Source organism: Metallumcola ferriviriculae (assembly GCF_035573695.1).
In the GTDB taxonomy this organism is placed as follows: domain Bacteria; phylum Bacillota; class JADQBR01; order JADQBR01; family JADQBR01; genus Metallumcola; species Metallumcola ferriviriculae.
Window position 1 is genome coordinate 1200587 of record NZ_CP121694.1, and the last position, 230686, is coordinate 1431272.

Here is a 230686-nt window from a genome sequence, read left to right on the forward strand (position 1 = left end):
GAATGGTGGATTCAGAAGATTTGTCTCTTAACATTTCCAGGGAGATGCTGCAGCACGACAGACAGTTGAAACTTATCGCTAAAAATATCAAGACTAAAATCAAGAATGAATTAGAAAAGATTTTACAAAATGATAGAGAGAAGTATGAAGAGTTCTACAAATCCTTTGGCAGACAGCTAAAATATGGAGTCTACAGTGAATTTGGGAGCAACAAGGATATTTTGCAGGACTTACTGATGTTTCATTCGTCAAAAGAACAAAAACTTGTCACTTTAGACGAATATGTATCCAGAATGTCTGAAGAACAAAAATACATTTACTATGCCTCGGGAGAATCAATTGAAAGAATTGAGAAACTGCCACAAACAGAACTTGTTTCAGATAAAGGCTATGAAATCTTATACTTTGCTGATGATATTGACGAATTTGCTATCAGTATTTTAAGTTCCTATAAAGACAAGGAATTTAGATCGGTTTCTAGCGGTGACTTGGGTCTTGACACCGAGCAAGACATAGATCCCTCTGACGCGGATAAGGGCAACGAAAAATTATTTGATCAGATGAAAGATATCCTGTCAAACAAAATAAAGGCTGTTAGGGCCTCAAAAAGATTAAAGAATCATCCGGTATGTCTCTCAAACGATGGTGAACTAAGCATAGAAATGGAGAAAGTATTAAAATCTATGCCCAATAATCAAAATGTGCAAGCAGACAAGGTTTTGGAAATTAATCTAAATCACGAAGTGTTTCAAATACTAGAGGAAGCTTACGAAAAAGATGAGGATAAGTTTAAGCTGTATACAGGTCTGCTGTATAATCAAGCATTACTTATTGAAGGGTTGCCGATAGATGATCCGGTGGAATTTACAAACAATATCTGTAAAATAATGGTCTAGGCAAAAGCCGCTTTCAAGCCTTAGTGCTTGAAAGCGGCTTTTCCTTCTTCTGAGACATCGGTGGGTCATACCGCCATATAAGAATTATCTTCTAGCCTTGTTACTCGTCACGAGACAACTCCTAGGGAAGGGAAATTAATCCAGGATAAATTGAAGGAATATTGTGAAAATTGTAGAATTGTGTAGAAGAAAAAGGAATGATTTGCGTAGCTAAGTAACGCTCGGGTTAGCTGAATAGCGCCTTAAGTGGTATTAATAAAATACCAGTAATTAATCAGGGAGCTAAGTATTAGGCGAAAGCATGAATGGGGGTATAGAATGAATGTTGCTATTTGCATTTACTTATTGCTAGTGGTTCTTTTGGGAATAGTGGGTATTTTAAAAACAAAGACATTTGAGGACCACGTGGTTGCCAACAGGGAGCTGCCTTGGGGAATTGCAGCCTTAAGCATAGCTGCTACTTTAATTGGGACGGGAGCGACCTTGGGTGTAGGAGAAATGGCCTACAAAATAGGGATTTCCTCCATGTTATATCCGACAATTTTAGGTGTCTCGTTATTAGTTTCGATGTTTGTCGCGGCTGCTCGTTTTCGAGCATCAAACTGTTACACGATACCTGAACTTCTGTCTGCGGATTATGGTGAAACCTCACGTTACGTGTTGGCTGTAGCGACAATCTTGCGTTGGGTTGGGCCGACAGCAGCTCAATTTCTCGCCGCCGGGGTAGTATTAACAAGTATCACGGGCTGGGATTTAACTATTACAATTATAGTTAGTGCTTGTGTTATTCTCTTTTATACAATATTGGGAGGCATGTGGTCGGCCTCAATTACGGATGCACTTCAAGTGATTGTAATTTATATAGCCTTAGTATTGCTGTCTACGTTGACTATAAAAGAGTTTGGCGGAATGTCGCAACTATTAAGTAAACTACCATCAGAGTTCTCATCTTGGACTAACGTCGGAATTGTGCCACTGACGTCCTGGCTGGGAGGACTTATTTCTCTTGGTTTTGTCAGCCAGCCATGGTTACAACGTTGTGCATCTGTGACAACGCCTAAGAATGCAGTAAAAGCGGGGATTTTAGCAGGACTCTTAGTGTTGCCGGTAGGTTTACTATCAGCCTATGTTGGAGTGTTGGCTAGGGTTCAGTTACCTGGCTTAGATGCAAAAGCTGCAGTGCCAGCGGTGATTATGAATACCTTTTCTCCTTTTGTTGCGGGTATTTTTGTGGCATCTATCATTGCTGCTGCTATGTCGTGCGCCGATTCTTGGATCCATTCCTCCGCAACGTTAATGGTAAAAGACATCTATTTGAGGATTAAGCCTAATGCCTCTTCAAAGGAAGTTTATAGAATGACGGTTTATTCGACAATTTTTGTCGGTATTCTTGCTTTGGTTTTGGCCTTGATGTGGAAGGGTGGTATTATCATGTTGGTAATGTTTACTGGTGTATGGTCATCTGTAATTTACATTGGTCCATTATTGGTATCTTGGTTCCTTCCTATTAAATTAAAGCCGAGAGTAGGTTTAGGTATTATGCTGTTTTTATTAGTGTTGGGACCAGTTTTACTATTTTCGCCGAATTATATCTTTAAAGTTCACCCTAACTTTTCATTAGCTATCATTGCTTTAGCTGTCACAGTTATTTCCTTATTAATCCCCGGTGCCACATATTCAGATCATAAAGAAACAGTCTACGATCAAAGTGAAGTTGAAGCATAAGTTACTTACTTGAACAGAGAGTCCCATGGCTGGCTAAAAAGCTAAATCCGGATTAACAATAAAATATTACCCGAATGTCCCAACAAGGGGGACGGTTCCTTTCTAGCTATGAATTAGGCGGATGCTTTTAGGCCATTAATATTTTGTTAAATATTAATGGCCTTTTTTAGTCACCCGGCATGGCTCAGTCTGATCATATTCATAAAAAACGACCTAATACGACAAATTTTTAGCAAATAATAGCAGGTATACCTAATAATGTGTTGAATAAAATACTTGTTTGTTAATTTTTGTCGTAGTTTCCAAGGTGTACTTACTTTGTAAAACGATAAGGCAAACCTGCTGAAAGGCAGGGGCGCAAAACCGAGGGCCTAAGACTTCTATCATGGGGTTATGGTAGCCGGCTGCCAAGGAGGTACTGTTTTTTTTATGCTTTTTTTACACCATTAATTTTTTACCTAGGCTAAACAATCGAAGCGATTTTTGCTATCGGAAATGCATCACTACATTATGACAGCATAACTAATCATATTTGGGGGTATCAACATGAAAAAATGGACAGGGACAAGAATCTTAGCTGTGGCGCTATGTGTTGCGTTGCTATTGCCGTACACCGCTTTTGCTATCAATAGTGGCGATGGCGATTTATCGAAAGGGACGACGGTTATTACCGAATTGCTGCCGCTTGATGATACGGTACTGAAGCAAACCGTCGCGTATGACACCCCGGTAGAGGCCTTGGCCCTGCCCGATACACTAAACGTCAAGGGTTATGTCTATGATGGAACGGTGACTGAACCTGTGTCTGAGACCATGACCATTGAAAGTGTAGGCTGGACGTCAAAACCAAAATATGATGGTGCTGCGGGAGAATATCTGTTTTTGCCTGAGCTAACGGCCTATTCCGTTGACACTGATACCGTGCCAAGCATTTTACTAACGGTAGCCAACCAGGAAGTAAAATCGGTCGCTGGCGATATCTATAACATTGAAAACAATGTAGAATCGGTTACTAGCGATACATATAACACTGAAGATAATGTGGAAACGGTCATTGATGAGATATATAACATAAAAGATACTATTGACTTGGAAGCCATGAAAGCAGGTTTGGAGGAAAACCCCAAACCGATGACCTTAGATGATGCAATGGCAAGCTATGAAGTGCAGCCTATGCTAGATACCAAAGAGCAGACCTTTAAATCCACTGCGTTTATGACCCAAAGCTTCTTTACTATTAATTCAGTGCCGGTTACCACTTATCCGGATACCATTGTGGTAGGAAATGATAACGATAATAATGCTCATACCGGTGTGTCCGATGGCGATATGGATTCAATTATGTTTGGCTGGACGACAAACTATCCGATAGAGTTTTCCTTTACCCTGAATAATCTGCCTACGGAAAGTGCCTATATTGCTATTAAGGCTTATGATGTAGACGAGGAGTCCGGTGAGAAGGATTATGTGTTTATCAATGACGCCCCTGCCGGGTCGGGTTCAGCAGGAGCATCCATTGGGAATTTGTCCGGTAACAATGGTATTTGGAATACTACTGTGCTGCAAATTCCATTGTCCAAGCTGAGATTAGGCGAAAACTACGTTTCTATTAACATTTCCCCCGGCTGGATTGTCATTGTTGACTGGGCCCAGCTAATACTGGACGGTGGTGCGGTGGATACAAATATCTCCAACTATTCTATCCAGTTGGACGATGCGGTGCAAAACGGCAGCAACGTGGAAATTGCTTCAACAGTTAACATTGAACAAAGTGGATCGACAGATTACTACACAGAGTATACGCTGAATAATGAGGCCGGAGATAACCTTGACACCTATTTCGGCAGTGCCGTCAGTGAGGAATCCGCTTCCCTGGCCATGCCGCTAAATTCACCTACTGGTACTTACACTGTCACCGGGTTAATTAAGGACAAGGCAACTGAAACCATCAAAGCCAGCGATAGAATTACCTTTGAATTTGAAAGCGGTAAGGTGCCGGTATTTGGAGTAAGGATTGACCATACACTTTCGCCGTCCACTTTGACTAACGGGAGTGTCGCTATCCAGCTTGCAGTGGAAAATGTTGACCCCACGGTTATCAAGGATGTACAGGTATGGTATGGAAGCGCCAATATTACCGGCAGCACCAACGGCAGCATTACTACGGCGCATCAGACTGTTGGCGAAAACGGGACTTATGCCTTTGCAGCGAAATATATATTGAATGGTGAGCCGCGAATAACTAATTACAAGGTTACGGTATCAAATATCGACAAGGTCGCACCTACTATTAACGCTAGTGATGTTTCCGTTATGGAGGATGTGGAGGACGCTACTGTAACTGCTGCTATTAATAGCGCCATTACCGTCAGTGATGACGTTTCGCTTCCAAAGGATCCTTACACTATATCATCCATTAGCGGTTTTTCATCAACTCTGGCAGATAAAACTGTCACCATTACCGCGCAGGATACGGCGGGTAACGAAACGACCAGTAGCATTACCCTCTCGGTTGTACCCAAGCCGCTGCAGCTTACCCAGCATGACGTAACTGTAAATGAGGCGGCACTGACTGCCTCCCTGTCTGGGGTGCTCGATTATACCGGCGGACTTAATATTACCGAAAGCGGCTTTGTCTGGGGGATTTCTCAAAAACCCACCTACGAAGTGAACAGCGGCAAAACATCCGTGGCCGGAGCATTGAATAAGGGGGGCAGCATTAGTGCTGTGGCAGCAAGTCTTGTCCCAGGCGTGAATTATTATGTTCGTGTTTTTGTTAAAGCGGATGGTATCTATTACTACAGCGACCAGAAGAGCTTTGGCATCGGCGCGCCGCAGTACGGCAGTTTCAGCGTGAGTGCTGATGCAGGGGTTATACCTGCCGGCGGCGGCACCGCGGTATTTACCGTCAGCCGCCCTTCCAATCAAACTGAAGGCAGCCAAGTTGTTTATTTCCGCACTGCTAACGGTACGGCTATCGGCGGCGTACATTTTGCGCATAAAAATGGTACTTTGACCTTTGCGGAAGGCGAATATTCGAAGTCGGTTGAGGTAACTGTCAGTGGCGTTTCTAGGGAGTATGGGGGTAACCCTGCCACTACCTATCAAAATGCAGCACGTAGTTTCTATTTGGAACTATATAAAGTAGCAGGCGGGGCGACTGTTCAGACAAACCGGGCGAAAAAAACTATTGCTTTGGACAGCTCTAAGCAGGTTGCTGCAGAATCCTTTAATCAATATAACGCAGTTGGTGAAATAAACGGCGGAGATTATTTTATCCGAGACGACGGATACACATCAAATGCAGGTGCAAAAGATACCGTTAGTTTTACTAAAGTAAATAATACAGGTACCGCTTATTTAGATGCCGTAGCAGACCATTACGCACTGAAGTTTGACCTGACACTTTCTGAAGATGACGACGGCTACCAGTGGATACAAGTGTTTGAGGATTCTGAGTTATATTTCGGTAAACTTGAACATAATGCAGGGAGCTGGGATTCGACAACCGAAACCTATACATTTCCTATGACTACCGATGGCGAAGCGATGGCGGTTTATCCAAGCTCATGTCTGACCGAGTACCGCGGGACACTGACCGATGGAAACAAAGCTGTTAACATCGGTAAAAGAAAAACTGTCTATGTGCAGTATGATGCTGAAGGCGACGGTGATGATGATTGGTATAAGAAACATTTTGCACCCTCCATCCGTGCCATTGACACCACAGAGCCGCAGCTTATCGCAATTGCACCGATGGCGGGCGGCACGTACAGTTATGGGGATGAGGTTTACGTGAGCCTTATCTTTAATGAAGTAATCGGCAGTGCTTCCGGCGTAACCATCAATACAAACCTTTCAGATACACCCTTTAGCTACGTGGAAGGTGTCGGTACCAATGTACTGGTATTTAAGGGCACCGTGGACAAAGACGACCAAAACTTCACGTCTGTTGACGTAACTGCTGTTAATAACAGCAGCAGTATTAGGGATTTGGCGGATTATGCCGGGGCGGCTTCGGGAGGCACAGCCGGCGGCACAGGGATTGACGCCAATACCATTCGCCCGACTATCAGCTTCTCAGGCAGCAGCACAGGCACTTTGCCTAAACATACTGCTGTAACCACCATTGGCTCCGCTGTTTCTGCTAAGTACGCTTGGTCGAGCAGCACGACGATGCCGGTTTCCGGTTGGATGGATTTTTCCAGTGCGGCAGGCGGCACCTTATCGGAAAGCTTGGCGAATGGAACACTCTACCTTCATGTATTGGCAACGCACTCAAACGGCAACACTCGCTGGGAATATCAAGCATTTAGTTTCCAACAGCCAACCATAGAGGTAACGGTTGATAACAGTGCATGGGCGCAGGTCCGTAATATTAATCTGGTAGTTTCAAACAGTGCCAATGCACAGGTGAATATTTCTATGACCGGTGCCGGAACAGGTACTTATACCGGCAGCCAAACCGTTAATGTGACCGCTAACGGCACTTACGCATTTACGCTAACTGACGATTACGGCAGCAAAATCGTTGAAAGAGTGGATGTGTCTAGACTGGATCGCACACAGCCAGTTATAACTATCGATGAATATGGCAATACCGGAACAAGCTATAACTCACTGGATTTCGGCACTTCTGTCACGGATGAAGCTGGTGGGTCCGGGATTGCTGACCTACAGTACGTCTGGACGAATAGTACAACTGTGCCGTCAACCGGTTGGAAATCAATGGATGTTGGTGGTGGAGCAATTCCCACTTATAACACAGTGGGAACGGCTTATCTTCATGTAAAGGCTGTGGATAATGCTGGGAATATCGCTTATGCCCACTCGCAAGGGAATACAGTGGCGGATAACACGCCACCGGTTATTGAAGCAACGGGTGCTACTTTGTCCGCATGGCAGCAGGGAGATGTAACGTTAGACTATACTGTAAAACAGGCTAGTGCGGATATTAGCTTTATAGATGCCGCGGGAACAGTGATGCAGGGTGCGAACTTGCCTACCGGCTATCCGCACACCGGCAGTGTCAGTGTTAGTAAAAATGGTCTCTACACGTTTACAGTGATAGACAAAAACGGCTTAAGCGATACACAAAATATTGTGGTAAATTTCATAGATAACGAAGCTCCTGATGTATCGTTCGGTTACGATGCCGGTAATACCGCTGCCAGCTGGGCACAGAACAAAACAGTGACGGTAACCGCCAACGATAAAACAAGTCCTGTAGTGGACGCAAGTGGAACTGTCACGGGCTACGACGGCAGCGGAGTGGCTGCAGTGCAATGGAAAAGAGGTGCTGATGGCACCTATGCGGCAATTACCAACGGCGGCAGCTTTGTTGCAGACCAAAATGCCACCTATTATATTAAAGTGACTGATGCAGTGGGTAACAGTACGCAGTATGCCCTGCCCATCAGCGGCATTGACTCATTAGCCCCTGCGGTTAGTGTTACAACACCGGCAGGATGGCAGGACACCGTATATAATGCTATAGTGGTTTATTCTGATGACTATAGCGGCATTGCTTCAGCAAAATATGCCATCGCGGACAACACGGACGTAACCCCCGCCGGGCTTTCGGACTTGCCGGCAAGCGGCGGCACTGTAATGGTATCAGCTGAAGGAAGCAACTATATCTATTATCAGGTGACGGATAAAGCGGGCAACGTAACTTCCGCATGGGCGGATGCAATCAATATTGACACCGCCGCCCCGGTCCTCACCGTGTCCGCTAACCAAGGCACGGCAGACGGGGATGCATATAATTCCGGGGACTGGACAAACGAGGATGTAGTATTCACTTTAGGAAACAGTGTGACGCAGCTTTCAGGAACCACATATCAGGTAAGCATCGGCGGCGGCACGTGGCAGCCTGTCACTGGAAATACCTTTACAATTTCTAGCGACACCAACACCACCTATCAGTTCAAGGCGGTGAGCGGCAGCGGCATAGAAAGCGGGGCCAGCGGCTATACAGTCAAAATTGACAAATCAGCACCGGTGGACGTATCTATCAACGGGGCTTCGGACATATGGCAAAACCAGGATGTTACGCTTACGGTTTCTGGAGATGATATTGAAAGCGAGATTAGGGAGTATTATTTTTCCATAGATGGCGGTATGAACTGGAGTACGGCTCAAGCATGGGGTGCGGGCGGCACAAATCAGTTTACTATTTCTACAGACGGTGACTATACTAATAAAGTAAAAGTAAAGCTGATAAATCATGCCGGCATAGAAACAGAAAGTAGCGTATACACCGTGAAACTTGATAAGATAACGCCCGTCTTCACCGTGTCTGCTAACCAAGGTGCGGCAAATGGTGAAACTTATAATTCCGGGGACTGGACAAACGAGGATGTAGTATTCACTTTAGGAAACAGCGTGACGCAGCTTTCAGGAACCACATACCAGGTAAACATCGGTGGCGGGGCTTGGCAGCCCGTTACTGGAAATGTCTACACAATCTCTGCCGACACCAATACTACCTATAAGTTCAAGGCGGTGAGTGGCGCAAACCTATTTGACCAAAGCAGCGAAACTACCGTTAGAGTGCAGAAATCGCTGGATAAGGCTATGGGTGCTTCCATGCTGTTTCCGGCGCCAAACACAGACAGCACGTGGTACAACACTGATACCACCATTCAGGTGACTAAGCCGGCGGCAGAAGCAAATAAACCTGCAATCACCGTGAAATATAACGTATGGAATGATACGGATGCCGAGCCGATTGGCAGCAGCGTTCTTGCCGGCAGCAGCATTGCTATCCCGGCGGATGGTAAGTGGAATTTAAAGATATGGACCGAAGATGAAGCCGGAAACTTCACCGACCCAATCCAGGAAAGCTATTACGTAGATACCACTGAACCGGTTATTGCCGATGTATACTATCAAACAATCTACGACGATGGTATCATAGGAGCGGCCACAGACTTTAATGTGGATAGGAATTTCTTTAACAAACCCATCCGTGTCACCGTAGAGGTTTCCGACGCACTGTCCGGTCCTGACACAGTCAGCTATTCTATGGATAGCTTAACCCATTCTGTAGCTATAAACGACAACGGATTGGCAACTTTTGACCTTGCTGCAAATACCGAGGGAAATTTAGTGATCGGTGCGGCGGATAAGGCCGGAAATACTATCGCTGCCGGCGATAAGATGACTTACGCTATCATCATAGACAACCACCCGCCGGTTATTGTTTTTAGCGGCGCGGACACTAGCGCTGATGCAGGCGATGCATGGTTGGCCGGCTCACAAACCGTAACCATGAATGTATATGATGCTGTCAATGACGAAGTTACTGCTTCTTTAGATAATTTGCATATTAGTGTGAAAAGATGGGATGGCACTGGCTACTCCGAGGATATGGCCGAGTTTAGTCAGTTGTTTACGGGCATTAGCGATGCAACGGATGTTGCCGCGAAATCTCATAACGTTACATTTAACGTCAGCGGCAAATATGAAGTCACCGTTAAGGCCTCAGACCGGGCAGGCAATGCCGCCGTTCAGCAGACCCGTTATATTAATGTAGATACAGACAGCCCGATTGATAACCCAACGCTGATGCTCAGTGGAGCAGAGGTAGATAATTCGGCATACTATCAGGCTGGGAACTACAGCATTGCCCCAGCTAAAGAAAATGATGTAAAACAAAGCCCGATTAAAGCCCAGTATAAGCTAAACAACACTGTCAACCCGGCAAATGATGTAGTCAAGTGGACGGATGTTCCAGAAGAAAACGTCCTTAGTGTGCTGGAGGGAGCAAATACCGTACAGCTTCGCACAATTGACGCGGCTGGAAATGTAAGCTTGGGTGTGACCTATACAGTCAACCGCGACATTACGCTGCCAACACTAAGCGGCTATACTCCGCTAAACGGGTCAATTGATACTAGTATCACCCCTACCATCAGTTTCACAGCGGATGAGCCGTTGGTAAAGGGCGACGGCTACCTCGCCATTTACAACGGGCGTATGCAGCAAAAGGTGATGGATGTTCACAGCGGCAACAATCGTGTCAAGCTGTCAAACGAAAACAAAACGGCCAACGTAACTCTGCCCGAGACACTGAACCAAAATACGCGATACTATATCGTTGTGGATAAAGGATTTTTCACTGACCGGGCCGGAAATAAAATGGCTGCCTTTGGCGGGCTAGATGCATGGAGTTTCAAGACCATTGCCGACTCTATTATTCCCGACAGCGAAATTACTGTACTCGGTTACACTGTAGAATTAATCACTAAAGACGGTGCAGATGGGGAGGAAACTAGTCAAACCCTTACTGCCGTTGTTGATAAAGAGGCTGAAAGGCAGCATAATATTATTGCTAAAGCCAGCTACAGTGAAAACGGAACAGATTACTTTGTTAAACTTAAGGTTAGACCGACAATGAGCGCCACACCGCGGGAAATCAGGGTATCAACTACGGCGGGCACAGCTGGGCTTTCCAGCAATGAGAAATATACTGATGTGCTTATTCCTCAGGATGCAAGCGAAGCTGTAGTTACAATTTCCCTGGGTAGTGGTACCAACAATCAATTTGCTATTAAAATAATCAATTCCAGTTATCAGGGAGTGGTAGAAACCGATGGTGCTGTCACTGCTACGGTAGAAGAGGGCAATCTGCTGAATTCGGTGGATTTAAGCAAGGAAATCGAGACGGCAAAGCTGCCGGGCACTACAGTTGATGTTACGGTGAAATTAGTTATTGAGCAGAAAGAGGAAACAGAGATACCTGACATTGCAGGGATTCAAGCAGCAGCGCCCAGAGCTTCGCTGCGGTTCTTTGACATATCCATGGAAAAAGTGGTTACAACAGCCAGTGAAGCGGGGGTCCCTACAACAGAAACTGAAGTAATCAGTACCACGCAACAGCCGGTGGTAATAACCATTGACCTTCCCGAAGAATTGCGGGGTAGATATACCTATCGAATTGTCCGGGAACATAACGGTGTGGTTGATATTCTGCCGGCGACAGTTGTTAACCGTGGTACCGCACTTCAGTTCCAGGCAGACCGTTTTTCCACTTATTCCATCGCGTATAAGCGCAGGTCCAGCAGTTTAGAAACTATATCAAGTGTACTTGCTGACACGGAGCATATGTCGGTGGACGTGGTAAAGCTTAATTTAGACACCGGCGCTGGCGTAGACTTGAATACCTTGCTGCCGTATTTCAAGGAGGATGACGTGGAAAACATTGTGGGATTTTCCACTGTAGTTGACGGGCAGGTGAAATGGATTGCGAAAGACGGCAGGACATATTGGTTTAAGGATAACGTAAAGAACTTTGACGATATTCAGGAGCATTGGGCGGCGAACGACATTCAATTTACTTCGGCAAGAGAACTGTTCAATGGAACGGAGCCGGGCATATTCTCTCCCGATATGAGTATGACCAGAGCAATGTTTGTCACTGTTCTTGGGAGAATGTGGGATGCTGAGGTAACTGGTTTCACCGTTTCAAGCTTTAAGGATGTGTCGGCGGACGCATGGTACGCCCCCTATGTTGAGTGGGCGGCGGAAGTCAATGTTGTTAATGGCTATGGCAACGAACTTTTTAGGCCAGATGATGCAATTACCCGCGAACAGATGGCGGTGATGGTTGCCAAATTTGCTGAATACACTGGACTTGCTCTTGCCGTAGAGAATGAAGCAGCAAATTTTGCCGATGATGACACTATCAGCATATGGGCGGCAGATGCGGTAAAGGCAATGCAGCAATCCGGCATCATCAACGGTAAGCTAAACAACCTCTTTGATGCGAAAGACACAGCCACCCGCGCTGAAGTTGCGGCAGTTCTAAAAAGATTTATTGAGAATGTTGTCGAGTAAGAACCAATACAAAACGTCAGCTTAGGCTGTATGCAGATGATATAAAATATCAAAATGAATTAATGAATAAACAGGTGGCCTTTACCAGCAAGATTGAACCGGGCCACCTGTTTTTCTTAAGAAGATAAGCTGATATTTTTAGATGAAGGGGGTTTAAATGGTCATATCATTTATCGTTAATTTTGCCTCATTAACCAAATTAAATATTTTATCAGCATATTCATAGAGCTTTTTGCCGTCTTCCGTTAAATAGATTTTCTTACCGATCTGTTCGAATAGGACGGCATCTAATTGTTCTTCCAACTTCCTTACCTGTACAGACACAGTCGGTTGACTAATATAAAGATTTTCTGCTGCTTTGGAGAAGCTCAAGTGTTAATTTTATATGTTCGGATGCTATTTTCGTTTTGGGTAGGCAGGTAATTATCCGACTAATAACCAATACATAAGTACAACATTGATATCTATCAAAGCCTTGAATTAGAAGAGAAATGGGGGATCAACAATAATGTGCGACACTTTAGTGGCATTAGGTAACTCTACTAGTGATGGTTCAGTAATCTTTGCAAAGAACAGCGACAGACAGCCAAACGAACCTCATATAATGGTTAGAGTTCCTAGAAAAAAGTATCAACAAGGGACCAAAGTTAAGTGCACCTACATTGAAGTTGACCAAGTGGAAGAAACCTACGAAGTATTTCTATTGAAACCTTCTTGGATCTGGGGCTGTGAGATGGGGGCTAATGAGTTTGGCGTTAATGTCGGAAACGAGGCGGTCTTTACCAAAGAAAAATATGCTAAGACCGGTCTCCTCGGCATGGATTTAGCAAGACTTGCTCTTGAAAGAGCTCAAACCAGTGAAGAGGCGTTACATCTAATTACCGACCTGTTAGAAAAGTATAGCCAAGGTGGGAACTGTGGTTACGAAAAACCATTTACTTACCATAATTCTTTTTTAATCGCTGATAAGGATGCTGCTTGGGTGCTGGAAACTGCAGGGCAGTACTGGGCTGCGCAAAAGGTAAAAGACATTAGAACCATTTCAAACTGCCTTACTATTGAAAAGGACTTCGAGCTTTGTCATGACCAATTAATCCAACATGCCATTGATAAGGGTTGGTGTAAGAGTGAAAAGGATTTTAACTTCGCTCAATGCTATACTGACAAGTTGATTACGCGTTTAAGTGGAGCAAACCAGAGGTGTAAAACAACCCATGCCTTTTTGGATAATAACAAAGGAAATATTACAGTAGAGAAAGTAGCAAGTTTACTTCGTAGTCACGACCAGAACATTGAAGGCAAGCAATTTAAAAAACACTCTTTACAAAGTGTTTGTATGCATGGGGGCTTTTTATTTGGAGATCATACCACAGGCAGCTATATTGCCGCTCTAAACAAACACCAAAATACTTATTGGGTAACCGGGAGTTCTACACCATGTATATCTCTTTTTAAGCCGCTATGGCTGATAGAAGGAGAGCGGGTTACCTTTTCTGAAGATGAAAAAGAAAACGCGATTGAATTTTGGCAAAGGCGCGAACAGCTGCATCGAATGATTTTAGAAAACAGGATTGCTGATCTCGACGAATTTTTAACCCAACGTGATAGGTTAGAACTAGACTTACAAAGGAAAATAGCTGCACTAAGTTTGCAAGATGTGTCCCAGCAAACACTACAAGAAATTATAAAATACGGTTTTGAAAAAGAAGAGCAATTGCTTACAAAAACTATTGAGAACAACCAGCACAATAGGTCACATATTGTGGGCAACCCGTACTTTAGATATTATTGGGGAAAGCAAAATAAGAGGTTAGCAGAGGAAATAGTGAAATAGTTTCAAGTTGCTCGTGGTACAATGAAGAGCAACTTTAATACAACGTTTTTCTAGATGAAGAAGGATAAAAGCTAAGGCTTATAGAATTTACAAAATTCAGAAAACAAACTTTTTCTTAAAAGATACTTCCTCGCGGCTTTACTGTTTAAGGAAAGTAAATTTTTTTGGAAGCTGAACAATAATTACTGCAACAACTACTAGGAAAGCACCTGCCATTTGTACAGGCTCTAAAAGCTGTCCCAAAAAAACATAAGCAAAAAATACTGCTGCTACCGGCTCTAACGTAGCTATAATACTGGCCCGCCCAGGAGCGACGTGTTTTAGGGCGGCGTTATAACAAAGGTAAGAGAATAAAGTGGGGATGATACCGATATAGAGCAAGTAGACCCATGTCATAGGGTGTTGGGTTTCGGTAATTATAGTTTTTGGAAAGAACATAGTGCTTAAAAAAAGTGATCCAATACCCTGGGAATATAAAATTATGGTCCATGGGTGATATTTATCCGCCACGTGTTTGCCGAAAATGGGATAGAGAGCGTAAGTTAGGCCTGCCATCAGCCCCCAGAGAATACCGGAAGTGTTTAGCTTGAGGTTGTTCAGGTCGTAACCTTTAACTACCAAGAAACACCCGCTGATTGTTAAAGCAATACATATAAGCTTCAACTTATCAATAGGTTCTTTATATATCATACGTGATAATATCGCTGTAATGGCAGGAGCAGTGTAAAGCAATATGGCAGCGGCGGCCACTCCGGTTTTTTCTATCGCGGTTAAGTAGGATAGATAGAATAATGCAACGCTTATTAAACCATAGGCAAGAAAAAAAGGTATATCATGCCGCTTAATGCGTAAGCGAGACCTATTGGCTGTCATGGTTAAAAGCAATATACCGGCGAAAGCGATTGTTGATCGAAACCAAACTATTTGCGTGGGAAGCAGGCCCAGTTTAAATAAATTTTCTCCAGCGATACCTAAGCTGCCCCAGGCTACAGCAGCAAGTAAAATGAGCATGTAAGCGGATGTCATATGGCTTCTCCTTCTCTAACGGAATTTTGAATTTCTTTGATTGAAAGCCTTGATGGCTGTATTATACAGGTCGACACGGTCGAGTGCAATAATTTTCCAGACTAGAGGTGGATAGTTAAGAGGTAAGCATTCGATTTGTCCCAACACAATCACTTGTGTTGAAAATTAGTAAAAAAAAACGGAGAGGGGAGTGTTGTTATGCTAATTTTATCAAAAGAGGATGTAAAAAAAGCGGTAACCATGCGGGAAGCTATTGATGCCGTTGAATTGGCATATAGCCACTATTATCAAAAGAAAGCTGAAACACCGCTGCGAACTAGGATTCATTGTGATCAGGTGAATGGAGACATGCTGTTTATGCCTGCTTTTATGGCCCAACAGGGGGGCGTAGGGATCAAGGTTGTATCCGTGTTTCCGGAAAATCTGAAGCAGGCTAAACCGACGATTTCTGCGGTGATGCTTTATAGTGATTCGGAGACGGGAGAACATTTATGTCTCATGGATGCCACATTTATGACGGCACTAAGGACCGGCGCCGCCTCAGGCGTGGCAACCAGGTATTTAGCAAAAGAAAGCAGCAGGAAGGCAGCTCTGTTTGGAACCGGCGGTCAGGCATTACGCCAGCTGGAAGCAGTACTAGAAGAAAGAAATATAGAAGAAGTTTTTATATTTGATATTAATGTGCAGCGGGCGACGGACTTTATAAAGCTTTGTGAAGAAGAGTTAGCAGGGTTTAGTTTTTCCGCGGTATTGGCAAACTCCCCAGCCCAAGCGGTACAAGATGCTGACATTGTAATGACTGCAACCACTTCCAAAACACCGGTGTTTTCCGGCAATGATATTAAACCGGGAACCCATATTAATGGAATAGGGTCTTTTACCCCGGAAATGCAGGAAATCGATGAAATAACATTGGCAAGAGCTGAAAAAATAGTGATTGATTCTTTTGACGCCTCCTTTAAGGAAGCGGGTGACCTGATTATACCGATGGAGAAAGGCGTGCTAAGTAAAGCGGATATTTATAGTGAAATCGGTAAAATTACCAGCGGTGAAATGCCCGGCAGAGAAAGTAACGAGGAAATTACCTATTTCAAATCCGTGGGTATAGCAGTGCAGGACATAGCGGTTGCAAAGATTATTTATGAAAATGCAAAGGTAAAGAGACTTGGACAGGAGATAGAAATATTTTAAAATATTAAGTGGCATTATTATAATATCTGAGGGTTAGGTGACGAAATGGATATAGCACGGAAAAAGCGAACAAGATTATACAGGGATATTGTAGCTCAAGTAAGAAAGCTGATTCAAGAAGGCACCTTGGCTCCGGGTGATCAGCTATTGCCGGAGCGGCAGCTGGCCGAAAAATTGGGAGTAAGCCGTTCGGCCCTGCGGGAAGCACTGACAGCATTGGATGCTATGGGCTTAATAGAAATTACGCCCGGTGGGGGCACATATGTCAAAAAAGTGAGTATGGAAAGTATGGTCGAACCTTTAGCCAGTATTATGCTGAAAGAAAGGGAAACAGTGTTTGATTTTTTAGAGACTCGTAAGATTTTGGAAGCAGAGATAGTTAAGTTGGCAGCAGAGAGGGCGGGTAAGTCAGACTTACAGACCATACGGGAAGCAGCTGTAGAAATGCAAAATGATGTAAATGCGGGAAGAGATGCGGACGATTCTGATGAAAGATTCCATATTGCTTTAGCGCTAGCAACCCAGAATTCAGTTTTATACCACACCATGGTGATGTTGACAAGCTTAACCAGAGAGGCGTATGCGCCGTTAAGAAGGGAATTGTTAAAAGGGCCGATACAGACTTGGTGCGAACAAAATTTTCAGATTTACGAGGCAATAAAAAACAATAAACCGCAAAAGGCAGCAGAGTTGGTTATAAAGCATCTGCAAATGTCAGAAGAAGAACTCCATAGTTTGATTAATGAACAATCAGATAAGAAGGATGACGGGGATTTGAACCTAAATCTGACGAAATAAAGAACCACTCTTGAAAAGGAAAGAATTAATCTAATTTGCAGAACCACAGGGCACCAATGAACGAAAATTCTTAAAATTTGCGCAAACAGGAAGGATATTTGAAAAATTTACCGAAGGAATATCTTACAATTGGTCCTACCATGATAAACTATCTGAATTTTGCAAAATAATTAGCCGCTTTAATTATGCAGTTATTAATGATGAGCCCAATGTCGACAATTGTCGCAATATTAGAAAAAGTATATCAAAATTGGTCATACCATGATAAACAATGCAGGTCATATTATACTGAGAGCTTATGTATATTTTACAGAAGGTGACCGCGATGGTTATTCAGATAGGAATAGCATAGAAAAGAAGACATATGATCCACTTTTAGAAAATATTGCAAAAAGAGGGGGGTGTTCACAAAAACGCTAAATGTGGGCCCGTTTGGGTTCAATGGTTTTAAATCCAGGTAGGAGAAAAAGGAGGATAAACATGGGTAAAAAATTAGTATTGTTATTACTGGTGGGTGTATTAGTGCTTGGCTTGGCCGGCTGCGGTGGCCAGCAGGCAGCTGAAGAGCCCGGTCAGGACCAGGACGCTAAGGAAGAGCCGGCTGCTTCCAATGAGCCAATTAAAATAGGCATTCAGGGACCGATTACCGGTAAATGGGCTATTGAGGGCACCGGTTTTGTCAATGGGGCAACTATATTGGCGCAACAGATCAATGATGAGGGTGGCCTTTTAGGACGCCAGGTTGAAATTGTTGAGGGTGATGACAAAGGGGAACCGAAAGAAGCAGCGCTGGTTGCCCAGAAAATGATTTCCAGTGGCGTTGTGGCTGTAGTAGGTGCATATAATTCGACTAATACAGATCCTATTTCCGATATGTACAATGAGGCAGGTTTATTGCACATAACTCCTTCATCCACCGCTACACACCTAACTGAAAAGGGATATACCCATTTCTTCAGAACCGCATTCCTGGATAACCGCCAGGGGCTTTTCGCTGCTGAGTTTATGGTCAATGATTTAGACAAGAAAAAGATTGCCATAATTCATGACAATACTACTTACGCCAAGGGGCTCGCTGAGTGGACTCAAAAATATATTGAAGAAAAAGGCGGAGAAGTGGTATTTATTGATGCAATTAAACCGGGAGAATTGGACTTTAATCCCACTTTGACAAAAGTAAAAGATACTAATCCGGAGGCACTTTGGTTTACAGGCTATTTTTCCGAAGGCGGGCTTTTATTGAGCCAGGCACGGGATATGGGTATGATGGTACCATTTGTGGCTGGTAATGCCAATAATAACCCGGACTTTTTCAAGATCGCTGGTAAAAGTGCCATCATGGAAGGTGGGGGAACCTTCATTATTTCTGAGCCGGGACCCTCTGACCTTGACAACCCTGAAGCAAATAAATTCGTTAGCGATTATGAGTCAAAATACGGGGAAATCCCTCCCAGCGTATGGACTTTGAGTGCTGCTGATGCTTTCAGATTGATAGTTAGCGCCATCGAAGAGACTGAAAGTACCGACGCTGATACTTTGGCAGAATACCTGCGTAATGTTAAAGATTTCCCGGGCATCACAGGTCCTATTAACTATGATGAGAAAGGTGACCGCAAGGGGACAATTCATAAAGCTTACAAATTCGATGAGAATGGTAGTTTGGTTAACTGGAACGCTTAATAATCAATTGCCTATAAGACTCACATTTTTGGTCCTGTTGGGAGAGATCGCCATGGTTTCTCCCGGGACCAACTATGATGCTCCTTTAGGAGGTTAGTTATGGATGTTTTTTTTCAACAAATAATTAATGGAATTACAGTGGGTTCCATCTATGCATTGGTCGCTCTAGGCTATACCATGGTTTACGGCATTTTAAAACTGATCAACTTTGCCCATGGAGAATTGTTTACATTGGGTGCTTATTTTGCACTATCACTTATCGTTAGTGCAGGGTTGGTTAACATCATTCCTAATTTAGTTATAGGCCTGTTGGTATTAGTGGTTCTTATTGGCGGCTCCGTGGCTGTGGCTGGTGTAGTTCTGGAAAGAGCCGCCTACAAGCCCTTAAGAAATGTGGGGCGTTTGCCCCCTCTTGTATCTGCTCTTGGTGCTTCAATATTTTTTCAAAATGCCATTATGCTCCTTTATGGTCCAAACTATAAGGTGATGCCAGAAAATATAGTCCCGGCAATTACATGGGAAATTTTTGGCATACAAATTACATTAATGCGGTTAATAATACTTTTAGTTTCAGTAAGCTTAATGCTTGGTCTTTATTTCTTAATTCAGAAAACGCTTTTAGGTTCGGCTATTCGTGCCAGTGCACTAGACCATGATACTGCTCGATTAATGGGTATCAATGTAGATGGTATTATAAGCATGGTGTTCATTATTGGACCTGCGCTAGGTGGAATTGCCGGGATGATGGTGGGCCTATACTATCGACAAATAAGTTTTATGATGGGATGGTCTTATGGACTTAAGGCATTTACCGCTGCTATTTTGGGTGGAATAGGTAATATCCCCGGTGCTATGCTGGGCGGCTTGATTTTAGGGGTGGTGGAATCTTTAGGAGCGGGTTATTTTTCTGCGTCATGGAAAGATGCTATCGCCTTCTTTATTTTAATTGTAATCCTTATCTTTAGGCCTACCGGTTTGCTGGGTGAAAGAGTTGCAGATAAGGTATAGAAAAGATTAGGAAGAACCTCTTTATTTTATTGTTAGTAATGACGGTACAAAATTAGTAACAGAGAGGATCATGGGATATGTTGCAAAGATTAAAGGATTTAGGTAAGTGGTGGTATTTGATTCCGGCTCTGCTTGTACTGGCTTATCCTCTCAAGGCCAATTCCTATTGGATTGACGTAGGATTTTTCTTCGGGCTATATATTCTTTTAGGCTTGAGTTTAAATATTATAGTTGGGCACGCCGGATTGTATAATCTAGGTCACGCGGCATTTTATGCTATAGGTGCTTATGTGACAGCAATCTTAAATACCCAGTTTGGCATTCCCATCTTTTGGTTACTGCCGGTCTCCGCATTAGTGGCCGCGGCAGTTGCATTTGTGATTGTCAGACCTATTTTACACCTCCGTGGAGATTATCTGTTGATTGTTACCCTTGGCTTTTCGGAAATTGTTCGCATTGCATTAATTAATGACCCGTTAGGATTGACCGGAGGGCCCAACGGAGTTTTCGGTATAGCTAGGCCATATTTATTTGGTTTTAAGCTAAGTCAGCCCAATCATTTTTATTATCTTATTTGGTTGCTGGTAATTATAGTTATTCTAGCCCAACGCAGGTTAGATAACTCACGCATTGGCAGAGCCTGGAACTATATCCGCGAGGATGAGCTGGCGGCTGAGGCTATGGGAATAGATACTACAGGGGTTAAGCTGCTTGGCTTTGTAGTGGGGGCTGCTTTGGCAGGTGTGGCTGGAAACGTTTATGCTGCCAAGATGATGATTATTTCTCCCGATAGTTTCACAATATGGGAATCGGTAATTATGTTCGCCATTGTTATTCTGGGTGGAGCTGGCTCTATTCCGGGTGTGATAATAGGTACATTTGGGATGGTGGTACTCCCCGAGATATTCAGAGAATTCGCCGAATATCGTATGCTGATATTTGGTGGAGCTATGATCATTATGATGATTTTCCGTCCGCAGGGGCTGTGGCCTAGTCAGCGTATGAGACGGGCAATGGAAGATGATGAAGTGGAGCTGCCGGAACCGGAACAATCAGCTGTTTCGATTTAAATACAGATAATAAAGGTTAGGGGTATGCCATGAACATTCTTGAAGTATCGCAATTAACTAAGACCTTTGGTGGTTTAACAGCTGTTAGCTCTGTAGATTTCAACATTAGAAAAGGCGAAATTCTTGGATTGATAGGTCCGAACGGGGCTGGCAAGACGACGGTATTCAACCTAATTACGGGAATATATCAGCCTGACCAGGGAGATGTGAGCCTGGAAGGGAAAAGCGTGGTGGGGTCTAAGCCCCATGTTATTGCCGGCAGCGGGATAGCTCGAACTTTTCAGACCATCAGGCTATTTGGAACCATGACAGTTCTGGAGAATGTTATGTCCGGCCAGCATGTAAGAAGTAGAGCAGGGCTGTGGGCATCTATTTTTCAATCCCGTCAGCAAAAAAAAGAAGAAGAGCAGATATATCAGGTTGCTGAAGAAAAGCTTAAGTTAGCAAAAATTTGGCATGTTCGCAATGAATTGGCTAAAAACCTGGCTTATGGGGACCAAAGACGGTTGGAAATAGTTCGGGCATTAGCTACATTTCCCAAATTAATTATTTTAGATGAACCTGCCGGCGGCTTAAATGAGCAGGAAAGCTTCGAATTAATGGGACTTATCAAAACTATCAGAGATTCCGGGATTACCGTACTACTAATCGAACACGACATGAGTGTAGTAATGAATGTATCTGACCGAATCGTAGTACTGGATAACGGCGAAAAAATAGCCGAGGGAACCCCGGAGGAAATACGAGCCAACGAGAAGGTTATTGAGGCTTATCTAGGAAAACAAGAGGATGATTTCTAATGACTTTATTAAAAATAGAAAATTTACACATTAATTATGGTCATGTCCATGCACTTAAGGGTGTTTCCCTTGAAGTAGGTGAGGGAGAAATTGTGACACTGCTCGGCGCTAATGGTGCAGGAAAGACTACAACTCTTAGAGCAATCTCCGGATTACTAAAAGCTGTTAAAGGGGATGTTCTGTTTAATGGCGATTCTCTAAAAACTGTTAAGGCACATGATAGAGTTGAATTGGGTATTTCCCAATCCCCGGAAGGCAGACGGGTTTTTTCCACCTTAACTGTACACGAAAATCTTAGTTTAGGTGCTTATTCGAGAAGAAAAAAAGACTGGAATGTAGTAGAAAAAACTCGGCGTTTTGTATACGATCTCTTTCCGCGGCTAGAAGAACGCAAGAATCAAACTGCCGGAACTCTCTCCGGGGGCGAACAGCAGATGCTGGCTATTGGGCGTGCCTTGATGGCCAAACCAAAGTTGATGCTGCTGGATGAACCATCGTTAGGCCTCGCGCCTTTATTAGTACAAAATATTTTTAAAACTATCAGGGAGATCAATAAACAAGGCGTTACTATTTTATTAGTGGAACAAAATGCGCGGGCTGCATTAAAAGTTGCCAGCAGAGGGTATGTGTTAGAAACGGGGAACTGCGTTCTTAGTGGTAGTGCCGATGATTTACTTGCCGACGAAGCTGTGCGGAAGGCTTACTTAGGCGAAAAATAAAAATGCAACCATGCACCAGCACAAGTTACTTATCAAGGTTTTCCTTATACAAAAGAAACTAAGTCACCAAAGAGGTTCTGCCTGCGCCAGGGTTTTAATAAGAATTAACATGATAAATGCAGGCGATACTTTTTATTGGATACGTTGGCTGACGATGGTCAGACCAATTGATCGGTTCGCGGCAGGTTACTAGTTAGGGGGGGATAATTTTGCGGGTGGAGGAACATCCCATTATAAATTTTACCAGGGGTAAGAAGGTTAATTTTTTCTTTAACGGACGGGAAGTAGAAGGTTATGAGGGAGAACCTATTGCCGCGGCACTACACGCTGAGGGAATTAAAGTCCTACGGCATACTCATAACAAAAACCGGCCTCGGGGATTTTATTGTGCGATTGGAAATTGTTCTTCCTGCTTAATGAAAGTGGACGGGATTCCCAATGTGCGTGTTTGTGTAGAAGCACTAAGGGAAGGGATGCATGTCCAAACCCAGTCCGGAAGGGGTGAACTGCGTGATAACAACTGATATCGTAGTGATCGGTGCCGGACCCGCCGGTTTAAATGCTGCTATCACTGCAGCTTCCATGGGTGCAAATGTTCTTTTACTGGAGCGTAATGTCTTGGAAGGTGGGCAGTTAATTAAACAGACCCATAAATTCTTTGGGTCTAAGGCGCAGCATGCTGCTGCCCGGGGTATTGACATTGCTAAGGCTCTTTACCAAAGTGCCAGTCAATACCCTAATGTTACCATGAAATTTGGGGCAACAGTACTTGGCTATTATGAAGATGGGGTCATAACTGCGGAGCACCACGAGAGCATCATCACCATCAAGGCAAAAAAATACATTGTGGCCACTGGAGCCGCGGAAAAGTCACTGCCTTTTCCCAATAACGATCTGCCCGGAATTTATGGAGCAGGGGCGGTTCAGACGCTGACAAACGTATATGGGGTTCTACCGGGAAAGAAAGTGCTCATGATAGGGTCAGGTAATATCGGACTGATTGTAAGCTATCAATTGCTGCAGGCCGGGGTCCAGGTCGCAGGCATAGTAGAGGCGGCGCCGGAAATAGGTGGTTATCTTGTGCACGCAGCGAAAATAAGGCGAGCCGGAGTACCTATTTACACTTCTTATACCATAAAGGAAGCTTATGGAACGGAGATGGTGGAAGGCGCATTAATTATGCAGCTTGATAAGAATTGGCAGCCACTTTCGGGAACGGAGATAGATATTCCGGTTGACGTGGTCTGTATCGCAGTGGGACTGACGCCGCTGACTGAACTGTTGTGGCAGGCCGGGTGCAAAATGAAGTATGTGCCGCAATTAGGCGGGCATATTCCCGTCAGGGATGAGAACCTTACCACCACTGTTTCGGATATATATGTAGCGGGTGACGTCAGTGGCATAGAGGAGGCCAGTGCGGCTATGGTAGAGGGGAAACTGGCCGGGGCAGCTGCAGCAAGTAGTCTGGGTTATGGCAGCGGTAAATTTGCTGAAATACGCCGGGAGGCCCTGGCACAGCTAGCGGAGCTGCGCTCCGGTCCGGCAGGGGCAAAGATACGCAAGGGATTAAAACTATTAGTTGGTTAGAAAGAAGGGTTAACATGCTAGCCAAAACGGGAGTGCCGACAAACGAAGACATTCAAAAAGTTATGCCAACCGAGAAGAGGGCGGAGCAGGGTCCGGTGGCTGTCATGGAATGCTTTCAAAAAATACCCTGCGATCCCTGTTTTACCGCCTGTCCCAAGGGAGCAATAAAAGAGTTTTCTGATATAAATGATACTCCGTCCATGATTGAAAGCAAATGTACCGGTTGTGGAATTTGTGTGGCGTACTGCCCGGGGCTTGCGATATTTGTTATTGATTACACTTATTCTGACGATGAGGGGTTATTAAAAATGCCCTATGAATATCTGCCGCTGCCCGCTGAAGGCAGCCGGGTGGAGACTCTTGACAGGGAAGGACGATTGGTTGGGACTGCTAGAGTTGTCAAAGTACAGCGGATTAAAGGCCAGCAGAAGACACCGGTTGTTTGGTTGGCAGTACCAAAAGAATTATTAATGACAGTTAGAAATATTCTGGGAGGGGGGATAAGTTGTGGCGGATAGAACTATAGTCTGTCGCTGCGAGGATATTAGCATGGCAGAGATAAGGGATTTGATCAAACAAGGTCACACAAGCATTGATGAAATTAAGAGAATTAGTCGTAGTGGGATGGGACCCTGTCAGGGAAGGGGCTGCCGTCAAATTATTGCCGCTGAGATTGCTAAAGCCACAGGTTGCCCCATAGAACAGGTAGCAGTACCCAAATTCCGGCCGCCTATTAAACCAATTAGACTTGGCTATTTATTAGGTGGTGAATAGGGATGCGTAAAACTGCAGGTGCTGTTATTATTGGCGGCGGAATTCACGGTTGTTCCATTGCTTATAATCTGGCAAAAAAAGGGATGAAAGACGTAGTGCTGCTGGAGAAAAGATTCCTTTGCAGCGGCGGGTCGGGTCGGTCGGCTGCGGGAATACGTCACCAGTTTGGCACGGAAATTAACATTCGCTTGGCCGCTGCCAGCGTACGCATGATGGAAAGTCTAGCCGAAGATTTGGCATATCCCCGGGGCATCGATTTAATGCAGGGCGGATATATGATGCTGGCTTTTTCAGATTCTCAACTGGATCAGTTTAAAAAGAACGCGAAGCTGCAAAATTCCCTAGAGGATGTAAATACCCGTATCTTATCGGTAAATGAAGTAGAGCAAATTGTCAAAGGAATTAATCCTGAAGGGCTAGTGGGTGCTTCATTCAATGATCGAGATGGACACATAGATCCATTTCATGCTACTCAGGCCTACGCCAATGCGGCAAGGCGTTTGGGTGCGGATATTTACACCGGGACAGAGGTGGTGGATGTTCTTGTTCAGGGGGGAGCGGTTACGGGAGTGGTCACGGATAAAGGGGATGTTATTAGTACGCCCATGGTGATTAATGCAGCCGGCCCTTATGGAGGGGTTGTTTCTGAAATGGTTGGTATTCAAGTGCCATTATACCCTGAAAGACACCAGATATTAGTGACTGAACCGTTGGAAATGTTTTTACCCTGTATGGTTATTTCCTTTACCCACGGAACATATTTTAAGCAGACACCGCACGGCAGCTTATTGCTGGGTGTAGGTGACCCCGACCATGAGGTAAAGGACTTCAATGAGGAATCAACCTGGCAGTTTCTGAAGGATGTAGCCCAAAAGGTTACTTATCATTTACCGTTGTTAAAGGAAGTTCGGGTGGTGCGTCAATGGGCAGGATTATATGATATTACTCCGGACTCCCAGGCTATTTTAGGCAAAACTGATGTTGAAGGTTTCTATTTGGATATTGGCTGGAGTGGCCATGGACTGCAGTTGGCTCCAATTGTCGGTAAAATGATGGCTCAGTTAATCACCGGTGAAAAACCTGACATCGATATCTCATGCATGGATATTAACAGGTTTAAGCAAGGCAGATTGATACCTGAGCCAGCGTGCGTTTAACAATAGCTTAGTGCTGCCAAACAAGTCAAATAATGATTTGGGTGAGGTGAAAATCGTGAAGGTTTTAAGAGTAAAGGGTGAGTTATGTACTCAGTGTTATGCTTGTGAGGAAGTATGTTCAACTAATGTTTCCAAGGAAAGGGACCGCTCAAAGTCAGCCATCGGTATTGGTGAGAAAGCGGTGGATACCGGGCGGGTGGACATCACTACTTGTGATCAGTGCGGGCAATGCATCGAGGTTTGTCCTACCAATGCGCTTTATCGGGCAAAAAGCGGTGTAGTGCTTCTTAATGAGGATGATTGTGTCGGGTGCCTTTCTTGTGTGGGCTTTTGTCCGAGCGGTGCGATGTTCCGGCATGAAGACTTATTGGAACCTTTTAAGTGCACTTCTTGTGGGAAATGTGTCAAGGAATGCGCCGAGGGTGCGTTGTATCTGGAGGACCTATAAAATAAACACCCAGTGCGTAGCAAAGTTATTATAGGGAGGTTTTAAAATGTGTGGAGGGTGTAAAACTGTCCCCGTTGATAAATTAAAAGAAAGCCATAAAGTGTATAAGACTTTTAACTACCAGTTACAACCGGTGGATAAGGGGTATGCAAATAGAACACTGTATATAAATCTGTCAGAGCAGAGCATAAGAGAAAAGCCGGTTACACAAGAAATGAAAGACATCTTTACCGGTGGTCGTGGTTTTGGCTTATACCATCTTTGGCATGCCGTAACCGGCAAGACAAAGTGGAATGACTCAGAAAATGAAATTGTTATTTCCAGTGGACCCTTAGGTGGAATTACTCAATATCCCGGTGCCGGCAAATCTATTGTTGTCACTCTTTCTCCGGCTACCGGTACAGTCATTGACAGTAATGTTGGTGGGTTTTTTGGACCATTCCTAAAGTTCTCCGGTTTTGATGCCCTGGAAATTCAAGGCAAGTCAGAAAAAGATGTAATAATCTTTATTGATGGTGATAAAGGAACTGTTTCAATTGAGGATGTTGAAGTTACTGATATGAATACCCACGTCTTGGTGGAGCAGCTATCCACTCTGTATGCAGATAATGATGAAGATAAGAAAAACATTGCCATTGTTTCTACCGGCGAGGGCTCTGAAACTACATTTATGGGTATGCTGAACTTTTCCTTTTATGATAAAAAACGTAATGTCATCAGAATTAAGCAGGCCGGCCGCGGGGGTACAGGTACCGTCTTTCGGGACAAAAAAATTAAAGCACTGGTGGTTAAATTTAGCAGCCTAAAGGGGAATTCCAATCACCCGGCTGATAAAAATCTCCTAGATGAAACCGGCATTAAAATGCACCGAGAAATTGCAACCTTGGATCACAAGCAAAACAGCATGCGTAAACGCGGTACCATGCATTTGCCGATAATTATGCATGACCACGACCTGCTTCCTGTGCATAATTTCAAACACGGCTCCCATCCCGATGCTGCGCCTATTCTTAACTGGGATACCCGCTTAACTCATTCCGGTGCCGATGGCTGTTGGTTTGGTTGTACCTTAAGCTGTGCTCAAGTAATTCATAACTATGAATTGAAGACGGGGCCCTATATAGGTGACAAGGTCTATGTGGACGGTCCGGAATATGAGACTATAGCCGGTGTTGGTTCTAACTTAGGCATTTTTGAACAGGACCATATTATAGAAACGAATTTTTACTGCGATACCTACGGGATAGATACCATTTCATTCGGTACGGCTACTGCCTTTGCTATGGAATGTTTTGAAACCGGGATTATAAACAAGGAAATAACCGGTGGGTTGGATTTGAGCTTTGGCAATTCCGAGGTCGTACTTGAATTGCTGCACCAAATGGCTCGCGGCGACGGGTTTGGCAAGGTAGTTGGCCGGGGTGTGCGGCGTATGAAGCAGCTATTCGTTGAGAAATATCAGGCTGACCCGCAGTTTTTGAAGGATATTGGGATGGAAACAAAGGGGCTTGAGTATTCGGAATATGTATGTAAGGAATCTCTGGCTCAAAAGGGTGGTTATGGATTAGCTAATAAAGGGCCGCAGCATGATGAAGCGTGGTTGATATTTATGGATATGGTGTTAAATCAAATACCTACCTTTGAAGCTAAGGCAGAAGCCCTGCATTATTTCCCGATGATGCGCACCTGGTTTGGGCTTAATGGATTGTGCAAATTACCTTGGAATGACATTGTTCCCGAGGATAACGCTGACCAGCCAGAGCCGGAAAAAGTACCGGAACATGTACAAAATTATGTAAACCTTTTTACTGCAGTGACCGGACGCGAAATAACTAAAGAGGGTCTTATTGCTCAGGCTGAAACCGTGTATAACTTCCAGCGCGTATTTAATTTAAAAATGGGCTTTGGCACCAGGCGGTACGATGCAATTCCTTATCGCTCTGTGGGACCCGTTACGGTGGAAGAGTACCAGTCCCGGGCTGAGCGTTACGACAATCAGATGAAAGAGATAATAGGTGTGGACCCTGCGGATAAATCCGTAGAGGAAAAGTTGGCAATAACCAGGCAATACCGGGAGAAACAGTATGAGATGTTGTGTGATTCCGTATATAAACGGCGCGGTTGGACCGCCCAGGGGGTGCCCACTTTAGAGACGCTTAAACGGCTGAAAATTGATTTCGTTGACGTGGTTGAGGTGGTAAGCCAACACTTAGATGTTTGAAAAAGTACCGAGACGCCTGGAGTTGGTAACATGAAGATTGTAGTTAAGGCCATGGGTATGGCAGACAAAGTATTGGGGGGCAAGGATGGGCTTGTGCTAACCTTGGAGGAACCGCTGACGATAAAAGAAATATTGAGCACAAAGCTGGGCGTAGACCCGGGAGCAGTTATGGCTGTTTTAGTTAATGGGCACTATCAGAAAAGAGATTATGTACCCCGCGAGGGGGATGAAATAGTGCTGGTGCCGCCGCTTGGAGGGGGGTAATTGGAAAGGACCTTTCGCGAGGGCTTGACTGGGAAGTTTGAGCAGTGTGAGTATGGGGGAATGAGGGAAAAGATGTGAATCTTTCGAGCATTAGGAACTTCAAAGCCAAAGACGCTTTGGCAGGTCCAGTGATGGTTGTGAAAGATACCATTAAAATAGCCGAATTAAAACAGGGTCAATATTCATGGCTGGTAGTGGTGGATAATAAAGGGGCAGCGCTGGGTATCGCTCACAGTACCGATCTAATAGGTGCAGCGGAAGAAAAGCATCTATCCAAGATGATGTCCGATAAGTTTATACCGGTACAGCCAACGGCATCATTGTTTGATCTGCTGGAACTAATTAAAACTGAGGATAAGCTGGAGTTCTTTTTGGTGCAGTTTAATGGACACATTCAAGGTGTAATTGATATTAAAATATTACTGGAAGAAATATGGAAGATAGCTTTGGAGACCGAGGCAAAGTTAGATGCTGTGCTTAATTCGGTTCAGGAGGCCGTGACCGTCATCAATGATAAAGAAGAGGTAGTGGGTTGGAATGAAAAGGCCCAAGAACTATATGGGATAAAGTATCAAGACATTTTGGGGAAGAAACTAGGTACTTTTTTTGAAAATTTGGTTGTAACTAAGGCAAAAAATGAAAATAAGGAATTTAGGGACTCTTACCACCAATCGCGTAATAACACCCATGTACTAATTAATGCTAAACCAGTAAAGCTAGAAGGGAGAGTAATTGGTGGTGTTTCTTCCGAACGTGATATCACCGAGTTGTTCTACCTGCATAAGAAGCTATCTAAAACAGACTATCAGCTACGGAAATGGGAAAAAAGAATGGATGAAATAAGAGGTGACGATGACCCATTTGTTAAGATAGTTGGCCGAAGCAAGAAATTAAACATGGTATGCAGTATGACAAGGAGAGTAGCCAAGACCAGTGCTTCGGTACTGGTCAGGGGCGAAAGTGGAGTGGGCAAAGAATTGTTTGCTGATGCTATCCACAGTACAAGTTCACGCAAAGACAGGCCTATTGTTGTGGTTAATTGCGCAGCTATCCCCCAGACATTGTTTGAGAGTGAACTATTTGGCTACCAGAGCGGTTCATTTACCGGAGCAGATAAAAGCGGTAGAGCTGGAAAGTTTGAACTTGCAAACAAGGGAACAATATTTCTGGATGAAATTGGTGAACTGGAACTAAATATGCAAGCGAAACTGCTTCGGGTACTGCAGAGTAAGGTGTTTTATCGGGTAGGGGGGCAAGAACCAATAAAAGTGGATGTACGCATAATCACTGCCACAAACCGAGATCTAGAAAAGATGGTAGCTGAAGGCACTTTTCGAGAGGACTTATATTACCGGCTGAATGTGGTGTCACTTGACATTCCACCGTTACGGGAACGCAGAGAAGATATAACTGATTTAGTTGAACTGTTTATGAACGAATTCTGTCGATTATATGGCAGAAACGGGTTGGAAGTTGAGCAGGAAGTGATGGCATTACTGGTTAATTATCATTGGCCAGGAAATGTGCGTCAGTTGAGAAACGTGGTCGAAAGAATGGTAGTACTGACAGAAGACAGCACTGTGCAAAAACACCACCTGCCTCGGGAAATAAGAATATCGGCGTTGGAAAGTAACACGGAAGAATTCAGTTTGCCCGGTAGGACTGAACGCACTGAGAGAGACTTGATTTTTAAGGCACTGGAAGAAACCAATGGCAATAAAACAGAAGCTGCGAAAAAACTTGGCATACCCCGTAGTACTCTTTATTATAAATTAAATTCATATAAAAAAGATATTCAAGAAAAATAGGTATTGGCACCGGGGGTCTGGGTTTCCCCGGTTTATTAATGTTTAAAATAGTTTTTTAGAATAAACATAACGTTGGCCGGCCGTTCGGCAAGTCTGCGGGTGAAATACGGGTACCAATCTTTTCCATAAGGCACATAGCACCGGACAGTATAACCATCTTGGGCTAATTTTTCCTGTAGGTTGGTAGAGATACCAAACAACATTTGAAATTCAAAAAGAGAACGAGGGATGTTGTGGCCATTAGTAAAGCGGATGGTGTGGTCAATTATAGCTTCATCATGGCTGGCTATGGCAGCGTAATTACCTTCCAGCAGGTGCTGTTCAATGATATTTTTTAAATTATCATCAACATCTTCTTTATTGGGATAGGCGACATCTTTGGGTTCTTTGTAAGCACCTTTGACAAAGCGGTAGTTTGCTTTTAAGTAGGATAGTTCTTTCATGTCAGCTACAGTCCGGTATAAGTACGATTGCAATACTAAACCCACATTATCTGGATAGTTTTCTTTTAAGCGTTTAAATATGCTGATAGTTGCTGCCAAATGACCATGGTCTTCCATATCAATACGAACAAAGTTGTTCAATTGACGTGCTTTGCTGACAATACGTTCTACATTGCTGCAGCAAAAATTATCGTCAATATCCAGTCCCATCTGAGTTAGTTTTAAAGAAACGTTACTATTTATCTTCGACTGAGCAATACCCTCAAGTGTTTTTATATATTCATCTGCTGCCCCGGCGGCTCTGTCGAGGGAGAGAATACTTTCGCCCAGATGGTCCAAAGTCGCTATTATTCCTTTACTATTAAGTATTTTTACATTTTCTATAGCTGTTTCTAAAGTTTCTCCCGCCACAAAACGCTTGGCGCCTAGCTCAAGACCATGCTTATTTGCAAAGCTGGAAATCACTTTATTGTTGGTAACGCCTAAGACAAGAGAGCGAGCTACTGACATTTTACTTACCTCCTGATAACTTGTTTTAATAGTATTAGATATAACTATTGCAAGTTTCAGACCAATTGAGGGAATGGGTTACAGGAGGAAATATAACGGTATAACTACCACCAAAGGGTGTCTCTTTGATAGCAATTGTGTCCAATGTCAATCAACTGACATTACTGTGCAAAAAACTGACATCAGACTGTTGATGCCCCCTGCAGAAGCCCGGTGTTTATGGTCTTTCCCTTGGCATCATTTTTGCTATATTAAGATGCAGGGGGTGTTAGGATGAAGCTGTTGGAACTGATGGATTTATTTCCAAAAATCGTAGCTATAAACTATAACCCAGATGCGTTGGAAAAAGATATAAAAAAGGTGCTAATGTATGGAGAAGAAACGGAAACAGGGAGTGTTATTTTCTTAGAGGCCGGGAGACTTCCTTACTCTGGGGAAAATCTATCGTTTGATGATGTAGTTGCAATAGCAGTCTACTGCCGGGAAAAGTCAGTTATAGATGGTCAGATATTGGCTGCACTTTTGGCTGCAAATGTACAGTTGTTGATGTTACCTTCGGAAGTTAATTTTAATGTTTTATCATCTATTGTGAAAGGGCAATATGCTGGGCAAGATTTCGCAGCTCAGAAAGAAGAATGGTGGTATGATGAACTTTTAGCGTATTGACTCCGCAAGTTGTACTGAAAAATTGTGTGTGGTTTTTACGCTGTAATTTAGTAGGTTATTACAAACCCCACTCGTGGTCTGTCTAATATTATAGGCGGATTTTTTTATGCCAAAAAGAGCTTTGCCTATCTATCGGAAGTGCCGGAGTTTCATGATAAGTTGATTGTACCGGGACAGCCGCAATTTATTGCTTGTGATTTATCTGACTGGCTAGCTAGTAAAGGTGGAAGGACTGTTTGCTAGATATGACTTTTAATAAACAAGAAAAGCTGGAAAATGGTGGTGAGATGATGCACCATTTTCGTTTTTCTCCCCTAGTATCAGAGAATTCCCACATCATTTGTGTCCCGCTATGGGACAGTTTATCGTGTACTATGGTCAATAGTGTCGCATAACGAGACGGTTGCGACGGCAAACCGGGGTATAATCGTTTGGCATCTGTTTTGCATCTAAGTAATGTAGGAGGTGATTTGTTTTGAAAGCTAGATACGGATCTATTGCATTAGGACAGGAAGTAATGGATCAGGGCTTATGCACGGGCTGCGGCCTCTGCGTGGGGATGTGCCCATACATTAAGTCAATTAATGAACGGGTGGCGGTAATTCACCCCTGTGGCAAGGAGGATGGCAACTGTTATAAGATTTGCCCTAAAACGCTCACTGATTGGGTAGAGATGGATAACCAAGTTTTTGGCGGTCGCCGGCAGGACCATATTTTGGGAAATTACCAGAAAATTCTGTTCGCTCGCACCAGGCAAGCGCATGTTCATGAAAAGGGGCAGTATGGCGGGGTGGCCACCAGCCTTCTATCTTTAGCGATTGAGAAAGGGCAGGTTGATGCTGCTGTAGCTACCGGGGGCCCGGCAGGGGAGATTCCAAAACCAACAGTGGCTCACAGCAGAGAGGAAGTTTTGGCCTGCGGCGGTTCCCATTATTCAGCCAGTCCATCCATGGGCGCGGTTAATCAGGCCGTTAAAGAGGGAGCAGCCAGAGTAGCAGCTACAGGTCGCCCCTGCCAAGTGTTGGCGTTAAGAAAGATGCAGGCGCTGGACGGGGATAGCAGTCACAATCTTGCTGCGAATAAGGTAAATTTTATTGTCGGCCTCTTTTGTTTTTGGGCTTTGGACAGCGCTATTTATTCTTTTTTATCCAAACAGGTGGGTGTCAAAGGGATACTCAAAGTGGACATTCTCGTTGACGGTATCGAAATTACTACATCTACAGGTAAAATAAAAATTCCCGTGGATAAAGTGCGGCCCTATATCCGCAGTACCTGCCAGGAATGTTTTGACCCCACATCGGAATTTGCCGATGTATCTGTCGGTTCTACAGAGTATGACCCCGGTTGGAATACGCTGATCGTCAGAACCAAAAAAGGTGAGGAAATGGTGGATATGGCTGTTAACGAAGGAATTATTGAAACTAAGGCCTATCCGGAAGAACGACTGCCCATGCTTTATACCGCTGTACGCAATAAAAAACTGCGGGTGCTGCAGCAGAAGGAACAAAATACCGCGCGCTATTTACAATTGGACGATGAATACAAGCAGGGAATTATTGATCAGGGGGTGAGGAGAGTATGAGTTTCTTAAGCCTGCAGGTTAATGAAGTAGGTAAACAAGTGCTAATGACAGGTAATGAAGCGGTTGCTCGTGCCGCCATTGAGGCCGGAGTAAGTTACGCTTCGTCATACCCAGGGTCTCCATCCTCTGAGATTTTGGGAAACTTGGGTAAGCTGGCTAAGCAGCATAACCTATATGCAGAGTGGTCCACCAACGAAAAAGTGGCTCTGGAAGGAGCCGCCGCCGCCTCATTTGCCGGTGTACGGGCCATCTGTATTGTCAAACCGGACGGGTTAAATGTTGCCTTCGATACCTTAAAAAGCTTGACGTCGTCAGGCACTAAAGGCGGACTGGTGCTGGTGGTTAGCGACGACCCATCTGCGCACTCAAGCACCAACGAGGAGGATTCACGTTACCTGGAAAAAGTGGCGCACATGCCCATTTTGGAACCCAGCACTCCCCAGGAAGCCAAAGACATGACGGTCGCTGCATTTGATTTATCGGAAAAGGTCAAGCTGCCAGTCTGTATTCGCTCGGTAACCAGGATATGTCACGCCAGTGGCAACGTAACCATTGGGCCGGTTAATAAATCCATTAAGCAGCCTGTAATGGGTCCCGAGGACCGGTTCGTTACCAACATTTTATTCCATGCTGTCCAGGAGAAGAAGTTAGCCATGCTGGCACAGCTGGCGGAACAATGGCCCTTTAACCGTTATCAGGGCCCGGAGAATGCAAGAACCCTGATAATCACGGCGGGACCGGGCTTCGTCTATGCCCAAGAGGCTCTATCGGTGTTGGGTGTTGAAGAACAGGTGGGCATTCTCAAATTGGGTATTTCCTGGCCCCTTCCCGAAAATTTTATTGTCAATCATCTTGAGCATGCTGATCAGGTAATTTTTTTAGAAGAAATAGAGCCTTTTAATGAAGAAAATATCATGCGTTTGGCGGCGCACCGGCTGGAGGAAGTTTATCCCATTAAGTTTTACGGGCAAAAGTCGGGGCATGTTTCCGGTCAATTGGGACCGGGTTTAGGCGAAATAAATCCAGACACGGTAATCAGGGCATTAGCGGGCATTCTCAATCTTAGCTATACGGCCCAACCTAAGGGCTACGGTCAAGAGGCAGCCAGTCTGGTGCAAAATGTACCAGAACGAGAATTGGCTTTCTGCGCCGGCTGTCCTCATAGAGCTTCTTTCTGGGCAGTCAAATCGGCATTGGCCATAAATGGCAGAAATGGTGTCGTTATGGGCGACATCGGCTGTTATACCATGGGGCTGCTCAGAACCGGATATAAGCTGCTTCAAGCGGTATTGGCCATGGGCTCCGGTGTAGGCCTTGCTCACGGTTTGGGTAAGTTGGACCGGTTTGGTTTTGAACAACCCGTTGTCGCCATGGTCGGCGATTCTACTTTTTATCATGCCGCCATACCCGCTCTGATTAACGCCAAATACAACAAATCCAATTTCCTGCTGGTAGTGTTGGATAATGAGACCACGGCAATGACCGGGCATCAACCGCATCCGGGTTTGGGGCTAAATGCTATGGGGGATGAAACTGAACATATGCCCATTGAGAAGGTGGTAAATGGTCTCGGGCTGCCGGTAGAAGTATACGACCCTTATGATGTGGATGGAACGACAAAGATGGTTTTTGATATGCTGCAGGAACAAGGGACCAAAGTATTGGTGCTGCGCCGTACCTGCGCATTGGTAACAGCGAAAAAAGAAACCAAGCCTAAAGTCTATGTGGACCAGAAGCTTTGTATCGGTGATGAATGCGGTTGTAATCGCTTCTGCAGTCGAACCTTTGCCTGCCCGGCGAGTATATGGGACAAGAAGGCACAGAAGGCAATTATTGATGAAGCAGTATGCAACCGCTGCGGAGTCTGCGTCAGCCTTTGTCCACAAAACGCGATAAAACTGGAGGGGGTTGAAGCCGGTGAGTACTAGAGAATGCAACATTATTGTCACGGGTGTCGGCGGACAGGGTAATGTATTGGCCTCGCAAATAATTGCCACTGCGGCTGTGGGCAGCGGCTGTCAGGTGGCAGTAGGAGAGACGTACGGCGCGTCGCAAAGGGGGGGCTCGGTAATGAGCCACATACGGGTTTCATCCGATACAAATAAAGGGCCGCTTATTCCTAAGGGACAGGCGGATGTGGTGCTCAGCTTCGAACCTGTTGAGGCACTACGCGTGCTGCAAACTTATGGTCAAGATAGCACTACGGTTATAACCAACCTTCGCCCCAACTATCCGTTGAGCGTGCTGGTTGAGGAACAGGTATATCCAGAGGTTGAGGATGTATTGACAGCCATTGACAGTATGTCAAGTCAATTGGTCACGGTAGAAGCTACCCAATTAGCTTTAGATGCCGGTTCGGCGGTGGCGGCCAATATGGTGATGACCGGTGCTTTTGCCGGCTGCGGTATTTTGGATATACCAGAGAGTACTTACCTAGAGGTTATTCGCGGTCTCTTTTCGGGTGAGGCACTAGTCCTTAATGAAAGGGCCTTCACTTTAGGAATCGGGGTTGCGGCGGTGAACAGTAAATAATTGCAGGAATAAAAGAAAGTTTTGGGCCGGTTCTTAACTTGCAAAGAAGCAAGTTAAGAACCGGCCCTGTCAATTTCAGCATGATCAAATAGCTGAACGACCTCTTCCAGGTAGATCGGGTCTGCAAAAATAAACTCGCCGCTCACCAGGCATTTAATACACCCATGGAAATCCACTACTTCTACGTGCAGCATAACAATGCCCCGTTCTTGTGAAGGTTTTCACTTTCGGTTGGTTGCAGCATCGCGTTATTGTGAATTGTTTCACTTACCCTTCTAATAATATGATATGCGCTTCGTCAGTAATTAGTAATTGGTATTTTATTCCTTCCTGTTTAGCATCAGCGCTTCATAGGTTTCGATAATTTTTTCCACTGCCTTAGGGGGCAGTTCTTTGGACTTGAGCTTATGGGCCAGGATAATGTAATCCATATTTTCACTGTTTAAAATAAAGTCTCTGATATGGTCAGGCAGGTGAGATGTAAGTTCTAATGGAGTGACCGTATCTTCTTCCAGGAAATACTGAGAAGACACCCGCAGCGCTTTGGATAATTGTTGAATAGTTTTTACTGAAGCAGACTTTTGCTTTCCATTTATCAAATCACTGACAGTAGCTTTGGATAGCCCTGATAACCGCACCAACTCTGCTTGGTTTAGATTTCTGACCGCCAATAAATGCCTTATTTTTTGTGCAAGATTATTGCTCATAGTTCTGCCCTCCCAACAAATTCCAGAGATTAAGTGACACCGAATTCGGTATACCGAACATATAATGTACTAAAACATGCCAGAGGCACATTTGATGGCTGACTTGTTCGTTATGCCGAACACAACTCTGGATCTAACAGCCCCCGGCGCAATTACGAAAGGGGGCTTTATGTGATGTGCCCGTACGTGAGAAAAGGCCAAAATATTAACGGTTGGTACTATTACTGCGATGCAGTGGCCATGGGTATTGTCCTAACAGCAGAGGAACTCATGAGTATCGGCTGCACTGACGAACAGCGAAAGATTTGCAAAATGCTCATGGAGCTTGCCGTAGGCACCGGCATAGTTCCACAACCTGCAGATTAATCCTATTAATATTTATATGCAGACAGTGGTGATTTTGGCAAAGAAATTAACAATTTTTTAAAAAGCAGGCGATTAACTGTGTTAAACGGCAAGAAAATAAAGGCCTTGCGCAAAAAACGGGGTTTAACTTTGAGGCAGCTTTCCGAGTTAACCTGCGGTAAGGTGAGTATCAGCCGCCTATCAGAAATAGAAAACGGTAAAGTCGCTAACCCAACTAAAAAGACCATCCATGCCCTTGCCCTGGTACTGGGAGTTGCCGAATGGGAACTGTTTCTACATGATGAATTCCTAAAGGGGGATTTAAGAATGTGTATCCACCGACGTGAGTACATTACTATGAATGGTTGGGTGTATTATTGTGAGCTTGCTGCACTGGGCAAGCGACTTACAGCAGACGAACTAAAGAAATTGGGCTGTACAAAAGAAGACAGGACTAGGTGTAAGCAATTGATGGAATACACCTGCGGCACGGGTATTGTGCCTGAGCCCGAAGAATAGTGCTTAGCACTTTAGTTGACAGGGGGAAGAACTATGAAAGAAGTATTTACTATCTGTCCTTACTGCGGCTGCGGCTGCGGTATGCACCTATTAGTGGATAAGGATGAGGTGGTGGGTGTAATACCCAGCAGCACCCACGCCGTCAACCAAGGCCAACTATGCGTAAAAGGCTGGCATGCACACGAGTTTGTCAATAGTCCCGATAGATTGCGCTCGCCGCTGATCAAAACTTCCCAGGGCTTTAAAGAAGTGCCTTGGGAAGCTGCCCTTAATAAAATTGCCTCAGAACTAAAAAGGATAACAGCACATGATGGGCCTGATGCAATAGGTTTTTTTAGCTCCGCAAAGTGCAGCAATGAAGAGAATTACCTGCTGATGAAGTTTGCCCGAGCAGCGGTAGGAACCAATAACATTGACCACTGCGCACGGTTGTGACACTCCGCTACCGTCGCCGGTCTGGCGGCTTCCTTTGGCAGTGGAGCCATGACTAATTCAATCGAAGAGATTGGGCAGGCAGATGTGATGCTAGTGACGGGGTCTAATACCACCGGACAGCATCCTCAGGTTGGTTCGCGCTTGATAGAAGCCGTAAATAATGGTGCCAAGCTGATTGTAGTAGATCCCAGGCGCATCCCGCTGGTGGAAACAGCTGCAGTCTATCTACAGCCCAAAGCAGGGACCAACGTGGCCTGGCTAAACGGCTTGGCCCATGTAATTATTAATGAAAACCTCTACAACCGTAAATTTGTCAGAGAATGTACGGAAGGATTTGAGGAGTTATGCAAGATAGTAAAGCATTATACACCGCGCTATGTTGAGGAGATAACAGGCATACCTGCGTCAGAATTAATAGAGGCGGCACGTCTTTACGCCGGTGCACACAGGGCTATGTTCTTTTATTGCATGGGAATTACCCAATTCACCTCGGGTGTGGATAACGTCAGGGCCTGCGCAAACCTGGCCATGCTGACGGGCAACATTGGCCGGCCGGGTACCGGGGTAAACCCGCTGCGAGGTCAAAATAATGTCCAAGGCGCCTGTGATATGGGGGCTTTGCCAAATGTTCTTACAGGCTATCAAAAAGTCGAAGATCAAGAAGTAAGAAGAAAGTTCGAAAAAGCATGGCGTAAACCAATTCCGCCAAAACCGGGACTGACCATAACGGAAATGGTAAACAGCGCTGCGGTTGGTGAGTTAAAATGCCTTTATATCATGGGCGAAAATCCCTTGGTCAGTGAGCCAAACCTGAACCATGTGTGCGGTGCATTCGATAATTTGGACTTCCTTGTTGTCCAAGACATCTTTATGACGGAAACTGCGGCAAAAGCAGATGTGGTTCTTCCGACCGCCTGCTTTGCTGAAAAAGACGGTACTTTCACCAATACCGATAGAAGAGTCCAAAGAATAAGACAGGCGGTGCATCCTAAGGGAAAAGCTGTAGAGGACTGGCGCATTATCTCGGCCTTGGCATGTAAGATGGGCTACATGATGGGCTACGAAAATCCTGAAGAGATTATGGAAGAAATATCCCTCTTGACCCCCTCCTACGGAGGCATAAATTACTACCGTCTCCAGGAGAATGATTACCTGCAGTGGCCCTGCCCTGACAGCAGTCACCCCGGTACTCCTTTCTTGCATAAGAATAGTTTTGCCAGGGGCAGGGGACAATTTCACGCCGTTCATTACAAGCAACCCTGGGAAGTGCCTGACAATGACTATCCATTAATCCTGATCACCGGACGAACCGCTTTTCAATTTCATACCGCCAGCATGACCGGACGAACCACCATTACCAACAGGGAAACTCCAGAAGCGTTTGTGGAAATAAATCCTATCGATGCCCATCGTTATCGAATCAGACATAACCAGATGGTAAAGGTCAGCTCCCGCAGGGGTGATATCAGGTGTAAGGCAGCAATTAGCGACATCGTTACTAGTGGTTCAGTTTTTGTCCCATTTCACTTTGCCACAGCTGCTGCCAATATGCTGACTGGGAGTTTTGTGGACCCGGTTGCAAAAATTCCCGAATATAAGAGTTGTGCTGTAAAAATTGAGAGGGTGGAGAGATGACTTTTATTATTGCCAAGGAACGTATTACATCCTGGCTGCGCAAACTGATAAAGCAGGGGATATTGGTGGCCCCTGTTTCCTTAGCCAACGGGGATGTGATATTTAAAGAACTGTTGACACCCGATAATATCTTGCTGGAATATGACCAGCCTTTGTTTTCACCAAAGAACTTTTTCTTTCCGCAGCAGGAAACATTATTTAAGTTTACTAAACAATCACCGCAAAACTTAGAAGCGATTTTTGATAAGTTTCCCAGAGTGTTTTTTGGCCTTCGCCCGTGTGATGTAAAAGCACTAAATCAGGCAGATGTATTCTTCTCCGAGTACTACCCAGACCCGTACTATTCTTGGAGGCGAAAACGGACATTAATAATTACCAATAGCTGTACTCAGCCGCTGTCTAGGTGCTTCTGCAATTTAATGGGCTGTAGTCCGTCATATCAACAGGGTTCCGATGTATTTCTTTTAGACATTGGTGACGTCTTTTTGGCTACTGCCCATAGCGAAAAAGGAGAGAAAGCGATTGAAACCTTCCGTCACTTTTTCGCCGAAGCGGACATCTGCCAGCTAGAGTGTGCTAAGCATTTAGTATCGGAAGCAGAGGCCACACTAGAGAACCATATACCAGCTTCAACAAAAATACCGGATATTACCCAAATGCCAAGTGCTTTTTGGGAGAAAATTAGTAAAAGGTGCTTTAGCTGCGGCAGCTGCTCGTATAACTGCCCCCTGTGTTTTTGTTATAACATCGTCGATCGAGCGGATGGAAGCTTCGGCAAACGGATTCGAACGTGGGACTCCTGTATCTTTGAAGGTTTTTCCCGCATGGCGGGCGGTCATAACCTTGACAAAAACAAAGCACAGCGTTTGCAGAAAAGGTTCACCCACAAGTTAAAACTATACCCGGAAAAGTATAACACCCCCGGATGTACCGGCTGCGGCCGCTGCAGCAGTGCCTGCTTGGGTAGGATCGGCATGAAAGAAGTGCTGCAAGCAATGGACAAGGAGGTGAGCGGTGATGCCCAAAAATGAACTCTTACCTCATCCGGCAGTGATAACGTCAATTCATAAAGAATCACCTGATATAAAGACATTTACCTTAAATTTTGTAAATGAGAGCCAGCAAAAACACTTCACTTATACACCGGGACAATTCATGGAGATATCCATCATGGGCGCAGGAGAAGCACCGATATCAATTACCTCTTCCCCTACCCAACAGGGTATCCTTGAACTATGTATCCGGCAGGTAGGCACCTTGACCACATTACTGCACCAGCTGCAGCCTGGAAGTAAAGTGGGAATACGCGGACCCTACGGAAACGGTTTTCCGCTGGAAGAATTAAAAGGATACAACCTGCTTTTTATTGCCGGCGGTATTGGTTTGGCCCCGCTTCGCTCACTAATTAATTATGTTCTTTATCATCGCCAAGATTATGGTACAATTCACATCCTTTACGGAGCTAAGGCACCCGGTGAGTTAATCTTTTACCGGGAACTTATCTGCTGGAATGGCAGGCAGAGTACCAATGTTCTTACCACAGTAGACCAAGGCAGTTATACATGGAAGGGAAATGTCGGTCTGGTAACATCCCTATTAGATACACTTCGTGACATAGACCGGAATTTCAAAGCGATAGTCTGCGGACCGCCGGTAATGATACCTTTTGTGGTTAATGAGCTGCTAAAATTGGGCCTACCCGATGAGCATATCATCTCTACCCTAGAGAATCACATGAAATGCGGTATTGGCAAATGCGGTCACTGTTTAACCTGTGGTAAATACATTTGTACCGACGGGCCGGTATTTAGTTATAAGGAGATGAAGTCTATGGGTTACTAAAAGAAGCGCCGTAATTACGGCGCTTCTTTCAATGGGCAGCCGCCTGCCCGGTTAATAGCCTTAATATTCCATGTAGAAATAAATCCTTTTTTGTCGAACAAAAAAGGATTTATTCTTTATTGTGTAGAAATGTGCTCATTACTTTACGTATTTTCTGAAAGACACGAATATTTAGAATGTGAGTATAGTCAATAACATGAAGGGGGCTTTCTTTACCTATGTCAAAGGTCAAGATTGGAGTAATTTCCACCTATCCGGGGTTATCGGATTCCATCGCCAAGATGGCCGAGGGGATGGACGTGGAATTAATAATCAAAGAGGCTATTTTGGATGAGGGCGTGGCTACTGCCTACCAGATGGAGAAAGATGGAGTAGATGTAATAATCAGTCGGGGTGTAACGGGGAGGAAAATAAAAAAGGCACTATCCCTTCCTGTGGTTCTGATAGAAATAACTTCATTCGATATTCTCCAAGCCCTTTATTCAGCCAAAAGTATGGGCCAGCGAATCGCTTTCCTGGGTCACAGGACCCAAGATTTTTGCGATTTTGAAAATATTATTAAAATCCTGGGTGCCGACGTGGTGCGTTATCCATATGGCGACACATTTGAAATGGAGGAGCAGGCTTCTAAACTATTAAGATCTGATGTGGATGTTTTGGTAAGTACCGGCCTATGTATTTATGAGATGGCTAAACGCTCAGGGATAAATGCCGTATTGGTACAGTCGGGATACGATGCCATTTACGGGTCAATTTATCGTGCGCTAGAATTAGTAAACGGTATTCGCAGAAATCAGGAACAATATAAGAAGTTCGGCTCCGTCCTAGAACTTTCCAACGACGGAATTTTAATAGTGGATAAGCACAACGAGATATCGTTTATGAATCCGGCGGCAGAAAATCTTTTGGATATGAATGCGGCCAAAATCGTAGGTAAATCATTGGACGAAATTCGGGAGTCAACTGTACTTGAGTCCTTAATCACTAATGTCAAAGGTGAAGAAGTTTTTAAAGAAGTTGGCAAAAGAAAATTTTTGGTCAACAGCATGTTACTAAATACTGGGGACGATTTATTGATATTGTTTCAAAGTGCAGACCGGATTCAAGTGATGGAACAAAATATTCGGCGGCAGCTATTTAAAAAAGGTTTATATGCCAAGCATTCTTTCAATAACATTATTGGCAATAGCGATGCTTTAAAAGAGGCGATAGAGGGGACGAAAAAGTTTGCCACCGCCAATGCCACGGTACTGATCATGGGTGAGAGCGGCACCGGCAAAGAATTATTTGCCCAGAGTATTCATAATGAGAGTGATAGAAGGAAAGCGCCCTTTGTCGCAATTAACTGCGCGGCCCTGCCCGAAAGTCTATTGGAAAGTGAATTGTTTGGGTATGAAGAAGGTGCCTTCACCGGAGCCAAAAAGGGCGGCAAAATAGGTTTGTTTGAAATGGCCCATGGGGGGACAATTTTCCTCGATGAGATTGGCGAAATGACACTGCCTGTCCAAGCCCGACTGCTGCGCGTGCTTCAAGAGCGGGAAATAATGAGGTTGGGCAGCGACAGGGTAATTCCGGTGGATGTAAGAATTATTGCTGCCACCAATTATGAATTGTACCAGGCGGTAGCGGAAGGAAATTTCCGCAATGACCTTTACCATCGTCTGGAAGTATTAAATCTAGACATCCCTCCTTTACGAAATCGGAAAGAGGATATTAATTCACTGGCCAATTATTTTGTTGACCTTTATTCCTTTGAAGAAAAAAAGAAAGTGCCCCTGCTGACGAAGGGTGCTTTAGAGACTTTAAAGAAGTATGATTGGCCCGGCAACATAAGGGAGTTACAGAATATTATTCATAAATACGTCTTATTATGGGAAGAGCAGCAACCCTGCGAGGAGCTCATAACTAAATTAATAAATGAAAAAATCAGAAAGACCTATAAAGTTAAGTCCATGGACGAAGATACCATAACGTTAAAAATCGGCAAAGTAGAAGACATGGAAAAACAGGTAATAGATTACTTATTGGCTACCGGAGCCAGTGTCAAAGACATATCTGAAAAGATAGGCACCAGCCGGACGACTTTATGGCGGAAGACAAAAGCCGGTAATTAGCTTCTGTTTCAGGAGGAAACATCATCAGTTACAAAATGAAAGAAGAGTACTAATGAAATTTTCGGATTAATTTAATTTTCTGAGAGTTTTAAACGATTTTTTAATTTCAAAAAATAACGGCACGCTTCTTGCTTCTATACTAGGGCGAAAGATATTTTAAGGAGGTGTGTGATCATCAAGGCTTAGACTAATTGGACTTTTATTATTATTTGAATTTTAAAAAATCAGCAAAAAATGGAACAGGAGTGAGAGTTAAATGAAAAAAAAGAGAAGTCGTATCATATTATTAATATGTGTATTTGCTTTGGTTAGTTTGGTTGCCGGTTGCGGCGGTGGAGAAGGTTCTGCGCAGCTGCAAAACTTAAAATTCTTATCAGGTCCTACAGGGACAACCTGGTATTCTCAAGCCTCGGCTTTTGCGGGGATAGCTTCTAAAGACATGGGTACTACTGTAGATGTTTTAACTGGTTCAGCTATTAGTAATGTTATTCAAGTAGAAAACGGTAAAGCTGACATGGGTCTGACATTTGCATCTTACTTACCGGCTATGGCCAATGGTGAAGTAGTGGCCGAGATCGGCGATAAAGCATATTTTAGTGAACCAGTGAAAAATGTAAACACGCTGTTTAACTCAACCACAGCAGCGTACGTTTTTCTAGTAAGTGCGGATTCCCCGTATCAGACGGTATCTGATTTAAAGGACCAGCCCATTAAATATGTGACATATCCCGTAGGTTTTACTGCCCGTTTTGTACCGGAGCAAATTCTCGCGGCACACGGTATCACCTATGACAACATCGAAGCAGCAGGCGGCAAGGTTGATATCGTTGGTAAGTATAAGGAAGCATGCGATCTTCTGGCAAAGGGCCAAACTGATGTTATCGCCTATACTATGGCGGTAAATGCTCAGTCAGCTGCCTTGGCTGAATTAGAGTCACAAAACGAATTTAGAATATTGAAGCTTGACCAGGATGCAGTGGAAAAGGTTACGAAAGAGCTGCCGCTGGTAGTAGCTACAGTGCCTAAGGGACTGCATACCAGTATTAAAGAAGATGTAGATGTAATGGCCGATATCACTACTTGGGTAGTACGGGCCGATATGCCGGACGAAACTGTAACAAAAATTTTAGATGCTGTCATCGCTAACATGGATACCATGGCTCAAGTGGGCAACAGCGAATTTAAGGGCTTCACTGCCAAGGAATTAAGCAGACTGTACGGAAAAGGTTCGCAGATTCCTTTCCATCCAGCAGCTGTCGAGTACTTCAAGGAAAAAGGAGCAATCCAATAAAGCATCGGAAAAAAATTTAAGTTAGAATACTTCTAAAGTGTGGACCTCTTGCCTGTAAAATCCTTATAGTTTTCCAAATTTGGAATATAGCGCAGAGGTCCTTTTATGTAAAAATATGATTTTTTCTAGCATCTTCAGCTAGTTGGTGGAGGGTTGAATTAATGAACAGGAATCTACAAGGTTCAGTGGGAAAGATAATTGATATCTTAGCAGTATTATTAACACTATTTGCCCTGCAAATAATAGTTGTCGGCCCAACCCTAGGATACAATGTATCTTTGGCAATATTCTTGGCTATTGCATTGCCCATGACGTTCTTTATTTATGCCGGCGGTCATAGCGAATTCATGAAAAAGATCAATGTGGTTGACATGATTTTTGCTGTGCTTTCCGTGGTATCAATTGGATATTTGGTGGTCAGGGCCAACTATATTTTAACCAGGGTTGAGTACGTATCTCCTCTTTCAATAACTGATTATATTATGGGAATTATAGCCATAATAGCTGTTTTGGAGGCTACACGCCGAGCTATTGGTTTACCCATGTCAGTTGTCGTATTAGTCTTATTTGGCTATGCAAGCTTCGGACAGTATTTACCGGCGCCCTTTGGCCATGCCGGGTTCACTTTGGATTGGATCATCGATACCATGTATCTGACTTCCCGAGGTATCTTTGGCAGTCCCTTATGGGTAGTAATCACTCTGGCATTTCCCTTTATATTTTACGGCGTAATTTTGGAACAGATGGGGGTATTGAAATCCTTTTTGGATTTCGCCAACAGACTGTTTGGTAAATCTCAAGGTGCGCCTGCTAAGACGGCAATTGTAGCCGGAACATTTATGGGGATGGCCAGTGGGATGCCCATGTCCACAACCTACCTAATCGGATTTCCTACAATCCCGGAAATGAAAAAGGTGGGCTACCCTGGCAGGACGGCGGGGGCGATAGCTGCGGTAGTAGGTACTGCAGCACAATTAATGCCGCCCATGTTGGGTGTAGCAGCTTTTATTGTGGCTCAATATATGGGAGTGCCATACATTAAAGTTGCCCAATACACTTTGCTGCCCGCCTTGCTTTTCTATTTCGTATTTTTTATTACAGTGCATTTGGAATCGAAAAGGTTAGACATCAAAGCTGTCGAGACGCCTAAGGTCCCTTATAAAGATATCTTGTTAGGCGGCTTCCATATCTTCATCATAACCATTGCTATATTGCTCTATTTCCTGCTCAAGTTTTACCCGGTTGGGTTGGCCGCGTTCTACGCTTGTACGGTGGCGCTGTTATTCGGGGTGGCACGGAAAAAAGACAGGCTGACCTTAAAGGGTTTATATGCGATATTTGCTAAGACAGGAAAAACTTCGGTTTATATTGCCATTGCCTGTGCATCAGCTGGTATCATCACTGGCTTTTTGGTGGAGACAGGGTTAAACCTAAAATTTGCTAACATGGTAATCACTTTCGGTCAAAACAGTCTCTTTCTAGCCTTAGTTTTATCAGCGATAGCCATCTTGGTGATGAGTATGGGGATGCCTTCTATCCCTGCGTATATCACCAGTATCGCAATTTTTGGTCCGGCTTTGATTAGACTTGGAGTAATTCCAGAGGTTGCTCATATTTTCTCCTTTTATTATGCAACTTTATATTCCATTACTCCTCCCGTAGCTTTTGCTTCTTATGCCGGGGCCCAAATCGCCGGTGAAGACCCGATGAAGACCGGCCTTGTAGCAGTAAGGCTGGGGATTATGACTTATATCATTCCCTTTGTATTTGCCTATTCCCCGGCCTACTTGATGATTCCGGAATATTGGAATGCGTATGAGGTGTTCAGACTACTGGTCTTTGTATTGCCCGGCTTAGTAGTATTTGCTGCCGGTATCAGCGGCTATCTCACCAGGACCCTTACCTCCTTGGAACGGTCCATGGCAGTTGCGGGCGGTTTAATGCTATTGCTTCCATTCAGCATCCTTGATTATATAGGATTTGTCTTAATGGTAGTGGTATTTTTTAAGCAAGGGGTATTCACCATGCTTTTCAACCGCAAAAAGCAGGAAAGTGCAGCATAGACATGTTACAAAGGCCATCGTTTAAAGCGGTGGCCTTTTTTCGTGTTTACTCATTTACAACGTTCTATTAGGCAACCTATTTGTTTCATTATGAAACCTCCCAAGGGCCTTTGGCAGTAATGCAAGAATGAGATAGTCACGTGCAGGGCGAATTTGTTAGTGTTTTCTAACTTTTTAGCATATTCAATATATATAAAGGACATTGGCATGAGTCTTGCTATTTAATTACATAAAGTTCAGACTATTTTAAGAGATAGAGCCGTTGGGAGGGAGACGGAGTTTAAAGTAAGAATTACTAAAGAGGGCAAGTCTCAATTTGTAACAAACAATAGGAGGGGTATGAAATGGCAGAATTTGCCTACGATTTAAGGGACTTAAAATTTATTCTTAATGAATGGCTTGATATGGAAGAGATTTTCGGCCTGGAAAGATTCAAGGATACTTATGAAATGGACGATGTGGATTTCATCTTAAATGAAGTTTATAAAATTGCCAAAGAGGTTGTTTCTCCGATTAATAAGCAGGGGGACGAGATCGGTATCAAATTTGAGGACGGGAAGGTTACGCTTCCGCCCGGTTATGTGGATGTATTTAAATTTTTACAGGAAAACGGTTGGGGTTCAGCCAATGAATCTTTAGGTTCAGAAATGCTGATGCCGCTAACTTTATATCGAGCTTACAACGAAATGTTGATGGCTGCCTGTCCGGCGCTGACCTCATATATCAAACTAACTACCGGTGCATCTAACCTTATTCACCGATTTGGTACCGACAAAGACAGAGAAATATTTATTGAGAATATGCTTAATGGCAAATGGAGCGGTACGATGTGTCTCACCGAACCTAACGCCGGCTCTGATGTGGGTGACTCCACTACCAGGGCTTATCCCACAGATGACCCCAGGATATATAAGATTAAAGGGACCAAGATGTTTATCACCGGCGGCGAGGTGGATCTGTCAGACAATATCATCCACATGGTTTTGGCTCGTCCAGAAGGCGGTGCCCCCGGTTCTAAGGGATTGGGACTATACATCGTACCGAAGATTTGGGTGAATGAAGACGGCAGCTTAGGAGAGCCCAATGATGTTACTTGCATCGGTATCGAGCACAAGATGGGTCTTAAGGCCTCTGCTACCGCTATGTTAAGTTTTGGTGAGAACGAAGGCTGCCGCGGAATTTTGGTGGGCAATCCCGCGGATGAAAAAGGCTTCTCGAAGGGTTTGGCCATGATGTTTCATATGATGAATGAATCCCGGATTGGCACAGGCCATAATGCTCTTGCCCAAATGGCCGAAGCATATTGCCTGTCTGCTCAGTATGCCACTGAACGTATTCAGGGGCGGCTGTTTACTGACCCCAAAGCCGGGCGCGTAGAGTTAATTAAGCACGAAGATATAAAAAGAATGCTGTTGGAAATCAAAGCACAAACAGAGGCCATTAGGGCGATGATATTTAAAGGTTTCTATTATTTGGATGTAGCCGAACACAGCGGTGATAAAGAGAAGGCCACAAGATATCAGGGTTTAGCGGAGATATTAACACCGCTGATTAAGGCCTACGCCAGTGAAACTGCTTGGCAGATGATTGGCCAAGCGATTCAAGTCTACGGTGGTGTTGGCTATACAGAGGAATATCCGGTATCTCAGTATGCAAGGGACGTTAAAATTCTTTCCATCTGGGAAGGGACATCCTTTATTCATGCTATGGACTTAGTAGGCCGTAAGATGCGGATGAAAGATGGAGTACCCTTTGCTAACTGGATGAGTGACCGGAGAGAATTTATTGACCGGAATAAAGACGCTGAAGGATTTGGTAAGGAAATGCAGCAGTTGGAGAACGCGTATCAGTGCGTGGCTGAAATCAAGGACCTCTATGCATCTTATTATGCTAACAAGGATGAAAAGGGAGAACTAATCCCGCTTTATGCTCCACGAGTGCTTACCTGCTGTGCCCAGCTTTTCGCCGGAGAAGCCATCATGGACCAAGCGATGATAGCCAAGAAGAAGATTGCTGAGTTAGGCACTGACCACCATGACTATGCTTATTACACGGGAAAACTGGCCACGGCAAAATTCTTTATTAATAATATCCTGCCTAACGTAAAAATGCAGGCGGAGCTGATTAAAAACGCTGATGTGTCGGCTATTGAATGTCCTGAAGAATCTTTGATAATCAGTTAAGGATCCCATTGGTGCAAGGAGGACGACAGATGAATCGTTATCAAAAGGAGTACAAAAATAAACTGGTCACTGCCGACGAGGCAGTAAAAGCGGTCCAACCAGGAGATTGGGTTGCATACAGTCATTTTGCCATGACCCCAAAGGTATTGGATGAGGCCTTATCAAGAAGAAAAGCAGAACTTAGTGATGTGAAGGTGAGAGGGGTATGCGCTGTTCACCCACTGCAGGTGGCCCTGACAGATCCAGACCAAAAGCACTTTATTTATAACAGCGGCTTTTTCAGCGGCGTGGAAAGAAAACTGCAGGATGGGGGAATGGCCTTTCATATTCCTGGTCTCTATCAGGAGTCGCCGATAACTATGAGAAGCGGCCAGGCAAGTAAACCCCAAGTAACAATGCTCGTAACAACACCCATGGATGAAAATGGATTTTTCAATTTAAGTGTCTCCAATTCATATGAGCATGCAGCGTTTGAGCGGGCTGATACGGTGATTGTGGAAGTGAATAAGAATGTTCCCCGGTGTTTGGGCGGAGACCATGAGAATATCCACATCAGCGAGATAGATCATATTGTAGAGGGTAATAACGAGCCGTTGGTTGAAATTCCTCAACACCCCGCCAGTGAAATTGATAAGAAAATTGCCTCCCTTATTGTGGAGGAAATTGAGGATGGGGCGTGCCTGCAGCTGGGCATTGGCGGCATGCCCAACACAGTTGGTCAAATGATCGGCGAATCAGACTTGAAGGATCTAGGTGTCCATAGTGAGATGCTTTGCGGCGCATTTGTTGATTTATATGAAAAAGGGAAAATCACCGGAGCAAAGAAAAGCATTGACCGTTATAAGATGACATTTACCTTTGCCTTGGGTGATAAAAGGTTATACGATTTTATTCATAATAATCCGGCCTGCGCCATCTACCCTGTGAATTATACGAATTCTACCGAAACCATCTCTAAAAACGATAAACAAATATCTATTAACAATGCCATAGAAATAGACTTATATGGGCAGGTTTGTTCCGAGACGGTGGGTGCCCGGCAGATTTCCGGCACCGGCGGACAGTTTGATTTTACTTACGGAGCAGTACGTTCTAAAGGTGGTAAAGCGTTTATCTGCTTAAGTTCAACTAAGAAACTGGGTGACAACACGGTTTCCAGAATTGTGCCCACATTAACACCTGGAAATGTTGTCACCGTACCGAGAACGGTGGTGCAGTATGTGGTCACTGAATACGGCAAAGTAAACCTGAAAGGCAAATCCACCTGGCAGCGGACCGAAATGCTGATTAACATTGCTCACCCTGATTATCGAGAAGATTTGGTGAAGGAAGCGGAAAGATTAAAGATTTGGACCAGGACCAATAAGTTGGTTCTCTAAAAACATTTAATTAAAGGAGTGTATTAAATTGGCAGCTATCGATGTTAAAAACGTTTGTGTCGTCGGCGCGGGCAACATGGGACACCAAATTTCCCTATCCGCAGCATTGGCAGGTTTTAAGGTGACCTGCACGGACATAAGTAAAGAGACGTTACAGAAGGCAGAGGAATTTTGTGATAGTTACTTACCCGGGCGTGTAGCCAAAGGGAAACTTTCCGAGGAAGAAGCGAAAGCGGCGCGGGAAAGGCTGACATTTACTGAAAGTTTGGCAGAGGCCGCCAGGGACGCTGATTTTGTAATTGAGGCCGCTGTTGAAAAATTGGAGCTGAAGCGAAAAATCTTCGCTGACTTGGATCGGATTTGTCCAAAACACGCTATCCTGGCTACCAACAGCTCATATATTGTCAGCTCAAAAATCTGTGATGCAACCGAAAGACCGGAAAAGGTGTGTAATGTGCATTTTTTCAACCCTGCATTGGTGATGAAATTGGTAGAGGTTGTTAAAGGTGCGCATGTGTCCGATGAAACAGTAGAGACCGCCGTGGCTGTTTGTGAGAAGATGAATAAAGTCCCCGTTGTTTTACAAAAAGAGATTTGGGGATTTTTGGTCAATCGCATAGTATCAGCTATCAAAAATGAAGCTTTGTATCTTCATGATATGGGCGTTGCCACACCGGAAGACATTGATACGGCAGTGGTGCATGCTCTGGGGCATCCTATGGGACCATTTAGATTGTTAGATTTAACCGGAATAGATTTGAGCTACTATGTGGGCACCGAGCGTTATCAGGAAACAGGCGACCCTAAGTATAAACCGTCGCCAATCATTGTAGAAAAGTACGTTAAGAAAGAATGGGGACGCAAAACAGGTAAAGGATTCTATAATTACTGCAAATAACTTAATGACTTTAAAAGGAGGATACGAAATATGAGGCCAGTATACTTGGTTGAAGGTGTTCGCACAGGCATAGCAAAATCAGGAAAAAGATCTTGGTTCACCAATGTCAGAGCGGATGATTTGGCCGCAATGGTACTTAACGAAGTGCTAGAGCGTGCCGAAGTCACTGGAAAGAAGCGGGAGCAGGTTGACGATGTCATCTTAGGCGGAACTTATTTACAAAAAGAAATGGGCTCGAATATTGGACGTATGGCTGCGGTTATGGCAGGGCTGCCATACCGGGTGGGTGGTTGTACTGTTGACCGCCTTTGCGGCTCAGGCCTACAATCCATCGCCTTTGGTATTTCATCTATTGCCATGGGTTGGAATGACATGGTTATTGCCGGCGGGGTGCAGCATATGACACATATTCCTATGTTTACCGGCGTAGACCCGAACCCCCGGTTGGATGAATTTTGTGACCCGAAAATGGTGCGGATGGGCTATACCGCAGAAATGGTGGCTAGGAAGTTTAACATCAGCAGAGAAAAGCAGGACCAAATGGCGGTAGAAAGTCACGCTAAAGCTCATAGGGCAACAGAGGAAGGCTTGTTTAAGGGAGAGATTTTACCCATCGAGGCAGAAGTACCCTTAAAAGAAGGGGGTACTAAAAAAATGGTGGTGGACCGTGACCAAGGGATACGGCCGGGTACCACTATGGAAAGTTTGGCACAATTAGAGCCGGTATTTATGGATGATGATAAAGCAACAGTTACTGCCGGTAACTCCAGCCAAACAAATGATGCTGCGGCAGCAGTGCTGATTGTCAGTGAAGATAAGCTCAAAGAATTAGGACTGAAGCCCAAAATGAAACTGGTGGGGTACAAGGTGGTTGGTGTAGACCCAGCCCTGATGGGAATTGGCCCTGCGGCAGCAATACCTAAGGTTTTACAGCAAGCAGGCATGACCGTTGACCAGATTGACCTGTGGGAGATTAACGAGGCATTCGCTTCTCAAGCGTTATACTGCGCCGAGGAATTGGGCATCAGAAATCATCCGCTGCTTAATCCCCGGGGCAGCGGCATTGCACTGGGTCACCCATTGGGTTGTACAGGCGCTCGAATAGCTACTACCATCATGCATGCTATGCCTGATTATAATGCCAAATATGCAGTGGAAAGCATGTGTATCGGACACGGACAGGGTGCTGCAGCTATTTGGGAATGGGTAGGTTAAAAAAATATTCGCTAGTGGAGGAGTTTTGTATGGATTTTAAGAATTTATTAATGGAAAAGGACGGACATATTGCAGTTGTTACTTTAAACCGCCCGGAAGTACGCAATGCCCTTGATCCGCAGACCTGGGTAGAAATTCGCGGCGCAATACGGCAATGCCGTTTGGACCAAGATGTACGGGTAGTGATAATTACCGGAGCAGGCGGCAAGGCCTTTGCTTCCGGAGCGGACATTAAGTCTTTACGAGAACGGGAATCCCTGGCGGTCTTAACCAGTGAAGCCCAGGAATCTTTAAATGATGTTGAAAACCTAGAGAAACCGGTGATAGCTGCCATAGACGGATTCGCCTTGGGCGGCGGTTGTGAGTTGGCCATGGCTTGTGATATCAGAATTGCCACCAGCCGTTCCAAGCTGGGACAGCCCGAAGTCAACCTAGGCATTATTCCCGGTGCCGGCGGCACCCAGCGCTTACAAAGAATTGTGGGTATAGGTAAGGCCAAGGAACTGATTTTTACCGGTGATATTTTAAGTGCAGCGGAAAGCAAACAAATTGGCTTGGTTAATCAGGTTGTAGCGGAACCAGAAGAATTACTGCCCACCGCAAAAGAGATGGCCAAGAAGATACTAGGCAAGGGCCCCATGGCGGTAAGCTTAGCAAAGATGGCCATCAATGTGGGGGCTAATACCGATATGAACTCCGGCTTACTATTCGAAAAATTTGCCCAGGTTATTGCGTTCTCCACTGAGGACCGCATCGAAGGGACCACGGCGTTTCTAGAAAAACGCAAACCTGATTTTAAAGGCAAGTAGGATTTCTGTACTAAAATCCGATTAAACGGGATTTACGAGGGTACCAATGAAATTCAGAAAATGGTTATCGCAGGCAGACTGCTGAAAGAGATGGAAATCTAAGTTATGATGGAAAGAAGGTGTAAATGGTGCAAGATGTAGCAATTATCGGTGCAGGGCAAACCCGTTACGGTGATTTTCCGGATAACGGCGTCAAGGAACTGTTTGCCGAAGCTTATTTGGAAATGATCCAAAGTGTGGATAAAGGTTTGGACCCGCAGCAGATTGGCAGTGCATACATCGGTAATTTAAGTGCCGGCAGCGGCTACCAACTGGGACAGCTGGCCCCTTTATTGATGGGGCATGTGGGCTTACCCCACGCTCATGCAGTGCGGGTGGAGAATGCTTGCGGCTCCGGCGGTTATGCTTTATATAGTGCGGCATGTGCTGTGGCTTCAGGTAAATTTGATATGGTCATCGCTGCCGGGGTGGAGAAAATGCGCGATGTATCTTCCACTAAAGGCAAGTACTGGCTTGGCGTCTCGGGGGATACGGAATATGAACGATTGGCGGGTTCTACATTTGCCGGAATTTATGCCTTGATGGCCAAGCGGTATATGCATGAGTACGGGCTTAAAAGAGAACATCTATCTATGGTTGCCGTCAAGAATCATCGTAATGCCGTGGCTAATCCCAAAGCACAGTTTCGGAAGGAAATTACGCTGGATAAAGCAATGAGTGGGGTACCGGTTGCCGACCCATTTAACGTCTGGGACTGTAGCCCCACTTCGGACGGGGCGGCAGTAGTCTTATTATGCAACGCCAAAATAGCCAAACAATTTACCGATAAACCGGTTTATCTAAAAGGATTTGGCGCGGCCAGCGATTATCTGGCAATCCATGATCGGCATACATTTACTAGTCTCGTCGCAGCTCAGAAGGCAGCTGCCGAGGCATATAAACAAGCAAATGTCGGGCCAAAGGATATTAACTTTGCTGAGGTACATGATTGTTTTACCATAGCGGAGATTTTAGCTTATGGTGACCTAGGCTTTTGTGAGGTGGGGCAGGCTCAGCGACTGTTGGAAGAGGGTACTACCCAACCTGATGGCAGGCTGCCTGTAAATGCCAGTGGTGGTCTTAAGGCCAAAGGACATCCCCTTGGTGCCACGGGCTGCGGTCAGGCCACGGAAATATTTAAACAATTGCGAGGCGAGGCCAAGGAGCCCAGCCGTCAAATTCAAAACGGCAGAATTGCCTTATCTCATAATGTGGGCGGTTCCGGCGGCACAGCAGCAGTTTTCATTTATCAGAGGGGGGACGAATGATGACTAAAAGTATCATAGCTTATGGAGCTTATCTGCCGTTCCTCCGTATCAAAAGGGATGAATACATCAGTTCTTTGGGAAGCTGCACAGCTGCAATCAAAGAGAAGACGGTCATGGATACCGATGAAGATGTAGTAACCATGGCTGTGGCAGCGGGGAGGAAGGCCATTAGAGGAATAGATGCGGCTGAAATCGGGGCTTTAGCCCTGGCCTCTTCTAATTTCCCATATCAGGAAAAGTTGGCAGCAGGAACGGTAATGGAAGCACTGGGTCTTGATAACAGTATTTTAACCGGACAACACAGCGGTTCAACCATGGCAGGAAGCGAAGCATTTATGGCTGCTTTAGGATTATTGGATCAAAGTGACAAGAAATATGCTTTGGTAATTATCTCTGATGCTCCAGCCACTGATGCAGCTCAGGACATGGACCATGGCCTGGGTGCGGCGGCTTGTGCCCTTTTGCTTGCTCAGGATGAGCCAGGCCTAGAGTTTGAAGGGGTTTCTGCCCATGTGACTGAATCTTTAGGACTTCGCTATCGGCTTCCCGGCGAAACCAATCTCCGGGATATTGGGGTTAAGGCCTATGGCAGTCAGGCATATAATAACACCATGAGTAGTGCAATAACGGGGCTCTTGAATAAGTTAGAACGAAAAGCCGCTGATTATAAGTATGCTGTCCTCCATCAAAATGATATTAAAACAGCTGCAGGTCTGGCCAAAAAGATGGGCTTTAAGGATGAGCAGCTACAGAAAGGTGTTACCTATGACCGGGTCGGGGACAGCGGTGCCTGTTCGCCATTTCTAGGTGTATGTACACTCATGGACAGCATTGGTGCAGGTGAAAAAGTGATAATTTGCTCGTACGGTTCGGGCGGAGGCAGTCAAGCACTTAGTTTTACGTGTACGAAGCAGTTAGCAGGTAAATCTTTTGATGATGATGAAAAGAGATATATTGATTATATTCAATACCTTAAAATCAAAAAGAAACTCTGAGGTGAATTAAATGGGTGCTCATATATCCATTCCCATGTACCAACGGTCTGTTTCCCAACGTTACCGGCTGGTTGGTCATAAGTGCAAGCACTGCGGCAGGGTTAATTTCCCTCCCAAAGCTGTTTGCAAATACTGCCTTAAAGGCAGTGAATTTGAAGAAGTGGTATTAAGTGGCCGAGGGACCGTCTACTCATATACCGTCATTGCCGGCGGGGGTGCTCCGCCGGAGTTTGCCGAGGAAGCACGCTGTAAAGGAAAATATCCGGTAGCGATTGTGGAACTGGAAGAAGGACCCCGGATGATAGCGCAGCTTGTTAATCTCCCGGAAGCCGGCATTGAAATCGGGATGAAGGTTGAGGCAGTCTTTAGAAGAATTTATCAGGAAGAGGGTGTCATACGGTACGGGTTTAAGTTTAAACCGTTGTAAGAAAGAACTAGGAACTAAGGGATAATCCCCGCCGGACCGGCGGGGATTATTTTGGCAGGAGAACCGTGGATACATTGCGAATTAATATGCTTAATAGGAGGGGTGAGGCATGAATATCTTGGAAAAACCCGCCAACGCTAAGGCAAAATGTTTAAGTTTGATAAAGGAAATATTCAAAAAATAGAGAATAATATAAAAATACTGCAACGTTGGCCGTATGGTTTAGAGAAAATTTGTTACAAAACTTAAAGCAATGGAGGGAAACAAATGAAAACAAGTTTAACCAAACTATTAGGCATCAAATATCCCATTATCCAGGGAGCGATGGCCTATATTTCTGAATCCAAGCTAGTCAGTGCCGCTTGTAATGCCGGTGCCACTGGTGTGATCGGGTCTGGCGGTAGAGGTGCGGCATGGGTCAGGAGCGAAATCAAAAAGACCAAAGAACTGACAGATAAACCCTTTGGTGTCAACTTGATGCTGAAAGACCCTGAGAAAGATGATATCATTACCGCAATTTGCGAGGAAAAAGTTGCTTTTGTCACCTTGGGGGCAGGTAACCCGATACCCTATTTTAAAATATTAAAAGAGGCAGGGATAAAAGTCATTCCAGTGGTACCCAATGTGCGCAGTGCAACAAAGGTGGCGGAAAACGGTGCAGACGCCATTATTATTGAAGGAACTGAGTCCGGAGGTCATATTGGCAATTTGACCACCATGGCGCTGATGACTAATATAATACCCCAGATTGATATCCCTGTGGTAGCAGCGGGAGGTATTGTTGACGGCAGAGGTATCGCAGCAGCACTGATAATGGGATCTGCCGGGGTGCAGATGGGATCCAGATTCTTAATGACTGACGAATGCCAGGTCAATCAACGGGTGAAGGAAAAGATTTCACAGGCTACCGATACAGATACAGAGGTAACTGGTATTTTAGCAGGAGTAATGGTAAGAGGCTTAAAAAATAATTTCACAGAAAAATTCTTGAAACTTGAACGCAGCGGTGCTGAGCCTATGGTACTTTTCGAGCTGGCAACAGGAACGAACCGCCTTTCAGCCATTGATGGGGATATAGAAAATGGTTCAGTACAGGTGGGGCAGAGTCTGAATGTACTTAATAAGATACAAAGTGTCGAAGATGTGGTGCTGGAGTTAATGGAAGAAACTAAAACAATTCTTAGCAGTGCAAATGGTATTCTTGCTGATTAAAGATATTTCTAGGGATGGTTAGGTAAAGAAGTTCTGGCAGCAGGTTTATCATCGTATCGCTGTAAATCGGATAGGGGGTCACCGAATATGAAAAAAGCGATCATCATCGGTGCTTCTTCGGGAATGGGTAAAGAGCTTGCCAAGATTTTGTCCGAGGACAATTTTGCTGTCGGCCTTATGGCCAGGCGAGAGGATTTGCTTTCAGATTTACAAAAGCAACTTTCCACAACAGCATACATAAAGAAAGCAGATGTTGCCAAGCCGGAGGAAGCGATGGCCCTGCTTGAAGAATTGATTAATGAAATGGACGGAACTGATATAATTGTCATTAGCGCAGGCGTAGGCCATGGCAATCGCAACCTGGAATGGGCTAAAGAAAAGGAGACAATCGATATCAATGTCTCGGGATTTACCGCTATGGCTGATGCGGCATTTAAATACTTCGCTGATAAAGGAGAGGGCCATATTGTCGGAATATCGTCAATAGCTGCCATTAGGGGAAACGCGGCTGGCCCGGCTTACAATGCTTCTAAGGCATTTGTATCCAATTATTTGGAAGGTTTAAGAATGAAAGCCAAAAAATCAAAATTACCTATCACGGTCACTGATGTACAGCCGGGGTTTGTCCAGACTGACATGCTGAAAGGAAAAGGACTCTTTTGGGTGTCTACCCCGGAAAAAGCGGCTCAGCAAATTTATGCCGCTGTTAAGGCACGAAAGAATAAAGCGTATATCACCAAACGATGGCGGTTGATTGCCTGGGCGCTCAAGTTAGGAATTAAATAGTTCAATCGGGCAGACAAATGGCCTGGCCGATTTGCAAATTAGTGGGGATTATATTTGGGTTAAGCTCTAACAGCCGCTCCACTGTGGTTCCTATTGCTTGTGCTATAGTGAATAGGGTATCACCTTGGGCAACGACCCAGAATACACCCGATGGACAACCGGTAGGCGGCAGGCATAGGGTGCCGCCCACATGAAGGTTACGTGGGTCGACAGTGGGATTAAGCTGCTGCAGTATTTCCTCGGTAGTTCCTATTTGAAGTGCTATCAGGAACAATGTATCTCCGGGCCTTATTTCCCAGAAACGATTGGACGGGCAGGGAGTACTCATGGCAATAAACTCCTTTCTTCTAAAGCTTCTATTGCATTTTTATTCATGACGTCACTCTATCGTTCGTTTTGCGGTTAAACTAATGAGCATTTTTTTATTTCAAACTTAACAAGCATAACATCATGGATAAAATAGGACAATATATTAGCAAAGTGGTTATGGCGACACGGCTTAAATTAAGATTATGAGGAGGTTTTTGATATGTTTAATCGTATTGAGCATGCTGCTTTTATGGTCAAGGACTGCGATGCGTCTAAGCAGTTTTACCAGGAACACTTTGGCTTTAAAGTCCGGCTGGAGATGAATTCACCGGCGCCGGGATTAAAGAAGATTATCTTTATAACCCTTGGCGATACGGAGTTAGAACTGATTGAGACCACTGAACCACCGAAAATATCCGGTTGTCACATCTGTTTAGGTACTGATAATTTCGATGACGACTTCCAGCGGCTTACCGCCGCCGACATAAAGGTAGCTCAACAGCCGGTACCGGCAAGCGCCGACAGGAAAAGAGCTGCGTTTCATGGGCCTGATGGTGAAGAGATTGAGATAATCGGATAGATAAGTGTAACATTATGCGCCACATCAGTTGATGTAGCGCTTTTTTTTGGGTGTACCACGTCAACTACCGCACCCGTAATGGGCGCGCATTTCGAGTAAGGCAGTAAAATTTGCAAGTATTATATGTTGCAAGGCCAAGTGGTCATTTATAAAATTCTTTTCAAGCAAGGTATTCTTAGGTGCTTTACATAATATGTAAGTAATGAGTGCATGCAAAATCTGTTTTCTTGGGGTGAAGCCTATGTTAAGAAAGCGCTGGGGGAAGGTCTTGCTTGGTTTGTTGACTATTTGGCTGGTTATCTCTGTATATTTTTACTTCCAACATCGAGTTATGGTGCAGGTAATGAAGGTTCCCGCTTGGTCCCTGGATGACCCCGCAAACCAAGGCGTTCTTGTTAAGGAGATAAAGGTTTACCGCTGGGAGCCACAGGGTGATAATTTTGATTCTTATGATAGGTGGTGGCCGGTACTAGAGTTTGCTAATAAGCTGCCGCGGTCTATCCGGCGGAAGTATAGTGACTTTGTCGGTTCGGTTTTGTATTTTTATACTGACCCGTACCATAAGCTTGAAGACGGCGCCAGACGTGTCGAGATTATCGGCTATATCCTACAGGGAGCCCCCGGCGGGCTTGAAAATTTCAACCATCCGGCAATACGCGTTTATTCAGGTGAAGATTTGATAGCCGGAGTCAGCAGTGAATTTGGGGCTCAGCACAGCGGTGACAGCAACTTCCTTCTTTTTGAGATGGGCGATAAAATTTATTCATCGGTTAAGGATTCTATCAAACTTACCTGGCAGTGGGATAATGGACCTACTGTTACCAAATCAATCATTAACAGTAGATTTGAAATAAAAACTTACTCATTTTTCAACCGGCCGCCAAGGAGATACAGCAACCTCAGGCCGGTACGGAAAGCGTATGAACTGATAAATGTCTACGGGGCCGGCAAGAAGGAAATGGTAACAAGTTTAGTAAGCACCAAAGTTTCCGAATTTCCCTGGCATTACATTGATTGGGTCAAGCAACAGGAGAATTATGTCTCATATGCTGAGGCAAATTACTACGGGAAATATAAGGGTTTTGAAAATGTCTTTACTGTGGATTTGTCTTTTGCCAGGAATGCGCAGGAAATGGATGCCGGTAAAGGTTACGAGCAAAAAGTGTTCTTAGTGGATGAGGATGATGGTTGGAAGATAGTTGATGTGAGCCCGTATAAATAACTGGCAAAAGAAAGTACTGAAAGAAGGTCTGCTTATAACCGAACCGGTTATAAGCAGACCTTCTTTGATTCAAGCCAACCGGTATGAAGAAAGTCGCAAGTGTGCTGCGCCCACTTGCTTATCGAGAAAATTTATAAGCTGTCTTAGTTTATTGAAAGTTTCTATTAGACGAAATTATTGTTCCATGGTAACATAGCTAAAGTATAACGAGCTATAGTTAGCGGGGGAATGCATTGTGAAAACAAACAGAGTATTAATTTTACTATCGATGATCATTATGATTGCCGTTGTCATCGGCGGATGTAGTGATTCTTCAGGCTCGGCAGCAACAAGCGACGCTGATAAAGTGCTGGTGGTCGGAGCCATCCCTGATCAGAACATATCAGATCTTACCCGGCGGTTCGATTTGTTTGCCGATTATCTTGGCGAGAAGACCGGCCTTGAAGTTAAGTATGCCCCTTCAGTAGATTATGCAGCCCTGGTTACAGCTTTCAAACGCGGAGAAATTCAATTAGCGTGGTTCGGTGGTTTAACCGGAGTGCAGGCAAGAGAACTGGTGCCTGGGTCCGATGCTATTGCCCAAAGGCCAAGAGATTCACAATTCCATTCGGTTTTTATTGCCCAAAGCGGACTAAATGTTAAATCATTAAAAAACCTTACAGGATTAAGTTTTACCTTCGGCAGTGAAAGCTCCACTTCCGGACACCTAATGCCGAGATACTTTTTACTTCAAGAAGGAATTAATGCCGAAACGGACTTTGAGGGGATGCCCAATTTCTCCGGTTCTCATGACAAAACATGGAAGCTGGTTGAATCCGGTGCCTACCAAGCCGGAGCACTCAATGAGGCGGTTTGGCAGGCTGCCCTGGCAGAAGGAAAGGTAGATACTGACAAAGTGGAGATGTTTTATACTACCCCACCCTATTTTGACTATAACTGGACAATTCATGCTGACGTCGGCGAGATGTTCGGCCCAGGAACCAAGGATAAGATAACCGATGCGCTGTTGTCCATGGGCCAAGAGCAAAAGGAAATTCTGGCACTCTTTGCGGCGGATAGTTTCGTGGAGACTAACAATGAAAATTATCAGGCGATTGAGCAGGTGGCAGCCGAATTGGGGATTATAAAATGATTACGGCACCAGCAAAGCAGTCAGTGCCAATGCTTAAGATGGATAATATCAGTAAGTACTATGGAGGGGAAGAAACATTGGCCCCTCTTTCCCTTTCCATTAATAAAGGGGAAACTGTAGCAGTAATTGGGCCCAGCGGAGCCGGCAAAACTACATTACTCAATATCCTGGGAACAATAGTTCAGCCGGACAGGGGTCAAGTGCTAATCAACGGCATGTCAAGCAAAAATTTAAAGCCGGGTCGGCAATTGTCTCGCATGGTAGGGGTAATGCACCAGCAGCTAGACCTTATCGGACAGTTGTCGGTGATTAACAATGTTCTGGCGGGCCGCTTAGGTGAATGGGGTCTGCTGCGTTCATTGTTATCCTTGATTATTCCCCAGGAAAAGGCACTGGCAGTTAAAGCATTAGAGAGGGTCGGTATTCCGGAAAAACTTTATCAAAAGACTTCCCGACTATCCGGCGGCGAACAGCAGCGAGTGGCTATGGCCAGAATTTTAGTTCAGCAGCCCCAAGCTATTCTTGCCGATGAACCGATATCCTCTTTGGACCCGACTCGTGCGGTAGACATCCTCAGCATGCTGGTTAATTTTTCCAGGGAAAACGGCCAAACTCTGGTTGTGTCTCTCCATTCAGTAGAATATGCGCTGCAGTATTTTAATCGCATTATCGCCCTGCGGCACGGGAAAATATTTTTTGACCGACCAGCCAACCAGGTTACCAGAGAGGATATGGACCAGCTTTTTCAGATTGAGGAGGAAGCCAATGAAAGGTGCAAACCTTGGCCTGCATAATAGAACAATTCTTTCAACCGCATTAATCGGGGTATTCGCATGGAGTCTCACAACGGTAGACTGGGGAAATAACCTGCTTCATTCCGGCGGTATTGCGGCAATCACCCAGATCGCCAAGGCCGCATTTAAACCAGATCTTGCTCCGGAAATATTAATTCTGGCTGTGGTCTCTGCATGGAAGACTTTGGCCTATGCAACAGCAGGTATGACATTGGCAGTGCTGCTGGCCATACCTTTTGGTATTCTAGCCTCTGGAATCCTATCCAGTTGCAGCTTAAATCGTACAATAGGAGTTATATCTTTTCGCGGGATACTGAATGCCATGCGGGCCGTTCATGAACTGGTTTGGGCGTGGTTATTTGTTGCCGCTATGGGTCTGTCCCCTTTTGCAGCCATCTTTGCTCTGGCTATTCCTTACGGCGGCACTTTGGGACGTATTTTTGCCGACATTTTGCAGGATGTACCAAGGGCACCTCTGGCAGCATTACAAGCCGGCGGGGCCGGTAAGCTGCAGCTGTTGTTCTATGGGTACTTCCCCATGGCTCTGCCTGATATGGTCAGCTATACTATGTATCGCTTTGAATGTGCGCTGCGCTCGGCAGCTATTATGAGTTTTATCGGTTTGGGTGGGTTAGGCTATCAAATTCAGATATCTTTGCAGGATCTCCATTATAATGAAGTCTGGACATTTATCTTTTTCCTGGTTTTACTGGTAATGCTGGTTGATTTCTGGAGTAACCGCCTGCGCAGGAGGCTGACCGCATGAAAATATCCATTATGCTGGGATTGACACTGATAATTTCTTCCTGGACGTATATCTTTACTGCCGAAGGAGCTCACTTGTCTCTAATATTCTCCAGCACCACCGGCCAACAGCTTAAGGAATTTATTACCCAGCTTATAGGTAGTGGTGCTCCAGATAATGCATTTTTGAGTGCGGAAAGCCGACAGCAGGCCATCTTCCTTTCCTTTCAAACCTTGAAGATGAGTATTATGGCCATCGGCTTAGCTGCTGTTGGTATGCTGCTAACGGTGGTTCCCGCGGCACATAATGTGGCTGACGGTACTTTGTCTCTGTCTCGTTCGGTATATGGCAGAGTAATGTTTTTTATTATCCGCGCTTCATATATCTTTTCAAGGGCTATACCGGAGCTCATCTGGGCAATGCTGATCATCTTTCTTTTCAGACCTGGCATTATACCCGGTGCCATAGCCTTAGCCATCCACAACTTTGGTATATTAGGAAAGTTGTGTGCAGAGGTGATTGAAGATCTGGATGAGCGGCCAATCCGTTCCCTGCGAAACTCGGGTGCCGGTAGCGCACAGGTCCTATTCTATGGTATTCTTCCCACCGTTGCTCCAAAATTTATTACCTACCTATTATATCGCTGGGAGGTCATCATTCGCACCAGTATTATTGTAGGATTTGTGGGTGCCGGCGGCCTGGGCAGGCAGTTTAGACTAAGCATGAGCTGGTTTCATTACACCGAAGTTGCTTTGCTGCTCACCTGCTACGCGGTTCTGGTACTATTTGTAGACCTATTAGCGGGGTTTTTAAGGAAGGTAGTTCAGGAAGCCTAGACATTCTCTTCCTGTTCCCGCAGTGCTTTTTTCAGCACCTTGCCGATGGCGGTCTTAGGAAGGGCCTGGCAAAATTCGACATGGCGCGGCACCTTATAGGGTACCAGATGTTCTCGGCAGAAGTTGGTGATTTCATCGGCTTCTGCATTCTTTTCTTCTTTCAATACAATGAATGCCTTTACCGCCTCACCCCGGTAGTCATCGGCAATGCCGATAACACAGGCCTCCTGAACTGCCGGATGCTGGAAAAGGACGTCTTCTACTTCCCGGGGGTAGACGTTAAAGCCCCCGGTTATAATCATGTCTTTTTTCCGATCTACGATAAAGAAGTAACCGTCTTCGTCCATATAGCCCATGTCACCGGTGTATAACCAGCCGTCGCGGATTGCTGCGGCTGTTTCTTCAGGCTTATTATAATAGCCCAGCATTATGTCCGGGCTTTTTAAGATTATTTCGCCTATTTCCCCCGGGGGAAGTTCTTTTTTGCCGGTTTCCATGTCAACCACACGCATAATGGTGTCGGACATGGGAATGCCGATGCTGCCAGTTTTATTGACGCCTTTAAAGGGATTGACGGTTTTAGCTGTCACTGCTTCAGTAAGGCCGTAACCTTCCATGAGTTGGCTTCCCGTAAGTATTTCAAACTGGCGTTTTACTTCCGGGGCCAAGGGGGCGGCACCGACAAAACAGCCATTTAAGGAAGAAAGGTTGTAGCGCCCAAGTTGACGATGGTTTATCAAGCCGATATACATGGTAGGTACCCCGGCAAACAGGGTGGGGGAGAAACGGTGAATTGCCTTTAACAGTTCTTCCTCGTTATATCGCGGCAGCAGAATGGCCTGCGCACCGGACAGCATGGTGGCGTTCATACAGACACTCATGCCAAAACCGTGGAAAAGGGGCAGTACCGCCAGCAGACTGTCTGCAGAGGACATGTGTACCCATGTTTTACAATGGCTGGCATTGACTACCAGGGCATAGTGGGACAGCATTACTCCTTTAGGTTTTCCGGTGGTACCGCCGGTGTATATGATTACTGCCATATCTTTATGCACGTCTATTTCAGGCGGGGTATGGGTTTCGGCCTTCACGGCAAGCAGTTCTTTTAACTGCCTGGCGCCAGCTAGACGCTTCTTTGCATTGGGGTCAAGTTTTTGTTTTAAAGGATAGAGAATGTTTAAGGGAAGAGGAAGAAAATCTTTCAGAGAAGTATAGAAGGTATACTCTAGCAGATGGTATTCCCCGTTTTCTCGACAGCGGTCCCGTACAGTTTCAAGTTTACCGGCTAGGAGGTCCAGACTGATGGCTGCTCGGATGCTGCTATCCCGGACGATGTACAGCAGTTCTTTTTCAGTGTTGAGGGGATTAAGGGGCACAACTGTTGCTCCCAGCATCAGGATACTGTAGTAGCTGATTACATATTGGGGACAGTTCGGTAACAACAGGGCTACCCGATCTCCCGGCTGAATACCGCTGTTTTTCAATCCGTTGACCATGCTATTCACTTGCCGACCCAATTCTTCGTAAGTTATGGATTTACCGAAGAACACTAGGGCTGTTTTATCCGCGTGGTCCCGGACGCTCTTGTGGAACAATTCAAAAATAGGTAGTTTCGGGTAATGCATAGACAAAGGAACCTCTGAGTCATAAAAGCTGGACCACGGAAGCATATTTGGGGTTACAGCCGAGTTATTCATTTTAACCTCTCCCTTAAATTTTTATATAGCGTAAAAAGTAAGAATTTTCAAACTAATTATATCAAGTTGGTAGAAATTAGGCAATACAGGTTGACTAGTATCACGGCATTCATCGATATTTCATAAATTTTCTTAGCGCTGCCGGGTAACCTCAACTAACTCAAGATAAATACTCGAAATTTACGGTAAAATAGGATAGAATCTAAAAATAGATGCATTTATTTATGATGACGCAGGTGAGGTGCTTCAATGTTTTTTTTAACTGATGCAATGATAAGAAAAGCTGCAGGAACTGATGACGTTTATAAGAGAGGCTTACAGTATTTCTCACAAGGGCGAGTGGAGGAATTTGGGTTTTTCTCAGAAGATATATCTGCTTCCGCGATAGTCATGGGCAGCCGTGGTTATGAGGTGGATGTAGAGTTTTTTGGCAGCGGCGAAATATTGGACATGTATTGTAACTGCCTGGCGTTTAGCCAGTACGATGGCGCTTGTAAGCACATTGTTGCCGTGTTGGCAGCGTGCCAGTGGCATCATAAAAATATTAAACCCCATGGGACTAAACCCCGGGCAGCGGCCAGGAATGGTGCGACGGCAGAGGCAATCCTGGGATATTTTGGTCAATACGTGAACGAACCCCAAAAAACCCCGCTTAATATAGAAGTAAAATTTGAACTTGATTATGTCAATAGGTATTTCTCACAAGAGGTATACCATGCGCTGTCTCTTAGAATGGGCGAAGAAAAACTTTATGTTGTTAAGAGTGTAAAGAAACTTTTTGAAGCAATGGATAAAGGACAAGAGCTGGAATTTGGCAAGAATTTTATATTTGACCCGGCCGTACATGTGTTTCGACCTGAGGATGAGCCACTGATTGATGTTCTCCGGGATATGTACGAAGTGGAAAGCAGCATTTTTCGAGATATAGACCGCTATTCTAGCTATTATAATAGCAAGAGCAAACTGTTTGACGGTAAACGGGTTCATTTGCCTCAAGTTGTGCTTAAGAAAGTTTTATCTTTGATGGGACAGAAGCGCTTCAATGCAACACTATTTAATAATGAGTATACTGACCTTACCATAGTTGAACAAGATTTACCGCTTGATTTTAAAGTGGATAGTGAGGGCAAGGCCCTTATTTTGGGATGGGAACGTTTAAATATGATACCCATGATTCCCACAGGAGAGTACCTCTACTTTGACGGTAAAGTTCATAAAATTTCTGAGCACCAAAGAAAAAATTTCATTCCACTGGTCAATGCTTTGGTGGAATCGCCTGACGGTATTCACTTTACTTATAACCAAAGAGACCGGTTTGCTTCAGAAATTTTGCCGGCGATTCAAAAAATTGGTCGGGTGGAGATTACAACGGCGGTACAAGAAAGTTTGTATGCGGTCGATTTAATAACGGAAATTCACCTTGACCGGGTGGATGATACGGTGAAGGCGGAGGTTAGATTTATCTATGGGGATGTTCGCATCAATCCCTTTACCCATCAGACTGATTACCGGAAAGAAGATAGAATACTGGTTAGAGATTCGGAACGGGAAACAACTATTTTAGGTCTCTTGGAGGGGGCGGAATTTCGCACCGTTAACGGGAGTATCTACATTGAGGATGAGGACAATATCTTTGCATTCGTACATGATTTTTTGCCCGAAATCCAAGAACTGGCCGACGTTTATTATTCCGAAAGCTTTCGCAGTATGAAAATAAGGAATACTGCCAGCTTTTCCGGCGGCCTGCGCCTGAACGAACAAAGTGATATGTTGGAAATTTCCTTCAAGTTTGATGAGATCAATCTGGCGGAAATAAAAAATGTGCTTAAATCCCTGCAGGAAAAGAAGAGATACTATCGATTGAAGGATGGCTCGTTTCTGCCGCTGGATACAGCAGGTGAAGAAATGCAACAGGTCATAAATATTCTGGATTCTCTTGATATTTCTGACCGCGAACTTAAGAAAAGCACCATGGAGCTACCCAAAAACAGAGCTATGTACTTAGATCGTCGTTTACAGGAGTTGAATATGCAACAGGTGGAAAAGAATCCTGCGTTTACGCAATTCGTGAGGCAAATTAACCAGCCGCAGGATGCGGATTTTGATGTCCCCGATAGCCTAAAAGGGGTGCTGCGTGATTATCAGACAAAGGGTTTTAAATGGTTGAAGACGCTGGCAATGTACGGTTTGGGAGGTATTTTAGCAGACGATATGGGGTTGGGTAAGACGCTTCAGACCCTTGCTTTTCTCCTAACAGAAAAAGAAAAAGTGCAGGCACCTTCGCTTGTGGTTGCCCCGACGTCAGTAATCTACAACTGGCAGGAAGAAACAAGGCGATTTGCCCCCGATTTGAAGGTTATAGTGATAGCGGGAACACCTCGAGAAAGGGCGGCTCAGCTTAAAGAGGCGGTCGAGTGCGACCTGATAATAACCTCATATGCGCTCATCCGAAGAGATATTGAACGTTACCGGGAAATGAGTTTCGGTTACTGTATTTTGGATGAGGCACAGCACATTAAAAATCCAAACTCTCAAAACGCCAAGTCTGTAAAAACCGTTAAAGCCAGAGCATATTTTGCCCTCACCGGGACACCTGTGGAGAATAGTCTGGTTGAATTATGGTCAATTTTTGATTTCATCATGAAAGGGCATTTGTTTTCCAGGCAAAAATTCAGGAAAAAATATGAACTGCCTATTATGAAAAACCAGGATAAAAATGCCTTGAATGAACTGCAAAAGCAGATTGCGCCCTTCATTATGCGGCGTATGAAAAAGGATGTTTTGAAGGAGTTGCCGCCTAAGTTTGAAAGTAAGATGGTCACCGAACTGACTGGGGAGCAGAAAAAAATATACCTCGCTTATTTAAATGAAGCTAAGGGTGAGATCGAGCGGGAAATTGCCACTCGCGGCTTTAACAAAAGCCAAATTAAGATATTGACGTTATTGACTAGATTGCGGCAAATCTGCTGCCACCCGGGCATGTTCTTAGAGAACTATCGCGGCGACAGCGGTAAACTGCAATATTTGAAAGAAATACTCCAGGATGCCATCCAGGGAGGTCATAGAATATTACTCTTTTCGCAGTTTACGTCCATGCTGCACATTATAAAAAAACTTCTTGATGACGAAGGGATAGAGTACTTTTATCTGGACGGTTCTATCAAAGCGCAAAAAAGAACCGAAATGGTAAAGGATTTTAACAACGGTCAAGGAGAGACTTTTTTAATATCACTTAAAGCAGGGGGCACGGGTCTAAATCTTACCGGAGCGGATATGGTAATTCATTATGACCCCTGGTGGAATCCCGCTGTGGAAGACCAGGCGGCGGACCGGGCCTATCGCATCGGCCAGAAAAATTCGGTGCAGGTTATCAAGTTGATTACCAAGGGTACAATCGAGGAAAAAATATTTGAGCTGCAGCTTAAGAAAAAAGCCATGATTGAGTCCGTCATCAAACCGGGAGAAACTATGCTTACCAAGATGACGGAGCAGGAAGTCAAGGAATTGTTTGATGTAGTATGACACATCTTACTGTTAGCCTTCAGCATTGATACTTTCAACCATGTTTTTACCTTTTCTTTTAGCCGTGTATAAGGATGTATCCGCCTTATTTAGCAGTTCATCCCTTAATTTCTTATCACCCATTTGGAAATGAGTTGCCGTGGCAACCCCAAGGGAAGCGGTGAGATGGATATCAGTATCAGCACCTTTAAACCCACGGTTCGCTACTGCGCTGCGGATACGCTCCGCTGTGAATTTTGCGTCTTTTGCTGTTGTTTCCGGGAGAATGACCACAAATTCATCACCGCCATAGCGACCCACTATGTCAATGGAACGGACGTTTTGGCATATGAGATTGGCAAACTGTGCCAACACCTTGTCTCCGACAATATGGCCAAAAGTATCATTAACCTCTTTAAAACCGTCCAGGTCCATGATAATAAATGAGAGAGGTTGACCACCTGCCCGGGACCGATGGATTAAATCCATTAAGCTTTGTAGTATTTGTCGTCGATTAAATACTCCGGTAAGAGCATCGGTTTCGGCAAGGGTTTTTAGTCTGCTGGAGTATTTGCTTAATTCTTGTTCACCGGCAAGGGTCTTTCTGCCAAATATATAGATCACAGAGAAAAGTATAGCAGCGAATAGGATATGCTGTATGGCTGCATCGGTCGTGTCCTTCCTGATAGCCTCTTGAAAAGGGGCATACGGGATGTTCACTGATATACCACCGCGAATATCCCCTAGCTTGTACCCTTGTTTTGCATGGCATTTGAGGCATTCCTTTTCCATTAGCAGCGGCTCCATATAACGCAGATACGTACTTTTTTTATAACTCTTCACTTCCCAAGTACTACTTTGTCTAGTGTCTTCAAATAACTTCAAAGATATTTGTTCCCAGTCGTCCGGCGTATTTCCGGGATTGATAGGATTGAGACTGGTGATGTGGAACTGAACTGACATATATTCCTTAGCTTTTTCTGACAGTAGTCTGGTCATATAGGCGGGGTTAATCTTAGTCAATGTTAAACTCTCTGAGAATTTAAGGTTTCGTAAAGGGTCATCTAAGTATTTGTTTGGTTTAGTTTGTTCCGTCACCGGTATATAGACCCCGCCATGATCAGCATTCCAATTTCGCTGCACTAAAATCATTTGAAAATATGACTTTGCCATCTGTACAGCTAGTTCCCGGTACATTTGTTTAGTTCTAGTCTGATTGATCTTCCAGGAGAGTATTCCTACTGTAATGATCAATATTAACGTTAAAGCAATAAAACGCTTGACACTGAATTTTGATGTTAACATTACGCATCACCCTTCAAAAAATGGTCTTTTTTTATTTCCAATTTTAATTGTTTGGGATATTATAGCAATTATTTTGGCAAAAAGACGTGAATTTTGTCACACTAAAGTGTGGGCTATGTCCGGAGGTAGGCGGCAGGGTCTGTGTGAGGAAGTTAGAATACCTATCACGGTCACGGCGGGGCCGACGACCTATCGCAGCCAAGAAAAATCTATTGACATATTGCTGACATATTACCGTGATATCTTATGACTGTATCAAGCATATCAGTCCTTGACCTAAGCCTAAGCGGCTTTTGTACATACTAATTAAGAAAGGGGCGGAGCGCATGAATAGAATCCTGGTTGTAGAAGATGAGCCGGCTATCTCCCGGGTGCTGAAGGCATATCTAACCAAAGCGGACTTTGCGGTGGAGCAGGCTTTCGACGGCGATGAAGCTTTGGAAAGATTTACAGCTTTAAATCCGGCATTGGTTATCCTGGATGTCATGCTGCCGGGTCGAAATGGGTGGGAGATTTTAAAGTTTATTCGCCAAAGAAGCTCCTGCCCGGTGATAATGCTTACCGCTCTAGGACAGGTAGATCAAAAAATAAGCGGTTTTAAAAAAGGGGCCGACGACTATATCACGAAGCCCTTTAACGCTGAAGAAGTGGTGGCACGGGTGAAAGCCGTTTTAAAACGTTCAACAAATATTGTGGAAGAGAAAACTAAGTATTACGGCAGTTTAAAAATAGATTTTCAATCGTACGTGGTTTCCCTGCACGGAGTTGAATTAAAATTCACACCAAGAGACCTTTCTTTATTTTTATTTCTCGCAAAGAACCCCAATCAAACATTTACCAGAGAACAGCTCATTGAAAACGTCTGGGGAATTGATTATGAGGGGAGTGACCGGGCGGTGGATTTGGCCGTGAAAAGAATTAGGAAACTGCTGCAGAATTGGCCGCCGCCAGAAGGGGAAATTAAAACTTTAAGAGGATTGGGGTATCAGTTCTGTGTTCGTGAAAAATGATGAACGGAAATCATTACTGCAGATATGGACAATACGTTATTTATTGACCCTGGTGATTGGTATCATTGTTATCGGCCTTATTTCCACGTCATGGTTAAGATATAATGCTACCCAGAAACGATTAGACATTATGAAACTGATTGCCGAAGAAATCGCCGATCGGACTGTTGATGCCCAAGGGAACGTGAGAGTGTCTCCCGCGCTGTCACTTTTACTGGAAAGACGGCAGCGTTTTTTGCGCTTGGAGCGGCGTCTTGTGGTTTTTATAATGGATGAACGCGGAAATGTTGTCTTTCGAGATCCCAGGAGAGTCCCAATTGAATTCATAGAGGAGATTTCCCTAGATAATGAAAAGGATGTTGAAATTCTAAGGAAAAAGGAAGGGGAAAAACTTTATCTAGTAAAACAAGAAATAACCAACGATAACGTGACATCAGGTTGGGTGTTTATTTTATTGCCGGAAAAGGATGTGACTGCCAATAAGGAGCAGCTACAACTACTTTTCATCATGTTGGGAAGCTTGGCGTTTCTTGGTTTAGCCGTTATTCACCTGTTGACTCGGAAACTGTCTAAGCCAATAAAAGATGTAGCGGATGCAGCAAAGAAAATTGTTGGTGGGGATTATGACCTTGACTTTGACAAAGACATCAAAGAAAAAGAAGTCTACGAATTGACTCAATCTTTTGAAGAAATGGCTGAGCGCTTACAGCAGTTAGAGTTAATGCGTGCAGAATTATTAGCTGGAGTAACCCACGAATTGAAAACTCCTGTTGCCTCAATTAGCGGCCTGGTCCAAGCGGTGAAAGATGAAGTGGTGGATGGCCAAGAGGCAAAAGAGTTTATGGAAATGTGTATTAAGGAAGCAAGTAGGTTAGAGAAGATGGTCGAAGATCTACTTGAATTTAATTCTTTTGCAGTAGGAGCCATGAAAGTTTCGAAAGAAGAGCAAAACATAAATCAATTAGTTAATGAAATTGCTCATCAATGGCTGGTCGGGCAGGACGCCGATGGGCTAAAGCTCAATACTTTATTACCTGAACAGCGTCTTGATGCTGCAACCGATGCGCTGCGCGTCCAGCAAATTTTATATAATCTATTCAATAATGCAAAAGAAGCTGCGGGCAAGGACGGGGAGATAAATCTAGTTTTAGCTGAAAAAGAAGGCGATATCAGAATTGATGTTACGGATAATGGCCCAGGCATTCCGACGGAGGAGCAAAATCTGGTTTTTGAGCGTTTTTACAGAGGGAAGGATAAAAAACAAAGCGCTCGCGGTTTAGGTTTGGGTCTGACCTTTAGTAAAATGTTAGCTCAGACACTTGGTGGTGACCTGGTATTGAAAGAAAGCTCAGATAAAGGAACAACGTTTACACTTATTTTAACCAGTTAAATTCGAAATGAATAGTTCTTTGCGGCATTGTCTTTTGTGATGCCGCTTTATATTTATAGAATTTAAGTGTGGATTTGACACATGTTTGACATCTAAAGTTGATAGAATGCCATGAAGGTATCTAATTATATCAACTAAATATCTCGGGGGGGGACCACATGAAGAAATATTTGAAATATGGCTTAGTTTTATTACTTTGCATCGTTTTCGTCGGTGGAATATATGCAAAATCTTTCTCAGGACAAAAAGACACTATCGCAAATGCTGCTCAATATGCAACAGCTGAAGTGCAAAGAGGTGAAATCCAGGTTACAGCAGGCGGAACCGGAAGTATTGAAGCTAGCGTAAGAAAGGAAATAGCAACATTAAGCGGAGGCACCGTTGATAAGATTTATGTGCAGGAAGGTCAGTTTGTTGAAGAGGGAGATTTAATCCTAATATTTGAAAATGATACACAAAATACCGTGGTGGAACGCGCCAAATTAAACATTATCATGGCCGAGAATAAGCTAAAGGACCTGCAGGAAGATTTAAAAAGCTTAAAAATTTATGCCCCTGCTTCAGGCGTGGTCCAAGACATAGATGTTAACATTGGGGAGCAGGTATCTAAAGGTATATTGACAACAATAATAAACAAATCCAAGATGCAGGTAATCGGTAAATTCAATAAAAGTCAGATAAATGCTATCGGTGTTGGTGATGAGGCCAAGATTTTAATGTTATATAACTATCAAGACGTAGCGGGCAAAGTTATCAAAGTAGGTACGGCACCCACTGCCAGAGATGATGGCGCAGTATTATACGAGGTGACATTTGAGTTGGATAATCCCGGCGGATTTACTCCCGGTATGGAGACCCAGATTACGGTGAAAAATGATAAGGGTACTTATGCTGCAGTGGAAAATGAAACATTAACTACTGGAGAACCATACAAAGTAGAGCTGGATACCGGCGGTACCTTAATAAAACTCAACGTCGATTCCGAGGACTCTGTAGAAGAGGGCCAGCTAATAGCAGAAGTGGAAAACGATGATTTGCGCATCCAAATTGATGAACAAATGATTAAGGTGGAAGAAGCTAAATTAGAGTTAAGCGAAAAACTAGAAGATGCGGATAATTCAGCCGTATACGCTCCCATTGCCGGGACGGTTACTGAGATTGAGGTTACTGAAGGAGAAAGTGTGCGGGAAAATACTGCTGTAACAGTAGTGTCCGATTTAGAAAATTTAAAAGTAGTAATCCCCATTGACGAGTTAGACATCAGTAAAGTGAAGGTGGGCCAAGAGGCATCAGTCAGTGTAGAGGCTGTTCCGGATCATAGGTTTAAGGCGGCGGTTGCTGAAGTCGCTTTAGAGGGTAAGACATCCGGCGGAGTGGCAACTTTTGACGTCACTTTGAGCTTAAATGATAACAAAGGTTTGAGACCCGGGATGACGGCCAACGCCGAGATTATCGCCTCTAAGAAAGCCAACGCTTTGCTTTTACCCATACAGGCTGTGCAGCAGCGCGGAAATCAAAGATTTGTCATAACCGGACAACCGGAGCAGGGCAGGCCCCAAACAACACCCATTAAAATTGGCCTGGTATCAGCAAACTATGTGGAAATAGCTGAAGGTTTAAGTGAAGGCGAGCAGGTATTATATCAGGTGGTTGGTCAAAACAATTCCCAAGACCAGGGGCCAAATATAAGAATGATGGGAGCTGGAGCAAGACTACCCGGCAGTTGGGGATCAGGTGGAGGCAGAAGACCCTCCGGTGGCGGAGGGGGGTAGATCTTATGCTTGAGGTAAAGAACGTTACAAAAGTATATAATTCCGGTGTTGTCCAATTTGAGGCTTTAAAGGGAGTATCATTAACAGTGGCTAAAGGCGAGTTCGTCGCTATTATCGGACCCAGCGGCTCAGGTAAGTCTACTTTCATGAATATCTTAGGTTGTCTCGATACACCTACAACAGGGAAGTATTACTTTGAAGATACTGAAGTCAGCAACTTCACCGAGGAGCAGTTGGCTTTAATCAGAAACAAAAAGATCGGTTTTATATTTCAAAAATTCAATCTCCTGCCCAGGATTAATGCCTATGAAAATGTAGAATTACCCTTGGTATATATGGGCCTTAACAGTAAAGAACGTAGAGAAAGGACATTAAGCTCTTTGGAACGGGTGGGATTAAGAGAATGGGCCCGACATAAGCCTGCGGAATTGTCAGGCGGTCAGCAGCAGAGGGTGGCCATAGCGCGGGCGCTGGCCGGTGACCCGCCGTTAATTCTCGCAGATGAACCTACAGGGAACTTAGACAGTAAATCCGGGGAAGAAGTTATGGAAATATTAAAGAACTTAAATGATAACGGCAGGACAGTATTACTCATCACTCATGACTTAGAAGTAGCAGCTAATGCAAAACGCAGCATATCAATTCAGGATGGGTTGATTATAGAAGGCGGGGTGACATCCGGGTGAATTTTAAAATGGCCGTCAAGCTCGCTGTTAAGGGAATTGTTGGTAATAAAATGAGGACGTTTCTGACTATGCTGGGTATCATCATTGGCGTTTCCGCTGTCATAATATTGGTGTCCGTAGTGCAGGGGACAACCGCCAGCGTCACGGAAAACATTGAAAGCATGGGTACAAACTTGCTTACGGTAACTATCAGGGGCCGGGGAGCGGAAGATGCCTTAACATACGACGAAGCTTTGACACTCGCTGATAAAGAGGGCGTTGAAGGGGTAGCGCCTGTAGCAAGTGGAAACGTTACCGCCAAATTCGGCACAACAACGATGGATGTGCCCTTAGAAGGAGTGGACGAGAATTACCAAACGGTGCGCAATCATACCGTCCAAAGCGGCAGATTTATTATGCCTCTCGATGTGGAATTTAGACAGAAGGTAGTGCTGTTGGGCACCGAAGTTGTAACTGAGCTATTTGGTACATCTAATCCTCTTGGGCAAACTGTGCAGCTTAACGGCACGAATTTCGAAGTGGTTGGGGTGCTGGAGGAAAAAGGCAGTTCAATGGGTGGGAGCAGCGATGACAAAATTCTCATGCCCTTGACTACCGCTCAAAGATTCCTAAAATCAACGGGAATACGCAGCCTATATATACAGGCAGAATCTCCTGATATGGTGAATGCCGCATCTGCCCAGGTGGAGCAGTATTTGTTAAAGAAATTCGAAAACGATGAAGATGCCTACAGAGTCTTTAACCAAACAGAGATGCTGTCCACAGTAAACCAGATTACCACAAGTATGGCCCTGATGTTAGGTGGCATAGCGGCAATTTCTTTATTGGTTGGGGGAATTGGTATCATGAATATTATGCTGGTTACCGTTACCGAAAGAACAAGGGAAATCGGCATTAGAAAAGCGATAGGAGCTAGACGCAGAGATATATTGACCCAGTTTTTGATTGAGTCTGCCGTCATCAGTGGAATTGGGGGCATCGTCGGCATTATAGTCGGGTTGGCAGGTAATAAATTATTGACTGCAGCAGTGGGGCTCAATGCCCAGGCTTCCCTATTCATTATCTTGCTATCTTTATCATTTTCACTCCTGGTGGGCATGTTTTTCGGCATCTATCCCGCCAATAAAGCATCCAAACTAAGACCGGTGGATGCACTTAGGTTTGAATAGGGGAAAAGGCTTTTATGAAATAAGTGACACCCGTTGGTGCCTGACACCAACGGGTGTCACTTATTTTGTCACTTATTTGGTGCCTGACACCGGGAGAGTAAAATGAAAACTGCTGCCCCGGTTGAGGATGCTTTCTGCCCATATGAGGCCGCCATGGGCGTTGACTATTTCTTTGGATATGGCTAAGCCCAGTCCACTGCTGTTTTTGGACGATTCTCTGGATTTGGACGCTTTATAAAATCTGTCAAAGATATAGGGGAGGTCTTTTTCAGCTATTCCTGCGCCATCATTTTGGATGGTAATAATTGTTTCTTCTTTGTCTTGGGCGAACATATAACTTAAGACGATTCTACCGTTAATAGGTGTGTGCTTAAGGGCATTACTAATCAAATTATTAAAGACCTGATCTATTCGGTCGTAGTCAATAGTCAGGGTATCTTTTAGGCTGGTTTCTACGAAGGTTACGGCATGTGTCTTAGAAGGCCCAGTATAAGCTGCAGGCTTTTCTAGTAACAGCTTTTTTCCTGCTTGTTCCACATCATATTTATACTTTTCGTAGGTTATATCCATCAACTCTTCTAAAGAAAAACGGGAAAAGTGAAAGGATGTCTGTTGAGTTTCCAAACGGGTGAGATCAAAAAGGTCCTGAATTAGTCTGTTTATACCTAAGACTCGCGTATGGACTAGTCTCAAGCATTGTTCTCTTTCTTCGGGCTCAGAAATCACATTTTCTAATAGGGCTTCAAGATAACCTTGAATGGAAGTTATGGGTGTACGTAAGTCATGAGATACATTAGTTAATAAATCTCGGCGTGATTTCTCGTTCCGAAGCGCCTTCTCTTCTGCTAGCTTTCGGGCAGTAACATCTCTGGCAATCCCTTCAACAACTAAGGGTTTTCTTTCCTTATTGAGAATAGGGGTATTGTATAGTTCGACCCAAATGGTCTTTCCGTCCTTTTTAACCCACCTAAGTATACTCTTTTTCAACATAATATCTGGCTCTAGTGAATGGCTAAAAGCTGAACGATGTTCTGGGTGAATCAGCCTGACGAACAAATCCGGATCATTGTAAAACTCATCAATTGTATATCCGGTAATAGTGGCGGCAGCAGGACTGATATATTCCATACTAGGTTTGGGATTTAGTTGATAACGAAAGATGATGTCTTGGGCATTTTCTGCCAGCAGGCGAAAGCGCTGTTCATTTTTACTTAAATCATCCCTGATTTTTTGATAATAGACCAATAAAGTACTGTGAGCAAGAACAAAGGCCAAGATGGCAGCGATAATATAACCGATGGCGGCAAGCCATGAAGCTTGGACCAAAAACGGATAATCTGCTAGGTGAATGCCCAGGATAATAAAAAGCCAGCCTGTTATATATTTTCCGGTTACCTCAGTTTCTTTTGATTTCAGGAGACCAACACCGGCCCAAATAAAAATCAGGCCTAGGAAAAAGAAAATGGGAACTAACCTGACCGAATCGGGTAATCCAATAAATAAGGATGCAAAAATCCACAAACATAGGGATATAGCGCCGTATGTCCATATACGGGGAAGCTTTTTATCAATAAATTTAAAAATCCCAATGGGCAGCAGGGTGCCGCCTAGAAGCCAGCATAGCAGAGCAGAGGCATGAATAATAATGGAGTTGTGGCCTAGGAAAGCTAATATTTCATAGGGATATTTTAATGACCATAGCGTCCAAGCAGAGCCCCAGATTAAAAGGTATATCTTTCGGTCGTGCCAGTAGTGATAGAAGAAAACTAAGGCAAGTACAGAACTTAAGGCCATTTGTGCTATTTCGGATGGTATAAACCAAGACATCTTACCACACCTCAAAACTTTAGTAATACGTTAGCATTGAAGAATATACTACAGGTAGAGTGATTATCTTGCGTTGATAGGATTCGAAGCTATATAGTAAATCTATAACCGACATTTCTGACCGTTTGGATGTATTTTGGGCGGGAGGAATCCGGCTCAATTTTTTTTCGCAAATTACTGATATGTACCACTACGGTGCGCAGATCCCCCGAAGCGTCTTCCTGCCAAACATAGTCAAAAAGCTGTGAGGCGGTAAATATTTGATTGGGATGTTGGGCCAAAATATTGAGAATTTGAAATTCTTTAGCCGAAAGGCATACAGTCTTTCCGTTGGTACGGACTGTGTAACTGGATGCGTCGATTTCTATGCCATGGAATTTTAATACTTGCTTATTGTCAGGGTTGTTGGTTAAATAACGATGTCTGCGCAGATGGGCTTTTACCCGGGCTACCACTTCGCTCGGGCTGAAGGGCTTTACAATGTAATCATCTCCACCAAGTTCCAAGCCTAGGACTTTGTCAGAGGCATCGTCCTTACAGCTGATAAAGACTATAGGTACGGTGCTTTTACTGCGTATTTGTTGACATACTTCAATTCCATTTATGTCGGGCAAGAGGATATCAAGGATGATAAGATCGGGTTTTTCGGTATCTACCAGTTGGATTGCCTTTTTGCCACTGCTGGTCACAATAACTTGAAACATTTCTCTGGTTAAATACCTATCAAGAAGATGGCTTATTTCCTGCTCATCATCCACTATTAAGATCTTTTCCTTGGCCATATCGTTCCCCCCCCCCCCTTTGGTAACTTATATATTTCCTACCGATCGACAGAAAACCTTTATATCTTCCCAGATAATTTCAAAAATTTATCTACACTTTATATTTACTTTGCTTCAAGTTAATGTAAGTCCATTAAACTTATAATGTAGCATCTTTGTCCACTGAAATAATATTTTTAAAATTTAAGCATTTTTAATGGTTAATTTACGGGAGGGGATTTGCCCTTTCCTGGAAAGCTTTTAGCTTTATGGAGGTGTGCATATTTTTTCATCACAGGATTAAATCAAGGGGGGATTAAATTGACAGGGGTTACTCAATTTAAGGGTAAAATTATTTCCTGGCTTACTATTATTGCATTGGTATTTACGTTGGCACCGGGGTGGGCCCTTGCTTCGGTTTCTTATGATAGGGGAGGGCTTACCGGGGAACCTAACAGTTCCCAAATCGACGGTCCGGGTGGGTCTACCATGGTATTTGAGCCTAACTTGGAGACGCTAAGTTTATTTACCGAAGTAATAGTGAAACGCTGTTTTTAACTTCACAGAAAGCAGTTTTTTCACTGTCCGGCCTTAATAAAGATGTGCCTAAAGAGTCTGCAGTCTTACAAATGCAGTTTATGGAAGCAAATGCATCTGCACAAATATTTGGCGAGGAGTTATTGCCTTCGGTAAGTAATTATTTCCGTGGCAGTGACCCGGACGATTGGCAGGCGGAAATACCTAATTACGGAAAAGTAAAGTATCAGGATCTTTACCCTGGTGTGGATTTAGTCTTTTACGGTATTGACAGCGGCTTGAAATATGACTTTATAGTTAATCCGGGTAAAGACCCGGGAATTATTAAGTTGAACTTTAATGGATCGGAAGATACCTATATAAAAGAAAACGGAGATTTAGTGCTGCTTGTTAATGGTACTGAAATCGTGCATCAGGCGCCGTACATTTACCAAGAAATTGGCGGCAGTAAGGTCAATGTTCCAGGGAAATACCAATTAAACAATGGCGTTGTAACCTTTCAGGTTGGGGATTACAATCCGGAATGGCCTTTAGTGATTGATCCAGTGATAGAATATTCCACCTATTTAGGCGGTAGTGGTTATGACCAGGGAACAGGAGTGGCCTTAGATAAAGATAACAATGTCTTTATTACGGGTAAGACATCATCTGTTGAGTTTCCGTTAACTAACGCCTACGATGGAGAGCTTACCCAAGAAGGCTACTATGATGTATTTGTAACTAAGTTTGATACACAAGGTGACTTGATTTTTTCAACTTATCTGGGGCCTTCCGGCCTTAGGGTGCCGGATATTGCAGTAGATCCTGAAGGAAATGTTTATGTTGCCGGAGTAGCTGCGGCGGGTTTCCCTATCACTACAGGTGTTGTAGACGAAAAGAGGGAGCATATAGAGGCCTTCGTAACCAAGCTTAGTGCTGATGGCGGTACTCTAGTTTACTCCACATATCTCGGCGGAAACAATCAAGATGAAATTCACGACATTACAGTGAATGCCGATGGTAACGCCTATGTGGCAGGATATACTTTTTCCACTGATTTTCCTGTTTCAGACCCGGCTTACCAAAAGACTAAGTCATCCTGGGATACCACTCGTGCAGATGGATTCTTGGCCAAAATAAATAGTGCAGGGACACAGCTTGATTACGCTACCTATTTTCGGGGGACAAACGTTCATGGCATAGCAGTGGATGGCAGCGGTAATGCCTATATAACCGGGGATGCCGATAGCAATTTGCCCCTTGTGGGCGACCCATATCAAGCAAGTTACGGCGGCAGCGGGGATGTCTTTTTAACCAAATTTGATTCCACTGGTATTCCTGCGTACTCTACCTTTCTCGGGGGAAGTAAAAAGGAGCGGGCCTGGGACATTGCGGTAGATGCGGCCGACAATGTTTATGTTACCGGTTATACTGAGTCCGATGATTTTCCACTGTTGAATGCAGTTCAGGATACGAAGTCAAACTATTATACTACGAAGGACGCTTTTATAACTAAGTTTAATGCTAGCGGACAATTGGATTTTTCCACTTTCCTTGGCGGCAGCCACAATGACGAAGGGAATGGTATTGCGGTGGCCCCGGATGGCAGTATTTACGTCACCGGTAGCACTTCATCTTCAGACTTTCCGTTGGTTTACTCGCTTAAAAAGTATCGGCAGAGTTCAGAAGCATTTGTAACAAAAATAAATGCTGAAGGAAATAATCTGGACTACTCTACCTATTTAGGTGGTTATGGTTCAGATACTGGTAATAAGATTGCGGTTGATACTGCGGGAAATGCTTATGTGGCAGGGACCACCTATTCGTACGATTTCCCAACAACCAAAGGTGCAGTTGTCACAGATTACGGTGATAATGACGATGCGTTCTTCGCTAAGATTTCACCGATTAATGTACCGGATATTACGGTGAGTACTTCTGTGAACTTTAATGAGATAAATATGGGTGAAACTGCCTCACGGATGCTAAGCGTTAGAAATACGGGGCATGCGGATTTAAAAGTCGGCACCATTACAATTTCAGGAGATGGGTTTAGTATTTTAGAAGATAATGTTTCTAATAAAAACATCTCCCCGGGAGATTCCTTATCACTGACAGTGCAGTTTCAATGTGGGGCGAATGCACTTTATACGGGCAGCCTAGTAATTCCTTCGGACGACCCTGATGAGAGTCAAGTGACTGTGGATTTAAGCGGGAAGCCACAATTCCTAATCAGCCCATATCCCGTAGAATTTGGAGAGGTAAAGGTAGGAAGCAGCGTTGATAGAACCGTCACGGTTACCAGCCAACTCTCTTGGGGTTCCGAATGGTTTTATTCCACTGTACAGCCGGGGCCGTGCTTCAGCATTGTGGAGGATAATGTTTCATCCCGTAATTTATCCAGCGGGGATTCAGCTACGCTTGTTTTGCGGTTTTCGCCGGAAACTGCGCAAGACTACTCTGATACTCTTACCCTTAGGTATGGTGAGGGGACGTGGGAAATACCTGTCGGCTTAAGTGGGACGGGAACGACAGAAACAGTGCCGGTACAAACCCCTCCTGAAGCCGATGCAGGGGGCCCGTATCAGATTTTCGCCGCGGATAGCCTTGAGCTGGATGGAAGTGCTTCGACGGACCCAGATACAGGGGATAGTATCATTAGTTATGAGTGGGATTTAGATAATGACGGTACCTATGAACTAAGCGGCAGTGATCAAGCTGTAATTGTGGATTGGTCGGTGCTTTCGGGATATAGTTTTCAAACAGCAGACCCTTTAACAGACCAACCAAGTTATACTATCGGTTTACGAGTGACCGACGAAACAGGTTTAGTTGATACTGATAAGACCACCCTAACAATATATTCAAGGATTCCCGATGCCAGGGACGATAATTATACTGTAGGCCAGGGCCAAAATGTCACATTAAATCTTTCAGCACCCGGGGTACTTACTAATGACGTAGATGCGGATAACGATACTTTAGAGACGCATTTATTAACTGGGCCGGATCATGGCATAGTCGCTCTCAGTGTCTACGGCTCTTTCATTTATCAACCGGAAAATATGTTCTCTGGGCAAGATAGCTTTTCATATGAAGTCACAGATGACGATGGTTCGGATTCTGCTACTGTTACCATATCAATATATGAACGCTATAGCAATCCTCCTGAGGCAGATACAGCAGGGCCTTACCAGGTATCTGAAAGCGAAGATTTAGTACTAGACGGAAGCGGTTCATCTGACCCTGATGCTGAGGATGCCATAGTAAAATATCAGTGGGATTTGGATAATGACGGTACTTATGATATAGAAGGCGCCTCAGCCACTGTTAGCTGGTCAGAACTAACAGGAAACTATAGTTTTCAAATAGCTGACCTTGACACTGGTCAACCAAGTTACAACATTACCCTTAAAGTAACTGATATGACTGGCCGGATGGATACTGACACCACAACGCTAACCCTACTATCTCAACCTGATATCAGTGTTCCTTACTGGACGTATGGCAGCAGCTTAAATGCCTCTAACGTAGGGTATGACAGATTAACCTTAGATTGGAGTGCTGCAACAGATGATACTGCGGTAAAGAACTACCGCATATTCATGGGTGGAAGTGAAGTGAGTACTGTCTCAAGTGATCAGTTTAGCTTTAACGTTACAGGTTTATCAGCCAAAACTGATTATGATTTTAAGGTGGAGGCGGCTGATGCCGCGGGCAACTGGAGTACTGACGGCCCGCAGTGCTCAGCTACCACGGGTTCGCGTCCTACTTCCGGAGGAAGCAGACCGCGCCCCATAGTAAGAGATGAAATTACCCCTTATTGGCCAGGCGGCGGGCAACTTACTGCGGAGATGGTCAGTAAAACTAGTCTCATTCTGAAATGGACCGGGGCCGAGGATAATGTCGGAGTAATAGGCTATAGGGTTTACAGGGACGACAAATTGGTATCCCGAATTGGCGGAAGTAACTTGTCACGTACAATAAAAACACTTGCACCCGGGGAAATATACACTTTTACGGTAATTGCAGTGGACGCAGCGGGAAATAAAAGCGCATCAAACCCATCCGTCACCGTTACTACCGGCGTCAGTCTCAAATCCCTCGTCATAGAACCAAAACAAGCTACCAGCGGTATGCAGTTCCGGGGTAGAGTTACCCTCACCCTGCCTGCTGACAAAAGTGATATCCAGGTGCAGTTGAGCGCAGATAATGAAAAGCTTATAAAACTACCTAAAACTGTAACCATTCCAAAAGGTAAAGAGGCTGCGGAATTTGATATCCTAGCCCTTGAAGTGGATGAAATTACCGGCGTCACGGTAAACGCTGAGTTGAACAAAAATTCCGTTCAGGATACCATTGTGGTACTTCCTCAATATGAATATGTGCTAACAGATATTGGTATTGTGGAAGACCCTCAAGCCAAGGGCCCGGCAACTGCTTTTACATTTGATGCCAATGGTAAAGTTACCGGAGCGTTATGGGCAGAAGATTCCTTCAGTGGTTCATTGTATCTACCCCCGGGCGGAACCTCCGGCAGGCTAAACTTGCCTCCGGAAGCAGAAGTCTTTGCTGTCGGTACCTCTGGTAGCGCTGTGGGCCAGGTGCGGACAACTGAGCGAAATTTATCCAATGAACTTGTGAATGTCATTCGTGCTTTTAGATACAGGCCATCCTATGGTCTTCAGGTGTTGGGCACGTTGGGTGGTTTGAACAGCGCTGCCTATGATGTGAATAATGAAGGCTACATCGCAGGCTGGTCTGAAGTCCCAAATTCATCGGAACGTCATGCCTTCCTGGCCGACCCCGGTACAGGGGTGACCAATTTCGCAGCCAGGCAATGGGTGGAAATAAATCAGCCAAAGATGACGGATCTGGGGACTTTGGGCGGCTCAAACAGCGCCGCTTACGGCATTAATGACGCTGGTTACAGTGTGGGAAAATCAGACATCAAAGAGGAAGGTCTTGAACATGCCTTTATTTTTAAGCCTGAAAAGGGGATGGTGGATCTTAACTATCTAATTGATCCTCAGCTGGGCTGGAAAATTACCGGGGCTAACGATATCAACAACCTGGGGCAAATCATTGCCGAGGGCTTCGTGGACGGAAAAAAACGTTTCTGCCTGCTGACACCCAGGAACCCTGCCGATATTTACCAGGCTCAGGTGCAGTTTCCTGATGTGATGCCAACTAATTGGTATTTTGGGGACATTATGTCCCTCTTCTCCAAGGGTGTGATATCGGGTTACCCCGATGGAACGTTTAAGCCGAGGAAGAGTGTACATGTCGACGAGTTTATCAGTATGGTGGTAACATCTTTGGGCCATAACGGTCTGGATGCGAGCCAAGGATACTGGGCCGGCCCACGCATTGAGCGGGCTAAGCAGTTAGGGTTGGTAGAGGAAAGTGAGTTTGCCACTTATAAAAGGCCCATTACCAGGGCGGAAATGGCTCGGATAATGGCCAGGGCTGCCGAAGGAACGGGTTCCAGTGCAGATAATGCTGGTAAAATTGCCGACATTGGCAACATTGCCCCGGACTTGCGGTCATATGTACTGACGGCTTATTCCAAGGGCCTGATAGCGGGTTTCCCGGACGGGGAATTCAAACCTAAGGGGGAAACTACTCGGGCCCAAGCAACGGTGGTGATTATGCGAATGATTTGAACCGGCTAAGTAACTAATTAAAAGATTAATGACATCGTACTTTGTTTTGGGACTAAATGAAGAGGGGGAAACAGTGTGAAAAAGGGCTTTATCGGTATATTACTTATCCTGCTTTTATTTGCTACCATGTTTTTCGGTACCGGTTTATCTTATGCTGAAACTACCTGGAACATGGAAATAGTGGACCAGTCTGATAATACCAACCGTGGCAGTACAATAGCTGTAGACGCTAATGGCAGACCCCATATAATATATAACAAATTGGAGTCTTACTCCTACAACAATTCTACCTATACGGTAAGATATGCTTACTTGTCGGGCAGCACGTGGGTTGTCGAGGATCTTTTAAGCGGCAACTTTACTACTTCTAATTTAATCTTAGACAGCAGCGGTAATCCCCATATTGTATTAGTCGATCGTTTTAACAAAAAATTCATATACGGTTTCCGAACGAATAACACTTGGACCTATGAAACAATTTATAATTACAATATGAATCCAATTACCATTGGTTTCGATTTTACTCTTGATAGTAACGATCAACCGCATATTATATTTGAACTTGAAAATTACAATGTTGATACTGCAAGTGAAGGTCATATTAAATACGCTACCAGAAATAGATACGCTACCAAAAGTGCAACTAACTGGTCTTTAGAGCCTTTAGAAGCAATATCCAAGCCACAAAATACTGCCGATGTGCTCGACGGAGTTTCAATTGTTATGGATAGTAATGATAATCCGCATGTAAGCTATTCCTATAACAATAGTATCAAGTATGCTTTTAAGCAGGGCAATACATGGGTAAAAGAAACAGCGACTAACGGCAGAAATCCCCAAATAGTTATGGACAGCAATAATGTTCCCCATATAGTTGTCGCGGGAGTAAGATATATCACGAAGACATCGACTGGTTGGGGCAGTTTTTATATCCCTTTCTCCGACGATAGCAACGATAGATTCCAGACTGAAATAAAATTATGGGCGATTGATTCAATGGGAAAACCCTATATTTACTTTTTTTCGGACTATGACAGCCAATATTTTCAGTATAAAAAAATTAATTATAGTTATATCTGTCAGTGATCCCGATGGTGACCAGGTAATTCTCGGCTTGTCCGGCGATGCCCCAGGATTTGCTTCCCTTGACGGCTCTCAGCTTGTCCTCGCACCCAAGGACGAGGATGCGGGCACCCATACATTCCTGCTGCTGGCTTCAGACGGGCGGGGCGGATTGGGAGTACAGAAGGTTAAAGTGGTTGTTCTTTCGGGGGCTAAATGAATGGCTTGAAATAAGTGACACCCTTTGGTGCCTGGCACCAAAGGGTGTCACTTACTTGGTTAGTATCTAATCCATTTCAACTACGGCCAATGTCACCGTGGCTTTTGCGACCAATTTTTCTATTCCTTCATTGACGCTGAATACTTCAGATTCAGACACATAAATCCTTCGCCCCGGTTTTAACACCTTGGCGCGGCATATAATTAACTCTCCTTTCGCCGGTCGCAGCAAATTGATTTTGAATTCGATGGTCAGCACTTCTTCTTTCTCTGCCATGAGTGAATATGAGGCAAAACCACTAGTGTGGTCAGCCATAGTTGCCAGGGCGCCGGCATGAACGTAATTATGTTGTTGTAGAATTTTCGGATGGGGCACCATTTTAGTATGGAACCAGCCGGGGCCAAAATCTACAATCTCAATACCCAGAGTATGTATTAGCCCTCGCTTATTAAACGATTGTAAAACTTTTTCCTTATAATTGGCAGCCTGGGATTCCAAGTATTTCACCTCCATCTAAGCAGTAATATTTGTAATGTTATGAATTTTAACACTATTATATTTAGGGATATAAGACTTAAAGCTTAATTTCTTAAATTATCTGCATCAATTCCATATTTTTTTAATTTATAATGCAGTCGTTGTCTGGTGATCTTGAGTATTTTTGCAGCATTTGTAATATTGCCTAAAGATGTTTCTAGGGCATCTATTATCACTTTTCTTTCCAAATTACTCATAATATTATCTAATGATTCCGGATTTCCTATCCGTATATTGGGTAATTTATGTTTAATTTTACTAGGACTTTCTTTGTTTATCACTTCATTAAAATAGATAGGTAAATCTTTAGTTTCAATAATTCCCCGGTCCACATAATTTATTGAGGATTCGATAACATGTTGAAGCTCCCTTACATTGCCGGGCCAATCATACTTTTCAAAGAGATTTTTAACTTCTGTAGATACACCTGTTAGATGCTTATTCATTTTTTTATTATATTTATCTATAAAATATTTGATGTACAGCGGGATATCATTTTTTCTTTTTTTCAAGGGGATTAGCTTAATGCTGACTACGTTTAGCCTATAAAATAAATCTTCTCTAAGTTGTCGTTTTGCCACAGCTGCTAAGGGGTCAATATTCATTGCTGCTATGATCCTTACATCTACTTTCCTATCTCTATGATCCCCTATCCTTAGAACCGTGCCTTCTTGTAAGACTCTTAATAGTTTTGCCTGTAAATTAATAGGCATCGAATTTATTTCATCTAAGAATAACGTACCTCCATTTGCTAATTCAAACAAGCCTGGTTTATCCTCAGCTCCAGTGAAACCCCCTTTTACAGAACCAAACAGAATAAATTCGAATAGGGCTTCGGGTAAAGCTGCACAATTTTGAGCAACAAAGGGCTGCTTACTCCTATTGCTATAATTATGAATGGATTGAGCGTACAATTCTTTTCCGGTACCTGTTTCCCCATATACTAAAACTGAAGAGGAATTATTAGCTATTTTTTTTACTCTTTCAATATTATCTAACATATCTTCATTACAGGTAATTATGTCATCAAGAGCAAATTTAGCGGTGAATCCACCACTTTTTTTGTTAGTTTTTTTAATATTATCTCTATTAGAAGTAAAATTCTCTTGGATCTTAGTAACATCTTTTGATATTTCCACAGCTCCCAACACTCTACCTTTTTTAATAATTGGAAGTACTAAATTATTACATACCATGTATTTGCCTTTCCAGTCTTTGAAGCTTTGTCTTTCCGTATAGATAGCTTTTCTTTCTTTTATGCAGTTAATTACGGTGCTTTTTTCGGGCGAAAATGTAGGGAATACCTCCAAAATATGTTTGCCAATTATGCTTTCAAAATCCCTTTTTGATGAATCCTCGTTAAATAATGGATTATTTCTTAAAGAATACAATATTTTGCCATTATTATCCATTATAGTAATGGCATCTATGAATTCTAAGCCTCTATTTCCAAAAAAATTATCTATCATTGTAATTCTCTCCTAGCTAAGAAAATAATTCTTGAGAGATTCAGGGGTACACCTACAGATGTAAATTCAACGTATCTTTGTTAATCTCCTTCTTAAAGCTCATTCTAAGAGGTAATGTACATGCTGGATTCTTTTCTGAGGCGAAATTAGTTGACAGCTTTTTTGCGACAAATTTTATTACAGAGGTGTAAGACAAACTGTCATATTTACTAGAAATATACCAGTTTCTCTTACTTTCGGTATTGGCATTGGTTTTGCAACTATTCGCTGTTAAGAATATTGTGAAAAAAGGGTAGGTGAATATTAATGAAAGTAGCAGTATTAGGTTCTGGAAACGGTGGATGTGCGGTAGCATTTCGATGGGCGAAAGACGGCCACGATGTCTTTTTGTTTGATTTTGAAGATTTTCCCGATAATATAGACGCAATCTCAAAGAATGGCGGAATATATTCGGAAGGTCAACTGAAAGGATTTACAAAAGTAAAATACGCCGGGCATGATATTAGATGTACTGTAGATGAAGCAGATATTATATTTGCAGTTGGTCCTGCTTATAGTACCGAAGCTTTTGCAAAGGTTGTTAAGCCCTACTTAAAGCCAGGTCAAACAATTATAGTGTGTCCAGGTTCTTGTGGCGGGGCGATAGTATTTAAAAACGCATTAGGTTTAAATTTAGAGGATGAGAAATATATCATTGCAGAAACTAGCACCCTTCCATATGCTGTACGAGTAACAGAACCAGGAAAAATAAGAATTTTCCTGGAATTAAAAGGCGGGGTATATTTAGCAGCTTTACCAAGCAAGAATACTGAAGATGTGTATAAATTAGCAAAAGATGTTTTTCCGATGTTAGAGCCAGCAAAAAATGTCTTTCAGACTACCTTGCAAAATGGAAATCCAGTTATTCATCCTGCCGTAGTTTTGTTAAATGCAGGATTGGTTGATAGAACAAATGGAGACTTCTATTTTTACGAGGAAGGGGTAACTAAAGCAGTTGGGAGGCTTATAGAAGGATTAGACAATGAAAGAATAGCTTTAGGGAAAGAACTGGGTTTAGATATTCTAGCAGAGCCTGTAATAGGCATAAAAGAAGGATACATGCAAGAAGCAACTTACGATAGGGGGTATATCGAAGCTGACGGTTTCAAAGGAATTAAGGCTTTGTCAAGTTTAGATAGTAGATTTTTTAATGAAGATGTAGCGTTCGGATTGGTATTTATGAGCGAGTTAGGAAAGCGGGTTGGAGTAAAAACGCCTACGATGGATGCAGTTATAGAAATAGCTTCAGTAATAATGAGAAGAGACTACAGAAAAGCAGGAGAAAGAACACCTAAAACGCTGGGGCTAGACAATTATAGTATCAGCGAAATAATGAGGATATTATAAGTTAAGTAGGGTAGGTATGTGAATGGGTAATAAGGAAACATGTTATAATATTCAAAATTGTCAAATAAAACACACAATTAAAAAGGAAATGGTCGGAACAACAGAGAATATGAATTGGTAATACCAAGCTCGTACCAGTGGCATACCATGATTTTGAAGATGGTATCCGGATATAGGCAAATAGAATTATTTGTGTAGACTTTGAAAGGTTCCTTCATATCATGGAATGTTGGACAAGCGGACTGAACATCTTTTTGCAAGGGGGGGAAATGGCAATTGTTTTTGTAGTGTAGACACTATCATTAAAATAATAAAATCAAATGGAGGTCAAAAAAATGAAACGTTTTTATAAAATAACTATAACTTTACTTCTTGTGTTAGGGATTATGTTAGTTTTTACAGGGTGTAGCGGTAGTCAAGAAGATAGTGGGAAGAAGGAGAATAAGGAAGTAAGCCAGGCTGATGAAAAACAACCTAATGAGGATAAAGAGGTTAAGACACTAGATAGAGTGAAGGAATCTGGCGTATTGCGGGTAGGGTTTGAAGGAACATATCAGCCTTTTAATTTCTTAGATGATAATAATGAATACGCAGGATTTGATGTGGATGTAGCTAATGAGTTAGCAAAGAGATTAGGTGTCAAGGCTGAATTTACTGCTACTAAGTGGGAGAGTCTTATTGGTGGGCTTAAAGCAGACAAATTTGACGCCATCATAGCACAAATGACAATCACAGAGGAAAGAAAGAAAAGTGTTGATTTTACTGATCCATATGTAGTCACAGGTTCGGTTTTACTCACAAGAGAAGATACAAATGATATAACTAAATTAGAAGATTTAAAAGGAAAGAAAGTTGGCGTCGGGGGAGGCACAACTTTTGAAGAGATAGCTAGAAGTGTTGAGGGCTCAGAGGTTGTCCTGTATAAAGCCGTTAGTGACTACATCCAAGATTTAGTTAATGGACGGTTAGATGTGATCATTAATGATCAATTGTTAATGAGCTACAACATAAAAGAAGAAGGCCTCCCAATAAAAATCGCAAGCGACATTGTTAGAAAAGATGAGCTAGGTATGGCTATAAAGAAAGGTAACCCTGAATTTGTCCAAGCGTTAAATGAAAACTTAGCAGCAATGGTTAAAGATGGCACATACGCTGAAATCTACAAAAAATGGTTGGGTTCAGAACCATTGATAAAATAACATTTCAAGGAGGCATCACCGATGGAAGTAGTTGTATTAGGAACTGGAATGATAGGTACAACCGTTGTTAGAGAACTTGTTAAGTATCAGAATATAGAGAAAGTCATTGCAGTGGACGGTTTTAGTGAAAATATTAATAAATGTCTGGCTGTTACAGATAACGCGAAAGCAGTTGGCAAGTTAGCTAATTTGCAAACAGAAGAAGATATTTTTGATGTATTAAAAGATGCTGATGTAGCCATTGCGTGTTTGCCTCATTCGTTAAGTCTACCGGCAATTAAGGCAGCAATTGCTGCTAAATGTAACTTAGTGGATTTAGTTGGTTCTAAGTACGAGGAAAAAATGAAGTTAGACAGTCTTGCTAAAGAAGCTGGAATAATCGTTATACCGGGGTGTGGTGTAGCCCCGGGAATAACGAACTTTTTAGCAGCGCAAGGAATTGAAATGTTAGATGAAGCAGATGAGGCAGTAATGATTTGTGGAGGGATACCGAGACACCCATTACCTCCATTATGGTATCAAGTAGTATTTCGATTGGAAAGTGTGATGGGCCTTTATACTAGACCAGCTAAGGCGGCTGAAAATGGAGAAATTGTCACCTTACCGCCATTATCGGGACTTGAAGCGCTGAGTTTCCCTAGTCCTGTTGGTGAATGTGAAGCGGTGATAACCGATTCACATAGTACTGCATACACCCTCAAGGACAAAGTAAAAAAACTGTATGAGAAAACAGTCCGGTATTCTGGTCATTGGCACAAAATGTCTGTACTTGCTGAACTCGGATTTCTTGAAGAAGATTCCATTGAAGTGGATGGGAATTTAATAAGTCCAAAGCGGTTAACTGAGAAAATATTGGAACCAAAATTACGGGGGCAGTCTATTGAAGATATTACTGTTTTACGAGTATTAACTAAAGGTAAAAAGAACGGTGTTAGCACAACACACATCTGGGAAATGGTAGATCTTTACGACCATGAACGTAATATAACTTCAATGGCTAAAACAACGGCAATTCCAGCTATGCTATTGGCAAATTGGATTTTAAGCAAGAAAATTACTGAGACAGGAGTTGTTCCCGTAGAAAATATCATTATTGGTGACCGGTTTAACCCGTTCATAGAACAACTAGATAAATATGGTATTGAAATAAAATATCAAGAACAACAAAGTTAAACATACTATCAGTCTACTTTGTTAATACTTTTTTGCATAAAAATTTTATGGAGGGGTTTCATGGATCTTTCAATAGTCATAAAATTTTTCCCAACACTATTAAATGCGACGATTATTACGATTATGCTAGCTGTAGTTTCAGTAGTTTTCGCATTAATATTGGGCTTCTTTTCGGCGCTAGCAAGAATTTCAAAAATAAAAATATTAAAAGCAATGGCATCCATATATATATCAGCTTTCCGCGGCACCCCTCTTCTAGTCCAAATCTTTGTGATTTACTATGGTTTGCCGCAGATAGATATTGCAATTGATCCTATACCATCAGGTATCCTAGCGTTAAGTCTAAATGCAGGTTCCTATTTGTCTGAATCTTTTCGTGCGGCCATTTTAGCAGTTGATAAAGGTCAGATGGAAGCGGCAGTTTCTATGGGGATGACTTATGGGCAAGCAATGAGACGAGTCATCCTGCCGCAGAGCATTCGTATAGCTATTCCGACACTATCAAACACATATATAATTTTGATAAAAGATACTTCATTGGTGTCTGTCATTACAGTCACGGAACTACTACAAATGTCTACCTTAATAATTGCCAAAACATTTGAACCTTTAACAATTTATTTGATGGCAGCTGCAATCTATTGGGTTGTTATTACATTCTTCACTGTAGTACTGGATCATTTGGAGAAGAGAACATCAAGACATGTTGCTTAAGAGCTTTGCTTTTATTCGACTCTAGCGAAATCGAATGCCGTTACAGGAGGTAAACCATATGGAAATAGTAAGTGTTAAAAACATAAGGAAGTCTTTTGATGATAATGTTGTACTAAAAGATATTAACCTCACTGTTGATAAAAGCGAAGTAGTAGTAATCATGGGACCTAGTGGCTCCGGCAAATCGACGTTACTACGCTGTATGACATTTTTGGAAGAACCGGACAAGGGAATTGTGAAACTTGGTGAAAACGAGGTTGAAGCAGCAGTAAAACCAAATAAAAAAAGAAAGTCTTCAATAAGGCAATTACGCCAAAATACGGGCTTTGTTTTTCAACAGTTTAATTTGTTTCCCCATAGGACTGCCCTTGAAAACGTGATGGAAGGTCCAATGATAATTAAAGACATGGACCGCAATAAAGCCAAGGAAAAAGCTATGACATTACTAGATAAAGTTGGGTTGGCAGATAAAGTGGATCATTATCCAGCTAAACTCTCAGGAGGTCAACAACAAAGGGTTGCGATAGCCAGAGCCCTTTCTATGGAACCAATGGTAATGCTCTATGATGAGCCAACCTCAGCATTAGATCCAGAACTAGTGCGGGAAGTTCTTTTAGTTATGAAACAACTGGCTAAGGAAGGTATGACCATGATTGTTGTAACGCATGAAATGGGATTTGCAAAAGATGTAGCTGACCGGGTGATTTTTATGGATGAAGGCGTAATAGTGGAGGAAGGAAGTTCAGATCAGATGTTCAATAATCCTAAAGAGGAAAGAACTAAGCGATTTCTGAGAGATGTAAGTGAAGGATAAGAGAAGCTGCTATTGCATATTTAGCAGGTACTGATTTGCGCTATAAAAGCGACACCCCTTGATACACCTAAGGGGTGTCGTTTATGCCCGGTTTATTTGTAATAATACTGGGAATCCTTTTTGTTTAGCTTGACCCGATTTAATACAACTCCAAGTACGGTTGCACCCGCTTGGGAAAAACGTGCCTTTACTTCTTTCGCAGAATCTATTCGGGTAGAGCGAGCATCTAATACAATAATCACGCCGTCTGCTTGTTTAGAAAGGACCAAAGCATCTGAAACTGCTAAAACAGGCGGGGAATCGATTAAAGTGTAATCGAATGTTTCCGTTGCCTCTGCCCAGAATTGTTTGGCAGTATTTGACGAAATTAGTTCAGAAGGGTTCGGGGGAATGGGCCCGCTGGTTAACACCCATAGCCCGTCTGTCACATTATGTGCCAGCTCTGGAATGCTTTTATTCTGCGATAGAATGTTGGTCAGGCCCGATGAATTATTAAGGTTGAAGAGTTTATGTAGGGAAGGTTTTCTTAAATCACAGTCAACTAGTAATACTTTTTTGTCAGTCTGGGCTAAGATAAATGACAGATTTGCAGCAATTGTTGACTTGCCAACTCTGGGGTGTCCACTGGTGAAAAGCAAACAGCGACAAGGATGGTCCGCGCCGACAAAACTAAGATTGGTCCTTAAAGTCCGATAAGCCTCCGCAGTCAGTGAAGATGGATTGTCTTTAGTAACCAAGAGGGTATTATGAGTAGTAGCCATTCTATTATCCTCCTTGTACAAAATAGGGTTATCAATCGATAGAAATAGAATCTCGTTTAATTTGGGGAATCATCCCTAGTGTTGGTAGGACTAGATGATCGGCCACATCGTTGGGTGTCTTGATTTTATAATCAAGATGTTCTAGTAGAAATGCCAAGGGGATAAAAACTAACAACCCAAGGAAAAATGCGATGACGATGTTTAATATTTTTCTAGGTCTGATCGGCTCTAGCGGTAAAGATGCGGGTGATACTACAAGAATGCTGGCCTGGCCGAAATCCATCGATCCCGAAATCCGATTTTCAGCAATTTTCTCTGCAAGTAGGTCCATTGTCTGTTGTAGGCGACTAACTTCATTCATAAGGTTCGTTTTTTGCACTTGGCCTTCCAAAGATAAAAATGTACCCGCGGTGTTATTGACCTTAGACAATCTACCGAGGGCAGAGTAGAGGTCCGTTTCAATAAGGGCGTATTGGTCTTTTAGGAAAGTTATGGATTGCTCCATTTGTTGTTGGTTAATTTCTGAAACGAATTTTATGTATTCTATGCTGATAGTATCCCCAAGGGTCTTGGCTAAAGTTGGCTTTGTAAATCTGGTTTTTAACAGAATGAGATTAGAATCTTTAATCACAGAAACATCGGTTAATTTCAATAGGGTTTTTAGATCTATATCTTCTAAGCCTATCCCCAAGTTATCTCTGACCCTTTGCATTAGGGCATCGCTAGTTAACAACCTTACGTGAGTTTGCATAGTCATTTCAGGAAGTTGCGACATACTACTAACGACTGCCTCTAAGCCTTGATTATCCACAATGCGGTCTCTAATTGATTGAACAGGGTGGGATACACGGAGTAGTACCCTTGCCTCGTAGACTGGGTTGAAGACATAAATATTAAGAGATACGCTAATAAGTATCGCCAATAAAACGCCAAGTATTATTATCCATTTTCTTTTCACTAATACTTTGAACAATGAACGTAAGTCTATGATTTGAATTTTAACCATTTCATTTTCTGTAGCCATAATCTTTTCAGCCCCTTAAATGATACTACTACGTGCCTTGATTTTCTAACTTACCAAATTCTCGTACTTATTATTAGTTATATTAGGCTGTCCTGCCTTGTATTATTAATTTTGGGTTGTCCTTTAAAATGAGGTGCGCATCTTTTTCCCCTACAAGACATTTCAATCTTCGAATGGCCTTCCGCACGATAGACATTCGTCGTCCCGGGCCGTGCATATCCGATGCCATAACATGAACTAATCGCTTACGCAGAAGAAACTCCGTAACTTTTTTAGTATCCCTGCCAAAGAGCCCCATCAGGCTACCTGCAGTAATTTGAACAAGTACCCCTCTTTTTACCAAATTTATTAGGATAGCAGGGTTTTGGGATATTTCTTGGTTTCGTTCAGGATGGGCCAGTATCGGTGTTACTCCCAGCAGCTGCAAATCAAAAAGAATGGAATTAAGCTGCAAGGGAAGTTGCAGTTTGGGTAGTTCGACCAAGAGGTAGTTCCCGGTATTGTTTACCGTAAGTAACAATCCCATTGAGAATTGCTTTGTTAATTCGGGTACTAGGTAATATTCTGCGCCCGACAGCAGCTGCGCATCTATACCATGCTGCAACAGAGTATGGTTTAAGCTGCTAGTAGCCTCCAAAATCATATTCTTTGAGTTTTCATATATTTCCGGTCTAACATGAGCTATGGCAACAATCTGATTGAAACCAACCGATAAGGCTTGTTTTACTGCAAGTAGTGCCTCATGCTCATGGCAGACACCATCATCTAAGCCCGGCAATACATGGGCGTGAAGGTCAATCAAGGGTAGTACCCCCCTTCTCTGGTATGGTTTGCTCAGTGGCGAGAGCATTTATCCTTTTGTGCAGCCTTCCGAGCCTAAAAATCGAGAGTAGATGTAAAAGATGCCTAGTTTCATAAATCCGAAGGCCGAACCCAATTATGCCAAAAGTTAAGGCTCCCACGCCAACGTCTATGCCTAACCGGGTGGCTAAAAGTAATAGTCCAAAACCTAATTTAGCCGCTAGAAAGGTATCAACCAGGTAGACGACATACCCCATCGCAACCCCAGAAGCTATGGTTGCGCCGATAAAACGAAAGAAAACCCCATCAAATAGTCCGCCCATACGTTGCTGAAAAAATACAGATAGAATAATTGCAGTAGTAAATAGGGTCAATGTCGTCGTAAGTGCCAGTGCAGAATGTCCCAGCGAGGGAACTAGCAGAATGTTTAAGCTGATTTTAAGACCCAAGGTGGTTACCACAACTAAAAGTGGAGTACGCACGTCTTTCATAGCAAAAAAAGCCCGTGTCAGGGGTATATAAAAGCAAAGCCCTACTATACCGAAAGAGTAGAAAAACAGGGCATCAGCCGTCATCGATGTTGCGCGTGGGTCAAACGCGCCCCTTTCAAATAATAATGTTACAATCGGCTGCCTCAGTACAACCATACCAATGGCCCCGGGGATTGCCATTAACAGGATTGACTTCAATCCTGTTCGCAGCGAAGTAATCATCTCTTTAGACTTAGCTTCTGTTGCTAACCTGCTCAGTGTTGGATAGATGGCAGTTGTTACTGCTGTAATAAAAAGGGACTGGGGTAACTGCATTGTTTTTCTTGCATAGTTTAGTGCTGCTATACTTCCTTCGCTTAACGCCGAGGCAAAACGAAAATCGATTAAAGTATAAAGTTGAGTTATGCCAGATACTATTAGAATAGGTAATATGGCTAGCATAATTTTATATAGAGCCGGGTCTTTGAAGTCAAATGAAATAAAATATTTGAAACCGATACCTTTAAGGGCTACAAGTTGGACTAACAGGAAGAATAGTGAACCAACTACAGTGCCGATAACTAAACCGTAGACGCCTAACCACATTGTACTGAACATGGCGAAAAGGATAATCGTAATGTTCATGATGGCTGGACCTACTGCGGGCGGCCCAAATACATTATTCGCATTTAAAATCCCCCCTAGCAAGCCTGATAAAGTCATAAAAATAATTGAAGGCATAATTAGTGATATGAGAATGGTTGCAATTCCTAAAACTTCTGTGTTGAAACCTGCGCCGAAGAAATTAGCGAGTGTTGCTGCGTTGATTATAGCTACAACGGTACTAGCGGTGGTAATAAGAAAGACTAAATTAATGACCTTGCTTAATAATTTCCAGGAAGCAACACGTTGTCCAAGGGCGACGTATTCGGAATAAACAGGTATGATAACGGTGGACAGAGTCCTTCCTACTGCGCTGTAAAAGATGAAAGGAATGGTAAAGGCAATAAGAAATGCATCGGCAGTCCCGGTAGTGCCAAATCTGTAGGCAATTGCAGTCTCTCTACCAAGGCCTAAGATGCGTGACAGTAATGTAAGAATTAATATTAGAAAAGTATTTCGGGTCATTTTTCCACTTACATTCATCTTTAGTACCCCTATAAAATAGAATAATTACCCCGGTAAAGCTGAGTTATATCCTGCCTTAGTCGATGTAATCCAAATCGTTCAAGTGCGGAGTCTCTTGCCCACTGTCCCATTTCCATTCTCAACTTACTGTCATTAGTAAGGAGATCAACGTAATCAACCATTTCTTTCAAGTTGCGCGCTATAAACCCGGTCCTGCCATGCTCTATAACATCACGGTTGCCTACCACATCGGTTACCACTGCGGGGATTCCCGAAACCATGGCCTCTATTACCGATAGGGGCATACCTTCCCACAACGAAGTTTGGATGTATATATCCAACGTGCTTAAATAGGTCAAGGCGTCTTCTCGGGGAAGCCAACCGGTTAATGTAATGTTTTTTTGCGTCTGAAATTTAAATCCTTCGTTACCGCCTCCAATCCAGCAAAAGGCAACATTGTCCCTATGGACATAATTCATAACTAATTGCTCAAACATCTGAGGATTCTTTTGGGGGCAAAGCCGGCCAACAGTACCAATTTTTATAACATCTGTTTGCTCACAGGACCAATCTTTTTTCGGTATAATATCAGTGTCCACCGCGTTTTCAATGATGATGATGTTATTCTTTCTTAATCGACTCGCTTCTTTGGCCTCGCTAGCAGAACATGCAACAGTAATTCCTCCAAGGTTAGTGCCAAACTTTTCAATATAGAAATACATTAATTGTTTCAGAGACCGAACGTTTAATTGCAAAAAGCCAAAGCCCCGGGGCGAATAAAATACTTTAATTTTTTTCCCCAAAACCATACGATTGGCTAACCTACCGATCAATCCAGCTTTAGAGGAATGAAGGTGAAGGATATCTGGATTTACCTTTTTTAAAATTTTGCGCATCTCAAATAGCCCCAATAAATCACGATATGGTGCTATCTGTCTGACGAGATTAATTCTGATGGTCTGTATCCGCGGGTCTAATTTGGCACTAAAATCTGATGGAGTTTCCTGCCTCATTGAGTAAGCCAGAAATACATCGTTCTGATCGAAAACCTGCACATTACATAATTGAGAAACAGAAGTTAAAACTCCTCCGGCAAAGCTTTCTACCACATGAAGTACCCTCAACTTTCTGACCCTGATTCTCTCTTCAGCAAGAAACTATTTTGTATCTTTTGGATTGTTTTAATTAAGCGAAGCGTAACAATAATATATGCAGAAACATAAAACAATGCATAAAAAACGACAACCCAATCAAGTTTCCCAAAAATAACTCCTAGTAAAACAGCTGGCATTAGGAATCCTGTTACTCCAAGATTTGCACCAACTCGCTTATGAGCTTTAATTGTTTGCGCGGCATTTTCTCCTTGGATACTTCTATAGTGTTGATATTGCAGTCGCATGAGGAGATTAGCCATTGCAGCGACAGCACTGATAATAATAAAGTTAAAATGGTGAAAAATGGCGGGTGATCCAAGCTGCTCTGCAGCTATGCCACTAGCTAATAGGACGCAAGAATAAGCCATATATCCGCCAAGGGCATCCATCCAACCGCCGTAACTACAGGCTTCTTTCTTTACACGGGCTACATGGCCATCGATACAATCTAGAAGAGCAAAGGAATTAAAGAGAATTGCTCCTATAATAGCATGATTTCGGTGCCCTAAAGCCATCATGGTTGCTGCGACAAGCGAAACTAATAGCGAAAACAATGAAATTTGATTAGCGGATAAGCCAAGTCGAACGCAGACCCAAGCGGCCGGAAAAGATAATGGGCGCAAAATGAACTGTGTCCACAGGGGTTCCCATTTATGGGGGGGTATGAGGCTTTAATGTCTGACAAAGAAGGAAATTGAGTTTTCATAAGATGTAACCTCTTTTCCTTGGACCATCGTATTTTAGTCAAGAGATGACTTCATAAATAATTGGGTTCCTTGGGCCATAAGTAAGCCCAGTAATACCCAGAGCAAAGGTAAGGTAGTACCACCGAAAGAATCGCTTAATTGATTACTAAAAATATATGACAAGATACCGAAAACTAGGCCTACGGCAGTTGCCTGTTGGTCTAGAGACAGTTTGCGGCTGGTTTTTAATACATAGTAAGACAAGAAAAGGATGCTTTCTAAGAAAGATGTAAAAGCAAAAAGACCGAAACGACCTAGGGTTAGGTAATACTCAATAAAAACATTGTGCGCATGATTGATGCCCAAATGCGTTTCCGTATTTCCTGCGCCAATGCCAAAGTTAGGATACCCTTTTACAAGCGTTAATGCTTCGTGCCATATTTCCTGACGAATGATAAGAGTTCGGTATTCTTCCGGGTTAGCTAATACAAGTTGGAGGTTTCTAAAAGTCTCGGGAACTAATTCTAATAGTAAGAAAAAAGCGGCTGCCCCGATGCAAGAGACCGCTATGAGGGTGCCAAGCAGGGACCACATTCTTTGAGAATACTTATGTTTAAAGGTATTCATAATTAATAGGGTGGCAGGACCTAATACACCGGCGATAAGTAAATTGGTTTTTGATCCGCTGATGACCAACCCTCCTGCCAGTAATAATGTCACTATCCACTGCTTGATTTTACGAAAATCTAATGAAAGATGTGCACAAGCTGCCGGAAATAAGGCCGCCAGCATCATGCCGAATTGATTAGGGTGCAAAAGAAATCCTTGTGCCCTATTAAACTGGTTTAGAGTAACCTCGCCTAACGGCGCAAATAAAAAGCCTGCAAAAGCGAAAATTACGGATAAAACTGCTCCTGTCACGGTCACCCGCAAAAGAAAACGAATCCAATCATAACTGAAAGAGGCCCCTAGGAATACCAGTAAAATTGCCAGGCCCATTAAATAACTTACTTGAAATTTTAGAGCTTCTACTATATTGACAGCGTTGGACATTGATAAGAAACCTGCGGTTAAAATAAGAACAATGCTTGCGAATAGCCAAATTACATGAATCAAAATAGGGGATGGTAACCGGCAAAGTTCCAAGTTGTTGGACATCAATTTATTTAGAGCAAATACTAAAATTAAAAGAAGTGTCATTGAATGAGTAATTTGCATACCGACACCAGAAAAGTAAAAAGGTCTACCTACCCATAAAAAGAAAGCTAAAAGGCCGGTTAAATAACCTATCATGGATAGCTTAACAACTAAGAATATTTTTCCATTCTCCATTGTCAACGAAACAATCGCATTTTTGTCTCTCAAATGGTTACACATCCCACCATAATTACCTTAGTAGGCCCCTTTGCCACCGAACACAACAGAAATAGTACGAATCAAAATGACTAAGTCCAGCCAGAGTGACCAGTTTTCAACGTACCAAGTATCCATTCTTAACCGTTGATCAAATGTGACATTGTTGCGACCACTCACTTGCCAAAAACCACTAATGCCCGGAGGAACTCGTAAAATGTCTTCATGCCCTTCTAAATATTGCTTTTCCCGTGGTAAATAAGGACGGGGCCCGATAAAGCTCATGTCGCCTAGAATAACATTTGCTACCTGGGGCAACTCGTCTACACTTAATTTTCTAAGGATTGTTCCAACTCTTGTCACTCGTGGGTCAAACCCCTTGATTTTGGCGAAATTCTCCCATTGTTTTTGGAGGTCTGGGCTCGATGCCAAGTGTTTTTGCAGCAGGACATCTGCATTTTGATGCATGGTTCTTAATTTAAAAAACGGGAATTCCCTGCCGTTCTTACCTATTCTTTGCCCCGAATAAAAGACCGGGCCACTTGAATCCAGCTTGATCGCGATTGCTGCAACTGCTATCACCAGACAAACAATAGGCATTAAGAACAGAGCAAGAAGGACATCGAGAAGCCTCTTCAGCCCTCTCGCGAATTTAAAAGATGCTTTACTTGATGAAGTCGGGTTGCAGGATGATTGAAGTAATAATTTTTCGTTACTCATGAGCCACCACCAGTTCTGCTAGTGATTTTGGGGTGTAATTGGCAGGCTTGTAATTAAGGGGCGTTACAGTTTATATATTGTGAAGCTTATTTTGTTAGAACGAATAAACTTGCATTGATTAGTGTAAATATTTTCCAGAGAAATTTTGACCATATAACTAACCCGCCGAATATAGAATGTTAGAAGAAGGGAGTGAAAATTATTGAAGGTTACGATAATAGGGGCGGGATATGTCGGTCTTACCACTGCCGCCGCAATGGCATATACAGGACACGAAGTACATTGTATCGATAAGGATACCGAACTGATTAAAGAGCTGCGTAAAGGAAATGTGCATTTTCATGAGCCGGGTATTATTGAGTTATTATCTATGGAGCTGTCACTCTCTTTTGGGGATTGGGAAACCTTTGACAGGGGTTCTGATTTGATTTTCATAGCAGTGGGTACACCGCCCAAGTCTAATGGTGATGCAGATTTAGCTTATATTGAATTGGCTGCCTATGAAATTGGACGTCGAGCCGCTAACGTAGCCCATATAAACGTTGTTATTAAATCAACTGTGCCCGTAGGTACAGCGCAAAAAGTGCAATCTATTATTAGTCAAGTAAGACTTAAATCCGGGGATATGGATGCTTCTGTTACAGTAGCCTCCAATCCAGAATTTCTCCGTGAGGGTGCAGCATTATTTGATACATTCTACCCAGGGCGAATTGTTGTTGGATCTGAATCTTCTGGTTTAATCGATATGCTGGATAAACTATATAAGCCTATACTTACGCAGACTATCAGTCCACCGGCTTTTTTACCCCGCCCGAAAAAAACTATTACCCCTGCATTCATTTCTACAACTACAGCTAGTGCAGAACTAATTAAATACGCGTCGAATGCATTTCTCGCTATGAAGATATCATTTATAAATGAGTTTGCCGGTTTAGCAGAGTTTTTGGGAGCAGACATTGAGGATGTGGCAATGGGGATAGGCCTAGATAGACGTATCGGGCCTGAGTATTTGCAGGCGGGTGTAGGCTGGGGAGGCAGTTGTTTCGGTAAAGACATCGGCACAACGCTAGCTACTGCAAAGAAGTATGACTATAATATGCATCTATTAGAAGCCACGGTGATGGTGAATAACCGTCAACGTGAAGCTATCATAGAAAAGCTTGTACGACAGCTTAAAGAAATTAGGGGTGCTAACATAGGTATTTTGGGAGTTTCCTTCAAGCCGGAAACGGATGATGTACGGGATGCCCCTTTTTTAGCCATTTCCCGTATGCTGCATAAACTTGGCGCCAACGTGAAGGCGCATGATCCTGTCGCAGTTTCTAACTGCATGCGAAAACATCCCCAACTGCCTGTTACTTACTGTAACGAGCCCGAAGAAGCTGCTGAGAATGCTGACGCATTGTTGATACTTACTGAATGGGAGCAGTATCAAACGCTTAATTATGCAGCAATTGGACAAATAATGCGGCAGAAATTACTTATTGACGGACGTAATATGTTGAATTCTGAGCAGATGCGTCAAGCCGGATTCATATACATTGGAGTAGGATGATGTTAAAGAAAACACAGAAAGTATTGGTTACCGGCGGTGCGGGATTTATTGGCAGCCACCTAATTGATAACTTAATAGAGGAGGGTCATATAGTAATCAGCGTAGACGATTTCAATGAGTACTATGATCCTGATATAAAATGGCGAAACATTTCTGCTCATTGTGGAAATCCAAAATTCAACTTGATACGGTGTGATATTTGTGACCGTAGTAGGATAACGCAGGTATTTTTAGATAACCAGCCAGATATAATAGTTCATCTGGCAGCCAGGGCTGGGGTTCGACCGTCTTTGACAAACCCCTCTCTTTACACAGAGGTTAACGTAAATGGAACGCTTAACATCTTAGAGGCTGCAGCCAGAATTAAGGTAAAGAAATTTATCTTTGGGTCATCGAGTTCCGTCTATGGGGTAAACAAAAAAGTTCCCTATTCAGAAAATGATGCCCTATTGACACCTATATCGCCCTATGCTGCTACTAAAATTGCCGGGGAGGCACTTTGCCATTCATTTGCACATCTTCATCATATTAATATGATTGCACTGCGCTTTTTTACTGTTTACGGGCCAAGACAGCGTCCTGATTTGGCTATACATAAATTTGCAAATTTAATTATGGCTTCCCAACGAGTTCCCGTCTATGGGGATGGCAGCAGTCAGCGCGATTATACCTACATAGGAGATATAGTAAAGGGTATCCGTCTAGCGATGGATTATCAGTTGCCCCAGTATTATGAAGTATTTAACATTGGCAACTCACAACCCGTGAAACTGCTGGATTTAATCAGTTGGTTGGAAGAGGTCATAGGAATTAAAGTTGAAGTAGACTATCAACCTACTCAACCGGGGGATGTACCGATTACTTGGGCAGATACGCAAAAAGCAGAACGCCTATTAATGTATCGACCTATTACACCACTTAAAGAGGGCTTAGTATCTTTTGTCAATTGGTTGGGGAAATAGGTGGAGAATACAGCCGGACCTTTACAGCAAATAAAAGAAGTGAGCTGAGTTGTTTTAGTCCTGATTTAAATATTTTTCAGAGAGCTCCCTGATTTTATCTGTTTGCGGCACCCAATAGAACAGTTTCTTCTTGATAATTGGATCTACTGTGCGCTCTGATGCACCGGGAATTTGAAAATATTCAATATCGTCTTTAGAGATGCTGTGTACCAGCCATGCAAGGCTTATCATATCACTGTTAGTTAAGTTAGTATCAAGAATATAACTTCTAGACTGCTTAACTAAAGTTGGTACTTTAGGCAATTGGTTGGCATTTAAAAGTTTTTCGCTGAGGGCATCCAATAGGAGCAGGTTATTCTTTTGCCGCCCAAAATCGCCGCCGGGAAGTGAATAGCGCTCCTTTGCCAGCTTTAATGCTAAATCCCCGTCCAAATGCTGCGAACCGGCAGGGAGGGTTTTGTCAGCAAAGGTTAATTTTAAGGGTTGAGGCAGTTCAATATCAAGTCCCCCAATTTCATCCACAAAATCTTTAAAGCCCTGAAAGTTAATTTTAAGATAATAGTTGATTGGGCAGTATAGCAAGCTGCTTACCGCTTTAACTGAGGCCATAGTTCCTGCATGGCTGCCGCCTTCTAATTCACCTAGAATATGTGCGTGGTTAATTTTTGTATAACCTACCCCTGCAAGTTTCACCTTGGTATCCCTTGGTATCGAGATGAGGTATATCTTTTTCGTAGTTGGATTTATATTGGCGAGCATTAGTAAATCAGTGCGGGATAATTCTTCATTTCTCGCATCTATCCCCAGTAGTAAAACATTAAAAGTTTCATCAGGATACTCTGCCGCCTGCTGTTGCGGCACAGAATCGTCAGATTGCCTCTTAGGGTCTTTCACTTTATTAGATGTTTTTGGGGAGTCAGGTGTAGTTTCTAAAATAGGCATGTTACTGGTATCAAAGTGACGATTTGGCTGCAGATTCCAAACGAAGTATATTGCTAGGATGGTAGAAATCATAAAGACAACCACCACTGCCTTTGACCACATTTTCATTGAGAATATCCTCCTAATTTTTACGTTTGGTACTTGCTGGCTTAGCTTGAAAGGAGACAAACTGTGGAGCTAATAATGCTATGAATAAACCCTTAGCAATTTCATTAGAATTCTGTAACCTGTTAGAAAAGAATAATATTAATTACTGCTATTGGAAATGCAGCCGTGATTTTTCCAGTGCATTGGCAGGAGCTAAAGATATAGATATGCTGGTAGACAAAAATCAAGCAAGCGAGTGCGAACAAATTTTATTAAATTTGGGATTCAAAAGAGTTATCTCACAAAGCTGGGCAAGGTTCCCTGGAATTGAAGATTGGCTGGCTGTTGATGAAGTAAGCGGCAAGTTAATCCATGTTCACCTGCACTATCAGCTGCTGTCAGGATTAAAATTCGTAAAAGAACAAGTCATACCGTGGGAAAAAATCATCTTAGAGACTGTAGTTAAAGACACCTCTTCCGGTGTGGCCTTGGTTGACCCTAATTTAGAGCTTATTCTTTTGGCAGTTAGGATCGGTGGGGAAACAACGCTTTTTTTCTATTTGAGCAGGATGTTTCAAAAGACAAAACTGCCGAAAAAATTTAGCGGGCAGAGGAATTACCTTTTAGGCAGGATAAATGAAGCGGAGCTGCATCGCTGGGGCGAGAGGCTTTTTAGCTCCCAAAATGGTCCACAAATCATTAGCTTAATCTCAAAGCCCAACCTTAAGCTGTGTTCTATTATAAGATTGAGAATATTAATTGCTAGAGAAATGTCTAGATATAGAAGACACCGCAAAGTGCCCGCGATTATAATTCAAATGTTATGTTATTTTTACGTTATTTTACTAAAGCTTAGACATAAAATATTTAAGATTCCGGTGCCAAAGAAACGTTTTCATAACAGTGGATTTATTATTGCAGTCATAGGCTGTGATGGTTCAGGGAAGTCAACTATTACTACGGAATTAGCGCGTTGGTTTTCGTCGAAGCTTGAGGTGAAAAAGTTATATTTGGGAAGCGGAGATGGGTTAGGCCCTTTGTTTCGAGGGCTGAAAATACTGGTGAGGCGCTTTAAGGGTATTAAAAGAGATGGCGTTAAAACAAAAAAAATATCTAAAACTGATACAAGCATATCGCTGCCTGCTTATCTATGGAAAGCATATATTGCATCCATGAGGTATCGAAAAATCATAAAGGCAAAAATGGCCGGCTGCAGTGCTGTTGTTATAACGGACCGTTACCCTCAGAAACAGTTTAATGGGATTTATGATGGTCCATCGCTGCAGGACCGGAAGGGACTACCGGTAATATATCAGTTTTTGGCAAAATATGAACAGGTGAAATACAAGCAAATGGACCAATTGCCACCTGATATTCTCATAAAACTTCATTTGACTCCTGAGACCGCTGTTAGTCGGAAACCAGACCATACTTTAAGCGAGGTTAAGGCTAAAGCAGTGATTACGCCTCAAATATATTACCCAGGTACAAGAATAATCAATATTGACGCATCTGAACCTTTGGAGATGGTGGTGAAAAAGGTAAAAACAAGAGTCTGGGAATTACTATAGAAGACACGGGGACGTTTCTGTTGTCTTACTTGATAACCTCTGTTATGAATAGGGTGATGGAAATGGGAAGGGAAGCAAGCAAAAGTTCAACTGGGATATATCATATTATGTTAAATCAGGGATATGTACCATAATACAGGAACTAGTAACGGCAATTAGGAAGAGTAATAGGAGGAAAGACAATTATAGAGAAAGCAATTAGACAAGACAGATGAAACGTCCCTGCGTCTTCTTTCGTCCCTGCGTCTTCTTTGCTTGCTGGGTGTCTCGGAACGCCAGTTGAAATGTTATTATGGGCGGGTGCCGAAGGGTTGAAAAAAGTTATCTAGACCAAACGACCAAACAGCATACCAAGCACAGATCCTGGTATGCTGTTTGGTCCAATTTATTTTTTTATATTGTCACCTAGCACGCGGGCCAATTGATAGTTGATATATTGATTGAGACTGACATTTTCCTCTTTCGCTTTTTGTACTAGCAGGCGGTGTAAAGACTTGGGAACCCTTACGTTAAACTTCCCGGAAAACGCATTTTCGACGGTCGGCTCAGGTATTGTGAAGCCGTCTTCCAGAGCGGAAGCTAACCAGCAACGTTTGGCATCTTCGATCATCTCCAGGGCCTCTTTCACTGTTTCGCCCTGAGAGATACATCCGGGCAGTTCAGGTAGTTCAACAATATAACCGCCTTCTTCAGCGGGGTAAAGAACTACCTTATAATTAAGGTTGGTATAATGCTGTAAATCCTTATTAGTCATCTTCATTCTCTCCTTCGAGAAGGGCTAATGCTCTCTCAACATAAATAGTTTTTACGTGGGGTTGACGGTAAGGAACCGTCAATCGTTTTTTTAAATGTAGTGACTTGAACCGATACCTGGTTGGCGCCTAGTGAAACCGCTTCTAATTAATATTTTATCTAATTCCTGAAAACGTACTTGCTTTGGATTGTTTTTCACTTTTTGAAGCAGTTTTTCTAACTTGGTCATCGCGGCCACCTCTGAATTTATAGTACCATATATAGTGGCAGAAAAACAAGTTCCGATGAAGTTTAAAGGAAAAAGGAATTCCGGCAACCTCGTAGAATGAGTATTGTTAAATGTTGGAGACTGGAGACTTAAGAAAAGAGGATGCTTAGTGCTTTTTGAAACAGAGTTTAATTACCACGATGAAGAGTGTGCGCCGCAATGTTGGGTGTTGTTTAAAGGGGATAAAATTCTTACTTTAGAGAATAAGGGACAAGTTGTTTTATCAGATGTTGAGTTAGATAAGTTAAAACTAAAGCCTGTTCGGCAGCAGTATCTTGGTCGATTGAATGATCGGTCTTATTATGTCGGTGAACTTGCAGCTGATAAAGCCGCACCGGAAGGTGTATTGTTTTACGACTTAAGGCGCTTATTGGGACAGGTCCCAGACGATTTATTTTCATTAGCGGGTAAAGCGTATCACCTTTTGCATTGGGATCGTACCCACCAATACTGCGGCGGATGTGGAGTACCTACAGAAAATAAAATAGATGAAGTGGCTAAAATTTGCCCAGCTTGTGGATTAATTAAGTATCCTAGGATTTCTCCTGCAATCATCGTCGCTATTATCAAGGATAACCAAATATTGCTGGCCCAGGGGAGACAGTTTCGGGGTTATTTTTATATTGCATATATCACAATATCATGATATATTGTAATTAAACAAAGGAGGGTAATTTATGTCAGATACCCCAAATAACTCACAAGAGCAGTTTAAAATACATGCTGATATCTTAGCAAAATTCTTTTCAGGTCTTTCCCACCCTATCCGTTATAGGATAGTAGCCACGCTTGCGCAAAAAGAAATGACGGTTAATGAAATTGTAGGTGAGTTGGGCTGTTCCCAAAGTCAAATCTCCAACCACCTTGCCTGTCTTAAATGGTGTGGGTATGTAAGCAGTCGTCAGGAAGGCAGGAGTGTATATTATCAAGTTACTGATAAACGTATACTGGATATTTTAGAGCTTGCTAAAAGAGTTGTATCAGATAATGCCAAACATATTAGCTCATGCACCAGAATGTGACGGAATCTGTCTCCATCATACTTTATCCAATCTTTCAGGGTTAAAGGTAGGTGAATAAATTGAAAAAAACCTTAGTTATAAGTATTTTTTTTACATCTTTAATACTTTTACTAGTAGTAGGATGCAGTAATACAACTAATAACACTGCTAAGACTAAGATTAACACCTCGCTTAAAGAGGGAACCCAGGTAGACAAGGGAATTAATGCTATCCCAGGTGAATTTGTAACAAAACAGTTTTTTATAACTGGATTTACTTGAGCCAGTTGTGCATCTACCGCTCAATGGGTGCTATCCAGGCTGGATGGTGTCCAAGAAGCGAAAGTTGAAGACACAGGTGATGCGACGATTATTTATGACACAGATAAGGTGAACTTGGATGAGTTTAAAGAGGCTTTAAAACCCTATAACTATCAAATTGATTACATAGGTAATTGCGAAATTCAAAATTTAACGTAGGCAGCTAATCAGAAAGTTTAATAAAGAGGACAGAAAATTTTAAGCAGAGGTTGGACAGAAAAAATTCGGCACAAATAACCGCAAGTATTTTGCGGGTTGAAAGAGCAAGTATAAAGGATTTGCTAAGCCAAAAGAGGTTTAAGGCTTCTGATGAGTTCGTGTTTATGGAGTTTGTCTGCAAGAATAACGGTAAGCAGTTGAGTAATTCCTGCAAGGAGTAAGTCAGCCTTAATGGTTAAAGCATTTGTAGTTTTTCTGTTGGCGACGCCAAAATTGGATTTAAAGTGTTGAATGGTTTGCTCAATAACGCAACGATTTTTGTAGATATCAATCCATTCAGGGGTGTCTCTAATAATGCCAGGATAAAGTCTTAAGTCTTTTTCAGGATAGGTATAAAACATTCTACCAGAAGGAGAGTCGGAGCAAGGATGTTCACATAAAGTAATGCGTTTAGAACCTTTCCACTTCATTTTTGGGCAAACCCATTTATCTCTAACAACGCCACTCCTTAAGGGCGCTTTACCTTCATATTTCATGGGTAAAGAAGAATCTAACGGACACAGAGGTTGTCCAGATTCGTTGAACCCGGGTTCAGGGAGGTTCTTAGAACCTCGTTCGTTCAGAGGAATGACTGTTTTTAAAAAGTGACAATCCTTCAATAAAAAGTTATAGGAATCGTTTGTATCAAAAGCAGCATCGCCAATAAACGTGCTGGGTTTAAAATGAGTATGTGTTTTAAAAAAGTCGCGCAGAACAGGTTTAAGTGCTTTAGAATCGGATAAGGATTTATCTTCATCAGGGGAATCAGACTTTTTCTCTATTGGGATTTCAGGGTGTGCATTTATAAAGTCTTCATCAAAAAAGGAAATATTTCTGACTATACCAAGGCCATTTGTGAGCATACCAAATTTATAGACATAGCAAAAATGGCCATTGATGTAAAGCTGTTTGACATTTGGATTTGATGATGCGCAGGAAGGCATAATGCCGTATGCCATTTTGTATGGGTCAACAGAAGAGTTGCCTTTGTATTGAGACTTAAGCTGCTTGATTAAGCGATTGATAAACTTAGGATTATTCTCAGTAACGTAAGCTTCAACGCCAGAGGTATCAAAGACGAGATATGAAGCAAGTTCTGAGTTAATTTGCTCACAAATAGGTTCAGTTTGATCAACAAGGTTATCAAAAAGTGTTTGAAGATGTTTAGAAAAATCTTGCTTAAATCGTGTAAATTTTGATGCATCAGGTACTTTAGAAAAACCACAGAATTCACGGATTTCCTTGGAAAAATTCAAAAAAATAATCAGAAGCGCATCTGTAGGAATAGAAAAGATTCTCTGAATGATGAGTGCATAAAGAAAAGACTCAAGCTTAAATTTTCGTTTGCGACCAAAGTGCTTGTAAAAAGCCTGATAGAAACTCAGCGAAATATACTCTGAAAGTTGAATATGCTCTTCAAGAAGCGCTAGAAACCGAGGTTTATCCTTATCAACGAAATCAAGACAACCGTCATAAATATCAGATAGGGATAATTGTTTAAATTTCACAGAATAGATCTCCTTTCTTGTTGAATGTAGATATTGCCTGTTAACTATATTTTACACAAGACAAGTGAGGAGTTCTATATAACTAAGCAAGAAAAAAGATAGAATTTGCAAGGGTTGCGGCGTTTTGCAAACGCCTAAAATTGATTACAAATAACGAGGAGGTTTTATTAATGGCTGATTGTTGTGCTGTAAAAACGCCAAGTAAAGTAGAAGAAAAGTTTAACTGCCCGAAATGCGGCAACGATGGGAAAAAGGTTGAAATTGTGACGTTAAAGAGTTTACTGGTTCCAGACGCATTGGCTAAGCTTAGCCCACAAAATAGCTATCGTATGTGTAGCAATGAAACATGTGATGTGGTCTATTTTAACGAAAAGGAAGAAATATATACCACCGAGGATGTCAAAGTAGCTGTTTTTCAAAAAACTGATGCTGAAGATTGTCCTGTATGTTATTGCTTTGGCTGGTCCAGAGATAAAATTAAAAAAGAGTTAGAGGAAACGGGCGAGAGTACTGCAGGTGACACTATATCAGAACATATTAAGGCGGGTAGATGCGGATGTGATGTTAACAATCCTCAGGGTTCATGCTGCCTGGGAAATGTAAAGAAAACCGTCGCAGAGTATACCTCACAGCACAATAATTAACTGGCAGGTGACTTAATTGGCGAATACCGAAGAATTGGGAAACTACTTTGAAAGTCTATCTAGTGAGGAAAAAGCTGTTAGAGATACTGCATTTTTCTCTATCTTGGAAGGATTACCCTCTTCCATTAGCCATTTGAAGGAAGAGACCAACCTTTCCATGACGCAGCTAAAGACTGTTATACTTGAACTAGAAGCGAAAGGAATAATAGTTGTTGAAGAAACAACAGGTAACATAGTAGGGAGTTTCGGTCTTTCCTTAGTAGAAACCCCTCATCAATTGCAGATAAATGGAAGACATCTCTATACCTGGTGTGCTGCGGATACTATCGGTATCCCAGCGGCATTAGGTATGGATGCCATGGTAAAGTCTTATTGTTTTACCTGTAGAAAGCCTCTAACTATCAACATTTCTAAGGGAAAAGTAGTATCGGCTTCGGAACAAAACATAAGGTTATGGGTAATTGAAGCCGACTTAGGTAAATCAGTGGCAGGCTGCACCTGACCACAAATTAACTTTTTTTGCTCAGTTGAGCATTATAATTTATGGGAAACGGAAAACCGTAGAACTAAGGGACAACTTCTTGTTTTAAAAGAGGTTGAGGATTTAGGGAAAAGATGGTGGAAGGATGTAGTACAAACTGTATTGATTTAATAATTGTGAAAAAGAAATAATGTCGTACCGTTTTATGAGTGCGACGGAACTAGATAGTTAAAGAACGAAAACAAAGCCAAATCAACCGGAATTGTGGCTTCGTTTTACTGGTCTGGCAGGGCCCAGGAAGGTCCGCATTATCCATAAACTATCACCTTTCTTCAAGATAACTATAGATACATACTTACCGAAAGGAAAGACACGAACTAATGAATGCAACGTTTGGAAAACGGCAGGGTTAGCGCCCCCAATAGGCAGCCTAAAAAAGGGTACCACCCGCTATCGGAAAAAGCCATTGGCGCCTTTAAAGGGAAGAAAAAAGAAACTGGAACCAGACTAAGCTGCCCCAAGTAAACTTGTAATTGCTTTTGGGGCAAATTTTAAACCGCCTTGGTGTGGTTGCTTTAATAGTGGGCCTGGCCATCTTTTGAAAGTATTCCTTTGATAACCAATGGATCGGTCCAACCGGGAGAATAATCCTCGGTATGCTGCTGGGGGCCGGACTATGGGCCGGCGGCGAATTCACTAAGGAGAAATATCCACGGTATGCCCAAGGGCTGCTGGGCGGAGGCAGCTTGGCTATGTTTTTTTCGATTTATGCGGGATACAGCTTTTATGATCTATATTCCCAGGCAGCCACCTTCATCGTGCTGGTGGAGATTTTTATGTTTCTCACCATGCAAAATACGCATTTCTTCTCCAAGAAGGAATTTGATTTTCTACTGTCGCCGGAGCAACTAAGTCTCAGCGGCATTTGGATGCTTTACGCTATCGTCTTGTTTACGCTGGGGTTGAAAAAATATAACAGGTACCTGCGTTTTGGGGGACTGGGGCTAATAGGCATTGTGATAACCAAGGCGTTTTTTGTTGACCTTGCGGGTTTAGCCACAGTTTATAAGATAGTGTTGTTTATTATTCTTGGGTTATGCTTGCTGGGTGTCTCCTTCGTGTATCAGAAGCAGAAAGACATCATAATCGGCCAAGACAACGGGGAGGAAATGTGATGAGACGGATGCTATTCTTATTGGTTTTTTTGTTGGGTTTTCAATCCATCGCTTGGGTTGCCGAAGATATCAGCCATTTCAAATATCAAGGCAGTGTAGATGATACAGGAACTAGTAACGGCAATTAGGAAGAGTAATAGGAGGAAAGACAATTATGAAGCAATTAGACAAGACAGATGAAACGTCCCTGCGTCTTCCGTCTAGGGTTTATAGAAAGCCCCATGTCAGGTAGCGTATTGCTATTTGCAGGATAACTAAGGGCACGATGCGAACTACCTTAAAAGGGGGAATATAAAGGTGGATATCCGGCAAAAAGCCCGTCAACTAGGGGCGTCTAAAGCTCTAATTATTACCAAAGAGCAGTTAGTGATAGAAGAGGCGGTAAGAAATGCTTGTGTTGAAAACCAATGCGGTCATTACGACAGTAACTTTATGTGCCCTCCCCATGTGGGAGAAATATCGCACTTTGAAGAAGTTCTTGATGAATACAGCCAAGGTCTATTAGTGCAGGTAAAACGTGATATTAAATCTCTCGAGGACAAAGAGGCAATTTTATCATTGGCTGGACAATTACATCAGTTGGTGCTAGCTATAGAAAAAGAAGCAAAGCAGCAGGACTATTCCCGCGCAAAGGCCTTAAGCGCAGGTCATTGTAAACTTTGCGAACCATGTCCGATTAATACGGGCGCCGACACGTGCATTAAACCCGACCTGGCTCGCCCTGCCATGGAAGCAGTGGGAATCAATGTAGTGGAAAGCTGCCGTCGCGCCGGGGCACCGCTTGAATTTTTGCAACATGAGGTTACCTGGGTTGGGCTGATCTTACTAAAATAAGCGGACGATATACCGGCAACTAAGCGGCAGGGGGCTTGAAGTAGTGGCCCACCGGTTAGAAAATTACCGTGAAGCTTTTCGGAACTTAGTTCAAGAGCAGAAGGTTGTTATGATAGATTTCTATACCCCATTAATGGATGCTGATACAGGTTGGGGGAAAGAGGAATATTTCTATGACGATGCTCATCCCAGTCATGCGGGATACCGTAAGATGGGAGAAACAGCTACGACATTTTTTAAGAAGCAATTACATCATCAATGATCAAAAAGTCATTTTCTTTGGTGCCCTGACACCACGTAATTGCGGTTATTGCTTGCTGGGTGTCTCGGAACGCCAGTTGAAATGTTATTATGGGCGGGAGCCGAAGGGTTGATAAAGGTTATCTAGACCAAACGACCAAACAGCATACCAAGCACAGATCCTGGTATGCTGTTTGGTCCGCCGCTGCCGTCCCATCCGACAATAAAAAAGCGACATCCCTTGGTGAAACCTGGGATGTCACTAACTTTATACTGATAACTGAACAAGTTTTGTATCGGGTTGGTTAAGTATATGTCGAATGAAATTGCTTTCGCGTTGGATACATGTTTCAATTTCTTTCGGTGTAAAGGCAAGAGGTTCGATAGGTTCCATTATTTTTGCTACTGCCTTGCCTAGTATCTCCCATCTTTCCCAGTCGGGCATTTGCGAAAAATCGCTGGAGATTACAATTAAGTCAATATCGCTATTTTCGTCGGCAGTACCACGTGCATGGGAACCAAACAGGTAGTACTTTTCTATTTTAATACCTTGCTGCTTGATGGCTTCGATATAATCCGAAATAATCTTATCTAGTCTAGCAGCTTCTGTAGACATAGTAGCACTTCCTTTGTCTTAGCGAGGTATTCCGCAGCTACATGGCGAGGGTATTTCTCAACAGCCTTTTGAAGCATTTCGGGGTATCGGGTGTTAATTGCTGCAGTATTTAATATTGAAATAAATTCACGATGTTTCTCATCTAGTTCTGCCTTTGAAAGCTTAGTTAATTTCAAGAGATTATGGATTTTGGGTGGGACGGTTTTGCTGCGCTCTGCAATTAGTCCTTTCAGCGCCTTTTCCAGCGCCAGGTGGCACATGAATACCGTATAAATATGTCTTTGGCTACTATACATAGCCTCAGCAGTCTCGTAATCATATTTAGCTTGTGAAAACCACTCTTTAGTCTCTGCTAGCATACAGTTTTTTCCACCTCTCGGGAAAAATTATAACATATTTGTATCTATATTTCAATTACCTAAGGAAGACGCGGGGACGTTTCTGTTGTCTTACTTGATAACCTCTGTTATGAATAGGGTGATGGAAATGGGAAGGGAAGCAAGCAAAAGTTCAACTGGGATATATCATATTATGTTAAATCAGGGATATGTACCATAATACAGGAACTAGTAACGGCAATTAGGAAGAGTAATAGGAGGAAAGACAATTATAGAGAAAGCAATTAGACAAGACAGATGAAACGTCCCTGCGTCTTCTGTAAAAAGTTCTTAGGATACGATAAGGATGAAAACGGTAATCTTATCATCAATAAAGAGCAGGCCAAGATTGTCAGGAGTATTTATAATTTAGATGTTAGGGGTTTACGAGTGAACGGTTTAGATGTTTTTCAGATTTTACGAGGATGAAAGAGCAGGATGGATGACGTATATATCGAACCCTTTCATTTAAGGGTTTAACGGTCAAAAATGCACGAAAAAGCAATTTAGATTGTTTTTGGAAAGGCAAAAAGAAAAGGGACTCATTATAGCGAAAAGCGTGAGAAGCACGATCGAACTTTTTAGTCTGAAACGAAGAGTTTACTATGAATTACAAAAAAAGTGAGGTGAGAAAGTGTATAAAAAACTTCTGACGAAAAAATTTTTTCAAGATAATCCATACTCGGAAAACTCCGTGCAACGGTTTATTTATAGCATGCTTTTATACGAAGGAATCGAAGATGCAGCAAATGAAATACTGATGAAACAAGTAGGATTGAGCGATGAACGCCTTATACAGATCACTCGGGAGAAGGAACTAATCCAGTCAGAACAAAACCCAGAGGAGATATTTCAGCTCTTACGCAAAAAAATAGATGTGATCAATCGGGACGACCTGATCAAAAAAGCGTTGGAGTTTGAAGAAGTGCTCCTCCCTATGGTTATAGAAAAGCTGATGCGTAGCTATCATGATATTTTTATCGAAAATTCAATACAGCTGCTTGCTAGAAGTCATAAAGACTTTACTCAGCTGTTGAAGGAAAAATATGCCGAGATCCGAAGCCCTTATGTGCAGTCATTAGTTTGTCTGATTCTTGGTTTGAGAGGGGAAGAAAACACCATTCCTTGGATACAGGACAGATTCTTTGAACTAAAAAATCTTTACCCAGGTGAAACTTATGATCAGGGTCCGCTGCTTGCCTTGCACGAACTTAATTGCCGCTTCTATGATAAGTGACAAGGGGATAAGTGACAAGGGGACGGGGATATTGACGCAAAACACCCAAATGGTATAATTTGCTAAAGGGGTGTGTTTAGTGCCTAGAGCGGCAAGGATAAAAAGCAAAAGTGGAATATATCATATCATCATAAGAGGAATAAATCGTCAAACCCTGTTTGAGGATAAGGAGGATAGCTCTAAGTTTATCCAAACCTTATAAAGATACAGGGAAATTTGCGAATACAAGTTATATGCTTATTGTTTAATGGGTAATCACCTGCATTTACTGTTAAAGGAAGGTAAAGAACCATTAGAGACTGTGATGAGAAGGATATGTGGCAGCTATGTTTTATGGTATAACAACAAGTATGACAGGGTAGGGTACTTGTTTCAGGATCGATTTAAAAGCGAGCCGGTAGAGGATGATGCATATTTTCTCACAGTACTTCGATATATTTTCCATAATCCTTTAAAGGCTGGTATAGCAACTAAAATTCAAAACTATATCTGGACTAATTACAGTGACTATATTGAAGGAAGTAATGGAACCGATACGGACCTTGCTCTTGATATTTTTAATACAGATAGAGAAAAAGCAGTAAGGCTTTTTATTGAGTATATAAATAAAGAAAGCGACGATAAATGCCTGGATATACCTGGAAAAGGGCGGTTAACAGATGATGAGGCCAGAAGAATAATCAAGGATCACTGTAAAGTTGACCATACGATAGACCTACAAAATTTTGACAAAGATAAAAGGAATTCATACATAAAAGACCTAAAGGAAGGCTACGGCTTATCAATTAGACAGATCGAGAGATTAACAGGAATTACTAGGGGGATAATCCAAAGATTATAGTGTGACGATAACCCCGTCCTGTGTCACCGGCATAACAGAATGGTGCGTGAAGATTTAACAAGGCTCAAACCATTCAACAGGGTTGGAATGAAGCGAAAGATATAATATTTTGAAAACAGGTGAGTAAATATGATAATTATGCTTTTTGGTATATCTAATGTAGGAAAGACTGTAACGGGTGGGAAGCTTGCTGAAAGGTTGAAATATTCTTTTTTTGATTTGGATGAAGAGATAAAAAGAAAATTTCAAATAACCTTGGAAAAATTTATGCAAGATTACCCATATTCATATGAGAGACATAAAATAAAGGGTAAGATTTTAAAGGATTTAGTTAATAAATATAAAGATAATATGGTTATTGCAGTAAGTCCAATTTATTATGCAAGGAATTTTAACTCACTTTTAGATTTGGAACAGGTAATTGCAATTGAATTGCAGGATTCAGAGGAACATATTTTTGAGAGAATGGTTTTTTCTGACGAGAATGATAATATTTATAAGGATGATGCATATAAGGAAGCGCATAAAGATTATTATATTAGAGATATACATGAAGATATTGTATATGCAAAAAGGGTTTTTAAAAAAGTAGACAATAAGTATTTCATAGATAATCGCTCCGTAGATCAAGTTGTAGATGAGTTGATTGTTGTAATTCATAATATAACTGTAAATAAATGCGGATAAAAGCAAAGAGTGGAGTCATAATAAACCTTTCTGTTTATATATTCTATTGCCATATCGTGACAAGGGGACGGGGATATTGGCAGAGAAATAAAAAGAAATATCGAGTTTAAAGTTCAAAGCAAAAGAAACCGGAATAAACTTAGTTCCAATATTAACCTCGGCAATTTGGGGTAACGATCTGCTATTGCCGGAAGGGAGAGTGAGTTATGCAAATTGCACTGACGAAAAAGTTAGCGGATACCATAGGAGTGAAGCCTCCTGCCATTGATGAAACAATCAATCCACTGTTTTCATGGACAGCAAACTGGACAAAGGTATGGGATAATCGAAGAACAGAGGACATGATTGTTTTGGTGAACAACGCTACACGCTTCACGGTAGCCATTTACCAAGTCAAACGGAAAGACCTCAAAAATCTGGAAGTGATGATGAAAACGGCCATTTTCAACACGTTATTGTTCATGAATGTTAATCTGGAGATAGTCAAAGAATATATGCGATTAGCGGGTGAAGTTGAGTTAACGCAAAATCGCGGTAGACAATCGGCAGCATGGGTATCAAAAGCGGGAATTGAGTGCAGTTTTTATGTTGGAAGAGAATACAACGGCATTGAAAAAATGTTTTGTGACACTGTAGGAGTCCCCACAAATTACCGACATGTCAATATTTCCACGAATAGAGATGAGGGGTTTGTTCCTTACCGGGCAATGGTTAATGCGTTAATTGAGCTTACAGGAATGCTAGCTTACAAATACCGTGCCTTTGAATTGTTGGTTTCACTTAATTTGGAAGTTTACAAGGCAGTGCGGAGGATTATTGTACCCGCAGACTTGGAATTTGCACGGTTACACAAAGTACTGCAATCCGTGTTTGGATGGAAAAACTACCACCTATATGACTTTACCATCTTTGACGGCAACAAGCGTTTACCGGTTGCCCGAATTGTTCCCTTTGAGGATGACCTGGAGTACGATGAACACGCTATTTTAATGAAAGGGCATACATTAGCGGAGTTTTTGCCGGAGCACAAGCATATGCTCTACACCTATGATATGGGCGATAACTGGGAACATGAAATCCAGCTTGTGCAAGTGATTGAGGAGCACGACAAGGAATCACCCTATTTACTGGAAGCAAGTGGACAAACACCACCGGAGGATGTGGGCGGTGTAGGAGGATATGTGAATTTCCGTGAAATCATGCTCAATCCAGATAATTCGGAATATAAGGAAATGAAGGAATGGGCAAGGTTTTGGGAACCAGAGCTTAGTGATTGGGAAAAACGTCCAAGGATTATCCATCTTTGATATTTGTAAGACATCAATATTGTTCTCCCAACCGTAAGGCTGTAATTAAGTGACAAGGGGATGAGGAAGTTTTGATATAGACGATTTTATTCTTAATATGTTGGGGGCTTTAGTAGGATTTATGATTTGGTAAACTAAATTTATTCAAAGATTATTAAAATAATAAGGTTAAAATTTTTAGCAAAATTAATTTGCAATCTTTATATGATACGCAAAAATAAATAAAAAGCAAGTTTTTGATTATACCGTTATCGGAATAACCTTGACATTATTCCGATAACGGTATATTATATTGATGAGGTGGTTTTTCATGAAATATATGAGTTCTAAAGAAGCAAGTGAAAAATGGAGAATAAGTGATCGTCGAATTCGGGTGCTTTGTAATGAGGGGCGTATCGAAGGTGCTATAAAAATTGGGCGAAATTGGTCTATACCTACCGATGCTGCTAAACCTGCAGATGCAAGGGAAACGAGTAAGAAGAAATACATTGGAATGGAATTTAACTTCAGTTATTTAGATTCACTGAAGGAATCTATCGACGAGCACAGACCTTTTTCCAAAGGACTTGCCAATTCGCTGCAGGAGAAACTCATTGTTGAATGGACATATAATAGCAATGCCATAGAGGGGAATACTCTGACATTGTCAGAGACTAAAGTTGTTCTTGAAGGGATTACTATTGGTGGGAAAAGTATGATTGAACATTTAGAAACAATCAACCATCGTGAGGCAATACTCTTTATAGAGAAACTTATTTCTAATAAAGAACCCCTATCTGAATGGAATATCAAAAATATCCATGCCTTGATACTTAAAGAAATAGATAATACTAACGCCGGTAAATATCGGAGCGAAAATGTTGTAATAAGCGGTGCTAAGCATATTCCACCGAAGCACTATGAAATTGGAGATTTGATGCAAAAACTTATAGCAGAGTATCAGAGTGAATGGGAAGGGTTTCATCCAGTCGTGAGAGCAACATTGCTACATGGAGAATTTGTGAAAATTCATCCTTTCATTGATGGAAATGGAAGGACTTCTAGACTGCTTCTCAATTTTGAGTTAATGAAATATGGATATCCTCCAATCATTATCAAGAATACGCAGCGGGCAAGATACTATGATGTTCTTGATCTGGCACATACAACTATGAATTACGAGCCATTTGTAAAATTAGTGTCAGAACTGTTGATAGAGTCAGAAAAACTATGGTTATCCGTATTAGATTAAAAAGCTAAAGAATAATGCTTCATTACATTAAGTTGTCTCTATAAAGCCGATAGGTTGATGCACATATCAAATGGGGTGAATATTTTTGCAACTGGAAGACGCGGGGACGTTTCTGTTGTCTTACTTGATAACCTCTGTTATGAATAGGGTGATGGAAATGGGAAGGGAAGCAAGCAAAAGTTCAACTGGGATATATCATATTATGTTAAATCAGGGATATGTACCATAATACAGGAACTAGTAACGGCAATTAGGAAGAGTAATAGGAGGAAAGACAATTATAGAGAAAGCAATTAGACAAGACAGATGAAACGTCCCTGCGTCTTCCGTCTAGGGTTTATAGAAAGCCCCATGTCAGGTAGCGTATTGCTATTTGCAGGATAACTAAGGGCACGATGCGAACTACCTTAAAAGGGGGAATATAAAGGTGGATATCCGGCAAAGAGCCCGTCAACTAGGGGCGTCTAAAGCTCTAATTATTACCAAAGAGCAGTTAGTTATAGAACAGGCGGTAAGAAATGCTTGTGTTGAAAACCAATGCGGTCATTACGACAGTAACTTTATGTGCCCTCCCCATGTGGGAGAAATATCGGACTTTGAAGAAGTTCTTGATGAATACAGCCAAGGTCTATTAGTGCAGGTAAAACGTGATATTAAATCTCTCGAGGACAAAGAGGCAATTTTATCATTGGCTGGACAATTACATCAGTTGGTGCTAGCTATAGAAAAAGAAGCAAAGCAGCAGGACTATTCCCGCGCAAAGGCCTTAAGCGCAGGTCATTGTAAACTTTGCGAACCATGTCCGATTAATACGGGCGCCGACACGTGCATTAAACCCGACCTGGCTCGCCCTGCCATGGAAGCAGTGGGAATCAATGTAGTGGAAAGCTGCCGTCGCGCCGGGGCACCGCTTGAATTTTTGCAACATGAGGTTACCTGGGTTGGGCTGATCTTACTAAAATAAGCGGAAACCAGTTTTGATTTTATTAAAGGAAGTTTAATATGGTTCGCTAAATAGAAACTATTAGCTAATAAATAGAAACTATTATTGGAAGAGGTAGAAAATATGCCCAACGTAATTTGTCTTGGTGATAGTCTCACTTATGGTTTTCCCTTTGGCCCTAAAGCTTCATGGGTAGAACTGGCCACAAAGACGACAGGCCTTGCTCTGGTGAATAGGGGTATAAACGGTGAAACCACTGGCGACATGCTGTCTAGATTTGTGAAGGATGTGGTTCAAAGAAACCCAAGCGTTGTTGTCATTCTTGGAGGGACAAACGATGCATGGTCCGGTGTGCCCGTTTCTGAAACAAGGCAAAATATGGACGCTATGACCGAGTATGCGCTAACAGCTAACATTAGACCTGTGATTGCCTTGCCTCCGCCGATATACCGGCAACTAAGCGGCAGGGGGCTTGAAGTAGTGGCCCACCGGTTAGAAAATTACCGTGAAGCTTTTCGGAACTTAGTTCGAGAGCAGAAGCTTGTTATGATAGATTTCTATACCCCATTAATGGATGCTGATACAGGTTGGGGGAAAGAGGAATATTTCTATGACGATGCTCACCCCAGTCTTGCGGGATACCGTAAGATGGGAGAAACAGCTACGACATTTTTTAAGAAGCAATTACATCATCAATGATCAAAAAGTCATTTTCTTTGGTGCCCTGACACCACGTAATTGCGGTTATTGCTTGCTGGGTGTCTCGGAACGCCAGTTGAAATGTTATTATGGGCGGGAGCCGAAGGGTTGAAAAAGGTTATCTAGACCAAACGACCAAACAGCATACCAAGCACAGATCCTGGTATGCTGTTTGGTCCAATTTATTTTTTTATATTGTCACCTAGCACGCGGGCCAATTGATAGTTGATATATTGATTGAGACTGACATTTTCCTCTTTCGCTTTTTGTACTAGCAGGCGGTGTAAAGACTTGGGAACCCTTACGTTAAACTTCCCGGAAAACGCATTTTCGACGGTCGGCTCAGGTATTGTGATGTCGTCTTCCAGAGCGGAAGCTAACCAGCAACGTTTGGCATCTTCGATCATCTCCAGGGCCTCTTTCACTGTTTCGCCCTGAGAGATACATCCGGGCAGTTCAGGTAGTTCAACAATATAACCGCCTTCTTCAGCGGGGTAAAGAACTACCTTATAATTAAGGTTGGTATAATGCTGTAAATCCTTATTAGTCATCTTCATTCTCTCCTTCGAGAAGGGCTAATGCTCTCTCAACATAAATAGTTTTTACGTGGGGTTGACGGTAAGGAACCGTCAATCGTTTTTTTAAATGTAGTGACTTGAACCGATACCTGGTTGGCGCCTAGTGAAACCGCTTCTAATTAATATTTTATCTAATTCCTGAAAACGTACTTGCTTTGGATTGTTTTTCACTTTTTGAAGCAGTTTTTCTAACTTGGTCATCGCGGCCACCTCTGAATTTATAGTACCATATATAGTGGCAGAAAAACAAGTTCCGATGAAATTTAAAGGAAAAAGGAAGCACGAAGACGGTTCTTCTGCTTCCTCTCCCTTTACTTCCGAGAAAGGAATTCCGGCAACCTCGTAGAATGAGTATTGTTAAATGTTGGAGACTGGAGACTTAAGAAAAGAGGATGCTTTGTGCTTTTTGAAACAGAGTTTAATTGCCACGATGAAGAGTGTGCGCCGCAATGTTGGGTGTTGTTTAACGGGGATAAAATTCTTACTTTAGAGAATAAGGGACAAGTTGTTTTATCAGATGTTGAGTTAGATAAGTTAAAACTAAAGCCTGTTCGGCAGCAGTGCCTTGGTCGATTGAATGGTCGGTCTTATTATGTCGGTGAACTTGCACCGGATGCAGCCGCACCGGAAGGTGTATTTTTTTGCGGCTTAAGGCGCTTATTGGGACAGGTCCCAGACGATTTATTTTCACTAGCGGGTAAAGCGTATCACCTTTTGCATTGGGATCGTACCCACCAATACTGCGGCGGATGTGGAGCACGTACAGAAAATAAAATAGATGAAGTGGCTAAAATTTGCCCAACTTGTGGATTAATTAATTATCCTAGGATTTCTCCAGCTATTATCGTTGCTATTATCAAGGATAACCACCTACTGCTGGCCCAGGGGAGACAGTTTCGGGGTAAGTTTTATAGTGTTTTGGCCGGCTTTGTAGAGCCCGGAGAAACATTTGAAGAGTGTGTACAAAGGGAAGTAAGAGAGGAAGTAAACATAAAGGTTAAAAACATAAAATATTTTGGCAGCCAGCCCTGGCCATTCCCTGATTCCTTAATGGTAGGATTCACCGCAGAGTACCATAGCGGGGATATAAACATTGATAAAAGAGAAATCGTGGATGCTGGGTGGTTTACCGCAGAGCAGTTGCCGTTGATACCTGGCAGCGGTAGTATAGCCCGGCGTTTGATAGATTGGTTTGTAAAAGAATATAGGGAATAGTTGTTATTTTTGTTCCCAAAAAACTTTTTATGTGAGAAATATCCAAAATATTTCACAACAAGCTGATTGTGGATTATAAGACGGATGAGGTGAACTTCAGTCATATTCTGCTCCTCCGAAACAACATATTTAAGCGCTGATGCTGGAGAGTGTATAATTCAATGAGGGTGAACTAAAATGCTAGATGAACAGAGCGCCAAACAGAGAAAATTTATTAAAGAAAGCATCGAAGCATTACAAGAAATTAAACGATATTACAGAGGCGTCCGGCAGCAAAAAGCAGCATTTGATGCCTTAGTAACCGATTTAAGAAAGGCCTATAGGACTTTTCCGGAATTATTTACTAAGATGGACATTATGGTACTGAAGCACGTGATCCAGCAAGTCGGGAGTTATACCGGCAAACTGGAATATAGTGATGACAATTTAAATGAGTTAGATATTTTGCATTTACCTTTAGGAGCAATAGTATTTCATAGGTAAATAGCATGCCGTTGAAATCGAATTGGTCAAAAAAGTGAAAAATGGGGATTCCGATCAAATTAGCCACCAAACACCACTCATTACCTAAATAGAGTGGTGCTTTCTTTTGGCCGAAAAAGTAATAAATGTCTAAACTAGAAAGAGGGCAAAATCAATCTGCGTATATGTAAAATTATGAGTATGTTGCAGACTATTGAATTATTGAGAATTCGCATTGGCTATTGTTTACACCCTAAAGCACAACAAATCTGCCAATACGTATCAAAATGTTTTCCCCTTATGCTACTACAAATTTTGGGAGAATGTTCATCAGGATGAATTGTTTTCCTTTTGGTCACACTTTTATTTACGGGGTCGCATGGTTTGGGTACTTTGTTTCCGCGGGCTGTATTTATTGCCGCTAGTTCTTCAAGGATTTCTTGCTTATATAAAATATTAAATCCTACAGGCTCAAAGTATTCTGCGTATATTCTTACCTGGTGTTCTTTTGCCCAGTTTCCTTTACCTCTCGTATTGGGGTGCCCCCATAGAATATTTTGTACAGGTATGTTTAAGGTGGGATCCTGCAACAATGAGCATATTTGGATGGGTAATACCCAGTTACTATTCATTATTTCTAGGTAGACTCTGTGTCGGCCTGATTGATCATAATTGCTCTTTCTTATAAAACCCGCCACGTCAGCAAAACCTTTCAAAAAATTTAGCTTTGCACTACCTGGAGCTTGAAAAAAGAGGCTTGGAATTCTAAATTTGGTGTAATCACTTGCATAGTTGAAGAAATGTGTTATATTTTGCCATGTATGGGTGTTCCCGCCAAAAGGAACTAAAATATCAATTTGATTTTTAAATGCTAGTTTTTTTACGGGAATGCCTGTAAATTCAATTAGTTTGTTAACTATGGGGTCAAGCCCGATGATTAATTTATCTTCTTGGTCAAAAGTTTTTGTTACTCCCGTGGCCTTGATAGACTTATAAAGAAAATGGATTGTTAAATGTTTCTTAGAATAATCTAGTTTTCCCCGGCCGCAAGTTAAGCCTAGCAAATAGGCCAAGTCATCTAAAATGCATTGCATTTATATTGCCACCCCAGGTTTTTTAAAAATGCAAATATACTCATGTACCTTATTAACCCTAAAGACATAGGGGTATCCCAAGGGGCGTAAATTGTTATAATCTTTTCGTCTGTCCCAAATAATATAATCCTCTAAATGGAAGCCTTGTTTTTGCATCAAGTTTGTAACGTCGATATGTAGCGGGTAGAATTCCTTCTTTTTTCTTATATCCATTACAATTATAATACAGTGTCTTCCGGCCTTAAGTACCATATAAAGGCCTTTAATAACCTCACCTATTTCACAAAGAAACTTTTGATAGTCTTTTATGTTGCCGAGATCGTTCTTATCATCTCCGTAATTTCTAATTTGTTTGTAGTCAGCGGACCTCTTTCTATTCAAAATGTCCCAATACGGAGGAGAAGTAAGGCAAAAATCTACAGAGTTAGCATGTAAGTAAGTGTTCATGTTTAAGCAGGACTCATTTATGACATAGTTTGTAAGATTATAATTCTTAAGTAGGTGGTTAGCTACTTTAAAATAATCATTATTTATCTCAAATCCAGCACCCAGCCTTTTAAGGCGGTTTGCAGCGATTAACGTGCTGCCAACCCCCATAAAAGGATCGAGAACTATTTCACCGGGTTTACTATAAATTCTAATTAACTTTTGTACCATGCTAACTGGAAAAGAAGCAGGATGATTTAAAGATTTCTCTTCTTTTGACTTACAGTCATCCCATACACTAATTGAGTACTTTATCCAATCTTTACCGGATATTTTTTCTTCGTCGCTGCTCATCCCATTCTCTTCAACATGCAAGTTGACCGCTTTAGTATCCAAAAAGATCCCCCCTTGTCCTGAGATAAACCTATGAAGGAGGGATTGTCCTAAATCACTGGTAAATTATAGTGAAATTTAAGAAGGTGCGATGATTCGTCATTAACCAAACGTCTTAACTCTTATTGAGCGGTGTGTTTCATGGTACATACCGCCTTTTGCATTTCCTGGGTTAATGTCCCATAAAATTCACTGGTAAACAATGACAGTATAATGTACCCATGAATTCAGACAAAATTTTCGACAAACTAAGTGAACCTGATATAATAAACGGCAGGAAAACTGTCAGAAAGAAGGTTCATACAAAATGGGAAGACGAAAATTTACAGCCGAATTCAAAACTAAAATCGTACTGGAGCTACTCAAAGAAGAAAAACAGATCGGCGAACTAGCAGCCGAACATGAGTTAAGCCCCAATCAACTGCGCAACTGGAAAAAAGATTTTTTAGAGAATGCACCACAGGTGTTCTCACAAAGCAAGCAAGAAAAAGAGCTTCGTGCCCAAGAAAAAGCTTTGGACGAAGAAAGAACCGAATTAATGGCAAAAGTCGGTCAACTCACTATTGAGAATGACTGGCTCAAAAAAAAATCTAAAGAAGTTCTTGGGGTCGACTGGGAGAATAAGTCTGGTTTCAAAAAATAACAAACTGCCGGTTAATCGGCAATGCCAGTTACTTGAGATCAATAGAACCAGTTTTTATTACACACCTAAAGAACCTGACAGAGAGCGCGAAAATATGATTAAAAACAGGCTTGATTACTGGCATACCAAGATGCCATATCTAGGGGTTAGGAAGCTTCGCAAAAAGCTACAGAATGAAGACCACATTAAGGTTGGCCGTAAGTTAATTAAACGCTATATGGACGAAATGGGAATATATGCGGTCTATCCTAAACCCAACCTGTCAAAGCGTAATAAGCAGCACAAAATCTATCCTTACCTGTTAAGAAACCTAGATATTAATCGGGCAAACCAGGTTTGGGCCATTGACATTACCTACATTAAGATGGGCAGAAGTCATATGTATCTAACAGCCGTCATCGACTGGTATAGTCGTTACATAGTAGGCTGGGAACTATCAGATACTTTGGACACCGCACCGGTGTTAGCAGCAGTTAAAGAAGCTATCAACAGATACGGCACGCCGGAAATTATCAACAGCGATCAGGGGTCTCAGTTCACAAGCGCTGATTACACAGAATATTTAAAGAGCGTGAACATCAGACAAAGCATGGACGGCAAGGCCCGTTGGATTGATAATGTTATCATAGAGCGATGGTTTAGAAGTCTAAAAACCGAACAAATCTACACACATGAATATCTAACACCTAGAGACCTAAGGATCGGTATTAGAGAATATATCCAAGAATATAATATAGAACGGCCACATCAAACCCATGACTACCTAACTCCTCAAGAAGTCTATCTGGGGATAAGCAAGGCAGCTTAATAATAGCAAGACATATCGTATATCAAAGTCAAGTAGGCTGATGGATAGTGCCGCCATGTGGACAACCCTCCGCTACGCTCCAGGTTGACGCACAAGGCTTGGACAACAAAAACCGTGTTGTCCACACTCTCCACAGCCTCGGCGACTGGTCTAAAGTTTACGACGACGATAAAATCATTTCAAAAGAGGCAACTAATAGCATCGTTATTGCTGCTACTAAATGGGAATATCTGGTTCACTTAGAAAATTAAAATTTCTGTCTTGACAAGGGGGACACTTTACAGGATTTGCAAATATTCTGTTGAATTATAAGGAATAGGTAACTTTAATAGGCGAGGTTTAAAATGTGCGAAAATATTTTCACTGCCATTGAGCAGCACTTACAGACAGTTTCATATCGTAGACACCAACTAATTATTATATGCGGCCAGACTTGCAGCGATGTTCTGACTGGTTATGCATCCAGGAAGAAGACGCGGGGACGTTTCTGTTGTCTTAGTTGATAACCTCTGTTATGAATAGGGTGATGGAAATGGGAAGGGAAGCAAGCAAAAGTTCAACTGGGATATATCATATTATGTTAAATCAGGGATATGTACCATAATACAGGAACTAGTAACGGCAATTAGGAAGAGTAATAGGAGGAAAGACAATTATAGAGAAAGTAATTAGACAAGACAGATGAAACGTCCCTGCGTCTTCCCTGTTAAGGTAAACCAAATGTTATTAGTAGGTAGTCAACAGCCTGCTGATTAACGAGATATTTTGGTATTCCTATTTAAATGGGGAAATTTGTAAAAAAACAGAAATTATAAAGGGGATTTATTAAGGATAAAGAAGTTTACAATAAATCATCTCTAGAGACGAGGAGGGTGGATATGAAGATATTTATTTCACACAAAGATGTAGATTCTGATGTTGCTACCCAAATAAATAAGTATCTATCCAGTAGAGGTATTCAAACTTACTTAGATGTACTTGACAATAGTGTAAGCGGAAGTGGGAAAAAGTTAACGCAACACTTAATGCGTCAACTAAATCAATGTACGCACTTGATGACGATTTTATCTAAGGATACTCGATATTCATGGTGGGTTCCTTTCGAGATTGGAATGGCGTCGCAAAGACGATTTCCTATAGCTAATTACCTTGTTGAGGGGGTATCTCTTCCTAGCTTTTTAGAATATTGGCCACGATTGAAAAGATTGAGTGATTTAGATAAATATATTATTGCAATACATAAACCGGAAGTCGAACTTAATAAGTCTTTTGAGTATAAGGGACTAGAATATTCAGACCAATTCCACAAATATTTGAAGTCAATTTTATGAAAGATTTAGGGTGGATACTTGTAAGCAAGTAACGAATTTCGGGAAGAGAGGGGTCTTAATCTTGGCGAAAAAGAGAGTGTTCATTAGTTTTGCAATTCAGGATGTACGTTATAGGGATCTCCTTAAAGGACAAGCATTAAATACTAATTCACCATTTGAATACGTTGATATGTCGGCAAAAAAAGCATGGGATAGCAAGTGGAAAACGAATTGCCGTACTCGTATAAAGGGTTGTGGTGGAGTCATTGCACTGATTAGTAAGCATACTCGTCTGGCAGATGGTGCTAAATGGGAAATGCAATGTGCTAACTATGAAGGAATACCAATGATTGGCGTTCATATCCATAAAGACGATAAGGGGCAGATTTCTCCACAGTTAGCAGGGAGAAAAGTTATTGAGTGGAAATGGGAGGGAATTAAAAAATTTATCAATAGTATATGAGGTGGTCATGATATGAGAAAAGCATTAGTTGTTGGTATTGATTATTATAAGAATGTTTCCCGACTTTATGGGTGCGTTAATGATGCTTATTCTGTTAAAAGTGTTCTAGACAGAAACAGTGATGGAAGTATTAATTTCGGTGTAAGGTTGGAGGTCGCAACTGGGCCAGATGAAATGATAACTAGAAAACAATTAAAGGAACAGATAGTAGAGTTGTTTAGAGACAATAGTGATATTGCGTTATTATACTTTTCGGGACATGGATATGTTGAGAGTACTGGCGGGTTTTTAATTACTTCTGACTGTAATGATGGGGACGATGGTTTTTCCATGAATGAATTGCTTAAGCTCGTTAATGATTCTCCCGCCAAAAATAAAATAATTATTTTGGATACGTGCCATTCGGGAGTTGCTGGCACACCTGATTTGGATGAAAACAAGGCCGTTTTGAAGGAAGGCACTACTATTCTCACAGCATCAAGTGCTGACCAGTATGCTGTCGAGGAGAATGGGGCGGGAGTATTCACAACATTATTAGTTGATGCACTTAATGGCAGTGCCGCAAACCTAGTTGGTGATATAACGCCTGGAAGTATATACGCGCATATTGATCAGTCTTTAGGACCATGGGAACAGCGTCCGGTCTTTAAGACTAATGTAAAAAGTTTTACTACTCTGAGAAAAGTCCACTCTTCAATTTCCCTAAACGACCTAAAACAAATAATTGAACTTTTTCCTGAGAAAGGTTATGAGTTCCAATTGGAACCGAGTTATGAACCAGAGAGTAAAAACCCAGTGCAAGAAAACACTGAGAAGCTTGCAGTACTACAAAAGTATAATCGAGTTAATTTAGTTGTACCAGTGAACGCGCCACATATGTACCATGCTGCTATGGGATCAAAATCATGCAAACTCACCATTTTGGGCCAACATTATTGGAAACTTATTAAGAAGGAAAGGATATAACATTAAAGTTTATCTGGTGCAATATGAAATGACTTGGAGGAAATTATTTCTATTAGTGCATCTTGCGGATGACAAATATGGAGTGAAAAAAATGAATACTAGAATAAAATGCGCAGTATGTGACGAAGCCTTCTCAAATCAGAATGACTACTTATCCCATTTACAAGCAGTTCATACTGATCAATTCAATAGTTTCATAGATAGCTTATTAAATTTAAATGATACCGGATATATACTTTCAGAACACGACGAAGAAACTGACAATAATGGGCTTTCTACTATTAAAGAAGAAAGCGGTTCATACATACCAAAAAAGTCTCGAAGAATAACATCTTGGGAACCGGACAACTTTAAAATGGAAGCAACGTCTATTTGGAGTTTTCCCAACAGAGGAGCTTGGGCAACCCATAATGCCAAGTACAGGGGAAATTGCTCCCCGTATATACCACGAAATATTATTTTAAGATATTCTGAAGCAGGGGATTATGTCCTGGACCAATTTCTTGGTAGTGGCACTACCTTAGTAGAAGCTAAATTATTAAACAGGAGAGGGATAGGTGTTGATATCAATAACGGGGCATTAAAAATAGCCAGAAACAATCTTAGCTTTAAAAAGGTTAATTGTTTCGAGCCTAAAGTTGTCCAGGGAACCGCGAAAGAGCTGGGCTTCATTAAAGATAATAGTATTGATTTGATATGCACTCATCCTCCGTATGCTAATATTATTAAATACAGTAAAAACATCCCGGGGGATTTGTCTCTTTGCGATACGGATGACTTTTTGGAAGAGATGAAAATGGTTGCTGATGAAAGCTATAGGGTACTTAAGTCCAATAAATACTGTTCAATCCTAATGGGGGACACAAGAAGGAAAAAACATATTATTCCTTTAGGGTTTAAAGTGATGCAGGTATTTTTAGAGGCTGGTTTCGTTTTAAAAGAAATTGTTATTAAAGAACAGCATAATTGTAAAGCCACAGGATTTTGGCATCAAAAAAGCATTGACTATAATTTTCTATTGATTGCTCATGAGTACTTGTTTGTATTTAGAAAGCCGGAATAACGTAAAATGCTTATAAGGTAGGGCGGTCCCTACCTCTATTTATTAAAGTGCATGTACTCATTATCTTATATCTATAGCTAACTCCGGCTTGAGTTGTAGATTAAAGTAGTATAAATATTTGGAATGCCCAGCGATACTGGCAACCTCAGAACAGTAAAAACTTTATCTAAGGCATTAGAGCAGAAGAAGTGACGCAATTGGTGAGGCTTATATTCGCTAGTTAGCAATCTTAGAGTTTTTATTGAACATCCTATTAAGGTGATTCTATCAAGTTGCGGTTCCCGGTCTGAGCTGCTATTTGAGCTGTCACAATGTCAATTCTATTATCCATTCTATCCATTTTTTCACCGTTGACGCTCTTCGATAAAATGTATCATTAGAGTTGATATTATAGAGATTAGATTGTTTCATTATCGTCACAACTTCATCGGCGGGAACAATCCCTGCACGCAGATAAAGTTTTAAAGTTTCGTTAAATACTCTATAACTTAATATAATTCTCACGAACTCTAGTTGTCTTGCCCGCAGAGAAAGCTTGAATAAGTCTCTACCTTCATCTGTTAGAAAATAAATTATCTCTCCATCGTTATTTTTTGCCTTATCTACAAGCCCCAGGTAACGGGCAGCATCTGTATAATAGTTTGTTTGTCGGTTGGCGAAATCATACATTGTTGTAATTTCATCCCTTGTTAGTACTTCGCTCTCATGTAATAGTTCGCAAAGATTGATCAATCTTAGAAAGGAATTCGCCTGCGGGAATTGCAATCGTGGTTCTTCAACTATTTGAACTGTACGTAATATTTCTTTAATATCTTCTAACTCTATATTCCCTTTGTCAATAGTATAGTTTTTTTGTCTTACTAAAAATAAAGAGTTGTAGTGACTAGGTTCTCTAAATTGATATTCATAAAGGCTAAATATACCGTTACTATAAGTAAGATAAACATTTTTTATGTCTTTTCTGATTTTACTTTGCCAGCATCTGAATGGATAGTATATTTGTCTCACTAAAAAATCATCGGATAATGAGTTCTTCGCTTCAATTAAAGTAAAATATCGTAAGCTTTCATAACCAGCGTCAATTTCAATTTGAGAATTTTGGACATTAACGGTAAAGTTAGTTCCTTGAGCTACATTTTGAATATTAAAATTAAACTGACCCGAACTCATTCTGCCGAACACGGTCGGTAAGATTTCTTCATCTTCAATAAAATTGCCAAGAATACCAGTGATATAAGCACAACTTATAGCTGCTGATTCACTTGTTATATTTTCATAATCAATTGTTTCAATATAGTCTGGGAATATTATCGTTTTTACTTCTGGTTTTACATTTTCAAACTTGTGATATGCTTTCAGATTGGAAATTATATAGCTTCCCCGTGTCACAGGCAATATAGACAGACCGTTTTGTTCAAACATTTGAGGAAGGTTAGACTTATGATCAAACTTCGTCATAAGTCTTGCCTCACGGAATTCATTAATTTGAGCAGCAGTAATTTCAAAATATTCGTGTTTTTTAACGTGGGGGAGAATATTGTACTTATCAAATAATTTCGCCCAAGCTATATCATTCTTTGTTTTAGTCATAATTTCTCACTAACACCTCGTCAATCTCGCCTCTCTTATCCCCCTTGGAGTTTAAGGCCCTTTTAGCCTGCACTATCTCTATTTTATAATCTCGATACAATTGCTTAATAAAATCTGTTGATGAGTTTGATAGTAAGAATTTTATACCTCGTTTATTGAGCTTGTCGCATAGCCTTTTTAGTCGTTCTTGCTCGTCTTTGTCGAAGCCGCCTTTATCATATCCCGTAAAGGACGCTGTATCACTAACGGGGTCATACGGTGGATCGAAATAGACAAATGCTCCCTTTCGTATCCTTTTGAGAGCATCTTCAAAGTCATAACATCTAAAGGTTATCTTAGACTGATTGAAATACTGGCCTACAGCACGCAAAGTACCTTCGTTTACAATGTTGGGGTTTTTATACTTGCCGAACGGGGCATTAAATTGTCCTGCACTATTAACTCTGAACAATCCATTGTAGCAAGTTTTATTGAGGAACACAATTCTTGACGCTCTTTCAATTGGGCTAAGTTTACTATATTGCTCTTTATCTCTATCCAGCTCTCGCAGTTTGTAAAAATAATCTACTTCGTTTTTATGTTTAGATAAATCTTCAATTAGCTCTTCGACATTATCACGAATAACACAATATACATTCATTAATTCTTCGTTTACATCATTCAAAATTGCTTTTTTAGGCTGTAGACGAAACAGTACCGCCCCGCCGCCCAGGAATGGCTCGTAGTAAGTAGAGAATTTTTGTGGTATGTATTTTTCAATTTCAGAAAGTAATTGTCTCTTACCGCCAGCCCATTTAAGCACTGGTTGAGCAAGCTTATTCTTCCGCATGATGTCCCTCCCCTGTGTTAGCAATTCAAAGGACTTCTTTCTATAATTTTTACAGAAAATCCTCCCAAGTAGCAGGAAAAGTTACATAACGCTAATTATGTTACTATAAAAGTAAAATCCCGCTATTTTTCCATCAAGTGCATAACTCTTTTAAGCGGTAAACACGGTACTATCGATGAACCAATCAATGACAGTAAGGGATGCGGTGGTGTGATGCGAGTTGCGCCGGTGGGGTTATTCTATCCCAGGGAGCAAGCATTCAAAATGGCAACTGACTTTGATGCTTTAACACACGGGCACCCTTCGGGCTATTTATCTGCCGATGCGTTGGACATTATGATTTCCTTGATTATAAATGGCTCGGATATTGATGAAGCAGTGTAAGAGACTTTAATTGAACTAGAGAAACATGAAAACCATCGGGAGTGTTATCAATCCCTTGAAAAGGCACTTGAATTATCAATCAGTGACATGAAGCCGTTGGACGCGATTTCAGTATTAGGGGAAGGTTCGCGGCCTAGTTTACAAAGGATTCAGGGCTGCTCAATGTTTCGCCTGGTGACAGAACCGGATCAAGCTCCGCCGACAAATCATTTAAGCTATAAGACCGTTTCGCCGGAACTCTAATAAGGGGTAACCCGGCATCACTAAAGGCCTTGTCTAAAAATTCATCCCGTTTAATTCTGTCAGCCCTCTGGTGGGAGGAATCATCAAGTTCTATTGCCGCTATCGGTGAAATTGTGTCTCGGTCGCATAGTACAAAATCAATATGTTTGGATTGAATTTTGTTAATATAGGTCTGCCTATTGTCTGTATTTTTTTGAATGTATAGTAAATCGGCTATTCTGATCTTAGGGAAAATGTAATAATTATGCTTTACATTCCAAGTACTTAGAACCTGAAAAAATGATTTTTCAGCGATTGATAATAGGTACTTTTTCTTTCTGTAAGGATAAGTCACACTTTCTTCTTCTGTTTCTTCTTCCGTAGAACTTTCCTCCCAGGGGTCTGGTAGGGTGCTATTTGTTTTATGTTTAGATCCTCGGGAAGATTGCTGCTGCCAAAATAAATATAAAATCACCGCTAACAAAACGATTACTAAAAAAGACATTACGTCACCTCCAAGTACTAAAAATCACTTCGCCCTAATGCCACAAATTTCCTTTATTCTCAGCAATTTCATATTAATGTTGTATTAGAAGTTTGGACGAGAGGTTTAACTCAGCCGGGAAGGATTACATTAGCATTTTGTGGAAATAAGGAATATATTGTTTTTCCTAGGAGGATAGCTATGAACTGTCCTTTTTGTTCTGATAAAGAAATAATTATGGAAAACTCCCATGCCATAGCTATTTATGATAAGTACCCGGTTAATCCGGGTCATATGCTAATTATGCCCAAAAGGCACTTTTGCGACTATTTTGATGCAACAGTAGATGAAAAAGACGATATCTGGGCACTGGTGGATGAATGTAAGCGCTATCTCGATGAAAAGTGTCAACCGGATGGTTATAATGTAGGAATTAATGCGGGTATTGCTGCAGGGCAGACGGTAATGCATTTACATGTGCATCTTATTCCTAGATATAAAGGGGATATGGATAACCCTACAGGTGGTGTAAGAGGGGTTATTCCTGATAAGCGGATATATTGATTGACAGTGAGGGGGGGGATATTCTTGTCTGTAGTTAGTAAATTAGACGAAAACCTTAAGAGGCGTCAGGCTTCCTATAAAATGGTTACAGTATTGGCCATGCTTGAGACTACGTCGCACAATGGGATAGCCAGTGTTTCTAATGTAGTAGATTACTTCAGAGAATTTTATCAAAGGCGGCAGCGTTACGGTAAGGTGCCGGAGAAAGACAAGCAAGCAATGGCAAAAGTATCTTCAATGAGTGATGCTCAAATAAAGAGTTTGTTGTTAAGAAACCCTGTCAAGTATTTGCAAGGAATAGTTATTCACGATGCGAAGCGGGACGAACTGAGATTTTCAGAACAGATTGAAAACGAATTAAAATTAAATGTTGAACCCAAACGAGAAATTAGAAACGTGGCTTATAAGCACTTATATCACTATTATAAAGATTTCGACCCCCATCAGCTTAACCTTCAGGAGTTAGCTGACCTTCCTATTGGTTCTGCAGCCACAGCCGCTGACGTGGCAGCGATATCGGGTCATAACCAGGTGAAGGGAATTCACCCGATAGATAAAGAGGATTATAAAGCCGTTATTATCCTTTCTACTATTGGCGGAGAAAATTACTCGAACCAGTGGTTAGATGAGGGGAAAAATCTACTAAGGTATTACCTTGAAGGAAGAACAGACAGAAAAACAGGCAAACGAACATATAATCTGAAGTTAAATACAAACAAATCAATTATTGAATCCCGGGAAGAGGGGTATCCCGTCTATGTTTTCGCGAGAGATAAAAAAGGTGAGTTATTTCACTTTGCTGGTGAGTTTTTATATGAGAAAGTTGAAAAAGAAGAAAGCGGAGATTATTATTTTATTCTAAAACGTAAAGAGGGCGAGAAACCGGTGGGTATTTCTGATGTACCAAAAGTTAAGGAAGGTCCTGAAAAAGATGACCCGAGCACCAGTGAGGTAGTCGGAGGTATTTATAATTACATAACAAGCAAAGGATTTGTATTTGAAGAAAGTTTAGTAAAGAACTTTTATCTTAGTCTTAAAACTAAGCCCTTCGTCATACTGGCTGGCATTTCCGGTACCGGTAAGAGTAAACTGGTGGAGCTATTTGCTGAAGCAGTTGGCGCTACTAATGATAATGGAAGATTCAAACTTATCCCGGTGAGGCCGGACTGGAATGACAGCTCAGATTTGCTTGGGTATAAAAACTTAGAAGGTAAGTTCCTGCCCGGTCCTTTAACAAAGGTAATCCAAGAGGCAATTAAAGAACAGGACAAGCCGTATTTCGTTTGTTTGGACGAAATGAATTTGGCCAGGGTAGAGTACTATTTTAGTGATTTCCTAAGTCTTTTGGAGACGAGAAAGATTCATGGGGAAGAGTTGCGCAGCAACACGTTATTTAGAGAGTCCAACTTTCCATTAGACGAGGATAAGAAACAATTTAGCACTTTATATATTCCTGGGAACTTATTTATTGTCGGTACTGTAAATATGGATGAAACTACCCATCCATTCAGTAAGAAAGTACTAGATCGGGCTAATACTATTGAATTTACCGATGTCTATTTGGATAACTTTAGCTCCAATATAGATGAAACAGAATTTCAAGAGGTAAATAATACTCTCTTCAAAAGCGAATATTGCTTCTTAAAGGACTGTTTAGCTGGTTTTGAGGAAATGGTGCAGAAAACAGTTGCGGAATTAATCCAAATTAACGGAGTATTAACCGAGGCCAATCTCCATGTCGGCTATCGGGTGAGAGATGAGTTATGTTTCTACATGATTTATAATCAGCGTTTTGCTTTGATGAAATGGAATGAAGCTTTGGATTGGCAGCTGCTGCAAAAGATTTTACCGCGTATTCAAGGGAGCTCCCGCCAAATAAGTAAGGTGCTTAATAACTTATTTGAGCAAGCGACAGGAGTAAAATTGGAAAACGAATATGAAGGCAACAGAGAAGAGGCAGAAAAGTTACTGGAGAGCTCAAGTAAAATCAAATGGCCGCGCAGTGCCCGAAAGATTGCTTATATGTTAGGGAGGTACGAAGAGGATGGTTTCACATCTTTCTGGGCGTAAGGATGAAGAGTTACTGGTAATAGAAACCAAAGAGCTGACTCTAGCTATTAAGGGAAAGCCTGTTCACCCCACGGTTGACCGACTTAATTTACATCAAAGTGAGGCTGGGGACTGGGTGAAAGCGGAGCTAGTAATTTCTTCGTATGATGGGGAATTTGAAGCTGGTGTTTTTGACCCATTTAAAGAAGGAAGTAAAAGCGCATACAACTTAGGAGGTAAAGTTTTTCCTTGTTTTTACGAAAATCAAACGTATCAGTTAGTAATTGAGGATAAAACGGATGGTGACCTCGAGTTCTTCCACGAAAATAAATATTTACGGCAGGCAGTAGGTTATATCGGAAACTCTAAGGTGATGACAGGTAACTTAAATTTTAGAAACGATATTGGCTACTCTGAGTTTAAAGTTTTAGGCGCAAACGCCCCAGTACTGGCCGTCAAGCTAGAAGTCTTTCCCGCGAAGATTGAATACCGCAGTGACTATTATAAGTTGTTAACTGAAGTGAATGCGGAGCTTTATAATCTGGCATTTGACTTCATGCGGCGCACCTATCTTTCTGCAGCTGTGACCCCAAGTAAAAAGCCAACTCCTACCGAATTTTTTAGCATTATCCAATACTGTTTTGAAAAGCTTTATCAAGCATTAGAAAGAATCAAACGCAATCCCCATCACATAGTTAGTTCAAGAGAGCAGTTAAACATACCGGAAAAAGTAAAGCGCACTAATGGACATACTTTAAAGTGGCTGTCTAAGAATCAATCTCTCTTAGAAAAAAGCAAGAGAGGGATTACAGTTAACAACCAAAAGTATCTACCGCCGAAATTATTGGAAAGTAGAAAAGAAGTTAATTTCGATACTTTTGAAAACAAGTTTATTAAGTGGGTAATCAAAACGATTGAGAATAAATTAAAACAGTTTCAATATACATACCAAAGGGCAATTAACGAAGATGCCTACGATGATGCACTCAGCCAAAAAATAGCTTCCATGCGGAATAGGCTTTCTCGTTTTACGCGCTACAGTTTTTTAGCCGATGTTGGGGAACTGCATAGTTTTACCAACCTTTCCTTAGTGCTGCAAATGGCTCCTGGTTATCGGGAAGTTTATAAATATTATTTGATGCTAATTAAGGGGTTAAGCCTGCAGTCTGATGTGTTTAATATCTCTATTAAGAATATTGCTCTTTTGTATGAGTACTGGTGTTTCTTAAAAATGAATTCTATTTTAAGGGACAAGTACCGGTTAGATAAACATGATTTAATTAGAGTGAATAACAAGGGTCTGACAATGCAGTTAGATAAATCTAAGCGAGCTAATATTCATTATACCGACCCGCAAAATGATGAAAAGATTGTGCTTGCGTATAATAACCTACTGAACATTAAGATGCCGACTACCAATCAGCAGCCGGACAATATGCTTACTTTAAAAAAGGAAAATAGCGATACCAAATACCAGTATGTTTTTGATGCAAAGTATCGCATTAATCCGGCTATGCCCGGCAGTTCATACTTTGAAAAGTACGGTAAGCCGGGACCAGAGGAAGATGATATTAATACGATGCATCGTTACCGGGATGCAATTATGTATGCTCAAGGAGAGCAGCTAAGTAAGACGGTGTTTGGTGCTTATATTCTTTTTCCCTTCCGGGATGGGGAAGATTATGCCGGTGCGAATGACGGAAATCCCCATCAATTCTATTCAAGTATAGACCAAGTGAATATCGGCGGCCTTCCCTTTTTGCCTGGGGAGACATCTTTAATGGAAGAGTTTTTGGATGAGCTTATTTTGGATTCCACGGAATCCGCTTTTGAGCGAGTGGTTAGTCAAAGCGGTGCTGATAGGTATTATCAAGAAAAGTATCAGCGAAGAACAGTTTTAGTAGGGGCATTAAAGAGGAAAGAACAGCTGAAGGTTAACTTAGACAACAACTTTTATTATATACCCTATGATAGTGTGAAGAAAACCTGCTTTAACATTAAGTATGTCGCTCTTTACCAATCCGAGGGTCATTTTTCAGGAGAAAGCGGTGTAAGACACTACGGGGAAGTAGCGGATATGGAAGTTATCAAGCGAAGTGAGATTAAGGAGCTTCCCAGCAGTAATGAACGGCTTTATGTGAAATTTAAAATAAAAGAATGGCAGGAACTGAAGAAGCCAATCAAGCCGGTGGGGTATGGGGTAAGGAGCCATCTATATACCACCCATCATTTACTTAAAATGGCTGCGGAACTTCCTGAATTGAGTATTGGTTCCGATGAGGAGTTACGGCTTTGGAAGGAATTGCGGCGGATTGATAAGGCGGTTAAATTGAGACCCAGTGGTAGACAGTTAGGTGAAGGAGACAATGTGAAAGGCATCGAATTTAGTAACTTACTGCTGGAGGTAAAGGATGGGCAGTTGTTGGTTACTGATGGGGATGAAGTGGAGGTTATTTCTCTTGGGCTATTGCATTCCCAGCCTCGGAGTGTGGTGAAGCGGATTTTGCGGTTATCCCAGCAATGACTTTTATTATGGTAGACGGCAAGGGAGGCCCGTTAAACGAAGAATAGCAGGTGGCCATAAATATTCTTTATACATTAGCATATACAATCAGAATGAGTCACAATGTGCCAAGCTTGTCTATAAATGGAAGTTGGGTAGTTAAGTTCAAGGTTCTTCTACCGGAGTCTGATGAGACCTCAAAAAGAAATTTTGCAAGCATGAGTCATGCAAGTAGAGCACATTAAAAAAACCGAGGAATAATCACCTCGGTTTTTAGTAAACAACACTAGCGTTGCATAAAAACTTTTAACAAATAGCAAACACGTCATTTCAGGATTCGTAATTTACTACATATTGAATATATGTAATAATTTTACAGGAGAGTTCTCCTGCTTGGTGAAAGAGGAGCAACCACCTAAAGGTAGTCCTCATCCACATTTTGACTGACAATATACTGTTTACAGAATTACCGGGTCATAGTCCAGATCATTCAAGTGATCTGTTTCGCCTGCTATCACCTGCCTTAGTGTTTCTTGATATATTGCTTCATGGTCCGGCGGTCGTCGTCGGCCTTTAGAAGGTCGCGTAGGCTTTTTGTAAAGCTTTTGCACGAAGCAATTGAAAGGTTCGTAGAGACAGGTTTTTAACAAACGTTTAATGGTCAATAACGGGCCCTTATAGCCTGTTTTCAACTCAAGCATTTTCAAAAGACAGTAGGTAATTAGGGCAATGAATAACTGGTTTTTTACGGCCTGCTCACTTTTACCGTGAAAGTGTTTTACCTTTAGGTGCTGTTTCAGCCATTTGAAGAAGATTTCGGTCTGCCAGCGGTTTTTGTAGATATCGCCTATTTCCTCTGCTGTAAGGTCGAAATCATTGGTAATGATAATGACTGGTTTTCCTTCGGTATCTACTGTTTCAATCAGGCGTAGTTTGTGCTTCATTTTATTAGTGTAGGGGTTTCCAAGAAGAACAATCTGGTGCTTTTTTAAGGGACCGTCAGTGTCTATTGGAAGTTCTTCAACAACTTCTTTGATGGCAATACCTTTTAAACGGGTAACAAAGCGAGTGCCATTTTCGCAGTAGCTGTCAAACTTCCTGTAGTCAACATAGGCCCGGTCAAAGACATTCAAGGCACCTTCTTCATCAACTACCAAAGCATCCATCTGGGTTTTATCAGCTGGTTTGGCAGGGGTGATAACTGCCTCCTCCGGCAGCACCCCTTTTTCGAAAAACCTAAGACGCAAGTGAAGTTTCACTCCGGCTTTAGTTGTCCTAAAATCTGCCCAGCGATAATCAGTTAGACAGAGGCTGATGGTGGAGGAATCAATTATGTGAATACGTTGAAGAGATTCGTTTAAAGCATTGACACCAGCCTCTTTTAAAACCTTAAAGGTTAGGTGTTTAAAAAGTGTTTGGAAAACCTCTGTGGGCAAATTGTTTAGCCTTCGTGATATTTGCGAAAAGCTGATGGATTCAAGAGCAATTGCCTGGCTGGAATCTTGGTTGTTAAGACTGTTACTGATAGCCCGTAAACTTTTCAGTTGTTCAAGTTGAGCATAGATCATAAAAATGATTAAATGTGTCGTAAAAAGCTTTTTTACGTACTTATCAACCCCTAAATCTTTTATTTGCTTGAAAAACTGCCCATTTAAGATGGGTTTGAACAGTTGCAAAAATGTGGATATTCTGGTATCCTTGTCCCACATATGGATCTCCCTTATTTTAGAGATTTGGGCAAGGACTACCCTGTATCTCTATTATAAGGGATTTTTCTTGTTAAATCAGGGTTTTTCGGTAGTTTTCTGCAGTTTTTCTGCTGTTGTTAAGGGTTGACAAATTTGGTTTTTATTTATGCAACGCTAGTGATATGCAGTAAACGAATAATTTTGCGCGTATCCTCACAGTACCTTAGTTTACACCCGCCAAAAGAGGCCGGGCAGTGATTGGGTGAGTGTGCTCTGTTTACATATGGGAACATAGCAGGGGTGAAGAATTATAGCTTTTTAAAGAAAGGGCTTTATTTTTTGCGAACAATATGCAACAATGTACTTGTATACTGTTTGACTATGTCGACCGGGAGGGGTTCCATGAATAATGGGAAAAATACAATCAAATCTATAGATAAAGCATTAGATGTGCTGGAAATATTGGCAGATGAAAAAAGACCAATAGGTGTTACTGAATTGAGTAAATTGCTTGTCGTAAACAAAAGCACCCTGCACGGAACCCTTAATACATTATTAAACAGGGGGTACGTAGAACAAGATTCAGAAAGCGGCAAATATTTACTAGGAATCTCTATACTGGGGATAGCCAATGCAGCTTTACAAAATCTGGATTTGCGTAATAAAGCCAAACCTGTCTTGAAAAAGCTTTCCGATAGGCATAATGAAACGGTTCATATGGTCGTATTGCGTCAGGGAGAAGTTGTATATATTGAAAAACAAGAAAGTGTTCAGTCAATACGTATTCATACAGAAATAGGAACAAGGCTTCCTGCCCATTGTACGGGAGTGGGGAAGGTGCTGCTGGCCTGGATGGAACCGGAAGAAAGAAAAAAGATTTTTCGAAGTTATGGGTTCCCTAAATTTACATTAAATACTATTACGGATGAGGAAACTATGGAGCGTCATTTAGCAGAGGTGCGCTCCAAAGGTCATGCCATTGATAATGAAGAAATTGAGGAAGGTTTAAGATGTGTTGCTGCGCCCATTCGGGATTATTCAGGTAAAGTGATTGCCGGTATTAGTATTGCGGGTCCTTCTCTGCGCATGCCTTTAACCAAGCTGGAAGAAATGTCGGACTCAGTTACGGAAGCGGCGTTGGAAATATCACAATCTCTTGGGTTCTAAATTGGATTAGTAGCTTAATAAACTTGTTAGTTGTTAGCGAAAGAGTAATTACTCTTTCGCTAATTTTTGTTTAATAGAACAAAAAAATTTTTAATTGAAGAAGGAATTTATGAAAACAAATCGAATATATATAAACTAAACAGCATTTGATAATGCCGAACAAATTGGCCTAAATAATTCCATTGCAGTAAAGGAGCGTCCTCATGTCAGCCAAAATGGATCAAAAACAGTCTCACTTAACACAAATTATTAAAAATATGGAAAGTGTTTTGGTAGCATTTTCCGGCGGGGTGGACAGTACCTTATTACTAAAAGTTGCTGTAATTGCTTTAGGAAAGGATAATGTCTGGGCAGTTACTGCCCGCTCATCTACCTATCCTGTTGAAGAACAGGAAGCCTCTCGGCAAATCGCAGACAGTATTGGTGCGAGGCAGCTGTTTGTTGATTCTGAAGAGTTGGATATTGACGGTTTTAGCAGCAATCCGGTTAATCGCTGTTACTATTGCAAAAAGGAATTATTTACTAAGTTAATCACGGTTGCTCACAAGCACGGCATGCAGCATGTTCTTGACGGGGCAAATTTTGATGACCTGGGTGACCATAGACCAGGCATGCTTGCCGCTGAAGAGTTGGGCGTGCGCAGCCCGCTGAAAGAGGCGGAATTGACAAAAATGGAAATTAGAGAGTTGTCTCAAAGGCTGGAACTGCCTACATGGAACAAACCGGCATTTGCCTGTCTAAGTTCGCGCTTTCCCTACGGAACGGAGATTACCAAAGAAAAACTGCAGCAGGTGGGTCAGGCCGAATCTTATTTGCGGAAGCTTAATTTGGGACAGTTTAGGGTGAGACATCATGGTGAAACAGCAAGAATTGAGATAGATAAAAGTGCATTTAGCACAGTGATGGCACGAACCGGGGAGATTGTTGACAAACTAAAACAGTGCGGTTTTACCTATGTTACCCTCGACCTTGAGGGGTATCGCACCGGGAGTATGAACGAGACAATCAAGTAATGGCAGTTTCCATTGAAAAAAGAGCAATCCAAACTAAACCCAGTTTGTCCATGCCGAATAAAAAGACAAAAAGCTTTCCCAAAATAATAGAATATAGATGAAATTCAAAAAAAAGGAGGTGAAATCAATGACAAAAACATCCCGGAATCAGATAAAAAAATTTCAACAGGCAATTGAAGAACAAGGTATTGATTTGGCATTGTTTACCGACCGCGAAAACATCATCTATTTTACCGGTTTAACTGAGTTAGCATGTGTAGCAGTAATTATTCCCGCCAAATCCGAACCAATAGCGGTTACTCTTTGGTTGGATGCCCCTTACTTGAAGGAAAAAGGTGCTATCGAGAATGTCCAGGGGTACAGATTTCCTTCCAGCAATTTGGGTGAAAAAGTGGTCCAAGTCATTCAAGGACTAAAGATCAAGAAACCGACCATCGGTTTTGGTAAGTATTTTGTGGAGTTTAGTGTATTTGACGCCTTACGAACCGGACTGACGGATGCTCAGCTAGTTAGTGTCAGCGAAACCGTTTACAAGTTACGTGCTATCAAGGATGAGAAAGAAATTGCTTCAATTCAGCAGGCAGGCGATATTTTGGCGACAGGAATGGAGGCGGCGGTTGCTAGTGTCAAAGAAGGAGTCAAAGAGGTGGAGATACTGGCCGAAGCTGAGTATGTTATGCGCAAAGCCGGCTCGGAAGGTTCTAATTTTCGGATGCAGGTGTTGACCGGTGAAAGACAGCTCCTCACTCACCCCTATGCGCAAAACAAAACGATTGAGGGCAACCAGACCGTTGTTATTCACCTGGGCGCTACCTACAAAGGCTACTGCGCCAAAATGTGCCGCACCGTAGCGTTGGGAGACGTACCTTCGGAAACATACCATATTTACCAAACGCTGCAGAAAGCCCAGCAAGCGGCCATTGAATCTTTAAAACCGCCTGTAGCTGTCAAAGACGTCTATGACGCTGCTTACCAGGTAATTGAAGCCGGTGGTTACGGGCAGTATTTTATCGACGATATTGGTCACGGGATAGGTATTCGCCAGTCAGAGTTTTATCCTATTATAGGAAGAACCCGAAATCATATTATCCAAGCTGGTATGGTGGTGGATTTAATGTTGGCTACCATCTACCATAAAGAGTTCGGTGGCCCACGGGTTACCGATGTGGTCTCGGTAACGGCGGACGGACCGCGGCTTATGACAGACTTTAGACGAGATATGATTACTGTTGGTTAGCAAAAAAATGTATGGGAGGGTAACATAATGAGAGTTGTAACAATGCTTGCTCAGGTGGATGAGCAGAAGTGTAACGGCTGTTCCACATGTAAAAAGATTTGTCCAACCCTGGCAATCGAGATTGTAAACAAAAAATCCGTCGTTGATGGGGATAAGTGCCGGGGTTGCGGCAACTGCAACCAGCGCTGCCCTGAAGGTGCAGTTATCATGGTGAAAAGAGAAGAACCTTTCACAGTATACGTGGATCCGCAAACGGTCAGCAGGGAAAAGATTGAAGAAATATGCCAAAAAGCAAGAATCAACCCTGAACAAATTATCTGCTACTGTACCACCACAAGAGCGGAAGAAGTTGCAGCAGCTATTATCAAAGGCGCTGACTCTCCGGAGCAGATATCCTTACAAACCGGCATCCGTACAGGCTGCAAGGTTGAATGTATTCAGCCCATACTTCGTTTGTTGGAAGCAGCGGGTGTTACTCCTAAGCGGCCCGACGGTTATCAATGGTACGGCCGTACGCCTACGGTTTGGGAGATATCTGATGCAGTAAAAGAAAAGTATTCCCAAAGAGGGTTTTACTTTGACGAAGATATTAAATTGCTGGATGAAGTGGCCAAAATTGAAAGGAAGGGGGCTAAATAATTATGAAAAAGCCGATTACTCCGATGAAACCAAGAGTTTCCCAATACGGAGTCGACCCCAAATACGTAACCAAACGAATGGCGGAATATCCGGAGATGACATCTTTAATGCTTAAGGATCTATTCCCCGATACTCCTGATGTTATCTATCCCAGTGACAAAGGGACTGCTTCGGTTCGGGAAGCTGCAGAAAAAGCATTGGAAAACGTTGATATGAGCATGATAAAGCCTGGTGATTCTGTAAATGTTTGTGCTTCTCACCACGGATTTACCCTGCAAGGCGGTGAGCCATACGCTGAACTGCTGAGAACGGTAAGAGACGTGATAGCGGAAAGAACCGGCACTGATAATATTCGCTTAAGAGCCGGAGTGGGTTTAAGATTTAGGGAAACGGAAGAATACATTAAGGCCTTCGAGTTGGATAAACATTACAAAGGTAAAGCCAAAGGCGTAGCACCTGTGGACAGAGGCATTCCCATAGAGACCGAAATAGGTACCCTCTACGGCATCAAAGCAATTTATGATGCTGACTGGCTGGTGCATGTGCACAACAGTGACGTGCGTGAGGTTCACTTTCACCGTCAGGTGGATAGAGCCGTAAAACCATTTGGTATGTCCTATGCCAGAATAGAAACTCGCTCCACCTACCACCAGAACTTAGGTCCGAGAGGCGCCAACTTTACCGCCCGGTCCATATTCGCTTCAGACTTTGTTCAGAGTAAGTTTGCTTTTACCGCTTTTCTGGAGATGTCACCGGTTGGAGTGGTCAGTGTGGATGCGGACAACGATCTCTACGCATTGAATGACAGGGTTACCGTAGGCGGTTGTAAGTATTACGGTAAGATTATGACCCTAATGGGTGAGATTGATGAATGTATCGCGGGGCTTGATTTTCCCTGTCCGGTACCTTACGTGTTTGCTGCCGGAGTTATCTATGCCAACTTTACCGGCGCCAATGTAGACCTGTTTGATTTGGATAGTCCGTTACCGCCGTATACCTGGTACACGGAAGCGTTCTACGGAAAAGACGGAAAGCCCTTGGCTAAAGAGGTGCCTCCGATAAATCCGGCTATCAAAATGGTTGTGCACAACTATGCCTGGGGTGGTTACCCAAGCGCATTCTTTTCCGAGCATGCACCATCAATTGTGGTGGGCCGTGAACAGGCCGACCTGATGAATATGGACCCACAAAATATTGATTATATGAAACACGCGGTAATTGCCGACGGGTTGGATACGGCCATGAAGTATGCCTACCAGGTAAGCGGTACCGATAAGGTGATTGTTTTTGACGGCGCTGCAGGCGGTGTCAATGTCAGTGAAAGTCTGGCGAAACTGCTTAAGGAAAAAGCACCGTCAGTGAGCCAAAAAGTGGATAACGTACTGCTGCCCAAATGGCTGAAGCAAAGGGGTATAGACCCAGCATCAGTGAAGTAATAACAATCTGAAGTGACGAGCCTCTCACCACAACTAGCCAAACCCAAAAGGAGGTTATTTTAATGGAACCTACCGTACAACACAGAGAAACCGGTAATGAACGTTTTGAAAAAGGGCCAGGTATAAGGGAAGGCCTGAAAGATTTCTCAAAACATCTGAATGCCAAGACTATTACGGCGGGTACGGTGGCAGCCGTGTTTGGTTGTACCGGTCCGGCGCTGCTGGTGATTAACGCCGCGACCAATGGAGGGCTTTCTCAGGTCCAAGCAATATCATGGCTGTTCTCTATATACTTTTTTGGCGGATTGATTAGTATTTTCTTAGCCCTTCGCTATAAGCAGCCAATAAACGGTGCCTATTCAATACCGGCAGCAGTGATGATGATTAGTGCAATGAATTATTTTTCGGTTTATGAAGCAGCAGGTGCATATTTTATTGCCGGATTAATAGTATTAGTGTTAGGATTTTCCGGATTAATTGCTAAAGTAATGCGATGGCTTCCGCTGCCGGTAGTTATGGCCATGATTGCAGGAGCAATGATTCGCTTTGGTACGGGTATCATCACCTCAACTGAAGCAATGCCCATCATGGGTGCAGCGGCATTAGCCGGCTTTCTCATCCTGCCCAGACTGACTAAGAAGATACCGCCGGTGCTGGGAGCGCTCTTGTTAGGTATCATTGCCGCAGCTTTCAGCGGCGGGTTGGATTGGAGCAACGCCAATTATGCTTTTGTTGCACCACAGCTTTTGGTTCCCCAGTTTAGTTTGGATGCACTTCTTTCCATCGCCATTCCCTTAGCAATACTGGTAATAGGTGCGGAAAACGCCCAAGCTGCAGGTGTCTTGATGGCTCAAGATTACAAGCCGCCAATTAATGCCATGACCATCGTCAGTGGACTTGGCGGGATGGTAACAGCTTTCTTTGGCGGTCATAACGCCAACATTGCCGGGCCGATGACCGCAATCTGCTCTTCCGAGGAAGCCGGCGACAACAAGGAAGGCCGTTATGTTGCCAGCGTAATAAACGGTGTCCTTTTTGGTGGCTTTGGTCTGCTGGCAAGCCTGGCATTAGCATTTGTGTCCGGATTGCCCAAGTCTTTGATTGGTATCGTGGCAGGGCTAGCAATGATAGGCGTTCTCTTGAGCGCATTCCAGGAAGCGTTTGCACCTAAGAAATTTAAGACAGGCGCTTTCTTTGCCTTGATTATAGCCATGAGTGGGATTACCATTTTTAAGGTTAGTGCACCGTTTTGGGCTCTTGTTGGTGGAGTGGTAGTATCATATTTGACGGAACCACAAGATTTTCAAAGGACAGAATAAACAATAAAAGAATAATGAAATGCAAGGTGAGAGGCTCTGCACCTTTTTTCTAAAAGTACACTTTTTGAACATCCTAATTAAAGGGGGTATCAGGGTTGCACTACGGAACAATTGACGTAAGAGAGATACTATTTCATTCAATTCACAATAAACACATTACCGCCCGGATCACGGTGGAACGAGAAGGCGTAATTGCCGGCAGTAAATATGCTCGTGAAAAGCTGGCCGAGCTGGGAGTTAAGGTAGAATATCTGGCAGAAGACGGAGCAAAGGTGTTACCGGATGATGTGGTGGCAGCCATTTCCGGTACCCCAAAACAAATCACAAGTGCTGAAGATGCAGTGATAGGCAATCTTACCAAGACCTCCGGTATAGCTACTGCCTCCACACAAGCCGTAAAGCTTGCTGACGGCAAAATACGTATAGTATCCGGGGCCTGGAAGAAGATGCCTCTGTTAATCAAGCATATGGTTAGGGAAGCAGTGGCCATAGGTGGTGCTGCATTTCGCATTGCCGATACTCCCTTTGTCTATTTAGACAAAAACTATGTTCGCATTTTCAACAAGAGTATCCCGGCTGTTTTAAAAGCCGCCAAAATAATGCCTGACCGCTTAGCAGTTATTCAATTAAGAGGGGAAACAGGTTCTATTGGTGAAGAAGTAGCAGAAGCGGCTGCCGGCGGAGCAGATATACTGATGATTGATACCGGTAAACATGCGGACGCCGTGGAAGCCATAAAAGTGCTCAATCAATTGGGCATCCGTCAGGATAAACAGGTAGCATTTGCCGGAGGAGTGCAAATCGAGGATATACCGGATTATGCCCGGTTAGGGATAGACATTCTCGATATAGGCAGCCGAATTATAGACGCTCCGCTATTAGATATGAAGATGGATGTAATCAATACCTGAGGAGTGGTGTTATGGAATTAAACCTGCTGGAAAAAACCGAACTTTGGATTGAAAACTTAAAATTAAACAATGCAAACCTCAACGAAATTGCCCAGGTTGTCTCCCAAACACTGATGCTGCCCCGGGAAAAGGTTTTGGTTGTAGATGTGCGGGAAACCCACATTACTCTGGATATTTTGCAGCGATACATCCATGCGGAGCAGTTTTTTGGAAAGAAGCGTCAGTTGTTGGCGGCATTATCTCAGGTATCCGGAGTAGAAATTTTTCCGGAAACAGATATTCATTCTGATGGTATCCTGGGTTCCATTGCCCTTAATGACGAAGAAGCTGTCCGGGCCATTGATAATACCCAGCGGATGCGTGATGAAATAATGATAAATCTTCAAAAACGGGTAAAGGTATTTCCCACTGGTTTTGAGGTAAAGAGAGGTATGATTGAAGATACAAATACCCCTTTGATCAGCAGTACCATGGAAGCGGCAGGCTATAAGGTCAATACAGGGGATAGTTTGGACGATGATGAGACACTGATATCAGGCATGCTGCGCAAGGCTGTCTATGAAGGGTACGGCATAATTATTACCACCGGCGGCATTGGTGCCGAGGATAAGGACAAAACTGTGGAGGCGGTACTGAAGATAGACCCCGACGCCGCCACTCCATATATTGTTAAATTTGAAAAAGGCAAGGGCCGGCATAAAAAAGAGGGTGTACGGATTGCCGTTGGTCAATCAGGCAATGCTTTAATTGTATCGCTGCCTGGCCCAAATGATGAAGTAAAACTGTGTTTGGAAGTTCTGCTGCCGGAGTTGGAAAAAGACGTATCCAAAGAACGGCTGGCTTCCAAGCTGGCAGACGTACTGCGTCATAAGTTAGGCCATAAGTTTAAACACGAGATGCATCATTAAACATCAAGATACAAAGGTAAGGAGGGAGATTATGAACAAGACACAAATCAAGGAAGCCGCCGAAATATTATACCGGGCAGGCCAAGAGCTGGACCCCGTGGCGGCGCTAACGGAAAAATACCCGCAAATCACATTAGACGATGCCTACCAGATCCAAATAACCAATATTGACAAGAAAGTTTCCGAGGGCGCGAAAGTAGTAGGTAAAAAGATTGGACTTACCAGCAGAGCAATGCAGGAAATGCTGGGCGTGCCCGAGCCCGATTACGGACACTTGTTGGATAATATGGTGCTGGAAGAAGAGCTGCCCGTAAAATTGTCGAACTTGCTGCAGCCTAAGGTTGAGGCGGAAATTGCCTTTATTTTAAAAGAGGAACTAAAAGGCCCGGGAGTGACCCTGTCGAAAGTTCTGCAGGCTACAGAGGGTGTCATGCCGGCTTTTGAAATTATAGACAGCCGGGTAAAGGATTGGAAGATAAAGATTCAGGATACCGTAGCGGATAATGCTTCCAGCGCCGCTGTCATTCTTGGAAGTAGAATGATCCCCGTCCAGGAAATCGACCTGAAGCATGCGGGTCTGGTGCTGGAGAAAAACGGGCGCATACTGGATACTGCGGCAGGTGCGGCAGTGCTGGGACATCCCGCTATGGCAGTAGCATGGTTGGCAAACAAACTTGCTCAGTACGATATATCTTTGAAGCCGGGGGAAATTATCCTGTCCGGTTCACTGACCAAAGCTTACGAAGTTACCGGCAGTGACATCTTTACCGCAACTTTTGGCGGCTTAGGTTTGGTGAAAGCGGTATTTGCGAACTAATTTTAGGGGAAAATGGGAGTGATAACATTGGTCAAAGTAAAAGCAGCTATCATCGGGCCAGGAAATATTGGAATGGACCTGATGTTTAAACTAATTGACAGCGACTACATCGAACTGGATACGGTAGTAGGCATCGTTCCGGAATCCAATGGACTTAAATTAGCTAGAGAAAAAGGCTATAACGCTACTCATGAGGGTATAGAGGCAATTCTAGGCAATAAGGATATCAAGATGGTTTTTGATGCTACAGGTGCCAGGCCGCATATGAAGCATGCCCCACTGTTGGAAAAGGACGATAAGATTGCCGTAGATCTGACACCGGCAGCAATAGGGCCCTATGTGGTACCGGCCGTAAATGTCGGCAAGCAAATCAATGAAAAGAACGTAAACATGGTTACCTGCGGCGGTCAGGCTACAGTACCCATTGTCGCCGCTATTAATGAAGTAGCCGACGTTAAATATGCGGAAATCGTAGCCACCATTTCCAGCAGAAGCGCCGGGCCGGGAACAAGACAGAATATAGACGAGTTCACCCAGACCACAGCCAAAGCCTTAGAGGACGTTGGCGGAGCGGAACAAGGTAAGGCTATCATCGTTTTAAATCCGGCAGAGCCGCCCATTATAATGCGGGATACCGTATATGTCAGGGTAGCTAATCCTGATGAAAAGGTAATTATGGAAGCAGTGGAGAAAATGGTGGCTAAGGTTCAGCAGTATGTGCCCGGCTACCGACTGAAAGTGCCGCCTATCTTTGAAGGCGATAAAGTAACGGTAATGTTGGAAGTTGTAGGCGCCGGTCATTATTTACCCAAGTATGCCGGCAACCTGGATATCATGACATCCGCGGCAAAAGCCGTTGGCGATAAAATTGCGCAAAAGCTGCTGGAAAAGCCCGAAGCAAGGGAGGTAATTTAGATGTCAAAGCATATTAGAATAGTAGATACCACATTGCGAGACGGCATGCATGCCGTTAGCCACCGGTTTACCCCCGATGATATGGCTGAAATAGCGGCAGGACTTGATGCTGCCGGTATTGACACCATAGAAATAGGACATGGTGATGGATTGGCCGGTTCCTCATTTCAATACGGCTTTGCTGCGGCAACTGATGAGGATTACCTCAAGGCGGTATCCGGTGTATTAAAAAACGCCAAACTAGACGTACTACTCCTGCCCGGGATAGGCACTATGGAGGAACTGGAACTGGCGGCCAAGTACAATGCCAAGGTAGCCAGAGTAGCTACTCATGTAACTGAGGCTGACATTGGCGAACAGCATCTTAAATTAGCCAAAGAATTAGGTATGGAAGCAGTAGGCTTCTTGATGATGTCCCACATGGTTGGCGTAGACAAGGTAGTAGAGCAGGCGAAATTGTTTGAAAGCTACGGTGCGGACAAAATTTATGTTACGGATTCGGCCGGGGCCATGACCCCTAAAGACGTTACAGCACGTATTAAGGCTGTAAAGGAGGCCGTTTCCGTTCCAATTGGGCACCATGCCCATAATAATTTGAGTCTTGCTGTAGCTAATACTCTGGCGGCTGTAGAAGCCGGTGCAGATATGGTGGATGGAACCTGTAAGGGTCTTGGCGCCGGAGCTGGTAATACACAAACAGAAGTTTTAGTGGCGGTTTTGGACAAATTAGGGTATGATACGGGTATAGATCTTTATAAAATAATGGATGTGGCTGATGATATTGTTGTACCGAAAATGAAAAGAGCTCAAGTAATAGATAAAAATTCTTTAAGCATTGGCTATGCCGGTGTATACGGCAGTTTCCTGCTGCATTCACTGCGCGCAGCGGAAAAATTCCAGGTTGATGCCAGGGATATCCTAGTGGAATTAGGAAAACGGAAAACTGTAGGCGGGCAGGAAGACATGATTGTTGATGTGGCCTACGAGCTGAGTCAGAAACAAGCAGCAAATTAGGATGATAAAGGATACCTGCAACAGGTATCCTTTTTGCGTTACATCGGAATAGTAAGGTGTAAGTTGATATTACTCAATAAACTAAAAGGGTGAGACTCAGTGCATGAGAAAAAACTTAAGCAGTTATTATCAGATATAAAACATGGCAATGTTGATGTAGATGAGGCTTATGCAGCTCTCAAAAGCCTCCCCTTCGAGGACCTGGGCTTTGCAAAAATCGATAATCACCGTCAAATACGTAACGGCTTTCCCGAGGTTATCTACTGTGCCGGCAAAACTACTGAGCACATTGCGGCTATTATGCAGAAATTGGAGGCAGTCAGCGACAGCAACATTCTGGCAACACGAGCCAGTCAGGAGGCTTATGAAGCAGTAGCCGAGGTTATCCCTGACGCCCAATACCAGAAAATTCCTCGTTTGATTACCGTCCTCAGAGGAGAACAGGAGAGCAGGGGAAACATCTTGGTAGTCAGTGCCGGTACCTCCGACCAGCCGGTTGCGGAAGAGGCCGCTATTACAGCAGAAGTAATGGGTAATCATGTAGAGCGGCTTTATGATACCGGAGTTGCTGGGATTCACCGGCTGCTAAGCCAGCAGGAAAAACTACAGCAGGCAAGAGCGGTGATTGTTGTAGCCGGTATGGAAGGAGCGTTGGCCAGTGTAGTCGGCGGCCTAGTGGACAAGCCGGTTATTGCCGTGCCGACCAGTGTTGGTTACGGTGCCAGCTTCCATGGGTTGGCCGCACTGCTAAGCATGTTGAACAGCTGTGCTTCCGGTGTTACTGTAGTGAATATAGATAATGGTTTCGGTGCAGGCTATGCGGCCGCCTTAATAAACAAAATGGGGGAGGCGGATTGATGAAAACAGCTCATTTTCAATGTTTGGCAGGAATAAGCGGCGATATGATACTAGGTGCTCTGGTTGATGCAGGGTTGGAGTTTGATCGTTTAAAAGAGGAAATAAGTAAACTGAATATCGCCGACTATGCATTAGAACAGCATCAGGTAGTAAAAAACGGTATATCCGGCACCAAGGTAGATGTCATTATAAACGAAACAAATGCCCACAGACACCTCCGAGATATAGAAAAGATTATTACCGGCAGCGGCCTTTCTCCGTCAGTCAAAGAAAAATGCATTGTAATTTTTCACAAAATAGCGGCGGCGGAAGCAAAAGTTCACAACACTACCGTGGAGAAAATACATTTTCATGAAGTAGGTTCTTTGGATGCAGTTATAGATGTAGCGGGCTCTGTTGCCGGCCTGGAATTATTAGGAGTGGAAAAAGTCACAGCTTCAAAGGTGCATGTGGGCACGGGCTTTACAAAATGTGCCCACGGGCAAATTCCCCTGCCGGCTCCGGCCACATTGGAACTGCTCCAAGGAGTTCCCGTCTACTGCCAAGGAATTGAAAAAGAATTGGTTACTCCCACGGGAGCAGCCATTATTACCGCCCTTGCGGACGCTTTCGGAGAAATGCCTGCTATGTCCGTTACTAATATTGGTTATGGTGCAGGTACCAGGGACTTGCAGATACCCAATCTTCTGAGACTTTCCTTAGGTGACAGTACACCCGAAGAAAGCGGCGGCTTTCCGGATGTACGCTTTAACGGCAGTGGAAGTGTTCGGCAGAGGGAGGAAGTGATGGTTGAGGTAAATATCGATGATTATAATCCTGAATTCTATGATTACCTCTTTAACCGGCTTTTTGCGCAGGGAGCACACGACGTGTTTTTGCAGCCCATTCAAATGAAAAAAAATCGGCCCGCCGTTAAATTGAATGTACTCACTCACCAAGATAAGATGGAAAGCATACTGGAAACCATTTTTCGGGAAACCAGCACCATAGGGGTTAGAGCATATCCCGTTACCAAGTACATGCTGCCTTACGAAATTAAGACTTTGGCCACAAAGTACGGTGATATCAAGGTGAAGGTGGCTTCCTTGAACAATAAAACTACTTCCATAAATCCCGAATACGAAGACTGCCGCGCCAAGGCTGAATTATTCCAAGAACCTGTTAAAGTTGTTTATGAGTATGTCAAATCTGCGGCACAGCACGCATTTGCGAAAAAGTAAGGCCCAGTCAAGGATGCCTTTTTGCCCTTGATAGGGCCTTACTTTTGGTTGATAAGTTGTATAATTAAGTCGTATCTTCTACAAATAAAAGTGCTTCGGGCCTAGGTAGAATCAAGGTTTTGAAGCATTTTCAAATTTCATTTGTATGGCTATTTCATTTGTACATTCAGACAGTTTAAGATTAGTTGTTGTTCTTCATCACATTGGGTGATAACTTTTGTCGCAATTCCCTCGATTTCTACCGTTTCTTTGCGAATGCTTTTTAGCCGTTCTATGATGTGTTCAAAGGTATACTTTTTGTTTTGTCCTACTTGGTCAGTTTCGAAAAGTGGTGTAAGCCGTTGTTTTGCATTCCACATCAAATAGTAAGCTAACATACATAAGAATATATGACATTTTATTCTGTCATCTGTTTTGTGATAGTGTCCGCAGCCTAGTTAAATGACGAAAATATATAAATTATCGCCAGTTTTCATGACGGATAAAAAGGAAAAAGAGAGCCGACAGCGTAATTGACTTAAAGGAGTCGTCAAGTTACCTGTCGGCTTTAGACTTAAAAGATTTTCATCGCCGTAGTGATCAAATGACAGTCGCCGAGGCTGTGGAGAGTGTGGACAACACGGTTTTCGTTGTCCAAGGAGCCCTGTGCGTCAACCTGAAGCGTAGCGAAAGGTTGTCCACATGGCGGCACTATCCATAGCCTTCTCGATTAGACTAATCTACTTTAAAGAAAGGAAAGAGCCATTGCCCCCTCGTTAGCTCGCCAGCTACAGGCAAATGACTCTCCCATATAACACATGATAATTTTACTTGAAACTGCCCTATCCATCAAGCAATATTTAAGAAATTGGCAAAAGCATGATGTAGATATTAAGTGCCCTTTATGCAATAAATTGACTCGAAGGCATACCACATACGAACGGCAAGTAATCTCGAAGTATGAAACACATACCATATTTATACTTAGCCGACGCTGCAAACCCTGCAACATCACCATATCTCTACTACCAAGTTTTCTAAAACCTTGGCAAAGGTTTGCTAATCACTTCAGAGAGATTGCCGGTCGGTGGCATTTAACCGGCAGATCACTTAATAGAATAACAGCCAGTCTTTCAGAAAGCGGCATTAGCCGCCGGACACTGCAGCGGTGGAAACAGAAATTCCATAAGCAGCTTAAAGAAAAGCTCATTCAACAACGCCGAAACATCATAGATGACAGTGCCGTAGCCGACAGCATTTTAGTACATTACCGTAAAAACCTCACTGCAGGAGACGAACTTAAGGGGAAGACGCGGGGACGTTTCTGTTGTCTTACTTGATAACCTTTGTTATGAATAAGGTGATGGAAATGGGAAGGGAAGCAAGCACAGTTCAACTGGGATACATCATATTATGTTAAATCAGGGATATGTACCATAATACAGGAACTAGTAACGGCAATTAGGAAGAGTAATAGGAGGAAAGTCAATTATAGAGAAAGCAATTAGACAAGACAGATGAAACGTCGCCGCGTCTTCCAAGAGGTGAAGTTGTGAATACTTCTCGAAAAGTATTACTTAAGCTAGTTAAAGAAATTCGAAAGCCAAAGCCCTGATGTCAATCCCAAAGGAAAGCTGGAGCTTTATAGACAACTTGCAGAAGCAGAAGAACAAATAAAAAGTGGGGAACCTTTGTTAGATGGTGAAGAGGTATTCAAGAGGTTACCTGGGTTGGGCTCATCTTACTAAAAATAAGCGGAAACCAGTTTTGATTTTATTATAAGAAAGTTTAATATGTTTCGCTAAATAGAAACTGTTAGTTGGAAGAGGTAGAAAATATGCGCAACGTAATTTGTCTTGGTGATAGTCTCACTTATGGTTTTCCCTTTGGCCCAAAAGCTTCATGGGTAGAACTGGCCGCAAAGACGACAGGCCTTGCTCTGGTGAATAGGGGTATAAACGGCGAAACCACTGGCGACATGCTGTCTAGATTTGTGAAGGATGTGGTTCAAAAAAACCCAAGCGTTGTTGTCATTCTTGGAGGGACAAACGATGCATGGTCCGGTGTGCCCGTTTCTGAAACAAGGCAAAATATGGACGCTATGACCGAGTATGCGCTAACAGCTAACATTAGACCTGTGATTGCCTTGCCTCCGCCGATATACCGGCAACTAAGCGGCAGGGGGCTTGAAATAGTGGTCCACCGGTTAGAAAATTACCGTGAAACTTTTCGGAACTTAGTTCGAGAGCAGAAGCTTGTTATGATAGATTTCTATACCCCATTAATGGATGCTGATACAGGTTGGGGGAAAGAAGAATATTTCTATGACGATGCTCACCCCAGTCTTGCGGGATACCGTAAGATGGGAGAAACAGCTACGACATTTTTTAAGAAGCAATTACATCATCAATGATCAAAAAGTCATTTTCTTTGGTGCCCTGACGGGTGCCTAAGGGTTGAAAAAAATTAGTGTCCAACTCACTTCCTATTTCAATTACCTATAAAAGACTGGAAGCACAGGGTGGTGCTTTTTTAAAATGTTGGAGACTGGAGACTTAAGAAAAGAGGATGCTTAGTGTTTTTTGAAACAGAGTTAAATTACCACGATGAAGAGTGTGCGCCGCAATGTTGGGTGTTGTTTAACGGGGATAAAATTCTTACTTTAGAGAATAAGGGACAAGTTGTTTTATCAGATGTTGAGTTAAATAAGTTGAAACTAAAGCCTGTTCGGCAGCAGTATCTTGGTCGATTGAATGATCGGTCTTATTATGTCGGTGAACTTGCACCGGATGCAGCCGCACCGGAAGGTGTATTTTTTTGCGGCTTAAGGCGCTTATTGGGACAGGTCCCAGACGATTTATTTTCACTAGCGGGTAAAGCGTATCACCTTTTGCATTGGGATCGTACCCACCAATACTGCGGCGGATGTGGAGCACGTACAGAAAATAAAATAGATGAAGTGGCTAAAATTTGCCCAACTTGTGGATTAATTAATTATCCTAGGATTTCTCCAGCTATTATCGTTGCTATTATCAAGGATAACCACCTACTGCTGGCCCAGGGGAGACAGTTTCGGGGTAAGTTTTATAGTGTTTTGGCCGGCTTTGTAGAGCCCGGAGAAACATTTGAAGAGTGTGTACAAAGGGAAGTAAGAGAGGAAGTAAACATAAAGGTTAAAAACATAAAATATTTTGGCAGCCAGCCCTGGCCATTCCCTGATTCCTTAATGGTAGGATTCACCGCAGAGTACCATAGCGGGGATATAAACATTGATAAAAGAGAAATCGTGGATGCTGGGTGGTTTACCGCAGAGCAGTTGCCGTTGATACCTACCGGCGGCAGTATAGCCCGGCGTTTGATAGATTGGTTTGTAAATGAATGTAGGGAATAGTTGTTATTGAATTTACACATGAGCATGAGTCAGGGGTTGCTCTTCCTACCTAGGTATAATTTCCCGGGAATTCAGGTTTAGATGCTTCCTATAACAGTTGATAGCCTAACAAACCAACAGTCACCAATAGCGCCCCCCAAAACATTACCTGATAGATGTTTGTTGTCCGATTAGAGACGATTGTATCCTCCTGCACTTTTTCATGTGCCTTTTCGTACTGTTCTTGGCACACTGTAGCCAGTACATCTTTTGGGTTTATCGTACCGTTTTCTCCCTTAATTACATATGGGTGGTTTGGGTATTTTTTTATTTCGTGCCGGTATAGTATTACCTCAGCGCCGCTTACCCCTAATGTATCTGCATTACCCAAAATCAAATCGCCTAACATTCGCACCCTTTGTTTCGCATCGACAATATGCGAAAATGTCCCTTTTAAAGCATCTACTATTGACCGAGACGCCTTCTCCCTGATTGTATGCTCGTGTATTAAGTTTCGGTAATGAATATTTGACAGTACAGCAGGCACGGATGCTTCCGCACTGTGGTAAGGGTCTAACTCTGCGTCATACCTATCCGCCAAGTTACCCGCTTCATAAGCCTGCAGCATTAGTTGGTCGGCATGATACACGTTGCTGCTGATGTTCTCCTCAATAGTAGTAATCAATTCAGAATCACGGTTATAGACTCTGCTGCCGTATTTATCGATGATTTCAATGATTTTACCGTACATAAATTTATCCCTTAAACACCTAACCAGGGAACTACCCCCTATAGCCCCAACAATAGCACCAACACCGCCGCCAATCACCGTGCCAATACCAGGATTAATGATAGTACCAATATATGCACCTGCTTTAGCACCAACAAAGCCGGTACCTCCGGCTACTGGAATTCTAATAGCGTCCGCAGTAATTTTCGTTCTGCATTCTTCACCAGTGGCAGCGCCGCGTGTGTAATCTTTAATATTAGCTACCGCCTTATAACCAAAGAACGCAAGCGCCACCAAAGGGATATCCTCCGCTATGTCCAGTCCTTCCTCTACATGATTAAACAAGGCTGATGCTTCTTCAACATGCGCGGCATGAGACCAATCCCCCGGCACCACATTTACACCATGACTATTTAGTACATCCAGCTTACCGTTTTCTTTTAATGCGGCAAACAATTCTTTGTTAACTATATAGTTATCAACATCAGGGTTTGTACGAACATCCGCCATAAAGTTATCCATATTATCCACGGTATACGACTTAACTTGTATTTGTTCAAAGACCTCTCTTTTAGAATCAACTACCTTGACCATGGTCTCACCGTTAGCACCGGGTACCACTTCCACCGGTGCAGGACTACCGTCAGCATATTCAAAACGAAGATCCGTACCCTTATGAGTTTTGCTGACAAACTGAACAGCCTGAATGCCATGCTCCTTTAACTCCGGAAGTTGGTTAAGGTAATCAACCGCAGCCATTTCACCCAGTTCCCCAGTAATACCACTCACCAATCCTTGAACACTGGCTTCGCCTTTTTCTATTTTTTCAGCGAAGTCACTGATAAAATCAATTAAAGATGTATCTTCGGGAAACTTGTTAGGAAAACGTTCAGACAGCACATTGAGCACTTGCTCATGGTCTTCACTTACCGAGTAAAGCTCATATAACGATATAGCCGTAGCCCCGGACCCGATTACCATACCTTCTTTATAGGGAATAAGTTTATCATCTTTTAACACGTACACCGGTTCTTCACAAATCTTCTTTTCTAAAGAATAGATTTTAGCCCGCTTACGGCGTGCGTTTAGTTCCTTGTAACCTGAAAAGCCTAACAAGCCAAGCAATATAATACCGCTGATAATTGTCATACTGATTCACTCCTCCGGGAGTAGGAAAAAGAAAAGAGCCTTTGGCTCTAATAATTATTCTTCTTATGTTTTGGAAAATCCTACTGGTCGTGGCGGGAGATAAATCTTTTCATCCATTCCCAAGTGTGTTTCCCTCTTTTTCTTGTAAGTGACAGGGGGACGGGGTTATCGTCACAAATAATCTTTGGATTATCTCCCTGCTAAAAATAAACTTATCGTTTTAAAAATAGAGAGTTTAAAAAAACTCGAGTTTACACTCTGATTTGCAGGATTATTAACCAAGTTGTCAGAATATTAACTGTAATATTTTGACATTGAGAGCGATTGAAGTGAATATATTTTTAACTGAAAGGTGGTGTGATAAAAAGTAATTAAGTTTTTTTTACTAAATTTAATAAAGGGGAACCTAAAGGAGGTACTAATTAAAATGAAAATGACTAAGAGAATATCAACATTGCTGATAGTGTTAATGTTATCGGTAATAATGGTGCCCGTTGCGGTATCCGCAAACGCCTTTATCACAGATACCCAGGTTAATTATGTTGCTTTGGGGGATTCCTTGGGCGGCAGGGACCACGCCTACTTACGGATTAGGTCCGGGGTACCCGGTGTTTATGGCAAACGCAATCGCTGCACAAGGGGAAAAATTAGGGTTTGGGCTAGATGATCAAAATTATGCTGTACCGGGATACACTACCGGTGATGTACTGACTGATATCCGACAAAATGGAAGGGTGTTTGCAGGTACGTCTTTTAACACCATCGGTGTGACAGAGGCCATTGCTAACGCTGACTTGATAACTTTAGATGCCGGGGCAAACGACTTCCTGGCTTTATTTAATCTAGTTGACTATAGTGTGGACACAGCACAAATTCCGGTGCGTTTGGCAGAAATAGGGTCAAACACTGCAACAATTTTAGCAACGATTGAAGCCATTAATCCCACAGCCAAAGTCTATCTAATGGGTTACAAAAGTTATGCACTTGATGGAAATAACTAGAAAATCATAATCCCAAAAAAACTTTTAAAAAACCGCAATAATCGATAAAAAAGGCTTGACTTTTTCAAAAAGGCCCCATAATCGTTATGGATGGTATTTTTTACCATTACTCTGGACGATATGGGTGATACTAATGAAGAAACTGTGTAAACCGACTTTCGAGAAAAAGGATCACGGTCAAGGTGCCGGAATTCCGGTACTAAAAACAATCTGGGATTTGTTTGATTTGTCTTTGCTATTTTCTCAATCCGGAATATGTAAACACTCTGGAGCACCAGCTTGGATTTTGGCCTTTGCTTACATCTGTGGCTTGGTCAATCATGCAAGTTCTGCAAATCAAAATGCTATGTATTCAAGTGAAGCACCATTTTTACGACAACTACTTTCTGGAAAGATAATCTCCCAAAGTGCCTTTAGCCGGTTTCTTTCTAAGCCTTTTCAGCGGCTCCGGTTCTCTCTAGGCAGGCTTTCGAGGTTACAGGAAAACACGGATAGCCGGCTGACCGACGGGGATATCATTGCCTTAGATGATACCAAAGTTGAGCATCCTTACGGTAAAAAAATTCCTTTTCTCTGTTGGCTCTTTGACAGTTCGGATAAGCGTCATGTCTGGTGCATTAATCTTGTATCAACACTGGCGGTCTTAAAAAATGGCCTTGAATATCCTATGTTATGGCGTTTCTGGGTTAAAACCGACCAGGAGAATGAAAAACAAACCAAGCTCGATCTTGCTAAACAGATGCTTAAAGAGGTGCGTCAACTAAACAATGCCAGGCTATGGGTTGCCATGGATCGCTAACTTTTGTGCAAGAAGTTCCTGAACTGGCTTATGGAAAACAATTTTGACTGGGTTACCAAAGCCAAACGTAACACGGTATTATTTAGGAAAATCTATGATCCTGTGCTAGGAAAGAACCATTACGTCAAACTTAATGCTAAACAATTACTGCGAGAAGTTTATTCCCGGATTCGGATCCTTGGCAAAGGCTCCGTCTTAAGTATTCCGAACATTTACATCAAAGTACCTTATGAGACCTTGACCAAAAAGGGAAAACCTATTACTAGGCAACGTTTCTTACCCATAGCTGCCATTGCAGCCACTTATGAGGAACAAGTAGCTGAGGGCAGTGTGATTCTTCCGGAGGAAGAATGCCCTGCAACCTTCAAGGGTGTGTATCTTTTGATAAGCAACCGAGTAGACGCACCTGAAGAAGCAGCCAGAACCTATACAAAAAGGTGGAAAATTGAAGTTTTTTATCGCACAGTCAAACAGAATCTTGGATTAACTTCGTGTTACGCTCAGTCAGAACCAGCCCATTTCGCACATGTGGAGCTCTTGTTCACAGCGCAAACCCTTCTTTGTTACGCCACTTGGTGTAATAAAGAAGGCGCCGAACAAGCCCCATCCCTCTGCGAAGTGGTCAGGTACTTTTTCAACGCCGGTTGTCGGATCCGCTGTATCAAGCAGCTGATCCAAGTCTATTTTGACACAGCAACCGAGCGTTTTGCAAGTCTTATTGATAGATTTTGGCCAAAAGATTTGGAACTTAGGTTATGGAATTGGGATTATTATCCTGGAACTGCATAACTACTGTATACAACATTAAATCCTTTATTGGACAATCAGGTTTCTGAATCCACTTGCTACGTTTGTTTTCTATTATTTTGTATAACATTTCTGCACCTCAATCTACAATTCTTATATGTATAAAAACTCCATCTCAAGTAGCATCCTTTGTTAAAATTTCGACTTAATACACCAATTTTCCTTTTTATTACTTGCCATGGTTTAAATTCTCTTGGTACTATCAAGGCCGCAATTTTGCATTTCTTCTAAATTATTACCGTATCTATAGAACCGCAAACAACTCTTTTTTTCTATAAGCAAGACTACTGAAAAACACCGCAATCACCTGCGGCGTTTCTTGTTGTAAAACCAATACTTTAGCTACATTTAACGTTGCATACATTATTTGGCTAGGGCATTGCAAACCTTAATTTAAACTTCCAAATTATAACCTTCGTTTATGAAAAAATCTAGGTAGTTTTTATGAATAGTAGCAAATCGCCATAGAACAATATCCACTACAGATATTTTCTCACCAATCATCCTAGCAATCTCACTACACAGTTCGATCGGTGATTGGAATCCAGTTGCCTCGGCTAATCTGCATAAGTGTCTATCAGGCTTTGCAACGGGAAGTCCAAGATTCTTTGCTAAATGGTACGAAGTCGCTGGCCCCATAAAAGGAAATTCCTTTATATAGCTGATTTCAGCTTCCAATAGTCTTCTCTTTACCTTATCAAAACCTTCACAATACACCATAGAAGCTAATTGAATAATAGCTTCTATCTTTCTGCTGCTGTTAAAGGCCCTTAATGATTTTTTCATGCAATAACTCTGATTAAAATATATAGTTTTGGCACTATCCCAATTATAAAAAGCATTGGAAATTTCTCTAAACTTTCCTCTAATTACTGTTTCGCGCATGCCACTGGATAAGATTACCCAGGCAGCTTCCCGAATAAAGTCGCTTTCAGTGATGTCCTCAAACACAAGCTCTTCTTGCCAGTCAATCTCGGAATAAAAACCTCGTTCAATAACTTCTCTTTTTGCCTCCATATAATTATAAGCAATACTTGTGGTTACACTACTTCTATTGCTAATTTTCTTCACCCCTTTTTCCCATAGACCGAAGCACTTTTAAATTAACTTTCAGCCACAACATCATACGTATTAGGAACGCAGAACTTCCTGGGTACTCGCTCATGGCTTCACTTAACATTTTCTTTCTTTGATGATAAGCCTTTAATTTTAAAAATTGCCTCTCAGGAATACTAATCGGCAAATCATTCAATTTATTATTGTAAGCATCTGTTTGTTTTTGAACTTGCTCTAAAGAGAGCACTGGTTCAAGTTTAAGTAATCTGCAATTTAATTTCATATTTGATAATATACCAGCAGCTTCATTGTGTTTTAATGCTTTATCCTTCCACCCCATAACCAACGTAGTAAGCGAAAGAAGTAATAGTATGATAGAGCTAATGCCGATAATAATATTAGTAACTTGTTTACCTATTTGCATTAAATTGAAGACATCTGCCAAGACTGCAGAATTCAGTACCACTGCTACTACAAATTGTAACACATCAAATATTTGCGCATAGAAATCGTACCTATCCCTCAAAAACGAATGAGCCGTCAACATCATGTCTATTACACCAAACTGACGCTCAATATCTCGCTTATAATTGTTTTCCAAGTATATCACACCATTTTTCAACGGATTTGGCCCCGTCAGCATTTTTCATTCTACGCCCTATTCTAGCAATGGTATCAGCAATTATCAATCGCTGTAGGCTTTTCTCTTGGCCAAGGTAATCATCTACATGAATAGATTGGCCAGTACTATCCGTAATTGGCCTAGTAACATATTTAGGTGCTTCGTTAAAAAAATGTTTAAGCATCTTTTTGGGAGTTTTTTCTCCTTGGTAATCTTTAAATATTTCCACTGAGAGCGCTTCAGCATGGTACCCCGACAATCTTCTATTATCAGGCAAATTAGATATAATAGATTTAACGAGCTTTACAACAGGCACAACCTTACCATTATTATGACTATTAACTTCAGACATCTTATTAGCAAAGGCTTTTGGCCTTATATATGACCATTGTTCCGCGTCTGGACTAGGGATTTTAAATCCGTCTCTATATTTTGCAGCAGGCAAGATTTGAATTTCTGCATCATGAAATTTAATTGTAACTGCCAGTTTGCCAGAACTAATGTCGGTTCTGGGTAACCTTTCCTTCAAACGATCTACAAAATATTGCTTTACATCCGTAGGAGTTAAATCTTCCAATTCTGTATTATTTAAAAGAACTAAGGTATCTATATCACTAATCCCATCCACATAAGTATGTTTTTGAACAGAACCTCCATAAAGTAAGTCCACAGTATCTTCGATAAATTGCTCTAATGCGGACTTAATAGTACTCAAGTGAGCACTTATTGACTCTCTGTTTCGGTCATTATAATCTGCAAGCAAGTTACCAATTATTTCATTTACTCTAGTTTCAAATGCTTGGTCTTGAGCAGTTTCTTCTTCATCTCTAAGCCTTTTTATTAGCTCTTCTGGTGTTGAACTCCCTCCAAAAAAACCTCCACCTGATCCACCCATCAATAACGTCCCCCTAACTGAGCACAAAGTGAGTCATATGCTTCTTTAAAGAACTCCGCATTATATTTAAATGAAGAGAAATCACCTTTAGCCTGAAAACTTTTCATCTGGAGCTGAAGATTTTGAAGATAATAAACATTATCTACGATTGCTTTTGCCTGGACCTTACTATCCCTAGCATTTATGCCAATCTGAGTTGCCCCAAAATTTTGATTATATATTGCATTTCCATTTAAATATGAATATCTCAACCAAGTAAGCCCATCAAAAATTTCTGCCCCTGAAAGAAAATAAAGGCAAGAAGTTATGGGGTCAAGGCTTCCAAAAACGTGTATAGGAGCAGATACGTCTATTTTATCAAGTTCATTTCTAATAAGAGCGATATTCTCCATACGCTTTAATAATGAGTTCCCTAATTCTTTTTCGGTTACCCCTATGACATGAAATTCGGATATGTCGTTTATGTGTTTAAGAACACTTTCCATCTGAATGTATTGTTGGCCGTTAGTCTCAGGCTTTAAAATAAAATCGTGAATCCTATTCGGGTAACGTGAGAAAAAAAGTTTAGCTGCTTCGATCTGTTCTTTTACAGGTCTTCTTAACGCCCCGTGATCAAAGTTTACAATGACTGTATCAATATGGTCGGGAAATCCTGACAAAACTTCATGAAGTTCTTCCTCCGTCCATTGCTTAACTTCGTGGTTGTGGCGCCATACTGCAGAAAAATCATGGCTGTCACCAGTTTCATAACCACCACTGTCAACAAACACTAGTTCAGTTGGATATTCCTCAACAATTAAGTAGCCGTGAAATAAGTCATATGCACTAACCAACATAGACTCAGTTAAGATCTCTGTAGCCGTCTTCAGCGGCTCATTTACTTCCGATAATCCGTCCCGATTAACCTTAAACCCCTTACTAGAAAACGAGGGAACCAGCAACGGCGTTGTTATAGTCATTCCAGAAGGCAATTTTAATTCTGTACTTCTAGCTAGATCCTGCATAAAGAACCTCCAAATCCTTACATGATTTGCATCTACCACAAGGTTGTATTAAACCTAATTCACAACTATAGGTCAGGTTTAATGGAACCTGATGGGAAATACAATAGTCCCAAATCTCTTTTTTATTCCAATTGAGAAAAGGAACACCAATTGAAATACGACCATTCGTATATAAGTCAAATGAGGCCTGCATAATTCTAATAAATTCCTCAGAACAATCAGCATATCTAGTGCCTAAGTGAACTCCAATACTTATTATCCCTTTTCGTTCCTGAAACTCCATTAAGGCAGTATGCAACAATAGTGCATTCCTTCCAACTATAAAACCATCTGATGTTATATTAAACCCTGAGAAACTTACTTTTTTTGAAGGCACATCATAATGCTCACAGACCTTACTTACTGCCTTCTCCTCTTCTTTTATAGCGTGTTGGCCGAAATCCACAAAAAGAGCCAAAACGAAAAATTTTTGCTCTAAATAGAAATTCATTACTGCAGTCGAATCTATTCCACCACTAGCTAGCACCATGACATGGTTTTTCAAAACCCCACCCGCTTTTTCCAGTTAATGCACTTATTTCCAATACGATGATTATTTCAACACCTTGAACAAAAAACCTCCTAAATTTTGAATATTTCACTTTTTGCAGATAAAACAGAAGTTTAATAAATTACAAAAGTTATGCACTTGATGGAAATAACTAGAAAATCATAATCCCAAAAAAACTTTTAAAAAACCGCAATAATCGATAAAAAAGGCTTGACTTTTTCAAAAAGGCCCCATAATCGTTATGGATGGTATTTTTTACCATTACTCTGGACGATATGGGTGATACTAATGAAGAAACTGTGTAAACCGACTTTCGAGAAAAAGGATCACGGTCAAGGTGCCGGAATTCCGGTACTAAAAACAATCTGGGATTTGTTTGATTTGTCTTTGCTATTTTCTCAATCCGGAATACGTAAACACTCTGGAGCACCAGCTTGGATTTTGGCCTTTGCTTACATCTGTGGCTTGGTCAATCATGCAAGTTCTGCAAATCAAAATGCTATGTATTCAAGTGAAGCACCATTTTTACGACAACTACTTTCTGGAAAGATAATCTCCCAAAGTGCCTTTAGCCGGTTTCTTTCTAAGCCTTTTCAGCGGCTCCGGTTCTCTCTAGGCAGGCTTTCGAGGTTACAGGAAAACACGGATAGCCGGCTGACCGACGGGGATATCATTGCCTTAGATGATACCAAAGTTGAGCATCCTTACGGTAAAAAAATTCCTTTTCTCTGTTGGCTCTTTGACAGTTCGGATAAGCGTCATGTCTGGTGCATTAATCTTGTATCAACACTGGCGGTCTTAAAAAATGGCCTTGAATATCCTATGTTATGGCGTTTCTGGGTTAAAACCGACCAGGAGAATGAAAAACAAACCAAGCTCGATCTTGCTAAACAGATGCTTAAAGAGGTGCGTCAACTAAACAATGCCAGGCTATGGGTTGCCATGGATCGCTAACTTTTGTGCAAGAAGTTCCTGAACTGGCTTATGGAAAACAATTTTGACTGGGTTACCAAAGCCAAACGTAACACGGTATTATTTAGGAAAATCTATGATCCTGTGCTAGGAAAGAACCATTACGTCAAACTTAATGCTAAACAATTACTGCGAGAAGTTTATTCCCGGATTCGGATCCTTGGCAAAGGCTCCGTCTTAAGTATTCCGAACATTTACATCAAAGTACCTTATGAGACCTTGACCAAAAAGGGAAAACCTATTACTAGGCAACGTTTCTTACCCATAGCTGCCATTGCAGCCACTTATGAGGAACAAGTAGCTGAGGGCAGTGTGATTCTTCCGGAGGAAGAATGCCCTGCAACCTTCAAGGGTGTGTATCTTTTGATAAGCAACCGAGTAGACGCACCTGAAGAAGCAGCCAGAACCTATACAAAAAGGTGGAAAATTGAAGTTTTTTATCGCACAGTCAAACAGAATCTTGGATTAACTTCGTGTTACGCTCAGTCAGAACCAGCCCATTTCGCACATGTGGAGCTCTTGTTCACAGCGCAAACCCTTCTTTGTTACGCCACTTGGTGTAATAAAGAAGGCGCCGAACAAGCCCCATCCCTCTGCGAAGTGGTCAGGTACTTTTTCAACGCCGGTTGTCGGATCCGCTGTATCAAGCAGCTGATCCAAGTCTATTTTGACACAGCAACCGAGCGTTTTGCAAGTCTTATTGATAGATTTTGGCCAAAAGATTTGGAACTTAGGTTATGGAATTGGGATTATTATCCTGGAACTGCATAACTACTGTGGGTTATTATAATGCATTTCCATACTTACCTGAAAACGTACAGCAAAATTTAATTCCACTTACCGACGTGCTTAATCAGACATTGGCTCAGGCAATAGAATTGTCTCAGACCGATGCCGTTTTTGTGCCAACATTTGATGCTATGGCTGCCATCGGCGAGGAATATGAATTATTTTTTCCGGAAGCCAATATACATCCAAGTGAGGCGGGTTACCAGGCAATAGCCGGAGAATTTTTGAAAGTACTTAATCCTTTGGAGTTAATGGCTGTAAGCGTCATTAAGGACCTTGACGCATATGCAGTAAAAGATTACGGTAAGGTTCAGGGAACTATGATGTCAATAATAGGCGAAAAGGCAACAGGAGCAGAAGTTAACCAAATTATTAAACCATATTTTAAGTAATTATTAACTGGAACAAAAGAAATAGGCAGTTTTCTAAAATATCATCTTGGAAAGCTGCTTCTCTTTATGTGAATTCCATGTATTTTTCTAGGGAGGGTTCGAATGAAAAGTAAAATTGCACAACTGATTAGAATGAAACGGTCGCCGGTGGCTGTGTTGTGGTCGGATGAAAAACCGGACAACACGCTGTAGTCTAAGGAAGATAAATGGGGCTGTGTTATTTCCATGATGGATGCGGTGAGTAAAGGAAAGACCGCCGTTTTCGATGAGAAAACCACTGGTTGTCGAGGCGGTGCAGTAGGACTGGGATTTGGCCGCTACGAGCCGGGATTTATTGAGCATTTTTTATCTAAAGGAAAGGGTCACCAGGAAGGGGAGCATTATAAACAAACGCCTCAGCTTGCCAAACAGTTTATTGACGGGATGCCTGAGATTAATGTGCCTACCCGATACGTGGTGCTGAAACCTTTGGAAGAAGTTCAAGCAAACGAAACTCCCAAGGCCAATCAGAAAATCCCAAAGCACTAATCGGTCTCACAGATCCTTCCGCTCGGCTACATATTGACAGCGACATCATGTCATTTTCAGTGCCGTATCAGCGTTTCCTGGAATTGGAAGGTAACGCAGAAGAAAGCTTTCTGACCAAGGAAACGTGGATTAAGATTCGTAACCAAAGATTATAAGTTTGATTAACGATTTAAGGGAAACACAAACTTAGCTGCTAATCTAAATGAGATTAGCAGCTTTTGTACTACACTTCTTTTATCTCCCAAGTATGCTTAAATTCAATGCAACCTTTCAAGGTTTGGGCTACAGGGCATCCGGTTTCAAACACAGCTAAAGCTTTCTCTGCAACTTCCTTTGTTCCCTGAGGTATTTCTAAATGGTACCGGCAATGAATGCGGGTAATTTTTAGCACGCCGTCTACAGCCTCTATTACTCCTTCTGCTTCGGTCCACAACTTATCCGGGAAAGTAGGAATTTTGCGCGCTGCCAGCGCGCCGGATAAAGTGCCGGTTAGTCAGCCAGCGGCAGCGGAGATAATATGATCCAGGGTGGAAGGATACTCTTTTTTAGGTTCTGCCTTGTAAAAATCTTTCACGCCACCATGAATGCCGTAATAGAACGGGTCTTTAAAGTCACCAATATAAGCTCGTCTATTTGGTCGTTCGTCCTGATAAATACTGATCTTGGCTATATGTATCGGTTCCGACATCAATACGCCTCCTTCACTAACTTGTTTTCATAGTATTTCTCAAAAACTGATTTTATCCCTGTTTTTACACGGGAATTTTTGATAACGAATCAAAGTGGGTAAAGAAGGATGTTAACGCTAATATAAAGAAAAGTTATATTATACTATTAAAAGAATGAAGGGGTAAGCAACTTACATCTAAACGGAGGTTATTATGGAAAAGAAATACATCCTATCCCTGGACCAAGGCACCACCAGCTCGCGGGCAATTCTTTTTAATAAGGAAGCCAAGATTGTGGGCTTTGCCCAAAAGGAGTTTAGCCAAATATATCCTCAGCCCGGTTGGGTGGAGCATGATGCCGTGGAAATTTGGGGTTCTGTGGCCGGTGTAGTAGGTGAACTATTGGCTAAGACCGGGGTAAAGGCGGTGGAAATTGCGGCTATCGGTATCACTAACCAACGGGAAACCACGGTGGTGTGGGATAAGGAAACCGGGGAGCCGGTGGCTAATGCCGTTGTCTGGCAGTGTCGGCGCACGGCGGCTATTTGTGATGACTTGAAGGAAAAAGGATTGGAAGCAGAGTTTCGCAGTAGGACAGGGTTGCTGCTGGACGCTTATTTTTCCGGGACCAAAATAAAATGGCTGCTAGATAATGTGCCCGGCGCCAGAAAAAAGGCGGAAGCAGGAAGGCTTTTATTTGGCACCATTGACACATGGCTGATTTGGAAGCTTACCGGCGGCAAGGTGCACGTGACCGACTATTCCAACGCCTCGCGCACGCTGATATATAATATCCATTATTTAAAATGGGATGATGTGCTGCTTGAACATTTGGATATACCGGCGTCTATGCTCCCCGAAGTGCGTGGTTCCAGTGAAATTTACGGATATACGGACGCTGGAGGTATATTTAACCGGAAAATAGCTATTGCCGGCGCAGCCGGAGACCAGCAGGCAGCCTTATTCGGCCAGACTTGCCTAGAGTCCGGTATGGCCAAGAATACATATGGCACCGGGTGCTTTATGTTGATGCACACCGGGGATAAGCCTGTCACTTCTAAAAACGGGCTGCTTACCACTATCGCTTGGGGTATTAACGGGCGGGTGCAATATGCTTTAGAAGGGAGCATTTTTGTGGCGGGCGCGGCAATTCAATGGCTGCGGGATGGCTTAAAGCTAATTGATGCGGCACCTGACTCTCAATATTTCGCGGATAAAGTGGAGGACAGCGCCGGTGTATATGTGGTGCCGGCCTTTACCGGTTTGGGAGCTCCATACTGGGACATGTACGCTCGGGGAGCCATCTTCGGCTTGACCCGGGGCACCACTAAAGACCATATTATCCGGGCCACTTTGGAGTCATTGGCGTACCAGACCAAGGATGTATTGAGGGCCATGGAGACGGATTCGGCAATTAAATTAAAGGCGCTGCGGGTGGACGGCGGAGCTGCGGCCAATGATTTGTTAATGCAGTTTCAAGCCAATCTGCTGGGAGTAAACGTGGAGCGTCCCCAGGTACTGGAAACCACTGCCTCCGGGGCGGCGTACCTGGCCGGGTTGGCAGTGGGTTTTTGGCAGCCGCAGGAACTTGATAAAAAATGGATTGCTGATGCCTCCTTTGCTCCGGACATGGACCAAGAAACTCGTGATAAGTTATATGACGGATGGAAAAAGGCGGTTAATCGGACAATGGGCTGGGCCAAGTAATAAATAATTTTTGCCTTCCAGGTGAAACTATAAAAAGAAATTCGATTAACTCGCGCAAAAGGAGGCAAAAAAATGGCAAAGGATGAGCGCAAGCGGATGATTGTCCAGGGAATAGCGCCCGAGGAATTGAAGCCGGGCGTAGATGAACCGGTGTATACATTAAATGACGGTAAAGCAGGGCCGTTGAGTTTTGACCAGAATGTCAGCCAACTTTCCCCGGAAAAAAAGGAAGCGTTTCAAAAGAAGCAGCCGGGGCAAAAGCGATGAAGGGGGCTGATTAGATGAACATTACCGATCAGTTAAAAGGCGAACATGAAATAATTCTTAGATTTCTCGGCATCTTAAAGGAAGCCTGCAACCGGGTTCAGCGGGGAGCATTTGACGACATCACCTTTTTTGAACGGTGTATTACCTTTTTGCGGGAGTATGCTGACTCGTATCATTATGATAAGGAGGAACGGGTGCTTTTCCCCGCGATGGAACAGGCGGGGATTGCCTATCAGCAACATAGGCATATTGAACACAAGTATGTTTATCAGTTAATGGCTGACTTAGACAGGGCGGTTACCGCAAATAACTTGTCCGCCATCCCCGCGCCGGCGTTGGAATACACTAACCTTTTGGAGGAACATATCATTACGGAAAATAAGGCGTTATACCCTGAAGTGGAGCGTGTGTTGGACGATCACCAAAAGGAAGAAATCCAAAAAGAGTTTGACAGGATTGAGGGAGTAATAACGAATGAAAAGGACCATAATTACATTATAGCAGAAGTTGACCAACTGGAAAATTACTTGCCGTAGTCTAGGTTTAGTGCGTTGGCTTTTATAATTCTTACTGTTTACTGTCAATAAAGATGGGTAAGGATAGAAATATTTATCTTAAATGGTTGACTTAATTTGGGGTTTTGCTTTTCGGGTGTTACGATTTAGAGAAATACGGCAGGTGAGACAATGACTAATCATGGAGATTTAGACTCTAAGTTAAAAACGGCCTTAGCTCAGTGTGAAAGACTTCAGCACGAGAACGGTCATTTGAAAAAGTTGCTGGGTGATAAAAGAGAAGAAGCGGGTAGGGCGGTATCCGGCTCAAAAGTTACTAAACAGTCAAGTAATGCGGATAAGAACAGGCTGTTTCGCAGCTATTTTCGCGGCCGTGATGATGTTTTCTCACTTCGTTGGGAAAATGATAACGGTAAGTCTGGCTATGCACCTGTCTGTATAAACGAGTGGAAACCTATTTGCGCAAAACCCGGTGGCAAATGTTCTTCATGTTTATTTCGTAAATTTAAACCATTGAGCGATAAAGAAATACAAAAGCATTTAGCGGGGAAACAGACCATCGGAATCTACCCTCTTCTACCGAATGATACATGCTGGTTTTTAGTAGCAGATTTTGATAAAGCTACTTGGCAGGAAGATGCCGGTGCATTTTTAGAAACTTGTGATCAGATGGCAATACCTACAGGATTGGAGCGATCCCGTTCGGGCACTGGCGCTCATGTTTGGATTTTTTTTGAGAATCCGGTTAAGGCGTCTTTGGCCAGAAAGTTAGGCTCTATCGTTGTGGACCACACTATGGAAAAAAGATATGAAGTTGGTTTAGATTCTTATGACCGTCTGTTTCCTAGTCAGGATACCATGCCTGGCGGTGGATTGGGTAATTTAATTGCTTTACCATTCCAGTTTAAATCTGCTCTAAAAGGAAACAGCTTATTTATTGACCGGAACTTTGAGGTTTACCCGGATCAGTGGAGTTATATTTCATCAATTAGAAAGATGAAACCGCAAGAAGTTGAAGCTGGGGTGGCCGATGCTCAAAGGAAGGGAATTGTCGGGCCGGGTAATGATTCTGATAAGTTAGACAATGATGATGTCGACCATATTTTATTACGGGAACAACCTCAACGAAAGAGATGTTCGAAACCTCAGTCGGAACAATTGCCGGAAAGGGTTAAAATTATTTCTGGTAATTTACTTTATGTGAAGAAAAGCGGCTTGCCCTCCTCGATTTTAAACAAGTTAAATTGGTTAGCAGCTTTTCATAACCCAGAGTTTTATAAAGCTCAAAAGATGAGGCTTTCTACATTTGGAAAACCGAGAATTATTTCCTGTAGTGACGGGTTTCCCAATTATATTGGCTTACCCCGCGGCTGCTTAGATGAGACTTTGAACCTTTTCAAAGTCCACAACATTATCACTGAATTATTTGACCGCCGATTTCAAGGTGAGTGTATTAAGGTAGAGTTCAAAGGGGAATTAAGGCCGCTCCAGGAGCAGGCGGCGAAAACGCTTTTATCCCATGATAACGGTGTGTTATGCGCGGCAACGGGATTTGGTAAAACAGTCGTAGGCTCTTACATGATAGCAAATAGGAAGATAAACACCCTTGTTTTGGTGCATCGGCGGCAATTAATGGAGCAATGGCGTGAACAACTTGCTGCATTTTTAGATGTACCGGTTGAGTCAATTGGAAAAATCGGCGGGGGTACTACCAAACCTACGGGATTTATAGATATTGGTATGTTTCAAAGCCTCAATAAAAAAGGCAAAATCAATAGTTTGGTATCCAATTACGGGCAGGTTATTGTGGACGAATGCCACCATATTCCTGCTTTCAGTTTTGAACAGGTGATGAAGAAAGTAAAAGCTAAATACGTGATGGGATTGACTGCGACTCCTATACGTAAAGACGGACATCACCCTATTATTTTTATGCAGTGCGGTCCGGTCCGGTTTCGGGTGAAGGATAAGGATTTACTGTTAGACAGGCCTTTTGAGCACATTGTCGTTCCCCGGCTGACAAATTTTAAGATACCTGGATATATCCACGACCCCAAGTTTCATGATATCGCTCAACAAATTATCATTGATAATGATAGAAATGATATGATCATTAACGACCTCATACACGAGGTGGAGGCAGGACATTCACCGTTACTCTTGACTGAGCGTGTGGCACATTTGGAGCATTTTGTAGCAAAATTAAAGGGGTTTGTAAAGAACATCATTGTGCTGCATGGAAGAATGAGCACTAAAGAAAAACAAGAGGCTGAAAAGCAGCTGAAAACCATAAGAGATGATGAGGAGCGTGTGATAATTGCCACTGGACGATATATTGGTGAAGGGTTTGATGATGCACGGTTAGATACTTTGTTTTTAACGATGCCTATTCGGTGGAAAGGAACTATTCAACAATATGCTGGCCGTGTGCACCGGAAGCACTATAATAAAAAAGTGGTAAAAATCTACGATTATATTGATACTTCTGTTCCGTTACTGGACAAGATGTATAAAAGCAGGCTTAAGGGCTACAAATATCTGGGATATTCAATCCAGTCGCAGACGATTGAGGGGAATGGGCAATTGTCTCTTGACGACTATCTTGGACCGTAAGGTGGGGAAGACTATTTCAAATGATTGCTAAATTGGGAACTTGCTACTAGAGGTGAAAGTTACGATACGATAAACAACAAAGTCTAGGAAGTGCGTAATTCCGGAACTTAATTAACCGAAAGGAAGTGCAGTGATGCAAGAAGAAATTCATAAAGATGGATATAGTGAGGAGTTTAGCGAGGATTCTTTCTTTGATAAGATAAAGAAATTTGGTAAGAAGGCTGGCATTAAGCATTAATGTTATTTATGCGGCATTACTGCTTTATTATGTCTTAAAAAAACCTAATATACCATTAAAAACAAAAGGGATAATCTTAGGTGCCTTAGGCTATTTTATAGTTCCGACCGACGCTATACCTGACTTAATTCCAGTTGTAGGTTACTCTGATGACTTAGGAGCTTTAGTTCTTGCCCTTGCGCAAGTTAGTATGCATGTGGATGATGATGTTAAAAGTAAGGCCAGACGAAAACTAACTGATTGGTTTGGGGATTTTGACGGTAGCGAATTAAAAGACATTGATGATAAATTCTAACATAGATGGTGATATTTTATCCTTCGGGGTTCCATACCAACGGTTTTTGGCGTTGGAAAGTAATGCTGAAGGAAATTTTCTTACCAAAGAAACCTGGCAAAAGATTTGTGAAGCTAGGCTCTAGTTTGGAGCTAATTAGAGTGATTTAAAATAACTTACAGCCCTTAAGCGGGTGTTCTTTACCTGCTTAAGGGCTTCTCTTCTTGAGACCGGGTTCACTGCGAGGTTAAATGTTTTTAGTTAATAAAAGTATTGACATAGAAGAAATGGTAATATATTATCTATTAAGGTAACATATTACGTAAAATTTATTATCAAGAAATTTGGAGGGAAAAGCAGATGAATAAGGTTTTTATGTTTGTGGTCATAATTCATGGTCTGATACACTTGATGGGTTTTGCGAAAGCTTTTAACCTAGCGGAAATCAGCGAATTGACCCAGGATATATCTAAGCCTCAAGGTGTGCTTTGGTTAGCTGCAGCAGTTTTATTTTTAATAACGGCAGTTATCTTCATACTAAAGAATGAAACTTGGTGGATGCCCGCAATTGCCGCTATAATTATCTCCCAGGTGCTTATTGTCAGCTCATGGCAAGATGCGAAATTCGGCACTTTGGCAAATGTTATTATGCTTATAGTTATTAAAGTTTTGGTTTGGTAAGGGAGGAAGGCTATTATGGACAAGGCTGACTTGGTCAGTAAACAAAAGTATATATTCGGCAGTCTATTTGTACTATCCAACAAGTTACAGGTGGTAATGGACCGCCAACTGAGCCAATACGATATGACTGCAAAACAATGGTTTTTAACAGCGGTGATTGAAGAGTTTTTTTCAACACCGCCCACCCTTACTGAATTAGCGGAAGCAATGGGAAGTACTCATCAAAATGTGAAGCAGATTGCGCTAAAGCTGCAAAAAAAAGATTTTGTGGAGATAATAAAGGACGACAAGGATCGCAGAGTGACCCGGGTAAGGTTGACGAAAGAAAATGATGCTTTTTGGAAAAATAGAAGTGAAGAGACAAGCAATTTTTTTCAAGAATTTTTTCAGGATCTTGGTGAAGAGGAAACCGGCATTATGCTAAGCTGTTTAGACAAGTTATATGAGGGGCTTTTAACAATAGAAACAAAGCTCGACTAGTATTCTTGCTTAAGAAAAGGAGATTTAAGTAATGATTAGCTTAAAACCCGAATGGTATCAGGCTATAAAAGTGCGCAGGTCCCGCAGGGAATTTATCACTAAGCCTATTGCTGACGATGTTATCAATGCCTTAACAGAATTCAGTAATGAACTTAATCGGTCTCTAGCCGGTGTAAGAACAGTATTGGTAACAGAAAAAGCAGAAGAAATATTTAAAGGGGCAATCGGTTCTTATGGAAAAATAAAAGGAGCCACAGCTTATGTCGCTTTCATTGGTGGTAAGAATGATGAAAATGTTCAAGAGAAGCTAGGTTACATGGGGGAATGTTTTATTCTTGAAGCCACATCAATTGGCCTATCCACCTGTTGGGTTGGGGGGTTTTTTAAACCGGAGGTTGTTGCTAGGCAAATAAATGTTTCAGATGATGAGGAAGTATTGTCAGTATCGCCTTTAGGGTATACAAAAGAAAAGCTTAGTTTAGAGGAAAATATCATGTCAGGGTTGGCATCGTCTCCTAAGAGAAAAAATCTTACTCAATTATGCCGGGGACTGACACAGGAAGAGTGGCCCGACTGGGTGAAAGCGGCTTTAGAGGCAGCGAGATTAGCTCCATCAGCGGTCAACCGCCAGCCGTGGAGATTTGAGGTCGATAAAGAATCTATAAAAGTGTCAGTTAATAATCAAAGATATTCTCATAACATATCTAAACGTCTAGACTGTGGTATAAGTATGCTGCACTTGGAACTTGGCGCACTGAGTAAAGGTGTCAAAGGAACCTGGGAGTATTTGACTGCGCCGGATGTTGCCGTATTTACAAAAGAGCAGTAGGGCCAGACCCTGACCTGATGAATAACCGGCAAGAAATTACTGAAGACAATATTTTTGTTCCCAGCATTGCCATACCCTCCTGTTAGGCAAGAGACTATAGAATTTAAAGGGGATCATAACAATTCCCCGTTAATCACCAGCTTGACCATGTGGTCGTCGATAATGCGGCGGCCATTTTGGACTCCATAAGACTATGAAATACTGCATTCGTGAAAAAATGCAACGTCCTTTTTGCATAAATGCAAGGAAGATATCTTTAACGCCTTTAGTCTGGTCCAAAGTGTTTTGAATTTTGTTGGCTATCAAGGGTTTACGTAATTTGTTTCAGCGAATTCCAGCTGGCATGGCTATTGCATCTATTTAGAGGTGTACGTGTTGCTAGTTAAACAAAAAAGGGGGCAAAAATTTGTGCATGTAAGTGGTAAAACAATAATTGTTACAGGGGCAGGTCGGGGTATCGGCAGGGGAATTGCCTTGAAGTTAGCTCGAGAAGGTGCGAATGTGGTTATTGCGGAAATGAACGAATCTGATGGACAGTCGGTGGCTAAAGAAATAGCAGATGAGTCAGGCAGGGCGCTATTTTTAAAAGTGGATATTACCGATAGAGTGCAGGTTGATCTGATGGTGGACAAGGTGGTCTCTGAATTTGATGTCATAGATGGTCTGGTAAATAATGCAGGCTGGGATAAAATCGAAAACTTCATTGACAGTGAAGAAGCTACTTGGGAAAAAGTGCTTGCGATCAATTTATTAGGGCCAATTCGTTGCTGCCAAGCAGTTCTAAAACATATGATACCAAGAAAGCATGGTAAGATTGTCAATATAGGGTCCGATGCCGGAAGAGTTGGCTCTAGTGGAGAAGCGGTATATTCAGCTGCCAAGGGTGGAGTAATATCTTTCACAAAAACCCTTGCAAGAGAAATAGCTAGGTATCAAATTAATGTAAATTGTATTTGTCCCGGGCCGTCGGATACCCCACTGTTTGCTGAAATTATCGGTGATAACCCAAAGATCGGTGAGGCATTAGTGAAGTCTATTCCGCTCAGGCGGTTGGGTAAGCCAGAGGACATTGCCAACGCTATTATGTTTTTAATTTCTAATGAGGCTCAATTTGTCACTGGTCAAACTCTTAGTGTCAGTGGCGGTTTAACAATGGTTTAGTTATCAGATGATGGTGGAATATCGATGGTGCAAGGGTAAGGGAGGTGTACAAAGGCTTGAAATTAGAAACAATTGTCTAAAGGTTCAAAATATTTAATAAAGAATATAACATAAAGGGGGAATTAATAAGATGGTTAAGCGATATGGTATCTTACTGTTAATTATGCTTACCTTGGTTTTTGTAGTGGCCGGTTGTGGTTCCAAGGAGGGGGCAGGAGACAAGCAGGGTACTGATAATACGCAGGATCAAGCTGATAAGACAGATGGTACAAAGGAAGTTGAAACTGAAACCTTGGTACTTGGGCTGGCAACTACTTTATCAGGTACCGCTGCTGATTGGGGTAATGGACAAGTGTGGGCAGCCGAAGAAGCTGCTAACCAGGTCAATGAGCATGGTGGAATTGAATTAGACGGTAAAAAATATCTATTTGATGTTGTCGCGTATGACAACAAATACACTGCCGCTGAAGGAAGTAAAGTGGCTCAAACCTTGGTCAGGAAAGACAAAGTTAATTACATCGTAGGTACTGTAGGCAGCGCTCCAACATTGGCTGTACAATCTATTACAGAACCGGCGAAGATTTTAATGCTTTCTACGGCTTGGTCGTCAGAAGCAAAAGGCACTGGTAAACCATATACCTTTACTTCACTTAATACGCCGCTGGAAGTATGTGAGCCAATGTACGGTTGGATTGCCAAGCAGTATCCGGATGCAAAATCTGTGGCCATGTTAAATGCCAACGATGCAACGGGCAAGGATACGGCCAAAGTGGCTAAGGATGTTTGGACTAACCTAGGGATTGAAGTTCTGGTGGATGAGTATTACAGTCGGGGTACCACGGAATTTTCTGCCATTGTTACAAAAATCATTGCGGCAAACCCCGATATTATTGACCTTGGGGCTACTCCTCCCGGAGATGCAGGATTGATATTTAAAGGGCTTAAAGAACAGGGATGGGATGGGGTTAAGCTGGTTACTGCTGGAACTTCTGTAGCAAACTTGGTAGACGCTGCCCCGGAAGCAGTTGAAGGTGTTTACTTGGGATTGAGTCCTGATTTCACTAGTGATAAAGCTTCACCGGTTCAGCGAGAATTGGAGAAAAAATATAACCAGGAAACTGGTGGCCATTTGAATGCTATCAGCGTTTCTAGCTATGATGCTGTCCAGGCACTGGTAGAAGCTATTAAACAGGCGAACAGTATAAAAAGTGAAGACTTACTAAAGGTTTTACCGAATATTACATTCGAATCTTCATACGGTCCCAGTGGATTTGGTGGGGCTGAACAATATGAAATACCTCAACAAATGCTGCTGCCCATAACAATTACCGAAATCCAAAATGGCGTGGGTGTGGAAGTATCTCGAGTGCTTCCCAAGGAGCTCGAAGAAAAGTTGAAATAGGTGTCATGTATGGGGTTTCCGGGAGCTTGCCTTCCGGGAACCCGAATAAATAAGGAAGGGGAGGGCTGATGGAACAAAACGTGATTTTTCAGCTGCTGGTTAATGCATTACAGCTGGGTGGGGTATATGTCATGTTTACCTTAGGGTTAACGCTAATATTTGGCATCATGAGCGTAGTGAATTTTGCCCATGGGGAAATATTTACCTTGGCCGCGTATCTCACCATTGTTTTTTACGAAGGTATTAGCAGCGTAGGATTAAACAGTTATACGGCGTATGTATTAGTATTAGTTTTGGTGGCATTAACGATAGCACTAGTTTCCTGGGTGATGGAACGAGTGATATTTCGGCCCTTTAGTGGTGATTTGGTTTCAGGACTTATCGTGTCCCTTGGTTTATCTCTCGCCTTACAAGCGATATTTTTGTTGACTTTTGGCGCTGAACCGTTAAGCATGGCTAGCGTTTTCAATGGAATTGTGACGCTTTTTGGTGGTATTATTTCCAGGGAAAAATTGGTAATAGTATTGTTTTCTTTAATTATTACTTTTGTTGTATATGCTTTGGTGCAGAGAACAAGGTTAGGGATGGCTATGAGAGCCATAACCCAAAACAAAGAAGCAGCTCAGCTTCAAGGAGTTAATTATAACAAGATATCCATAGCTGGTTTTGTCTTAGGGGGAGTATTAGCGGCTATAGCCGGAGTTCTCGTAGTGCCGGCAGCATTAGCTACACCACATATTGGGGCCGGGTACCTGATGAAGGCTTTCATTATAATTATCATCGGGGGGATGGGGAGCATCCCGGGAACTATTATAGCTGGTTTTTTGTTAGGGTTCATTGAGAGTATTACTTCATTCTACTTTTCTTTGCAAGCAAGTTCGATGCTGCTTTTTGCCTTGGTTATTGTAATACTAATAGTAAGACCAAAAGGACTGTTGGGCTATGAATAAAACTTATAAGTTTAGCAAAAGTATTGTTGGTATAACCGGCGGGTTGATTTTGTTGTCGGTGGTCATTACAGACCCGTATTATCTTCAAATCATTACTTGGTTAGCGATTAATTTTGTCTTGGCTGCCAGCTTGCGATTTATGATGCTTACTGGTGAAATAAGTCTTGTGCATGCTGGTTTTATGGGTATTGGAGCCTATACTTCTGGTGCATTGTCACTGGCAGGTTATTCTTTAGGGCTTACCATCCCTGCTGGACTGATTTTGAGTGGGATTGTAGCAGCATTATTTGGGTTGATCAGCTTGAGATTGAGGGGAGCATATTTTTTGCTGGTCACGTTTGCTTTCAGTGAAATACTTAGGCTGTTCTTCACTAATTACTTTAGCGAAATACTAGGCGGTGCCACGGGTCTTGTAGTTCCGGGTTTGGGCAGTATGGCCACCCTCTATATTGTAATAGTAAGTGCGGTTGTATTATGGGTCCTGCACTACATTGAACAGTCCAGGCTAGGCAGCGTTCTTAAGTGTCTCCATCAAAACATGGATTTAACTGAATCCATTGGCTACAATCAGTTTTATTACAAACTTGCGGCTTTTTGTATCAGCAGTTCTTTGGCAGGGTTAATCGGTGCTTTGTTTGCTCACTACAATTTGGTAATTGCGCCCCAAGACTTTACTTTCGTCTTATCCATATACGTGGTGGCTTATGTGATTATTGGTGGAAAGGGTAAATTGGAAGGGGCCTTGCTTGGTGCTGCTTTGCTGACTTTATTATCAGAATTCATCAGACAGTTCGGAGCTTTGGAGTCTTTGGCATACGGTTTAATTCTGGTACTTACCATGCTTATTTCTCCCGATGGTTTGCTGGAAGGTATTGGCAGGATCCCGGCTATGTTTAAAAGAAAAGCAAATATTGATATAGGGGGGAAGGTAGATGCTTGAGGTTAAGGGTCTTTCCAAGTCCTTCGGGGGGTTAGCTGCTGTAGCAAATGTATCTTTCCATATTGGAAAGGGGGAAATTGTCGGCTTAATTGGCCCTAACGGAGCCGGTAAAACGACTGTTTTTAATTTAATTAGCGGTATTCACAGACCTTTAAAAGGAAAGATTTTGTTTCAAGGTAATGATATCACTTCTGCTAATTCGGCTTCAACATCACGAATGGGTATTGCGCGTACTTTTCAATCGCCATTACTTTTTGGAGAATTAAGTGTCAGAGATAATATTCAGGTGGCTTTAAGAGATGGAAGAACGGTGGAAGAAATTTTAAGGTTTTTTGGTCTGGAGTGGGTTGAAAACGAAGTGCCCAACAATCTTCCTCATGGTTATCAAAGATTGTTGGGTATTGCCATAGCCATTGCGACTAAACCGAGTATGCTGATGCTGGATGAACCTCTGACTGGAATGAATCCTAGTGAAGCCGAAAAGGCGTGCCAAATAATAAAAGCTATTAACACTGAGGATTACTATTTTGCTGGTTGAACATAACATGAATGCTGTCATGAGTATCTGTCAAAGATTAGTGGTACTTAACTACGGGCAGAAACTCGCTGAGGGTAACCCAACGGAGGTACAAAAAAATGAGCATGTTATCAAAGCCTACCTCGGCAGCGAGGTTGAGCATTAGTAACTTAAGTGTGAATTATGGAAAGGCACGGGCACTGGCCAATATAAATTTATCTGTGGAACAGCAGGAAATTATTACTATCATTGGTTTAAATGGTGCTGGTAAAACCACATTAATGCGTAGCATTACCGGATTAAAGAAAATTTCAGAAGGCGAGATCATTTTTAACAACAAGAACTTGGCGGGCTGCTCAGTTGACCAGAGAGTTAAGTATGGTATAGCCATGGTGCCTGAGGGAAGATCGCTCTTCCCTAAAATGACGGTACGTGAGAACCTTGTAATGGGTGCTTATACCAGGCGGGATAAGGAAGAGATTACGAATAGTTTGGATAAAGTGATGAATTTATTTCCCGATTTAAAGAAAAAGGTCAGTGACAGAGCTGAAAGTTTGAGCGGAGGCCAGCAACAAATGGTAGCAATAGGTAGAGCATTAATGTCTGACCCGAGGCTTCTACTGTTAGATGAGCCTTCTATAGGCCTTGCCCCTATTATTGTTCAACATATAGCAGAGATGATTAAAGAAATAAATCGACAGCATGGAGTCAGTATTTTATTAGTTGAACAAAATGCCAGAGTTGCAATGAGCTTGGCAGACAGGGTATATGTACTAGAAACCGGGGAAATTGTTTTGGAGGGTCCCGCTGATAAGCTGCGAGAAAATACGAGGGTTCAGGAAGCGTATTTGGGAATGAAAGTTAAAGCAGGCTAATTTGGTTAAACAAATTAAGGAGGGTTATTAATATGGAATTCCAAGATATTATATACGAAAAATATGATGGTCGGGCAAAGATTATAATTAACAGAGTTCAGAAACTTAATGCATTCAGTAACTTGACTCTTCAAGAAATGATAAAGGCACTGACCGATGCTTGGGTAGACAAAAACGTGGGCGTAATAATTATAACAGGAGCCGGCGACCGGGCGTTTTCTGTTGGTGGTGACCAGTCTATCAGGGCTAAGGGGGGCTATGAATCTGAAGAAACCGATTCTTTGGATTTTCCTCTTGACAATTTACCGCTTCCTAATAATCACGCCTTAGTACTTCAGTTGATCAGAACTATACCGAAGCCAGTTATAGCATCGGTCAACGGTTATGCAATTGGTGGAGGTCATGTGCTGCATGTGGTATGCGATATGTCTATAGCGGCTAGCACGGCAAAGTTTGGTCAGGCTGGGCCAAGGGTTGGTAGCTTTGATGCAGGATATGGTTCTGCATATCTGGCAAGAGTAGTTGGGGAAAAGAAAGCACGAGAAATATGGTACCTATGTGAACAATATTCAGCAGAAGATGCGCTTCAGATGGGGTTAGTTAATCGTGTTGTCCCACCTGATAAACTGAATGAGGTGGTAGAAGAAATATGTGCGTCTCTATTAGAAAAAAGCCCAACGGCCCTTGCTGCACTTAAGGCATCTTTTAATGCCGAAACGGAATCAATTTGGGGTATTCATAATATGGCAGGCATTGCATTGAATTTATACTATGATACAGAAGAAGCACTGGAAGGCAAGAATGCCTTTATGGAAAAACGTAAGCCTGATTTTGCTAAGTACAGAAAGTAATTAATAGAAGACAGGCGAAAATATCGGGAGGAGGGATATATCTTGTATCTGACTAGTCTTTTGGAAGTAGCTTGGAGGGAATATCCTGAAAAAGTCGCAGTTTACGGCGAAAACATGCAGCTCACATATGCGGAACTTTATAACCAGTCGGACAGAATGGCTAATGCTTTACAGAAGTTAGGGGTAACTCGCGGGGATAGAGTGGGTATTTATCTATCCAGTCGACCGGAATTTTATATTTGTTATTGGTCTATAATTCGATTGGGCGCCGTCGCGGTATTGCTTAATCCCATGTATAAGGAGAGGGAAATCGAGCATGTTTTAACCGATACAGGTGCTAAAGTTTGTTTTACTGAGGAGTCAATTGTTCGGCGATTACAGGTGGTCTCGAAAGAAATTCCTGAAAAACTCAGTATCATCTGTCTAGGTAATTCCGCTGATACTCTAAGTTTTGATAGTCTGTTAAAGGACAATGATACCAGAGGAATAATCTCGGAAGCAAGACTTAATGACGTGGTGAGTATTATTTATACATCAGGCACTACGGGTAAACCCAAAGGAGCAACACATACGCACAAAAGTATTTGGAGCAATGTTTCCGCATTCTCTATAAATAACAAATTTACTTCAGGAGATGTATTATTATGCTGTTTACCGATATTTAATAATTTTGGCTTGAATGTAGTTTCTATGGCCACGTTTTATATTGGCGGAAATATGGTTTTGTTTGATAGGTTCGATGCCAAAAAAATACTCTCGGCAATGGGCCGTTATAAAGTTACCTATATGGCAGGAACGCCAACTATGTATGTTTATTTGTTACAAGAATATGATGTTGGTGACTATCACGTTAACACGCTGCGGGTGTGTAATAGCGGTGGGGCTAATCTTCCTGACGAAGTGATTAAAAAGTGGGAAAAAAGATTCAAAAGTCCCCTGATAAACGGTTATGGCCAGACTGAGGCAAGTGGTTTCTCAACCCTTACTCCAGTGGTAGGTGTGCGAAAGAACGGGGCAGTAGGACTGCCAATCAGTAATATTCGGGTGAAGATCGTAAATGAGGCAGGCGAGGAGCTATCACGAGGGAAAGTGGGAGAAATCGCTCTTAAAGGAGATCCCATTTCGGAGGTTGGCTATTGGAATAATGAAGAGGCAAATAAACAAGCCTGGCAAGACGGATGGTTCCTCAGTAACGACTTGGGTTATATAGATGAAGACGGGTATCTTTTTATCGTGGACCGTAAGAATGATTTAATTATTACAGGCGGCTCCAACATATACCCGGCCGAATTAGAGGAAGTTTTATATCAGCATCCTAAAGTTTCCCTGGCAGCAGTTGTCGGCGTTCCCGATGAAGTTAAAGGGGAATTAGCAAAAGCATTCATAGTTTTAAAAGAGGGCGCTGATTGTACTGAAAGTGAATTAATTAATTACTGTCGGGACAAATTAGCTGTCTATAAAGCCCCCCGATTGGTGGAATTCGTTAATGATATGCCCCGGGGAGTCACTGGTAAAATCCTTAAACGAGTACTAAAGGAGCAAGTAGCAGCCAGCAAGGATAATTAAATGCATAGATTATAAAACATATGACAATGATGTCAATTTGAGGAGGGGCCAGGCAATGTTGTTTAAGGGAAAAACAGCAGTTGTTACTGGGGCGTGTCAGGGAATTGGCGCTGCAATTGCCAAGGAACTTGCCCGCCAAGGGGCTCAAGTTGTGGTAAACGATATTCTTCAAAGTGCGGCAACTGATGTAGTCGAAAATATCAGAATGGCGGGGGGGAAGGCGCTTCCTATAATGGCAGATGTTACGAATTATGCTGCAGTGGATGCTATGATGGCTGAAACGGTACATTGCTTCGGAGCAGTAGACATTCTTGTAAATAACGCAGGAGCTGTTAGAGATAACCTCGTTTTAGATATGCCGGAAAGTGATTGGGATTCCATAGCAGATTTGTGCTTAAAAGGTTCTTGGTTTTGTTCCAAAAGTGCTTTGGGTTATATGAAGAAGAACCAGTACGGACGTATTATGAATATTTTTTCTGGGGCTTGGTTGGGTAATATCGGGCATTCCAACTATTCAGCTGTTAAGGCTGGTTTGGCTGGGTTAACGCGAGCTCTTGCCATGGAGTTTGTAAGGCATAACATTACCATAAATGCAGTCGCTCCGGGTTTGATAGATATGCCATTGTATACAAACCAACGTGAAGATGTCCAAGGGCAGTTGACGACTAACGCCCAACCTACTCCCTATATAGGTCAAGCGGAAGATGTTGCTAAGATCGTTGCATTTTTAGGTTCTGATAACAGTAGGTATATTACGGGGCAGGTTATTCATGTGGATGGTGGGAAAAGTCTATGTTGCCACAGTGAGTAAGGTATTACAGGTTAAACGGTCTCGCCTCTTAAGGATGAATTCTTACCACTAAGCATCCAAAATTAACGGCGTACCATATTATTACTGTCAAGCTACGGTCTCAAAAAGTATAATGGAATTACATCTCAATCGGCAATACTGAAAGGGGGTTATATTATGATTAGTCAGGAAAGACAGCATCCAAACCCTAACAACCTTCTTTCGCTTGAAGTGCGAAAGATGGGCATTGTTGCCAAATCGCAAGCGATGATGGAAGTTTTGCGGATGGCATTTCAGATCGCGACCGTGGACTGTACTGTACTGATTTTAGGGGAATCGGGGGTGGGTAAAGAGGCTATAGCGAAATTAATTCATGAGAATAGTAGTAATTCTGATGGACCTTTTGTGAAAGTCAATTGTGGTGCCATTCCCGAAAATCTACTGGAATCGGAGTTGTTTGGCTATGAATATGGGGCTTTTACCGGCGCAAAACGAGAGGGCAAGCTAGGTAAATTTGAAATGGCGCATAATGGTACGATATTACTGGATGAAATTGGGGATTTGCCTTTACATCTGCAGGTAAAATTACTTCGAGTTATCCAAGAGCGCGAGATAATTCGAATTGGTGCAAACCAATCAAGAAAAGTGAACATTCGGATACTTGCTGCGACTAACAAAGACTTGCGCGAAATGACTATGCAGGGTAAATTTAGAGAGGATCTTTATTATCGTCTTAATGTTGTGCCATTACACATTCCTCCGTTGAGGGAACGCCGTGAAGATATTATGCCTTTGATTGTACATTTTAAGAAAAAATATGAAAAGAAATATCAGATGGCGCGTACATGTTCTCCTGAAGTTGTCCGAGTCTATTTGTCTTACGATTGGCCAGGCAATGTAAGGGAATTAGAAAATGTAATCGAGCGGATCTACGTTATGGGTGAGCCGGGGAAAGAACTAACGCCGGAAAGATTAATAAAGTACTTCTTTAATGTGACATGGCAAGCTAATTATAAGAATAGCGTGACGGTGCATAAATTGGTTCCCCTCAAAGAGGCTGCCGAGGAAATGGAAATGCAGTTAATTTCTATGGCATTTAAACAATTTGGAACGATTTCTAAGGTCGCAGAAGTTTTAAACGTTGATCCATCCACCATAAGCAGAAAGGTTAAAAGGTTAGGTAAAGATGAAGTTTTTTATCAGGGACAACGGTAAATATGACTTTTATAAGAAGTGTTAAGGAAATAATCGTTAAAGGTGTCTGAAATCAGGCATCTTTTTTATTTGTCCAGCGCTTACTGACATAAATCAAGGGACTTGTCTCATATAATTAGGTAAAGAAAGATAAGGAGGAGGGGGGGAGAGGAAATTATGAAGCAGATATTGATTACCCCTAAGCTTTGTTTGGGTTGCCGCAGTTGTGAACTTGCCTGTGCGGTGGAGCACTCACTGTCTAAGGAGCTTTTCGCGGCAGTAATAAAGAAAGAACAGCCTACAGCAAGAATTTTTGTAGAAACCGATGGCGTGATAAATTTACCTTTACAGTGCCGCCACTGCCAGGATCCGGCCTGTGTCAACGCCTGCATGAGCGGCGCTCTGCAGCGGAAGCCAACGACAGGAATGGTAGTCGCAGATCAGAATAAGTGCGTGGGCTGTTGGATGTGTGTTATGGCCTGTCCTTTTGGTGCCATTGCCCAGGACCCGGAGTATAAGGTCATCAATAAGTGTGACCGCTGCCCTGACTTGGATCAGCCGGCCTGTACCGTCGCTTGTCCCACCGGTGCCGTCAAGTTTGTGGAGGTCAGTCGGTTCAGTCAAGAAAGAAGAAAACAGTACCTGACTTCTTTTGCTGAGGAAGAATAGCGTTTGGTATTAATTTTGAGGAGGTATCAAAATGTGGGAAACCGATAAAACAATTGATAAAGCTGCCCAACAGATGTTGAAAATAACGGCGGCTGACGGGGTGGCCACAGTCTGGGACCGTTATGAAGCCCAACAGCCCCAATGCGGTTTTGGCAGTTTGGGAATTTGCTGCCGTAACTGCCTGCAGGGTCCCTGCCGCATCAATCCTTTTGGCGAGCCTAAAAGAGGGGTGTGCGGTGCCGATGCCGATACTATCGTGGCGAGAAATCTGCTGCGCAGTTTAGCAGGGGGTACAGCTGCCCATGTAGACCATGCCTATGAGGCAGTGGAAGCGCTGGAGAAGATTGCAACAGGGGATATTGACTATGTGATAAAGGATGAAAATAAGCTTATTGCCACTGCTCGGCAGGTAGGAATAGAAACCGACGGTAAGGACAGTAAGGGTGTGGCCAAAGAGGTGGCACAAAAAGCTCTGGAAACTCTTAGCGGACACGAAGGCGAAATGGGCTGGCTTAGTGCCTGGGCCCCTAAGGAAAGGGTAGATGTCTGGCGGCAGCTGGGGGTAATCCCCCGAGGTGCGGACAGGGAAATCCGGGAAGCCATGCACCAAACCAGTATGGGGGTGGATGCCGACCCCACTAATTTACTGTTGGCCGGTGTCAAACAGGGACTGGTGGATGGCTACGCCGGTTTGAAGCTTGCCACTGATATACAGGATATTATTTTCGGTATGCCCCAGCCGGTTAAGAGTGAGGCTAACCTCGGAGTACTTAATGCGGAATACGTCAACGTGGTAGTGCACGGCCATGTACCCCTGCTTTCGGAGAAGGTATTAGAATGGTGCCGTAAGCTTGAGGATGAGGCGAAAGCCGCCGGGGCCAGAGGCATTAATGTAGCCGGTATCTGCTGTACCGGAAATGAAGTGCTGATGCGTCAGGGAGTACCCCCGGCAACCAACTTCCTGGGGCAGGAACTGGCCCTGGCTACCGGAGCGGTAGACTTGATGGTTGTAGATGTACAGTGCATTTTGCCTTCGGTTACTAACGTGGCTCAGTGCTACCACGGCGATATAGTTACCACTATGCCCATTGCTAAGGTGCCTGGAGCCGACCATATCCCATTTAGCTTAGAAGAAGCAGATCAGCAGGCGGAAAAGATAGTTCGCCAGTCAATAGAGTCTTATAAAAAGCGGGGTAGTACCCCTGTCCATATCCCTGACGAAAGGGCGCTTATTTTTGCGGGCTTTAGTGTCGAAGCTATTATCGGTGCGCTAAGTAAGGTCAATGCCGAGGACCCATTAAAGCCGCTGGTGGATAACATTAAGGCGGGTAACATCCTGGGGGCCGTGGCTACGGTGGGCTGCAACAATGTGAAAGTGAAGCAGGATATGATGCATGTGGAGCTGGTGAAGGAGTTAATTGCTAATAACGTCCTGGTTATAGCCACCGGCTGCTCAGCTCACGCCTTAGGTAAAGCGGGGCTCCTGCATCCCGATGCCACCAATAACCTGGCAGGGAATGGACTTAAAGCGGTGCTTACCGCAGTAGGTGAGGCTGCCGGCTTAGGCGGTCCGCTGCCGCCGGTACTGCACATGGGAAGCTGTGTTGATAACTCCCGTATCGGTGATTTGCTGACAGCGCTGGCCGGGTACATGGGAGTAAATATTAAAGACCTGCCCGTAGCAGCGTCCGCTCCCGAGCCTCAGCACGAAAAGGCTTTGAGCATCGGCACCTGGGCCGTAGCCCTGGGGGTATTTACCCACTTGGGCCTGCCGCCCCACATTTTAGGGAGCAAAGCGGTGACCGGTACCTTGACTGATAAGGTGGAAGACCTGCTTGGCGGTAAGTTCTACGTGGAAAGCGACCCGGCCAAGGCAGCAGCGGGCATTATCCGGCACATTAAGGATAAGCGCCATGCTCTGGGACTGTAACGGAGGGAGACTATGGCTTACGTAATCATTGGCAATAGTGCAGCGGGGATTGCGGCGGCAGAGGGCATCCGCCAACAGGATAAAAGCAAATCGATTGCCATCATCAGCGATGAACCTCATGCGGCGTATTCCCGCTGTCTCACCTCATATTACCTGGGAGGTGAGGTGACCGAGGCGGGTATGCAGCTGCGGCAGGATGGTTTTTATACCAATATGGGCATCGACCTGCGGGCAGGGCAGAAAGTCACCTGTATTGACCCCGATAGTAAGAAAGTGGTTATGGAAGGCGGCATGAAAATTGCTTATGATAAACTGCTCATAGCCGCGGGAGCGTCACCCAAGGTCCCCGACTTACCCGGGCTTAGCAGCAGCGGGATCTTTACCTTGAGGACTTTGGCCGATGCCAAGAGAATAGCCCAAGCGGCTGATAAGGGTAATAAGGCAGTGATTCTAGGCGGCGGTTTGGTCAGCTTAAAGACTGCAGCAGCATTGCGCCATCGGGGTACTGATGTGACGGTGCTGGTCAGTTCTAACCGAGTGATGTCCCGCACTTTGGGTGAGACTGCTGCCAAGATGGTGGAGGAGCAGCTTGGCGATTTGGGTGTCACGGTAATAACAAGAAGCAGCGTTAAAGCTGTAGAAGCCGACGCTAGCGGCAATGTTTCCGGGGTAAAGCTTGAAAACGGTGAACTATTCCCCGCGGATTTTGTTGTGGTAGGGAAAGGCGTCCGACCAAATACGGGTATTTTAGAACAAGCCGGTTTGGTGACGGCAGCGGGACAACCGGTTAGTGTCAACCGGTATCAGGAGACTAGACTAGAGGGTGTTTACGCCGCCGGGGATGTGGCTCTTACCTACGATATCTTAGAAGAAAGGTATGTCTACAATGCGATTTGGCCTAACGCGGTGGAACAGGGTAAAATTGCCGGTGCCAATATGGCGGGAGCAGCAAAAGTTTATGGCGGTTCTATCAGCATGAACGCAGCGGTATTCGGCGGCATGTCCATCATTGCTGCCGGAATTGGCCAACCCCAACAAAGCGGGTTCCGCGTGTTTGAAGAGAGAAACAGCAAACAGAGGAGTTACCAACAGCTAGTTGTGGCAGAAAACCGTCTAGCAGGGTATACACTGATAGGTGATACGGCCAGGGCCGGCCTCTACACCGCCCTGATAAAATCACGTCAGGTTTTTAAGAGTGTAGACAAATTGGTTCACTGCTGCAACCGCAGCTATGTTACTCTCTCCTCTTACGGGTAAATAGTAAAAGCAGCCTTCCCGCTTGTATACAAGGAAAGCTGCTTTTAATTTTATTCTGCAAACACTGATTGTTCCTAACGCCAGGTTACCACCGGTTCGCTGCGCAGCGGAATGCGCTGATAACGATATTTCGGATAACCAATTAATAAAGCGCCAAAGCATTGATGCCCTTTAGGCAGAGCTAAGGCATCTTTCATCGGCGGGTAGAATATTGAGGCTGAGGTGAAATAGCCGGCCCAACAGGCACCGATTCCCATGGAATATGCGGCCTGCTCCAAATGAGTCAACGCGACGACACAGTCGGAACTAGCAGAAGGATACGCCTTATGCGCATGGGCTATTACCATGTGCGGCGCCTTACGGCAGATTCTATCCTGGCCGTTTTCCCATAGAGTTACCAAGGCGTCAAAGCGTGCAGCTTTTGCCTGCTCGGGTTGTTCTTTAATCATATAACGCATCCAATCAATTGTAATCTGGGCTAAACGCTGTACTTCTTTTGAATCCTCTATCACTAACCACTGCACAGGCCGTTTATTACTGCCTGAGGGGGCATAATTAGCGGTGCTAATCAGCTCTGAGAAGACCTTCCGGGGAACGGGCTTATCCTTATAACTACGAATGGAACGCCGGGCAGCGAAAAAATGGCTCAACTGCTCAGGACTTGGCAATAAGTCAGATTGTACCGGAAGGCAGTCCTCAGGTTTGAGATTTTTCAATGACAATGCGCCTTTGGGGCAAACCGCCACGCAATGCCCACAGTCGATACATAAGTCTTCCGCTCCCCGTACTGGAACAGGGTAGCCCTTATCCTTCTGCATTTTAATAATTTTTGCCGGGCATTCCGCAGCGCAAATGCCGTCACCTTTACACTTAGCTACATCAACAGTAAAAAGACTCACTTTCTATCATCCTCCTGAAATTACGATTTGAGCAGTCATTATCCATAAGCTCTATTTGTCTGATAATTCAACAAAAATCTAATGAAACCTGCTTTTTGGTCTAAGAGGGTAATAAATAAGGGCTAAACCAATCGGTTTAGCCCTTATTTAGAGAGAAAAATGAGAAAAATTATGGAAACTTAGAAGGATAACTTTAGTTGTGTGAAGAATAAGTAGCATTTATAATCTGTAAGCTTGTCAGACAAACTGACATAACTATATTCTCATTTGTTATCTAAGGAGCTGCTGACTATGGAAAAGGTGAATGTTAAGAGAACTAACCTGCCGGACTTAATTATCAAACATTTTGAGGAGATGCTTGTTTCTGGTCGTTTGAAACCTGGGGACAAGCTACCCACAGAGCATGAATTAATGGAACTGTTTTCCGTAGGAAGAACCACTATTAGGGAAGTATTGAAATCGCTTTCGGTACTAGGTGTGATTAAACGGACCAGCCAAGGTACTTTTGTTGAAGATACATCTAAAATGTTTCTCAGCCCCGTAGGTAGAGAGATTATGATGCAGCAAAATAATTTTGAGAAGATTTATGAGGCAAGGGGCATGTTGGAAGCAGGGTTAGCAGGATTAGCTGCGGAACGTGCAAGTGACCAGGAGCTAGTGGAATTAGAAACAGTACTAATGGGCATGAAATCCCAGATTGAGGGCGATAATCAAGCATTTATTCAATCGGATATTGCGTTTCACCAACAGTTGGCCAAATTAGCGGCTAACGAGGTACTTTATAATATTTTTATTAGTGTCCGGGAAATGGTCATTGAAGCCCAAACGAAGGTAGTGGGTATACCGGGGATAAAGGAAGAGGCGTTTAAACAGCACCTGGCGATTTATGAGGCTGTTAAAAAGCGGGACAGGCCAAAAGCCGAAACGGTTATGCTTGCACACGTCAATAACATCAAACAGTATGTCAGCGAAGCTTAATTCTTTCATCATTATATTTCAGAAAATTTAAAACTTTGATTAGATTTGCGCTTTGTAAGGAGGTGAGAGCTCACAAGAAGCCAGGCTTTGCAGATAGAGGAATTAAAACAAAAAAGGGAGGTTATAAAATGTTATTTGGAAAACAAAAGAAATTTTTACTACTTATTGTTTTGGCGCTTTTTGTTTTGGCTGCAGCCGGCTGCGGTGGCGGTGGTCAGGCTGAACAACAAGAGAAACCCGGTGATGCCAAGGAAGTATCTAAAGACCCGATTAAGGTTGGTGTAGTAGCAGTTATGAGTGGTGACGGTGCCGGCTACGGTGCTGCGATCAAGGCTGGGTTTGAAATTAAACGGGATGAAATTAATGAAGCCGGCGGTATTAACGGGCGGCCGATTGAACTGGTTCTTGAAGACAGCGGCGGTGACAAGAACGAAGCTATTAACGCAGTGCAGAAGTTAATTAATAAAGACCAAGTATTGGCAATTCTTGGGCCTACCTATAGCGGTGAAATGTTTGCTGCTGGTCCTATAGCTGACCAGGCTGGCGTAGTTATCATGGGTACCTCCAACACAGCCGCAGGTATAGGCGAAATCGGCCCTTATGTTTTCCGTAACTCAGTACCGGAGTCAGTAGTTATTCCCACTACTGTTGCTAAAGCCAAGGAGAAGCACGGTTTTACCAAGGTTGCTTTGATGTACTCTCAAAACAATGACTTTACGGTCAGCGGTGCGCAGACCTTTGAACAAGCGTTGAAGGATCAGGGTGTAGAAATAGTGGAAACTCAAACCTTTAATGACGGCGATACCAATTTCCAAGCACAATTAACCAAAGTAGCTGCGGCTAAACCGGATGCATTGGCTGTATCCGCACTTTACAAAGAAGCTTCATTGCTGCTTGTACAAGCCAAACAGCAGGGTTTGGATGTTCCGGTGATGGGTGGCAACGGTTTCAATTCACCACAGCTGATGGAGATTGCTGGTGATGCTGCTGAGGGCGTAATGGTGGGCAGTCCATGGTTTACAGGTAAGGACGATCCGAAAGTTCAGTCTTTTGTACAAAAGTACAATGACCTTCATGACCAGAATCCGGACCAATTTGCTGCTCAAGCATACGATGCCTTGGGAATTATCGCAGAGGCCATGACAACGGAAGGTGCCGCTGACGATAGAGATAAATTTAGAGATGCCATGGCAGCGATTAAGGACTATGAGGGAGTTACCGGTGTTTTCTCCTTTGACGAGAATGGTAACCCGGTGATGAAAGCAACTGTACTGGAAGTCGTGGACGGAAAGTATACGGAGGTTAAGTAGTAATCTGGCGGGCCCATGAAAGATGAGGTGACTTAAATGTTTTGGCAGCAGGTAGTAAACGGATTGACAGCAGGAACCACATATGCCCTGGTGGCATTAGGGTATACTCTGGTTTTTGGAGTACTAGAAATAATCAACATGGCACACGCTGAGATATTTATGATGGGTGCTTTTGTAGGGTTGCTGATAGTAACGACTACAGGTGCACCCCTGTGGGTTGCCATCTTAGGGGCCATGCTGGGGGCGGGCATTTTGGGCTGGATGCTGGAGTATCTGGCCCTCCGGCCTCTTAGAACTAAAGGGGCGCCCCATTTAGCCCCCCTAATTAGTACCATTGGGGTTTCTATTTTTTTGACCAACTTGGCTCTGATGGTTTTTGGCCCTCAGTCTACACGGTTTCCCCAAAGTGTGGAACCGGTATTTTACAACTTCTTGGGGATACGTATTTCCCTCCTCCAAATCATTATATTGGGTATTTCTTTTGCTTTAATGTTGGTGTTAAAAGTAATGTTAGCCAAAACAAAGCTTGGAAAATCACTACGATGCGTAGCGGAAAATCCCGAAGCGGCCGGCTTAATGGGCGTAAACGTTAGTTCCATGATGGTGCTGACGGTGGTGATTGCATCAGCCATGGGTGGTGCAGCCGGAGTGTTGGTAGCTTTGCAGTTTAATGCCATCTCTCCAACCATGGGGGTGGCTTATGGGCTTAAGGGATTGGCTATCATCATTGTCGGTGGCATGGGTAACATCAGCGGCGCTATGGCGGGTGGATTGATGCTCGGTGCAGCCGAAGTATTCAGTATTGCTTACATTGGCTCATCTTATCGAGATGCCGTTGCCTTTATTATGCTAATTACTGTACTGTTAATCAAACCGTCCGGTATTTTTGGCGAGCTAGAAGGGAGGAAGGGATAACGTAATGGACTTTTTAAACGCCTATTACTTACAAATAATCACCTTCGTAGCCATTAATGCCATTCTTGCCCTGAGTATTTACATTCCTTTTTCTGCCGGCCAATTATCCCTGGGCAATGCAGGATTCATGAGCATCGGTGCGTATACCGCGGCGATACTAAGCCTCAATTACGACACAAATATTTTCATAAGTATTATTGCAGGCGCCTTAGTGGCCGCTCTTGTAGGAATGGTGCTAGGCTTTCCCGCGCTACGGCTGACAGGACTTTTCTTGGCCATTGCTACATTGGGCTTTGGCGAGGTGGTTAGGGTGGTCTTTTTAAACTTAAAGATCACTAACGGAGCACTCGGGCTGCCGGGCATTCCTAACCTGAATAATTTATTTGGGGGATACCTTAAAGCTGCGGGTATTGACAGTTTGTGGGGCTTACGGTTTACTCAAGTTTCTGCCATACTCACCCTTGTTTTTTCCTTTGCCGTATTGGCCGTTTGTTTTGTGTTTATTCTTCGCCAGGAAAAATCACGTATTGGAAGAGCGATGGCCGCCATCAAAGCAGACGAGGTGGCCGCAGAAGTAATGGGTATCAGCACAACTTACGTAAAGATGCTGGCCTTTGCCCAAGGTGCCTTTTTAGCGGGGTTGGCCGGGGCATTGTCTGCTCATATCACAAACTTTATCTCGCCTGGTGACTTTGGTTATCACCATGCCATTGATATGCTGCTGTTTGTGGTTTTAGGGGGCAGTGAGGTGGTATGGGGCGGTCTGCTGGGTGCCTTCATTATTACCACCATACCGGAAGTGCTGCGCTTTGTTGAGGATTACCGGTGGATACTGTTCGGCATGCTGTTAGTTCTGATGATGGCTTTTAGACCCCAGGGTATTATAGATGCCAACCTGTTTAAGCGTTCTAAAGAGGCGAAAGATACGCTGAAACAGAACGGGGAGGTGAGCAGCTAATGCTACTGACATTAAAAGCGGTATCAAAGAACTTTGGTGGTTTGGCGGCAGTCCAATCGCTGGACCTAGAATTGAACCAGGGAGAGATATTAGGACTCATTGGCCCTAACGGGGCGGGGAAGACTACTGTTTTTAACCTCATTTCCGGGCTTATGCCCGTATCAGGCGGTAACATTCTCTTAGACGATGTTTCTTTGTCGACTAAAAAATCTTCAGAAATAACTCGTTTGGGAATTGCCAGGACATTCCAGAACATCAGGCTGTTCGGGCATCTCACTTCGCAGCAAAATGCAATGGTCAGTCAGTTCTGTCGTACTAAGAGTGGTATTTGGAGTGCTTTCCTGGGACTAAAGGGTTTTAGGGAAGAGGAAAAGGAGATAAAGCGGCGGGCAGACCAACTGCTGGAGTTTGTGGGTCTTGGAGATTTGGGAGACACTCATGCAAGCAGCTTGCCCTACGGCAGTCAGCGGCGGCTGGAAATTGCTAGAGCGCTGGCTACTCAGCCAAAGGTGCTGCTGCTGGATGAACCAGCGGCGGGCATGAATGAAGTGGAAACCAAGGCGCTGCTAAAGCTAATTTTCTCTATTAAGGATACAGGTGTCAGCATAATTATTATTGAACACGACATGAACCTGGTGATGAACCTCTGCGACCGGGTGGCTGTTCTAAACTTTGGCGGTAAAATTGCAGACGGCATTCCCGCGGAAGTGCAGAAAAGTCCTGAGGTTATTCAGGCGTACCTGGGTAAGGAGGATGATGATATTGCTTGAAATCAGTGCCATTGAAGCCTATTACGGTAATATAAGGATTTTAAAAGGGGTAGATTTGCAGGTTCCGGAAGGATCTATAGTGACCTTAATCGGTGCCAACGGTGCCGGCAAGACCACTACCCTGCGTACCATTACGGGAGCACTGGTTCCCAGGAGCGGTAGGATAACCTTTAAAGGGGAGGATATCATCGGTTGGCCGCTTCATAAGGTGGCCCGAATCGGTATCAGCATGATTCCTGAAGGGCGGGCCATATTTAAGAAACTGACGGTGGAAGAGAACCTGGAGATGGGTGCACTTAACCGCAAAGATAATGAAGTCAAACAGGATAAGGAAAGGGTTATGGATAGATTCCCTATTTTACGGGAGCGCTTAACGCAGCAGGCAGGCAACCTTTCCGGAGGCGAACAACAAATGTTGGCTATCGCTAGGGCGTTGATGGCTCGGCCTAAACTGCTGCTTCTGGATGAGCCCTCAATGGGTTTGGCCCCGCAAATTGTCGCGGACGTGTTTCGGGTAATTAAAGAGATTAACGATCAGGGAACCACCGTCCTGTTAGTGGAGCAAAATGCCAGACAGGCTCTAAAGGTTGCACATTACGGCTACGTAATGGAAACGGGAAGGATAGTACTGTCAGGTACTGCTGCGGCACTGGCACAGGACCCTAAAGTTATCGAAGCGTATTTGGGAAGCAGGGCAGTGTAAGCTTAAAGGGAGCGGGTGGTAGGATGAAGGCAACAAAGGTGTTTGGAGAGAAGATTACCAGCGCTATTCAGGATGATGAAAGCAAGCGGGGCAGGGATCGGGCATTAAATATTATTCGCCCTAATATGCTAAAAATGGTGCAGAAATATCCGGATAAGCATAACCAGCTAAGAGCGGTCAAGCGGGAATCATTAAATAACATGTCGGACTTAGTGGACCAGGCGACGGCCAAATTAGAGGAAAACGGCTGTAAAGTCTTTATTGCCAAGGACGCTGCCGGCGCTCAAAAATATATCTGCAACATAGTAAATCAGGGCCCGGTAGTCAAATCCAAATCCAATGTAGCTAAAGAGATCGGTCTAGTGGAAGCCCTGGAGGAGAAAGGGCTTAATATAGTAGAAACTGACCTGGGAGATTGGATCAACCAACTGGCCAAAAGCAAAGCCAGTCATACCCTGGCGCCGGCTATTCATATTCCGGCAGAAAAAGTTAGGCAGATGTTTTCCAAAATTGAAGGCAGGGAATTAAGCGGTGATATTGACGAGTTGGTAGGTGTGGCTAGGAATCACCTACGTGCCACTATGGAAACTGCACGGTTTGGTATTACCGGTGCAAATGCCATAACGGCGGATACGGGATCTGTCATTCTGACGGAAAACGAGGGCAACATTAGGGCGGTAACTACACTGCCCAAGGTTCATATAGTGGTTGCCGGTATCAATAAGATAGTGCCCACTTTTGAGGACGGGGTGCTGGTGGTGCAGTCAGCCTCTATTTACGGGGTAGGACAGGATATTGGGACGTACATCTCCGTGATATCTGGTCCGGCAAAGAGCAAAAAGAGTGCTTTCGGACCGGAGGAAGTACATGTGGTACTAATTGACAATGGACGTTCTGCGGCGAAGGAAGCTGGGTTTGAAGAAGCTTTTTACTGCATTAATTGTGGCAGCTGCCAGAACTTTTGCCCGGTTTATGATACCATTGGCAATGCTTTTGGTAAAAAATATATTGGTGGCAGTGGGGTGGTGCAGACTGCGTTTACACGCAGCCTGGCTGAGGCGGAGGAGAGTGGGCTGTCCGCGTGCCTCAGCTGCGGCACATGCATTCAGGTATGTCCAAATAGTATCGACACTCCCGGTATGATCAGCCGTTTGCGAAGCACGGTATTGGCAGAAAAAGGTATGGGAACGGTAAAAGGATACGCCTTGAATAAGGTACTAAGAAACCAACGGCGCTTAGAAGGTGCTGCTGGGAAGGCAGCCAAGGTAAAGGGCATACTGTTGGTCCCTGATGAGCAAAAGCGGGGATGTCGAGCCCGCATTGGGCCGGCTGGCTTCAAAAACAGGGTGCTGCCTATGCCAACCGCCCAAAGTTTTCTGCGTACTGCGCCTAGCACCGTAAAAGTGAGCAACCCGAAAATGAAAGTGGCATTGTACTCCGGCTGCCTAGTCAATGTTGCCTATACAGATGTGGGTCATACCGCTTTGAAAGTACTTAAGAACAACCAGGTGGAAGTGGTCGTGCCTAAGGACCAGGAATGCTGCGGTCTGCCCATGATGGTCAATGGTGACATGGATACAGCCAGGGAACTTGCCAAGAAAAATATCGACCTACTGCTTGAAGCTGATGCAGACAAGGTGGTTAATGTTTGTGCCACATGTCAAAGTATGCTTCATGATTACCCTCTACTTTTTGCCGGGCTGGATGAAGAGTATCATCAACGGGCAGTAAAGTTAGCAGATAAAGTAGTGGATATAGTTAGTTTGCTGGTGGATGAATTGGGAATAAACAATAAAGGTTTGAAATTTGCGGGGGATCCAATTACTGTTACTTATCATAACCCGTGCCATCTAAAAGATTTAAGAACTAATTATGGTAAACATGACAATCCGCGTCTGCTGTTAAGCGAGATGGCAGGTATAACTTTCTCTGAGTGTGAGGGGGCGGACAAATGCTGCGGCTTTGGGGGTACGGTCAGTTTCGACCACTATAATTTGACCGGATGCATCGGCAGAACTAAGGCCGAGGAAATTGCCGCCTCTGCGGTGGATGTAGTGTGCACTTCATGTCCCGGGTGCATGGCCTCTTTAACTGACGGGTTAACTCAACTGGGAAGCGATATTAAGGTCAAACACATGGTAGAACTGATTGCGGAAAGTGATTGGAACAAATAGATGGGGGGGATGGCAATGGAAGACGTGAAGGTGGCTCACGAGCCGGCTGAGGAAACTCTGCCAGACAGGGTACGCGTAGCTTTGGAAGAGAAAGGTTGTCAGGTGACATCCGCCGAATCATGGGCAGATGTCACAAAGTATATCGGTAAATTAGCAGGTACAAGCGGTAGTGTCGCCTTAGCGGCCTTTCCTTTAGCTGAGGAAGCAACCTTAGGGGACAGGTTAAATGCTGAGGGTCTATCTGTTTTATCTACTGTTGCATGCACAAGAGAGGAAATCCTTTCTGCTAGTGTAGGCATTACCGCGGCGGATGCTGTGGTGGCGGAAACAGGCACAATTTTTTTAGTGGAAAACGAAGGTGATTCCCGCTTTGTTTCAAATATGCCGCCTATTCATATTGCCTTGGTAGTAAAGGAGGCAATGGCAAGTACTGTGACTGAAGGTTTGAAAAAAGTGAGGCGCGCATCCCAAGAAAAGTATGGGGTGCCTTTAGCCAACTATGTTACTGCTATATCCGGGCCCAGCCGGACGGCAGACATTGAGTTTAAGATGGCCTTTGGGATGCACGGTCCCAAGGAGGTCCATGTGATTCTGCTTGAGGGAGATATATACTGATATTCGTTTGAATTTCTCAATAGGCGAACATCCCTCAGCCATTTGCCCGTCAAGTGCTCGAAAGGTCGCAGTATATTAGGCAATTATAAAAGCAGCTGTCTTGTTTAGTCACAAGAACGCTGCTTTTTATTTTAGGTGCACTTATATATAATTAACTGCGGACTTGCTTTGGTCATGCAATTATTCACAAACTATTAATATTATAAATAGAGGAAAGCAGAAAGATAATGGCCAATTAATTTAAGTGAAACAAATAATACTTTTAATTTGGATCAGAAAAGCGTATAAATACAGCTTGGCTTAATAAAATGAAGTGATGTAGTAGGGCACTACTTTGAATGGGGGTGGCATTAATGGAAAACGAAATTAAAGTCCTGCAGGAACAAGTAACTGAACTTAGTAGAACGGTGGAGGATTTACAGAGCCGTCTGGAACTTATAGAAGATAGAAAAAAGGCTAATCTAGCTTTGGGCACGAAACCAGAGCCTCGACCGCTAGCCGAAAAGACCATTGGTACCCTTAAGGAAAAGAGAAAAGAACTTCAAACCAAGGCTAAACGACCCCGAGTAAATCTGGAACTGCGCTTAGGCCAGATGCTAAACCGCTTAGGTGTGGTGGCGCTGATTGTTGGTTTGGCGATCTTCTTAAAGTATTCTTTTGACAACCAGTGGATTGGTCCAACTGGACGAATTATTCTCGGCATGCTGCTGGGGGTAGGATTATGGGCGGGCGGTGAATATACTAAGAAGAAGTATCCCCGTTATGCTCAAGGTTTGCTGGGCGGCGGCAGTTTAGCCATGTTTTTTTCAATCTACGCCGGCTATAGCTTCTATGACCTCTTTTCCCAGGTAGCCACATTTATTGTGCTAGTGGTAATTATGGCGCTGACAGTGGTGATGGCCGTCCGACATGATGCTATGGTCATTGGTGTGCTGGGTATAATCGGTGGTTATCTAACGCCATTCATGGTGGGAAGCAATGACCCGAACCCGTGGGTACTATTTACATACCTGACCATTCTCACTGCAGGGGTTCTTGGCGTGTCCTCCTCCCGCAAGTGGATATTATTTAACTACCTGAGTTTTTTCTTTAACCAGGCAATCATCCTGTTTTGGATGTTCGCTGAGTTTGATTTAGGGTATCTGACGCCGACAATGCTATTTCTTGTTGTTACATTCGTTCTTTACGTAGGTATTACCACTGCCTATAATATCAGGCAGCGAAAGCTTTCAACTACCGCAGAGACTATTTTGATGGGGCTCAATGCCTTCCTGTTTTTTGCCTGGAGCGCAACGGCCTTAGAGGGTACAATTATCGATGGTTACATGGGCTTTTACGCCATATTTTTAGCCTGCTGCTATATCTATCTTGGCAGGACCGTTTATACGGTTTACAAGGATGATAAGAAGCAGCTCTTTGTCCTCTTTGGTACGGCACTTGTCTTAATTACCATTGCCATGCCGCTGCAGCTTAAAGAGCACTACTTATCTATTGCCTGGCTGACAGAGGCCTTAAGCGTGATTTTTATTAGTTTTAAACTTAGCAGCAAGAAACTACGTTTTGGTGGTCTTATCATCTTAGCAATAGCGTTGATGAGTACCTGGGAATTTGTAGATAGCTGGTGGATGAATAAGGAAATGTTCCTTTTGAATTATCGAACCCTGGTTGGGCTTTATGCAATTGTCGTCACCGGGTTAGTCGCATGGCTTTATGCCCAAAATGCCGGAGAAGATGAAAAGCCATTAGCTTTTATCTTGCAAGGTGTGGTACTAATGGAGGTTTTTATATTCCTTACAATGCAGAACAGTCATTTCTTCTCTATGAAGGATTATGACTTTCTCTTGTCACCTGAGCAGTTGAGCCTTAGTGGTATATGGATGCTTTATGCTATTGTCTTGTTTACTTTGGGATTAAAGAAAAATAATCGTTATCTCAGGTTCGGGGGCCTTGGACTTATCGGTATTGTAATAGCAAAGGCATTTTTCGTTGACCTTGACGATCTAGCAACAATCTACAAAATAGTATTGTTTATTATACTGGGGTTGTGTTTACTGGGTGTTTCTTTTGTATATCAAAAGAAAAAAGATATCATAATCGGCGAAGACAGCGAGGAGGAAATGTAATGAGGCGGACTTTATTCCTAGTGATTTTTCTTCTTATCTTTCAATCTATTGCTTGGGGTGCTGAAGGCACGAATCATTTCAAATATCAAGGCAGCCTATCAGCTCAGGGCTTAGAGGAGGATTTCTTTATTTTGGAACTCGGCCCCAGCGTGCTAGAAGTTGCCGACCCATCTTTTAAAGATTTAAGGATATACAGTTCAGATAATGAGTTGAGTTACCAGGTGCTGCGAGAGGTAGATAGACATAACACAGTAACTGAAAAGATGGAAGTGTTTAACAAGGGCGTTAATGACAATAAGTATTCTTTTTTCATTGCTCCGCCCGGTAAGTTAGATGATGAAGAACTGGAATATACCGTGAAGTTAAGCGCAGCGGAATACCTAGTCAAAGCGGATATTTATGGCAGTAATGATAGGAATAAATGGAAATTCCTTAAAAAACAGACACTTTACGGTGTCGATAACGCTTTTAATAGTTTTGCTTTAAACAATGTGGCCTATGACTTTATTAAAATCGAGTATGAACTGCCAAAGGAAGGTCTTCTTGAAGTTAAGACTGTGGACTACAGTCGTGTAAGGCAGGTTGTCAAAGAAAGGGAACCCAAATATGTTTCCTATGGTATCACCAATGAAAATAAGAAGACCCAGGTAACAATTGATAATCAGTATACAAACTTTCATTCCAAAAGGGTCGTTATAGAAACTCCGGACGATAACTTCTATAGACAGGTAACGCTTGAGGGAAAGAATGATGGTGATGGTGAATGGCAGCTAATAGCTGAAGACATCATTTTTAGGGACAGTACCGGCGAAAAATTAGATGTACAGTACGGTCCTGTCAACTATCGTCATTTACGTCTAGCTATTAATGATGAAGATAACTCCCCCTTATCCATAGAGGCGATGAAGGTGCAGCAGGTTCCTACTTATCTTTTGGTTAATGCGACCAATGAGCCTGAGGGATTTATTGCTGATGTTTACTGGGGCGACCAGTTGCTGGATGCACCGAATTACGATATAAATAACTTGAAACTTTCCCGTAACCCGGGTGACTACCAGCAGTTTTATCTTGATAACGTGGAGGAGAACCCAAACTTCTCGGAGATTGATAGTAGAATGCCGCTTACCGAACGGATGCCTTGGCTGATGCCGCTAAGTTTACTGGTATTGGCGTTAGGGGCAGGAGTTTTTCTCTATAGGACAGTTAAGCAGGTTGGGTAATTTAATGATTTAAAGACATGTTTCTATGAGAAATGTTTCTATGATCGGACATCTTGGTTTTCAAGGTGTCCAATTTATTTTTGAAGGAACTTATCTTTTTTTCAAATTCTTCGCGAGTCTCTCCTTGAACCAGCTTCAGGTCATCCACTGCCAGGAGGATATTACCTTCACAGCAGGCGCTTAATAGGAGGAGACTTACTTCCACATCTTTTTCTACCATTGCATGGCATTGATGTCGCAAATCTAGACACTTACTGATGATGGGTAAGCATTGACCGGCCACATTTAGTGGGCTTTCAATGGCCTTTATTTTAGCGTTTTCATCCTTTTGTAACGCATCGGTGAAGACTTCCATATCCCGTTGTCCCAACTCTAAGAATGTCTCGGACAGTCTATCTAATTCTAATGTGAGCTCATGAAATCCATCAATTTTCACATGTTTTAAAGTAAGCTCGCAGGCCATCCCCAGCAACGACACCCCCAACGCACCGGTAATAGCAAGGGTCGAGCCTGCGTTGGCCGATGTTTTGCCCGAATTCAGCTCATTGAGATAGCTGCTTATAGAAATGTGTGTTAAGTCCATTTAGAAAGCCCCCATAAAGAAATTAATTCGCTTATTATCTAGCTATACCCTAAAGTAAGCTTTCATTTGTAAATAAGTGACACTTTGGAACCCTTTTGGTGCCTGACACCGAGGTGTCACTTATTTATTAGGCTCATTTGGCGATTTAGCAGCCGTTTATGCTTTTTTTTATTTTTTAGAAGGAAAACGATAAAGAAGGGCGAATAATATAATACAGAAATGAACACGATGTTCACAATGCGAACAGGGGTGGCCGTCATGGAGAAAGACATGTTAGATAGAGAAAAAGATTACCTGGTAAAGGCCTTGTCTAAAGGGTTAACCATCTTGGAAATTTTCGACTCTGCAAACACCGAGTACAGTGTGCAGGAAATTAGTAAAAAACTAAAAATTAATCGAACAACTGCATTTCGTTTAGTAAAGACACTGGCAGCAAAAGGATTTTTAGAGGAAAATAACTCAAAGTATCAGTTAGGTCTAAAATTGCTAGAACTGGGCAATCTGGTTAACTATAATATGGACTTGAGGCAAAACGCATCTCCCTTGTTGGCAAAGCTCGCACAAAAATTATCATTGACTGTGCACCTAGTTGTTAAGGAAGGTAACGAAGCAATTTATATTGATAAAGAGGATCCGCTAGATGCTGTTATTACCTATTCTCGGGTTGGTAAAAGGTTGCCTCTTTATTGTACTGCAGTCGGTAAAGTGCTTCTGTGTGACCTCAGCTCGGACGAAATAAAACAAGTCTTTTTGGGGGTAGAGTTTTCCCGGTTTACTGCTAATACCATAACTAGTGTTGATAGTCTGACATCGGAAATTAAATTAGCAAAAGAAAGCGGCTATGCATCGGATAATGAGGAATTACAAGAAGGTATGATATGTATTGCCGCCCCCGTAAGAAATCATCGAAATGAAGTTATAGCAGCCTGCAGTGTTACTGGTATTGATAAACAGTTTAGTAACTTGGACCAGGATAAAGTGATACACGAACTTTTAGATACGGCCAACAAGATATCTGGGAGAATGGGGTGGCAAGGCTAGGATTCACACCATTTATATAGTACTAATCAAAATAGTTAAAGGAGGCAATATCTTATGACGGAAAGAAAGAAAATCACCATTCACACTCTTAATCAAATGAAGGAGAAAGGTGAGCCTATCACGATGCTTACCGCCTATGATTATCCTGTGGCTCTTCTTGAAGAGAAAGCAGGAGTTGAAATAATCTTGGTGGGCGACTCCTTGGGTATGACCGTATACGGCATGGATGGTACACTCCCGGTCACCTTGGACATGATGATCAACCATGCTACCGCTGTCCGTAAAGGCGCACCTACTGCATTTCTAGTAGGGGATATGCCTTATATGACCTATCAAATAAGCAAGGAAGAAGCTATCCGTAATGCCGGCCGGATGATGGCAGAAACTAACTGTGACATAGTAAAACTTGAAGGCGGCGTGGAAATGGCAGAAACTGTAGCGGCGATGGTTAAAGCGACAATTCCTGTCATGGGTCACATTGGTTTAACCCCGCAATCCACAGCACAAATGGGCGGATTTAAGGCTCAAGGCCGAACAGCCGAGGAAGCTGTAAAGCTGATAGAGGATGCCAAAGCTTTAGAAGCAGCCGGTATTTCTTTATTATTAGTGGAAGCTGTCCCCCCGGCAGTGCTTACTGAAATTACTAAGGCTCTTTCAATACCGGTTATCAGCTTGGGCGCCGGAGCAGATGCTGCAGGCCAATTGCTAATTGTACACGATATCTTAGGTTTCTTTGATCGGTTTGTTCCCAAGTTTGTTAAGAAGTATGCTAACTTAAATGAGACTATCCATAGTGGTTTAAGTGATTATGTAAATGAAGTGAAAACAGGCAAGTTTCCCGAAGAGAAATATACTTACGGTATGAAAGAAGAAGAAGTGAAGAAGTTGAAAGATTTGTTAAGGAATTAAGTTTGATGTTTACTTTAGCTTAGGACCTCCTCAAATTAAATAGATGATTGCAACAAAGGAGGAGGCAACCAGTTAGTTGACCTCCTCCTTTGTTGATTTATAGTAAAATAGAATTTCTTAATAGGGCGTGCCTTAAGAATTTGAATCCATACATTTCTTTAATGCTTCCATCATTAATGCTTTTGTGCTAAGCAAATGTCGATAATTACTCTCATAGGCTTCTAATAGTTCCTCTTTATTTATAAACTCTAGTGTCTTTTTATGTTCTTGAAGAGCCGTGGTTAATCGGTTATTTTCTTTTAGGGTTTCTAAAGCAATTCTACTGATTTTGTCGCCCAGAGATTGATATAGATTGACCAGAATAGTGTTATCACTATAATTTACTATGCATTGGTGGAAGTTACTGTCCATTTCCCAGAATTTATTTCGTTCATTATTTTGGGCAGAAGTTTCTTGGCCAGCAATTATTTCTTCTAACTTTTGGCGCACGTGACCTGCTGCTCTAGATTGGTGATTATTGACCAGCTTTTTGATACAAAATCCCTCTATAGCTTCTCTGGCTTCGAATACCTCTTCAATTTCCTTTTCTGAAATTGTCTTTGCAGTAAATCCTTTGTAAGGGACAACTTTTACAAACCCTTCATGCTTAAGCTGCTGTACTGCTTCTCTAACAGGGGTGCGGCTTACGCCTAGCTGCCCGGCTACCCATTGGTCAGAATATAGCTTTCCCAATTCAAACTCATTATTTAAAAGTGCTTGCTTCAAGTAGTTATACACTTGTTCTTTTAAGCTAGGAACCTTTTTTATGTTTTGTTTCAAAGTTCGACACCCTTTCTTAAAAACATCTTGGCAACTAATATGTTACATGGTATACTTGTGGTGCTCCGAGCGGCTAACATGTTACATATCAAGAACTACTTAAGATGTTACCAAGAGTTGTGCGTAAAAGCAATAGATATTAGTTTAATTTTTTGAAAATACAACCTTTATCTAAATATAAAATGTTTGGTTACTTAACTTAATCCCTTAAACGTGTAGAATTTCTTTGTTTAAGGTTTTTGTTAATCGAAGGGGGGCATGCCGTTGAAAAGTAATTATCAGTAATTATTTTGTTACGGTTTATTGGTTCTGGGGTACGCAATTTTTTATCTAAATAGGGAGGGCTATAATTAATGCTAAAAAGTAGAAAAACATATGCTTTAATTATCGTACTAATGTTAAGTTTAGTGGTAGCAGCAGGATGCGGTGGAGGAGAAGCTCCATCAAATGATGAATCTGCCAATGGTGCTAATGCTGATAAAGCAATCAATATTAAAATAGGTCATGTTTTGGCCCCGACCCATCCGTATCAAACTGGATTAGAAGAGTTCGCAAAACTGGTTGAAGAAAAAACTGAAGGTCAGGTTACCGTTGATGTATTCCATAGTTCCCAACTAGGCAATGAAAGAGAAATGATCGAGGCACTGCAGATGGGTACATTGGATATGGCCTTAGTTTCAACAGCTCCTTTAGCCGGCTTTTCTAATGAGTTTTTAGTATTTGATTTGCCCTTTATTTTCGATAACAGGGATAATGCGTATAAAGTGCTAGATGGTGAAATCGGATCCGGTATTTTGTCCACTTTAGAAAGCAAAGGCATAAAGGGTCTTGGGTACTGGGAGAATGGGTTTAGAAATGTTACTAACTCGCAGCGCCCTGTAATCCACCCTGAAGATATGCAAGGTTTAAAAATACGTACAATGGAAAATAAAATTCATATGGCTTCTTTTAGGACTATTGGTGCTGATCCTACAGCGATGGCATTTGGTGAACTATTTACTGCATTGCAGCAGCAAACTGTTGACGCTCAAGAAAACCCATTGCCAATTATTTTTACTTCCAACTTTTTTGAAGTACAGGATAACCTTGCAATGACTGGTCATTTTTATGCAGCTGCACCGATGTTAATCAGTAAGCAGCTATGGGATGGTTTTAGCCCCGAAATCCAAAACGCAATTCAAGAAGCTGCCACTGAAGCAAGAGACTTCGAACGTGAGACTGTTGCCAGTATGGATTCGGAGCTTCTTGGTACTTTGAAAGACAAAGGAATGCAGGTTACAGAAGTTGATAAAGCGGAATGGCGTGAGGCCATGCAGCCTGTTTACGAAGAATTTGAAAAAGAAATTGGAGCAGACGTAATCCAAAAAGTGTTGGATGCTCAGAAGTAACTGGTAAAATATGGGGCTGGCAGGGTTACACTTGCTGGCCCTTTTAAAAATTAACGGTTGAATTAGTTGTTTATTGAGAATGGAGGGGAATGATTTGGCGGAAAAAAAGCAGAGCAAGTTTTCTGATATGCTTGGCAAATTGGAAACCGGCTTAATTACAGTGCTTTTAGGCGGAATGACTATTGTTGTGTTCCTGCAGGTTTTTTTCCGTTTTGTAGTAAAGGGGTCGCTTCCTTGGTCAGAGGAGTTGGCTAGGTACTTAATGGTTTGGGCAGTGTTTATTGGCGCCAGTATCGGGGCCCGGGAGGGAGCACATATTGGCGTAGAGGCAGTCGTAAATGTTTTGCCTAAAAGATTGAAGAGAGGAAGCATTGTTGTTTCAGGACTGCTATCTGTAATTTTTTCAATTGTTGTAATGGTGTTATCTTTTCAAGTTATTGCCGTCCTAGTTAGCACGGGACAAAAATCTCCTGCCATGCAGATGCCTATGTACTGGGCATATCTAGCGATTCCAGTTGGTTCTATCTTTATGGCAATTCGATTTTTCCAAGCTATGGTGGAAAAATTCCAGGCGCCGAGGGGAGAGGGGTAAACATATGAGTCTAATTCTTTTTGGAGTATTTGCACTGTTAATCATTTTAAATATTCCGGTTGCAGTCAGCTTGGGTCTAGCTACCCTGATAACTATTGCGGCAACTGACACAGTGCCTTTGATGGTGGTAGCACAGAAAATGTTTACAGCAACAGATTCTTTTCCTCTGATGGCCATTCCCTTTTTTATGATTGCTGGAAGTCTGATGGAAAAAGGCGGTATATCTCGAAGGCTGATAAAGTTCGCCAATACATTGATAGGTTCTTTTCATGGTGGACTGGCATTGGTGACGGTCATGGCTTCAATGTTCTTTGCTGCTATTTCCGGTTCATCTCCAGCCACGGTTGCTGCTATTGGGTCAATTATGATTCCTGCGATGGTAAAGCAGGGTTATTCACATGACTTTGCGACTGCGACTCAAGCAAGTTCGGGCTACATTGGGGTGATTATTCCACCTAGCATTCCTATGGTTACCTATGGAGTTGTCACTGGAGCATCCATCGGTTCCCTATTTATGGCGGGTTTTCTACCCGGTATGTTAATAGGTGCTTCGTTAATGTTGGTGGCGTATTTAATTTCTAGAAAACAAGGGTATGCCGGTGACAGTAGAGCTACCTCAAGAGAGGTATTCGCAGCCTTTATAGATGCCATACTTGCTTTGTTGATGCCCATTATTATTCTTGGTGGCATTTATGGCGGCATATTTACGCCCACTGAAGCGGCAAACGTGGCAGTAGTTTACGGGTTTATTATTGGCTTTTTTGTCTACAAAGAATTGAAATGGAAAGATATTCCCGGGGTACTGCGTGCTTCCGCTATCAGTAGTTCCATGGTGATGCTGATAATTGCCACTGCAACTGCTTTTGGGTTGTTGTTGACTAGAGAAATGATACCTGCAAAGATAGCAAGCTTTTTTATCAGCTTTACTGACAGTACACTGGTGCTGCTGATTCTAATCAACATTATGTTACTTGTTGTAGGTACATTTTTGGAAACGAATGCCGCAATTATTATTCTAGCGCCCATTTTCTACCCGGTAATAGTACAAATGGGTATTGATCCTGTGCATTTTGGTGTAATTATGGTGATTAACCTGGCAATAGGTATGATTACTCCTCCCTTGGGGGTGAACCTTTTTGTGGCATGTGGCATCACAAAACTATCCATAGAACGTGTCATTAAGGCCAATTGGTTATATCTCCTAATATCTTTGGTAGCGCTTGGAGTAATAACCTATATTCCCGCGATTTCCTTATGGTTACCGACGCTATTACAGTAAGGGTGATGTTTAATGCAGCAAAGTGTTATCAGTAAACTAAAAAGTATAGTAGGGAAAGAGGATATTCTTACTTCCAAGATTTCCAGAGAGGTTTATTCCTATGATTCATCTCCTTTTATCTTTGAACCTGACGTAGTGTTGTTCCCGGAAAGTTTAGAAGAAGTTGTAGAAATATTACAAATTGCAGAGAAGGATGCTGTCCCGGTTGTACCTAGGGGTGCGGGAACCTGTCTCAGCGGTGGGGCTGTTCCTCTCAACGGCGGTATCTCTCTGGTGTTAACAAAGATGACTAAGATACTGGAAGTTGATACGGTTAACGAAACTGCGCTGGTCGAAGCAGGGGTACCGAACCTTACCCTTCAGAAAGAATTGCAGCCCGTAGGTTTTATGTTTGCTCCAGACCCTGCCAGTCAAAAGGTGGCAACCATTGGCGGTAATGTGGCAGAGTGTGCTGGTGGTATCAAAGGAGTTAAATATGGAGTTACCAAAGACCATGTCCTTGGTCTGGAGATAGTTCTTGCCGGAGGAACGGTTATCCATACTGGCGCTTTAGCTCCCGCAGAGCGATTTACACCCGACTTGACCGGAATTTTTAGCGGCTCGGAAGGCACTTTTGGTGTAATTACTAAATGCTTGGTTAAGCTGACCAAAAACCCGGAAGCAGTTAGAACGATGATGGCGGTTTTTGGTAGTTTGGATCAGGCCGGAGAAGCAGTGTCTACCATTATCGCTCGGGGAATAATACCGACCACGCTAGAAATTATGGACAAGAATCAATTGCGGGCAGTGGATGATTTTCTTCATCTAGGTTTTCCTCGGGAGGCAGAGGCGGTCCTGCTGCTGGAGGTTGATGGCTATGAGGTAGAAATAGATAGACAGGTAGATACTATCTCAGGAATCTTTCAAGAAAAGCAGGCATCTAGCGTGCAGAGAGCACGCGATGATGCTGAGCGGGAAAAGCTCTGGCTGGCCAGGCGTTCAGGAAATGGGGCTTTAGGACGCATTAAACCGGCCTATATGGTCCAGGATGTAACAGTACCTAGGCATAAACTGCCTGAAATGCTGCGCTTTGTCAGTGAGATGAGTAATAAGTATAACATCATTATTACCCAAATGGCGCATGCGGGAGACGGCAATCTACATCCCCATCTTTTGTACGAACCGAACGATACCGAGGAGTATGAACGAGTAGAAAAAGCAAGTCGTGAAATATTCCAGAAAGCTATTGATATGGAAGGAACTCTAACAGGGGAACATGGGATTGGTCTTGAAAAACTGCCATTTATGAAGATGCAGTTCACTCAGGCGGATTTAAACTTTATGGAAAAGGTTAAGAGAGCGTTGGATCCTAACTTAAGTTTAAATAGGGGTAAGGTGTTAGAACTTTAAGCCTTTGAAAGGTTGGGTATTACATGAATAAGGCGCAAAAGATTATTGCAAAGAATGCTGAGGAAATTGTGGAGACAGTATTGGATGCTAATGAGAAAGGGTTCGCCCTGGTGCCTTGCGGGAAGGGCAGTATCGTCAAAAGAATAATCAACCTTTCCGACAAGAAACCCCCGGCTTTTCTGTCCATGGAAGCAATGAACACAGTGGAAGAATTTGAAAGGAATAACCTTTCTATTACGGTTCAGGCCGGCATAACACTAAAAGAATTACAGGATAGATTAGAAGGGGACAATCTATTTTTACCGGTTACTACAGAAAATTATGGGCATAGGACAGTGGGAAGTTTAGTTGTTGAAAACGCCGCGGGTTACGAGCAGTATGCTTATGGCACAATTCAAGACTATATTCTGGGATTAAGATTTGTGACACCCTATGGGGAGCTGGTGAAAACCGGTGGAAAGACAGTTAAAAATGTGAGTGGTTACGATTTCACCAGGTTATTTGCCCGTTCTTGGGGCACCTTGGGAATTATCACCTCCGTGACTTTCAAATTAAGGCCGCTGCCGGAAAAAAGGACAGCAGTGATTTTCGATGTCACCTCTTTGGAGCAAGCAATTGAAATTATCAACGAAATCATTGCCAACAAAGTTTCCGCTGCGACCCTAAGAGCTTATAATCATGAAGGGTGGAAGCTAGTGGTAGGATTAGCGGGTTTCCACGAAACTGTAGATGACCATTCGGAAAGAATCCGGCAGATTGCGCAGAGAACCACAATGACAAAACTCGAATGTACTAAGGTAAATGAGTTTTGGCAGAATTACTTTGCTGACTGCCCTCAGTCCAGATTCGCCATTATAGGTAAAGGTGATAAGAGGGTTTTAACCGATATGGCTGTTTCTCTAGATAGGGAAGGACTTTTGAAAAACGCTGGTTTTAGTGAAGTTGACTTTGGTGCAGGGCGGTTACTCATAAATGCATCACCGCCAAATAAATTAAATATCCAACAATTCATCGAATCACATATTGTTTCACAACAACCTGAAAAATTTATTTTCAATTTCCAAGAGAAACAACCGGGATTGGTTTATCAGCGGCTTAAAAGTGCCCTTGATCCCAATCGGATAATGTTTCCCAACAACAGACTTATAAGTGGTGATAGCCATGCTTGCCAATGAACTAGAAAAAAAAATTCGCAGCTGTAATCGCTGTGGCTTCTGCCAAGACGTGTGCCCTACGTACCGTTATACTAAAAATGAAGCAGCTTTGGCCAGAGGCCGAGTGCGGTTAGCACGGACGGTTTTAGAGGGTAAGTACAATTGGGGAGAAGAAAAAGAGATTACAGAACATATTAAAACCTGCTTGCTCTGTAAAGCTTGTGTTACTAATTGTCCTTCTTCGGTTGCTACAGACGAAATAGTCATGGAAGCCCGCAAAGAAATAAACTATGCCGCTGGGTTAAACCTTTTTCATAAGCTTGTGTACAGGGGACTACTATCAGACCAAAAAAGGCTAAAAGCGGCCGGGTCATTGGCCAGATTTTATGATAACAGCGGTACGCGTTGGTTGGTCAAAAACAGCGGCCTGTTGAATTCGGTAAAGAAGTTGAAGCACATGGAAAATATTTTACCCATGGGCTTGAAGTCAACATTACGAAGTAGACTACCGCGAATAATGATAGAAGTTAAGAAACCCAAACTGAGAGTGGGATATTTTGCAGGATGTGCCACTAACACCTTTTTTGGAGATATCGGTGAAGCTGCAGTATTATACTTACAGAAGCACGGGTGTGAGGTAGAAGTACCGCCAATTCAGTGCTGCGGCGGCCCTCACCAAAGTGCGGGCGACTTTGAGGAAGCGCAAAGATTGGCTCGGGAAAACATCCATACTTTTCTAGAAAAAGATTACGATTTTATTATTAGCGACTGTGCTACATGTACCGGTACTCTGAAAGAGTATGAAAAAATATTTGCTAACGATGAAAATATGCAGCATAAGGCCAAGCAGTTTAGTGACCTAGTGATGGATTTAAATGCATTTGTCGTTAAGAATGAGCTGATTGGTAAAAGTGCCGGAGACATAAATAAAAAAGTTACTTACCATGACCCTTGTCATGCGATCAGGGGGATGGGGGTAAAAGACGAACCCAGGGAAATTTTATCCGGTATCTCCGGTCTGGATTTTGTGGAAATGAAGGAAGCTGACGTGTGCTGCGGCGGCGCAGGCTCATACTGTTTTGTTCACCAAGAAGTATCATCAGGAATACTTGAGGCCAAAATCGAAAATTTCATACAGACGGGTGCAGATATTCTGGCTACATCCTGTCCCGCGTGTACGATGCAGTTATATTCTGGGTTAAGAAAGAGTGGCGTAGCAGCACAAATAAAACATCCAATACAGTTGTTGGCTGAGAGCGAAGGATTGTTATAACGATTGAGGGTGATAAATATGAGTATTTTTCCAAAGATGGTTAAGGTAAAGCTACATTATAAAACGCCGGAGCTAGATGATATAAGCGCTGAGTTAAAAAGACAGCTGCAAGAAAGCACTGTAAATATAAAAAGTGGTGCCAAAATAGGAATTGCCGTAGGCAGCCGCGGGATTTATAAAACGCATGAATTTGTGAAAACATTGATTGCCTTTTTAAAAGAGAAGGGCGCTCAGCCTGTAATTATTCCGGCCATGGGCAGCCACGGCGGGGCTAATTCGGATGGACAGAAAGAAGTTCTTGCCGGGTACGGTATTTCCGAAGAAGAGATGGGAGTGCCGGTACAAGCTTCTATGACAACAATTTATGTAGGTACCATTGACGAGGATGTTCCCGTATACTTTGATAAGATTGCCTCCACCCTGGATGGTATAATCCTTTTAAATAGGGTTAAACCGCACACGGATTTCCATGCTGAATATGAAAGCGGCTTAATGAAGCAGATGGTGATAGGATTGGGTAACCATAAGGGGGCGCAAAACGTTCACAGTTACGGTATTTACGGCTTAAAGGAATTAATTCCTCAGTCGGCCCGACTCATCCTAGAAAAAATGCCCATTTTAATGGGTGTTGCCATTATCGAGAATGCTAAAGATCACACTGCAGAAATTCATGTTGTTGAAGCTGAAGAAATCCCCAAAACGGAGCCGATGCTTCTTGAGAAAGCAAAGGACCTGATGCCATACCTTCCTTTTAAGCACATCGATTTACTAGTTGTCCAGGAAGTTGGCAAAAATATAAGTGGTGTTGGGATAGACCCTAACATTACTGGCAGGACTTTTATTCGGTTTGCTGAGAGCGAACAGAACTTTATCAACCGGATTGTATGCCTCGACCTGACCCCTGAAAGTCATGGGAATGCATTGGGCATAGGCATTGCAGATGTAGTCCCCCAAAGAATCTATGACAAAATAGACTTTAAGGCGACTTATGCTAATGTAATCACCAGCGGCTTCTTGGAAAGGGGATTTATCCCTATAGTACAGGGCAATGACTACAAGGCTTTAAAAGTGGCATTAAAATGCTGTGGACGAAAGGTTACGCCTGAAAACGCTAAGGTAGTACAAATTAAGAATACACTACAATTGGAAGAAATCTATATCTCTGAAGCACTTTTAAAGGAGATTAAAAGTGAAATAACTTGGGATATTGAGGAGAAATTTTCCTACAAGTTTTCCGATAAAGGTGACCTTTTACATCTATTGAGGTAAATATCTTAAATAAGTGACAGTTGGGGCAGTTGGGGGCAGTTGGTGCCTGACACCAAGAATAAGTGACACCAAGAAAAACGCTTTAGTGCAGTATGTGACCGAAGAACTTAGCACAGCAGGAAAACTAACTTTGGAGCAGCCCAAGGCGCCATGATGTCAATTACAAAGGGACAGATAACTGGGGCAGAGATAAACCAAATATTAAAGGATGAATACCTTGGTAGATAATATACATTCTCAATTTAAGCACCCAACCGGGTGCTTTTTTGTTTGCCCGGCGAGCTTATCTTAAATAAGTGACACCTCTTGGTGCCTGACACCAAGAGGTGTCACTTATTTAAAAAATATAATCAGCAGCACCAAAAAAGGAACGAATGCAATTCCCAGTAACTCAACACTAACTTGACACCGATGCGTAACGGTGTTAAGATAATGTTACCAAATTTGGAAAGAGGAGGGTAGAAATGGATGATAAATATAAAATCGGCGAGTTAGCAGAAAAGGCAGGGGTTACCCGGAGGACTATTCACTACTATATCGGCAAGGGATTGCTCCCCCCTGCTGAAGGTGCCGGGGTAAACAGCCACTATAATGAGGAGCATTTGGCACGAATTGAGTTGATTAAGCTGATGCAGCAGAAATATTTGCCTTTAGACAGGATTAAAAAGGGTCTTGCGCAGCTTTCTTTTGCTGAAGTAAAGGAAAAGATCGCTTCTTTAAAAGCGGAACGTCACGTGATGATAAGCGAGGCAGTACCCCCACAAGAGGTGCCTAAACCTAAACCCCCGGAAGCTTTACGGTATTTGAAGTTGGAGCCCGGATTAGGGATTGAAATAAGTATACCAGAAGAGGTTTATCAGGATTACCCTGAGCTGGTAAAGAGTATTAACATCCACGTCCGTAAGCTAATTGTGGAAGAGAAATAAAAGGAGGGGATGGTATGGTCTTGAAAAGAGAGAATGTAAAAAATGAACTCCCGCTGCAAGCGGTGAAACTTGAGGGCGATGTGTCAGGAATGGTGGGGGAGTTTTCTGTTACTCAGGTTTATGAAAACAAGGGTAATCGGGACCTAGAAGTTATTTACACTTTTCCATTGCCGGATAATGCTGTGGTGACAGGTTTTGAGGCAACGGTTGGGGATGCAGAGATAAAGTCTGAGATCAGGGAGAAGGCAGAGGCGTTTAAAGTTTATAATGATGCCGTACGCAGGGGAGATTCGGCGTTATTGGTAGAACAGTATCGCCCCAATATCTTTCAAATTTCCCTAGGGCAGGTGCAGCCCGGTGATAAGATCACAGTGACTTTAGCCTATCTCCAAGAGCTTAGCTTTGTTGACCGGGAGATAAGGATGACTATTCCAACTGTTGTGGCACCACGTTATATTCCGGGTGTACCGGCAGGTAAGCGTCAGGGGTTGGGTACTGTCCCGCCGACAGACAGGGTCCCCAATGCAGATTTTATTACGCCGCCAATAGGCGATGTGGATTATACCCTGGATATTGCAATATTGATAGATCCGCCTAAACCGTTGGACGAAGTGATATCACCTTCTCATGAGATCGAAGTGGAAGAAAGCGAAGGGGATAAAGTTAAGGTGTATCTATCCCAAGGGCACTGCGCCTTGGACAGGGATATTATAATAGCATGCCAATGCACTGAAGAAAGTTCTGCCAAAGGCATGGTTTACCAAAAAGATGACTCAGGATATATTTTACTTAGCTTTGTACCTGACTTAGCAGTACCTCAAGAAGAAGTAGGGAAGGATTATATTTTTCTTATCGACATATCTGGTTCTATGGCGGGGGTTAAACTCCAGCAGGCTAAGGATGCACTGAATTTGTGTTTGCGCAACCTTTCTGATTTGGATAGTTTCAACATTATCGCCTTCGATGATCAGTACCGGTGTTTCTCCCGGGATGGGAGTGTGTCTTTTAACCAAAAGAGCTTAGATCGGGCGAGCCACTGGATCAACAACCTGCAGTGCCTGGGTGGTACGGAGATTTTTGAACCCATCAGATACGCATTGTCAAACAGTGCCCGGGAAGGGTCCCATATTCTCCTACTCACTGACGGGCAAGTGGGCAATGAAAAGGAAATATTGGGCTATGTCAAAAAGCAGCGGGGCAGAAACACCATCTTTACCTTTGGCGTCGACACTGCAGTCAACGAATTTTTTATCAATGAACTGGCCCGGGTGGCCGGCGGTAAACCTGAGTTTATCTTCCCGGGTGAGCGCATAGAAGATAAGGTTCTGCGCCAGTTTGCCCGGGTTAATTCTCCCATTGTCGAAGATGTAGAAATTGACTGGGGAGAGCTTGTGGTTTCTGATGTCTACCCGGATACACTTCCCAGGCTATTTGATATGGAGCCGCTGCTAGTTACCGCCAAGTACCAGGGTAAATTGACTGGTGATATCTCCATTAAGGGGAAAGTGCAGGGAGAAGAGTGTAGAACCTTGGTGAATTTAAGTGAAGTATCACAGGATATTCGTTTTAGCTATTTAGAAAAGTTTTGGGCAGCGGGAAAGATTAAATTCTTGGAAGATACCCTGCTCCACGTCAATCCCCGCCGGGAGGATACAGTCAAGCAAGAAATCATTGATCTTTCTATTGATTGCGGTATCGGCTCCTCGCTGACTTCATTTGTGGCGGTACATGAACGCAAGACTAAAGCTAAGGGGTTTCCGGAAACAGTGGTGATGCCGGTAGCTGCCCCTAGAGGTTGGGGAATGTTTGATGATAGTTATGGTGAGGTATCATTGGATAAAGTAATGTGTGAAGATACAAGCTTTAACGAAGTTATTTATCAGTGTGTTTCGCCTTCAATTTCAGAAAGAAGTGTACCAGAATTTGATACGGAAATATATGAAGATATTGAAAGAAATGAGTCCGGTATAGAGGATACTTTACGTAAGCTTGCCTTAAGCCAGCGGGCAGACGGAAGTTTTATTGACGGAGAGGACGACGATGACCTTAAAAAGGTAGGAACCACGGCCCTGGCAGTGGCAGCGTTGGTGATATCTACTAATAAGGGGCTTTACAAACGGCAGCTGCGTAAGGCAGTTAAATATCTGCTGAAGGTTGCGGAGACCGCATGGGATAGAAAAGAGCAAGAGCATCTCAAGACCTATGCAATGACGCTTTTTGCATTGAGATCTACAGCTGTTTATGGGGTCTTGGCCAACGAAATAAATAGTGTCATACGCAGCAAGGTACTTGAAGTTGGCTCTGATTACTTACAGAATATGATTGATTCCGAAGAAGTGAAGTACATTGAAGGAGAAGAAATCAAAGTTCAATTGCTCCCTGATACTGCCTATGCATTTTTCAGTAAAATGTCTCTACCTGATTATGACAGCAAATTGTGCTCGGGGCTGGCATGGCAATACATTGATCTGGTAAAGCAAAAGCTGCCGGAACGGATAGGCAGCTGAGAATGTTTGATGGGACGACAAATAAGTGACACCTCTTGGTGCCTGACACCAAGAGGTGTCACTTATTTGTATAAAGCAAAAAGTACTTACTAATGCTAACAGCAGAGGATATATCAAAAGGAGGTAATCGCAATGGATGATAATAAGCGTAAAAGGTTGGAGGCCCAGGGGATACCCGGGGAAGAATTAGTTCCCGGGTCGGAGGAGCCTGTTTATACGCTCCATGATGGTGAAGAAGGGCCACTGAGTTTTGACCAGAATATAAGTCAACTTTCTGCGGGAAAAAGGGAATACATTGAAGAAAAGGAAAGGCAACATTTTAAAGATTAATGTTCATATAGCTTTCGCTGCCCCCCGAATTAATTTCGGGGTTTTTTTGTGTCTTTCTGACTGCTCTACTCGTACTGAACTGCGGCACCAACTGTACCGGGGCCGGCGTGGGTACCTACCACTGAGCCAACTTCGGTAAAGATAGTGGTCTTAACGCCAAATAAATTCTCCAAGGATTCTCTTAGTTTAACGGCGGAATCTGCTGCCCGGGCGTGGCCGACCGCTATTCTTACTGCCTTTGTCTTTCTTTCATGAGAAAATTCTTTAAAACTTTTAACCATGCTGTCCAGTGCTTTTCTTTGACTCCGAGCTTTTAAGAAGGGGGCGAGATTGCCGTCTTCACTGATGCGCCCAATAGGCTTTATATTTAGGATTGAACCTGCCAAACCGGAAAGTTTCCCTACCCTTCCTCCTTTGGTAAGGTATTTCAATGTGTCTAAAGCAAAAAGCACCTCGGTATTTTGCCTTGCCTTAGATATTCTTTTTATGATGGTCGGGGCATCCAGGCCGTCCTTAATACATTGAACCGCTTCAGCAATCTGCAGCCCAATGCCCAGGGTTACTGATGCAGAATCGACAATATGGATTTTTGCTTGTAGCTTTTCCTTTGCTGCTAGGGCGCTATTGATGGTGCCGCTAAGGTTACTGGAGACATGGATTGAAATGATGTCTGAGTATTTTTTTAATAAAGATTCGTATACTGCAGCAAACTGTGACGGCGATGGTTGGGAAGATTGAGGCAATATCGGCGATGTTTCCAGTTTGCTAAAAAATTGGTCGGGCGTAAGGTCTACGCCATCAAGATACGCTTCTTGACCAAACAATATTTTCAACGGTACTACATTAATGTTAAGACGTGAAGCATAATCTTTGGGTAAATCAGCTGTACTGTCGGTAACCAATGCGATTTTATTCATAGATAAGCTCCTTATTAGTAGTTAAATTATTTATAACATATTTCGCCCAACAGTTGAAGGTAAAATATTTCAGGTACGTATATTTCGCACATAGGAAAAGAAAAATATTATACTCACACTATATTTCTATGCAGTAAGGGCAAAAGTATCAATCATAAATTATGTCACATAATAAAAGGTGAATAACAAAAAAATTAGAAATACAATATGTAATAATTCCATAATTACTGGATAGAAAAGGGGATGACAGCTTAGTGGAAAACTTGAAAAGTATCTGGTTAAACGAACTAACCTGGGAGGATGTGGAGGAATATTTAAAAGAAGATGATATCGCGATATTCCCCGTGGGAAGCCTCGAACAGCACGGCCCGGCCGGGCCCTTAGGGGTAGATAGCTATGCCGCTATTGCTTTGGCAGAAGATACTGCTAAACGTACCAATGTTTTAAGTACGCCGCCGTTATGGTTTGGTGATTCGGTGCATCATCTGGCTTTTCCGGGTACTGTATCCTTAAGTACGGAGACTTTGATTAACGTGGTCAAAGATGTGATTCGTAGCCTAGCGAGACACGGCTTTAAAAAAGTGTTGATCATTAACGGCCACAAAGGTGCTAACTTGGCCGCGCTGGAAACCGCTTGTAAGAATATTCGTGAGTTTGAACTGCCTGAGGTGATTTTGGCGATTGCCGACCCGATGCATATAGCCAAGGGGATAGCAGGAGAAATCAAAGATTTCAAAGAACATCATGCTGGTGAGCTGGAGATTTCTCACGTTATGCATAAGTTCCCTGGTTTAGTCAAGGAGGATAAACTTACTGAAGAGGTAGTAGACCTGGCATCAATATTTTCACCGTTGGTGGCGGAAGATCTGCTTGGTCCATCAGGGGATACAATTAATATGCCCTGGAACAGCTACGAGCAGAAAAAATTTGCGCCGTCAGGATCATTTTCCCCTTCAATGAAGGCATCAACGAAAAAGGGTAAAAAATATCATGATTACATGGTTGACAGACTCGTTGATTTCATCAATCACCTGAAGAATTATCAAGGGCCTATTGGCAATACAGCCAAAAAATAGCATGTGAGCAAAGTAAGGGGGTACAACGGCGGTGCACCTCCTACCTTTTTTAAAAATATTTAACATAAAAACATCCTAAAATCTACCTAGACGCGATAAAACATTAGTTTATCGTTTAAGCAATCAATTTAATTTTTGGTGATATCTTCAATTAATGTCTAATACTTAATCGGGTAAATGCTTGGTTCTGAGAGAAGAATAGAAAATGTAAGCGCATAAACCTTAAATTTTGAAAGGAGGTAGAAAATTAAATGACTGTTGGAACTAAAATGCACACCGCTTTGTCTAGCATTGAAAGTGCCAAAGCTAGTCTTGATACCTTCGCTCTGGAAACCCAAGACAAAAACGCCAAACAGGAATTTGCTAACCTTTCACAGCAGCTGGGTGGTATTGCCCAAAGCCTCAGCGGCAGAATAAATTATGTTGAGCAGCAAGAACCCTCTTATAAAATGCAACAGCAGCAACAACAGCAACAGCCGCAACAACTAACAAAAAAATAGTGGTAAAACCAGCTGAACGCATCGTTCTCACGGTGCGTTCAGCATTAACTGGTTAAAAAAGTTATCATCCGGCTAAATATCTTCCAAATTATACGGCGTTTCCTGATAGACGAAGTAGTTAAGCCAGTTGGCATAAAGCAGATTGGCGTGAGAACGCCAGCTTACCCAGGGCTCTTTTTTTGGGTTGTTCTCGGGAAAATAATTTTCGGGTACATTAATTTTCTTCCCTTGGGAAATATCCCTTTCGTATTCTTTTCTCAGTGAGTATGGGTCGTATTCTGGGTGACCGGTTTGAAATACCAGCCTCCTGTTTTTAGTTGCCATCAAGTAGACACCTGCCCTTTCGGACTCGGCAAGGATTTCTAATTCCGGGACTTTTTCGATATCTTCACGCCGCACTTCGGTATATCTTGAATGAGGTACATGGAAAAGATCATCAAAACCTCTGGTTAATGGGTGCTGTTGATTACATACCCGATGAGGAAAGACCCCAAACATTTTTTCCGGCAGTTCATATTTAGGAATGCCAAAGTGGAAATAAAGAGCTGCCTGGGCTGCCCAGCAAATGTGCAGGGTGGAATACACGTTTTTAGCCGCAAAATCCATCACTTTTTCAAGCTCCTGCCAATATTTCACTTCGTCAAAATCAAGATGCTCTACCGGGGCACCTGTGATTATCATCCCGTCATATTTTTTATTATCTACCTCTTCAAAATTTGTATAAAAGTTTTCCAGATGACCTTTGGGCGCGTGTGTTGATTTATAGGTTTTAGTGGCTAAAAGGTCAATTTCTATTTGAATGGGAAAATTGGACAACAGGCGCAGCAGCTGGGTTTCCGTCTGTATTTTTGTCGGCATTAGGTTCAGAATCGCTAATTTTAGAGGGCGAATATCCTGATGAACCGCCCGGCTTTCATTCATAATAAAAATGTTTTCCTGTTCTAATATTTTTCCTGCTGGTAAGGTTTGAGGTATAATAATTGGCACCATACTCCCCTCCTGAAGCGTTTTTTAAATACTATTATATATGGAATGCAATGATTTTACTACTAATTATCATTTGTACCCCGTTTAAAATGTTAAACAGCAGGGGGACACAAATTTTTCATAAAGGGTTTTGGGTTTCTAACGGTGAACAAAATATGTGTACCATTTTTACTTATCTAAAGTGGTAGGCCGCTCTAGACGGAGGGGAATGATTAAAATACATGCTGCTACATAGGGCGCAATCACGGGGGAATAGCAATTGTTGGATAAAGCAAAGCAAATTTTACGGAAACACTATGGATTTGAGACATTTAAAGAAGGACAGGAAGAAATAATTAAAAGTATTCTTGATGGTAAAGATACTTTTGCCATTATGCCTACCGGTGCCGGAAAATCTGTCTGCTTTCAGGTGCCGGCGCAGCTTCTTCCGGGAGTCACGTTGGTGATTTCTCCGTTAATATCACTGATGAAAGACCAGGTAGACAGCTTGAATGAAGCCGGGATATCGGCTGCATATATTAACAGCTCTCTTAACTATGGGCAGATTGAAGAACGGTTACAAAAAGCCAGAGAGGGATACTTTAAACTTATTTATGTCGCACCAGAAAGACTGGAGTCCCAACGTTTTCGGGAGTTATTACAATCTGTGCAACTCTCGTTATTAGCTGTGGACGAAGCTCACTGTGTTTCTCAATGGGGGCATGATTTTCGTCCAAGTTACCGGGCAATTTCTTCCGTTATTAGGGAACAATTACCCCGACCGGTTATTGCCGCCTTTACTGCCACGGCTACTAAAGAAGTAAAGGAAGATGCAATCAAGCTTTTATTGTTAAGGCAGCCTGACATATTCATTACGGGCTTTGACCGTAAAAATTTAAGTTTCTCGGTGATGAAAGGCGTTAGTAAAAGGGACTTTGTCTTAAATCATATGCAGGATAACATAGGGAAATCGGGGATCATTTATGCAGCCACCCGCAAGGAAGTGGATGGACTATGGCGGGAACTTACAAGACGCGGCTATCGTGCAGGAAGGTATCATGCCGGACTTTCCGATATTGAAAGAGAAGAGAGCCAAGAAGCTTTTCTTTATGATGATATCCACGTTATGGTAGCAACCAACGCTTTTGGCATGGGGATTGATAAGTCCAATGTACGATACGTTATTCACTACAATATGCCTAAAAACATGGAGGCATATTATCAGGAAGCGGGTCGTGCAGGAAGAGATGGTGAGCCCAGCGCGTGTATTCTACTCTTTGAGCCACGGGATGTTTCTATCCAGAAGTTTCTTATCGAACAGAATACCAGGGCCGAAGAAAGGCAGAATAACGAATATCAAAAACTGCAGTCTATGGTTGATTATTGCCATAGCCAACGCTGTTTACGTAAATACATCTTAAACTATTTTGGTGAGAGGGATGCCCCCCCAAGTTGTGATAACTGCAGTAATTGTAACGATGAAACCGATTATGTGGATATTACTTTAGATGCTCAAAAAATAATCTCTTGTGTAGTGCGAATGCGTGAGAGATTCGGCACCACTTTAGTGGCTCAGGTTTTAAAAGGGTCAAAAAACCGAAAAGTACTGCAATCTGGGTTTGATAAACTGACGACATACGGCATAATGCGGTCATATACAGAAAAAGAGATCAAAAACATGATTAATGTAATGGTGGCGGAAGGATACCTTACTATGACCGGGGGGCAGTATCCTGTACTCAGACTGCGCCAGGAGTCTCTTGCGGTGCTGAAAAATGAAGAAAAGGTGTACCGGCGGGTACCTAAGAAGAAAGCGACAAGAGAGGTGGATAATAACTTATTTGAGATATTGCGCAGCCTGCGTAAAGAATTATCCACCAAAGAAAAGGTACCGCCTTATGTAGTTTTTCCTGATGGTGCCCTGCGGGAAATGAGTGAAAAGTGTCCTCAGGATTTGCATAGCCTAGCAGGCATCAAAGGGGTGGGGGAGTATAAGCTGGAAAAGTATGGTGCACAATTTGTCCAAGCAATCAATAGTTACTTGGCTGGGGATGAAAACTAGGGGAGAATGCATACATTACCAGCAGGAAGCAATGCAAACTTGAATCGGAAATTTAGGGGGAAGAATATGCTTAAAACTAACCAAACAAAAGTGGTGATCCAGTCAGTACAAGGCAGTATCCAGCATCCACTTTCCGGATACCCATATCGTATCAGTCATGAAGGTATACCTTATGTGTTGCCGGCAACCGGCGGCATTACCTATAATGTAAAGCTGGGTGATCCAGCATTTGGCTGGGCCGGGGACCATATTGAGCCGGGGGTCACAATGCGCAATTCTAATGATAAGGAAAATGCAGCATTGCACCTTCTTTCCTGTATAGGTAATGAGGCTAGGGTAATCTCTGGTGATGCCAAAGGTGCCAAGGGGTTTGTTACCGGCGGTCATGGTGGTGTTGAGCATGTCTTAGTATATTTTAAGCAGGCCGATATGGAGATGATGTCTGTCGGGGACAAGATATTAATTAAAGCCTGTGGCCAAGGCTTAGAGCTCAGTGACCACTCTGAGGTAAAGGTGATGAATATTGACCCGGACTTGCTTTTAAAGATAGGAATTACCGAACAGGGCAGTAAAATTCGGGTGCCTGTGGCGGCTACAGCTCCGGCTCATCTGATGGGTTCCGGTATTGGAGCGCCCAGCGCCTACAAAGGCGATTACGATATCATGACCGGTGATAAAGAAGAAGTGAAGAAATATGGATTGGACCAGTTGAAGTTTGGGGACTTAGTATTACTGCAGGATTGTGATAACAGTTTTGGTCGGGGCTTCTTAAAAGGTGCAGTGTCTATAGGCGTAGTTGTTCATAGCGATTGTGTTAAAATGGGTCATGGTCCCGGAATTACTACCATTATGACTTGTAAGAAGGCTGGCGTTATTGACGGAGTGAATGATGAAAACGCAAATATTGCAAAGTACTTAAATATTTAAATTAGAAGAAATAACAAGAAGGTTGGCCTCCGCTGGGGCCAATTTTTTAAATGGAACGCGCAAACGGAATTGCACTCCATCGATGTAGTAGCTCCGAGTCTCTTGATATGGGAGCGGCAAAAGTGATTTTTTGTTGTTGCTTAAGGAGCTCTAAGCAGATAAAATAGTATCGTATAATTCTTTTTACATCTAGGGGGAGTAGCTTTGTTCGCTTTACCCAATAAGGACAACAAAGAAAAATTTGTGCGGGACATGTTTAATTCCATTGCCCGACGTTATGATTTGATGAATACATTAATGACTTTTGGCATGGATAAATCCTGGCGCAAACTGGCAGTACGCCGTGCCGAGCTTGAAAATGGCGGGCAGGGTTTGGACATTTGCTGCGGGACAGGTATGCTTAGCATGGAACAAGCCCGGGCAGCAGGCTCTTCAGGAAAAGTAACCGGCTTGGATTTTTCTGAAAACATGCTGGCTGTGGCCCGTAAAAACATTCAGGGTTTTCAACTCAACAATATAATTGAATTTATGCAGGGGAATGCTATGGAACTGCCTTTTCCTGATAATACATTTGATTGTGCCACAGTTGGCTGGGGGCTTCGTAATGTTCCAGATATATTAACTGTAGTTAAGGAAATGAATCGGGTGGTCAAGCCCGGGGGTAAGGTTGTGTCATTGGATATGGCTCAGCCCACAGCACCGGTGTTCAAGCAGGCATATTGGCTCTTTTTTGACAAGGTGATTCCGGCGATGGGTAAACTTTGGGGCGGAAATAAAGGCGCTTATGATTATCTGCACGATTCTGCTAAAATTTTTCCGCCTCAGTGGGAGCTGGTGGAAATATTCCGTAAGGCAGGCCTTGTGGAAACGGGCTATAAGAACCTGGCCGGTGGCGTGGTGGCGCTGGTGGAAGGCAGGAAACCTAACCAATAAGAGGGTGAGAGTAATGCGGGTAAGGAAAAGACGAACACCGCTTTTGAGCTGGATGGCTCTGAAGCGGTGTTTCTTTTAGCCGCCTTGGGATAGCACTAGGGCACAAGAGTGAATAAGCAACTGGTAGGCTTCCCTGAAGCAAAATTTGTGTAAAAACAAGTCTTGAGACAAATACTATGTCAAGACATAAATCAAAGAAAGAGGTAATTAAATGACGCACATTAACAGAAACGAAGGTAAATGCGGCATGTCGCTGCCCCCTATTGATAGAGCTATCCCTGATAACTTGAAAACCGCGACCTTTGCTTTGGGCTGATTTTGGGGGCCTGACGCCCGGTTCGGGCTGATAAGCGGCATTTATCGTACTCGTGTTGGCTATGCAGGCGGTACAAAAGCAAATCCCACCTACCACAGGATGGGTGACCATACAGAAACGCTGGAAGTTGATTTTGACCCCGGACAAGTATCCTATAAGGAATTGCTGGAAGTTTTTTGGCGCAGCCATAATCCATCTCGGCAGCCATGGTCCAGGCAGTATATGTCCATAGTGTTTTATCACAGCGAGAAGCAGTTACAAGATATAGAAGCTGATAAAGTATTTTTGGAACAACAAAAGGGTAAAGTTGTAAAAACAAAGATTAGAGCCGCTGGAGAATTTTACCGTGCAGAGGCCTATCATCAAAAGTACTATTTACAGCTAATCAGGGATTTAATGAAGGAGTTTAGCAAGTTTTACCCTCGAGTAGATGACTTTATTAATTCCACTGCTGCGGCCCGGATCAATGGTTATGTAAAAGGTACCGGTTCCTTTGAGAAATTGCGGGGAGAGGTGGATAGTTATGGCCTAACCCCTCAGGGTAAAGAAAAACTTCTAAATATTGTGGCCGGTTATAAAAACCAAGTTTTGCAGAGATTATAAAAATTAGCGGTATATAAGAACTTAAACTGTTTACTTAAACTGTAAGGACTTAGACGGGCTGTCCCTTATTTGCGGGCAGCCCGTCTTTGGTAACTGAAATCTACATAGGTCACTTTTGACGGCCCGCTGAGCTTAAGGCATTCTGATTCCAGAATGCTTTTTTTCACCTCTATTTGCTCTTATTGCTAATATTTGCCACAAACGATAACCCGATCACTCTCACGTTAGTAAAAAAAATATGTGATCCTTTTGTCACAGGTTTATTGATGGTGAATATTATTATTCTATGTGGAGGATGTGCATCGTTCGGTTACCACAAAAATCTTATTATAGGGGGATATTTATGCGGCAAGTGAAATGCTTATCGGTTTTATTCGTACTGCTGTTAGCCATGGTGATGGTAGTTGGCTGCGGCGGTGAGCAGGTGGCGGATGAAAAGAAGAGTGTGGCAGACAAAGTAACCGAGGAGGACCAAAAACCGGACTTTCCTACTAGACCGGTCACTTATATTATCCCGTTTAATCCGGGTGGACAGTCGGATGTAGAGGCACGGCGACAGCAGCCCTTACTTGAGGAGTTTTTGAGCACTTCCATTGTAATTCAGTATAAGCCTGGTGGCGGTGGTGCACTGGGTTGGACAGAACTGATGCATGCTAAGGCCGACGGTTATACCATCAGCGGTATTAACATTCCGCACATAATTCTCCAGCCCATTGCCAGAGATAATGCCGGTTATACTACTGAGCAGATTAAACCAATCGCAATTTTCCAGGGTACGCCTATTGGCTTGGCGGTGCTTAAGGACAGTCCATTTGATACTTTAGAGGACTTGGTTAACTATGCTAAAGAGCATCCCGGTAAGGTGACTGTAGGCGGCTCCGGTAAATGGAGCGGTCACCATATTGCCCTGCTGCAGCTAGAGGCCTTGGCGGGTATTGAGTTTAATTATGTGCCATCCACCGGAGCGGCTCCTTCGGTAAGCCAATTTCTGGGCGGGCATACTGATGCTCTCTTTGCCAATTCCAATGACTTAGTGACTCATAAGGATAGGATAAAGGTTCTGGGTCTTGGCTCCGATGAGCGTTTTGAGGCTTTAGCGGATGTGCCTACTTTTATTGAACTGGGCTATAGTATGACACCCAGTATTGACCGTGGTGCTGCGGTACCGCCGGAAACTCCGGATGAAGTTAAGAAAGTTTTGGAGGACGCATTTGTCAGGGTTATGAACAATGAAAGTGTTCGTAAGC

The 230686-nt window shown here is 42.8% G+C and carries 214 protein-coding genes, 2 pseudogenes and 1 riboswitch (2 of these 217 cut by a window edge); of the genes and pseudogenes, 169 read left to right on the forward strand and 47 right to left on the reverse strand.

From position 1 onward, the window contains the following. The 3 genes from htpG to MFMK1_RS06060 form a co-directional block, all read left to right on the forward strand. Window positions 1–896, forward strand: partial view of a molecular chaperone HtpG gene (gene htpG, locus MFMK1_RS06050; protein WP_366924227.1) — the final stretch only. It extends 982 nt beyond the left edge of the window; the window shows 896 of its 1878 coding nt (coding positions 983–1878); its start codon lies beyond the left edge, outside the window; it ends in the stop codon at window positions 894–896. A 318-nt stretch (window positions 897–1214) separates the two neighbouring features. Beyond that, a complete protein-coding gene (locus MFMK1_RS06055; protein WP_366924228.1) occupies window positions 1215–2621 on the forward strand; it encodes a sodium:solute symporter family protein in 1407 nt (468 codons plus the stop codon). 322 nt (window positions 2622–2943) lie between these two features. Next, window positions 2944–3033, forward strand: a riboswitch (cyclic di-GMP riboswitch). Window positions 3034–3167: 134 nt separating this feature from the next. Next, on the forward strand, window positions 3168–12464 hold the full coding sequence (locus MFMK1_RS06060) for an S-layer homology domain-containing protein (protein WP_366924229.1): 9297 nt from the start codon (window positions 3168–3170) through the stop codon (window positions 12462–12464). Window positions 12465–12617: 153 nt separating this feature from the next. On the opposite strand, the gene MFMK1_RS06065 is transcribed toward MFMK1_RS06060, so the two are convergent. Continuing rightward, window positions 12618–12788, reverse strand: a complete 171-nt coding sequence (locus tag MFMK1_RS06065; RefSeq protein WP_366924230.1) for a hypothetical protein — start codon at window positions 12786–12788, stop codon at window positions 12618–12620. 184 nt (window positions 12789–12972) lie between these two features. On the opposite strand from MFMK1_RS06065, the gene MFMK1_RS06070 reads away from it, so the two are divergent. Next, complete coding sequence (locus tag MFMK1_RS06070) at window positions 12973–14298, forward strand: C69 family dipeptidase (RefSeq protein ID WP_366924231.1); 1326 nt, start codon at window positions 12973–12975, stop codon at window positions 14296–14298. Window positions 14299–14436: 138 nt separating this feature from the next. On the opposite strand, the gene MFMK1_RS06075 is transcribed toward MFMK1_RS06070, so the two are convergent. Then, a complete protein-coding gene (locus MFMK1_RS06075; protein ID WP_366924232.1) occupies window positions 14437–15324 on the reverse strand; it encodes a DMT family transporter in 888 nt (295 codons plus the stop codon). Between the two features lie 198 nt (window positions 15325–15522). Here MFMK1_RS06075 and MFMK1_RS06080 point away from each other — a divergent pair, with 198 nt between their 5' ends. The 16 genes from MFMK1_RS06080 to MFMK1_RS06155 all read left to right on the forward strand — a co-directional run bounded on the left by MFMK1_RS06080 (window position 15523) and on the right by MFMK1_RS06155 (window position 30849). Next, window positions 15523–16515, forward strand: coding sequence for an ornithine cyclodeaminase family protein (locus MFMK1_RS06080; RefSeq protein WP_366924233.1), 993 nt, complete (start codon window positions 15523–15525; stop codon window positions 16513–16515). Between the two features lie 45 nt (window positions 16516–16560). Continuing rightward, window positions 16561–17313, forward strand: a complete 753-nt coding sequence (locus tag MFMK1_RS06085) for a FadR/GntR family transcriptional regulator (protein WP_366924234.1) — start codon at window positions 16561–16563, stop codon at window positions 17311–17313. Window positions 17314–17793: 480 nt separating this feature from the next. After that, window positions 17794–18993: a branched-chain amino acid ABC transporter substrate-binding protein gene (locus tag MFMK1_RS06090; RefSeq protein ID WP_366924235.1), complete on the forward strand. Its 1200-nt coding sequence runs from the start codon at window positions 17794–17796 to the stop codon at window positions 18991–18993. A 99-nt stretch (window positions 18994–19092) separates the two neighbouring features. Further along, entirely contained in the window at window positions 19093–20001 is a 909-nt protein-coding gene (locus MFMK1_RS06095; protein WP_366924236.1) for a branched-chain amino acid ABC transporter permease, read from the forward strand. Between the two features lie 77 nt (window positions 20002–20078). Continuing rightward, window positions 20079–21071: a branched-chain amino acid ABC transporter permease gene (locus MFMK1_RS06100; RefSeq protein WP_366924237.1), complete on the forward strand. Its 993-nt coding sequence runs from the start codon at window positions 20079–20081 to the stop codon at window positions 21069–21071. A 29-nt stretch (window positions 21072–21100) separates the two neighbouring features. Then, a complete protein-coding gene (locus tag MFMK1_RS06105) occupies window positions 21101–21871 on the forward strand; it encodes an ABC transporter ATP-binding protein (protein ID WP_366924238.1) in 771 nt (256 codons plus the stop codon). Then, complete coding sequence (locus tag MFMK1_RS06110; RefSeq protein WP_366924239.1) at window positions 21871–22590, forward strand: ABC transporter ATP-binding protein; 720 nt, start codon at window positions 21871–21873, stop codon at window positions 22588–22590. Before MFMK1_RS06105 ends, MFMK1_RS06110 begins: the two co-directional genes overlap by 1 nt. A gap of 209 nt (window positions 22591–22799) precedes the next feature. Then, complete coding sequence (locus MFMK1_RS06115; RefSeq protein WP_366924240.1) at window positions 22800–23114, forward strand: (2Fe-2S)-binding protein; 315 nt, start codon at window positions 22800–22802, stop codon at window positions 23112–23114. Next, entirely contained in the window at window positions 23101–24177 is a 1077-nt protein-coding gene (locus MFMK1_RS06120; RefSeq protein WP_366924241.1) for an NAD(P)/FAD-dependent oxidoreductase, read from the forward strand. Before MFMK1_RS06115 ends, MFMK1_RS06120 begins: the two co-directional genes overlap by 14 nt. Window positions 24178–24191: 14 nt before the next feature. After that, window positions 24192–24695: a 4Fe-4S binding protein gene (locus MFMK1_RS06125; protein WP_366924242.1), complete on the forward strand. Its 504-nt coding sequence runs from the start codon at window positions 24192–24194 to the stop codon at window positions 24693–24695. Continuing rightward, window positions 24685–24951: a (2Fe-2S)-binding protein gene (locus MFMK1_RS06130; RefSeq protein WP_366924243.1), complete on the forward strand. Its 267-nt coding sequence runs from the start codon at window positions 24685–24687 to the stop codon at window positions 24949–24951. Before MFMK1_RS06125 ends, MFMK1_RS06130 begins: the two co-directional genes overlap by 11 nt. Window positions 24952–24953: 2 nt before the next feature. Further along, a complete protein-coding gene (locus tag MFMK1_RS06135; RefSeq protein ID WP_366924244.1) occupies window positions 24954–26108 on the forward strand; it encodes an NAD(P)/FAD-dependent oxidoreductase in 1155 nt (384 codons plus the stop codon). A gap of 55 nt (window positions 26109–26163) precedes the next feature. After that, a complete protein-coding gene (locus MFMK1_RS06140) occupies window positions 26164–26556 on the forward strand; it encodes a 4Fe-4S binding protein (protein WP_366924245.1) in 393 nt (130 codons plus the stop codon). Between the two features lie 46 nt (window positions 26557–26602). After that, the gene (locus tag MFMK1_RS06145; protein WP_366924246.1) at window positions 26603–28777 is read left to right on the forward strand and encodes an aldehyde ferredoxin oxidoreductase family protein; all 2175 of its coding nucleotides are present in this window, start codon (window positions 26603–26605) and stop codon (window positions 28775–28777) included. Window positions 28778–28807: 30 nt separating this feature from the next. After that, on the forward strand, window positions 28808–29041 hold the full coding sequence (locus MFMK1_RS06150) for a MoaD/ThiS family protein (protein ID WP_366924247.1): 234 nt from the start codon (window positions 28808–28810) through the stop codon (window positions 29039–29041). A gap of 74 nt (window positions 29042–29115) precedes the next feature. Beyond that, window positions 29116–30849, forward strand: a complete 1734-nt coding sequence (locus MFMK1_RS06155; RefSeq protein WP_366924248.1) for a sigma 54-interacting transcriptional regulator — start codon at window positions 29116–29118, stop codon at window positions 30847–30849. A gap of 35 nt (window positions 30850–30884) precedes the next feature. Here MFMK1_RS06155 and MFMK1_RS06160 read toward each other — a convergent pair whose 3' ends face one another. Continuing rightward, window positions 30885–31802 carry a proline dehydrogenase family protein gene (locus MFMK1_RS06160; RefSeq protein ID WP_366924249.1) on the reverse strand — a complete coding sequence of 306 codons (918 nt, stop codon included), beginning with the start codon at window positions 31800–31802 and terminating at the stop codon, window positions 30885–30887. 273 nt (window positions 31803–32075) lie between these two features. Between MFMK1_RS06160 and MFMK1_RS06165 the strand changes: the two genes are divergently transcribed. From MFMK1_RS06165 to MFMK1_RS06180, 4 genes are all read left to right on the forward strand, one after another. Beyond that, the gene (locus MFMK1_RS06165; RefSeq protein WP_366924250.1) at window positions 32076–32468 is read left to right on the forward strand and encodes a hypothetical protein; all 393 of its coding nucleotides are present in this window, start codon (window positions 32076–32078) and stop codon (window positions 32466–32468) included. 475 nt (window positions 32469–32943) lie between these two features. After that, a complete protein-coding gene (locus MFMK1_RS06170; RefSeq protein WP_366924251.1) occupies window positions 32944–34050 on the forward strand; it encodes a Coenzyme F420 hydrogenase/dehydrogenase, beta subunit C-terminal domain in 1107 nt (368 codons plus the stop codon). After that, window positions 34047–35978 (forward strand): thiamine pyrophosphate-dependent enzyme, encoded by a 1932-nt coding sequence (locus MFMK1_RS06175; RefSeq protein WP_366924252.1) that lies wholly within the window; start codon window positions 34047–34049, stop codon window positions 35976–35978. The genes MFMK1_RS06170 and MFMK1_RS06175 overlap by 4 nt, the downstream gene beginning before the upstream one ends. After that, complete coding sequence (locus MFMK1_RS06180) at window positions 35968–36582, forward strand: indolepyruvate oxidoreductase subunit beta (RefSeq protein WP_366924253.1); 615 nt, start codon at window positions 35968–35970, stop codon at window positions 36580–36582. Before MFMK1_RS06175 ends, MFMK1_RS06180 begins: the two co-directional genes overlap by 11 nt. A gap of 53 nt (window positions 36583–36635) precedes the next feature. On the opposite strand, the gene MFMK1_RS06185 is transcribed toward MFMK1_RS06180, so the two are convergent. Next, a complete protein-coding gene (locus MFMK1_RS06185) occupies window positions 36636–36776 on the reverse strand; it encodes a hypothetical protein (protein ID WP_366924254.1) in 141 nt (46 codons plus the stop codon). Window positions 36777–36902: 126 nt separating this feature from the next. Then, window positions 36903–37289 (reverse strand): helix-turn-helix domain-containing protein, encoded by a 387-nt coding sequence (locus tag MFMK1_RS06190; RefSeq protein ID WP_366924255.1) that lies wholly within the window; start codon window positions 37287–37289, stop codon window positions 36903–36905. Window positions 37290–37463: 174 nt separating this feature from the next. Between MFMK1_RS06190 and MFMK1_RS06195 the strand changes: the two genes are divergently transcribed. The 18 genes from MFMK1_RS06195 (at window position 37464) to MFMK1_RS06280 (ending at window position 58744) form a co-directional block, all read left to right on the forward strand. Then, window positions 37464–37655: a hypothetical protein gene (locus MFMK1_RS06195; RefSeq protein ID WP_366924256.1), complete on the forward strand. Its 192-nt coding sequence runs from the start codon at window positions 37464–37466 to the stop codon at window positions 37653–37655. A gap of 78 nt (window positions 37656–37733) precedes the next feature. Next, window positions 37734–38153 (forward strand): helix-turn-helix domain-containing protein, encoded by a 420-nt coding sequence (locus MFMK1_RS06200; protein ID WP_366924257.1) that lies wholly within the window; start codon window positions 37734–37736, stop codon window positions 38151–38153. Between the two features lie 33 nt (window positions 38154–38186). Further along, window positions 38187–40223, forward strand: a complete 2037-nt coding sequence (gene fdhF / locus MFMK1_RS06205; RefSeq protein ID WP_366924258.1) for a formate dehydrogenase subunit alpha — start codon at window positions 38187–38189, stop codon at window positions 40221–40223. Further along, complete coding sequence (locus tag MFMK1_RS06210) at window positions 40220–41254, forward strand: 4Fe-4S dicluster domain-containing protein (protein WP_366924259.1); 1035 nt, start codon at window positions 40220–40222, stop codon at window positions 41252–41254. The genes fdhF and MFMK1_RS06210 overlap by 4 nt, the downstream gene beginning before the upstream one ends. After that, window positions 41241–42065 (forward strand): FAD/NAD(P)-binding protein, encoded by an 825-nt coding sequence (locus MFMK1_RS06215; RefSeq protein ID WP_366924260.1) that lies wholly within the window; start codon window positions 41241–41243, stop codon window positions 42063–42065. Before MFMK1_RS06210 ends, MFMK1_RS06215 begins: the two co-directional genes overlap by 14 nt. 218 nt (window positions 42066–42283) lie before the next feature. Beyond that, a complete protein-coding gene (locus MFMK1_RS06220) occupies window positions 42284–44179 on the forward strand; it encodes a sigma 54-interacting transcriptional regulator (RefSeq protein WP_366924261.1) in 1896 nt (631 codons plus the stop codon). Between the two features lie 256 nt (window positions 44180–44435). Beyond that, window positions 44436–45470, forward strand: a complete 1035-nt coding sequence (locus MFMK1_RS06225; protein WP_366924262.1) for a TAXI family TRAP transporter solute-binding subunit — start codon at window positions 44436–44438, stop codon at window positions 45468–45470. A 161-nt stretch (window positions 45471–45631) separates the two neighbouring features. Then, window positions 45632–47533, forward strand: coding sequence for a TRAP transporter permease (locus MFMK1_RS06230; RefSeq protein ID WP_366924263.1), 1902 nt, complete (start codon window positions 45632–45634; stop codon window positions 47531–47533). Between the two features lie 344 nt (window positions 47534–47877). Further along, the gene (locus MFMK1_RS06235) at window positions 47878–49716 is read left to right on the forward strand and encodes an acyl-CoA dehydrogenase (protein ID WP_366924264.1); all 1839 of its coding nucleotides are present in this window, start codon (window positions 47878–47880) and stop codon (window positions 49714–49716) included. A gap of 29 nt (window positions 49717–49745) precedes the next feature. Then, complete coding sequence (locus tag MFMK1_RS06240) at window positions 49746–51095, forward strand: acetyl-CoA hydrolase/transferase family protein (protein ID WP_366924265.1); 1350 nt, start codon at window positions 49746–49748, stop codon at window positions 51093–51095. A gap of 76 nt (window positions 51096–51171) precedes the next feature. Continuing rightward, the gene (locus MFMK1_RS06245) at window positions 51172–51993 is read left to right on the forward strand and encodes a 3-hydroxyacyl-CoA dehydrogenase family protein (RefSeq protein WP_428846298.1); all 822 of its coding nucleotides are present in this window, start codon (window positions 51172–51174) and stop codon (window positions 51991–51993) included. A gap of 30 nt (window positions 51994–52023) precedes the next feature. Further along, window positions 52024–53208, forward strand: a complete 1185-nt coding sequence (locus tag MFMK1_RS06250; RefSeq protein WP_366924268.1) for a thiolase family protein — start codon at window positions 52024–52026, stop codon at window positions 53206–53208. A gap of 29 nt (window positions 53209–53237) precedes the next feature. Next, the gene (locus MFMK1_RS06255; RefSeq protein WP_366924269.1) at window positions 53238–54017 is read left to right on the forward strand and encodes an enoyl-CoA hydratase-related protein; all 780 of its coding nucleotides are present in this window, start codon (window positions 53238–53240) and stop codon (window positions 54015–54017) included. A 128-nt stretch (window positions 54018–54145) separates the two neighbouring features. Further along, complete coding sequence (locus MFMK1_RS06260; protein WP_366924892.1) at window positions 54146–55324, forward strand: thiolase domain-containing protein; 1179 nt, start codon at window positions 54146–54148, stop codon at window positions 55322–55324. Continuing rightward, window positions 55324–56319 carry a 3-oxoacyl-[acyl-carrier-protein] synthase III C-terminal domain-containing protein gene (locus tag MFMK1_RS06265; protein ID WP_366924270.1) on the forward strand — a complete coding sequence of 332 codons (996 nt, stop codon included), beginning with the start codon at window positions 55324–55326 and terminating at the stop codon, window positions 56317–56319. The genes MFMK1_RS06260 and MFMK1_RS06265 overlap by 1 nt, the downstream gene beginning before the upstream one ends. Before the next feature lie 10 nt (window positions 56320–56329). After that, entirely contained in the window at window positions 56330–56746 is a 417-nt protein-coding gene (locus tag MFMK1_RS06270; protein WP_366924271.1) for a Zn-ribbon domain-containing OB-fold protein, read from the forward strand. A gap of 267 nt (window positions 56747–57013) precedes the next feature. Continuing rightward, the gene (locus MFMK1_RS06275) at window positions 57014–57958 is read left to right on the forward strand and encodes an NAD(P)H-dependent flavin oxidoreductase (RefSeq protein ID WP_366924272.1); all 945 of its coding nucleotides are present in this window, start codon (window positions 57014–57016) and stop codon (window positions 57956–57958) included. A gap of 87 nt (window positions 57959–58045) precedes the next feature. Next, entirely contained in the window at window positions 58046–58744 is a 699-nt protein-coding gene (locus MFMK1_RS06280; protein ID WP_366924273.1) for an SDR family NAD(P)-dependent oxidoreductase, read from the forward strand. Between the two features lies 1 nt (window position 58745). Here the strand turns inward: MFMK1_RS06280 and MFMK1_RS06285 are convergent, their stop codons facing one another. Next, the gene (locus tag MFMK1_RS06285) at window positions 58746–59072 is read right to left on the reverse strand and encodes a LysM peptidoglycan-binding domain-containing protein (RefSeq protein ID WP_366924274.1); all 327 of its coding nucleotides are present in this window, start codon (window positions 59070–59072) and stop codon (window positions 58746–58748) included. A 201-nt stretch (window positions 59073–59273) separates the two neighbouring features. On the opposite strand from MFMK1_RS06285, the gene MFMK1_RS06290 reads away from it, so the two are divergent. The 6 genes from MFMK1_RS06290 (at window position 59274) to MFMK1_RS06315 (ending at window position 64362) form a co-directional block, all read left to right on the forward strand. Further along, window positions 59274–59633, forward strand: a complete 360-nt coding sequence (locus MFMK1_RS06290; RefSeq protein WP_366924275.1) for a VOC family protein — start codon at window positions 59274–59276, stop codon at window positions 59631–59633. 241 nt (window positions 59634–59874) lie between these two features. Beyond that, window positions 59875–60855 carry a hypothetical protein gene (locus MFMK1_RS06295; RefSeq protein ID WP_366924276.1) on the forward strand — a complete coding sequence of 327 codons (981 nt, stop codon included), beginning with the start codon at window positions 59875–59877 and terminating at the stop codon, window positions 60853–60855. A 268-nt stretch (window positions 60856–61123) separates the two neighbouring features. Beyond that, complete coding sequence (locus tag MFMK1_RS06300) at window positions 61124–61987, forward strand: putative selenate ABC transporter substrate-binding protein (RefSeq protein WP_428846299.1); 864 nt, start codon at window positions 61124–61126, stop codon at window positions 61985–61987. After that, window positions 61984–62781, forward strand: a complete 798-nt coding sequence (locus MFMK1_RS06305; protein WP_366924278.1) for a phosphonate ABC transporter ATP-binding protein — start codon at window positions 61984–61986, stop codon at window positions 62779–62781. The genes MFMK1_RS06300 and MFMK1_RS06305 overlap by 4 nt, the downstream gene beginning before the upstream one ends. Beyond that, a complete protein-coding gene (locus tag MFMK1_RS06310) occupies window positions 62753–63547 on the forward strand; it encodes a PhnE/PtxC family ABC transporter permease (RefSeq protein ID WP_366924279.1) in 795 nt (264 codons plus the stop codon). Before MFMK1_RS06305 ends, MFMK1_RS06310 begins: the two co-directional genes overlap by 29 nt. Then, a complete protein-coding gene (locus tag MFMK1_RS06315; protein ID WP_366924280.1) occupies window positions 63544–64362 on the forward strand; it encodes a PhnE/PtxC family ABC transporter permease in 819 nt (272 codons plus the stop codon). The genes MFMK1_RS06310 and MFMK1_RS06315 overlap by 4 nt, the downstream gene beginning before the upstream one ends. Here the strand turns inward: MFMK1_RS06315 and MFMK1_RS06320 are convergent. Further along, on the reverse strand, window positions 64359–66059 hold the full coding sequence (locus tag MFMK1_RS06320; RefSeq protein WP_366924281.1) for a long-chain-fatty-acid--CoA ligase: 1701 nt from the start codon (window positions 66057–66059) through the stop codon (window positions 64359–64361). The two genes, MFMK1_RS06315 and MFMK1_RS06320, sit on opposite strands and share 4 nt — an antisense overlap. A 249-nt stretch (window positions 66060–66308) precedes the next feature. On the opposite strand from MFMK1_RS06320, the gene MFMK1_RS06325 reads away from it, so the two are divergent. Beyond that, window positions 66309–69581, forward strand: a complete 3273-nt coding sequence (locus MFMK1_RS06325; RefSeq protein ID WP_366924282.1) for a DEAD/DEAH box helicase — start codon at window positions 66309–66311, stop codon at window positions 69579–69581. 12 nt (window positions 69582–69593) lie between these two features. On the opposite strand, the gene MFMK1_RS06330 is transcribed toward MFMK1_RS06325, so the two are convergent. Next, window positions 69594–70865 carry a diguanylate cyclase gene (locus tag MFMK1_RS06330; protein WP_366924283.1) on the reverse strand — a complete coding sequence of 424 codons (1272 nt, stop codon included), beginning with the start codon at window positions 70863–70865 and terminating at the stop codon, window positions 69594–69596. Between the two features lie 326 nt (window positions 70866–71191). Between MFMK1_RS06330 and MFMK1_RS06335 the strand changes: the two genes are divergently transcribed. The 5 genes from MFMK1_RS06335 (at window position 71192) to MFMK1_RS06355 (ending at window position 76892) form a co-directional block, all read left to right on the forward strand. Then, window positions 71192–71875 (forward strand): response regulator transcription factor, encoded by a 684-nt coding sequence (locus MFMK1_RS06335; RefSeq protein ID WP_366924284.1) that lies wholly within the window; start codon window positions 71192–71194, stop codon window positions 71873–71875. Next, entirely contained in the window at window positions 71859–73265 is a 1407-nt protein-coding gene (locus MFMK1_RS06340; RefSeq protein WP_366924285.1) for a HAMP domain-containing sensor histidine kinase, read from the forward strand. The genes MFMK1_RS06335 and MFMK1_RS06340 overlap by 17 nt, the downstream gene beginning before the upstream one ends. A 158-nt stretch (window positions 73266–73423) precedes the next feature. Further along, window positions 73424–75037, forward strand: coding sequence for an efflux RND transporter periplasmic adaptor subunit (locus MFMK1_RS06345; RefSeq protein ID WP_366924286.1), 1614 nt, complete (start codon window positions 73424–73426; stop codon window positions 75035–75037). A 5-nt stretch (window positions 75038–75042) separates the two neighbouring features. Next, the gene (locus MFMK1_RS06350) at window positions 75043–75723 is read left to right on the forward strand and encodes an ABC transporter ATP-binding protein (protein ID WP_366924287.1); all 681 of its coding nucleotides are present in this window, start codon (window positions 75043–75045) and stop codon (window positions 75721–75723) included. Then, window positions 75720–76892 carry an ABC transporter permease gene (locus tag MFMK1_RS06355; RefSeq protein WP_366924288.1) on the forward strand — a complete coding sequence of 391 codons (1173 nt, stop codon included), beginning with the start codon at window positions 75720–75722 and terminating at the stop codon, window positions 76890–76892. Before MFMK1_RS06350 ends, MFMK1_RS06355 begins: the two co-directional genes overlap by 4 nt. A gap of 72 nt (window positions 76893–76964) precedes the next feature. Here the strand turns inward: MFMK1_RS06355 and MFMK1_RS06360 are convergent, their stop codons facing one another. Continuing rightward, the gene (locus MFMK1_RS06360) at window positions 76965–78719 is read right to left on the reverse strand and encodes a sensor histidine kinase (RefSeq protein ID WP_366924289.1); all 1755 of its coding nucleotides are present in this window, start codon (window positions 78717–78719) and stop codon (window positions 76965–76967) included. 89 nt (window positions 78720–78808) lie between these two features. Then, window positions 78809–79501, reverse strand: a complete 693-nt coding sequence (locus MFMK1_RS06365) for a response regulator transcription factor (RefSeq protein WP_366924290.1) — start codon at window positions 79499–79501, stop codon at window positions 78809–78811. 300 nt (window positions 79502–79801) lie between these two features. Here MFMK1_RS06365 and MFMK1_RS06370 point away from each other — a divergent pair, with 300 nt between their 5' ends. The 4 genes from MFMK1_RS06370 to MFMK1_RS06385 all read left to right on the forward strand — a co-directional run bounded on the left by MFMK1_RS06370 (window position 79802) and on the right by MFMK1_RS06385 (window position 86944). Further along, complete coding sequence (locus MFMK1_RS06370; RefSeq protein WP_366924291.1) at window positions 79802–80038, forward strand: hypothetical protein; 237 nt, start codon at window positions 79802–79804, stop codon at window positions 80036–80038. After that, entirely contained in the window at window positions 80029–85662 is a 5634-nt protein-coding gene (locus tag MFMK1_RS06375; protein ID WP_487250591.1) for a DUF7948 domain-containing protein, read from the forward strand. Before MFMK1_RS06370 ends, MFMK1_RS06375 begins: the two co-directional genes overlap by 10 nt. A gap of 75 nt (window positions 85663–85737) precedes the next feature. Continuing rightward, complete coding sequence (locus tag MFMK1_RS06380; RefSeq protein ID WP_366924293.1) at window positions 85738–86748, forward strand: hypothetical protein; 1011 nt, start codon at window positions 85738–85740, stop codon at window positions 86746–86748. A 28-nt stretch (window positions 86749–86776) separates the two neighbouring features. After that, entirely contained in the window at window positions 86777–86944 is a 168-nt protein-coding gene (locus MFMK1_RS06385; protein ID WP_366924294.1) for a hypothetical protein, read from the forward strand. Window positions 86945–87010: 66 nt separating this feature from the next. Here MFMK1_RS06385 and MFMK1_RS06390 read toward each other — a convergent pair whose 3' ends face one another. Both MFMK1_RS06390 and MFMK1_RS06395 read right to left on the reverse strand, forming a co-directional pair. Then, window positions 87011–87442, reverse strand: a complete 432-nt coding sequence (locus MFMK1_RS06390; RefSeq protein WP_366924295.1) for a PaaI family thioesterase — start codon at window positions 87440–87442, stop codon at window positions 87011–87013. Between the two features lie 83 nt (window positions 87443–87525). After that, entirely contained in the window at window positions 87526–88950 is a 1425-nt protein-coding gene (locus tag MFMK1_RS06395) for a sigma-54 interaction domain-containing protein (protein ID WP_366924296.1), read from the reverse strand. A gap of 306 nt (window positions 88951–89256) precedes the next feature. On the opposite strand from MFMK1_RS06395, the gene MFMK1_RS06400 reads away from it, so the two are divergent. The 5 genes from MFMK1_RS06400 (at window position 89257) to MFMK1_RS06420 (ending at window position 94236) form a co-directional block, all read left to right on the forward strand. After that, on the forward strand, window positions 89257–90336 hold the full coding sequence (locus tag MFMK1_RS06400; RefSeq protein WP_366924297.1) for an NAD/NADP octopine/nopaline dehydrogenase family protein: 1080 nt from the start codon (window positions 89257–89259) through the stop codon (window positions 90334–90336). Between the two features lie 335 nt (window positions 90337–90671). Beyond that, window positions 90672–91535, forward strand: a complete 864-nt coding sequence (locus MFMK1_RS06405; protein ID WP_366924298.1) for a transporter substrate-binding domain-containing protein — start codon at window positions 90672–90674, stop codon at window positions 91533–91535. A 21-nt stretch (window positions 91536–91556) separates the two neighbouring features. After that, a complete protein-coding gene (locus MFMK1_RS06410; protein WP_366924299.1) occupies window positions 91557–92708 on the forward strand; it encodes a saccharopine dehydrogenase family protein in 1152 nt (383 codons plus the stop codon). A gap of 60 nt (window positions 92709–92768) precedes the next feature. Then, a complete protein-coding gene (locus MFMK1_RS06415) occupies window positions 92769–93422 on the forward strand; it encodes an amino acid ABC transporter permease (RefSeq protein ID WP_366924300.1) in 654 nt (217 codons plus the stop codon). Window positions 93423–93486: 64 nt separating this feature from the next. Further along, window positions 93487–94236, forward strand: a complete 750-nt coding sequence (locus tag MFMK1_RS06420; protein WP_366924893.1) for an amino acid ABC transporter ATP-binding protein — start codon at window positions 93487–93489, stop codon at window positions 94234–94236. A gap of 92 nt (window positions 94237–94328) precedes the next feature. Here MFMK1_RS06420 and MFMK1_RS06425 read toward each other — a convergent pair whose 3' ends face one another. The 8 genes from MFMK1_RS06425 to MFMK1_RS06460 all read right to left on the reverse strand — a co-directional run bounded on the left by MFMK1_RS06425 (window position 94329) and on the right by MFMK1_RS06460 (window position 102333). Beyond that, window positions 94329–94997, reverse strand: coding sequence for a CpsD/CapB family tyrosine-protein kinase (locus tag MFMK1_RS06425; RefSeq protein ID WP_366924301.1), 669 nt, complete (start codon window positions 94995–94997; stop codon window positions 94329–94331). Between the two features lie 31 nt (window positions 94998–95028). After that, window positions 95029–96021 carry a YveK family protein gene (locus tag MFMK1_RS06430; RefSeq protein WP_366924302.1) on the reverse strand — a complete coding sequence of 331 codons (993 nt, stop codon included), beginning with the start codon at window positions 96019–96021 and terminating at the stop codon, window positions 95029–95031. 82 nt (window positions 96022–96103) lie between these two features. Then, complete coding sequence (locus tag MFMK1_RS06435) at window positions 96104–96823, reverse strand: tyrosine-protein phosphatase (RefSeq protein ID WP_366924303.1); 720 nt, start codon at window positions 96821–96823, stop codon at window positions 96104–96106. Continuing rightward, complete coding sequence (murJ, locus tag MFMK1_RS06440) at window positions 96816–98438, reverse strand: murein biosynthesis integral membrane protein MurJ (RefSeq protein ID WP_366924304.1); 1623 nt, start codon at window positions 98436–98438, stop codon at window positions 96816–96818. Before murJ ends, MFMK1_RS06435 begins: the two co-directional genes overlap by 8 nt. 11 nt (window positions 98439–98449) lie before the next feature. Continuing rightward, on the reverse strand, window positions 98450–99529 hold the full coding sequence (locus MFMK1_RS06445) for a glycosyltransferase (RefSeq protein ID WP_366924305.1): 1080 nt from the start codon (window positions 99527–99529) through the stop codon (window positions 98450–98452). Window positions 99530–99540: 11 nt separating this feature from the next. Beyond that, window positions 99541–100197, reverse strand: coding sequence for a CDP-alcohol phosphatidyltransferase family protein (locus MFMK1_RS06450; RefSeq protein ID WP_366924306.1), 657 nt, complete (start codon window positions 100195–100197; stop codon window positions 99541–99543). A 117-nt stretch (window positions 100198–100314) separates the two neighbouring features. Next, window positions 100315–101625 (reverse strand): O-antigen ligase family protein, encoded by a 1311-nt coding sequence (locus tag MFMK1_RS06455; protein ID WP_366924307.1) that lies wholly within the window; start codon window positions 101623–101625, stop codon window positions 100315–100317. Window positions 101626–101652: 27 nt separating this feature from the next. Beyond that, entirely contained in the window at window positions 101653–102333 is a 681-nt protein-coding gene (locus tag MFMK1_RS06460; RefSeq protein WP_366924308.1) for a sugar transferase, read from the reverse strand. A 202-nt stretch (window positions 102334–102535) separates the two neighbouring features. Between MFMK1_RS06460 and MFMK1_RS06465 the strand changes: the two genes are divergently transcribed. Next, entirely contained in the window at window positions 102536–103888 is a 1353-nt protein-coding gene (locus MFMK1_RS06465) for a UDP-glucose dehydrogenase family protein (RefSeq protein WP_366924309.1), read from the forward strand. Next, complete coding sequence (locus tag MFMK1_RS06470) at window positions 103888–104850, forward strand: GDP-mannose 4,6-dehydratase (RefSeq protein WP_366924310.1); 963 nt, start codon at window positions 103888–103890, stop codon at window positions 104848–104850. Before MFMK1_RS06465 ends, MFMK1_RS06470 begins: the two co-directional genes overlap by 1 nt. A gap of 54 nt (window positions 104851–104904) precedes the next feature. Here MFMK1_RS06470 and MFMK1_RS06475 read toward each other — a convergent pair whose 3' ends face one another. Further along, complete coding sequence (locus MFMK1_RS06475; protein WP_366924311.1) at window positions 104905–105900, reverse strand: LCP family protein; 996 nt, start codon at window positions 105898–105900, stop codon at window positions 104905–104907. An 80-nt stretch (window positions 105901–105980) separates the two neighbouring features. On the opposite strand from MFMK1_RS06475, the gene MFMK1_RS06480 reads away from it, so the two are divergent. Then, on the forward strand, window positions 105981–107450 hold the full coding sequence (locus tag MFMK1_RS06480) for a nucleoside/nucleotide kinase family protein (RefSeq protein ID WP_366924312.1): 1470 nt from the start codon (window positions 105981–105983) through the stop codon (window positions 107448–107450). A 385-nt stretch (window positions 107451–107835) separates the two neighbouring features. Here MFMK1_RS06480 and MFMK1_RS06485 read toward each other — a convergent pair whose 3' ends face one another. Both MFMK1_RS06485 and MFMK1_RS06490 read right to left on the reverse strand, forming a co-directional pair. After that, window positions 107836–108204 carry a type II toxin-antitoxin system HicB family antitoxin gene (locus MFMK1_RS06485; protein WP_366924313.1) on the reverse strand — a complete coding sequence of 123 codons (369 nt, stop codon included), beginning with the start codon at window positions 108202–108204 and terminating at the stop codon, window positions 107836–107838. Window positions 108205–108294: 90 nt separating this feature from the next. Next, window positions 108295–108432 carry a hypothetical protein gene (locus MFMK1_RS06490; protein ID WP_366924314.1) on the reverse strand — a complete coding sequence of 46 codons (138 nt, stop codon included), beginning with the start codon at window positions 108430–108432 and terminating at the stop codon, window positions 108295–108297. Between the two features lie 148 nt (window positions 108433–108580). On the opposite strand from MFMK1_RS06490, the gene MFMK1_RS06495 reads away from it, so the two are divergent. From MFMK1_RS06495 to MFMK1_RS06510, 4 genes are read left to right on the forward strand one after another with little or no spacing between them, the layout of a single operon-like run. Further along, the gene (locus MFMK1_RS06495) at window positions 108581–109117 is read left to right on the forward strand and encodes an NAD(+) diphosphatase (RefSeq protein WP_366924315.1); all 537 of its coding nucleotides are present in this window, start codon (window positions 108581–108583) and stop codon (window positions 109115–109117) included. Between the two features lie 31 nt (window positions 109118–109148). Continuing rightward, the gene (locus MFMK1_RS06500; RefSeq protein WP_366924316.1) at window positions 109149–109493 is read left to right on the forward strand and encodes an ArsR/SmtB family transcription factor; all 345 of its coding nucleotides are present in this window, start codon (window positions 109149–109151) and stop codon (window positions 109491–109493) included. A gap of 50 nt (window positions 109494–109543) precedes the next feature. Further along, window positions 109544–109753 carry a hypothetical protein gene (locus MFMK1_RS06505; protein WP_366924317.1) on the forward strand — a complete coding sequence of 70 codons (210 nt, stop codon included), beginning with the start codon at window positions 109544–109546 and terminating at the stop codon, window positions 109751–109753. A gap of 27 nt (window positions 109754–109780) precedes the next feature. Next, window positions 109781–109951 (forward strand): heavy-metal-associated domain-containing protein, encoded by a 171-nt coding sequence (locus MFMK1_RS06510; protein WP_366924318.1) that lies wholly within the window; start codon window positions 109781–109783, stop codon window positions 109949–109951. Between the two features lie 122 nt (window positions 109952–110073). On the opposite strand, the gene MFMK1_RS06515 is transcribed toward MFMK1_RS06510, so the two are convergent. Then, the gene (locus MFMK1_RS06515) at window positions 110074–111507 is read right to left on the reverse strand and encodes a transposase (RefSeq protein WP_428846297.1); all 1434 of its coding nucleotides are present in this window, start codon (window positions 111505–111507) and stop codon (window positions 110074–110076) included. A gap of 161 nt (window positions 111508–111668) precedes the next feature. On the opposite strand from MFMK1_RS06515, the gene MFMK1_RS06520 reads away from it, so the two are divergent. The 6 genes from MFMK1_RS06520 to MFMK1_RS06545 all read left to right on the forward strand — a co-directional run bounded on the left by MFMK1_RS06520 (window position 111669) and on the right by MFMK1_RS06545 (window position 114894). Beyond that, on the forward strand, window positions 111669–112142 hold the full coding sequence (locus MFMK1_RS06520; RefSeq protein WP_366924319.1) for a putative iron-sulfur cluster-binding metallochaperone: 474 nt from the start codon (window positions 111669–111671) through the stop codon (window positions 112140–112142). A gap of 16 nt (window positions 112143–112158) precedes the next feature. After that, window positions 112159–112644, forward strand: a complete 486-nt coding sequence (merB, locus tag MFMK1_RS06525; RefSeq protein ID WP_366924320.1) for an organomercurial lyase — start codon at window positions 112159–112161, stop codon at window positions 112642–112644. A gap of 635 nt (window positions 112645–113279) precedes the next feature. Continuing rightward, complete coding sequence (locus MFMK1_RS06530) at window positions 113280–113798, forward strand: DUF2339 domain-containing protein (RefSeq protein WP_366924321.1); 519 nt, start codon at window positions 113280–113282, stop codon at window positions 113796–113798. Further along, a complete protein-coding gene (locus MFMK1_RS06535) occupies window positions 113798–113926 on the forward strand; it encodes a hypothetical protein (protein WP_366924322.1) in 129 nt (42 codons plus the stop codon). The genes MFMK1_RS06530 and MFMK1_RS06535 overlap by 1 nt, the downstream gene beginning before the upstream one ends. Window positions 113927–114095: 169 nt before the next feature. Next, on the forward strand, window positions 114096–114632 hold the full coding sequence (locus MFMK1_RS06540) for a DUF2284 domain-containing protein (RefSeq protein ID WP_366924323.1): 537 nt from the start codon (window positions 114096–114098) through the stop codon (window positions 114630–114632). A gap of 43 nt (window positions 114633–114675) precedes the next feature. Further along, window positions 114676–114894: an SGNH/GDSL hydrolase family protein gene (locus MFMK1_RS06545; RefSeq protein ID WP_366924324.1), complete on the forward strand. Its 219-nt coding sequence runs from the start codon at window positions 114676–114678 to the stop codon at window positions 114892–114894. Window positions 114895–115140: 246 nt separating this feature from the next. Here the strand turns inward: MFMK1_RS06545 and MFMK1_RS06550 are convergent, their stop codons facing one another. Next, on the reverse strand, window positions 115141–115488 hold the full coding sequence (locus MFMK1_RS06550) for a nucleotidyltransferase domain-containing protein (RefSeq protein WP_366924325.1): 348 nt from the start codon (window positions 115486–115488) through the stop codon (window positions 115141–115143). After that, window positions 115464–115847 (reverse strand): HEPN domain-containing protein, encoded by a 384-nt coding sequence (locus MFMK1_RS06555; RefSeq protein ID WP_366924326.1) that lies wholly within the window; start codon window positions 115845–115847, stop codon window positions 115464–115466. Before MFMK1_RS06555 ends, MFMK1_RS06550 begins: the two co-directional genes overlap by 25 nt. A gap of 652 nt (window positions 115848–116499) precedes the next feature. On the opposite strand from MFMK1_RS06555, the gene MFMK1_RS06560 reads away from it, so the two are divergent. From MFMK1_RS06560 to MFMK1_RS06590, 7 genes and pseudogenes are all read left to right on the forward strand, one after another. Then, complete coding sequence (locus MFMK1_RS06560) at window positions 116500–117102, forward strand: hypothetical protein (RefSeq protein ID WP_366924327.1); 603 nt, start codon at window positions 116500–116502, stop codon at window positions 117100–117102. A 79-nt stretch (window positions 117103–117181) separates the two neighbouring features. Beyond that, a pseudogene (locus MFMK1_RS06565) lies at window positions 117182–117943 on the forward strand (transposase). A 129-nt stretch (window positions 117944–118072) separates the two neighbouring features. Further along, the gene (locus MFMK1_RS06570; protein WP_366924328.1) at window positions 118073–118630 is read left to right on the forward strand and encodes a shikimate kinase; all 558 of its coding nucleotides are present in this window, start codon (window positions 118073–118075) and stop codon (window positions 118628–118630) included. Between the two features lie 206 nt (window positions 118631–118836). Further along, the gene (locus tag MFMK1_RS06575) at window positions 118837–119937 is read left to right on the forward strand and encodes a plasmid pRiA4b ORF-3 family protein (protein ID WP_366924329.1); all 1101 of its coding nucleotides are present in this window, start codon (window positions 118837–118839) and stop codon (window positions 119935–119937) included. A 493-nt stretch (window positions 119938–120430) separates the two neighbouring features. Beyond that, the gene (locus tag MFMK1_RS06580) at window positions 120431–121168 is read left to right on the forward strand and encodes a Fic family protein (protein WP_428846300.1); all 738 of its coding nucleotides are present in this window, start codon (window positions 120431–120433) and stop codon (window positions 121166–121168) included. Between the two features lie 427 nt (window positions 121169–121595). After that, a complete protein-coding gene (locus tag MFMK1_RS06585; protein WP_366924331.1) occupies window positions 121596–122132 on the forward strand; it encodes a DUF2284 domain-containing protein in 537 nt (178 codons plus the stop codon). Between the two features lie 102 nt (window positions 122133–122234). Continuing rightward, entirely contained in the window at window positions 122235–122810 is a 576-nt protein-coding gene (locus MFMK1_RS06590; RefSeq protein WP_366924332.1) for an SGNH/GDSL hydrolase family protein, read from the forward strand. 182 nt (window positions 122811–122992) lie between these two features. Here the strand turns inward: MFMK1_RS06590 and MFMK1_RS06595 are convergent, their stop codons facing one another. Together MFMK1_RS06595 and MFMK1_RS06600 are read right to left on the reverse strand one after the other, a co-directional pair. Then, window positions 122993–123361, reverse strand: coding sequence for a type II toxin-antitoxin system HicB family antitoxin (locus tag MFMK1_RS06595; RefSeq protein WP_366924333.1), 369 nt, complete (start codon window positions 123359–123361; stop codon window positions 122993–122995). A 90-nt stretch (window positions 123362–123451) separates the two neighbouring features. Further along, entirely contained in the window at window positions 123452–123589 is a 138-nt protein-coding gene (locus tag MFMK1_RS06600) for a hypothetical protein (protein ID WP_366924314.1), read from the reverse strand. Between the two features lie 198 nt (window positions 123590–123787). Between MFMK1_RS06600 and nudC (MFMK1_RS06605) the strand changes: the two genes are divergently transcribed. Continuing rightward, window positions 123788–124603, forward strand: coding sequence for an NAD(+) diphosphatase (gene nudC, locus MFMK1_RS06605; RefSeq protein ID WP_366924334.1), 816 nt, complete (start codon window positions 123788–123790; stop codon window positions 124601–124603). A gap of 177 nt (window positions 124604–124780) precedes the next feature. Further along, complete coding sequence (locus tag MFMK1_RS06610) at window positions 124781–125086, forward strand: hypothetical protein (RefSeq protein ID WP_366924335.1); 306 nt, start codon at window positions 124781–124783, stop codon at window positions 125084–125086. Between the two features lie 218 nt (window positions 125087–125304). Here the strand turns inward: MFMK1_RS06610 and MFMK1_RS06615 are convergent, their stop codons facing one another. Beyond that, the gene (locus tag MFMK1_RS06615; protein WP_366924336.1) at window positions 125305–126159 is read right to left on the reverse strand and encodes a hypothetical protein; all 855 of its coding nucleotides are present in this window, start codon (window positions 126157–126159) and stop codon (window positions 125305–125307) included. Further along, window positions 126160–126981 (reverse strand): DNA methyltransferase, encoded by an 822-nt coding sequence (locus MFMK1_RS06620; RefSeq protein WP_366924337.1) that lies wholly within the window; start codon window positions 126979–126981, stop codon window positions 126160–126162. It abuts the gene before it with no gap. A 304-nt stretch (window positions 126982–127285) separates the two neighbouring features. Here MFMK1_RS06620 and MFMK1_RS06625 point away from each other — a divergent pair. The 5 genes from MFMK1_RS06625 (at window position 127286) to MFMK1_RS06645 (ending at window position 132231) form a co-directional block, all read left to right on the forward strand. Beyond that, window positions 127286–128429 (forward strand): IS3 family transposase gene (locus tag MFMK1_RS06625; RefSeq protein ID WP_366922096.1). Its coding sequence is split into 2 segments (ribosomal slippage): window positions 127286–127560 and window positions 127559–128429, totalling 1146 coding nucleotides; the frame shifts between segments, so codons are not numbered across the junction. Window positions 128430–129307: 878 nt separating this feature from the next. Next, entirely contained in the window at window positions 129308–129760 is a 453-nt protein-coding gene (locus MFMK1_RS06630) for a toll/interleukin-1 receptor domain-containing protein (protein WP_366924338.1), read from the forward strand. 58 nt (window positions 129761–129818) lie between these two features. Beyond that, window positions 129819–130202 (forward strand): TIR domain-containing protein, encoded by a 384-nt coding sequence (locus MFMK1_RS06635; RefSeq protein ID WP_428846301.1) that lies wholly within the window; start codon window positions 129819–129821, stop codon window positions 130200–130202. Between the two features lie 12 nt (window positions 130203–130214). Beyond that, entirely contained in the window at window positions 130215–131168 is a 954-nt protein-coding gene (locus MFMK1_RS06640) for a caspase family protein (protein ID WP_366924340.1), read from the forward strand. A gap of 91 nt (window positions 131169–131259) precedes the next feature. After that, window positions 131260–132231: a DNA methyltransferase gene (locus MFMK1_RS06645; protein WP_366924341.1), complete on the forward strand. Its 972-nt coding sequence runs from the start codon at window positions 131260–131262 to the stop codon at window positions 132229–132231. A gap of 306 nt (window positions 132232–132537) precedes the next feature. Here MFMK1_RS06645 and MFMK1_RS06650 read toward each other — a convergent pair whose 3' ends face one another. Together MFMK1_RS06650 and MFMK1_RS06655 are read right to left on the reverse strand one after the other, a co-directional pair. Then, window positions 132538–133821 carry a type II restriction enzyme gene (locus MFMK1_RS06650; RefSeq protein ID WP_366924342.1) on the reverse strand — a complete coding sequence of 428 codons (1284 nt, stop codon included), beginning with the start codon at window positions 133819–133821 and terminating at the stop codon, window positions 132538–132540. Next, entirely contained in the window at window positions 133814–134650 is an 837-nt protein-coding gene (locus MFMK1_RS06655; RefSeq protein ID WP_366924343.1) for a DNA adenine methylase, read from the reverse strand. Before MFMK1_RS06655 ends, MFMK1_RS06650 begins: the two co-directional genes overlap by 8 nt. 213 nt (window positions 134651–134863) lie before the next feature. Between MFMK1_RS06655 and MFMK1_RS06660 the strand changes: the two genes are divergently transcribed. Beyond that, entirely contained in the window at window positions 134864–135034 is a 171-nt protein-coding gene (locus MFMK1_RS06660) for an ADP-ribosylglycohydrolase family protein (RefSeq protein WP_366924894.1), read from the forward strand. 133 nt (window positions 135035–135167) lie between these two features. On the opposite strand, the gene MFMK1_RS06665 is transcribed toward MFMK1_RS06660, so the two are convergent. Beyond that, complete coding sequence (locus MFMK1_RS06665; protein WP_366924344.1) at window positions 135168–135761, reverse strand: DUF2726 domain-containing protein; 594 nt, start codon at window positions 135759–135761, stop codon at window positions 135168–135170. Between the two features lie 180 nt (window positions 135762–135941). On the opposite strand from MFMK1_RS06665, the gene MFMK1_RS06670 reads away from it, so the two are divergent. From MFMK1_RS06670 to MFMK1_RS06680, 3 genes are read left to right on the forward strand one after another with little or no spacing between them, the layout of a single operon-like run. Then, the gene (locus MFMK1_RS06670; protein WP_366924345.1) at window positions 135942–136304 is read left to right on the forward strand and encodes an HIT family protein; all 363 of its coding nucleotides are present in this window, start codon (window positions 135942–135944) and stop codon (window positions 136302–136304) included. Between the two features lie 24 nt (window positions 136305–136328). Beyond that, complete coding sequence (locus tag MFMK1_RS06675) at window positions 136329–138374, forward strand: McrB family protein (RefSeq protein ID WP_366924346.1); 2046 nt, start codon at window positions 136329–136331, stop codon at window positions 138372–138374. Next, a complete protein-coding gene (locus tag MFMK1_RS06680; protein ID WP_366924347.1) occupies window positions 138349–140877 on the forward strand; it encodes a DUF2357 domain-containing protein in 2529 nt (842 codons plus the stop codon). Before MFMK1_RS06675 ends, MFMK1_RS06680 begins: the two co-directional genes overlap by 26 nt. A gap of 437 nt (window positions 140878–141314) precedes the next feature. Here MFMK1_RS06680 and MFMK1_RS06685 read toward each other — a convergent pair whose 3' ends face one another. Further along, window positions 141315–142565 (reverse strand): IS4 family transposase, encoded by a 1251-nt coding sequence (locus MFMK1_RS06685; protein ID WP_366924348.1) that lies wholly within the window; start codon window positions 142563–142565, stop codon window positions 141315–141317. A gap of 381 nt (window positions 142566–142946) precedes the next feature. Here MFMK1_RS06685 and MFMK1_RS06690 point away from each other — a divergent pair, with 381 nt between their 5' ends. The 16 genes from MFMK1_RS06690 to nudC (MFMK1_RS06765) all read left to right on the forward strand — a co-directional run bounded on the left by MFMK1_RS06690 (window position 142947) and on the right by nudC (MFMK1_RS06765) (window position 159368). Next, window positions 142947–143711 carry an IclR family transcriptional regulator gene (locus tag MFMK1_RS06690; protein ID WP_366924349.1) on the forward strand — a complete coding sequence of 255 codons (765 nt, stop codon included), beginning with the start codon at window positions 142947–142949 and terminating at the stop codon, window positions 143709–143711. 203 nt (window positions 143712–143914) lie between these two features. Further along, the gene (larE, locus tag MFMK1_RS06695) at window positions 143915–144724 is read left to right on the forward strand and encodes an ATP-dependent sacrificial sulfur transferase LarE (protein WP_366924350.1); all 810 of its coding nucleotides are present in this window, start codon (window positions 143915–143917) and stop codon (window positions 144722–144724) included. Window positions 144725–144851: 127 nt separating this feature from the next. Further along, on the forward strand, window positions 144852–145961 hold the full coding sequence (locus MFMK1_RS06700; protein WP_366924351.1) for a M24 family metallopeptidase: 1110 nt from the start codon (window positions 144852–144854) through the stop codon (window positions 145959–145961). A 27-nt stretch (window positions 145962–145988) separates the two neighbouring features. Next, window positions 145989–146600, forward strand: coding sequence for a 4Fe-4S binding protein (locus tag MFMK1_RS06705; protein WP_366924352.1), 612 nt, complete (start codon window positions 145989–145991; stop codon window positions 146598–146600). 2 nt (window positions 146601–146602) lie between these two features. Continuing rightward, window positions 146603–148036 carry a hypothetical protein gene (locus MFMK1_RS06710; protein ID WP_366924353.1) on the forward strand — a complete coding sequence of 478 codons (1434 nt, stop codon included), beginning with the start codon at window positions 146603–146605 and terminating at the stop codon, window positions 148034–148036. Window positions 148037–148098: 62 nt separating this feature from the next. Further along, window positions 148099–149355, forward strand: coding sequence for a benzoate/H(+) symporter BenE family transporter (locus tag MFMK1_RS06715; protein WP_366924354.1), 1257 nt, complete (start codon window positions 148099–148101; stop codon window positions 149353–149355). Between the two features lie 95 nt (window positions 149356–149450). Further along, on the forward strand, window positions 149451–150266 hold the full coding sequence (locus MFMK1_RS06720; RefSeq protein ID WP_366924355.1) for a beta/alpha barrel domain-containing protein: 816 nt from the start codon (window positions 149451–149453) through the stop codon (window positions 150264–150266). Between the two features lie 11 nt (window positions 150267–150277). Beyond that, window positions 150278–151174, forward strand: a complete 897-nt coding sequence (locus MFMK1_RS06725; RefSeq protein ID WP_366924356.1) for a molybdopterin-binding protein — start codon at window positions 150278–150280, stop codon at window positions 151172–151174. A gap of 31 nt (window positions 151175–151205) precedes the next feature. Continuing rightward, on the forward strand, window positions 151206–151991 hold the full coding sequence (locus MFMK1_RS06730) for a 2-keto-4-pentenoate hydratase (RefSeq protein WP_366924357.1): 786 nt from the start codon (window positions 151206–151208) through the stop codon (window positions 151989–151991). Window positions 151992–152018: 27 nt separating this feature from the next. Then, window positions 152019–152906, forward strand: coding sequence for an acetaldehyde dehydrogenase (acetylating) (locus MFMK1_RS06735; RefSeq protein ID WP_366924358.1), 888 nt, complete (start codon window positions 152019–152021; stop codon window positions 152904–152906). Continuing rightward, window positions 152907–153920 carry a 4-hydroxy-2-oxovalerate aldolase gene (gene dmpG / locus MFMK1_RS06740; RefSeq protein ID WP_366924359.1) on the forward strand — a complete coding sequence of 338 codons (1014 nt, stop codon included), beginning with the start codon at window positions 152907–152909 and terminating at the stop codon, window positions 153918–153920. It begins immediately after the preceding gene. Between the two features lie 99 nt (window positions 153921–154019). Continuing rightward, on the forward strand, window positions 154020–154778 hold the full coding sequence (larB, locus tag MFMK1_RS06745) for a nickel pincer cofactor biosynthesis protein LarB (protein ID WP_366924360.1): 759 nt from the start codon (window positions 154020–154022) through the stop codon (window positions 154776–154778). Continuing rightward, window positions 154778–155998 (forward strand): nickel pincer cofactor biosynthesis protein LarC, encoded by a 1221-nt coding sequence (gene larC, locus MFMK1_RS06750; RefSeq protein WP_366924361.1) that lies wholly within the window; start codon window positions 154778–154780, stop codon window positions 155996–155998. The genes larB and larC overlap by 1 nt, the downstream gene beginning before the upstream one ends. A gap of 797 nt (window positions 155999–156795) precedes the next feature. Next, window positions 156796–157317, forward strand: coding sequence for a DUF6431 domain-containing protein (locus MFMK1_RS06755; RefSeq protein WP_366924362.1), 522 nt, complete (start codon window positions 156796–156798; stop codon window positions 157315–157317). A gap of 497 nt (window positions 157318–157814) precedes the next feature. Beyond that, window positions 157815–158390: an SGNH/GDSL hydrolase family protein gene (locus MFMK1_RS06760; protein WP_366924363.1), complete on the forward strand. Its 576-nt coding sequence runs from the start codon at window positions 157815–157817 to the stop codon at window positions 158388–158390. Between the two features lie 162 nt (window positions 158391–158552). Continuing rightward, window positions 158553–159368 carry an NAD(+) diphosphatase gene (nudC, locus tag MFMK1_RS06765; protein ID WP_366924364.1) on the forward strand — a complete coding sequence of 272 codons (816 nt, stop codon included), beginning with the start codon at window positions 158553–158555 and terminating at the stop codon, window positions 159366–159368. An 88-nt stretch (window positions 159369–159456) separates the two neighbouring features. Here nudC (MFMK1_RS06765) and MFMK1_RS06770 read toward each other — a convergent pair whose 3' ends face one another. Further along, a complete protein-coding gene (locus MFMK1_RS06770) occupies window positions 159457–161226 on the reverse strand; it encodes a hypothetical protein (protein ID WP_366924365.1) in 1770 nt (589 codons plus the stop codon). A 427-nt stretch (window positions 161227–161653) separates the two neighbouring features. Between MFMK1_RS06770 and MFMK1_RS06775 the strand changes: the two genes are divergently transcribed. From MFMK1_RS06775 to MFMK1_RS06790, 4 genes are all read left to right on the forward strand, one after another. Continuing rightward, a complete protein-coding gene (locus MFMK1_RS06775) occupies window positions 161654–161893 on the forward strand; it encodes a hypothetical protein (RefSeq protein WP_366924366.1) in 240 nt (79 codons plus the stop codon). After that, complete coding sequence (locus MFMK1_RS06780; protein ID WP_366924367.1) at window positions 161841–162227, forward strand: SGNH/GDSL hydrolase family protein; 387 nt, start codon at window positions 161841–161843, stop codon at window positions 162225–162227. Before MFMK1_RS06775 ends, MFMK1_RS06780 begins: the two co-directional genes overlap by 53 nt. 133 nt (window positions 162228–162360) lie before the next feature. Further along, window positions 162361–163026 (forward strand): hypothetical protein, encoded by a 666-nt coding sequence (locus MFMK1_RS06785; protein WP_366924368.1) that lies wholly within the window; start codon window positions 162361–162363, stop codon window positions 163024–163026. Between the two features lie 30 nt (window positions 163027–163056). Further along, window positions 163057–163815: a transposase gene (locus MFMK1_RS06790; protein ID WP_366924369.1), complete on the forward strand. Its 759-nt coding sequence runs from the start codon at window positions 163057–163059 to the stop codon at window positions 163813–163815. A 411-nt stretch (window positions 163816–164226) separates the two neighbouring features. Here MFMK1_RS06790 and MFMK1_RS06795 read toward each other — a convergent pair whose 3' ends face one another. The 5 genes from MFMK1_RS06795 to MFMK1_RS06815 are packed head-to-tail and all read right to left on the reverse strand — an operon-like array spanning window position 164227 to window position 167954. Then, a complete protein-coding gene (locus MFMK1_RS06795) occupies window positions 164227–164904 on the reverse strand; it encodes a hypothetical protein (RefSeq protein WP_366924370.1) in 678 nt (225 codons plus the stop codon). Continuing rightward, window positions 164891–165490: a hypothetical protein gene (locus tag MFMK1_RS06800; protein WP_366924371.1), complete on the reverse strand. Its 600-nt coding sequence runs from the start codon at window positions 165488–165490 to the stop codon at window positions 164891–164893. The genes MFMK1_RS06795 and MFMK1_RS06800 overlap by 14 nt, the downstream gene beginning before the upstream one ends. Beyond that, window positions 165474–166406 carry a CBASS oligonucleotide cyclase gene (locus MFMK1_RS06805; protein WP_366924372.1) on the reverse strand — a complete coding sequence of 311 codons (933 nt, stop codon included), beginning with the start codon at window positions 166404–166406 and terminating at the stop codon, window positions 165474–165476. Before MFMK1_RS06805 ends, MFMK1_RS06800 begins: the two co-directional genes overlap by 17 nt. After that, a complete protein-coding gene (locus tag MFMK1_RS06810) occupies window positions 166406–167410 on the reverse strand; it encodes a hypothetical protein (RefSeq protein WP_366924373.1) in 1005 nt (334 codons plus the stop codon). The genes MFMK1_RS06805 and MFMK1_RS06810 overlap by 1 nt, the downstream gene beginning before the upstream one ends. Beyond that, on the reverse strand, window positions 167394–167954 hold the full coding sequence (locus MFMK1_RS06815; RefSeq protein ID WP_366924374.1) for a 7-cyano-7-deazaguanine synthase: 561 nt from the start codon (window positions 167952–167954) through the stop codon (window positions 167394–167396). Before MFMK1_RS06815 ends, MFMK1_RS06810 begins: the two co-directional genes overlap by 17 nt. A 294-nt stretch (window positions 167955–168248) precedes the next feature. Here MFMK1_RS06815 and MFMK1_RS06820 point away from each other — a divergent pair, with 294 nt between their 5' ends. The 4 genes from MFMK1_RS06820 to MFMK1_RS06835 all read left to right on the forward strand — a co-directional run bounded on the left by MFMK1_RS06820 (window position 168249) and on the right by MFMK1_RS06835 (window position 170641). Beyond that, complete coding sequence (locus MFMK1_RS06820) at window positions 168249–168914, forward strand: hypothetical protein (RefSeq protein ID WP_366924375.1); 666 nt, start codon at window positions 168249–168251, stop codon at window positions 168912–168914. Window positions 168915–168944: 30 nt separating this feature from the next. Further along, window positions 168945–169703, forward strand: coding sequence for a transposase (locus MFMK1_RS06825; protein ID WP_366924369.1), 759 nt, complete (start codon window positions 168945–168947; stop codon window positions 169701–169703). Then, a complete protein-coding gene (locus tag MFMK1_RS06830; RefSeq protein ID WP_366924376.1) occupies window positions 169670–170113 on the forward strand; it encodes an SGNH/GDSL hydrolase family protein in 444 nt (147 codons plus the stop codon). The genes MFMK1_RS06825 and MFMK1_RS06830 overlap by 34 nt, the downstream gene beginning before the upstream one ends. A 225-nt stretch (window positions 170114–170338) precedes the next feature. Continuing rightward, complete coding sequence (locus MFMK1_RS06835; protein WP_366924377.1) at window positions 170339–170641, forward strand: DUF169 domain-containing protein; 303 nt, start codon at window positions 170339–170341, stop codon at window positions 170639–170641. A gap of 223 nt (window positions 170642–170864) precedes the next feature. Here the strand turns inward: MFMK1_RS06835 and MFMK1_RS06840 are convergent, their stop codons facing one another. After that, window positions 170865–171074 (reverse strand): OsmC family protein, encoded by a 210-nt coding sequence (locus MFMK1_RS06840; protein ID WP_366924378.1) that lies wholly within the window; start codon window positions 171072–171074, stop codon window positions 170865–170867. A 60-nt stretch (window positions 171075–171134) separates the two neighbouring features. Continuing rightward, window positions 171135–171329, reverse strand: a complete 195-nt coding sequence (locus MFMK1_RS06845; protein WP_366924379.1) for a hypothetical protein — start codon at window positions 171327–171329, stop codon at window positions 171135–171137. Window positions 171330–171522: 193 nt separating this feature from the next. On the opposite strand from MFMK1_RS06845, the gene glpK reads away from it, so the two are divergent. The 22 genes and pseudogenes from glpK (at window position 171523) to MFMK1_RS06955 (ending at window position 193015) form a co-directional block, all read left to right on the forward strand. Then, window positions 171523–173016: a glycerol kinase GlpK gene (gene glpK / locus MFMK1_RS06850; RefSeq protein WP_366924380.1), complete on the forward strand. Its 1494-nt coding sequence runs from the start codon at window positions 171523–171525 to the stop codon at window positions 173014–173016. Window positions 173017–173088: 72 nt separating this feature from the next. After that, entirely contained in the window at window positions 173089–173283 is a 195-nt protein-coding gene (locus tag MFMK1_RS06855) for a hypothetical protein (RefSeq protein ID WP_366924381.1), read from the forward strand. Between the two features lie 14 nt (window positions 173284–173297). Further along, on the forward strand, window positions 173298–173819 hold the full coding sequence (locus MFMK1_RS06860) for a hemerythrin domain-containing protein (protein ID WP_366924382.1): 522 nt from the start codon (window positions 173298–173300) through the stop codon (window positions 173817–173819). 150 nt (window positions 173820–173969) lie between these two features. Further along, entirely contained in the window at window positions 173970–176411 is a 2442-nt protein-coding gene (locus MFMK1_RS06865; protein ID WP_366924383.1) for a TOTE conflict system archaeo-eukaryotic primase domain-containing protein, read from the forward strand. A gap of 133 nt (window positions 176412–176544) precedes the next feature. Continuing rightward, window positions 176545–176944: pseudogene (locus MFMK1_RS06870) on the forward strand (YkvA family protein). A gap of 339 nt (window positions 176945–177283) precedes the next feature. After that, window positions 177284–177604: a hypothetical protein gene (locus MFMK1_RS06875; protein WP_366924384.1), complete on the forward strand. Its 321-nt coding sequence runs from the start codon at window positions 177284–177286 to the stop codon at window positions 177602–177604. Between the two features lie 15 nt (window positions 177605–177619). Continuing rightward, a complete protein-coding gene (locus MFMK1_RS06880; RefSeq protein WP_366924385.1) occupies window positions 177620–178084 on the forward strand; it encodes a MarR family winged helix-turn-helix transcriptional regulator in 465 nt (154 codons plus the stop codon). A gap of 31 nt (window positions 178085–178115) precedes the next feature. After that, on the forward strand, window positions 178116–178913 hold the full coding sequence (locus MFMK1_RS06885; RefSeq protein WP_366924386.1) for a nitroreductase family protein: 798 nt from the start codon (window positions 178116–178118) through the stop codon (window positions 178911–178913). 408 nt (window positions 178914–179321) lie between these two features. Further along, window positions 179322–180074: an SDR family NAD(P)-dependent oxidoreductase gene (locus tag MFMK1_RS06890; RefSeq protein ID WP_366924387.1), complete on the forward strand. Its 753-nt coding sequence runs from the start codon at window positions 179322–179324 to the stop codon at window positions 180072–180074. Between the two features lie 130 nt (window positions 180075–180204). Beyond that, the gene (locus MFMK1_RS06895) at window positions 180205–181476 is read left to right on the forward strand and encodes an ABC transporter substrate-binding protein (RefSeq protein ID WP_366924388.1); all 1272 of its coding nucleotides are present in this window, start codon (window positions 180205–180207) and stop codon (window positions 181474–181476) included. Between the two features lie 68 nt (window positions 181477–181544). After that, a complete protein-coding gene (locus MFMK1_RS06900; RefSeq protein WP_366924389.1) occupies window positions 181545–182426 on the forward strand; it encodes a branched-chain amino acid ABC transporter permease in 882 nt (293 codons plus the stop codon). Next, window positions 182419–183366 carry a branched-chain amino acid ABC transporter permease gene (locus tag MFMK1_RS06905; protein WP_366924390.1) on the forward strand — a complete coding sequence of 316 codons (948 nt, stop codon included), beginning with the start codon at window positions 182419–182421 and terminating at the stop codon, window positions 183364–183366. The genes MFMK1_RS06900 and MFMK1_RS06905 overlap by 8 nt, the downstream gene beginning before the upstream one ends. Continuing rightward, window positions 183359–183904: an ABC transporter ATP-binding protein gene (locus tag MFMK1_RS06910; RefSeq protein WP_366924391.1), complete on the forward strand. Its 546-nt coding sequence runs from the start codon at window positions 183359–183361 to the stop codon at window positions 183902–183904. The genes MFMK1_RS06905 and MFMK1_RS06910 overlap by 8 nt, the downstream gene beginning before the upstream one ends. Before the next feature lie 19 nt (window positions 183905–183923). Then, entirely contained in the window at window positions 183924–184049 is a 126-nt protein-coding gene (locus MFMK1_RS06915) for an ABC transporter ATP-binding protein C-terminal domain-containing protein (protein ID WP_366924895.1), read from the forward strand. After that, complete coding sequence (locus MFMK1_RS06920) at window positions 184003–184758, forward strand: ABC transporter ATP-binding protein (protein WP_366924392.1); 756 nt, start codon at window positions 184003–184005, stop codon at window positions 184756–184758. The genes MFMK1_RS06915 and MFMK1_RS06920 overlap by 47 nt, the downstream gene beginning before the upstream one ends. 32 nt (window positions 184759–184790) lie before the next feature. After that, window positions 184791–185609 carry an enoyl-CoA hydratase-related protein gene (locus MFMK1_RS06925; protein WP_366924393.1) on the forward strand — a complete coding sequence of 273 codons (819 nt, stop codon included), beginning with the start codon at window positions 184791–184793 and terminating at the stop codon, window positions 185607–185609. A gap of 42 nt (window positions 185610–185651) precedes the next feature. Beyond that, window positions 185652–187175, forward strand: a complete 1524-nt coding sequence (locus tag MFMK1_RS06930; RefSeq protein ID WP_366924394.1) for a class I adenylate-forming enzyme family protein — start codon at window positions 185652–185654, stop codon at window positions 187173–187175. A gap of 55 nt (window positions 187176–187230) precedes the next feature. Continuing rightward, window positions 187231–187986, forward strand: coding sequence for an SDR family oxidoreductase (locus MFMK1_RS06935; RefSeq protein WP_366924395.1), 756 nt, complete (start codon window positions 187231–187233; stop codon window positions 187984–187986). A 156-nt stretch (window positions 187987–188142) separates the two neighbouring features. Beyond that, a complete protein-coding gene (locus tag MFMK1_RS06940) occupies window positions 188143–189180 on the forward strand; it encodes a sigma-54 interaction domain-containing protein (RefSeq protein ID WP_366924396.1) in 1038 nt (345 codons plus the stop codon). 156 nt (window positions 189181–189336) lie between these two features. After that, window positions 189337–189828: a 4Fe-4S dicluster domain-containing protein gene (locus tag MFMK1_RS06945; RefSeq protein ID WP_366924397.1), complete on the forward strand. Its 492-nt coding sequence runs from the start codon at window positions 189337–189339 to the stop codon at window positions 189826–189828. A 31-nt stretch (window positions 189829–189859) separates the two neighbouring features. After that, window positions 189860–191758, forward strand: coding sequence for an anaerobic carbon-monoxide dehydrogenase catalytic subunit (cooS, locus tag MFMK1_RS06950; protein ID WP_366924398.1), 1899 nt, complete (start codon window positions 189860–189862; stop codon window positions 191756–191758). Between the two features lie 12 nt (window positions 191759–191770). Then, window positions 191771–193015, forward strand: a complete 1245-nt coding sequence (locus MFMK1_RS06955; protein ID WP_366924399.1) for an NAD(P)/FAD-dependent oxidoreductase — start codon at window positions 191771–191773, stop codon at window positions 193013–193015. Window positions 193016–193089: 74 nt separating this feature from the next. Here the strand turns inward: MFMK1_RS06955 and MFMK1_RS06960 are convergent, their stop codons facing one another. After that, window positions 193090–193914: a nitroreductase family protein gene (locus MFMK1_RS06960; protein ID WP_366924400.1), complete on the reverse strand. Its 825-nt coding sequence runs from the start codon at window positions 193912–193914 to the stop codon at window positions 193090–193092. Window positions 193915–194205: 291 nt separating this feature from the next. Here MFMK1_RS06960 and MFMK1_RS06965 point away from each other — a divergent pair, with 291 nt between their 5' ends. The 10 genes from MFMK1_RS06965 (at window position 194206) to MFMK1_RS07015 (ending at window position 205680) form a co-directional block, all read left to right on the forward strand. Continuing rightward, window positions 194206–194892 carry a FadR/GntR family transcriptional regulator gene (locus MFMK1_RS06965; protein ID WP_366924401.1) on the forward strand — a complete coding sequence of 229 codons (687 nt, stop codon included), beginning with the start codon at window positions 194206–194208 and terminating at the stop codon, window positions 194890–194892. Between the two features lie 128 nt (window positions 194893–195020). Then, window positions 195021–196202 carry an ABC transporter substrate-binding protein gene (locus MFMK1_RS06975; RefSeq protein WP_428846291.1) on the forward strand — a complete coding sequence of 394 codons (1182 nt, stop codon included), beginning with the start codon at window positions 195021–195023 and terminating at the stop codon, window positions 196200–196202. 36 nt (window positions 196203–196238) lie between these two features. Further along, window positions 196239–197117: a branched-chain amino acid ABC transporter permease gene (locus tag MFMK1_RS06980; RefSeq protein ID WP_366924402.1), complete on the forward strand. Its 879-nt coding sequence runs from the start codon at window positions 196239–196241 to the stop codon at window positions 197115–197117. 4 nt (window positions 197118–197121) lie between these two features. Then, window positions 197122–198075 carry a branched-chain amino acid ABC transporter permease gene (locus MFMK1_RS06985; RefSeq protein ID WP_366924403.1) on the forward strand — a complete coding sequence of 318 codons (954 nt, stop codon included), beginning with the start codon at window positions 197122–197124 and terminating at the stop codon, window positions 198073–198075. Next, complete coding sequence (locus MFMK1_RS06990) at window positions 198075–198845, forward strand: ABC transporter ATP-binding protein (protein ID WP_366924404.1); 771 nt, start codon at window positions 198075–198077, stop codon at window positions 198843–198845. The genes MFMK1_RS06985 and MFMK1_RS06990 overlap by 1 nt, the downstream gene beginning before the upstream one ends. Beyond that, window positions 198838–199548, forward strand: coding sequence for an ABC transporter ATP-binding protein (locus tag MFMK1_RS06995; protein WP_366924405.1), 711 nt, complete (start codon window positions 198838–198840; stop codon window positions 199546–199548). Before MFMK1_RS06990 ends, MFMK1_RS06995 begins: the two co-directional genes overlap by 8 nt. Before the next feature lie 23 nt (window positions 199549–199571). Further along, a complete protein-coding gene (locus MFMK1_RS07000; RefSeq protein ID WP_366924406.1) occupies window positions 199572–201722 on the forward strand; it encodes an LUD domain-containing protein in 2151 nt (716 codons plus the stop codon). 15 nt (window positions 201723–201737) lie between these two features. Next, the gene (locus tag MFMK1_RS07005; protein WP_366924407.1) at window positions 201738–202337 is read left to right on the forward strand and encodes a lactate utilization protein; all 600 of its coding nucleotides are present in this window, start codon (window positions 201738–201740) and stop codon (window positions 202335–202337) included. Window positions 202338–202690: 353 nt separating this feature from the next. Continuing rightward, window positions 202691–204460, forward strand: a complete 1770-nt coding sequence (locus MFMK1_RS07010; protein WP_366924408.1) for a DUF2339 domain-containing protein — start codon at window positions 202691–202693, stop codon at window positions 204458–204460. Next, window positions 204460–205680, forward strand: a complete 1221-nt coding sequence (locus MFMK1_RS07015; protein WP_366924409.1) for a DUF3999 family protein — start codon at window positions 204460–204462, stop codon at window positions 205678–205680. Before MFMK1_RS07010 ends, MFMK1_RS07015 begins: the two co-directional genes overlap by 1 nt. Window position 205681: 1 nt before the next feature. Here the strand turns inward: MFMK1_RS07015 and MFMK1_RS07020 are convergent, their stop codons facing one another. Beyond that, a complete protein-coding gene (locus MFMK1_RS07020) occupies window positions 205682–206263 on the reverse strand; it encodes a cyclodeaminase/cyclohydrolase family protein (protein ID WP_366924410.1) in 582 nt (193 codons plus the stop codon). A 258-nt stretch (window positions 206264–206521) separates the two neighbouring features. Here MFMK1_RS07020 and MFMK1_RS07025 point away from each other — a divergent pair, with 258 nt between their 5' ends. Further along, on the forward strand, window positions 206522–207304 hold the full coding sequence (locus MFMK1_RS07025) for an IclR family transcriptional regulator (RefSeq protein WP_366924411.1): 783 nt from the start codon (window positions 206522–206524) through the stop codon (window positions 207302–207304). A gap of 54 nt (window positions 207305–207358) precedes the next feature. Beyond that, window positions 207359–208213, forward strand: coding sequence for a 3-methyl-2-oxobutanoate hydroxymethyltransferase (panB, locus tag MFMK1_RS07030; protein WP_366924412.1), 855 nt, complete (start codon window positions 207359–207361; stop codon window positions 208211–208213). Window positions 208214–208345: 132 nt separating this feature from the next. On the opposite strand, the gene MFMK1_RS07035 is transcribed toward panB, so the two are convergent. Beyond that, window positions 208346–209032: a GntR family transcriptional regulator gene (locus MFMK1_RS07035; RefSeq protein WP_366924413.1), complete on the reverse strand. Its 687-nt coding sequence runs from the start codon at window positions 209030–209032 to the stop codon at window positions 208346–208348. Window positions 209033–209385: 353 nt separating this feature from the next. Between MFMK1_RS07035 and MFMK1_RS07040 the strand changes: the two genes are divergently transcribed. The 10 genes from MFMK1_RS07040 to MFMK1_RS07085 all read left to right on the forward strand — a co-directional run bounded on the left by MFMK1_RS07040 (window position 209386) and on the right by MFMK1_RS07085 (window position 221139). Beyond that, complete coding sequence (locus MFMK1_RS07040; RefSeq protein WP_366924414.1) at window positions 209386–210420, forward strand: TRAP transporter substrate-binding protein; 1035 nt, start codon at window positions 209386–209388, stop codon at window positions 210418–210420. 94 nt (window positions 210421–210514) lie between these two features. Beyond that, window positions 210515–211012, forward strand: a complete 498-nt coding sequence (locus MFMK1_RS07045; RefSeq protein WP_366924415.1) for a TRAP transporter small permease — start codon at window positions 210515–210517, stop codon at window positions 211010–211012. Between the two features lie 4 nt (window positions 211013–211016). After that, complete coding sequence (locus MFMK1_RS07050; protein ID WP_366924416.1) at window positions 211017–212291, forward strand: TRAP transporter large permease; 1275 nt, start codon at window positions 211017–211019, stop codon at window positions 212289–212291. A gap of 12 nt (window positions 212292–212303) precedes the next feature. Then, the gene (locus MFMK1_RS07055) at window positions 212304–213680 is read left to right on the forward strand and encodes an FAD-binding oxidoreductase (protein ID WP_366924417.1); all 1377 of its coding nucleotides are present in this window, start codon (window positions 212304–212306) and stop codon (window positions 213678–213680) included. 23 nt (window positions 213681–213703) lie between these two features. Continuing rightward, window positions 213704–214855 carry an FAD-binding oxidoreductase gene (locus MFMK1_RS07060; RefSeq protein WP_366924418.1) on the forward strand — a complete coding sequence of 384 codons (1152 nt, stop codon included), beginning with the start codon at window positions 213704–213706 and terminating at the stop codon, window positions 214853–214855. Next, entirely contained in the window at window positions 214842–216107 is a 1266-nt protein-coding gene (locus tag MFMK1_RS07065; protein ID WP_366924419.1) for a (Fe-S)-binding protein, read from the forward strand. Before MFMK1_RS07060 ends, MFMK1_RS07065 begins: the two co-directional genes overlap by 14 nt. 18 nt (window positions 216108–216125) lie before the next feature. Further along, on the forward strand, window positions 216126–217376 hold the full coding sequence (locus tag MFMK1_RS07070; RefSeq protein ID WP_366924420.1) for a nickel pincer cofactor-dependent isomerase, group 22: 1251 nt from the start codon (window positions 216126–216128) through the stop codon (window positions 217374–217376). 464 nt (window positions 217377–217840) lie between these two features. Further along, window positions 217841–218302 (forward strand): MerR family transcriptional regulator, encoded by a 462-nt coding sequence (locus MFMK1_RS07075; protein WP_366924421.1) that lies wholly within the window; start codon window positions 217841–217843, stop codon window positions 218300–218302. A gap of 14 nt (window positions 218303–218316) precedes the next feature. Then, entirely contained in the window at window positions 218317–220809 is a 2493-nt protein-coding gene (locus MFMK1_RS07080; protein ID WP_366924422.1) for a VIT domain-containing protein, read from the forward strand. Window positions 220810–220941: 132 nt separating this feature from the next. Then, window positions 220942–221139 carry a hypothetical protein gene (locus MFMK1_RS07085; protein ID WP_366924423.1) on the forward strand — a complete coding sequence of 66 codons (198 nt, stop codon included), beginning with the start codon at window positions 220942–220944 and terminating at the stop codon, window positions 221137–221139. Between the two features lie 65 nt (window positions 221140–221204). On the opposite strand, the gene MFMK1_RS07090 is transcribed toward MFMK1_RS07085, so the two are convergent. Continuing rightward, window positions 221205–222056: a DegV family protein gene (locus tag MFMK1_RS07090; protein ID WP_366924424.1), complete on the reverse strand. Its 852-nt coding sequence runs from the start codon at window positions 222054–222056 to the stop codon at window positions 221205–221207. A 254-nt stretch (window positions 222057–222310) separates the two neighbouring features. On the opposite strand from MFMK1_RS07090, the gene MFMK1_RS07095 reads away from it, so the two are divergent. Both MFMK1_RS07095 and MFMK1_RS07100 read left to right on the forward strand, forming a co-directional pair. Beyond that, window positions 222311–223132: a creatininase family protein gene (locus tag MFMK1_RS07095; RefSeq protein ID WP_366924425.1), complete on the forward strand. Its 822-nt coding sequence runs from the start codon at window positions 222311–222313 to the stop codon at window positions 223130–223132. 251 nt (window positions 223133–223383) lie between these two features. Beyond that, a complete protein-coding gene (locus tag MFMK1_RS07100) occupies window positions 223384–223632 on the forward strand; it encodes a DUF1657 domain-containing protein (RefSeq protein ID WP_366924426.1) in 249 nt (82 codons plus the stop codon). 72 nt (window positions 223633–223704) lie between these two features. Here the strand turns inward: MFMK1_RS07100 and metA are convergent, their stop codons facing one another. Then, window positions 223705–224619: a homoserine O-acetyltransferase MetA gene (metA, locus tag MFMK1_RS07105; protein ID WP_366924898.1), complete on the reverse strand. Its 915-nt coding sequence runs from the start codon at window positions 224617–224619 to the stop codon at window positions 223705–223707. A gap of 259 nt (window positions 224620–224878) precedes the next feature. Between metA and recQ the strand changes: the two genes are divergently transcribed. From recQ to MFMK1_RS07130, 5 genes are all read left to right on the forward strand, one after another. Further along, window positions 224879–226660 carry a DNA helicase RecQ gene (recQ, locus tag MFMK1_RS07110; protein WP_366924427.1) on the forward strand — a complete coding sequence of 594 codons (1782 nt, stop codon included), beginning with the start codon at window positions 224879–224881 and terminating at the stop codon, window positions 226658–226660. A 66-nt stretch (window positions 226661–226726) separates the two neighbouring features. After that, window positions 226727–227587: a DUF4438 domain-containing protein gene (locus MFMK1_RS07115; protein WP_366924428.1), complete on the forward strand. Its 861-nt coding sequence runs from the start codon at window positions 226727–226729 to the stop codon at window positions 227585–227587. 252 nt (window positions 227588–227839) lie between these two features. Next, the gene (locus tag MFMK1_RS07120) at window positions 227840–228520 is read left to right on the forward strand and encodes a demethylmenaquinone methyltransferase (RefSeq protein WP_366924899.1); all 681 of its coding nucleotides are present in this window, start codon (window positions 227840–227842) and stop codon (window positions 228518–228520) included. A 355-nt stretch (window positions 228521–228875) separates the two neighbouring features. Next, window positions 228876–229439, forward strand: coding sequence for a peptide-methionine (S)-S-oxide reductase MsrA (locus tag MFMK1_RS07125; protein ID WP_366924900.1), 564 nt, complete (start codon window positions 228876–228878; stop codon window positions 229437–229439). 343 nt (window positions 229440–229782) lie between these two features. Next, a protein-coding gene (locus MFMK1_RS07130) for a tripartite tricarboxylate transporter substrate binding protein (protein WP_366924429.1) crosses the window boundary here: on the forward strand, window positions 229783–230686 show its 5' portion. It continues 116 nt past the right edge of the window; the window shows 904 of its 1020 coding nt (coding positions 1–904); it begins with the start codon at window positions 229783–229785; its stop codon lies off the right edge, out of view.

Excerpts from the sequence above, each read along its gene's own strand:
- MFMK1_RS06055 (WP_366924228.1), top strand. The coding sequence starts at position 1,215 with ATGAATGTTGCTATTTGCATTTACTTATTGCTAGTGGTTCTTTTGGGA.
- MFMK1_RS06060 (WP_366924229.1), top strand. The coding sequence starts at position 3,168 with ATGAAAAAATGGACAGGGACAAGAATCTTAGCTGTGGCGCTATGTGTT.
- MFMK1_RS06070 (WP_366924231.1), top strand. The coding sequence starts at position 12,973 with ATGTGCGACACTTTAGTGGCATTAGGTAACTCTACTAGTGATGGTTCA.
- MFMK1_RS06075 (WP_366924232.1), bottom strand. The coding sequence starts at position 15,324 with ATGACATCCGCTTACATGCTCATTTTACTTGCTGCTGTAGCCTGGGGC.
- MFMK1_RS06080 (WP_366924233.1), top strand. The coding sequence starts at position 15,523 with ATGCTAATTTTATCAAAAGAGGATGTAAAAAAAGCGGTAACCATGCGG.
- MFMK1_RS06085 (WP_366924234.1), top strand. The coding sequence starts at position 16,561 with ATGGATATAGCACGGAAAAAGCGAACAAGATTATACAGGGATATTGTA.
- MFMK1_RS06090 (WP_366924235.1), top strand. The coding sequence starts at position 17,794 with ATGGGTAAAAAATTAGTATTGTTATTACTGGTGGGTGTATTAGTGCTT.
- MFMK1_RS06095 (WP_366924236.1), top strand. The coding sequence starts at position 19,093 with ATGGATGTTTTTTTTCAACAAATAATTAATGGAATTACAGTGGGTTCC.
- MFMK1_RS06100 (WP_366924237.1), top strand. The coding sequence starts at position 20,079 with ATGTTGCAAAGATTAAAGGATTTAGGTAAGTGGTGGTATTTGATTCCG.
- MFMK1_RS06105 (WP_366924238.1), top strand. The coding sequence starts at position 21,101 with ATGAACATTCTTGAAGTATCGCAATTAACTAAGACCTTTGGTGGTTTA.
- MFMK1_RS06110 (WP_366924239.1), top strand. The coding sequence starts at position 21,871 with ATGACTTTATTAAAAATAGAAAATTTACACATTAATTATGGTCATGTC.
- MFMK1_RS06125 (WP_366924242.1), top strand. The coding sequence starts at position 24,192 with ATGCTAGCCAAAACGGGAGTGCCGACAAACGAAGACATTCAAAAAGTT.
- MFMK1_RS06135 (WP_366924244.1), top strand. The coding sequence starts at position 24,954 with ATGCGTAAAACTGCAGGTGCTGTTATTATTGGCGGCGGAATTCACGGT.
- MFMK1_RS06145 (WP_366924246.1), top strand. The coding sequence starts at position 26,603 with ATGTGTGGAGGGTGTAAAACTGTCCCCGTTGATAAATTAAAAGAAAGC.
- MFMK1_RS06150 (WP_366924247.1), top strand. The coding sequence starts at position 28,808 with ATGAAGATTGTAGTTAAGGCCATGGGTATGGCAGACAAAGTATTGGGG.
- MFMK1_RS06160 (WP_366924249.1), bottom strand. The coding sequence starts at position 31,802 with ATGTCAGTAGCTCGCTCTCTTGTCTTAGGCGTTACCAACAATAAAGTG.
- MFMK1_RS06165 (WP_366924250.1), top strand. The coding sequence starts at position 32,076 with ATGAAGCTGTTGGAACTGATGGATTTATTTCCAAAAATCGTAGCTATA.
- MFMK1_RS06175 (WP_366924252.1), top strand. The coding sequence starts at position 34,047 with ATGAGTTTCTTAAGCCTGCAGGTTAATGAAGTAGGTAAACAAGTGCTA.
- MFMK1_RS06185 (WP_366924254.1), bottom strand. The coding sequence starts at position 36,776 with ATGCTGCACGTAGAAGTAGTGGATTTCCATGGGTGTATTAAATGCCTG.
- MFMK1_RS06190 (WP_366924255.1), bottom strand. The coding sequence starts at position 37,289 with ATGAGCAATAATCTTGCACAAAAAATAAGGCATTTATTGGCGGTCAGA.
- MFMK1_RS06195 (WP_366924256.1), top strand. The coding sequence starts at position 37,464 with ATGTGCCCGTACGTGAGAAAAGGCCAAAATATTAACGGTTGGTACTAT.
- MFMK1_RS06210 (WP_366924259.1), top strand. The coding sequence starts at position 40,220 with ATGACTTTTATTATTGCCAAGGAACGTATTACATCCTGGCTGCGCAAA.
- MFMK1_RS06215 (WP_366924260.1), top strand. The coding sequence starts at position 41,241 with ATGCCCAAAAATGAACTCTTACCTCATCCGGCAGTGATAACGTCAATT.
- MFMK1_RS06220 (WP_366924261.1), top strand. The coding sequence starts at position 42,284 with ATGTCAAAGGTCAAGATTGGAGTAATTTCCACCTATCCGGGGTTATCG.
- MFMK1_RS06225 (WP_366924262.1), top strand. The coding sequence starts at position 44,436 with ATGAAAAAAAAGAGAAGTCGTATCATATTATTAATATGTGTATTTGCT.
- MFMK1_RS06230 (WP_366924263.1), top strand. The coding sequence starts at position 45,632 with ATGAACAGGAATCTACAAGGTTCAGTGGGAAAGATAATTGATATCTTA.
- MFMK1_RS06235 (WP_366924264.1), top strand. The coding sequence starts at position 47,878 with ATGGCAGAATTTGCCTACGATTTAAGGGACTTAAAATTTATTCTTAAT.
- MFMK1_RS06240 (WP_366924265.1), top strand. The coding sequence starts at position 49,746 with ATGAATCGTTATCAAAAGGAGTACAAAAATAAACTGGTCACTGCCGAC.
- MFMK1_RS06245 (WP_428846298.1), top strand. The coding sequence starts at position 51,172 with ATGGGACACCAAATTTCCCTATCCGCAGCATTGGCAGGTTTTAAGGTG.
- MFMK1_RS06250 (WP_366924268.1), top strand. The coding sequence starts at position 52,024 with ATGAGGCCAGTATACTTGGTTGAAGGTGTTCGCACAGGCATAGCAAAA.
- MFMK1_RS06255 (WP_366924269.1), top strand. The coding sequence starts at position 53,238 with ATGGATTTTAAGAATTTATTAATGGAAAAGGACGGACATATTGCAGTT.
- MFMK1_RS06265 (WP_366924270.1), top strand. The coding sequence starts at position 55,324 with ATGACTAAAAGTATCATAGCTTATGGAGCTTATCTGCCGTTCCTCCGT.
- MFMK1_RS06270 (WP_366924271.1), top strand. The coding sequence starts at position 56,330 with ATGGGTGCTCATATATCCATTCCCATGTACCAACGGTCTGTTTCCCAA.
- MFMK1_RS06275 (WP_366924272.1), top strand. The coding sequence starts at position 57,014 with ATGAAAACAAGTTTAACCAAACTATTAGGCATCAAATATCCCATTATC.
- MFMK1_RS06280 (WP_366924273.1), top strand. The coding sequence starts at position 58,046 with ATGAAAAAAGCGATCATCATCGGTGCTTCTTCGGGAATGGGTAAAGAG.
- MFMK1_RS06285 (WP_366924274.1), bottom strand. The coding sequence starts at position 59,072 with ATGAGTACTCCCTGCCCGTCCAATCGTTTCTGGGAAATAAGGCCCGGA.
- MFMK1_RS06290 (WP_366924275.1), top strand. The coding sequence starts at position 59,274 with ATGTTTAATCGTATTGAGCATGCTGCTTTTATGGTCAAGGACTGCGAT.
- MFMK1_RS06295 (WP_366924276.1), top strand. The coding sequence starts at position 59,875 with ATGTTAAGAAAGCGCTGGGGGAAGGTCTTGCTTGGTTTGTTGACTATT.
- MFMK1_RS06300 (WP_428846299.1), top strand. The coding sequence starts at position 61,124 with ATGATCATTATGATTGCCGTTGTCATCGGCGGATGTAGTGATTCTTCA.
- MFMK1_RS06305 (WP_366924278.1), top strand. The coding sequence starts at position 61,984 with ATGATTACGGCACCAGCAAAGCAGTCAGTGCCAATGCTTAAGATGGAT.
- MFMK1_RS06310 (WP_366924279.1), top strand. The coding sequence starts at position 62,753 with ATGAAAGGTGCAAACCTTGGCCTGCATAATAGAACAATTCTTTCAACC.
- MFMK1_RS06315 (WP_366924280.1), top strand. The coding sequence starts at position 63,544 with ATGAAAATATCCATTATGCTGGGATTGACACTGATAATTTCTTCCTGG.
- MFMK1_RS06320 (WP_366924281.1), bottom strand. The coding sequence starts at position 66,059 with ATGAATAACTCGGCTGTAACCCCAAATATGCTTCCGTGGTCCAGCTTT.
- MFMK1_RS06325 (WP_366924282.1), top strand. The coding sequence starts at position 66,309 with ATGTTTTTTTTAACTGATGCAATGATAAGAAAAGCTGCAGGAACTGAT.
- MFMK1_RS06330 (WP_366924283.1), bottom strand. The coding sequence starts at position 70,865 with ATGTTAACATCAAAATTCAGTGTCAAGCGTTTTATTGCTTTAACGTTA.
- MFMK1_RS06335 (WP_366924284.1), top strand. The coding sequence starts at position 71,192 with ATGAATAGAATCCTGGTTGTAGAAGATGAGCCGGCTATCTCCCGGGTG.
- MFMK1_RS06345 (WP_366924286.1), top strand. The coding sequence starts at position 73,424 with ATGAAGAAATATTTGAAATATGGCTTAGTTTTATTACTTTGCATCGTT.
- MFMK1_RS06350 (WP_366924287.1), top strand. The coding sequence starts at position 75,043 with ATGCTTGAGGTAAAGAACGTTACAAAAGTATATAATTCCGGTGTTGTC.
- MFMK1_RS06360 (WP_366924289.1), bottom strand. The coding sequence starts at position 78,719 with ATGTCTTGGTTTATACCATCCGAAATAGCACAAATGGCCTTAAGTTCT.
- MFMK1_RS06365 (WP_366924290.1), bottom strand. The coding sequence starts at position 79,501 with ATGGCCAAGGAAAAGATCTTAATAGTGGATGATGAGCAGGAAATAAGC.
- MFMK1_RS06395 (WP_366924296.1), bottom strand. The coding sequence starts at position 88,950 with ATGATAGATAATTTTTTTGGAAATAGAGGCTTAGAATTCATAGATGCC.
- MFMK1_RS06400 (WP_366924297.1), top strand. The coding sequence starts at position 89,257 with ATGAAAGTAGCAGTATTAGGTTCTGGAAACGGTGGATGTGCGGTAGCA.
- MFMK1_RS06405 (WP_366924298.1), top strand. The coding sequence starts at position 90,672 with ATGAAACGTTTTTATAAAATAACTATAACTTTACTTCTTGTGTTAGGG.
- MFMK1_RS06410 (WP_366924299.1), top strand. The coding sequence starts at position 91,557 with ATGGAAGTAGTTGTATTAGGAACTGGAATGATAGGTACAACCGTTGTT.
- MFMK1_RS06415 (WP_366924300.1), top strand. The coding sequence starts at position 92,769 with ATGGATCTTTCAATAGTCATAAAATTTTTCCCAACACTATTAAATGCG.
- MFMK1_RS06425 (WP_366924301.1), bottom strand. The coding sequence starts at position 94,997 with ATGGCTACTACTCATAATACCCTCTTGGTTACTAAAGACAATCCATCT.
- MFMK1_RS06430 (WP_366924302.1), bottom strand. The coding sequence starts at position 96,021 with ATGGCTACAGAAAATGAAATGGTTAAAATTCAAATCATAGACTTACGT.
- murJ (WP_366924304.1), bottom strand. The coding sequence starts at position 98,438 with ATGAATGTAAGTGGAAAAATGACCCGAAATACTTTTCTAATATTAATT.
- MFMK1_RS06460 (WP_366924308.1), bottom strand. The coding sequence starts at position 102,333 with ATGAGTAACGAAAAATTATTACTTCAATCATCCTGCAACCCGACTTCA.
- MFMK1_RS06470 (WP_366924310.1), top strand. The coding sequence starts at position 103,888 with ATGTTAAAGAAAACACAGAAAGTATTGGTTACCGGCGGTGCGGGATTT.
- MFMK1_RS06475 (WP_366924311.1), bottom strand. The coding sequence starts at position 105,900 with ATGAAAATGTGGTCAAAGGCAGTGGTGGTTGTCTTTATGATTTCTACC.
- MFMK1_RS06480 (WP_366924312.1), top strand. The coding sequence starts at position 105,981 with ATGAATAAACCCTTAGCAATTTCATTAGAATTCTGTAACCTGTTAGAA.
- MFMK1_RS06485 (WP_366924313.1), bottom strand. The coding sequence starts at position 108,204 with ATGACTAATAAGGATTTACAGCATTATACCAACCTTAATTATAAGGTA.
- MFMK1_RS06490 (WP_366924314.1), bottom strand. The coding sequence starts at position 108,432 with ATGACCAAGTTAGAAAAACTGCTTCAAAAAGTGAAAAACAATCCAAAG.
- MFMK1_RS06500 (WP_366924316.1), top strand. The coding sequence starts at position 109,149 with ATGTCAGATACCCCAAATAACTCACAAGAGCAGTTTAAAATACATGCT.
- MFMK1_RS06520 (WP_366924319.1), top strand. The coding sequence starts at position 111,669 with ATGGCTGATTGTTGTGCTGTAAAAACGCCAAGTAAAGTAGAAGAAAAG.
- MFMK1_RS06530 (WP_366924321.1), top strand. The coding sequence starts at position 113,280 with ATGCTGCTGGGGGCCGGACTATGGGCCGGCGGCGAATTCACTAAGGAG.
- MFMK1_RS06535 (WP_366924322.1), top strand. The coding sequence starts at position 113,798 with ATGAGACGGATGCTATTCTTATTGGTTTTTTTGTTGGGTTTTCAATCC.
- MFMK1_RS06550 (WP_366924325.1), bottom strand. The coding sequence starts at position 115,488 with ATGTCTACAGAAGCTGCTAGACTAGATAAGATTATTTCGGATTATATC.
- MFMK1_RS06555 (WP_366924326.1), bottom strand. The coding sequence starts at position 115,847 with ATGCTAGCAGAGACTAAAGAGTGGTTTTCACAAGCTAAATATGATTAC.
- MFMK1_RS06570 (WP_366924328.1), top strand. The coding sequence starts at position 118,073 with ATGATAATTATGCTTTTTGGTATATCTAATGTAGGAAAGACTGTAACG.
- MFMK1_RS06575 (WP_366924329.1), top strand. The coding sequence starts at position 118,837 with ATGCAAATTGCACTGACGAAAAAGTTAGCGGATACCATAGGAGTGAAG.
- MFMK1_RS06580 (WP_428846300.1), top strand. The coding sequence starts at position 120,431 with ATGGAATTTAACTTCAGTTATTTAGATTCACTGAAGGAATCTATCGAC.
- MFMK1_RS06590 (WP_366924332.1), top strand. The coding sequence starts at position 122,235 with ATGCCCAACGTAATTTGTCTTGGTGATAGTCTCACTTATGGTTTTCCC.
- MFMK1_RS06595 (WP_366924333.1), bottom strand. The coding sequence starts at position 123,361 with ATGACTAATAAGGATTTACAGCATTATACCAACCTTAATTATAAGGTA.
- MFMK1_RS06600 (WP_366924314.1), bottom strand. The coding sequence starts at position 123,589 with ATGACCAAGTTAGAAAAACTGCTTCAAAAAGTGAAAAACAATCCAAAG.
- MFMK1_RS06610 (WP_366924335.1), top strand. The coding sequence starts at position 124,781 with ATGCTAGATGAACAGAGCGCCAAACAGAGAAAATTTATTAAAGAAAGC.
- MFMK1_RS06615 (WP_366924336.1), bottom strand. The coding sequence starts at position 126,159 with ATGCAATGCATTTTAGATGACTTGGCCTATTTGCTAGGCTTAACTTGC.
- MFMK1_RS06630 (WP_366924338.1), top strand. The coding sequence starts at position 129,308 with ATGAAGATATTTATTTCACACAAAGATGTAGATTCTGATGTTGCTACC.
- MFMK1_RS06640 (WP_366924340.1), top strand. The coding sequence starts at position 130,215 with ATGAGAAAAGCATTAGTTGTTGGTATTGATTATTATAAGAATGTTTCC.
- MFMK1_RS06645 (WP_366924341.1), top strand. The coding sequence starts at position 131,260 with ATGAATACTAGAATAAAATGCGCAGTATGTGACGAAGCCTTCTCAAAT.
- MFMK1_RS06650 (WP_366924342.1), bottom strand. The coding sequence starts at position 133,821 with ATGACTAAAACAAAGAATGATATAGCTTGGGCGAAATTATTTGATAAG.
- MFMK1_RS06655 (WP_366924343.1), bottom strand. The coding sequence starts at position 134,650 with ATGCGGAAGAATAAGCTTGCTCAACCAGTGCTTAAATGGGCTGGCGGT.
- MFMK1_RS06660 (WP_366924894.1), top strand. The coding sequence starts at position 134,864 with ATGCGAGTTGCGCCGGTGGGGTTATTCTATCCCAGGGAGCAAGCATTC.
- MFMK1_RS06665 (WP_366924344.1), bottom strand. The coding sequence starts at position 135,761 with ATGTCTTTTTTAGTAATCGTTTTGTTAGCGGTGATTTTATATTTATTT.
- MFMK1_RS06670 (WP_366924345.1), top strand. The coding sequence starts at position 135,942 with ATGAACTGTCCTTTTTGTTCTGATAAAGAAATAATTATGGAAAACTCC.
- MFMK1_RS06680 (WP_366924347.1), top strand. The coding sequence starts at position 138,349 with ATGGTTTCACATCTTTCTGGGCGTAAGGATGAAGAGTTACTGGTAATA.
- MFMK1_RS06685 (WP_366924348.1), bottom strand. The coding sequence starts at position 142,565 with ATGTGGGACAAGGATACCAGAATATCCACATTTTTGCAACTGTTCAAA.
- MFMK1_RS06690 (WP_366924349.1), top strand. The coding sequence starts at position 142,947 with ATGAATAATGGGAAAAATACAATCAAATCTATAGATAAAGCATTAGAT.
- larE (WP_366924350.1), top strand. The coding sequence starts at position 143,915 with ATGTCAGCCAAAATGGATCAAAAACAGTCTCACTTAACACAAATTATT.
- MFMK1_RS06700 (WP_366924351.1), top strand. The coding sequence starts at position 144,852 with ATGACAAAAACATCCCGGAATCAGATAAAAAAATTTCAACAGGCAATT.
- MFMK1_RS06705 (WP_366924352.1), top strand. The coding sequence starts at position 145,989 with ATGAGAGTTGTAACAATGCTTGCTCAGGTGGATGAGCAGAAGTGTAAC.
- MFMK1_RS06710 (WP_366924353.1), top strand. The coding sequence starts at position 146,603 with ATGAAAAAGCCGATTACTCCGATGAAACCAAGAGTTTCCCAATACGGA.
- MFMK1_RS06715 (WP_366924354.1), top strand. The coding sequence starts at position 148,099 with ATGGAACCTACCGTACAACACAGAGAAACCGGTAATGAACGTTTTGAA.
- MFMK1_RS06725 (WP_366924356.1), top strand. The coding sequence starts at position 150,278 with ATGGAATTAAACCTGCTGGAAAAAACCGAACTTTGGATTGAAAACTTA.
- MFMK1_RS06730 (WP_366924357.1), top strand. The coding sequence starts at position 151,206 with ATGAACAAGACACAAATCAAGGAAGCCGCCGAAATATTATACCGGGCA.
- dmpG (WP_366924359.1), top strand. The coding sequence starts at position 152,907 with ATGTCAAAGCATATTAGAATAGTAGATACCACATTGCGAGACGGCATG.
- larC (WP_366924361.1), top strand. The coding sequence starts at position 154,778 with ATGAAAACAGCTCATTTTCAATGTTTGGCAGGAATAAGCGGCGATATG.
- MFMK1_RS06755 (WP_366924362.1), top strand. The coding sequence starts at position 156,796 with ATGATAATTTTACTTGAAACTGCCCTATCCATCAAGCAATATTTAAGA.
- MFMK1_RS06760 (WP_366924363.1), top strand. The coding sequence starts at position 157,815 with ATGCGCAACGTAATTTGTCTTGGTGATAGTCTCACTTATGGTTTTCCC.
- MFMK1_RS06770 (WP_366924365.1), bottom strand. The coding sequence starts at position 161,226 with ATGACAATTATCAGCGGTATTATATTGCTTGGCTTGTTAGGCTTTTCA.
- MFMK1_RS06775 (WP_366924366.1), top strand. The coding sequence starts at position 161,654 with ATGAAAATGACTAAGAGAATATCAACATTGCTGATAGTGTTAATGTTA.
- MFMK1_RS06780 (WP_366924367.1), top strand. The coding sequence starts at position 161,841 with ATGGCAAACGCAATCGCTGCACAAGGGGAAAAATTAGGGTTTGGGCTA.
- MFMK1_RS06785 (WP_366924368.1), top strand. The coding sequence starts at position 162,361 with ATGAAGAAACTGTGTAAACCGACTTTCGAGAAAAAGGATCACGGTCAA.
- MFMK1_RS06790 (WP_366924369.1), top strand. The coding sequence starts at position 163,057 with ATGGAAAACAATTTTGACTGGGTTACCAAAGCCAAACGTAACACGGTA.
- MFMK1_RS06805 (WP_366924372.1), bottom strand. The coding sequence starts at position 166,406 with ATGGGTGGATCAGGTGGAGGTTTTTTTGGAGGGAGTTCAACACCAGAA.
- MFMK1_RS06810 (WP_366924373.1), bottom strand. The coding sequence starts at position 167,410 with ATGCAGGATCTAGCTAGAAGTACAGAATTAAAATTGCCTTCTGGAATG.
- MFMK1_RS06820 (WP_366924375.1), top strand. The coding sequence starts at position 168,249 with ATGAAGAAACTGTGTAAACCGACTTTCGAGAAAAAGGATCACGGTCAA.
- MFMK1_RS06825 (WP_366924369.1), top strand. The coding sequence starts at position 168,945 with ATGGAAAACAATTTTGACTGGGTTACCAAAGCCAAACGTAACACGGTA.
- MFMK1_RS06830 (WP_366924376.1), top strand. The coding sequence starts at position 169,670 with ATGGAATTGGGATTATTATCCTGGAACTGCATAACTACTGTGGGTTAT.
- MFMK1_RS06835 (WP_366924377.1), top strand. The coding sequence starts at position 170,339 with ATGATGGATGCGGTGAGTAAAGGAAAGACCGCCGTTTTCGATGAGAAA.
- MFMK1_RS06845 (WP_366924379.1), bottom strand. The coding sequence starts at position 171,329 with ATGTCGGAACCGATACATATAGCCAAGATCAGTATTTATCAGGACGAA.
- glpK (WP_366924380.1), top strand. The coding sequence starts at position 171,523 with ATGGAAAAGAAATACATCCTATCCCTGGACCAAGGCACCACCAGCTCG.
- MFMK1_RS06855 (WP_366924381.1), top strand. The coding sequence starts at position 173,089 with ATGGCAAAGGATGAGCGCAAGCGGATGATTGTCCAGGGAATAGCGCCC.
- MFMK1_RS06860 (WP_366924382.1), top strand. The coding sequence starts at position 173,298 with ATGAACATTACCGATCAGTTAAAAGGCGAACATGAAATAATTCTTAGA.
- MFMK1_RS06865 (WP_366924383.1), top strand. The coding sequence starts at position 173,970 with ATGACTAATCATGGAGATTTAGACTCTAAGTTAAAAACGGCCTTAGCT.
- MFMK1_RS06875 (WP_366924384.1), top strand. The coding sequence starts at position 177,284 with ATGAATAAGGTTTTTATGTTTGTGGTCATAATTCATGGTCTGATACAC.
- MFMK1_RS06880 (WP_366924385.1), top strand. The coding sequence starts at position 177,620 with ATGGACAAGGCTGACTTGGTCAGTAAACAAAAGTATATATTCGGCAGT.
- MFMK1_RS06885 (WP_366924386.1), top strand. The coding sequence starts at position 178,116 with ATGATTAGCTTAAAACCCGAATGGTATCAGGCTATAAAAGTGCGCAGG.
- MFMK1_RS06895 (WP_366924388.1), top strand. The coding sequence starts at position 180,205 with ATGGTTAAGCGATATGGTATCTTACTGTTAATTATGCTTACCTTGGTT.
- MFMK1_RS06900 (WP_366924389.1), top strand. The coding sequence starts at position 181,545 with ATGGAACAAAACGTGATTTTTCAGCTGCTGGTTAATGCATTACAGCTG.
- MFMK1_RS06905 (WP_366924390.1), top strand. The coding sequence starts at position 182,419 with ATGAATAAAACTTATAAGTTTAGCAAAAGTATTGTTGGTATAACCGGC.
- MFMK1_RS06910 (WP_366924391.1), top strand. The coding sequence starts at position 183,359 with ATGCTTGAGGTTAAGGGTCTTTCCAAGTCCTTCGGGGGGTTAGCTGCT.
- MFMK1_RS06915 (WP_366924895.1), top strand. The coding sequence starts at position 183,924 with ATGAGTATCTGTCAAAGATTAGTGGTACTTAACTACGGGCAGAAACTC.
- MFMK1_RS06920 (WP_366924392.1), top strand. The coding sequence starts at position 184,003 with ATGAGCATGTTATCAAAGCCTACCTCGGCAGCGAGGTTGAGCATTAGT.
- MFMK1_RS06925 (WP_366924393.1), top strand. The coding sequence starts at position 184,791 with ATGGAATTCCAAGATATTATATACGAAAAATATGATGGTCGGGCAAAG.
- MFMK1_RS06935 (WP_366924395.1), top strand. The coding sequence starts at position 187,231 with ATGTTGTTTAAGGGAAAAACAGCAGTTGTTACTGGGGCGTGTCAGGGA.
- MFMK1_RS06940 (WP_366924396.1), top strand. The coding sequence starts at position 188,143 with ATGATTAGTCAGGAAAGACAGCATCCAAACCCTAACAACCTTCTTTCG.
- MFMK1_RS06945 (WP_366924397.1), top strand. The coding sequence starts at position 189,337 with ATGAAGCAGATATTGATTACCCCTAAGCTTTGTTTGGGTTGCCGCAGT.
- cooS (WP_366924398.1), top strand. The coding sequence starts at position 189,860 with ATGTGGGAAACCGATAAAACAATTGATAAAGCTGCCCAACAGATGTTG.
- MFMK1_RS06955 (WP_366924399.1), top strand. The coding sequence starts at position 191,771 with ATGGCTTACGTAATCATTGGCAATAGTGCAGCGGGGATTGCGGCGGCA.
- MFMK1_RS06965 (WP_366924401.1), top strand. The coding sequence starts at position 194,206 with ATGGAAAAGGTGAATGTTAAGAGAACTAACCTGCCGGACTTAATTATC.
- MFMK1_RS06975 (WP_428846291.1), top strand. The coding sequence starts at position 195,021 with ATGTTATTTGGAAAACAAAAGAAATTTTTACTACTTATTGTTTTGGCG.
- MFMK1_RS06980 (WP_366924402.1), top strand. The coding sequence starts at position 196,239 with ATGTTTTGGCAGCAGGTAGTAAACGGATTGACAGCAGGAACCACATAT.
- MFMK1_RS06985 (WP_366924403.1), top strand. The coding sequence starts at position 197,122 with ATGGACTTTTTAAACGCCTATTACTTACAAATAATCACCTTCGTAGCC.
- MFMK1_RS06990 (WP_366924404.1), top strand. The coding sequence starts at position 198,075 with ATGCTACTGACATTAAAAGCGGTATCAAAGAACTTTGGTGGTTTGGCG.
- MFMK1_RS07000 (WP_366924406.1), top strand. The coding sequence starts at position 199,572 with ATGAAGGCAACAAAGGTGTTTGGAGAGAAGATTACCAGCGCTATTCAG.
- MFMK1_RS07005 (WP_366924407.1), top strand. The coding sequence starts at position 201,738 with ATGGAAGACGTGAAGGTGGCTCACGAGCCGGCTGAGGAAACTCTGCCA.
- MFMK1_RS07010 (WP_366924408.1), top strand. The coding sequence starts at position 202,691 with ATGGAAAACGAAATTAAAGTCCTGCAGGAACAAGTAACTGAACTTAGT.
- MFMK1_RS07015 (WP_366924409.1), top strand. The coding sequence starts at position 204,460 with ATGAGGCGGACTTTATTCCTAGTGATTTTTCTTCTTATCTTTCAATCT.
- MFMK1_RS07020 (WP_366924410.1), bottom strand. The coding sequence starts at position 206,263 with ATGGACTTAACACACATTTCTATAAGCAGCTATCTCAATGAGCTGAAT.
- MFMK1_RS07025 (WP_366924411.1), top strand. The coding sequence starts at position 206,522 with ATGGAGAAAGACATGTTAGATAGAGAAAAAGATTACCTGGTAAAGGCC.
- panB (WP_366924412.1), top strand. The coding sequence starts at position 207,359 with ATGACGGAAAGAAAGAAAATCACCATTCACACTCTTAATCAAATGAAG.
- MFMK1_RS07040 (WP_366924414.1), top strand. The coding sequence starts at position 209,386 with ATGCTAAAAAGTAGAAAAACATATGCTTTAATTATCGTACTAATGTTA.
- MFMK1_RS07050 (WP_366924416.1), top strand. The coding sequence starts at position 211,017 with ATGAGTCTAATTCTTTTTGGAGTATTTGCACTGTTAATCATTTTAAAT.
- MFMK1_RS07055 (WP_366924417.1), top strand. The coding sequence starts at position 212,304 with ATGCAGCAAAGTGTTATCAGTAAACTAAAAAGTATAGTAGGGAAAGAG.
- MFMK1_RS07060 (WP_366924418.1), top strand. The coding sequence starts at position 213,704 with ATGAATAAGGCGCAAAAGATTATTGCAAAGAATGCTGAGGAAATTGTG.
- MFMK1_RS07065 (WP_366924419.1), top strand. The coding sequence starts at position 214,842 with ATGCTTGCCAATGAACTAGAAAAAAAAATTCGCAGCTGTAATCGCTGT.
- MFMK1_RS07070 (WP_366924420.1), top strand. The coding sequence starts at position 216,126 with ATGAGTATTTTTCCAAAGATGGTTAAGGTAAAGCTACATTATAAAACG.
- MFMK1_RS07075 (WP_366924421.1), top strand. The coding sequence starts at position 217,841 with ATGGATGATAAATATAAAATCGGCGAGTTAGCAGAAAAGGCAGGGGTT.
- MFMK1_RS07080 (WP_366924422.1), top strand. The coding sequence starts at position 218,317 with ATGGTCTTGAAAAGAGAGAATGTAAAAAATGAACTCCCGCTGCAAGCG.
- MFMK1_RS07085 (WP_366924423.1), top strand. The coding sequence starts at position 220,942 with ATGGATGATAATAAGCGTAAAAGGTTGGAGGCCCAGGGGATACCCGGG.
- MFMK1_RS07090 (WP_366924424.1), bottom strand. The coding sequence starts at position 222,056 with ATGAATAAAATCGCATTGGTTACCGACAGTACAGCTGATTTACCCAAA.
- MFMK1_RS07100 (WP_366924426.1), top strand. The coding sequence starts at position 223,384 with ATGACTGTTGGAACTAAAATGCACACCGCTTTGTCTAGCATTGAAAGT.
- MFMK1_RS07115 (WP_366924428.1), top strand. The coding sequence starts at position 226,727 with ATGCTTAAAACTAACCAAACAAAAGTGGTGATCCAGTCAGTACAAGGC.
- MFMK1_RS07120 (WP_366924899.1), top strand. The coding sequence starts at position 227,840 with ATGTTTAATTCCATTGCCCGACGTTATGATTTGATGAATACATTAATG.